The organism is Streptomyces sp. NPDC047085 (genome assembly GCF_040643735.1).
Classification (GTDB): Bacteria; Actinomycetota; Actinomycetes; order Streptomycetales; family Streptomycetaceae; genus Streptomyces.
In genome coordinates this window covers 1-224,451 of record NZ_JBEYUW010000003.1, presented here as the reverse complement: position 1 = coordinate 224,451, position 224,451 = coordinate 1, and the positions used below count along the sequence as shown (strand labels likewise).

213 protein-coding genes, 4 tRNA genes, 5 pseudogenes and 1 riboswitch (1 of these 223 only partly in view) are annotated in these 224,451 nt (G+C 71.1%); of the genes and pseudogenes, 76 read left to right on the top strand and 146 right to left on the bottom strand.

The window, feature by feature from the left end; genetic code table 11:
* On the top strand, window positions 1–1,218 hold the 3' portion of the coding sequence (locus ABZ865_RS12105) for an MFS transporter (RefSeq protein ID WP_361227831.1). It extends 204 nt beyond the left edge of the window; only the last 1,218 of its 1,422 coding nucleotides appear in the window; its start codon lies off the left edge, out of view; its stop codon occupies window positions 1,216–1,218.
* 98 nt (window positions 1,219–1,316) lie between these two features.
* On the opposite strand, the gene ABZ865_RS12100 is transcribed toward ABZ865_RS12105, so the two are convergent.
* The 4 genes from ABZ865_RS12100 to ABZ865_RS12085 all read right to left on the bottom strand — a co-directional run bounded on the left by ABZ865_RS12100 (window position 1,317) and on the right by ABZ865_RS12085 (window position 5,883).
* Window positions 1,317–2,306 (bottom strand): malate dehydrogenase, encoded by a 990-nt coding sequence (locus ABZ865_RS12100; RefSeq protein WP_361227828.1) that lies wholly within the window; start codon window positions 2,304–2,306, stop codon window positions 1,317–1,319.
* 332 nt (window positions 2,307–2,638) lie between these two features.
* Window positions 2,639–4,054, bottom strand: coding sequence for a DUF2690 domain-containing protein (locus ABZ865_RS12095; protein ID WP_361227825.1), 1,416 nt, complete (start codon window positions 4,052–4,054; stop codon window positions 2,639–2,641).
* 517 nt (window positions 4,055–4,571) lie between these two features.
* Entirely contained in the window at window positions 4,572–5,039 is a 468-nt protein-coding gene (locus ABZ865_RS12090; RefSeq protein ID WP_361227822.1) for a DUF3017 domain-containing protein, read from the bottom strand.
* Entirely contained in the window at window positions 5,029–5,883 is an 855-nt protein-coding gene (locus tag ABZ865_RS12085; RefSeq protein ID WP_361227819.1) for a bifunctional methylenetetrahydrofolate dehydrogenase/methenyltetrahydrofolate cyclohydrolase, read from the bottom strand. Before ABZ865_RS12085 ends, ABZ865_RS12090 begins: the two co-directional genes overlap by 11 nt.
* Before the next feature lie 276 nt (window positions 5,884–6,159).
* Here ABZ865_RS12085 and ABZ865_RS12080 point away from each other — a divergent pair, with 276 nt between their 5' ends.
* On the top strand, window positions 6,160–6,735 hold the full coding sequence (locus ABZ865_RS12080; protein ID WP_361227816.1) for an RDD family protein: 576 nt from the start codon (window positions 6,160–6,162) through the stop codon (window positions 6,733–6,735).
* Between the two features lie 104 nt (window positions 6,736–6,839).
* Here the strand turns inward: ABZ865_RS12080 and purH are convergent, their stop codons facing one another.
* Window positions 6,840–8,411 (bottom strand): bifunctional phosphoribosylaminoimidazolecarboxamide formyltransferase/IMP cyclohydrolase, encoded by a 1,572-nt coding sequence (gene purH / locus ABZ865_RS12075; RefSeq protein WP_361227813.1) that lies wholly within the window; start codon window positions 8,409–8,411, stop codon window positions 6,840–6,842.
* Window positions 8,408–9,046: a phosphoribosylglycinamide formyltransferase gene (gene purN, locus ABZ865_RS12070; protein WP_361227810.1), complete on the bottom strand. Its 639-nt coding sequence runs from the start codon at window positions 9,044–9,046 to the stop codon at window positions 8,408–8,410. The genes purH and purN overlap by 4 nt, the downstream gene beginning before the upstream one ends.
* A gap of 296 nt (window positions 9,047–9,342) precedes the next feature.
* On the opposite strand from purN, the gene ABZ865_RS12065 reads away from it, so the two are divergent.
* Window positions 9,343–10,116 (top strand): hypothetical protein, encoded by a 774-nt coding sequence (locus ABZ865_RS12065; protein ID WP_361227808.1) that lies wholly within the window; start codon window positions 9,343–9,345, stop codon window positions 10,114–10,116.
* Window positions 10,117–10,414: 298 nt separating this feature from the next.
* Here ABZ865_RS12065 and ABZ865_RS12060 read toward each other — a convergent pair whose 3' ends face one another.
* Window positions 10,415–12,274 carry a DUF6350 family protein gene (locus ABZ865_RS12060; RefSeq protein ID WP_361227805.1) on the bottom strand — a complete coding sequence of 620 codons (1,860 nt, stop codon included), beginning with the start codon at window positions 12,272–12,274 and terminating at the stop codon, window positions 10,415–10,417.
* Window positions 12,275–12,370: 96 nt separating this feature from the next.
* Between ABZ865_RS12060 and ABZ865_RS12055 the strand changes: the two genes are divergently transcribed.
* Window positions 12,371–13,522, top strand: a complete 1,152-nt coding sequence (locus tag ABZ865_RS12055; RefSeq protein WP_361227802.1) for a helix-turn-helix domain-containing protein — start codon at window positions 12,371–12,373, stop codon at window positions 13,520–13,522.
* Window positions 13,523–13,689: 167 nt separating this feature from the next.
* Here ABZ865_RS12055 and sucD read toward each other — a convergent pair whose 3' ends face one another.
* The 7 genes from sucD to ABZ865_RS12020 all read right to left on the bottom strand — a co-directional run bounded on the left by sucD (window position 13,690) and on the right by ABZ865_RS12020 (window position 24,216).
* Window positions 13,690–14,574, bottom strand: a complete 885-nt coding sequence (gene sucD / locus ABZ865_RS12050) for a succinate--CoA ligase subunit alpha (RefSeq protein WP_361227799.1) — start codon at window positions 14,572–14,574, stop codon at window positions 13,690–13,692.
* A 27-nt stretch (window positions 14,575–14,601) separates the two neighbouring features.
* Window positions 14,602–15,780, bottom strand: a complete 1,179-nt coding sequence (sucC, locus tag ABZ865_RS12045) for an ADP-forming succinate--CoA ligase subunit beta (RefSeq protein ID WP_361227796.1) — start codon at window positions 15,778–15,780, stop codon at window positions 14,602–14,604.
* 422 nt (window positions 15,781–16,202) lie between these two features.
* Window positions 16,203–18,338 carry a hypothetical protein gene (locus ABZ865_RS12040; RefSeq protein ID WP_361227793.1) on the bottom strand — a complete coding sequence of 712 codons (2,136 nt, stop codon included), beginning with the start codon at window positions 18,336–18,338 and terminating at the stop codon, window positions 16,203–16,205.
* Window positions 18,339–18,496: 158 nt separating this feature from the next.
* Window positions 18,497–19,357 (bottom strand): hypothetical protein, encoded by an 861-nt coding sequence (locus ABZ865_RS12035; RefSeq protein WP_361227790.1) that lies wholly within the window; start codon window positions 19,355–19,357, stop codon window positions 18,497–18,499.
* A 142-nt stretch (window positions 19,358–19,499) separates the two neighbouring features.
* Window positions 19,500–20,669: a VWA domain-containing protein gene (locus ABZ865_RS12030; RefSeq protein ID WP_361227787.1), complete on the bottom strand. Its 1,170-nt coding sequence runs from the start codon at window positions 20,667–20,669 to the stop codon at window positions 19,500–19,502.
* Entirely contained in the window at window positions 20,666–23,089 is a 2,424-nt protein-coding gene (locus tag ABZ865_RS12025) for a DUF5682 family protein (RefSeq protein ID WP_361227785.1), read from the bottom strand. The genes ABZ865_RS12030 and ABZ865_RS12025 overlap by 4 nt, the downstream gene beginning before the upstream one ends.
* The gene (locus tag ABZ865_RS12020; protein ID WP_361227782.1) at window positions 23,086–24,216 is read right to left on the bottom strand and encodes an AAA family ATPase; all 1,131 of its coding nucleotides are present in this window, start codon (window positions 24,214–24,216) and stop codon (window positions 23,086–23,088) included. The genes ABZ865_RS12025 and ABZ865_RS12020 overlap by 4 nt, the downstream gene beginning before the upstream one ends.
* A gap of 133 nt (window positions 24,217–24,349) precedes the next feature.
* Here ABZ865_RS12020 and ABZ865_RS12015 point away from each other — a divergent pair, with 133 nt between their 5' ends.
* Complete coding sequence (locus ABZ865_RS12015) at window positions 24,350–25,717, top strand: SWIM zinc finger family protein (protein ID WP_361227779.1); 1,368 nt, start codon at window positions 24,350–24,352, stop codon at window positions 25,715–25,717.
* Window positions 25,718–25,791: 74 nt separating this feature from the next.
* Window positions 25,792–27,468 carry a DUF5691 domain-containing protein gene (locus ABZ865_RS12010; RefSeq protein ID WP_361227776.1) on the top strand — a complete coding sequence of 559 codons (1,677 nt, stop codon included), beginning with the start codon at window positions 25,792–25,794 and terminating at the stop codon, window positions 27,466–27,468.
* Window positions 27,469–27,523: 55 nt separating this feature from the next.
* On the opposite strand, the gene ABZ865_RS12005 is transcribed toward ABZ865_RS12010, so the two are convergent.
* Window positions 27,524–27,946 carry a cobalamin B12-binding domain-containing protein gene (locus tag ABZ865_RS12005; protein ID WP_361227772.1) on the bottom strand — a complete coding sequence of 141 codons (423 nt, stop codon included), beginning with the start codon at window positions 27,944–27,946 and terminating at the stop codon, window positions 27,524–27,526.
* A 224-nt stretch (window positions 27,947–28,170) separates the two neighbouring features.
* Between ABZ865_RS12005 and ABZ865_RS12000 the strand changes: the two genes are divergently transcribed.
* Window positions 28,171–29,022, top strand: coding sequence for an alpha/beta fold hydrolase (locus ABZ865_RS12000; protein WP_361227769.1), 852 nt, complete (start codon window positions 28,171–28,173; stop codon window positions 29,020–29,022).
* Between the two features lie 373 nt (window positions 29,023–29,395).
* On the top strand, window positions 29,396–30,895 hold the full coding sequence (locus ABZ865_RS11995; protein ID WP_361227766.1) for a M23 family metallopeptidase: 1,500 nt from the start codon (window positions 29,396–29,398) through the stop codon (window positions 30,893–30,895).
* A 49-nt stretch (window positions 30,896–30,944) separates the two neighbouring features.
* On the opposite strand, the gene pcrA is transcribed toward ABZ865_RS11995, so the two are convergent.
* Window positions 30,945–33,437: a DNA helicase PcrA gene (pcrA, locus tag ABZ865_RS11990; protein ID WP_361227763.1), complete on the bottom strand. Its 2,493-nt coding sequence runs from the start codon at window positions 33,435–33,437 to the stop codon at window positions 30,945–30,947.
* A gap of 261 nt (window positions 33,438–33,698) precedes the next feature.
* Window positions 33,699–33,872: riboswitch (cyclic di-AMP (ydaO/yuaA leader) on the top strand.
* Window positions 33,873–33,880: 8 nt separating this feature from the next.
* Here pcrA and ABZ865_RS11985 point away from each other — a divergent pair.
* Both ABZ865_RS11985 and ABZ865_RS11980 read left to right on the top strand, forming a co-directional pair.
* The gene (locus tag ABZ865_RS11985; protein WP_361227760.1) at window positions 33,881–35,101 is read left to right on the top strand and encodes an NlpC/P60 family protein; all 1,221 of its coding nucleotides are present in this window, start codon (window positions 33,881–33,883) and stop codon (window positions 35,099–35,101) included.
* Window positions 35,102–35,204: 103 nt separating this feature from the next.
* Window positions 35,205–36,224 carry a tellurite resistance/C4-dicarboxylate transporter family protein gene (locus ABZ865_RS11980; RefSeq protein ID WP_361227757.1) on the top strand — a complete coding sequence of 340 codons (1,020 nt, stop codon included), beginning with the start codon at window positions 35,205–35,207 and terminating at the stop codon, window positions 36,222–36,224.
* Here the strand turns inward: ABZ865_RS11980 and ABZ865_RS11975 are convergent.
* A complete protein-coding gene (locus ABZ865_RS11975; RefSeq protein WP_361227755.1) occupies window positions 36,202–36,555 on the bottom strand; it encodes a hypothetical protein in 354 nt (117 codons plus the stop codon). The two genes, ABZ865_RS11980 and ABZ865_RS11975, sit on opposite strands and share 23 nt — an antisense overlap.
* A 429-nt stretch (window positions 36,556–36,984) precedes the next feature.
* Between ABZ865_RS11975 and ABZ865_RS11970 the strand changes: the two genes are divergently transcribed.
* Window positions 36,985–38,055, top strand: a complete 1,071-nt coding sequence (locus ABZ865_RS11970; protein ID WP_361227752.1) for an NlpC/P60 family protein — start codon at window positions 36,985–36,987, stop codon at window positions 38,053–38,055.
* Between the two features lie 17 nt (window positions 38,056–38,072).
* Here ABZ865_RS11970 and ABZ865_RS11965 read toward each other — a convergent pair whose 3' ends face one another.
* Together ABZ865_RS11965 and ABZ865_RS11960 are read right to left on the bottom strand one after the other, a co-directional pair.
* Window positions 38,073–38,819 carry a response regulator transcription factor gene (locus tag ABZ865_RS11965; protein WP_361227749.1) on the bottom strand — a complete coding sequence of 249 codons (747 nt, stop codon included), beginning with the start codon at window positions 38,817–38,819 and terminating at the stop codon, window positions 38,073–38,075.
* Window positions 38,816–40,108, bottom strand: coding sequence for a PspC domain-containing protein (locus ABZ865_RS11960; RefSeq protein WP_361227746.1), 1,293 nt, complete (start codon window positions 40,106–40,108; stop codon window positions 38,816–38,818). Before ABZ865_RS11960 ends, ABZ865_RS11965 begins: the two co-directional genes overlap by 4 nt.
* A 221-nt stretch (window positions 40,109–40,329) precedes the next feature.
* Here ABZ865_RS11960 and ABZ865_RS11955 point away from each other — a divergent pair, with 221 nt between their 5' ends.
* Both ABZ865_RS11955 and ABZ865_RS11950 read left to right on the top strand, forming a co-directional pair.
* Window positions 40,330–41,706 (top strand): PspC domain-containing protein, encoded by a 1,377-nt coding sequence (locus tag ABZ865_RS11955; protein ID WP_361227743.1) that lies wholly within the window; start codon window positions 40,330–40,332, stop codon window positions 41,704–41,706.
* On the top strand, window positions 41,693–41,908 hold the full coding sequence (locus ABZ865_RS11950) for a hypothetical protein (protein ID WP_361227740.1): 216 nt from the start codon (window positions 41,693–41,695) through the stop codon (window positions 41,906–41,908). The genes ABZ865_RS11955 and ABZ865_RS11950 overlap by 14 nt, the downstream gene beginning before the upstream one ends.
* Before the next feature lie 31 nt (window positions 41,909–41,939).
* On the opposite strand, the gene ABZ865_RS11945 is transcribed toward ABZ865_RS11950, so the two are convergent.
* Both ABZ865_RS11945 and ABZ865_RS11940 read right to left on the bottom strand, forming a co-directional pair.
* Entirely contained in the window at window positions 41,940–42,473 is a 534-nt protein-coding gene (locus tag ABZ865_RS11945) for a DoxX family protein (RefSeq protein ID WP_361227738.1), read from the bottom strand.
* 181 nt (window positions 42,474–42,654) lie between these two features.
* Window positions 42,655–43,941: a hypothetical protein gene (locus ABZ865_RS11940; protein WP_361229641.1), complete on the bottom strand. Its 1,287-nt coding sequence runs from the start codon at window positions 43,939–43,941 to the stop codon at window positions 42,655–42,657.
* A 219-nt stretch (window positions 43,942–44,160) separates the two neighbouring features.
* Here ABZ865_RS11940 and ABZ865_RS11935 point away from each other — a divergent pair, with 219 nt between their 5' ends.
* Window positions 44,161–45,063, top strand: a complete 903-nt coding sequence (locus ABZ865_RS11935) for a DUF4429 domain-containing protein (protein ID WP_361227735.1) — start codon at window positions 44,161–44,163, stop codon at window positions 45,061–45,063.
* 38 nt (window positions 45,064–45,101) lie between these two features.
* Here ABZ865_RS11935 and ABZ865_RS11930 read toward each other — a convergent pair whose 3' ends face one another.
* Window positions 45,102–45,896 carry a class II aldolase/adducin family protein gene (locus tag ABZ865_RS11930; RefSeq protein WP_361227732.1) on the bottom strand — a complete coding sequence of 265 codons (795 nt, stop codon included), beginning with the start codon at window positions 45,894–45,896 and terminating at the stop codon, window positions 45,102–45,104.
* A gap of 139 nt (window positions 45,897–46,035) precedes the next feature.
* Here ABZ865_RS11930 and ABZ865_RS11925 point away from each other — a divergent pair, with 139 nt between their 5' ends.
* Window positions 46,036–46,503, top strand: coding sequence for a pyridoxamine 5'-phosphate oxidase family protein (locus tag ABZ865_RS11925; RefSeq protein WP_361227729.1), 468 nt, complete (start codon window positions 46,036–46,038; stop codon window positions 46,501–46,503).
* A 24-nt stretch (window positions 46,504–46,527) separates the two neighbouring features.
* On the opposite strand, the gene guaA is transcribed toward ABZ865_RS11925, so the two are convergent.
* Window positions 46,528–48,108 (bottom strand): glutamine-hydrolyzing GMP synthase, encoded by a 1,581-nt coding sequence (gene guaA, locus ABZ865_RS11920; RefSeq protein ID WP_361227726.1) that lies wholly within the window; start codon window positions 48,106–48,108, stop codon window positions 46,528–46,530.
* A 299-nt stretch (window positions 48,109–48,407) separates the two neighbouring features.
* Here guaA and ABZ865_RS11915 point away from each other — a divergent pair, with 299 nt between their 5' ends.
* Complete coding sequence (locus tag ABZ865_RS11915) at window positions 48,408–48,674, top strand: chorismate mutase (protein WP_361227723.1); 267 nt, start codon at window positions 48,408–48,410, stop codon at window positions 48,672–48,674.
* A gap of 693 nt (window positions 48,675–49,367) precedes the next feature.
* Here ABZ865_RS11915 and ABZ865_RS11910 read toward each other — a convergent pair.
* The 4 genes from ABZ865_RS11910 to ABZ865_RS11895 all read right to left on the bottom strand — a co-directional run bounded on the left by ABZ865_RS11910 (window position 49,368) and on the right by ABZ865_RS11895 (window position 54,945).
* Window positions 49,368–51,158 carry a GMC family oxidoreductase gene (locus ABZ865_RS11910; protein ID WP_361229638.1) on the bottom strand — a complete coding sequence of 597 codons (1,791 nt, stop codon included), beginning with the start codon at window positions 51,156–51,158 and terminating at the stop codon, window positions 49,368–49,370.
* A 53-nt stretch (window positions 51,159–51,211) separates the two neighbouring features.
* Window positions 51,212–52,825: a succinic semialdehyde dehydrogenase gene (locus ABZ865_RS11905; RefSeq protein WP_361227721.1), complete on the bottom strand. Its 1,614-nt coding sequence runs from the start codon at window positions 52,823–52,825 to the stop codon at window positions 51,212–51,214.
* 136 nt (window positions 52,826–52,961) lie between these two features.
* On the bottom strand, window positions 52,962–53,987 hold the full coding sequence (locus ABZ865_RS11900; protein WP_361227719.1) for a serine/threonine-protein kinase: 1,026 nt from the start codon (window positions 53,985–53,987) through the stop codon (window positions 52,962–52,964).
* A 46-nt stretch (window positions 53,988–54,033) separates the two neighbouring features.
* Window positions 54,034–54,945, bottom strand: coding sequence for an MBL fold metallo-hydrolase (locus ABZ865_RS11895; protein ID WP_361227717.1), 912 nt, complete (start codon window positions 54,943–54,945; stop codon window positions 54,034–54,036).
* Window positions 54,946–55,016: 71 nt separating this feature from the next.
* Here ABZ865_RS11895 and ABZ865_RS11890 point away from each other — a divergent pair, with 71 nt between their 5' ends.
* Complete coding sequence (locus tag ABZ865_RS11890; protein WP_361227714.1) at window positions 55,017–55,931, top strand: AraC family transcriptional regulator; 915 nt, start codon at window positions 55,017–55,019, stop codon at window positions 55,929–55,931.
* A gap of 62 nt (window positions 55,932–55,993) precedes the next feature.
* On the opposite strand, the gene ABZ865_RS11885 is transcribed toward ABZ865_RS11890, so the two are convergent.
* The 7 genes from ABZ865_RS11885 to ABZ865_RS11855 form a co-directional block, all read right to left on the bottom strand.
* Window positions 55,994–58,012, bottom strand: a complete 2,019-nt coding sequence (locus ABZ865_RS11885) for a glycosyltransferase (RefSeq protein WP_361227711.1) — start codon at window positions 58,010–58,012, stop codon at window positions 55,994–55,996.
* 214 nt (window positions 58,013–58,226) lie between these two features.
* The gene (locus ABZ865_RS11880) at window positions 58,227–59,909 is read right to left on the bottom strand and encodes a serine/threonine-protein kinase (RefSeq protein WP_361227708.1); all 1,683 of its coding nucleotides are present in this window, start codon (window positions 59,907–59,909) and stop codon (window positions 58,227–58,229) included.
* Between the two features lie 78 nt (window positions 59,910–59,987).
* The gene (locus tag ABZ865_RS11875; RefSeq protein WP_361227705.1) at window positions 59,988–61,877 is read right to left on the bottom strand and encodes a serine/threonine-protein kinase; all 1,890 of its coding nucleotides are present in this window, start codon (window positions 61,875–61,877) and stop codon (window positions 59,988–59,990) included.
* 160 nt (window positions 61,878–62,037) lie between these two features.
* The gene (locus tag ABZ865_RS11870; RefSeq protein ID WP_361227702.1) at window positions 62,038–63,804 is read right to left on the bottom strand and encodes a protein kinase; all 1,767 of its coding nucleotides are present in this window, start codon (window positions 63,802–63,804) and stop codon (window positions 62,038–62,040) included.
* Window positions 63,805–63,986: 182 nt separating this feature from the next.
* Window positions 63,987–66,596, bottom strand: coding sequence for a protein kinase (locus ABZ865_RS11865; RefSeq protein ID WP_361227699.1), 2,610 nt, complete (start codon window positions 66,594–66,596; stop codon window positions 63,987–63,989).
* 165 nt (window positions 66,597–66,761) lie between these two features.
* On the bottom strand, window positions 66,762–68,720 hold the full coding sequence (locus ABZ865_RS11860) for a serine/threonine-protein kinase (protein ID WP_361227696.1): 1,959 nt from the start codon (window positions 68,718–68,720) through the stop codon (window positions 66,762–66,764).
* Between the two features lie 181 nt (window positions 68,721–68,901).
* Window positions 68,902–70,608, bottom strand: a complete 1,707-nt coding sequence (locus ABZ865_RS11855) for a glycerol-3-phosphate dehydrogenase/oxidase (RefSeq protein ID WP_361227693.1) — start codon at window positions 70,606–70,608, stop codon at window positions 68,902–68,904.
* Window positions 70,609–70,917: 309 nt separating this feature from the next.
* On the opposite strand from ABZ865_RS11855, the gene ABZ865_RS11850 reads away from it, so the two are divergent.
* Complete coding sequence (locus tag ABZ865_RS11850) at window positions 70,918–72,126, top strand: nucleotide sugar dehydrogenase (protein WP_361227690.1); 1,209 nt, start codon at window positions 70,918–70,920, stop codon at window positions 72,124–72,126.
* A gap of 157 nt (window positions 72,127–72,283) precedes the next feature.
* A complete protein-coding gene (locus ABZ865_RS11845; protein ID WP_361227687.1) occupies window positions 72,284–72,856 on the top strand; it encodes a hypothetical protein in 573 nt (190 codons plus the stop codon).
* An 88-nt stretch (window positions 72,857–72,944) separates the two neighbouring features.
* Here ABZ865_RS11845 and ABZ865_RS11840 read toward each other — a convergent pair whose 3' ends face one another.
* The 4 genes from ABZ865_RS11840 to ABZ865_RS11825 all read right to left on the bottom strand — a co-directional run bounded on the left by ABZ865_RS11840 (window position 72,945) and on the right by ABZ865_RS11825 (window position 77,576).
* Window positions 72,945–74,069 carry a GuaB3 family IMP dehydrogenase-related protein gene (locus tag ABZ865_RS11840; RefSeq protein WP_361227684.1) on the bottom strand — a complete coding sequence of 375 codons (1,125 nt, stop codon included), beginning with the start codon at window positions 74,067–74,069 and terminating at the stop codon, window positions 72,945–72,947.
* 104 nt (window positions 74,070–74,173) lie between these two features.
* Window positions 74,174–75,676, bottom strand: a complete 1,503-nt coding sequence (gene guaB / locus ABZ865_RS11835; RefSeq protein WP_361227681.1) for an IMP dehydrogenase — start codon at window positions 75,674–75,676, stop codon at window positions 74,174–74,176.
* A gap of 164 nt (window positions 75,677–75,840) precedes the next feature.
* Complete coding sequence (locus tag ABZ865_RS11830) at window positions 75,841–76,428, bottom strand: sigma-70 family RNA polymerase sigma factor (RefSeq protein ID WP_100827787.1); 588 nt, start codon at window positions 76,426–76,428, stop codon at window positions 75,841–75,843.
* 536 nt (window positions 76,429–76,964) lie between these two features.
* A complete protein-coding gene (locus ABZ865_RS11825; protein ID WP_003948568.1) occupies window positions 76,965–77,576 on the bottom strand; it encodes a response regulator transcription factor in 612 nt (203 codons plus the stop codon).
* Between the two features lie 381 nt (window positions 77,577–77,957).
* On the opposite strand from ABZ865_RS11825, the gene ABZ865_RS11820 reads away from it, so the two are divergent.
* Complete coding sequence (locus ABZ865_RS11820) at window positions 77,958–78,287, top strand: WhiB family transcriptional regulator (RefSeq protein WP_361227676.1); 330 nt, start codon at window positions 77,958–77,960, stop codon at window positions 78,285–78,287.
* A gap of 139 nt (window positions 78,288–78,426) precedes the next feature.
* Here ABZ865_RS11820 and ABZ865_RS11815 read toward each other — a convergent pair whose 3' ends face one another.
* Entirely contained in the window at window positions 78,427–79,326 is a 900-nt protein-coding gene (locus ABZ865_RS11815) for a LysR family transcriptional regulator (RefSeq protein ID WP_361227673.1), read from the bottom strand.
* A 79-nt stretch (window positions 79,327–79,405) separates the two neighbouring features.
* Between ABZ865_RS11815 and ABZ865_RS11810 the strand changes: the two genes are divergently transcribed.
* The 3 genes from ABZ865_RS11810 to ABZ865_RS11800 all read left to right on the top strand — a co-directional run bounded on the left by ABZ865_RS11810 (window position 79,406) and on the right by ABZ865_RS11800 (window position 81,794).
* Window positions 79,406–80,074 carry an MOSC domain-containing protein gene (locus tag ABZ865_RS11810; protein ID WP_361227670.1) on the top strand — a complete coding sequence of 223 codons (669 nt, stop codon included), beginning with the start codon at window positions 79,406–79,408 and terminating at the stop codon, window positions 80,072–80,074.
* A 96-nt stretch (window positions 80,075–80,170) separates the two neighbouring features.
* Window positions 80,171–80,944 carry an SDR family oxidoreductase gene (locus tag ABZ865_RS11805; protein ID WP_361227667.1) on the top strand — a complete coding sequence of 258 codons (774 nt, stop codon included), beginning with the start codon at window positions 80,171–80,173 and terminating at the stop codon, window positions 80,942–80,944.
* A gap of 142 nt (window positions 80,945–81,086) precedes the next feature.
* Window positions 81,087–81,794 (top strand): ester cyclase, encoded by a 708-nt coding sequence (locus tag ABZ865_RS11800; RefSeq protein WP_361227664.1) that lies wholly within the window; start codon window positions 81,087–81,089, stop codon window positions 81,792–81,794.
* A gap of 74 nt (window positions 81,795–81,868) precedes the next feature.
* Here the strand turns inward: ABZ865_RS11800 and groL are convergent, their stop codons facing one another.
* The 4 genes from groL to ABZ865_RS11780 form a co-directional block, all read right to left on the bottom strand.
* Window positions 81,869–83,497 (bottom strand): chaperonin GroEL, encoded by a 1,629-nt coding sequence (gene groL, locus ABZ865_RS11795; protein WP_361227662.1) that lies wholly within the window; start codon window positions 83,495–83,497, stop codon window positions 81,869–81,871.
* Window positions 83,498–83,618: 121 nt separating this feature from the next.
* A complete protein-coding gene (gene groES / locus ABZ865_RS11790) occupies window positions 83,619–83,927 on the bottom strand; it encodes a co-chaperone GroES (RefSeq protein WP_057584642.1) in 309 nt (102 codons plus the stop codon).
* A 255-nt stretch (window positions 83,928–84,182) separates the two neighbouring features.
* The gene (locus tag ABZ865_RS11785) at window positions 84,183–84,977 is read right to left on the bottom strand and encodes a polysaccharide deacetylase family protein (RefSeq protein WP_361229635.1); all 795 of its coding nucleotides are present in this window, start codon (window positions 84,975–84,977) and stop codon (window positions 84,183–84,185) included.
* Window positions 84,978–85,246: 269 nt separating this feature from the next.
* Entirely contained in the window at window positions 85,247–86,215 is a 969-nt protein-coding gene (locus ABZ865_RS11780; RefSeq protein ID WP_361227658.1) for a polysaccharide deacetylase family protein, read from the bottom strand.
* Window positions 86,216–86,306: 91 nt separating this feature from the next.
* Here ABZ865_RS11780 and ABZ865_RS11775 point away from each other — a divergent pair, with 91 nt between their 5' ends.
* Window positions 86,307–87,488: a methyltransferase domain-containing protein gene (locus ABZ865_RS11775; RefSeq protein ID WP_361227655.1), complete on the top strand. Its 1,182-nt coding sequence runs from the start codon at window positions 86,307–86,309 to the stop codon at window positions 87,486–87,488.
* Here ABZ865_RS11775 and ABZ865_RS11770 read toward each other — a convergent pair.
* From ABZ865_RS11770 to ABZ865_RS11750, 5 genes are all read right to left on the bottom strand, one after another.
* Window positions 87,481–90,771 carry an NACHT domain-containing protein gene (locus ABZ865_RS11770; RefSeq protein ID WP_361227652.1) on the bottom strand — a complete coding sequence of 1,097 codons (3,291 nt, stop codon included), beginning with the start codon at window positions 90,769–90,771 and terminating at the stop codon, window positions 87,481–87,483. The two genes, ABZ865_RS11775 and ABZ865_RS11770, sit on opposite strands and share 8 nt — an antisense overlap.
* 108 nt (window positions 90,772–90,879) lie before the next feature.
* Window positions 90,880–92,106 (bottom strand): RNA polymerase sigma factor, encoded by a 1,227-nt coding sequence (locus ABZ865_RS11765; RefSeq protein WP_361229631.1) that lies wholly within the window; start codon window positions 92,104–92,106, stop codon window positions 90,880–90,882.
* 137 nt (window positions 92,107–92,243) lie between these two features.
* Entirely contained in the window at window positions 92,244–92,600 is a 357-nt protein-coding gene (locus ABZ865_RS11760) for a YciI family protein (protein WP_361227649.1), read from the bottom strand.
* A 110-nt stretch (window positions 92,601–92,710) separates the two neighbouring features.
* Complete coding sequence (locus ABZ865_RS11755) at window positions 92,711–93,778, bottom strand: LCP family protein (protein ID WP_361227646.1); 1,068 nt, start codon at window positions 93,776–93,778, stop codon at window positions 92,711–92,713.
* A gap of 124 nt (window positions 93,779–93,902) precedes the next feature.
* On the bottom strand, window positions 93,903–94,937 hold the full coding sequence (locus ABZ865_RS11750) for a LacI family DNA-binding transcriptional regulator (RefSeq protein WP_361227643.1): 1,035 nt from the start codon (window positions 94,935–94,937) through the stop codon (window positions 93,903–93,905).
* Window positions 94,938–95,043: 106 nt separating this feature from the next.
* On the opposite strand from ABZ865_RS11750, the gene ABZ865_RS11745 reads away from it, so the two are divergent.
* The 4 genes from ABZ865_RS11745 to ABZ865_RS11730 are packed head-to-tail and all read left to right on the top strand — an operon-like array spanning window position 95,044 to window position 100,561.
* Complete coding sequence (locus tag ABZ865_RS11745) at window positions 95,044–96,375, top strand: extracellular solute-binding protein (RefSeq protein WP_361227640.1); 1,332 nt, start codon at window positions 95,044–95,046, stop codon at window positions 96,373–96,375.
* A gap of 11 nt (window positions 96,376–96,386) precedes the next feature.
* The gene (locus ABZ865_RS11740; protein WP_361229628.1) at window positions 96,387–97,286 is read left to right on the top strand and encodes a sugar ABC transporter permease; all 900 of its coding nucleotides are present in this window, start codon (window positions 96,387–96,389) and stop codon (window positions 97,284–97,286) included.
* Window positions 97,287–97,302: 16 nt separating this feature from the next.
* A complete protein-coding gene (locus ABZ865_RS11735) occupies window positions 97,303–98,202 on the top strand; it encodes a carbohydrate ABC transporter permease (protein WP_361227637.1) in 900 nt (299 codons plus the stop codon).
* A gap of 25 nt (window positions 98,203–98,227) precedes the next feature.
* Window positions 98,228–100,561, top strand: a complete 2,334-nt coding sequence (locus ABZ865_RS11730) for a glycoside hydrolase family 3 N-terminal domain-containing protein (RefSeq protein WP_361227634.1) — start codon at window positions 98,228–98,230, stop codon at window positions 100,559–100,561.
* 191 nt (window positions 100,562–100,752) lie between these two features.
* On the opposite strand, the gene ABZ865_RS11725 is transcribed toward ABZ865_RS11730, so the two are convergent.
* The 4 genes from ABZ865_RS11725 to tsaB are packed head-to-tail and all read right to left on the bottom strand — an operon-like array spanning window position 100,753 to window position 103,265.
* Window positions 100,753–101,010 carry a hypothetical protein gene (locus tag ABZ865_RS11725; protein ID WP_361227631.1) on the bottom strand — a complete coding sequence of 86 codons (258 nt, stop codon included), beginning with the start codon at window positions 101,008–101,010 and terminating at the stop codon, window positions 100,753–100,755.
* The gene (gene tsaD, locus ABZ865_RS11720) at window positions 101,007–102,113 is read right to left on the bottom strand and encodes a tRNA (adenosine(37)-N6)-threonylcarbamoyltransferase complex transferase subunit TsaD (protein WP_361227628.1); all 1,107 of its coding nucleotides are present in this window, start codon (window positions 102,111–102,113) and stop codon (window positions 101,007–101,009) included. The genes ABZ865_RS11725 and tsaD overlap by 4 nt, the downstream gene beginning before the upstream one ends.
* Window positions 102,106–102,591 (bottom strand): ribosomal protein S18-alanine N-acetyltransferase, encoded by a 486-nt coding sequence (rimI, locus tag ABZ865_RS11715; RefSeq protein ID WP_361229625.1) that lies wholly within the window; start codon window positions 102,589–102,591, stop codon window positions 102,106–102,108. The genes tsaD and rimI overlap by 8 nt, the downstream gene beginning before the upstream one ends.
* A gap of 17 nt (window positions 102,592–102,608) precedes the next feature.
* Complete coding sequence (gene tsaB, locus ABZ865_RS11710; RefSeq protein WP_361227625.1) at window positions 102,609–103,265, bottom strand: tRNA (adenosine(37)-N6)-threonylcarbamoyltransferase complex dimerization subunit type 1 TsaB; 657 nt, start codon at window positions 103,263–103,265, stop codon at window positions 102,609–102,611.
* Window positions 103,266–103,394: 129 nt separating this feature from the next.
* Between tsaB and ABZ865_RS11705 the strand changes: the two genes are divergently transcribed.
* The gene (locus ABZ865_RS11705) at window positions 103,395–103,955 is read left to right on the top strand and encodes a hypothetical protein (RefSeq protein ID WP_361227623.1); all 561 of its coding nucleotides are present in this window, start codon (window positions 103,395–103,397) and stop codon (window positions 103,953–103,955) included.
* Between the two features lie 24 nt (window positions 103,956–103,979).
* Here ABZ865_RS11705 and ABZ865_RS11700 read toward each other — a convergent pair whose 3' ends face one another.
* The 5 genes and pseudogenes from ABZ865_RS11700 to ABZ865_RS11680 form a co-directional block, all read right to left on the bottom strand.
* On the bottom strand, window positions 103,980–104,156 hold the full coding sequence (locus ABZ865_RS11700; protein WP_361227620.1) for a hypothetical protein: 177 nt from the start codon (window positions 104,154–104,156) through the stop codon (window positions 103,980–103,982).
* A 155-nt stretch (window positions 104,157–104,311) separates the two neighbouring features.
* Complete coding sequence (gene tsaE, locus ABZ865_RS11695) at window positions 104,312–104,824, bottom strand: tRNA (adenosine(37)-N6)-threonylcarbamoyltransferase complex ATPase subunit type 1 TsaE (RefSeq protein WP_361227617.1); 513 nt, start codon at window positions 104,822–104,824, stop codon at window positions 104,312–104,314.
* Window positions 104,790–106,052, bottom strand: a complete 1,263-nt coding sequence (locus ABZ865_RS11690) for an alpha/beta hydrolase (protein ID WP_361227614.1) — start codon at window positions 106,050–106,052, stop codon at window positions 104,790–104,792. The genes tsaE and ABZ865_RS11690 overlap by 35 nt, the downstream gene beginning before the upstream one ends.
* Window positions 106,053–106,187: 135 nt before the next feature.
* A complete protein-coding gene (alr, locus tag ABZ865_RS11685) occupies window positions 106,188–107,360 on the bottom strand; it encodes an alanine racemase (RefSeq protein ID WP_361227611.1) in 1,173 nt (390 codons plus the stop codon).
* Window positions 107,361–107,420: 60 nt separating this feature from the next.
* Window positions 107,421–107,828, bottom strand: a pseudogene (locus tag ABZ865_RS11680) (L,D-transpeptidase); the annotation flags it as partial.
* A 338-nt stretch (window positions 107,829–108,166) separates the two neighbouring features.
* Here ABZ865_RS11680 and ABZ865_RS11675 point away from each other — a divergent pair.
* From ABZ865_RS11675 to ABZ865_RS11665, 3 genes are read left to right on the top strand one after another with little or no spacing between them, the layout of a single operon-like run.
* Window positions 108,167–108,982, top strand: a complete 816-nt coding sequence (locus tag ABZ865_RS11675; protein ID WP_361227609.1) for a CPBP family intramembrane glutamic endopeptidase — start codon at window positions 108,167–108,169, stop codon at window positions 108,980–108,982.
* Between the two features lie 14 nt (window positions 108,983–108,996).
* Window positions 108,997–110,382, top strand: a complete 1,386-nt coding sequence (locus ABZ865_RS11670) for a sensor domain-containing protein (RefSeq protein WP_361227606.1) — start codon at window positions 108,997–108,999, stop codon at window positions 110,380–110,382.
* A complete protein-coding gene (locus ABZ865_RS11665; protein ID WP_361227603.1) occupies window positions 110,334–110,978 on the top strand; it encodes a response regulator transcription factor in 645 nt (214 codons plus the stop codon). Before ABZ865_RS11670 ends, ABZ865_RS11665 begins: the two co-directional genes overlap by 49 nt.
* Before the next feature lie 27 nt (window positions 110,979–111,005).
* Here the strand turns inward: ABZ865_RS11665 and ABZ865_RS11660 are convergent, their stop codons facing one another.
* On the bottom strand, window positions 111,006–112,442 hold the full coding sequence (locus ABZ865_RS11660) for an NAD(P)H-hydrate dehydratase (protein WP_361227600.1): 1,437 nt from the start codon (window positions 112,440–112,442) through the stop codon (window positions 111,006–111,008).
* A gap of 125 nt (window positions 112,443–112,567) precedes the next feature.
* Complete coding sequence (locus ABZ865_RS11655; RefSeq protein ID WP_361227597.1) at window positions 112,568–112,939, bottom strand: holo-ACP synthase; 372 nt, start codon at window positions 112,937–112,939, stop codon at window positions 112,568–112,570.
* Window positions 112,940–113,220: 281 nt separating this feature from the next.
* Between ABZ865_RS11655 and ABZ865_RS11650 the strand changes: the two genes are divergently transcribed.
* Both ABZ865_RS11650 and ABZ865_RS11645 read left to right on the top strand, forming a co-directional pair.
* Window positions 113,221–114,222 carry a hypothetical protein gene (locus ABZ865_RS11650; RefSeq protein ID WP_361227594.1) on the top strand — a complete coding sequence of 334 codons (1,002 nt, stop codon included), beginning with the start codon at window positions 113,221–113,223 and terminating at the stop codon, window positions 114,220–114,222.
* A 12-nt stretch (window positions 114,223–114,234) separates the two neighbouring features.
* Complete coding sequence (locus tag ABZ865_RS11645; protein ID WP_361227591.1) at window positions 114,235–116,103, top strand: insulinase family protein; 1,869 nt, start codon at window positions 114,235–114,237, stop codon at window positions 116,101–116,103.
* A 16-nt stretch (window positions 116,104–116,119) separates the two neighbouring features.
* Here the strand turns inward: ABZ865_RS11645 and glmS are convergent, their stop codons facing one another.
* Window positions 116,120–117,967 carry a glutamine--fructose-6-phosphate transaminase (isomerizing) gene (gene glmS / locus ABZ865_RS11640; RefSeq protein WP_361227588.1) on the bottom strand — a complete coding sequence of 616 codons (1,848 nt, stop codon included), beginning with the start codon at window positions 117,965–117,967 and terminating at the stop codon, window positions 116,120–116,122.
* Window positions 117,968–118,122: 155 nt separating this feature from the next.
* Here glmS and coaA point away from each other — a divergent pair, with 155 nt between their 5' ends.
* Window positions 118,123–119,112: a type I pantothenate kinase gene (gene coaA, locus ABZ865_RS11635; RefSeq protein ID WP_361227585.1), complete on the top strand. Its 990-nt coding sequence runs from the start codon at window positions 118,123–118,125 to the stop codon at window positions 119,110–119,112.
* Between the two features lie 52 nt (window positions 119,113–119,164).
* Entirely contained in the window at window positions 119,165–120,142 is a 978-nt protein-coding gene (locus ABZ865_RS11630; RefSeq protein ID WP_361227582.1) for a DUF389 domain-containing protein, read from the top strand.
* Here ABZ865_RS11630 and glmM read toward each other — a convergent pair.
* The 3 genes from glmM to rplM form a co-directional block, all read right to left on the bottom strand.
* A complete protein-coding gene (gene glmM / locus ABZ865_RS11625; protein WP_361227579.1) occupies window positions 120,139–121,497 on the bottom strand; it encodes a phosphoglucosamine mutase in 1,359 nt (452 codons plus the stop codon). The two genes, ABZ865_RS11630 and glmM, sit on opposite strands and share 4 nt — an antisense overlap.
* 195 nt (window positions 121,498–121,692) lie before the next feature.
* A complete protein-coding gene (gene rpsI / locus ABZ865_RS11620) occupies window positions 121,693–122,205 on the bottom strand; it encodes a 30S ribosomal protein S9 (protein WP_003998795.1) in 513 nt (170 codons plus the stop codon).
* A 42-nt stretch (window positions 122,206–122,247) separates the two neighbouring features.
* Window positions 122,248–122,691 carry a 50S ribosomal protein L13 gene (rplM, locus tag ABZ865_RS11615; protein WP_030345455.1) on the bottom strand — a complete coding sequence of 148 codons (444 nt, stop codon included), beginning with the start codon at window positions 122,689–122,691 and terminating at the stop codon, window positions 122,248–122,250.
* 287 nt (window positions 122,692–122,978) lie between these two features.
* On the opposite strand from rplM, the gene ABZ865_RS11610 reads away from it, so the two are divergent.
* Window positions 122,979–123,860: a hypothetical protein gene (locus tag ABZ865_RS11610; RefSeq protein ID WP_361227573.1), complete on the top strand. Its 882-nt coding sequence runs from the start codon at window positions 122,979–122,981 to the stop codon at window positions 123,858–123,860.
* A 9-nt stretch (window positions 123,861–123,869) separates the two neighbouring features.
* On the opposite strand, the gene truA is transcribed toward ABZ865_RS11610, so the two are convergent.
* From truA to rpsJ, 31 genes are all read right to left on the bottom strand, one after another.
* Window positions 123,870–124,724 carry a tRNA pseudouridine(38-40) synthase TruA gene (gene truA, locus ABZ865_RS11605; protein ID WP_361227570.1) on the bottom strand — a complete coding sequence of 285 codons (855 nt, stop codon included), beginning with the start codon at window positions 124,722–124,724 and terminating at the stop codon, window positions 123,870–123,872.
* A 92-nt stretch (window positions 124,725–124,816) separates the two neighbouring features.
* Complete coding sequence (gene rplQ, locus ABZ865_RS11600) at window positions 124,817–125,308, bottom strand: 50S ribosomal protein L17 (protein ID WP_361227567.1); 492 nt, start codon at window positions 125,306–125,308, stop codon at window positions 124,817–124,819.
* A 117-nt stretch (window positions 125,309–125,425) separates the two neighbouring features.
* Window positions 125,426–126,448, bottom strand: coding sequence for a DNA-directed RNA polymerase subunit alpha (locus tag ABZ865_RS11595; protein WP_003966937.1), 1,023 nt, complete (start codon window positions 126,446–126,448; stop codon window positions 125,426–125,428).
* 149 nt (window positions 126,449–126,597) lie between these two features.
* On the bottom strand, window positions 126,598–127,002 hold the full coding sequence (gene rpsK, locus ABZ865_RS11590) for a 30S ribosomal protein S11 (RefSeq protein WP_003956432.1): 405 nt from the start codon (window positions 127,000–127,002) through the stop codon (window positions 126,598–126,600).
* A 65-nt stretch (window positions 127,003–127,067) separates the two neighbouring features.
* Entirely contained in the window at window positions 127,068–127,448 is a 381-nt protein-coding gene (gene rpsM / locus ABZ865_RS11585; RefSeq protein ID WP_023547369.1) for a 30S ribosomal protein S13, read from the bottom strand.
* A 188-nt stretch (window positions 127,449–127,636) separates the two neighbouring features.
* Complete coding sequence (gene rpmJ, locus ABZ865_RS11580) at window positions 127,637–127,750, bottom strand: 50S ribosomal protein L36 (RefSeq protein ID WP_003974245.1); 114 nt, start codon at window positions 127,748–127,750, stop codon at window positions 127,637–127,639.
* 59 nt (window positions 127,751–127,809) lie between these two features.
* Window positions 127,810–128,031 carry a translation initiation factor IF-1 gene (gene infA / locus ABZ865_RS11575; protein WP_003948620.1) on the bottom strand — a complete coding sequence of 74 codons (222 nt, stop codon included), beginning with the start codon at window positions 128,029–128,031 and terminating at the stop codon, window positions 127,810–127,812.
* A gap of 140 nt (window positions 128,032–128,171) precedes the next feature.
* Window positions 128,172–129,008, bottom strand: coding sequence for a type I methionyl aminopeptidase (gene map, locus ABZ865_RS11570; protein WP_361229622.1), 837 nt, complete (start codon window positions 129,006–129,008; stop codon window positions 128,172–128,174).
* Between the two features lie 127 nt (window positions 129,009–129,135).
* Window positions 129,136–129,801 (bottom strand): adenylate kinase, encoded by a 666-nt coding sequence (locus ABZ865_RS11565; RefSeq protein ID WP_361227564.1) that lies wholly within the window; start codon window positions 129,799–129,801, stop codon window positions 129,136–129,138.
* Window positions 129,801–131,114, bottom strand: coding sequence for a preprotein translocase subunit SecY (secY, locus tag ABZ865_RS11560; RefSeq protein WP_361227561.1), 1,314 nt, complete (start codon window positions 131,112–131,114; stop codon window positions 129,801–129,803). The genes ABZ865_RS11565 and secY overlap by 1 nt, the downstream gene beginning before the upstream one ends.
* Window positions 131,115–131,302: 188 nt before the next feature.
* Window positions 131,303–131,758 (bottom strand): 50S ribosomal protein L15, encoded by a 456-nt coding sequence (gene rplO, locus ABZ865_RS11555; protein WP_014674382.1) that lies wholly within the window; start codon window positions 131,756–131,758, stop codon window positions 131,303–131,305.
* A gap of 2 nt (window positions 131,759–131,760) precedes the next feature.
* On the bottom strand, window positions 131,761–131,943 hold the full coding sequence (rpmD, locus tag ABZ865_RS11550) for a 50S ribosomal protein L30 (RefSeq protein WP_003998814.1): 183 nt from the start codon (window positions 131,941–131,943) through the stop codon (window positions 131,761–131,763).
* Window positions 131,944–131,945: 2 nt separating this feature from the next.
* Entirely contained in the window at window positions 131,946–132,551 is a 606-nt protein-coding gene (gene rpsE, locus ABZ865_RS11545) for a 30S ribosomal protein S5 (protein ID WP_009190144.1), read from the bottom strand.
* Between the two features lie 37 nt (window positions 132,552–132,588).
* Window positions 132,589–132,972, bottom strand: coding sequence for a 50S ribosomal protein L18 (gene rplR / locus ABZ865_RS11540; protein WP_100827758.1), 384 nt, complete (start codon window positions 132,970–132,972; stop codon window positions 132,589–132,591).
* 3 nt (window positions 132,973–132,975) lie between these two features.
* Window positions 132,976–133,515: a 50S ribosomal protein L6 gene (gene rplF, locus ABZ865_RS11535; RefSeq protein ID WP_100827757.1), complete on the bottom strand. Its 540-nt coding sequence runs from the start codon at window positions 133,513–133,515 to the stop codon at window positions 132,976–132,978.
* Window positions 133,516–133,539: 24 nt separating this feature from the next.
* The gene (gene rpsH, locus ABZ865_RS11530; protein ID WP_100827756.1) at window positions 133,540–133,938 is read right to left on the bottom strand and encodes a 30S ribosomal protein S8; all 399 of its coding nucleotides are present in this window, start codon (window positions 133,936–133,938) and stop codon (window positions 133,540–133,542) included.
* Window positions 133,939–134,153: 215 nt separating this feature from the next.
* Window positions 134,154–134,339, bottom strand: a complete 186-nt coding sequence (locus ABZ865_RS11525) for a type Z 30S ribosomal protein S14 (RefSeq protein WP_003948630.1) — start codon at window positions 134,337–134,339, stop codon at window positions 134,154–134,156.
* Window positions 134,340–134,344: 5 nt separating this feature from the next.
* Window positions 134,345–134,902: a 50S ribosomal protein L5 gene (rplE, locus tag ABZ865_RS11520; protein WP_019753095.1), complete on the bottom strand. Its 558-nt coding sequence runs from the start codon at window positions 134,900–134,902 to the stop codon at window positions 134,345–134,347.
* Window positions 134,902–135,225, bottom strand: coding sequence for a 50S ribosomal protein L24 (gene rplX, locus ABZ865_RS11515; RefSeq protein ID WP_055706473.1), 324 nt, complete (start codon window positions 135,223–135,225; stop codon window positions 134,902–134,904). The genes rplE and rplX overlap by 1 nt, the downstream gene beginning before the upstream one ends.
* Window positions 135,226–135,227: 2 nt before the next feature.
* Entirely contained in the window at window positions 135,228–135,596 is a 369-nt protein-coding gene (gene rplN / locus ABZ865_RS11510) for a 50S ribosomal protein L14 (protein ID WP_003998823.1), read from the bottom strand.
* A 100-nt stretch (window positions 135,597–135,696) separates the two neighbouring features.
* Entirely contained in the window at window positions 135,697–135,981 is a 285-nt protein-coding gene (gene rpsQ, locus ABZ865_RS11505) for a 30S ribosomal protein S17 (RefSeq protein ID WP_018543912.1), read from the bottom strand.
* A complete protein-coding gene (gene rpmC, locus ABZ865_RS11500; RefSeq protein ID WP_007494763.1) occupies window positions 135,981–136,205 on the bottom strand; it encodes a 50S ribosomal protein L29 in 225 nt (74 codons plus the stop codon). Before rpmC ends, rpsQ begins: the two co-directional genes overlap by 1 nt.
* Window positions 136,205–136,624, bottom strand: coding sequence for a 50S ribosomal protein L16 (gene rplP, locus ABZ865_RS11495; protein ID WP_030967307.1), 420 nt, complete (start codon window positions 136,622–136,624; stop codon window positions 136,205–136,207). Before rplP ends, rpmC begins: the two co-directional genes overlap by 1 nt.
* A 5-nt stretch (window positions 136,625–136,629) precedes the next feature.
* The gene (rpsC, locus tag ABZ865_RS11490; RefSeq protein WP_055706471.1) at window positions 136,630–137,448 is read right to left on the bottom strand and encodes a 30S ribosomal protein S3; all 819 of its coding nucleotides are present in this window, start codon (window positions 137,446–137,448) and stop codon (window positions 136,630–136,632) included.
* A complete protein-coding gene (gene rplV / locus ABZ865_RS11485) occupies window positions 137,448–137,795 on the bottom strand; it encodes a 50S ribosomal protein L22 (RefSeq protein ID WP_019329637.1) in 348 nt (115 codons plus the stop codon). The genes rpsC and rplV overlap by 1 nt, the downstream gene beginning before the upstream one ends.
* Before the next feature lie 43 nt (window positions 137,796–137,838).
* Window positions 137,839–138,120, bottom strand: coding sequence for a 30S ribosomal protein S19 (rpsS, locus tag ABZ865_RS11480; RefSeq protein ID WP_030233885.1), 282 nt, complete (start codon window positions 138,118–138,120; stop codon window positions 137,839–137,841).
* A 12-nt stretch (window positions 138,121–138,132) separates the two neighbouring features.
* Entirely contained in the window at window positions 138,133–138,969 is an 837-nt protein-coding gene (rplB, locus tag ABZ865_RS11475; RefSeq protein ID WP_020941674.1) for a 50S ribosomal protein L2, read from the bottom strand.
* Window positions 138,970–139,009: 40 nt separating this feature from the next.
* On the bottom strand, window positions 139,010–139,429 hold the full coding sequence (gene rplW / locus ABZ865_RS11470) for a 50S ribosomal protein L23 (RefSeq protein ID WP_030345427.1): 420 nt from the start codon (window positions 139,427–139,429) through the stop codon (window positions 139,010–139,012).
* A complete protein-coding gene (gene rplD / locus ABZ865_RS11465) occupies window positions 139,429–140,082 on the bottom strand; it encodes a 50S ribosomal protein L4 (RefSeq protein WP_100827755.1) in 654 nt (217 codons plus the stop codon). The genes rplW and rplD overlap by 1 nt, the downstream gene beginning before the upstream one ends.
* An 8-nt stretch (window positions 140,083–140,090) precedes the next feature.
* Window positions 140,091–140,735, bottom strand: a complete 645-nt coding sequence (rplC, locus tag ABZ865_RS11460; RefSeq protein WP_029380970.1) for a 50S ribosomal protein L3 — start codon at window positions 140,733–140,735, stop codon at window positions 140,091–140,093.
* Window positions 140,736–140,752: 17 nt separating this feature from the next.
* Window positions 140,753–141,061 (bottom strand): 30S ribosomal protein S10, encoded by a 309-nt coding sequence (gene rpsJ, locus ABZ865_RS11455; RefSeq protein WP_003948644.1) that lies wholly within the window; start codon window positions 141,059–141,061, stop codon window positions 140,753–140,755.
* Window positions 141,062–141,607: 546 nt separating this feature from the next.
* Between rpsJ and ABZ865_RS11450 the strand changes: the two genes are divergently transcribed.
* The 9 genes and pseudogenes from ABZ865_RS11450 to ABZ865_RS11410 all read left to right on the top strand — a co-directional run bounded on the left by ABZ865_RS11450 (window position 141,608) and on the right by ABZ865_RS11410 (window position 147,279).
* Entirely contained in the window at window positions 141,608–142,183 is a 576-nt protein-coding gene (locus ABZ865_RS11450; RefSeq protein ID WP_361227547.1) for a hypothetical protein, read from the top strand.
* Window positions 142,177–142,851, top strand: a complete 675-nt coding sequence (locus tag ABZ865_RS11445) for a hypothetical protein (RefSeq protein ID WP_361227544.1) — start codon at window positions 142,177–142,179, stop codon at window positions 142,849–142,851. Before ABZ865_RS11450 ends, ABZ865_RS11445 begins: the two co-directional genes overlap by 7 nt.
* A pseudogene (locus tag ABZ865_RS11440) lies at window positions 142,851–143,348 on the top strand (putative T7SS-secreted protein); the annotation flags it as partial. The gene ABZ865_RS11445 and the pseudogene ABZ865_RS11440, both read left to right, overlap by 1 nt.
* A 25-nt stretch (window positions 143,349–143,373) precedes the next feature.
* Window positions 143,374–143,709, top strand: a complete 336-nt coding sequence (locus ABZ865_RS11435) for a putative T7SS-secreted protein (RefSeq protein WP_361229619.1) — start codon at window positions 143,374–143,376, stop codon at window positions 143,707–143,709.
* A pseudogene (locus ABZ865_RS11430) lies at window positions 143,622–143,819 on the top strand (toxin glutamine deamidase domain-containing protein); the annotation flags it as partial. The gene ABZ865_RS11435 and the pseudogene ABZ865_RS11430, both read left to right, overlap by 88 nt.
* Window positions 143,820–144,125, top strand: a complete 306-nt coding sequence (locus ABZ865_RS11425; protein WP_361227541.1) for a YrhB domain-containing protein — start codon at window positions 143,820–143,822, stop codon at window positions 144,123–144,125. It begins immediately after the preceding pseudogene.
* On the top strand, window positions 144,122–145,420 hold the full coding sequence (locus tag ABZ865_RS11420) for a YrhB domain-containing protein (protein ID WP_361227538.1): 1,299 nt from the start codon (window positions 144,122–144,124) through the stop codon (window positions 145,418–145,420). Before ABZ865_RS11425 ends, ABZ865_RS11420 begins: the two co-directional genes overlap by 4 nt.
* A 444-nt stretch (window positions 145,421–145,864) precedes the next feature.
* A pseudogene (locus tag ABZ865_RS11415) lies at window positions 145,865–146,155 on the top strand (ATP-binding protein); the annotation flags it as partial.
* Between the two features lie 254 nt (window positions 146,156–146,409).
* Window positions 146,410–147,279 (top strand): YrhB domain-containing protein, encoded by an 870-nt coding sequence (locus tag ABZ865_RS11410; RefSeq protein WP_361229616.1) that lies wholly within the window; start codon window positions 146,410–146,412, stop codon window positions 147,277–147,279.
* Window positions 147,280–147,516: 237 nt separating this feature from the next.
* On the opposite strand, the gene ABZ865_RS11405 is transcribed toward ABZ865_RS11410, so the two are convergent.
* The 3 genes from ABZ865_RS11405 to ABZ865_RS11395 are packed head-to-tail and all read right to left on the bottom strand — an operon-like array spanning window position 147,517 to window position 150,542.
* Entirely contained in the window at window positions 147,517–148,065 is a 549-nt protein-coding gene (locus tag ABZ865_RS11405) for a hypothetical protein (RefSeq protein WP_361227535.1), read from the bottom strand.
* A complete protein-coding gene (locus tag ABZ865_RS11400) occupies window positions 148,062–150,131 on the bottom strand; it encodes a hypothetical protein (RefSeq protein ID WP_361227532.1) in 2,070 nt (689 codons plus the stop codon). Before ABZ865_RS11400 ends, ABZ865_RS11405 begins: the two co-directional genes overlap by 4 nt.
* 21 nt (window positions 150,132–150,152) lie before the next feature.
* Complete coding sequence (locus ABZ865_RS11395; protein WP_361227529.1) at window positions 150,153–150,542, bottom strand: hypothetical protein; 390 nt, start codon at window positions 150,540–150,542, stop codon at window positions 150,153–150,155.
* Window positions 150,543–150,688: 146 nt separating this feature from the next.
* Here ABZ865_RS11395 and ABZ865_RS11390 point away from each other — a divergent pair, with 146 nt between their 5' ends.
* Window positions 150,689–151,720, top strand: coding sequence for a hypothetical protein (locus ABZ865_RS11390; protein WP_361227526.1), 1,032 nt, complete (start codon window positions 150,689–150,691; stop codon window positions 151,718–151,720).
* 93 nt (window positions 151,721–151,813) lie between these two features.
* On the opposite strand, the gene tuf is transcribed toward ABZ865_RS11390, so the two are convergent.
* The 5 genes from tuf to ABZ865_RS11365 all read right to left on the bottom strand — a co-directional run bounded on the left by tuf (window position 151,814) and on the right by ABZ865_RS11365 (window position 157,531).
* Window positions 151,814–153,007, bottom strand: coding sequence for an elongation factor Tu (tuf, locus tag ABZ865_RS11385; protein ID WP_361227523.1), 1,194 nt, complete (start codon window positions 153,005–153,007; stop codon window positions 151,814–151,816).
* A 160-nt stretch (window positions 153,008–153,167) separates the two neighbouring features.
* Window positions 153,168–155,294, bottom strand: a complete 2,127-nt coding sequence (gene fusA, locus ABZ865_RS11380; protein WP_361227519.1) for an elongation factor G — start codon at window positions 155,292–155,294, stop codon at window positions 153,168–153,170.
* A 39-nt stretch (window positions 155,295–155,333) separates the two neighbouring features.
* Window positions 155,334–155,804, bottom strand: coding sequence for a 30S ribosomal protein S7 (gene rpsG / locus ABZ865_RS11375; protein WP_003998848.1), 471 nt, complete (start codon window positions 155,802–155,804; stop codon window positions 155,334–155,336).
* A 2-nt stretch (window positions 155,805–155,806) separates the two neighbouring features.
* Window positions 155,807–156,178, bottom strand: coding sequence for a 30S ribosomal protein S12 (gene rpsL / locus ABZ865_RS11370; protein ID WP_003948652.1), 372 nt, complete (start codon window positions 156,176–156,178; stop codon window positions 155,807–155,809).
* A gap of 354 nt (window positions 156,179–156,532) precedes the next feature.
* Window positions 156,533–157,531, bottom strand: a complete 999-nt coding sequence (locus tag ABZ865_RS11365; protein ID WP_361227515.1) for a glycosyltransferase family 2 protein — start codon at window positions 157,529–157,531, stop codon at window positions 156,533–156,535.
* A gap of 145 nt (window positions 157,532–157,676) precedes the next feature.
* Here ABZ865_RS11365 and ABZ865_RS11360 point away from each other — a divergent pair, with 145 nt between their 5' ends.
* On the top strand, window positions 157,677–158,954 hold the full coding sequence (locus ABZ865_RS11360) for a glycosyltransferase family 39 protein (protein ID WP_361227512.1): 1,278 nt from the start codon (window positions 157,677–157,679) through the stop codon (window positions 158,952–158,954).
* Here the strand turns inward: ABZ865_RS11360 and ABZ865_RS11355 are convergent.
* The 3 genes from ABZ865_RS11355 to ABZ865_RS11345 form a co-directional block, all read right to left on the bottom strand.
* Window positions 158,924–159,190 (bottom strand): hypothetical protein, encoded by a 267-nt coding sequence (locus ABZ865_RS11355; protein WP_361229613.1) that lies wholly within the window; start codon window positions 159,188–159,190, stop codon window positions 158,924–158,926. The two genes, ABZ865_RS11360 and ABZ865_RS11355, sit on opposite strands and share 31 nt — an antisense overlap.
* 53 nt (window positions 159,191–159,243) lie before the next feature.
* Complete coding sequence (locus tag ABZ865_RS11350; protein WP_361229610.1) at window positions 159,244–159,879, bottom strand: hypothetical protein; 636 nt, start codon at window positions 159,877–159,879, stop codon at window positions 159,244–159,246.
* Between the two features lie 103 nt (window positions 159,880–159,982).
* Entirely contained in the window at window positions 159,983–160,294 is a 312-nt protein-coding gene (locus tag ABZ865_RS11345; RefSeq protein ID WP_361227509.1) for a WhiB family transcriptional regulator, read from the bottom strand.
* A 229-nt stretch (window positions 160,295–160,523) separates the two neighbouring features.
* Here ABZ865_RS11345 and ABZ865_RS11340 point away from each other — a divergent pair, with 229 nt between their 5' ends.
* The 7 genes from ABZ865_RS11340 to ABZ865_RS11310 all read left to right on the top strand — a co-directional run bounded on the left by ABZ865_RS11340 (window position 160,524) and on the right by ABZ865_RS11310 (window position 164,422).
* Window positions 160,524–160,985 (top strand): helix-turn-helix transcriptional regulator, encoded by a 462-nt coding sequence (locus tag ABZ865_RS11340; protein WP_361229607.1) that lies wholly within the window; start codon window positions 160,524–160,526, stop codon window positions 160,983–160,985.
* Between the two features lie 282 nt (window positions 160,986–161,267).
* Window positions 161,268–161,675, top strand: a complete 408-nt coding sequence (locus ABZ865_RS11335) for a hypothetical protein (protein ID WP_361227506.1) — start codon at window positions 161,268–161,270, stop codon at window positions 161,673–161,675.
* A 113-nt stretch (window positions 161,676–161,788) separates the two neighbouring features.
* Complete coding sequence (locus ABZ865_RS11330) at window positions 161,789–162,367, top strand: phage tail protein (protein ID WP_361227503.1); 579 nt, start codon at window positions 161,789–161,791, stop codon at window positions 162,365–162,367.
* Between the two features lie 146 nt (window positions 162,368–162,513).
* Window positions 162,514–162,804, top strand: a complete 291-nt coding sequence (locus ABZ865_RS11325; protein WP_361227500.1) for a hypothetical protein — start codon at window positions 162,514–162,516, stop codon at window positions 162,802–162,804.
* Between the two features lie 65 nt (window positions 162,805–162,869).
* The gene (locus ABZ865_RS11320; RefSeq protein WP_361227497.1) at window positions 162,870–163,229 is read left to right on the top strand and encodes a hypothetical protein; all 360 of its coding nucleotides are present in this window, start codon (window positions 162,870–162,872) and stop codon (window positions 163,227–163,229) included.
* A 39-nt stretch (window positions 163,230–163,268) separates the two neighbouring features.
* Entirely contained in the window at window positions 163,269–163,919 is a 651-nt protein-coding gene (locus ABZ865_RS11315; RefSeq protein ID WP_361227494.1) for a hypothetical protein, read from the top strand.
* A gap of 107 nt (window positions 163,920–164,026) precedes the next feature.
* Window positions 164,027–164,422 (top strand): hypothetical protein, encoded by a 396-nt coding sequence (locus ABZ865_RS11310; protein WP_361227491.1) that lies wholly within the window; start codon window positions 164,027–164,029, stop codon window positions 164,420–164,422.
* A gap of 27 nt (window positions 164,423–164,449) precedes the next feature.
* Here the strand turns inward: ABZ865_RS11310 and ABZ865_RS11305 are convergent, their stop codons facing one another.
* Window positions 164,450–164,791, bottom strand: coding sequence for a hypothetical protein (locus ABZ865_RS11305; protein WP_361227488.1), 342 nt, complete (start codon window positions 164,789–164,791; stop codon window positions 164,450–164,452).
* A gap of 54 nt (window positions 164,792–164,845) precedes the next feature.
* Window positions 164,846–165,592, bottom strand: coding sequence for a VWA domain-containing protein (locus tag ABZ865_RS11300; RefSeq protein ID WP_361227485.1), 747 nt, complete (start codon window positions 165,590–165,592; stop codon window positions 164,846–164,848).
* Window positions 165,593–165,649: 57 nt separating this feature from the next.
* On the opposite strand from ABZ865_RS11300, the gene ABZ865_RS11295 reads away from it, so the two are divergent.
* From ABZ865_RS11295 to ABZ865_RS11275, 5 genes are all read left to right on the top strand, one after another.
* Complete coding sequence (locus ABZ865_RS11295; RefSeq protein WP_361227482.1) at window positions 165,650–166,171, top strand: hypothetical protein; 522 nt, start codon at window positions 165,650–165,652, stop codon at window positions 166,169–166,171.
* A gap of 28 nt (window positions 166,172–166,199) precedes the next feature.
* The gene (locus tag ABZ865_RS11290; protein ID WP_361227479.1) at window positions 166,200–167,300 is read left to right on the top strand and encodes a hypothetical protein; all 1,101 of its coding nucleotides are present in this window, start codon (window positions 166,200–166,202) and stop codon (window positions 167,298–167,300) included.
* A 95-nt stretch (window positions 167,301–167,395) separates the two neighbouring features.
* On the top strand, window positions 167,396–168,232 hold the full coding sequence (locus ABZ865_RS11285) for a hypothetical protein (RefSeq protein ID WP_361227476.1): 837 nt from the start codon (window positions 167,396–167,398) through the stop codon (window positions 168,230–168,232).
* Entirely contained in the window at window positions 168,219–170,588 is a 2,370-nt protein-coding gene (locus ABZ865_RS11280; protein ID WP_361227473.1) for a hypothetical protein, read from the top strand. The genes ABZ865_RS11285 and ABZ865_RS11280 overlap by 14 nt, the downstream gene beginning before the upstream one ends.
* On the top strand, window positions 170,581–170,862 hold the full coding sequence (locus ABZ865_RS11275; protein ID WP_361227470.1) for a hypothetical protein: 282 nt from the start codon (window positions 170,581–170,583) through the stop codon (window positions 170,860–170,862). The genes ABZ865_RS11280 and ABZ865_RS11275 overlap by 8 nt, the downstream gene beginning before the upstream one ends.
* Before the next feature lie 53 nt (window positions 170,863–170,915).
* On the opposite strand, the gene ABZ865_RS11270 is transcribed toward ABZ865_RS11275, so the two are convergent.
* Window positions 170,916–171,716: a hypothetical protein gene (locus ABZ865_RS11270; protein ID WP_361227467.1), complete on the bottom strand. Its 801-nt coding sequence runs from the start codon at window positions 171,714–171,716 to the stop codon at window positions 170,916–170,918.
* 204 nt (window positions 171,717–171,920) lie between these two features.
* On the opposite strand from ABZ865_RS11270, the gene ABZ865_RS11265 reads away from it, so the two are divergent.
* From ABZ865_RS11265 to ABZ865_RS11255, 3 genes are read left to right on the top strand one after another with little or no spacing between them, the layout of a single operon-like run.
* Window positions 171,921–172,838 carry a peptidoglycan-binding protein gene (locus ABZ865_RS11265; RefSeq protein WP_361227464.1) on the top strand — a complete coding sequence of 306 codons (918 nt, stop codon included), beginning with the start codon at window positions 171,921–171,923 and terminating at the stop codon, window positions 172,836–172,838.
* Between the two features lie 28 nt (window positions 172,839–172,866).
* Window positions 172,867–173,118 (top strand): hypothetical protein, encoded by a 252-nt coding sequence (locus tag ABZ865_RS11260; protein WP_361227461.1) that lies wholly within the window; start codon window positions 172,867–172,869, stop codon window positions 173,116–173,118.
* The gene (locus tag ABZ865_RS11255) at window positions 173,115–173,390 is read left to right on the top strand and encodes a hypothetical protein (protein WP_361227458.1); all 276 of its coding nucleotides are present in this window, start codon (window positions 173,115–173,117) and stop codon (window positions 173,388–173,390) included. The genes ABZ865_RS11260 and ABZ865_RS11255 overlap by 4 nt, the downstream gene beginning before the upstream one ends.
* A gap of 82 nt (window positions 173,391–173,472) precedes the next feature.
* Here ABZ865_RS11255 and ABZ865_RS11250 read toward each other — a convergent pair whose 3' ends face one another.
* From ABZ865_RS11250 to ABZ865_RS11205, 10 genes are all read right to left on the bottom strand, one after another.
* Complete coding sequence (locus ABZ865_RS11250) at window positions 173,473–177,372, bottom strand: DNA-directed RNA polymerase subunit beta' (protein WP_361227455.1); 3,900 nt, start codon at window positions 177,370–177,372, stop codon at window positions 173,473–173,475.
* Window positions 177,373–177,470: 98 nt separating this feature from the next.
* Complete coding sequence (rpoB, locus tag ABZ865_RS11245) at window positions 177,471–180,956, bottom strand: DNA-directed RNA polymerase subunit beta (RefSeq protein WP_361227452.1); 3,486 nt, start codon at window positions 180,954–180,956, stop codon at window positions 177,471–177,473.
* A gap of 571 nt (window positions 180,957–181,527) precedes the next feature.
* Window positions 181,528–181,911, bottom strand: a complete 384-nt coding sequence (gene rplL, locus ABZ865_RS11240) for a 50S ribosomal protein L7/L12 (RefSeq protein ID WP_361227449.1) — start codon at window positions 181,909–181,911, stop codon at window positions 181,528–181,530.
* Window positions 181,912–182,027: 116 nt separating this feature from the next.
* The gene (gene rplJ, locus ABZ865_RS11235; RefSeq protein WP_100827740.1) at window positions 182,028–182,558 is read right to left on the bottom strand and encodes a 50S ribosomal protein L10; all 531 of its coding nucleotides are present in this window, start codon (window positions 182,556–182,558) and stop codon (window positions 182,028–182,030) included.
* 322 nt (window positions 182,559–182,880) lie between these two features.
* Window positions 182,881–183,813 (bottom strand): hypothetical protein, encoded by a 933-nt coding sequence (locus tag ABZ865_RS11230; protein WP_361227446.1) that lies wholly within the window; start codon window positions 183,811–183,813, stop codon window positions 182,881–182,883.
* 177 nt (window positions 183,814–183,990) lie between these two features.
* Window positions 183,991–184,716: a 50S ribosomal protein L1 gene (rplA, locus tag ABZ865_RS11225; protein WP_361227443.1), complete on the bottom strand. Its 726-nt coding sequence runs from the start codon at window positions 184,714–184,716 to the stop codon at window positions 183,991–183,993.
* A 105-nt stretch (window positions 184,717–184,821) separates the two neighbouring features.
* A complete protein-coding gene (gene rplK, locus ABZ865_RS11220; RefSeq protein WP_030747472.1) occupies window positions 184,822–185,256 on the bottom strand; it encodes a 50S ribosomal protein L11 in 435 nt (144 codons plus the stop codon).
* A 168-nt stretch (window positions 185,257–185,424) separates the two neighbouring features.
* Window positions 185,425–186,279, bottom strand: coding sequence for a transcription termination/antitermination protein NusG (gene nusG, locus ABZ865_RS11215; RefSeq protein ID WP_361227438.1), 855 nt, complete (start codon window positions 186,277–186,279; stop codon window positions 185,425–185,427).
* Window positions 186,280–186,359: 80 nt separating this feature from the next.
* Entirely contained in the window at window positions 186,360–186,647 is a 288-nt protein-coding gene (gene secE, locus ABZ865_RS11210; RefSeq protein WP_100827736.1) for a preprotein translocase subunit SecE, read from the bottom strand.
* 107 nt (window positions 186,648–186,754) lie between these two features.
* Window positions 186,755–186,827, bottom strand: a tRNA-Trp gene (locus ABZ865_RS11205).
* Window positions 186,828–187,086: 259 nt separating this feature from the next.
* Between ABZ865_RS11205 and ABZ865_RS11200 the strand changes: the two genes are divergently transcribed.
* Window positions 187,087–188,313, top strand: a complete 1,227-nt coding sequence (locus ABZ865_RS11200; RefSeq protein WP_361227435.1) for a pyridoxal phosphate-dependent aminotransferase — start codon at window positions 187,087–187,089, stop codon at window positions 188,311–188,313.
* Window positions 188,314–188,441: 128 nt separating this feature from the next.
* Window positions 188,442–189,482 carry an adenosine deaminase gene (locus tag ABZ865_RS11195; RefSeq protein WP_361227432.1) on the top strand — a complete coding sequence of 347 codons (1,041 nt, stop codon included), beginning with the start codon at window positions 188,442–188,444 and terminating at the stop codon, window positions 189,480–189,482.
* Here ABZ865_RS11195 and ABZ865_RS11190 read toward each other — a convergent pair.
* Complete coding sequence (locus ABZ865_RS11190) at window positions 189,427–190,134, bottom strand: hypothetical protein (RefSeq protein ID WP_361227429.1); 708 nt, start codon at window positions 190,132–190,134, stop codon at window positions 189,427–189,429. The two genes, ABZ865_RS11195 and ABZ865_RS11190, sit on opposite strands and share 56 nt — an antisense overlap.
* An 18-nt stretch (window positions 190,135–190,152) precedes the next feature.
* Window positions 190,153–190,788: a helix-turn-helix domain-containing protein gene (locus ABZ865_RS11185; protein WP_361227426.1), complete on the bottom strand. Its 636-nt coding sequence runs from the start codon at window positions 190,786–190,788 to the stop codon at window positions 190,153–190,155.
* A gap of 115 nt (window positions 190,789–190,903) precedes the next feature.
* Here ABZ865_RS11185 and ABZ865_RS11180 point away from each other — a divergent pair, with 115 nt between their 5' ends.
* Window positions 190,904–191,536 (top strand): NAD(P)H-binding protein, encoded by a 633-nt coding sequence (locus tag ABZ865_RS11180; protein WP_361227423.1) that lies wholly within the window; start codon window positions 190,904–190,906, stop codon window positions 191,534–191,536.
* A 22-nt stretch (window positions 191,537–191,558) separates the two neighbouring features.
* Here the strand turns inward: ABZ865_RS11180 and ABZ865_RS11175 are convergent, their stop codons facing one another.
* From ABZ865_RS11175 to ABZ865_RS11135, 9 genes are all read right to left on the bottom strand, one after another.
* Window positions 191,559–192,614: a UDP-N-acetylmuramate dehydrogenase gene (locus tag ABZ865_RS11175; RefSeq protein ID WP_361227420.1), complete on the bottom strand. Its 1,056-nt coding sequence runs from the start codon at window positions 192,612–192,614 to the stop codon at window positions 191,559–191,561.
* Window positions 192,615–192,766: 152 nt separating this feature from the next.
* Entirely contained in the window at window positions 192,767–193,147 is a 381-nt protein-coding gene (locus tag ABZ865_RS11170; RefSeq protein ID WP_361227418.1) for a DUF3291 domain-containing protein, read from the bottom strand.
* Between the two features lie 92 nt (window positions 193,148–193,239).
* Window positions 193,240–194,709, bottom strand: a complete 1,470-nt coding sequence (locus ABZ865_RS11165; protein WP_361227415.1) for a DHA2 family efflux MFS transporter permease subunit — start codon at window positions 194,707–194,709, stop codon at window positions 193,240–193,242.
* A gap of 142 nt (window positions 194,710–194,851) precedes the next feature.
* Window positions 194,852–195,421: a helix-turn-helix domain-containing protein gene (locus ABZ865_RS11160; protein ID WP_361227412.1), complete on the bottom strand. Its 570-nt coding sequence runs from the start codon at window positions 195,419–195,421 to the stop codon at window positions 194,852–194,854.
* A gap of 170 nt (window positions 195,422–195,591) precedes the next feature.
* Window positions 195,592–196,020, bottom strand: a complete 429-nt coding sequence (locus ABZ865_RS11155) for a MaoC family dehydratase (RefSeq protein WP_361227409.1) — start codon at window positions 196,018–196,020, stop codon at window positions 195,592–195,594.
* Between the two features lie 7 nt (window positions 196,021–196,027).
* Complete coding sequence (locus tag ABZ865_RS11150) at window positions 196,028–196,480, bottom strand: MaoC family dehydratase N-terminal domain-containing protein (protein WP_361227406.1); 453 nt, start codon at window positions 196,478–196,480, stop codon at window positions 196,028–196,030.
* Between the two features lie 110 nt (window positions 196,481–196,590).
* The gene (gene rpmG, locus ABZ865_RS11145) at window positions 196,591–196,755 is read right to left on the bottom strand and encodes a 50S ribosomal protein L33 (RefSeq protein WP_003948671.1); all 165 of its coding nucleotides are present in this window, start codon (window positions 196,753–196,755) and stop codon (window positions 196,591–196,593) included.
* 88 nt (window positions 196,756–196,843) lie between these two features.
* Window positions 196,844–196,916, bottom strand: a tRNA-Met gene (locus ABZ865_RS11140).
* Window positions 196,917–196,962: 46 nt separating this feature from the next.
* Window positions 196,963–197,035 (bottom strand) — tRNA-Thr (locus ABZ865_RS11135).
* 423 nt (window positions 197,036–197,458) lie between these two features.
* Between ABZ865_RS11135 and ABZ865_RS11130 the strand changes: the two genes are divergently transcribed.
* Both ABZ865_RS11130 and ABZ865_RS11125 read left to right on the top strand, forming a co-directional pair.
* Window positions 197,459–198,736 (top strand): amidohydrolase family protein, encoded by a 1,278-nt coding sequence (locus tag ABZ865_RS11130; protein WP_361227403.1) that lies wholly within the window; start codon window positions 197,459–197,461, stop codon window positions 198,734–198,736.
* 278 nt (window positions 198,737–199,014) lie between these two features.
* On the top strand, window positions 199,015–199,671 hold the full coding sequence (locus tag ABZ865_RS11125) for an NAD(P)H-binding protein (RefSeq protein WP_361227400.1): 657 nt from the start codon (window positions 199,015–199,017) through the stop codon (window positions 199,669–199,671).
* 4 nt (window positions 199,672–199,675) lie between these two features.
* Here ABZ865_RS11125 and ABZ865_RS11120 read toward each other — a convergent pair whose 3' ends face one another.
* Window positions 199,676–199,888 (bottom strand): hypothetical protein, encoded by a 213-nt coding sequence (locus ABZ865_RS11120; protein ID WP_361227397.1) that lies wholly within the window; start codon window positions 199,886–199,888, stop codon window positions 199,676–199,678.
* A gap of 266 nt (window positions 199,889–200,154) precedes the next feature.
* On the opposite strand from ABZ865_RS11120, the gene ABZ865_RS11115 reads away from it, so the two are divergent.
* Window positions 200,155–201,369, top strand: coding sequence for a glycoside hydrolase family 3 N-terminal domain-containing protein (locus tag ABZ865_RS11115; RefSeq protein ID WP_361227394.1), 1,215 nt, complete (start codon window positions 200,155–200,157; stop codon window positions 201,367–201,369).
* A gap of 168 nt (window positions 201,370–201,537) precedes the next feature.
* On the opposite strand, the gene ABZ865_RS11110 is transcribed toward ABZ865_RS11115, so the two are convergent.
* The 4 genes and pseudogenes from ABZ865_RS11110 to ABZ865_RS11095 form a co-directional block, all read right to left on the bottom strand.
* Entirely contained in the window at window positions 201,538–202,044 is a 507-nt protein-coding gene (locus ABZ865_RS11110; RefSeq protein WP_361227391.1) for a site-specific integrase, read from the bottom strand.
* Window positions 201,974–202,249 (bottom strand): annotated as a pseudogene (locus tag ABZ865_RS11105) (replication initiator); the annotation flags it as partial. The pseudogene ABZ865_RS11105 and the gene ABZ865_RS11110, both read right to left, overlap by 71 nt.
* Before the next feature lie 100 nt (window positions 202,250–202,349).
* Window positions 202,350–202,976: a hypothetical protein gene (locus ABZ865_RS11100; RefSeq protein ID WP_361227388.1), complete on the bottom strand. Its 627-nt coding sequence runs from the start codon at window positions 202,974–202,976 to the stop codon at window positions 202,350–202,352.
* Between the two features lie 1,212 nt (window positions 202,977–204,188).
* Window positions 204,189–204,270 (bottom strand) — tRNA-Tyr (locus ABZ865_RS11095).
* Between the two features lie 164 nt (window positions 204,271–204,434).
* On the opposite strand from ABZ865_RS11095, the gene ABZ865_RS11090 reads away from it, so the two are divergent.
* Window positions 204,435–204,923, top strand: a complete 489-nt coding sequence (locus ABZ865_RS11090; RefSeq protein ID WP_019756392.1) for a YajQ family cyclic di-GMP-binding protein — start codon at window positions 204,435–204,437, stop codon at window positions 204,921–204,923.
* Window positions 204,924–205,005: 82 nt separating this feature from the next.
* Here ABZ865_RS11090 and ABZ865_RS11085 read toward each other — a convergent pair whose 3' ends face one another.
* The gene (locus tag ABZ865_RS11085; RefSeq protein WP_361227384.1) at window positions 205,006–205,272 is read right to left on the bottom strand and encodes a GlsB/YeaQ/YmgE family stress response membrane protein; all 267 of its coding nucleotides are present in this window, start codon (window positions 205,270–205,272) and stop codon (window positions 205,006–205,008) included.
* A gap of 159 nt (window positions 205,273–205,431) precedes the next feature.
* Between ABZ865_RS11085 and ABZ865_RS11080 the strand changes: the two genes are divergently transcribed.
* Window positions 205,432–206,694 (top strand): APC family permease, encoded by a 1,263-nt coding sequence (locus tag ABZ865_RS11080; RefSeq protein WP_361227381.1) that lies wholly within the window; start codon window positions 205,432–205,434, stop codon window positions 206,692–206,694.
* A 56-nt stretch (window positions 206,695–206,750) separates the two neighbouring features.
* Entirely contained in the window at window positions 206,751–207,152 is a 402-nt protein-coding gene (locus ABZ865_RS11075) for a YccF domain-containing protein (protein ID WP_361227378.1), read from the top strand.
* A gap of 102 nt (window positions 207,153–207,254) precedes the next feature.
* Here ABZ865_RS11075 and htpX read toward each other — a convergent pair whose 3' ends face one another.
* The 11 genes from htpX to ABZ865_RS11020 all read right to left on the bottom strand — a co-directional run bounded on the left by htpX (window position 207,255) and on the right by ABZ865_RS11020 (window position 218,423).
* A complete protein-coding gene (gene htpX / locus ABZ865_RS11070) occupies window positions 207,255–208,118 on the bottom strand; it encodes a zinc metalloprotease HtpX (protein WP_361227375.1) in 864 nt (287 codons plus the stop codon).
* A gap of 311 nt (window positions 208,119–208,429) precedes the next feature.
* Window positions 208,430–209,989 carry an NADH-quinone oxidoreductase subunit N gene (locus ABZ865_RS11065; RefSeq protein WP_361227372.1) on the bottom strand — a complete coding sequence of 520 codons (1,560 nt, stop codon included), beginning with the start codon at window positions 209,987–209,989 and terminating at the stop codon, window positions 208,430–208,432.
* Window positions 209,986–211,560 (bottom strand): NADH-quinone oxidoreductase subunit M, encoded by a 1,575-nt coding sequence (locus ABZ865_RS11060; protein ID WP_361227369.1) that lies wholly within the window; start codon window positions 211,558–211,560, stop codon window positions 209,986–209,988. The genes ABZ865_RS11065 and ABZ865_RS11060 overlap by 4 nt, the downstream gene beginning before the upstream one ends.
* A gap of 6 nt (window positions 211,561–211,566) precedes the next feature.
* Window positions 211,567–213,561 (bottom strand): NADH-quinone oxidoreductase subunit L, encoded by a 1,995-nt coding sequence (locus ABZ865_RS11055; protein WP_361227366.1) that lies wholly within the window; start codon window positions 213,559–213,561, stop codon window positions 211,567–211,569.
* Window positions 213,558–213,944, bottom strand: coding sequence for an NADH-quinone oxidoreductase subunit NuoK (gene nuoK / locus ABZ865_RS11050; RefSeq protein WP_361227363.1), 387 nt, complete (start codon window positions 213,942–213,944; stop codon window positions 213,558–213,560). The genes ABZ865_RS11055 and nuoK overlap by 4 nt, the downstream gene beginning before the upstream one ends.
* Window positions 213,944–214,585, bottom strand: a complete 642-nt coding sequence (locus ABZ865_RS11045; protein WP_361227360.1) for an NADH-quinone oxidoreductase subunit J — start codon at window positions 214,583–214,585, stop codon at window positions 213,944–213,946. The genes nuoK and ABZ865_RS11045 overlap by 1 nt, the downstream gene beginning before the upstream one ends.
* Window positions 214,582–215,169, bottom strand: a complete 588-nt coding sequence (locus ABZ865_RS11040; protein ID WP_361227357.1) for an NADH-quinone oxidoreductase subunit I — start codon at window positions 215,167–215,169, stop codon at window positions 214,582–214,584. The genes ABZ865_RS11045 and ABZ865_RS11040 overlap by 4 nt, the downstream gene beginning before the upstream one ends.
* A 2-nt stretch (window positions 215,170–215,171) precedes the next feature.
* Window positions 215,172–216,140, bottom strand: a complete 969-nt coding sequence (locus ABZ865_RS11035) for a complex I subunit 1 family protein (protein ID WP_361227354.1) — start codon at window positions 216,138–216,140, stop codon at window positions 215,172–215,174.
* Window positions 216,137–217,345, bottom strand: a complete 1,209-nt coding sequence (locus ABZ865_RS11030; RefSeq protein WP_361227351.1) for an NADH-quinone oxidoreductase subunit C — start codon at window positions 217,343–217,345, stop codon at window positions 216,137–216,139. Before ABZ865_RS11030 ends, ABZ865_RS11035 begins: the two co-directional genes overlap by 4 nt.
* A complete protein-coding gene (locus ABZ865_RS11025) occupies window positions 217,342–218,016 on the bottom strand; it encodes an NADH-quinone oxidoreductase subunit B family protein (RefSeq protein WP_361227348.1) in 675 nt (224 codons plus the stop codon). The genes ABZ865_RS11030 and ABZ865_RS11025 overlap by 4 nt, the downstream gene beginning before the upstream one ends.
* Window positions 218,007–218,423, bottom strand: coding sequence for an NADH-quinone oxidoreductase subunit A (locus ABZ865_RS11020; RefSeq protein ID WP_361227345.1), 417 nt, complete (start codon window positions 218,421–218,423; stop codon window positions 218,007–218,009). Before ABZ865_RS11020 ends, ABZ865_RS11025 begins: the two co-directional genes overlap by 10 nt.
* Before the next feature lie 263 nt (window positions 218,424–218,686).
* On the opposite strand from ABZ865_RS11020, the gene ABZ865_RS11015 reads away from it, so the two are divergent.
* From ABZ865_RS11015 to ABZ865_RS11000, 4 genes are all read left to right on the top strand, one after another.
* On the top strand, window positions 218,687–219,946 hold the full coding sequence (locus tag ABZ865_RS11015) for a sensor domain-containing protein (RefSeq protein WP_361227342.1): 1,260 nt from the start codon (window positions 218,687–218,689) through the stop codon (window positions 219,944–219,946).
* 173 nt (window positions 219,947–220,119) lie between these two features.
* Window positions 220,120–221,463: a sensor domain-containing protein gene (locus ABZ865_RS11010; protein WP_361229604.1), complete on the top strand. Its 1,344-nt coding sequence runs from the start codon at window positions 220,120–220,122 to the stop codon at window positions 221,461–221,463.
* A 242-nt stretch (window positions 221,464–221,705) separates the two neighbouring features.
* Window positions 221,706–222,365, top strand: a complete 660-nt coding sequence (locus ABZ865_RS11005; RefSeq protein WP_361229601.1) for a response regulator transcription factor — start codon at window positions 221,706–221,708, stop codon at window positions 222,363–222,365.
* 348 nt (window positions 222,366–222,713) lie between these two features.
* On the top strand, window positions 222,714–224,451 hold a 1,738-nt coding region (locus ABZ865_RS11000; RefSeq protein WP_361227339.1), incomplete at its 3' end, for a 2-oxoacid:acceptor oxidoreductase subunit alpha.

The window sequence follows — 224,451 nt, the reverse complement described above, 5'->3', positions numbered from 1 at the left end:
GGCGACCGGTACGGCCGCAAGGGCGCCCTGCTCACCGGGCTCGGCCTGTTCGCCGCGGGCGCGGCGACCAGCGCGCTCGCCACCGACCCGGCCGTACTGATCGCGGGCCGGGGGCTGTCCGGCGCCGGGGCCGCGCTGATCACACCCGCCACGATGTCGATCCTCATCCAGCTGTCCGCCCCGGAACACCGGGCCCGCGCGCTGGCCTCCTGGACGCTGGCGCTCGGCCTGGGCGGCGCCGCGGGCAACCTCGGCGGCGGCCTCATCGGCCAGTTCCTCTCCTGGCGCGCCCTGTTCGCGGCGATGGTCCCGCTCGCGGCGCTCCTCGCCGCCGCCGTCGTCGTCACCACCCCGCGCACCGAACGCTCCACCCGCAGCAACCCCGACCCGCTCGGCACCCTCCTGCTCACGGCGGGCCTGGTCGCGGTCCTGTTCGGCATCATCGAGGGCCCGGCCTACGGCTGGACCTCGCCCCGCATCCTCGGCGCGTTCACGGCGGGCGCGCTGCTCGTGGCCGCCTTCACCGGGCACGCCCTGCGCTCCCCGGCCCCGCTCTTCGACCCGCGCGTCTTCGCCTCGTCCCGGCTGCGTGCCGTGACGCTGGGCACGGCCACCGGCTTCTTCGGCCTGTTCTCCCTCTTCTACGTCAACTCGCAGTATCTGCAGGGAGTGAAGGGCTTCGGCGCCGCCGTCACCGGTGTCGCGATCATGCCGCTGACGGTCGGCATGGCGCTCGTCCCCAAGCTGGCCGCCCGCTGGTCCGGGCACCCGCGCCCGGTCATCGGCGCCGGGCTCGCCCTGATCGGCCTCGGTCTGCTCGGCGCGTCCACCGCCGACGCGTCCACGCCGTACTGGGCCTACGCCTGCTGGCTCCTGGTCATCTCGGCCGGTACCGGCCTGTGCATGCCCGCCCTGACCCTCGGCGTCGTCACCTCACTCCCCGCCCACCAGGCGGGCCTCGGCTCGGGCCTGGGCACCACGGCCCGCGAGACCGGCGCCGCCCTCGGCGTCGCCATCACCGGCACGGTCCTGTCCGGCCACCCCGACCTCACCACCGGCATGGGCCCGGCCCTGCGCACCGTGGCGGCGGTGGTGCTGGCGGCGACGGCACTCGTGGTCACCGGGTACGGCAAGCGCCCCAAAGGGGCGCGGGGAACTGCGCGAGCAACCAGGACGGCGCAGCAGTCGGCAATGGCGTCGCAGCCCCACGGCGAGTAGCCGACAGCGCACGTGGGCCCCGCTCCGGAAGAGACCGGAGCGGGGCCCACGTGGGTTTCACGGCTGAACCGCCGGAGGCAGGCGGCAGGCGTCAGGCGTCAGATGAGGCCCAGGGAACGAACCGCGTCGCGCTCCTCCTCGAGCTCCTTGACGGAGGCGTCGATGCGGGCGCGGGAGAACTCGTTGATGTCCAGGCCCTGGACGATCTCGTACTTGCCGTCCTTGGTGGTGACCGGGAAGGAGGAGATCAGGCCCTCCGGGACGCCGTAGGAGCCGTCCGACGGGATGCCCATGGAGGTCCAGTTGCCCTCGGCGGTGCCGTTGACCCAGGTGTACACGTGGTCGATGGCGGCGTTGGCGGCGGACGCGGCGGAGGACGCGCCACGGGCCTCGATGATCGCCGCACCGCGCTTGGCGACGGTCGGGATGAAGTCCTCGGCCAGCCACTTCTCGTCGTTCACGACCTCCGCGGCGTTCTTGCCGGCGACGGTGGCGTGGAAGATGTCCGGGTACTGGGTCGCGGAGTGGTTGCCCCAGATGGTCAGGCGCTTGATGTCGGCGACCGTCGAACCCGTCTTCTTCGCGAGCTGGGTCAGCGCGCGGTTGTGGTCCAGGCGGGTCATCGCGGTGAAGCGCTCGGCCGGGACGTCCGGCGCGGCGGCCTGCGCGATCAGCGCGTTCGTGTTGGCCGGGTTGCCGACGACGAGGACCTTGATGTCGTCCGCGGCGTGGTCGTTGATGGCCTTGCCCTGCGGCTTGAAGATGCCGCCGTTGGCCTCCAGCAGGTCACCGCGCTCCATGCCCTTGGTGCGCGGGCGGGCGCCCACGAGGAGGGCTACGTTGGCGCCGTCGAAGGCGACGTTCGGGTCGTCCGTGATGTCGATGCCCTGGAGCAGCGGGAACGCGCAGTCGTCCAGCTCCATGGCCGTGCCCTCGGCGGCCTTCAGGGCCGGGGTGATCTCCAGGAGGCGCAGCTTGACCGGCACGTCCGCGCCGAGCAGCTGGCCGGAGGCGATGCGGAAGAGCAGGGCGTAACCGATCTGGCCGGCCGCGCCGGTGACGGTGACGTTCACGGGAGTGCGGGTCATGGCGTTCTCCGTATGACAGCTGGCGGTGGGGCGTCACTGCCCCGGGCGGATGATCGATCTCTTGGCGTCAAGAGAATCCAGCGGTCAGGCTATCGCGCATCCGGCATGCGAGATGTCCGGGGTCCTGTGGCTCACCCCACAAGTCTGACGTCTGGCACGAGAAGTGGCGGCCGCCCGTCCGGGAGAGGGGGAACGAAGACGGCCGCCTATGGGGGGTACCGGTTGACCGGACTCCCGTGGGGGTACCGTTCGCGTGCCCAGGATCCGGCGGCCCATGCCTCCGTCTCCGGAATCCACCCGAATTGATTTACGCGCACCCCGTCCGCATGGGTTCACGTGCACCCCCTCCGCCCGGACGTCAGGATCGCGCAGGCCTTGGCCTCGGCCGCGTTCTTGACGGCGACCATCGGCGTGTAGGCGTCGGTGTCCCCGGCGGTGGTGATCTCACCCGTCTGCCGGACCTTGCCGACCGAGACCGCCACCCGGTCGCCCTGCGCGGCGCCGGTGATCCGGCCCCAGGCCGTGCCGCAGACCTTGCTGTAGCGGACCTCCAGCGTGGCGCTGCCGACGGCGGCGCTCTTCGCGGTGGTCACCAGGTCGCCGCTGCACCCCATGGCCTCCGCGTCCTTGCCGGTGCAGGCGGACCCGGCGCACTTGACCCCGGACGGCAGCTTCACGTGCGTGCTCACGGTCGGCGAGGGAGACTTCGCGGCGCCCTTGTGCCCGCTCCCGCCGCGCTGGTCGGTGAAGAGGAAGACGGCCGCGACGACGACGAGGACACCGCCGAGCCCCGCGAGGAACATCGTCGCCCGCTGTCTGGCCCCGCCCCCCTTGCCGGAACCCCCGCCGGCGGGCCGGGACGGCCCCGGAGGCGGGCCGTACGCGCCCTGCGGGGCCGGTGACCGGCCCGGACCGTCCGCCGGGACGGATGCAGCCCCCGCGCCCCCGCCACCCGGCGGCGGGACGACGGGCCGCACTCCCCCGCCGACCCCGGCTCCACCTCCTGCTCCGGCACCCGCGCCGGCTCCGGCGCCCCCTCGTGCTCCGGCCCCCGTACCCGCGCCTCCCGGGCGCCCGCTCGCCCGCGAAGGCCCCTGATACCCCGCCAGCCCCCACGAGTTGCCGCCGGAGGCCCCGCCACGGCCGTCACGGCCGCCGCTGCCGCCACGCCCCGCGTCGTCGCGCTCGTCCGCTCCCGCCGCCGTCGGCTGGGACGGAATGGTCGGCGAGACATCCGCGGGCCCGGCGATGCCCGCGCCCGCGATTCCCGTACCCCCGACTCCCATACCCCCGATTCCCGCCCGCGCGCCGCCCGGACCGGCCGCAGTGCCGGTGGGGGTGCCGGTGCCCGTGCCCGTACCCGTCGCGGTGCCCGTGCCGTTGCGGGCGGTCCTGGTGCCGTTCGCCCCCTCGGCCTGTGTCGCGCCGAAGTCGCCGAGCGCGGCGCGCGCCTGGGCGATCCGGATGTGCTCCATGGTCCGGTCGTGCCGCATCTCCGCCCGGCTCCAGGCCCGTTCGGCCAGCTCCCACATGGTGGTGAGGTGGACGGGCGGCGTGCCGGTGGCCTCGGCGAGGGCGACGATCGCACCCTTGGGGGCGAGCAGCCGGCCGTTCAGGTAGCGCTCCCAGGACGTCTTGCTGTAGCCGGTGCGGTCGGCGAGCGCCGCGATGCTCAGGCCGCTGCGGTCCACGAGTCCCCGCAACTGGCTCGTGAACTCCTTGATCTGCGGATCCAGTTCGTCCGGCAAGGATTTCCATCGAGGCATTGCATTCCCCCCTCGTTCCCCTGTCCGGCCCCCGTCTGGCTACCCACAGGGATGCGCCGACCGATGGTCCCGGTGCCCCGAGTGGGGGCGTACAGGAGCATCGGCCCGCAGGCCGCGCACCGTGCGCCCCCGGCGCCGTAGCACCGCAGCGCTCCCCAGGCCCACGCGCGCCCCACGCCCCAGGATCCACCGGACCGTCCCGGTTGGACACCTTGGCCACGTTAGCCCGGTTCTTGGTTGCCTTCGCAAGGTAACCCCCGAACTGTCAAGACTTCGACACCGCGGCCACACATGTGGCAGGGCCCGGACACCGTGCCGGAACGGTCACTTCCGTGCCACAGCGCGCGGACAGGCGTTGAACAGGGCGTTCACAGCAGGGAAGGCTGGATCCCGGCGGCCCGCCCTTGCTCGGGGGAGGGGGCGGGCCCGTCATCGGGGGAAGCACGCCGGTGGCCCGCGTCCCAGGGGGAGGCGCGGGCCACCGGGCGCACGGGCGGCGCTACTTGCTGGTGAGCGTGAAGTGCAGGGTGTCCTTCAGGAACGGGATCACCAGCCACGGGCGGGGCTGGGCCATCAACGCGAGCAGAACGATCGCGAGGCCCAATATGCCGTAGGTGGCGATGTCCGTGAACCGCGAGCGGACGGCGAGCATGCCGACGCTGGGCAGTATCCAGCGCATGACCGCGCCGGCCAGCAGGGCGGCGCCGATCAGCAGGGTGCCGATGCGGAACTGGTCGAGGGCGGTCAGCAGCAGGCCGAGGGCGACCGTGGAGAGCATGACCAGCATGGGCCACTGCCGGGCGGGCGCCGGGGCGCCGCCGGGGGCCGCCCGGCCGCCGCCCTCGGGGCGCGCGGTGTCCTTGGTGAGCAGCGGGAAGCGGCGGGTGGTCCGCCGCGCGCCCCCGGCGGCGCCGGAAGCGCCGGGAGCGGTCGGTCCCGCGCTGTGGTGGGTGTCCTCAGCCGGCACTGCGCTCCGCCGCCTCGACCACGTTGACCAGCAGCTCCGCACGCGTCATCGGGCCCACGCCGCCGGGGTTCGGGGAGATCCAGCCCGCCACCCCGGCCACGTCCGGGTGGACGTCACCGACGATCTTGCCCTCGGCGTTGCGGGAGACACCGACGTCCAGGACGGCCGCCCCCGGCTTGACGTCCTCGGCGCGGATCAGGTGCGGGGAGCCGGCGGCCGCGATGATGATGTCGGCCTTCTTCAGGTGGAAGGAGAGGTCGCGGGTGCCGGTGTGGCACTGGGTCACGGTGGCGTTCTCGCTGCGCCGGGTGAGCAGCAGCGGCATGGAACGCCCGATGGTCACGCCCCGGCCGACGACGACGACCTCGGCGCCCTTGGTCTCCACGCCGTGGGCCCGCAGCAGGGTGAGGATGCCGTTGGGGGTGCAGGGCAGCGGGGCCGGCTCGCCCAGTACGAGACGGCCGAGGTTCATCGGGTGCAGGCCGTCCGCGTCCTTGGCCGGGTCCATCAGCTCCAGGACGCGGTTCTCGTCGATGCCCTTGGGCAGCGGGAGTTGGACGATGTAGCCGGTGCAGGCCGGGTCCTCGTTCAGCTCCCGGACGACCGCCTCGATCTCCTCCTGGGTGGCCGTCGCGGGCAGTTCGCGCTGGATGGAGGCGATGCCGACCTGGGCGCAGTCGCGGTGCTTGCCGGCGACGTACTTCTGGCTGCCGGGGTCGTCCCCGACCAGGATCGTGCCGAGGCCGGGCGTGACGCCCTTCTCCTTCAGCGCCGCCACGCGGGCGGTCAGATCGGACTTGATCGCGGCTGCGGTGGCCTTGCCATCGAGAATCTGGGCGGTCATGACTCCATCCTCGCGGATGACGGGCTCCTCGTTCCAATCCGGGGCCCCGCCGGACGACCCCCAGGTGTGGTCACGGCCGTGTGCCGGATGTCCGCACATGATCGATGATGTTGCACTTGCACAACACATTCGCTAATCCGGCTGGACAAGAACTTGACTCTCCATAACGATGAACCGCGCAGTATCGCGGTCCGGTGGGGGGAAAAACCGCTCGAAACCTGACGTACCTCCGTGCCATCCGCGCAGTCCCCACAGGTCAAACGGAGGAAATCCGCCATGAGTTTCGGCTCGCCCAACAACCCCTACGGCTCGCCGCAGGACCCGCAGCAGGGCTACGGCTACCCGCAGCAGCCCGGCTACCAGCAGGCCCCTCAGGGCGTCCCGCAGCAGGGTTACGGCTACCCGCAGCAGCCGGGGTACCCGGGCTACCCGCAGCAGGGCGGTTACGGCATGGGCGCCCAGCCGCCGTACGCGAACTGGGGTCAGCGCTTCCTCGGCACCCTCGTCGACGGCCTGGTCTTCCTGGTGCCGTACATCCTGGTCATCGTGGGCCGGAACAACGCCGCGCTGACGGCGATCGGCGGCCTCGCGCTCCTCGCCGTCGCGATCTGGCAGCTGATCCAGGAGGGCCGCACGGGCCAGACGGTCGGCAAGAAGGCCCTGGGCATCCGCCTGGTCAAGGAGGACACCGGTCAGCCGATCGGTGTCGGCATGGCGTTCGTGCGCCGCATCGCGCACTTCCTGGACAGCCTCGCCTGCTACCTGGGCTGGCTGTGGCCGGCGTGGGACGCCAAGCGTCAGACGTTCGCCGACAAGGTGTGCAGCACGATCGTGATCCGCACCCAGGGCTGAGCCCCCGGCACGCACGAGAAGCGGCCTCCGGCCCCCGCACAGGGGAACCGGAGGCCGCTTTCATGTGTAACCGCAGGCGCTCACGCCCTCAGATACTCAGGTGCTCAGTGGAAGAAGTGGCGCGTGCCCGTGAAGTACATGGTCACGCCCGCCTTCTTCGCGGCCTCCACGACCTGCTCGTCGCGGATCGAGCCGCCGGGCTGGACGATCGCCCGGACGCCGGCCTCGATGAGGATCTCGGGGCCGTCGGGGAAGGGGAAGAAGGCGTCGGACGCCGCGTAGGAGCCGCGCGCCCGCTCCTCACCGGCCCGCTCGACGGCCAGCTTGCAGGAGTCGACGCGGTTGACCTGGCCCATGCCGACGCCGACCGAGGCGCCGTCCTTGGCGAGCAGGATCGCGTTGGACTTGACCGCGCGGCACGCCTTCCAGGCGAACGCCAGCTCCTTCAGCTCCTCCTCGGAGAGCGCCTCGCCGCTGGCCAGCGTCCAGTTGGCCGGGTCGTCGCCGTCCGCCTGCAGCCGGTCGGTCGCCTGCAGCAGCAGGCCGCCGTCGATCTGCTTGGCCTCCAGCCGGTTGCACGGGCCGTTCGGGGCCTTCAGCACACGGATGTTCTTCTTCTTGGTGAGGGCCTCCAGAGCCCCCTCCTCGTAGTCCGGCGCGACGATGACCTCGGTGAAGATCTCCGCGACCTGCTCGGCCATCTCCTTGCTGACCGGACGGTTCACGGCGATGACACCGCCGAACGCGGACAGCGGGTCGCAGGCGTGCGCCTTGCGGTGCGCCTCGGCGACGTCCGCGCCGGTCGCGATGCCGCACGGGTTGGCGTGCTTGATGATCGCCACGCAGGGATCGTCGTGGTCGTACGCGGCACGGCGGGCGGCGTCCGTGTCCGTGTAGTTGTTGTACGACATCTCCTTGCCGTGCAGCTGCTCGGCCTGCGCGAGACCGGTCTCGCCGGGGGTGACGTACAGCGCGGCGGGCTGGTGCGGGTTCTCGCCGTAGCGCAGGGTGTGCGCGCGCTCGAACGTGGCGCCCAGGAAGTCCGGGAAGGAGGACTCGTCGGCGGGCGCGTAGGAGGTGGCGAACCAGGAGGCGACGGCCACGTCGTAGGCGGCCGTGTGCTGGAAGGCCTCGGCGGCGAGCCGCTTGCGGGTGGCGAGGTCGAAGCCGCCGGCCTGCGCGGCGGCGAGGACGTCGGCGTACCGCTCCGGGCTCGTGACCACGGCCACGGACGGGTGGTTCTTGGCGGCGGCGCGGACCATCGAGGGGCCACCGATGTCGATCTGCTCCACGCACTCGTCGTCCGAGGCACCGGAGGCGACGGTCTCGCGGAACGGGTAGAGGTTGACGACGACGAGGTCGAACGGCTCCACACCCAGCTCGGCGAGCTGCTCGCGGTGGCTGTCCAGGCGCAGGTCGGCGAGGATGCCCGCGTGCACCTTCGGGTGCAGGGTCTTGACCCGGCCGTCCAGGCACTCGGGGAAGCCGGTCAGCTCCTCGACCTTGGTGACGGGGACACCGGCGGCGGCGATCCGGCCGGCCGTGGACCCGGTGGAGACCAGCTCCACACCGGCCTCGTGCAGCCCGCGCGCGAGGTCTTCCAGCCCGGTCTTGTCGTAGACGCTGACGAGCGCGCGTCGGATGGGCCGCTTGGTGCTCTCGGCGGTGGCGGTCACTGGATAACTACCTTTCGTCCCTCAATGCGATGGCCGTGCCGGGCGAGCCGGCCCACGACCTCGACGAGCAGCCTTCGCTCGACTTCCTTGATGCGCTCGTGCAGCGCGCTCTCGTCGTCCTCGTCCCGGACCTCGACCACGCCCTGCGCGATGATCGGTCCGGTGTCGACACCGTCGTCGACGAAGTGGACGGTGCAGCCGGTGACCTTGACGCCGTACGCGAGCGCGTCCCGCGCGCCGTGGGCCCCCGGGAAACTGGGCAGCAGGGCCGGGTGGGTGTTGACGAACCGCCCGCCGAACCGCGCGAGGAATTCCTTCCCGACGATCTTCATGAACCCGGCGGAGATCACGAGGTCGGGCTCGTACGCCGCCACCGCCTCGGCGAGGGCCGCGTCCCACTCCTCCCGGCTGTCGTAGTCCTTCACCTTCCGCACGAAGGTGGGCAGCCCGGCCCGCTCGGCGCGGGCGAGGCCCTCGATGCCGTCGCGGTCGGCCCCGACGGCGACGATCCGCGCCCCGTACGACTCGGCTCCGGTGCGCTCGATCTCGTCCAGGAGCGCCTGCAGGTTGGTGCCGGATCCGGAGACCAGCACGACAAGGCGCTTGACCGCTGGGCCAGGGGTGGTGGCGGCCACGATGGGGCCCTTTCTCGGGAAGCGATGGGTCCGACCGTCTGTCCGGCCGGCGCGGTTTGTACAGTCGTACGAATGCTTCGCGCCCCGGTATACGGGGAAGTCTACGAAGCGGCCGACCGTCAGCAACGATACCGGCACTCCGGGAGGCCCCCACGGGACGGGGGCGTGGCCGGAAGGTAGCGTTCGCAGGGAATCAAGGAGTGGGCAGCCTCGGGAACGCGGTCGTCGTGCGGTGCGTTCACGGGGTGAAGCTCACGTGCGACAGTCGTATTCACCTAGGGGAAGACGCTCTTTTGATGCCCGATCGCAGCCTGCGACTCCTCACGTTCCCGTCGCTCCCGGCCCAGGGAGGCGAGCGTGGCGCCGTGCTGCTCCGGGAGCGGCCGGCCTCGCCGCCCGAGGCGTCGTCCGGCGGGCGGGACAGCGACGGGCGCGGCGGTCAGGAGCAGGACGACAACCCGTTCGCGCCGCCGCCGGAGGGCAGCCCCGACCGGCCCTGGCGGCCGCGTCACCCCGAGGGCTCCGCGGGTTCCGGCCCGTCGGGCGGCCCGCACGGCGGCGCCCCGTGGGGCAACCAGTGGAGCGACCAGCAGCCCGGCCGCTCCCCCGGCGGCTTCGGCGAGCGCCCCGGCGGCGGCCCCGAGGGCCCGGGCGGCCCCGGCATGCGCTGGGACCCGACGGACCCGGCCCAGCGGCGCGCGCGGTACGCGCTGCTGTCCGGCATGTGGGCCGTCTTCTTCGTCCTCTTCGGCTGGACCTACGTGTCCCTGCTGCTGGGCGCGCTCGCCCTGTACTGGGGCATCAGCGCCCTGCGCGCCAAGCCCCGCACCAACGACCCGAACACGCCAGCCGCCGCCCCGGGCCCCCGCCCGCAGACGACGGCGGCGATCGGCGGCATCCTCGCGGCCGGTCTGGCCCTGACCATGGTGGCCTCGTTCTTCACGGTCCAGCTCGTCTACCGCGACTACTACACGTGCGTCAACGACGCCCTCACCCATGAGTCCAAGCAGTCCTGCGACCAACTCTTGCCGAAGGAGCTGCGGGGCCTGCTGGGCGTCGGAAACAGCTGAGGGCTGGTTCGGGTCGGTTGGGCTCGGGTCGGTTGGGCTCGGTTCGGTTGGGCTCGGTTCGGCTCGGGTCGGCTCGCGGTGGGCTGAGGTTCCGGTGCGGCTCTCCATGGGCTGAGGTTCCCGTTTGGGCTCGGTTCGGCTCGGGTCGGCTCGCGGTGGGCTGAGGTTCCGGTGCGGCTCTCCATGGGCTGAGGTTCCCGTTTGGGCTCGGGTCGGCTCGCGGTGGGCTGAGGTTCCGGTGCGGCTCTCCATGGGCTGAGGTTCCCGTGCGGCTCTGCGTGGGCTGGTCTCGGCCGGCTCAGGTGGCCGGGTCGTCGTGCGGTGGTGCGGGGTCCGGGAGAGGCGGGCGGTCGGCCGGGGTGTCCGGCGCGGACTCCGGTGCTGTCGAGGCCGCCCGCAGGGCCGCCCAGCGGGAGGCGCGGGAGAGGTCGTCGTGCTGCCAGGTCCCCGGGAACGGGTCGTCGTCGGGAGGGGCCGGGAGTACGTCGTACAGCTCGTCGTCGGGCAGCTCGGGGGCGAGAGGGGCGAGTGCCGGGTGGCCGGGTACCGGGTGGAGGGGGTCCTCGGCCGGGTTCGCTGAGGCATCCTTGGCCGGCGTTCCGGATGTGTCGGTCGCGCAGCCTTGCCCCGTGGCAGTCGAGGAGGCCTTCGCGGCGGCCTTGGCCGCCTTCTTCGCCGCCCTCTTCGCTTCCTTCTCGGCCGCCTTGCGGGCCTTCGTCGCGGCTCTGCCCGTGAGCTCCGCCGCCTGCGCCGGGATCGTCGTCCGCCGGTGCAGGCGTCGCAGTCGCCAGGCCCGTACGGTCAGTGCCACGGGCAGGCCGATCACCATGATCCATAGCGCCGTCGCCGCCCCGGTCTGCCACGCGAGCGGGCCGAAGCGGGACAGCGCGGCCGCGCCCATCGGGCCGCCGGCCAGCTCGGCGAGCAGGGCGAGGAGCGCCGCGCACACCAAGGCGGCGAGCACCAGCACGGCGGAGGTCCGCCCCGCCGACCAGGGCGCCGGGGTGTTCGCCGACTTCGCCGACTCAGCCGACGCGGCCGGCTCCCCTGGCTTCCCGGACTGCCCCTGTTTCGCCCGCCTCCATCGCCTTCCCGGCTCCTTCCGCCCCACCGCCCCCCGCGCCACGAACCACCCCACCGTCACCCCGGCCGCCACCGGCACCAGGGCGGCCGCCCAGTTGAGCGGGGTTCCGGTGCCCGCGTCCGGTACGGCGGCGAGCAGCGGGAACGGGGGCAGGAGCGGGGCGGGGTGGGAGGCGAGGGGGTGGACCAGGTGCCCGGCGCCGAGGGCGAATCCCGGGCCGAGGGCGTAGGACGCCGACCACACCGCCGCGTTGGGGATCAGCGCGGCGCCGAGGAGCAGGACCGTGAACCGCCCGCTCCAGCCCTCCGTCAGCTGCAGGAAGGAGGCCCGGGCGGCATCTCCGTGCCACACCAGGGACAGCCCGAGCAGCAGCGCCCCGCCCCCGAACAGCACCGCCACCCCGGCCCCTGCGGCCCGTACGACCGTACCGAGCCGCGCCCGCGCGTCCGTCCCGCCGACCAGCCGCCGCACCGGCCCCGGCAGCACACGCAGCAACGGCTCGCGCGGGCGGCCGTACGCGGACCAGACCCCGGCGCCCGCAGCCCCCGCCGCGACGAGCGGCAGACACGCCGTCACCCATCCCCACTCGGCCCGCAGTTCGCCGCCGGAGGAGTACAGCGCGACGGCGGCGCCGACGCCGAGGTAGCCGAGGACGACGCCCGTCCAGGCCGTACAGGCGCCGACCGGTGGCGGGCCGTCGGGTTCGACGGGGGCGTCCGTCGCGTCCCGTGCCGCCCGGTACAGCAGCCACACCGGCAGCGCGAGCAGCAACAGCGGGGTCACGCCCACGGGCTGCGGGGCGCCGGAGAGCGTGTCGGTGCGGACGAGTTCGACGCCGTGCGCGAGCAGCCACAGCGCGGTGGCGATGTGCAGCGCGCCGCCCGGACCGCTGTCCGGGTACGGCGAACTGACCCACAGCACCATCACGAGCGCGGCGAACGAGCCGAGTCCGAGCCCGGCCGCGAGCGCGCCGCCCATCAGGCTCGCGGCGAGCCCGGGCGAACGGTCGCGCATCCGGGTCCGCAGGGGCGACGGCGGTGAGCGGCGAGCGGTCAGCTGGATCACGGTCGCCATGCTCCCAACGACACGCGCTTTCCCGTCGTAACGGGCGAACCCCCGATGTGTCGCCCAATATATGCTTATGTACTTTTTCTTCCGGAAGGGTGAACCGTGACGCAGAGCACCGCCAGTCTGCTGCCACCTCCGAAGGAACGCCGACGCCTGCGCGAGTCCCGGTCGCTGACGCGGGCTCAGCTCGCCGCGCGGCTCGGCGTCGGGCGTGCGACGGTACGTGCGTGGGAGCGAGGGAGAAGCGCCCCGAGCGGTCCACAGGGCGACGCGTACGTCCGCCTGCTCGCCGCGCTCGCGCAGCCGCCGATGGGTCAGGAGGCGGTGGAACGGGAGCGGGTGGGACACGGTCAGGGGCAGGGGCACGAGCAGGGGCAGGGGCAAGGGCTGGGACTGGCGGCCGAGGGGAGTCTGGAGAAGCGTTCGCCCACGTCGGCGACGCCGCCCGGGCTGCCCTCCCTGACGCCCGATCAGGCCTTCGACGCGCTGTACGCGTTCTGCGCCCCCGCCCTGGTACGCCAGGCCTATCTCCTCACCGGGCGGCGCGAGCTGGCCCGGGAGGCGGTGGAGCGGGCGTTCCAACTGGCCTGGCAGCGCTGGCCCGAGGTGGCCCGGGACCGGGACCCGGCGGGGTGGGTGCGGGCGATGGCGTACGAGTACGCGCTCTCGCCGTGGCACCGCTTCCGCCCGCGCTACCGCTCCCCCGAGCCGCCCCCCGCCGACCCCGCCGACCGCGCCCTGCTGAACGCGCTGCTCAAGCTGCCGCCGTCGTACCGGCGCACGCTCGTGCTGTACGACGGCGTCGGGCTCGACCTGCCGGAGACGGCGGCGGAGACGGAGGCGAGCACGCCGGCCGCCGCCGGGCGGCTGACCCGGGCGCGGGAGGTGGTGGCCGCGCACGTCCCGGAACTGGCCGATCCCGCCGCGCTGCACCGGCGGCTGGCCGAGCTGGCCTCCACGGAGCGGCTGCGCGCGGCCAAGCCGACGGCCGTGCGGACGGTGGGTGAGCGCCGGAACGTGTTCTGGACGCGGGCGGCCATCGCGTTCACCGTCACGATCATCGGGGCGACGACGCTGACGCTGCGGACGGCGCCGACGCACTACGAACCGCCGATCGCCCCGGCCCAGGCCGTCCAGGGAGTCCCCCCGCCTCCCGCCATGGGCCCGCTGTCCCCGGAGGAGCTGGCACTGCGTGCGAAGTTGAGGGAAGCGGCTGCGAGCGGCCCGGAACGGATCGAACCTACGCCGCGCTGAGGTTCTTCGCCGCCGTGGGGGTGCGGGGCCGTCTCCGGGTGCGGGCACGCCGTGGCCGGTCGCGCGGTTCCCCGCGCCCCTGGGAAGCCAGGGCCCCGTGAGCGGATACGCCGGTAGGCCCGCCCCCGGCGGAGGGGGCGGGCCTACTTACGGTCGAGCCGAGTTGCTCAGGCGCTCAGGATCTCCCGGGCGAGCTTCGCCGTCTCGGTCGGGGTCTTGCCGACCTTGACGCCGGCGGCCTCGAGGGCCTCCTTCTTGGCCTGGGCGGTGCCGGAGGAGCCGGAGACGATGGCGCCGGCGTGGCCCATGGTCTTGCCCTCGGGCGCGGTGAAGCCCGCGACGTAACCGACGACCGGCTTGGTCACGTTCTCCTTGATGAACGCGGCCGCGCGCTCCTCGGCGTCGCCACCGATCTCACCGATCATCACGATCAGATCGGTGTCGGGGTCGTCCTGGAACGCGGCCAGGGCGTCGATGTGCGTGGTGCCGATGATCGGGTCGCCACCGATGCCGACGGCGGTCGAGAAGCCGATGTCACGCAGCTCGTACATCATCTGGTACGTCAGCGTGCCGGACTTCGAGACCAGGCCGATGCGGCCCGGCTTCGTGATGTCGCCCGGGATGATGCCGACGTTCGACTGACCCGGGGTGATGATGCCGGGGCAGTTCGGGCCGATGATGCGGGTCTTGTTGCCCTTCTTGCCGGCGTACGCCCAGAACGCGGCCGTGTCGTGCACGGCGATGCCCTCGGTGATCACGACGGCCAGCGGGATCTCGGCGTCGATGGCCTCGACGACCGCGTCCTTGGTGAACTTCTCCGGCACGAAGATGACGGAGACGTTGGCGCCGGTGGCCTCGATGGCCTCCTTGACGGTGCCGAAGACCGGTACCTCGGTGCCGTCGAAGTCGACCTTCTGACCCGCCTTGCGCGGGTTCACGCCGCCCACGACGTTGGTGCCGTCACCGAGCATGAGCTTGGTGTGCTTCATGCCCGTGGCGCCGGTCATGCCCTGGACGATGACCTTGCTGTCCTTGTTGAGCCAGATAGCCATGGTGTGTTGTGTCCTCGTCCTGAGTGCTTACTTGGCGGCGTGGGCCAGCTCGGCGGCCTTGTCGGCCGCGCCGTCCATGGTGTCGACGCGCTGCACCAGCGGGTGGTTGGCGTCGGTGAGGATCTGTCGGCCCAGCTCGGCGTTGTTGCCGTCGAGGCGGACGACGAGCGGCTTGGTGACGTTCTCGCCGCGGTCCTCCAGGAGCTTCAGGGCCTGGACGATGCCGTTGGCGACCTCGTCGCAGGCGGTGATGCCACCGAACACGTTGACGAACACGGACTTGACGTCCGGGTCGCCGAGGATGATCTCCAGGCCGTTCGCCATGACCTGGGCGGAGGCGCCACCGCCGATGTCCAGGAAGTTGGCGGGCTTGACGTTGCCGTGGTTCTCACCGGCGTACGCGACGACGTCCAGGGTGCTCATGACGAGACCCGCGCCGTTGCCGATGATGCCGACCTCACCGTCGAGCTTGACGTAGTTGAGGTTCTTCTCCTTGGCGGCGGCCTCGAGCGGGTTGGCCGCGGCCTTGTCGTGCAGCTCGTCCCACTCGTGGCGGAACTCGGCGTTGTCGTCGAGCGACACCTTGCCGTCGAGGGCGATGACCTCGCCGGAGGCGACCTTCGCGAGCGGGTTGACCTCGACGAGGAGGGCGTCCGACTTGATGAAGGTGTCCCACAGCTTGACGAGGACGTTCACGACCTTGTCCGCGACCTCGGCCGGGAACTTGGCGGCCTCGACGATCTCGCGGGCCTTGGCCTCGTCCACGCCGTCGATCGGGTCGATCGGGGTCTTGGCGACGGCCTCCGGACGGGTGGCCGCCACCTCCTCGATCTCCATGCCGCCCTCGACGGAGGCGATGGAGAGGAAGGTGCGGTTGGCACGGTCGAGGAGGAAGGAGACGTAGTACTCCTCGAGGATCTCCGGGGCGGTCTCGGCGATCATCACCTTGTGGACCGTGTGGCCCTTGATGTCCATGCCGAGGATGTCCGTCGCGCGGGCGACGGCCTCGTCCGCGGAGGCGGCCAGCTTCACGCCACCGGCCTTGCCGCGACCACCGACCTTCACCTGAGCCTTGACGACAGACTTGCCGCCCAGACGCTCGGTGATCTCGCGCGCCGCCTCAGGCGTGTCGATGACTTCACCGGCCAGCACCGGTACATCGTGCTTGGCGAAGAGGTCCCTCGCCTGGTACTCGAACAGGTCCACGCGCTTCCGTCCCTATCAGTGATCTCGCGGTTCGTTGGATGCGTGGGCGTGCCGCGAAGGGCAACGTGACGTCCGCTGTCACTAGGGAAGCGCACACGGTGTCCGAGCGCGCGGCATGTCCGTCTCGCAGGTTATCGCCGCTTGCGTGGGCTCCCTAAATCGAGGGTCACACACGAGCGGTGATACCTGTCACATGATGCCTGGATTTCTGGCACAGCGTGCCGCGATCAGGGGTATGTGCGAGGCCTCACCGAGCTGGGGTTGACCCGGTGAGGCCTCTGGGGCGGCCCCGGAAGCCCGGGGCCGGAGCGGTTGATCCCCACCCCAATGGGGACCACCCGCCCGTCCGCGGGGAACCGGCCGGACGGTCCGACGGCTTTCGGCCGTCCGGGCCCGGCGGCCCCGCGGATGCGTGGGGGCACTCAACCCTGGTAGCTGATGCCCTGCTGCGCGTCGTGCACGCCGTACTGGTGCTGGTACTGGTGGGCCGAATCCTGGGCCTGGTGGCTGAGCTGCTGGGCGTAGCCCGGGGTGACGGACCCGGCCAGGCCCTCGGCACCGTCGACGGCGTGCCCGGCCAGCGGGCCGCCGGCGCCCTGGACGGTTCCGGTGAGGTCCCGCGCGAACGGGGCGGCCTGCTCGGTCAGTGGCGCGGTCGCCCCGACGACCCCGCCCGCGTAGGGACCTGCCTGGCCCGCCACTCCGTACGCCAGCCCGGTCGCGCCACCGGCGACACCGTCCACGACCGGACGCACGGTCCCGGTGACCGTGTCCACGACCGGTTGCACCGCGCCGGTCACTCCGGCGGCGAACGGCGGCACCTGCGCGGCCACCTCCTCCGCGAAGGCACCGGTCTGCCCGGTCACCCCGTGCGCGAGCGGCGGGACCGCGCCCACGACACCGCCCGCGAAGGGCCGTACATCGCCGGCCACGCCGTACCCGAGCGCCCCCGCGTCGGCGACCGCCTGCCCGGCGACCGGTGCGACCCCGTGCACCGCCGTCCCGGCGACCGGCGGCAGCACGGCCTCCGTGGTGTCGTACGCGACCTGCCCGACCAGGCCGGTGGCGTACGGCGGCACGTCCGCGACCACTCCGCCGGCGACACCGTGCACATCGCCGATGGCACCGGAGGCCGTGCCGTGCACGTCGGCGACCGCGCCGCCCGCGACCCCGTGCACCTGGCCCACGGCGCCCGTGGCCACGCCGCGGAGGCCGGCCGCGGCACCCATGACGGTCCCGTGCGCGTCGGCCACCGCGCCGCCCGCGGTCCCCTGTACGCCGCCCTCGACGCCCATGGTGACCCCATGCAGGTCGGCCACGGCGTCCGCCGCGAGGGCGCGCACGTGGGCCACGGCGTCCCCGGCGGTCTGCCGCACGCCCGCGACCGCGCCGGTGGCGGTGCCCTGCGCGCTCGTCACTGCGCCCGTGGCGGTGGCGTGGACGCCCCCGACCGCATACCCGGCGGTGGGCAGGACGCCCGCGACCGTGTCCGTGACGGTCCCCTGGGCACCCGTCGCCGCGGCGGAGGCGGTGCCGTGCGCGCCCGCGACGGCATGCCCGGCGGTGGGGGCCGCGTTCGCGACGGTGTGGTCGGCGACCGGCAGGACACCGGAGACGGCGGCGGAGGCCAGCGGCGGGACCGCGGCGTCCGCCGTCTCCCGCACGACGGGCGTGACCGTGCCCGGAACGGCGTGCACGGTGCCGACGACGCGCTGCGCGGCGCCGCCCGCCGTGCCGGTGACGTGCGCGGGCACCGAGGCGACGGAGGCCTCGGCCGCGCCGGCCGCCTGCGCCGCCGCGCCCTGGACACCCGCGGCCTGGGCCGCCGCTCCGGCGGTCCGGCCCTGCGCCCCGGCGACGGTCTGCCGGGCCGTCGTCCGTACGGCACCCTGGACGCCCGCGGCCCGCATGCGGGCGGCCGCCTGGGTGGCCTGGAGCTTGGTCTGGGCGGCGGCCAGGGCCTCCTCGACCTCGGGGGCGAAGGTGGAGAGGGGGCCGAAGAGGTAGTCGATCTCGTCCTGCGGGGACGGGGCGGAGACGTGGGGGGAGACGTGAGTGGGGTGGCGGTGGAGGAGGCCGTGGTCGGAGACGGCGTGGGAGAGGTGGCCGGCGGCCGTGTCGGTGGCCTGCCGGACCTGTGTCTGTGCGGTGCGGGCCGCGCGGGCGCCGGTGATGGCCTCGGCGCCCCTGATCTTCGCGGCGGCTGGCACCGTGCCGTCGACGCCGTCGACGTATCGGCGGTGCTGGTCGGCGAGGGTGCCCGCGGTGCCGGACGCCTTCTGCTGCGCCTGCTGCACCGTGCCGGCCGTGCCGGCGGTGCCCGAGACGGTCGAACCGGCCGTGCCGGTCACGCCGGACACGGTGTCGTGGACGTCGGTGAGGACGCCGTCGACGGTGCCGGTCACGGTGCCCGTGAGGGAGGTGCTGCCGGGGTCGGTGTCCGGTACGGAGACGATCGGGGTGGCCGGCTCACTGGCGCTGGCCACGGTCGAACCGAGCGCCCAGGCGCCGGTGACTCCGGCGGCGATCACGATCGAGCGGCGGATGTTCTTGTTCATGCGTGCGTCAAGTCCTTCGGAAACGTCTTCGGAAACGGCTGGGGATTCCGTCCGGGAAGCGCCGGAGGGCCATCGGAGTGGCGGGGCGGCCGGACGGGCGGGCAGACCTGTTACGCCCCCGCGCGACAGGTCCGTGGCGGGGAGGTCGGCCGTGCTGCCTAGCCGGGGAAGACGGGGATGTCCCGGTGCCGTTCCCGGGTGTGCGGCGCGTCGGCGCGCGCGGCGGCGCCGGGCACGAGCCGCAGCGGCGCCCGGTCGGCGGGGGTGACGGCCTGCGCGTCACCGTGGCGGAACGACATGCCGTCGGCGGCCTGCTTGCCGAGCACGCCGTCCGGGTCTCCGGTGGGCGCGGGCACGGGGTGGCCGGGGGCGGCGGGGACGCCGGCGCGATGGGCGGGCGCGTGCGCCGGGCTCGACGCCTGGGGCGCGGCGGGTCCGTACGGCGCGGCCGAGACGGGTGCGGCCGCGGGAGCCGTGCGGGCCTGGGCGCGGGCGTCCGGGTGGGTGCCGTGGCCCGGGGCCGACGGCGCGTGTGCCGCGTCGCCGCCGTGCCGCTGCGGCAGGGGCTCGGAGACGTCCGGCGTCGGCAGCACCGGCACGGTCGGCTCGGACACCTCGGGGAGGCTCGGCAGCCGCAGCTCGGGCTCACCCGACGGGGCCGCCGCCTTCGCCTGGACCTCGTCGAGGGTACGGGTCGCCGTGTTCACCACGGTCCGTACGGGAGTGACGACGCGCTCGGCGACGGCTCGAACGGGGGTGACGACGTGTTCGGTCGCAGTGCGTACGGAGTCGCTCGGGTGTCCGGTCTCCGACAGCGCCGCGGTGACGGGCGTCGCCGGTACCACGGGTGCCGCCCGTGCCACGGGTGCCACCGGTGTCCCCTCGGCCGCGTGTGCCTGCTCCCCGCAGAGGAAGCCGAGCAGGAACAATGCGCCCACCAGCAGGACCAGTTGCAGCGCACGACGACCGGCCGCCGTACGCAACACGCGCACGGTGGTACCGAAAAGGGTGGCTGGCAAGGTCAAGAGGAGATGGATCCTCCCGTGCGGCGGAACAGCGACAGGGCACGACGCGGGCGGCGTCGATCCTCGCACGGCACGCCCGAGGTTGCGCAAGTCCCCTGTTACCGATGGGTAGTCATGTCCCTTTTCCCGTCCGGTGTCACGCGGTGTCCGGTATCGGCAACGGTCGCTTCTCGATCGCCGCCGCCATCACCTCCGGAAACAGGTCCGGCGTGCAGGCGAACGCGGGTGCCCCGAGCGCGGCGAGCGCGGCCGCGTGCTCCCGGTCGTAGGCGGGCGCTCCCTCGTCCGACAGCGCGAGGAGCGCCACGAACTGCACCCCGGACGCCTTCATCGCCGCGACCCGCTTGAGCATCTCGTTGCGTATGCCGCCCTCGTAGAGGTCGCTGATCAGCACGACCACCGTCTCGGCGGGCCGGGTGATCTGCGACTGGCAGTAGGCCAGCGCCCGGTTGATGTCGGTGCCGCCGCCGAGCTGGGTACCGAAGAGCACGTCGACGGGGTCGTCCAGCTGGTCGGTGAGGTCGACGACCGCCGTGTCGAAGACGACCAGCCGGGTGCTGATCGACCGCATGGAGGCGAGCACCGCCCCGAACACGGACGCGTAGACCACGGACGCCGCCATCGACCCGGACTGGTCGATACAGAGGACGACCTCCTTCTTCACGGACTGGGCGGCCCGCCCGTATCCGATGAGCCGCTCCGGCACGATCGTGCGGTACTCGGGCAGGTAGTGCTTGAGGTTGGCCGCGATGGTGCGGTTCCAGTCGATGTCGTGGTGGCGCGGCCGGCTGATGCGGGCGCTGCGGTCCAGGGCGCCGGTGAGGGTGGCCCGGGTGCGGGTCGCGAGCCGCTTCTCCAGGTCCTCGACCACCTTGCGCACGACCGCCCGTGCCGTCTCCTTCGTCGTCTCCGGCATCGCCTTGTTGAGCGAGAGCAGCGTGCCGACCAGGTGCACGTCGGCCTCGACCGCCTCCAGCATCTCCGGCTCCAGCAACAGCGAGGACAGCCCGAGCCGGTCGATGGCGTCGCGCTGCATGACCTGGACGACGGAGGAGGGGAAGTAGGTGCGGATGTCCCCGAGCCAGCGCGCCACGGAGGGCGCCGACGCGCCGAGCCCCGCCGAACGGTCCCGGCCCGTCTGCCCCTTGTCCGCCTTGCCGTACAGCGCGGCCAGCGTCCCGTCCATCGCCACGTCCCTGCCGGACAGCGCGCATCCGGTGCCGTCGGCCTGGTCCCCGCCGAGCACGAGCCGCCAGCGCCGCAGCCGCTCGCTCGCCGGGTCGCCCGCCATCGTCTTCGCCGTCATGTGCCCACCCCCACAAGGCTGTTGTCGTCGGCCGGTGTCTGATCCGCCGGGTCCCCGTCCAGCCCGAGGAGCAGGCGCAGCACCGGCAGTACCGCGTCGGCGCGTTCGGTGTCCGGCTCCGCCGCGAAGCCTGGCGGGCCGACCGGTCGGCCCGCCGGGCCGGCGCCGGTGCCCGGTCCGCGTCGCACCAGTTCGCCGAGGGTTCTGCGCACCCCGGGCTCGTACGCCGAGAAGGTGCGCCGCAGCAGCGGCAGTACGTCCGTGAACGCCTCCGCGGGCACTCCGGTCAGCCAGGCGTCGACCAGTCCGAGCAGCCGCTCGTCGTGCACGAGCAGCATGCCGCCCCCGCCGCCGACGAAGCCCTCGATCCAGGCGGCCGCGTCGGCGGGCGGCGTCCCCGGTGACAGCACCAGGCCCATCAGCCGCGCCGCCTCCTCGGGCCCCAGCTCGCCGTCGTCCAGCAGCAGCCGCACCGCCCGCCCCCGTACGACACCCGGCACTGTGTCCCGCAGGGCCAGGGTCCGCAGCACCGAGCGCCAGCGGGCGCGCAGGTCTCCGTGCGCGTCGGCCGAGGCGCCGGTCAGGGTCTCGGCCAGGAGGCCCACGGCGCCGTGCACGGCGTCCACATGGCCGCGCATCTCCTCCGCCGCGTCCGCGTCCAGCGCGGCGCAGGCCGGCGGCAGTCCGACGAAGACCCGCTCGGCGAGGCCCGCCGCGACACCGGCCAGGGCGCCGGTGTCGGTGCCGCGCACATCGCCGTAGCGCAGGGAGCGGACCAGGGCGGGCAGGGCCTGGGCGAGGTGGCCGACGTCCGTGTCGAGGGCCGCCCGGTCGGCGAGCGCCCGCATCACCGCGGGCAGCGCGTCCGGCAGCCCGGCGAGCAGGCACAGCTCGGCGAGCGCGGTGATGTCGGCGAGGGCGCGTGCCGCGGTCGCGTCCGCCTCGGCCTTGGCCGTCGCCGCGGCGAGCACGGTCGTCCCCCACACCCCGGCCTCGGCGACCCGCACCGACAACTCCGGCTCCCAGCGCAGCCGCCAGGTCTCCCGGAACGTACCCGTGCTCTCCCGCGACCGGCCGGCCTCGCCCCAGCCGACGCCGAGCAGCCGCAGCCGGTGCAGCAGCCTGCTGCGGCCGGCGTCGGTGTCCTTGCGCAGGTCCAGCTCCAGCTCGCGCTCCAGCGCCTCCGGCTTGAGCCGCAGCCCGCGCTGCTCCCGGGCCAGGTCGCGCTGCAACGGCACCGCCGGCGCCGCCTCGGGCACCTCCCCCAGCACGTCCCCGACCACCAGCCGGTCGTACACCAGCGACAGCGGCACGTCCGAGCCCTCGCACATCACCGCGCGCACGGCGTCGGTGGTCTCGCTCAGGCCGGGCAGCGGGCGGCCGCGCATCGCCGCGAGGGTCCCGGCCAGCCGCACCGCCTCGATGACGTGCGCGGAGGACACGATCCGGTCCTCCTCGCGCAGCAGCCCCGCCACCTTGGTCAGCCACCGCTCGACCGGCCGGTCCGGCACCCGGAACAGATGCGCGTACCAGCCCGGCGAGTCGATCCCCGCCCCGTATCCGCTGGAGCGGGCCAGCCTGCGGTGCGTCCAGGGCACCCAGGTCAGGTCGGCCTTGGCCTTGGGCAGCCCCTTCAGCAGGGCCCGGTCCGCCGTGACGGTCGTCCTCTCCCGCAGCGCGGGCACGTGCCACGCCCCGCACACCACGGCCACCTCGTCCCCGAACTCCTTGCGCGCGGCGCGCATCTGGAGCCGCATGTGGGCCTCGCGGACCAGGTCGCGCGGGCGCCCGCCGACGCCGTACCGCTCCCGCAGCGCCCCCATGGCCTCCTCCAGCGCGGCGAACGGCGCGAAGGGGTCCCGCCGCCCCGGTCCCCGGTGCTCGACGACGTCCTCCCACCAGCGCTCTGGGTCGTCGTACCCGGCGGCCTCGGCGAGCACGGCGAGCGGGTCGACCCGCGCATCGTGCCCCGGATCGGGGCGATCCTCGGCAGAGGTGTCCCCGTCCGCAGAGGTGTCCCCGTCCGCGCCCCTGTCTGACGGTGGGCGCACCTCGGCCTCCCACGCCAGCGTGTGCGTGGCCGGCAGGTCGATGAAGCGGGCCGGGACGTCGTGCTCCAGGGCCCATCGGATCGCCACCCACTCGGGGCTGAACTCGGCCAGCGGCCAGAAGGCCGAGCGGCCGGGCTCGTCCACCGCGTGCGCGAGCAGGGCGACCGGGGGCCGCAGGCCGGGATCGGCGGCGAGCGGGATCAGCGGGTCGGCCTCGGGCGGCCCCTCGATCAGTACGACGGCGGGCCGGGCGGCGTCCAGGGCCGCTCGCACCGCGCGCGCGGAGCCGGGGCCGTGGTGCCGGACGCCGAGGAGCAGCGGTCCGGAGGCGTAGGCCCTGGCCCGCAAGGGCCTGTCGTGGTCGCTCACACGCTCACCTCGCGGCAGGCTCGGTAGAAGTCCGTCCAGCCGTCGCGCTCACGGACGACGGTCTCCAGGTACTCCTGCCAGATGACGCGGTCGGCCGCCGGGTCGCGGACGACGGCGCCGAGGATGCCGGCGGCGACGTCACCGGCGCGCAGCACTCCGTCGCCGAAGTGGGCGGCCAGGGCGAGGCCGTTGGTGACGACGGAGATCGCCTCGGCGGTGGACAGGGTGCCGCTCGGCGACTTCAGCTTCGTGCGGCCGTCGGCGGTGATCCCGTCGCGCAGCTCGCGGAAGACGGTGACGACCCGGCGGATCTCGTCCATGCCGTCGGGCGCGGCCGGCAGGTCCAGGGAGCGGCCGATCTGCTCGACGCGGCGCGTGACGATGTCGACCTCGGCGTCGGGGCTCTCCGGCAGCGGCAGCACCACGGTGTTGAAGCGGCGGCGCAGCGCGCTGGAGAGGTCGTTGACCCCGCGGTCGCGGTCGTTGGCGGTGGCGATGAGGTTGAAGCCGCGCACGGCCTGCACCTCCTGGCCCAGCTCCGGGATCGGCAGGGTCTTCTCGGAGAGGATCGTGATCAGCGTGTCCTGGACGTCGGCCGGGATTCTGGTCAGTTCCTCCACGCGGGCGGTCATGCCCTCGGCCATGGCGCGCATGACGGGGCTGGGCACGAGGGCGTCGCGGCTGGGGCCGTGCGCGAGCAGCTGCGCGTAGTTCCAGCCGTAGCGGATGGCCTCCTCCGGGGTGCCGGCGGTGCCCTGCACCAGCAGGGTCGAGTCGCCGCTGACGGCGGCCGCGAGGTGCTCGGACACCCAGGTCTTGGCCGTGCCGGGCACGCCGAGCAGGAGCAGGGCGCGGTCGGTGGCGAGGGTGGTGACGGCGACCTCGACGATGCGGCGCGGGCCCACGTACTTGGGTGAGATCACCGTGCCGTCCGGCAGCGTGCCGCCGAGCAGGTACGTCGCCACCGCCCAAGGCGACAGCTTCCAGCGGGCCGGGCGCGGCCGGTCGTCCTGGGCGGCGAGCGCGGCGAGTTCGGCCGCGAAGGCGTGCTCGGCGTGCGGTCGCAACGCCTGCGGCGCCTGGCTCGGGTTCGGTTCGGCGGTCGTCGGTTCCACGGACACAGTCATGGCTGAGGCCCCCTCCAGCTCGGCCGGTTCGAGATCTGGCATCCACCGTGCACCACGCCACTGACAATCGCTCTGACCTGCGCGAACGGGCTCGCGGGACCGATTGTCAGTGGGGGGATCTACCGTCGTTGGCATGACTCAGCAGGGGGTGCGCTGGAGTGCGGACCAGGTGCTGGCACTGGCACCTGACGCCGCGTCGCGCAAAGCGGGCAGCAAACTGGGCACGGCCGGGCCGTGGTCCGATGCGGGCAGTGGCGCGGAAGGGACGGTGTGGGGGCTGTGCAAGGGCAGCGGCAGCAGGCCGTACCAGACGGTGGTGGACCTCGCGGACGCGGCCGGGCCCGGGTACAAGTGCAGTTGTCCGAGCCGGAAGTTCCCGTGCAAGCACGCGCTCGGACTGCTGTTGCTGTGGGCGAGCGGGGACGGCGCGGTGCCCGCGGCGGCCGAGCCGCCGGACTGGGCCGAGCAGTGGCTCGCGGACAGACGCAGGCGCGCGGAGAGCAAACGTAAGGAGGGCGGCGGGAGTTCGGCGTCGCCCGGGGCCGCCGATCCCGAGGCGGCGCGGCGGCGGGCGGAGCGCCGGGCCGAGCGGGTCACGGCGGGCGCGACCGAGCTGGAGCAGCGTCTGGCGGACCTGCTGCGCGGTGGTCTGGCCTCTGCGGAGCAGGCGGGGTACGGGCTGTGGGAGGAGACGGCGGCCCGCATGGTCGACGCGCAGGCCCCGGGTCTGGCGGCGCGGGTACGGGAGTTGGGGGCGATACCGGCGTCCGGTCCGGGCTGGCCGGCCCGGCTGCTGGAGGAGTGCGCGCTGCTGCATCTGCTCGACCAGGGCTGGCTGCGCCGCGACCGGTTGCCCGACGCCCTCGCGGCGACGGTCCGCTCCCGGCTCGGCCTGCCCGCCTCGGCGGACGGCCCGCCGGTGCGCGACCGCTGGCTGGTGCTCGCCCAGTACGACACGGTGGACCCGAAGCTGACGACCCGCCGGATCTGGCTGCACGGCACCGAGTCGGGCCACATCCGGCTGCTCCTCTCCTACGGCGCGGCCGGCCGGGCACCCGAGCTGTCCCTGCCGGTCGGCCTGGCCCTGGACGCCGACCTGTCCGTCTTCCCGGGCGCCGGTCAGCTGCGGGCCGCCCTCGGCGAGCAGCACGCCCCGCCCGCGCCCGCCGCGACCCGCCCGCCCGGTCTGACCACGGCCGACGCGGCGGCCCGCTACGGCGAGGCGCTGCGCGAGGACCCGTGGCTGGACTCGGTCCCGGTCACCTTGGAGGCGGTCGTACCCCAGCCGGCGCAGCAGCCGGATTCCTGGCAACTGGCCGACGCCGGCTCGGACTCGGCGCTCCCTCTCACCCCGGCCGCCCGCGCGCGCCCCGGCCTCTGGCGCCTGGTCGCCCTCTCCGGCGGCACCCCCGTCACGGTCTTCGGTGAGTGCGGCCACCGCGGCTTCACCCCCCTCACAGCCTGGTCCCGGACCACGGGCACTCCCATAGCGCTGTGCTGAACCACCCGCCCGCCCCGGCGACACCGACGGAAGGGAACCTCGTGCACGGGACCCCGACAGCACCCCACCCCTCGATGGAAACAACGGAAACAACGGAGACGACGGAAGCCGGCGAGCCGCACGTGCCCGCCTCCCCTTCCTGGGAGGACCTGGTCACCACCGCCCTCCTCGGCACCGACAGGCGCCCGCCGACGGCGGCGACGGCCGGGCGGGAAGCCCCGGTCGCCCTGCTGGACGCCGCGGCCGTCGCGGTCGTACGACGGCGGGCCGGGCTCCGTGCCGGGCCCGCGGCGCCGAGGCCGGAGCCGGCCGTGGAGGATCCGCGGCCGGTGCTGCCCGACGCGGCCGCGCGCAGGCTGGCGATGCTGCTGACGGACCGCTCCGGCGTAGGCGGCGGCCGGCGGGGCAGCTCGCCGGACCTCATGGAGTTGCTGCCGCAGTGGCTCGCGGCGGCGAACGCGCACGGGTACGCGGCTCCCCCGCAGTCCCTGCCCGCGCTGCTGGACGCCGCCCGGGGCCGGACGGACCTGCGGCCGGCGGCGCTGGCATTCGCGGGGCCGCGCGCACTGTGGCTGGCCCGGCTGAACCCGGACTGGCGGTTCGCCCAGCGCTCGGCACCCGGCGGCGGCACGGCACTGCCCGATCCGGACGACGACGAGGCAGTGCAACGGCTGTGGCAGGAGGGGCTGTTCGCCGAGCGGGTCGCGCTGCTGGGCGCACTGCGGGCCCGTACGCCCGCGCTCGCGCGGGAACTGCTGGCCTCGACCTGGGCCACGGAACGGGCGGAGGACCGGCTGATGTTCCTGGACTCGCTGCGCGCGGGCCTGTCCGCCGAGGACGAGCCGTTCCTGGAGCAGGCGTTGGCCGATCGCAGCCGTAACGTCCGCGCCACGGCGGCGGAGCTGCTGTCCGCGCTGCCGGAGTCCGCGCTCGCCGCGCGGATGGCGGTGCGGGCCGGGGCATGCGTCGCCGTCGACCACACAGGAGAGGTGCCCGCGATCGCTGTGGAGGCGCCGCTCGAATGCGACCCAGGGATGGAACGGGACGGCGTCGTGGCCAAGCCCCCTGCGGGCCGCGGGGAACGGTCGTGGTGGCTGGGCCAGTTGGTGGAGGCGACACCGCTGACCACCTGGCCGGGGCGGCTCGGCGGGCGGACGCCCCGGCAGATCGTGGACCTGCCCGTGGCGGACGACTGGCAGAACGAGCTGCACGCGGCCTGGTGCCGGGCCGCCGTACGGCAGCACGACGCCGAATGGTCGAGAGCGCTGCTCGGCTCGCCGTCGGCACCGGAGGCCGGCGGGCCCGGCGCGGTCTCCCTCGCCGAGCGCGCGAAACTGCTGGCCACCCTGGACGCCGGTGAACGGGCCGCCTGGGTCGCCGGGTTCATCGCCACCCACGGCCTGTCGGAGGCGTTCCAGCTGCTCGGAGTGTGCGCGGTGCCCTGGACGGCACCGCTCGGCCGGGCCGTCGTGGACGCTCTCAACATCGCGCGGGACGCCGGCAGTTACCCATGGAGCTTCAGCGGAGTGATGGGACTGGCCGAGCGCTGCCTGGACCCGTCCGAGGCCACCCGCCTCGACGGCCTGCTGGCGATACCCGACGAACGCGAGGACGCGTCCCCGGGCGCCGGCGGCTACTGGGCCGAGGCCTTCCAGCGCCTCGTCACCACCCTGCGCCTGCGCGCGACGATGGCCGAGGAACTGACCCCGCCCGGCACCGACGACCCCTCTGGGGGCGCCCCCCGCTCATAGAGCCGGCAAGCACCCCCTGCTCACAGCGCTTGAGGGGGATGGAGGGCGAGGCCGCTCAGCCGCCGGACGCGGCCGGCTGGCGCACGTTCTCGCGGACCCACTCCACGATCGCCGTGGTCGTCGCCCCCGGTGTGAAGATCGCCGCGACGCCCTTCTCCTTCAGCGGCGGGATGTCCTCCTCCGGGATGATGCCGCCGCCGAAGACGAGGATGTCCTCGGCGTCGCGCTCCTTGAGGAGGTCGATGACGGCGGCGAACAGGGTGTTGTGCGCCCCGGACAGGATGGACAGCCCGATCGCGTCGGCGTCCTCCTGGATGGCCGTGTCGACGATCTGTTCCGGGGTCTGGTGAAGCCCGGTGTAGATGACCTCCATGCCGGCGTCACGCAGCGCCCGCGCGATGACCTTTGCCCCGCGATCGTGGCCGTCGAGCCCCGGCTTGGCGACCACCACGCGGATCGGACCGGCTGCCACACCCATCACTGCCTCCATCAAGCGACCACGGAAGCGACTGCTTCCGCCGTACCGACAAGTACCGCACATATGACACGTTCCGCCACCCGTCGGGAAGTGAACGAACGTTATCTCCAGCATCCCGCAACCGGCAGTTTTACGGTGCGCGGCGAGGGGGAAATCACACGGTGGGACATCAAGGCACACGGGGGACCGAGCCGCCTCCCTGTGTGCCGACAGGAGGTCGGCCAATGAAGGTCACCGGGGTACTGCCACTCTTCCTCCCGCTCTGCCGGCGCCTGTGGCCCGGCAGACTGGCCTCTCTGTACGTGACGCTTCTCAAGGCCACCGCGCTCGAGGCCGCGATCCTCGCCGGACACCTGCTGCTGTATCCGACCGGCTTCACCCAGGAACGCCGCCAGGCCGCGCTCCCGGACCAGGACGGCACCGCCCGGCTGCCCGTGGCGCCCGGCGCGCCCGTCGTCCTCCTGCACGGCTTCATCGACAACCGCTCGGTCTTCGTGCTTCTGCGCCGCAACCTCGCGCAGAACGGCCGACAGCGCGTCGAGTCGCTCAACTACTCTCCGTTGACCTGTGACATACGGAGCGCCGCCGAACTGCTGGGCCGGCACGTGGAGGAGATCTGCGAGCGCACCGGCAGCGGCAAGGTCGACATCGTGGGACACAGCCTCGGCGGCCTGATCGCGCGCTATTACGCACAGTGCCTCGGCGGTGACCTGCGGGTCCGCACCCTCGTCACGCTGGGCACCCCGCACTCCGGGACCCGGGCCGTACCGCTGGCCAACGCCCACCCGATCGTGCGGCAGATGCGCCCCGGCTCGGACGTGCTCGAGGAGCTGGCCCGGCCCGCGCCCGGCTGTCGTACGCGGTTCGTCAGCTTCTGGAGCGACCTCGACTCCGTGATGGACCCCCTGGAGACGGCCTGCATCGAGCATCCCGACCTGGACGCGCAGAACGTCCGCGTCTCCGGAATCGGACACCTCGCCCTGCCCGTGCACCCCGCCGTCGCGGCCGGGATCCGGGAGGCCCTGGACACCCCGCACCCCGAGGACGTGCTCGCAGGCGGGCTGACGGTGGCCTGAGGGGCTTGAGGGGCTTGAGGGACATGAGGGACTCAAGGGGCGTGAGGGACACCGGATGCCGACTTGAGGGTCACCCGGTGCCGGTCTGACACTCACGGACGTCACCCGAGGACCGCCCCGGCGCCCGAACGAGGGCCCCCGGCACCTGTCCGGCACCCGTCCGACACCCACCAGGCACCCGTCCGACACCCGCCCAACGTCGAACATTCATCGAACACAAGGGCAAGGTCGCGTCCGTCACCCCCCGAAACACGGGCGAATGCCCGTTTCGGGCTCACGCGAAACCGGCCGAAGATTGTCGCGCCCGCGTACCGCCGGGTACAGTCGCCGCACTGCTCTGGCAGCCCCTGTTGTCGAGGCGAAAGAGAAGTTGGTGAACGACCGTCACCCGTCGGGGACCATGACGACCCCGGGTTCGGCTTCCGACGCCTCCTCCGCGCACTACGCGCCGTACGGAGCGCAGCAGGCCCACTACGACGACCTCACCACGTACGGCGGTTACGACGCCAGCGGTTTCACGGCGGGCGCCACCGGCACCGGATCCTTCGGCACCGACCCGCTCTTCGGCAGCTTCCCGGGCGACGCGCAGACCACCGGCGCCTACGACACCACGCAGTGGGGGACCGGCACCGGCCACTCCCCCGCCTACGACCCGTACGCGGCCCAGCACCACGCCGCCTACGACTCGGGCGTGTACGACGCCACCGCGTGGACGGTGCCCGCGCAGGCCACCGGGAACGACATCAGCGGCCAGTGGGACGCGAGCGCCTGGCTCCAGCCGGACCAGACAGCCGCCGCGGACCCGGCCCAGCAGTGGGACTGGGGCACCCAGACCTTCGACACGGGCGCGTACGACGCCACGCACTGGAACTCCGACGGCACCGCGTCCGTCGAGCAGGAACAGCCAGGCGAACCGTTCGATCAGTCGGCCACGGGCACCTTCGACCAGGTGGCGTACGGGAACGAGTCCTACGAAAACGACTCCTACGACGACGACTCGTACGAGAACTTCGCCGAACCGGGCGCCGAAGAGGACGAGTTGGGCGCCACGGGTGAGGTGCCCGCGGTTCCGGAGCTGCTCGACGACCAGGAAGAGGCCGTTCCGGCGCCCCGCGCGGGTTCGCGAAGCGCGGCGCGTTCCCGGCGCCGTACGCCCGCCAAGCGCTCGGCGCTGCTGACCGTCGCGGTGCCCTCGGCCTGCGTGATGGGGGTCGCGGGGATCGCCGCCGCCTCCGTCGGCAACCTGACCGACGGCGGCAGCGACACCACGGCCTCCGCCTCGGACGCGCACGCGGTGCAGCCGTCCGTCGCCAACAGCAAGCTGGACACCCAGCTCAAGACGCTCTCCGCGGGCGCCGACGACTTCGCCGACCGGGCCAGCCGTACGCAGGAGCGCATCGACCTCAAGACGCAGCAGGCGCTGGAGAAGAAGAAGGCGGCCGCGGAGGCCGCGCTCAAGGAGCGGCTGCGTCCCAAGTTCGCGCTGCCGGTCCTGCAGCGGGGCCTCAGCGCCTACTTCGGGCAGGCGGGCGTGAACTGGATGTCCGTGCACACGGGCATCGACTTCCCCGTCTCCTACGGCACCACGGTCATGTCCGCGACCGACGGCGTCGTCTCCACGAAGTGGAACAGCGCCTACGGCAACATGATGATCGTGACGGCGAAGGACGGCACGGAGACCTGGTACTGTCACCTCTCCAGCTACCGCGTCCTCGCCGGTACGGCCGTCAAGGCCGGCCAGCCGATCGCCTACTCCGGCAACTCGGGCAACTCCACGGGTCCGCACCTGCACTTCGAGGTACGGCCCGCGGGCGGGGCGGCCATAGACCCGCTGCCGTGGCTGCGCAGCCACGGCCTGGACCCGACGACCTGAGCCCTCGACGAAGTGAGCCCCGCCGATCAGGCGGGGCTCACTCGTCTGCCTACAGCTTCTCCACCGGCGCGTACCGCAGCAGCAGTCGCTTCGGCTTGCCGTCACCGAAGTCGATCGTGGCCTGGGCCTTGTCGTCCACGCCGGCCACCGCGACGACCGTGCCGAGCCCGAACTGGTCGTGGATGACCCGGTCGCCGACGGCCAGGGCGACCACCGGCTTGTCAGAGGCCCGCCGCGTGGCGAACCCGGACGCGCCCGCCGCCGACGAGCGGGAGCGGGACGAGGAGAGCGAGGCCGCGATCCCGGACGTGGGACCGGAGGACTTGGGCGCGGGCGCTCCCGTCCGCTTCCACTCGACGTGGGCCGGCGGGATCTCCTCCAGGAAGCGGGAGGGCGGGTTGTACGACGGCTGGCCCCAGGCGCTGCGCAGCGCCGACCGCGTGAGATAGAGCCGCTCCCGCGCGCGCGTGATGCCGACGTACGCCAGGCGCCGCTCCTCCTCCAGCTCCTTGGCCTGGCCGAGGGCGCGCATGTGCGGGAAGACGCCGTCCTCCATGCCGGTGAGGAAGACGACCGGGAACTCCAGGCCCTTGGCGGTGTGCAGGGTCATCAGGGTGATGACGCCGGAGCCTTCCTCGTCCTCGTCGGGGATCTGGTCGGAGTCGGCGACCAGCGCGACCTGCTCCAGGAAGTCGGACAGCGCCACCGACTCGCCCTCACCGCGCTCCTGCTCGAACTCCAGGGCCACGGCGGCGAGTTCCTGGAGGTTCTCGATCCGGGTCTCGTCCTGCGGGTCGGTGGAGGCCTGCAACTCGGCCAGGTAGCCGGTCCGTTCGAGGACGGCCTCCAGGACGGTCGCCGGTCCGGCGCCGGACTCCACGATGGTCCGCAGGTCCTCCATCAGCGTGTTGAACCGCTTGACGGCGTTGGTGGAGCGCGCGGCCATGCCGTACGCCTCGTCCACCCGCTTCAGGGCCTGCGGGAAGCTGATCTTCTCGCGCTGGGAGAGGGCGTCGATCATCGCCTCGGCGCGCTCGCCGATGCCCCGCTTGGGGACGTTGAGGATGCGGCGCAGCGGCACCGAGTCCTCGGGGTTGGCGAGGACGCGCAGGTAGGCCAGGACGTCCCGGACCTCCTTGCGCTCGTAGAAGCGGACGCCGCCGACGACCTTGTAGGGCAGGCCGACGCGGATGAAGACCTCTTCGAAGACACGGGACTGCGCGTTGGTGCGGTAGAAGACGGCGACATCGCCGGCCTTGGCCTCGCCCGCGTCCGTGAGGCGGTCTATCTCGTCGGCGACGAACTGGGCCTCGTCGTGCTCGGTGTCGGCGACGTAGCCGATGATGCCCGCGCCCTGGCCGGCGTTGGTCCACAGGTTCTTCGGGCGGCGGGACTCGTTGCGCTCGATGACCGCGTTGGCGGCGGACAGGATGGTCTGCGTGGAGCGGTAGTTCTGCTCCAGCAGGATCGTCGTCGCGTTCGGGTAGTCCTCCTCGAACTGGAGGATGTTGCGGATGGTCGCGCCCCGGAAGGCGTAGATCGACTGGTCCGCGTCACCCACGACGCAGAGTTCGGCGGGCGGGAGGTCGTACTCGTTCGGCGGGACGTCGGCGTCCTCGGAGGCGCGCTCGCCCGTGCCGACCAGTTCGCGTACCAGGGCGTACTGGGCGTGGTTGGTGTCCTGGTACTCGTCGACCAGGACGTGCCGGAAGCGGCGGCGGTAGTGCTCGGCGACGTCCGGGAAGGCGCGCAGCAGGTTGACCGTCGTCATGATCAGGTCGTCGAAGTCGAGGGCGTTGGCCTCGCGCAGGCGCGACTGGTAGAGCGCGTAGGCCTGGGCGAGGGTCTTCTCGAAGCCGTCGGTGGCCTGGGCGGCGAAGTCCTCCTCGTCGATCAGCTCGTTCTTCAGGTTGCTGATCTTGGCGCTGAAGGACTTGGGCGGGAAGCGCTTGGGGTCGAGGTCCAGGTCGCGGCAGACCAGGGCCATCAGGCGCTTGCTGTCGGCGGCGTCGTAGATCGAGAAGGACGAGGTGAAGCCGAGCTTCTTCGACTCGCGGCGCAGGATCCGCACGCACGCGCTGTGGAAGGTCATGACCCACATCGCGTTGGCGCGCGGGCCGACGAGCTGCTCGACGCGCTCCTTCATCTCGCCCGCGGCCTTGTTGGTGAAGGTGATCGCGAGGATCTGGCCCGGGTGCACGTGCCGCTCGGCGAGCAGGTGGGCGATGCGGTGGGTGAGCACGCGGGTCTTGCCGGAGCCGGCGCCGGCGACGATGAGCAGGGGGGAGCCGGCGTGGACGACCGCGGCGCGCTGGTTCTCGTTCAGCCCCTCCAGCAGGGCCGCGGCGTCGATCGCGGGGCGCGGGGCGCCGTCGCGGTAGTACGCGTCCCGGTCCGGCGGCACGTCGAACTTCCCGCCGAACAGATCGTCCGGAAGCGGCTCCGGAGCGTGATCGTCCTCGGGCGGCGGCGGGGGTTCCTCCTCGTGCCCGCGAGGGGTCTGGAGGTCCGCCAGGAAGCTGTCGTCAAAGAGGCTGCTCATCGCTCTCCGAGTCTAGGGCGCCGCACCGACAACCGGTCGCCGCCTCGGGAACATGGCCGGTTCGACGGAGGGTTGATCTTCGCCGCCCGGAGAGCCGACGGTCCCTCACGCAGCGGAATCACGCCGTGACACGGGAGCGTTCCCACGACAAGGTCACGAAAATGTATCGGACATATAGTGCACCAACCTTCACACGCGTCACACGAGTTGGCTAGGTTGCCGTCGGGCCGCACGCCCCCTTCCGGCGAACGTCGCCGAGTCGCGCGGCCTCCGCCGAGTCCGGCGCGTCGCTGCACGGCGCCCGGAGCCGGGGACCCACCGATCCCTGGGGTGAATCGGCCCACGTCCCGCCCGGGACGAGAGCCGTAGGGCACGCCTTCCGAACCATCCGCCCGAACCCGACAGCTAACCCGGTAGGCGGCACATGGAAGGAGTCGCCTCCCTTGGCGTCGCACCGCAAGCCGCGCCCCGCGGGCACACTCGGAGCCGGATTCCGCACCCCTGTCCTCGCCACCGCCGCCCTCACCTCCGTGGCCGTACTGTCCCAGACGGCCGAGGCCACCCCGTCCGCCGACGGGAAGCCGAGCCTGGAAGAGGTCGAGAAGAAGGTCGACGACCTCTACCGCCAGGCCGAGTCGGCGACCGAGAAGTACAACGCCGCCAAGGAGCGGGCCGGCAAGCAGCGCACGCGCGTCGACAGCCTGCGCGACGACGTCGCCCGGCGCACCGAACGGCTGAACAAGGCCCGCGAGGAGCTGGGCTCGTTCGCCGCCGCCCAGTACCGGACCGGGGCCGCCACGCCCCAGACCGCCACCTTCCTGCTCGCGAACGACCCGCAGGACTACTTCGACCAGAGCCAGCTGATGGACCGGCTGACCTCGCGGCAGAAGAGCGCGGTCGACGACTACATCACCGAGCAGTCCGCGACCATGAAGAAGCGGCAGGAGGCGGCCAAGAGTCTCCAGACGCTGTCCGAGTCGCAGCGCGAACTGCAGACCGCCAAGACCACCGTCCAGACGAAGCTCGCCACCGCGCGCGAGCTGCTGTCCAAGCTGACGGCCGAGGAGAAGGCGCGGCTGGCGGCGATCGAGCAGCGCAAGCAGCAGGAGGCCGCGCGCAAGGCGGCGGAGCTGGCGAAGCAGCAGGCGGCCGAGGAACGGGCACGGGCGGCGGCACAGGCGCAGCAGGACAGCGGTTCGTCGACGTCGAGCGGTTCGTCCACCTCCGGCACCTCCGGCAGCTCGGGGGGTTCGTCCACGTCCGGTGGTTCGTCGAGCGGTGGCTCGACGTCCTCCGGGACGTACGCCACCAAGGCGGAGAAGGCGCTCGCCTTCGCGCGGGCGCAGATCGGGAAGCCGTACGTGTGGGGCGCCACCGGCCCCGACTCCTACGACTGCTCCGGCCTCACCCAGGCCGCCTGGAAGGCCGCCGGCGTCAGCCTCCCGCGCACCACCTACGACCAGGTCGACGCGGGCACCACGGTCTCCCTCGCCGACGCGCAGCCCGGCGACCTGATCTTCTTCTACGACGATGTCAGCCACGTCGGCATCTACATAGGCAACGGCATGATGATCCACGCCCCCAAGCCCGGCGCGTACGTCCGCGAGGAGTCGATCTATTACGCCGGCGCATCGATCATCCACAGCGTGGTACGACCCGCCTGATCCGCCCCCTCTTCGTACCCCACTTCGTACCTCACGCGTTTTCGAGCCCCACGCGCGCGTGCCCTCCCGATGGGCCACGCGCGCGTGGGGCACGATCGGGCGCATGCCTGGCATCTCGGCTCTGCGTGCGTGGTGGACGGGGCGTCCGTCGGCGGCGGGGGCCGCCGTGATGGCGACCGGCATCGTGTCGATCGGCCTGCATCTGACGGGCGCCGAGACGCTGTCCCGGATCGCCCTGGGCCTGGCCTGCGCCGGCTGGGTGGCGCTGGGCGCCGACTTCGTCGTACGGCTGGTGGGACAGCGGCGGCGGTGGGTGGCCGAGGCACGCAGCCCGGGCGCGCTGACCGCCGTCGCCGCCACGACCGTGCTCGGCACCCGGATCTCGCTGCTCGGCGGGCAGACCCTGGCCGAGGCGCTGCTGGCGCTGGCGGCGCTGCTCTGGCCGGGGCTGCTGCTCCTCGTCGTACGGCACTGGGAGCGGCGCATGCCGGGAACGGTGTTCCTGTGCTGTGTGGCCACACAGGGGCTCGCGGTGCTGGCGGCCACGCTGGCCGCGGCGGAGACGACGGCGTGGCTCGCGCACGCCGCGCTGGTGCTGTTCTGGCTGGGCCTGGTGCTCTACGGCCTCGCCCTGGCGCACTTCGACCGGCGGCAGGTCGTCGAGGGGGCCGGTGACCACTGGATCGCGGGCGGGACGCTGTCGATCTCGGCGCTGGCCGGGGCGAAGCTGCTCTCCGCCGACAGCGCGCGGCTGTACCTGTGGAACGACGACGACCGCGGCGTCCTGCGCGACGTCACCGTCGCACTGCTCGTGCTGGACCTCGCCTGGTACGTCGTGCTGCTGGCGGCCGAGCTGGCGCGGCCGCGGCCGGGCTACGACGTGCGGCGGTGGGCGACGGTGTTCCCGATGGGGACGACGGCGGCGGCGATGCTGTCGGTCGCGGTCGCCCTGGACGTCGACTGGCTGCAGGGGCCGGGGCGGGTGCTGGTGTGGGTGTCGGTGGCCGCGTGGCTCGCGGCGGCGGCCGGCGCGGTGCTCGCGGCCCGCGCCGGAACCGGAACCAGCACGGGCGGGGGCGGGGACGGGACGACGCCGGGCATCACGTCCACAGCACGGCGATGAAGATGTTCGCCGTGGTCAGCCCGCCGACCAGGCCGAACAGGCTCTTGTCGACCTTCTCGTCGTCGCGCTTCACGTAGACCAGCCCGAGGATCACGATCAGCAGGGCCAGCTTCACACCGATCTTGACGGTGTTGACGTGGTGGTCCTCGGCCTGGTTGAGGCCGACCAGGGCCACGCCGGTGACCAGCATGGTGAACGCGCCGTGCAGCATCCCGGGGACGAAGCGGGCCGTGCCCTGGCCCATCGCCTTCATCTGGGTGAGGAAACCGCCGAGCAGCGCGGCGATGCCGATGATGTGCAGGCCGACGAGGAGATGGATGAGTACGTCCATGGGTCCGGAGCCTAATCAGAGGCATGGGGCCGCCTGTCGGCGGGCCCGGCGGAGCCGCCGTGGATCTTGCATATATGCGCTCCATAGCACCGCAGGCCTCCCTCATGCCCCCGCATTGCGCGCATCGGTCACCACGCTGCGTGAAGGTGACGACTCTGCCTCCGCAATCCGGTCACATACGGTCACGCGGCGGCCTGTCGAAGCCAGTTCCGTACACGCGTTACCAAGCCGTCACAGTCGGGCCTAGCGTCCTCCCCCAGGTGACCGGCTCCCCACCGCCGCCCGGGCCAGGGGCGGTCGTCGGCCACCACCGCCGAGGAAGGTCCGGCGGCGGCCCGTTCCCCCCGTGCGGGCCGCCGCCGGACGTACCCACCGCTCGGTCGTACGCGTCCTCGGCCGTACGAGTCCCAGGAAGGACGTGACGTCCAGGTGGCAGCCCACCGCAAGTCCCGACCGCGCCCGCTCGGCGGCAACACGGCCCGGACGGCCGCCACACTCGCCCTGGCGGGCGCGGCCACCGCCACGGTGTTCGACGGGACGGGACACGCCCAGCCGGAGCTGACCCCGGCGCAGGTGAAGGCCAAGGTGGACAAGCTGTACCAGGAGGCGGAGGCCGCCACGGAGAAGTACAACGGGGCGAAGGAGAAGGCGGACGCGGGCCGGCGCCGGCTGAACGCGCTGCGGGACGAGACCGCGCGCAAGCAGGTCAAGCTCAACGCGGCCCGGGAGGCGCTGGGTTCGTTCGCTGCGGCACAGTACCGCGACGGCGGGTTCGCCCCCGCCTGGCAGCTCGCGCTCTCCAGCGACCCCGACGCGTACCTGGACGGCGCCGCGTTCGCGGAGCGGGCCGGTGAGCGGCAGGCCGGGGCGGTGGCCCGGGTGCGCGAACAGCTGCGGGAGATCGAGCAGTTGCGCGGCGCCGCCCGCGTCGAGCTGACGTCGCTGCGGTCGCGGCAGGCGGAGCTGAAGCGGCAGAAGACGGCCGTCACCGAGAAGCTCACGGAGGCGCGCAGGCTGCTCGACCGGCTCACCCCGCGGGAACGGACCGAGGTCATCGGCGGCGCCACCGGCACCGCGCCGAGCCACACCTCGCGCTCGGCCTCGGACACCCGGGCACCCCTGGAGCAGGCAGGTACCGCCCCGGCGGCCGGCTCCCGGGCCGCGGCGGCCGTCGCCTACGCCTACCAGAAGCTCGGCAGCCCCTACGTGTGGGGCGCGACCGGCCCGAACGCCTTCGACTGCTCGGGCCTGGTCCAGGCCGCCTACCGCTCCGCCGGCGTCTCCCTGCCCCGCACCACCTACGCCCAGATCAACGCGGGCCGGCGCATCTCCCGCTCCGAACTCCAGCCCGGCGACCTGGTGTTCTTCTACTCCGGCATCAGCCACGTGGGCATCTACATCGGCAACGGCCAGATGATCCACGCCCCGAACCCGTCGGCGCCGGTGCGCGTGGCCCCGATCGACGAGATGCCGTTCGCGGGGGCGACCCGGGTGGCGTGAGCGTGCCCCCGGGCGGGTCAGACCAGGCGGCGGGCCGTCGCCCAGCGGGTCAGTTCGTGGCGGTTGGACAGCTGGAGCTTGCGCAGGACCGCCGAGACATGGGACTCGACCGTCTTCACCGAGATGAACAGCTGCTTCGCGATCTCCTTGTAGGCGTAGCCCCGGGCGATCAGGCGCAGCACCTCGCGTTCGCGCTGGGTGAGCCGGTCCAGGTCCTCGTCGACCGGCGGGGCGTCGGTGGAGGCGAAGGCGTCCAGGACGAACCCGGCCAGGCGCGGGGAGAAGACGGCGTCGCCCTCCTGGACCCGGAAGATCGAGTCGATCAGGTCGGTGCCGGTGATGGTCTTGGTGACATAACCGCGGGCGCCGCCCCGGATCACCCCGATGACGTCCTCCGCCGCGTCCGACACGGACAGCGCGAGGAACCGCACGGGCTGCTCGGCGTCCGCCATCAGCGCCGCGCACCGGCGCAGGACCTCCACTCCGCCGCCGCCGGGCAGATGGACGTCGAGGAGGACCACCTCGGGCCGGGTCGCGGTGATCACCGTGACCGCCTGGTCGACGTCGGCGGCCTCGCCGACCACCTCGACGCCGGTCTGGGCGGTCTGCCCGATCTCGGCCTGAACGCCGGTGCGGAACATGCGGTGGTCGTCGACGAGCACCACCCGTACATGCCGCCCGCCCGGGCCGCCGCCGGTGCCGCTTCCGGACCCGGCCGCCCCTGCCGCCCCCGCCGTGCCGTTCGCCTCGGTCGCGTCGCTCATGACGTCTTCTCCGCCCTCTCCATCTCCAGCTCGACCTCCGTGCCGCCGCCCGGCACCGACCGCAGCCGGGCCGTGCCGCCGTTGCGTTCCATGCGGCCGATGATCGATTCTCTGACGCCCATGCGGTCGGCGGGTATCGAGTCGAGGTCGAAGCCGGGGCCGCGGTCGCGGACGGACACGAAGACCGTCCTTCCCTCGACCTCGGCGTAGACCTGTACGGCACCGCCCTCGCCACCGTACTTGGCGGCGTTCACCATCGCCTCGCGCGCGGCCTGCATCTGCGCACCCGTCCTCTCGTCGAGCGGGCAGTCGCCGACCACGACGACCTCGATGGGCACGCCGTGCTTGTCCTCGACCTCGGCCGCGCTGCGCCTGACCGCCTCCGCGACCGTGTCCGGCTCGTCCGCCTCCTCCTTGCCGGTGCCCTCGGGGTTGTACAGCCAGGTCCGCAGGTCGCGTTCCTGGGCGCGGGCCAGGCGGCGCACCTCGCCCGCGTTGTCCGCGTTGCGCTGGATCAGGGTGAGGGTGTGCAGCACGGAGTCGTGGACGTGGGCGGCGACCTCGGCACGCTCCTGGGCGCGGATGCGCATCAGGCGTTCCTCGGACAGGTCCTGGGTCATGCGGACGAGGTAGGGGCCGGCGAGCAGCGTGATGCCGACGAGGACGACGAGCGCCGCCTGCAGGACCGCGCCGAGGTGGGCGGCCGATCCCTGCATGACGAAGATGCCGGAGACACCGGCGGTGACCAGCAGGACTCCGGCGCCCGCGCGCAGCAGGGTGAGGGTGCGGCGGCGGCTGCCGACCTCGACCCAGCGGGCCCGCCGGGCGTTGTCCGCCTGCCGCCAGACCAGGGCGACACCGGCCGCGACCAGGACGGCGGGCAGGAGGTAGGCCTTCGCCCCGTTGGTCAGATTGACGCTGCCCACGAAGACCATGGACACGATGACCATGAGCAGCAGGGCGACGATCTGCCCCTTGTCCGGTCTGCGGGCCACCAGCCTGCGGCGGCCGTCCGGCGAGGTCTCGGTGCCGACCAGCGCCGGCGGCTTGTGGTCGCCGACGCCGCCGACGCCGAGGGGCACGAAGAACCAGAACGCCGCGTACAGCAGCGCGCCGAGCCCGTTGGCCATGAACAGGCCGACGAAGGCGAGCCGCACCCACACCACAGGCAGCCCGAGGTGCCCGGCGAGGCCCCGCGCCACTCCGCCGAGCCAGCGGCCGTCACCGCTGCGGTAGAGCTTGCGCGGCGGCCGCGGGTCGTCGAGTGGCAGTGCTGCGGCTTCCGGCATGCCATCGATGGTCACATGCCCGCGGGGGCGGGGCATCAGGGTCGGGCCCCTAGACTCCCCTGATCTTCGCGCCCGTCCCCCCGACCCTCGGACGGGCTGTCCGGAAACCGCCCCCTCGCCCGGGATCGAACACCTCCCCGGCTCGTCTCGGGGCCGATATCAGGGTTCGCCCAGGGTCGTCCCGACTGCCACCACGGCTGCCGGGCCGTCACCATGGACGCATGACGGATCACGAGCACGCCGCGACGGGTCCGGGACCCGGCTCCGGCCCGCGCCCGGCCCCGGGCACCGGACCGACGGATGCCGGGCCCGCCGCGACAGCCGAGGCACCGCCCCGCTTCCGGCGCGACCGCCGGCACAAGATGATCGGCGGTGTGTGCGCCGGGCTGGGGCGGCACACCGACATGGACCCGGTGATCTACCGGATCACCCTGGCCGTGCTGGCCGCGACCGGCGGCATCGGCCTGATCTTCTACGGCTTCGCCTGGCTCCTCGTGCCGTACGAGGACGAGGAGGAGAACGAGGTCCGCAAGCTGCTGACCGGCCGGGTCGACGGACAGGCCCTGGCCGCCGTGCTGTTCGCGCTGGTCGGCTGCGGGGTCATCCTGACCACCCTGCGCAACGCGGGGGTGCTGACCTTCGCCATGGTGCTCTCCCTGCTGCTGGCCGGCGCCGGGTACTGGTCCAGACGCCGGGGCGCCCCCGACCCCGACCCGCTGGCCGCGCAGGCCGCCGCCGACGCCCCGCCGGAGACCCGGGCACCCCCGGTCGCCATCACCTACCCCTCCTGGTGGCGGGACCCGATCGTCAAGGACGGCACCCACGTCGGCGGCACCGGATATCTCTGGGGCCCCGGCGAGGCCCGTGGCAACGACCTCACCTCGGCCCTGGACGTCGGCATCGCCACCCCCTGGACCCACGACGGCTCCCGGCGCACCCCGCGCACCGACTCCCCGAGACCGCGCGGCCCGCGCTGGATCGGCGGCTGGGTGTTCCTGCTCGCCCTGCTGGCGGGCGGCCTCGGCACCGGCCTGACCTGGGACACGCATCCGCTGGGCACCAGCCTGCAGACCGGTCTGGCCTGCGCGCTCGCGGTGTTCGGCCTGGGCATCGCGCTCAGCGCCTTTCTCGGGCGCACCGGCGCCGGCTCGGTGTTCCTCGCCCTCGTCACGGCCGCGTTGCTCGCCGGCGCCACGGCCCTGCCCAAGGACATCACGACGCACTGGAAGGAGACGTCCTGGAAGCCCGCCGCCACCGCGGACGTCCGCTCCGCCTACGACCTCGGCACCGGCGTCGGCACCCTGGACCTGACCCGGGTGCACCCGGCAAGGGGGCAGACGGTGGGCACGCAGGCAGCCGTGGGCGCGGGCCGGCTGAAGGTGATCGTGCCGGCGGACGCGACGGTGCGGATGAGCATCGACGTGGGTGTGGGTGACATCCGGTTGCCCGGTGACAACAGAAAGGACGTGGACGTGCAGCCGGGCAGGCACAAGGACGTGACCCTCGCGCCGGCCAAGGGCGGCAAGAACGCGGGCACGCTCAAGATCGCGCTCGAGGTGGGCGTCGGACGGGTGGAGGTCAGCCGTGCTGCGTCATGAGTTCCAGCCCGGGAAGCTGGTCGCCGGTCTCTTCCTGACCGCCGCCGGCGCGCTGTACGCCGGGGACGCACGGGGCCTGTGGGAGACGCCGTGGTTCGTGGTGATACCGCTGGCCGTGGGCGGCCTGTGCCTGGCCGGCCTCACGGCCGCGGTGGCCCAGGGCGTACGCAGACGGCGCCGCCCGGAGGAAGGTCAGCCGTAGGCGTCAGCCGTAGACCCCCGGCTGTAGGCCGTCAGCTGTAGGAGCCCAGCCCCCGCCGCCGACGGCGTGCGCGCAGGGACGCGTCGAGGGAGAGATAGGGGGTTCCGGCGAGGACGAGGGGCAGCCAGGCCATCAGGTAGGCGAGGTCGTTGCCGTAGTAGTAGGGCGTGGTGGCCCAGCTGACGGTGAGCCACAGGCTGAGCGAGATCAGCGCGCCGCCGAGGGCGGCCAGCCGGCCGAACAGCCCGACGAGGATGCCGATGCCGACGGCCAGCTCGCCGAGGGCGATGGCGTAACCGAAGCCGACCGGGTTCTTCAGGGCCAGGTCGATCAGGGCCGGGACGGCGGACGAGTCGCGGGCCGCGCGCATCGTGTCGCCGATCGAGCCGGCGCCGCCGGACTTCATGAAGGCGCTGTCGGTGAGCTTGTCCAGGCCGGCGTAGACGAAGGTGACGCCGAGGAAGACGCGAAGCGGAAGGAGCGCGTACCGGGTGGCGGTGTCCCGCCAGTCGCGGGTGGTGTTCAGTTGGGTTGCGTGCGTGTCCGTTCGCATACCGTGAGTCATCGTCGCTAGCCACCTTTCGCTTCGTGCCGGGACCCCTTGGTGGGGATACGTATGACACGGCGGAACGGTTCAATCCTGCACCGGATGTTTTTCCGGATTCCGGCTCACCGTTCGAGGGGCAGATGTACGAGGGACGAACGCTCGGCGGGTCGGGGTCTCACCCCGTGCCGGTTCGGGGTTCTCAGTCCGTGACGTCGACCGGGTACCGGTTGGTGGCCACGCCGGCCGCCGTGACCACCTGGACCTCCACCGGCCCGGGTTCCACCTCGGCCGGGACCGGGACGGTCAGGACGGTGTCGGTGGGGTTGCGGAAGCCTCCGGTCACGGGGACGAGCGGGACGTGGACGTCGACCGTGCCGATGCGGACGACCATGCGGGCCAGCCGATCGGCGTCCTGCGCGCCGGGCGGGACGAAGCCGGTGCCGCGGATCTCGATGTCGTCGCCGGTGCGGATCGGCCCGTCCAGGTCGCCGGGCTCGCGGGCGCGGACCACGGAGAGGATCACCGGGCGGCAGCCCTCGGCGTACTTGCCGGCCAGGTAGGTCGCGGCCGAGATCAGCACCACGACCGCGAGCCCCCAGGGCAGGTCGGGCAGCTGGTCGGGGCGGCGGGCCAGCCGTACGGCGGCGAACAGCAGGGCGACGGCGCTGATGACGACGTACTGGATGTCGGCGAAGGCGCCCCGGCCGGAGTCGTCGGTCAGCAGGTCGGCGGCGCGCGGCCGGTGGGCCGGCACCTTCTGCAGCCGCTGCCCGGCGAGCCGCAGCCCCACCACCCGGCGGACCAGGACGGCGATGCCGCACACCACGGCGAGCACGGTCACCACGCCCGCCCCGCGCGCGAGGCCGAGGCCGGAGAGCAGCGCGTCGCGCTCGGCGGGATCGGAGGCGGCGGCCAGACGGCCGGCCAGCAGCAGGATCGCGTAGCCGACGAACAGCACCCAGCACGCGGCGACCGTACGGGAGGTGGACATCCGGTTGTCCTCACCGATCACCGGGGCCAGCGCCCCGCCGCGCGCCCGGTGGAACCAGGACGCGGCGGTCAGCGCGCCCGCGACGACGAGCGCGGCGAGCAGCCCGGCCGTGCGCGCGCTGCTCCAGCCCGCGCCGATCGCGGTGAGCGCCTCGGCCAGCAGCAGCACGACGACCGCGCCCCACACCGTGCACACCGTCCACCGCCACAGCCCCGCCAGCCACGCCTCGCCCTCGGCGCGGCCCCGCTCGGCGACCGCCTGCGCCCGTTGCGTCAGCTCGGCGGAGACCCACTGCCGGGACGCCGAGGCCGAGTGGGCCACGGCCGCGGGCAGGCCCTGCCCGGCCGCGAACTCGTCGCGCCGGCGCAGGAACGCGGCGACGGCCCGCCGGTGTCCCTCGCGGGCTCCCCGCGGGCAGTCCCCGCAGGTGCAGCCGCCCCCGTGGGCCTCCTCGGCATCCGTCGCCGCGCCCTGTCTCGCCTCCTGCACCGCCACGCCGACGCCCGCCTTCCCCATGACCCGAGATTCGAGATTCGAGATTCGAGATTCGACCGAATGCATCCACACGGTCACTCACCGTGCGCACCGGCCCCGCAACTCCCCCTGTGTTGACAGCGAATTGTGCCCTACGCCGGCCCACCGCGGTCGGCCGGTCCGGGGCGTGGCGGGTGAAGCGCGCGCCCCCCGTGTTGACCCGGCTGCGAGAATCTCCGTATGGCCGAGATCATCCAGCGGGACGGGACCTGGGCCTTCGACGGCGGCACGATCCGGATCACCCCCGGACTGCACCGTTCCGTCCCGCTGTTCCGGCAGACGTACGGGGAGGTCACCGTCCCACTGGAAGCGGTTTCCGGCGTCGTCTACGAACCCGAGCGCAAGCGCGGCCGGCTGCGGTTGCGGCTGCGCGAGGGCGCCGACCCGCTGTTGCAGGCCACCGGCGGGCGGCTGCCGGACGCGGCCGATCCCTACCGGCTGACCGTGGCCGCGGACCGCGGCGGGGTGGCCGAGTACGTCGCCGAGGAGATCCGGCACGCGCTGCTGCTCGACGAGGTCCCCAAGGAGCCCACCGCGGCCTACCTGCTGCCGGGACCGCCGGTGCCGGTCTCGGTGCGGACCTCCGACGGCACGGTCTCCTTCGACGGCACCCAGGTGCGGATCGACTGGGCCGACACCTCCGACCGGGTCAAGCGAGCCACCGGCCCGCGGATCATCGGCCTCGCCGACCTGGTGCAGGTCGAGTGGCTGCCCAACTCCGGGTACGAGGACGGGTTCCTGCGGTTCGTGACCCGGGAGACGGTGTTCTCCAAGCTGCCGCCCGAGCGCGACCCCTACACCCTGGACCTGTGGGGCAACGTGCGCCGCGATCTGCTCACCGCGCTGGTCGCGGCGGCCGTCACCGCCCGGCTGCCGCATCCCTCCACCCGCGCGGCCCGGGTCCTCGACGGCCGGGACCGGCCCCCGGTCGCCGCCGTGCCCGCGCAGGCCGCCCACCACTGCGACCATCACGACGTGCTGCTGCGCCGCCTGCGGGAGCTGGGCGAGCTGCACCGCGACGGGGTGCTCACGGACGAGGAGTTCGCGCGGACCAAGGCAGCGGTGCTCAAGGGGTTCGGCTGAGCAAAGGGTCGGGCCAGGAATCCGGCCGAGCAACGGGTTCAGCTGAGCAGATCCGGTTCGCTGCGGCTGATGTCCTGCCACAGGGGCTGGTAGTTGATCCACGCCACCAGGTCGCCGCCGAGCTGTTCGCGGGTGGCGACGGCCTGCTTGTGGTCGATGAGGACCGGGCGGCCGGCCGCCTTGGCCAGCAGCTGCACCTGGCAGGACCGTTCCAGGGACAGGAACCACCAGGCCGCCGCGTCCACCGAGTCCCCGACGGTGAGCAGCCCGTGGTTGCGCAGCACGAGCGCCTTGCGGGAGCCGAGCGCTGACGCGATACGGCGGCCCTCCTCGGCGTCGACGGTGACGCCGGTGTAGGCGTCGTACAGGGCGAGGTCCTCGTAGAAGGCGCAGCTCTCCTGGGTGATGGGGTCGACCAGGTCGCCGAGCGCGGCGACGGCGCGGCCGTGCACGGAGTGGCAGTGGGCGACGGCGACGACGTCCGGGCGGGCCGCGTGGACCTGGGCGTGCACGGTGAAGGCGGCCTGGTTGACGTGGTAGCCGCCCTCGACGACCTGCCCGTCCTGGTTGGCGAGGACCAGGTCGCTCACGGTGACGTGCTTGAACGGCATCCCGAACGGATTGACCCAGAAGCAGTCGCTGAACTCGGGGTCGCGCGCGGTGATGTGCCCGGACACCCCGTCCTCGAATCCGGCGCGCCCGAAGATCCGCAGCGCGCCCGCGAGCCGCTCCTTGCGGTGCCGGCGTTCGTCCTCGACCGATTCGTGCATCGGTGGCATGGCGAACCGCAGCTGGTCGGTGGGCAGCGGCAGGGGCGGGGTGGGCCCGTGCATAGGTCCTCCAGCGTGGGGTGTGCGTACGAGCCGGAAGTTACCGTCGGTTCGCGCAAAAGGGCAGGGCTGTTCTGTAAAGAAGCCGTACGCGGTACAAACACGACAGAGGTTGTCGGGTTTGCCGGTGAGACTGGCGTGCATGAACTGGGCAGCTTTCCGTACCGCCGAACCCGCACTCGCGCGGACCGTTGAGGAGCGCTTCGGCGCGTTCACGCACCACGTCCTCGCCACCCTCCGCAAGGACGGCTCTCCCCGCACCTCCGGCCTGGAGGTCCGCTTCACCGGCGGCGAGCTGTGGCTCGGCATGATGCCGGGCTCCCTCAAGGCCCGGGACCTGCTGCGCGACCCGCGCTTCACGCTCCAGGCGAACCCGGGCGAGGGCACCGGGATGGGCGGCGGGGACGTACGGATCGGCGGGCGGGCGTACGAGGTCGAGGGTGGCGAGGCCAGGACCGCGTACGTGAAAGAGGTGGAACCGCCGCAGCCGTTCCACCTCTTCCGCACCGAGTTGACGGAGGTCGTACGGACCTACGTCGAGGACGAGACGTACCTGGTCGCCCAGGTCTGGAGGCCCGGAGAGCCGGTGCGGACTCTCAAGCGGACCTGAGCCCCGCAAGGGGGCTCAAGGGGCCTACTCCCACTCGATGGTGCCCGGGGGCTTCGAGGTCACGTCGAGGACGACCCGGTTGACGTCCCGGACCTCGTTGGTGATCCGGGTCGAGATGCGGGCGAGGACGTCGTACGGCAGCCGCGACCAGTCGGCGGTCATGGCGTCCTCGGACGAGACCGGGCGCAGGACGATCGGGTGGCCGTAGGTGCGGCCGTCGCCCTGGACGCCGACGGAGCGGACGTCCGCGAGCAGGACCACCGGGCACTGCCAGATGTCCCGGTCCAGGCCGGCCGCGGTCAGCTCCTCGCGGGCGATCGCGTCGGCCTCGCGGAGCAGGTCCAGGCGCTCCTTGGTGACCTCGCCGACGATGCGGATGCCGAGGCCGGGGCCCGGGAAGGGCTGGCGCTGGACGATCTCCTCCGGCAGGCCCAGCTCCTGGCCGACCATGCGGACCTCGTCCTTGAACAGCTTGCGCAGCGGCTCGATCAGCTGGAACTCGAGGTCCTCGGGGAGGCCGCCGACGTTGTGGTGCGACTTGATGTTCGCGGTGCCGGTGCCGCCGCCGGACTCGACGACGTCCGGGTACAGGGTGCCCTGGACCAGGAACTCCACGGCCGGGCCCTCGTCGGCGATGATGTCGGCCTGCGCCTGCTCGAAGACGCGGATGAACTCGCGGCCGATGATCTTCCGCTTCTCCTCGGGCTCGGAGACGCCCTTGAGCGCGGTCAGGAAGCGCTCCTCGGCGTCCACGACGACCAGCTTGACGCCGGTCGCGGCCACGAAGTCCTTCTCGACCTGCTCGGTCTCGCCCTTGCGCATCAGACCGTGGTCGACGTAGACACAGGTCAGCTGGTCGCCGATGGCGCGGGCGACGAGGGCGGCGGCGACGGCGGAGTCCACGCCGCCGGACAGACCGCAGATCGCGCGCTTGTCACCGACCTGCGCGCGGATCGCGGCGACCTGCTCCTCGATCACGTTGCCCGTGGTCCAGGACGGGGTGATGCCCGCGCCGCGGTACAGGAAGTGCTCCAGCACCTGCTGGCCGTAGGTGGAGTGCATCACCTCGGGGTGGTGCTGGACGCCGTAGAGCTTCTTCTCGTCGTTCTCGAAGGCGGCGACCGGTACGACGTCCGTGGACGCGGTGACGGTGAAGCCCTCGGGGGCGGCGGAGCAGGCGTCGCCGTGCGACATCCACACGTGCTGCTCGGCCGGGGTGCCCTCGAAGAGAGTGGAGGACGTGCGGGAGACGTGCAGGTCGGTACGGCCGTACTCGCGGGCGCCGGTGTTGTCGACGGTGCCGCCGAGGGTCTGCGCCATCAGCTGGAAGCCGTAGCACATGCCGAAGACGGGAACGCCGGCCTCGAAGAGCGCGCGGTCGAGGCGGGGGGCGCCTTCCTCGTAGACCGAGGAGGGGCCTCCGGAGAGGATGATCGCCGCGGGGTTCTTGGCGAGCATCTCGGCGACCGGCATGGTGCTGGGCACGATCTCGCTGTAGACCCGCGCCTCGCGGACGCGACGGGCGATGAGCTGGGCGTACTGCGCGCCGAAGTCGACGACCAGGACGGTGTCGGGAGTGGCGGCAGCGGGGTTCGCTGATGACACGGGGTGCCTTCCGGCGGTCTGGGCGGGGGTCTGTGCTTCCGATTCTAACGGGGCGGGCGTGCGTCACCTTGCGGTCCTTCGCGGTCCGTGCGCATGGCATACTGGGCCCGTGCTCACGCAGACGACCTTCCTCTTTACCTATGGCAGCCGGCCCGCCGGATGCCATGGTCGTGCTGCTTGAGCCAACGCCAAGCGACTTCCCAGGCGCCCCGGGCCGACAAGGCCCGGGGCGTCTGTCGTTGTCCGGGGTCTGTCGTTCCGGGGCCTGCATCCGTCACCTCACGAGGAGCCCCGACACCATGAGCACCGCGACCACCGCAGGGCCGGAACGGACCATCGCCGACGCCCGTGAGCGCATCGACGCGCTCGACGACCGGATCATCGGCCTCATCCAGGAACGGATGGCCGTGTCCGCCGTCGTCCAGGAGACCCGCATCGCCTCCGGCGGGCGGCGCGTGCACCTCTCCCGCGAGATGGAGATCCTCGGCCGCTACCGGGAGGCCCTGGGCAAGCCGGGTACCGCCCTCGCGATGACCCTGCTGGAGCTGTGCCGGGGTCGCATCTGAGTGCGAAAACGCCCTCACCCGTACGGCGCGTGACCGGCCCGCGCACCGCTTCGTTGAGTCGGTTGTCCGTGCCAGCCAGGGGCGGGCCCGACAGAACCACGCGTGGCTCGCTGGGGCGATGAGGCGTACGGGTCGTGCCGTACGCCGTGGGACCTCGCTCCAGGGAAGTGACCGGACGGCAGGGGACAGCAGCCCGGTCACCCAAGAGAACGGTCGGCTCCGGGGACGCCCGGGGCCGACCGGCGGAAAACTGCACACATGCACCAGTGCCGGGTCAAACGGTTGCGGATGCCCTGAGCATCCAGCACGATGCGTAGAAGCCCCCAAGTCCCCGCGCGGACACCGGCATTGTCCCGTTACATCCGTCCGCCAGGGTCAGGCCCACAGAGCAGGCGGCGCACCCCCCGGCGCCGCGCCCAGGCACCGGCGCTGCCCTGACGCCGGTGCTGACGAAAGAAGGGCCCCGCGGTCTCGAGCACCGCGGGGCCCTTTGTCACGTCCATCGCGCGGCATCCCTCGCACAACAACCACGACCCCCGTTGCGCGTGACTCAGGTCACACGGAAATCGCGTGCGGCGGCACAACCGTTCACAGCCCTCGCTGATCAAACCTGCTGCCGGATCAAGAAGACGGTAAGAGCGAGGGACCCGCGTTCGGAGGGGGACGCGGGTCCCTCGGCGCTTGAGCCGGGGTCTACTTCTTCGGCGGCACCGTCGGCATTCCCAGGAACGGCAGCCTCAGGGCGCCGAAGGCGTCCGCCGGGACGGCGGGGCTGCGCGGCTCCACCGGCTTCAGCCGCTCGTACGCCGCGCCCTGCGCCGGACGCGGATCCTCCTCGCCCTTGTTCGGCCAGAAGGACATCGCGCGCTCGGCCTGCGCGGTGATCGTCAGCGAGGGGTTCACGCCCAGGTTCGCCGTGACCGCAGCGCCGTCGACGACCGAGATGCCGGGGTGGCCGTAGAGGCGGTGGTACGGGTCGATCACTCCCGTCTCCGCCGAGTCGCCGATGGGGCAGCCGCCGAGGAAGTGCGCGGTCAGCGGGGTGCCCATCAGCTCGCCGACGTTGCTGCCCGCGAAGCCGTTGATCTCCTCGGCGAGCGCCGAGGCGGCCTCGGTGGCGGCCTTGATCTGCATGGGGTTGGGCGCGCCGTGGCCCTGCCGGGCGGTGAGCAGGCCCTTGCCGACGCCGCCGGGCTTCAGGTACGTCGTCAGCGAGTTGTCCAGGGACTGCATGACCAGGCCGATGATGGTCCGCTCCGACCAGCGCCGGTTGGACAGGGAGCGCGCGACCAGCAACGGGTGGCGGGCCGCGTTGGCCAGCCAGCCGAGGAACCGCGAGGAACCGTCGGCGTAGGGCACCTGGAGGACCGTGAGGCCGCCCATCGAGTTGGACCCCTTGCCGTAGCGGACCGGCTCGATGTGGGTGTTCTCGTCCGGGTGGACGGAGGAGGTGATGGCGACGCCCTTGGTGAAGTCGACCTTCGCCGCGCCGTGCGCCTTGCGGTAGCGGCGGTTGTCGGTCTGCGCGCCGACCAGCGCCTCGGAGTTGGTCCGGGTCAGCTGGCCGAGCCGGGCCGAGAGGTGCGGCAGCTGGCCCCCGGCCTTCATGCGGTGCAGCAGGGTCTGGGTGCCGTAGGTGCCGGCCGCGAGGACGACCCTGCGGGCAGTGAAGAGCCGCCCCTTGCCCTTCTTCTTCTGGTCCGTGGGCAGCGTGGCGACCGCGTAGCCGCCGCGCGAGTCGTCCGTGACGGACACGACCGTGGTCAGCGGGTGGACCACCGCGCCCGCCTTCTCGGCGAGGTACAGGTAGTTCTCGTTGAGGGTGTTCTTCGCGCCGTGCCGGCAGCCGGTCATGCACTCGCCGCACTCGGTGCAGGCCTTGCGGGACGGGCCGGCCCCGCCGAAGTACGGGTCGGCGACCTCCCCGCCCGGCTTCGCCTTCGCCGTCCCGTCGGCGTCCTCGCCGTCGCCGAAGAACACGCCGACCGGCGCCATGTGGAAGGTGTCGCCGACACCCATCCGCTGCGCCGCCGCCTTCAGGTGCACGTCGGAGGGGGTCATGGTGGGGTTGAGCCGTACGCCGAGCATGCGCTGGGCCTGGTCGTAGTACGGCTTCAACTCCTCCTGCCAGTCGGTGATGTCCTTCCACTGCGGGTCGTCGAAGAACGGCTTCGGCGGTACGTAGAGGGTGTTGGCGTAGTTCAGCGAGCCGCCGCCGACGCCGGCGCCCGCCAGCACCATGACGTTGCCCAGCAGATGGATGCGCTGGATGCCGTACATGCCGAGCTTCGGGGCCCAGAGGTAGTTCTTCAGGTCCCAGGAGTTCTTCGGGAGGGTTGCGCGGGTGAAGCGGCGGCCGGCCTCCAGGACGCCTACCTTGTAGCCCTTTTCGGTGAGGCGGAGGGCCGTCACTGAGCCGCCGAAGCCGGAGCCGACCACGATGACGTCGTAGTCGTAGTCATGGTCGTGGGCGTCCTGAGGCACGGGTGTCTCCTCGTCGAGTGTCGCGTGCTTGCCGTCGGTGGTGACCGGGCGGGTCACCTGAACCGGAACGCCTTCATCAGGCGGAGACTCGTGCTCATGAACCGGGCGTACGCCTCGTCGTCCATGCCCAGCGACGGCGCCATCGGCAGCAGCCGCTGCTGGGCCACCGTCTGGGCCTCGGTGTACTTGAGGATGCCCTCGGAGCCGTGGCGGCGGCCGAGGCCGGAGTCCTTCATGCCGCCCATCGGGGACTGGACGCTGCCGTAGGCGGGCGCGTAGCCCTCGTTGACGTTGACCGTGCCGGTGCGCAGCCGGGCGGCGACGTCCCGGCCGCGGCGGGCACTCGTCGTCCACACGGACGCGTTCAGGCCGTACGGCGTGGCGTTGGCGCGCTCGACGGCCTCGTCGTCGGTCTTGAAGCGGTACACGGAGACGACCGGGCCGAAGGTCTCCTCCTCGCAGACGGCCATGGAGTCCTCGACGCCGTCGAGGATGGTGGGCTCGAAGAAGTACGGGCCGATGTCGGGGCGGGCCACGCCGCCCGCGACCAGCTTCGCGCCCTTGGCGACGGCCTCCTCGACGTGCCGTTCGACGGTCTTCAGCTGGCGCTCGCCGACCAGGGAGCCCATGTCGGCGCCGTAGGCGAGGGAGTTGCCGAGCCGCATGGCCCTGGTGCGGGCGGCGAAGCGCTCCAGGAAGGCGTCGGCGATCGACTCGTGGACGTACAACCGCTCGATGGAGATGCAGAGTTGCCCGGCGGAGGAGAAACAGGCGCGGACGGCGCCCGCGGCGGCCTTCTCGATGTCGGCGTCGTCGAGCACCAGCATGGCGTTCTTGCCGCCGAGTTCGAGGGAGACGCCGACCAGGCGGGCGGCGGCGCCCTGGGCGACCTCGCGGCCGGTGCGGGTGGAGCCGGTGAAGGAGACGTAGTCGGCGTGCTTGACCAGCTCCGGGCCGACGACCGGACCCTCGCCGAGCACGACCTGGAAGACGTCGGCGGGCAGCCCCGCCTCGATGAGCAGGTCCCGCGCCCACAGGGCGGTCAGGCAGGTCTCGGTGTCCGGCTTCATCACGACCGCGTTGCCCGCGACGAAGGCGGGCAGCGCGTCGCCGACGGACAGCTCCAGGGGGTAGTTCCAGGGGGCGATCTGGCCGACGACCCCGCGCGGGTGGCGCAGCTCGGTGACCTTCGTCAGGGTCGGCACGGCACCGGTGTGCCGCTTGGGCCGCAGATAGGCGGGGGCCTTGCGGCCGTAGTGGCGGGCGGCCACCGCGACGGCCTGCACCTCCTCGTGCGCGTGCAGCCGGGCCTTGCCGGTCTCCAGCTGGATCAGGTCGAGGATCTCGGCCTGCCGTTCCAGCACCAGGTCGTGGAAGCGGAGCAGCACGGCGGCCCGCTGCCGCACCGGCGTCCTCTCCCACACCGCCTGCGCGGCGCGGGCGGCCTGAAATGCCTTGAGCACGTCCTCGGGGGTGGACTCGGGCAGGTCGGCCAGCTTCTCGCCGGTGAACGGGGTGTGGTTGGCGGTACGGCCGGAGCCGACGACGCCCTTCGTCAGCTGGGCCACCAGCTCCGGGGTGACCACGTCGGCGGCGGTGCGGACGCCTTCGGGAGCGGGGGCGAGCGGGTTGGTACCGGTGCGGTCCTGGGCCTGCGAGTCCGTCATGAGGCGCAGGGTATGACGGGGGAAGAACTTTGTGTACCCGTCGGTAACGGGGTTTCACCGTCTACTCACACACCGCCAGTGATCACTGGCAGCAATTGTGCTGATCAGGGCGTTGCCGGGTGGACGACACGGACGATCATTCGGCTCCGGGTTTTTTCGCGAGGAGCAGGGCGAGGGCGGCGAGGGGGGTGCGGCGACGGGGGTCGGGAGCGGGAGCGAGGGCCGGGGCCGGGGCTGGGGGCGGGGTGGACGGCAGGGGGCGGGGCTCCACAGCCGGCTCGGGACGCGACCGGGACCCCGACCCCGACTCCGTCCGCGGCTCCACCTCCGACTCCGGTACGGAGGTCACCCCGGCGCACGCCTCCAGCACCACCGCGACCTCCTCCGCCCCCGGCCGGGCCTCCGGCTCCGGTGCGCGCAGGCGCTCCAGCAGCGGGCCGAGCGGACCCGGGTCACCGCCCTCGACGGCGGCGGCGAGCAGCGCCCCGAGGGACCACAGGTCGGAGGCGGGGCCGGCACCGCGCCCGGACCGCCGCTCCGGGGCGACGAATCCGGCGGACGCGTCCCCGGCGTGCCCACCCCCGTCTCCGTACCCCTGCCCGTACCCCTGTCCATGTCCGTGCCCGTACCCATGTCCGCCCCCGTCCCCGATGCCGAAGTCGGTGACGACGACCCGTCCGGTGCCGGACTCGATCAGGACGTTGGCCGGCTTGATGTCCCGGTGCACGATCCCGACGGCGTGCGCAGCGCGCAGCGCGCCCAGGACGGCGAGCCCCATACGGGCGGCCTCGGCGGGCGGCAGCGGCCCGCGCCGTACGGCCTCCCGCAGCGACTCGCCCTCCACCAACTCCATGACGATCCACGGCAGCCCGCCCTCGGTGACCACGTCGAGGTACGTGACGGCGGAGGGATGACGCACCCGGGCGGCGGCGCGGGCCTCCCGGTAGAGGCGGTGGGCGATCCGGCCGCTCTCCTCGTCGTCGGCCGGATCCCCTGGCAGCAGGGGCTCCTTGACGGCGACTTCCCCCGCCCCTTCTCCAGTCCCCGCCTCGTCCCGGGCGCGCCAGACGGTGCCGGTCGGGCCGGACCCGATGCGCGCGACGAGCCGGTAGCGCCCGCCGATCAGAGGTCCGTCGGGCGGTTGTTCGCCGTCTTCACTCATGTCACATGAGTACCGCGCGTACCCCGCCCTTGTCGAAGCCGTACGGTCAGACGGCCCACCGGTGCAGGGTGAACCCCTCCCCTCCCCCGCTCCCCTCCCGCACTTCCACCGCTCCACCACCGGAGAAATGGGCCGGGACGACCAACTCCCGCTTCTCTGCGGCCCGTTGGAGCACCCTGAGCCGGGTCTTCGCCGCCTGCCCCGGGTCGAGGCAGAAGCAACTGCCGCACTCGGGGTGCAGGATCTGCACCGGGCTGTGCAGCAGGTCTCCGACGAACACGGCACGCTCGCCCCGGGATTCGAGGCGCAGGACGGAGGAGCCCGGGGTGTGACCGGGGGCGGCCTCCAGGACGAGATGCTCGTCGATCCGGTACGTGTCCTCCCACACCACCGCCTGCCCGGCCCGGTGCACCGGCGCGACGCTGTCCTCGTAGACCAGCCGGTCGTCCGGGCGGGCGCCACCCCCGTAGCCGCCCGCCGGGCCGAAGTGGTGGTCGTCGGCGGCCGGCAGCAGGTACCGGGCGCGGGGGAAGGCCGGCACCCACTCGCCTTCGGCGTCCCGGGTGTTCCAGCCGACGTGGTCGCCGTGCAGGTGGGTGTTGACGACGACGTCGACGTCCTCGGGACGGATCCCGGCCCGCTCCAGGCGGTCCAGGAAGTTCCCCTGCCGCCGGTGGAAGAGCGGGTTGCCGGGCCGCTCCCGGCCGTTGCCGACACCGGTGTCGACCAGCACCGTCCGCCCGCCGCCGCGCACCACCCAGGTCTGGAGCGCCAGCACGGCACGGCCGCCGTCGGGCTCCCGATGGTCGGGGACGAGCTGTTCCTCATGGGTGCGCCACACCTCGGGAGCGCAGTCCGGGACGAGGTCACCGGCGGGCAGGTACGGTCCCTGCCACTCCACGACGCGGAGCACCTCGACGTCGCCGATCACGAAGCTCTGTGCGTTCTCATCAGCCATACCCACGACCCTAGGAACCGGGAATGAGCATCCCAATGCTCATCCGGCTCGATCGAATACGCTGTTGTCTCATGGATGTCGTGAGCGATGCCATCTCCGCGGTCCGCGTGGGCAGCCCCTCGTCGAACCGGCTCCGAGTCGGTGGCGACTGGTGCGTCCGGCTGGCGCCGTACGAGGGGGCCGGCTTCCATGTCGTCCTCAACGGCGCCTGCCAACTCCTGCCGGACGGGGGCGGCGAGCCGGTGGCGCTGGGCGCGGGGGACGTCGTCCTGCTTTCGCACGGGGCGGGGCACGTGCTGGCGGACGCGGCGGCGGGAGCGGCCGAGGTGCGGCGGGCGGTGCCGTTCGAGGAGGTGCGGGACACGGACGTACGACTGCCCGGGCCCGGCCCCGACGCCGAGTTGCTGTGCGGCAAGTACCGTCTCGACCGCAGCCGCACCCACCCCCTGATGGCGGAGTTGCCGCAGGTGGTGCACCTGCCCCACCGGATCGGCGACCACCCCGAACTCCGTACCGCCGTGGACCTGTTGGCCCGGGAGCTGGACGAACGCCGGCCGGGCGCCTGCCTGGCCCTGCCGAGCCTGCTGGACCTGCTGCTGATCTACATGGTCCGCGCCTGGATGGACCGGGCGGAGACGGGCGCGTGGCCGGCGGTGCTGAACGACCCGGTGACCACGGCCGCGCTGCGCGCCCTGCACTCCGACCCGGCGGCCCCCTGGACGGGCGACCGCCTGGCCGCCGAGGCGGGCGTCTCCCGCGCCACCCTCGCCCGCCGCTTCACCGCCCTGGTCGGCCGCCCGCCGATGGCGTACCTCACCTGGTGGCGCCTGACCCTGGCGGCCACCCGGCTGCGCGACTCGGACGCGTCCCTGGCGACGGTGGCCCGGGAGAGCGGGTACGGCAGCCCGTACGCCCTGTCCCACGCCTTCAACCGGGAGTTCGGCGTGACACCGGGGAGGTATCGGGAGAAGCAACGGGCAGCCTGAACCCGGCTACCCGACCGCCTCCCCCTGCCTCGTTGCCCTGCCCTACGGTCGCAGCCGCGCGGTCACAGCCGTACGGTCTTCACCGAGAACTGACTCAGCGACGTGAAGTACGGCCGCAGCTCGGTCTCCCTGCGGGAAGTCGGCGCTGTCACCGCCTTGGCAGGCCGGGACCTGCGCAGCCCTCGGCGCAGCACGGACGGCCGCGGGCCGGGACCGGTGGCGGTGCCGGTCGCGGCAGGCGTCTCGTCGCCGGTGGTCAGCACGGGCCGGGGGAAGGTGAACACGTCCATGGGCTTGAGGACGTCCGTGGCCAGCTTCGCCAGTGTCACGCGAGGCTCCCCGGCGTCGGGACGGACGAAGAAGTCCCAGATGACCTCCTTGCCCTCGGCATCGGTGTGCTGGTCCGCCAGGGTCCGGCAGTCGATGAGCGCCGCGAGCGTGCCGTCGCCGGCGTCCCGCACGGGGAAGGTCAGCAGGCGCTTCTTGTCGCGCCGGTGCCGGGCCTCCACCACCGCGCCCGGGCCCAGCGCCGTACCCCACACGTCGGCCCGCAGCTCGATGGCGCGCTCGTCCACGCGGACCGCGCCCACCTCGGCGTGCACCTCGCGCAGTGCGCTGCGCACCTGCAGTCGCCCGTCATCGTTCCGGTACGGCAGCAGCAGCGCGAGCGCGTGGCCGTGCGGCCGGGGCAGCTCGACGGCGAGCAGATCCTGGGTGTCGCAGCCGTAGCCGTCGGTGCCGAGCGGCACCTCGCCGCCGGAGGGGGTGGTGAGGAAGGCGTCCCAGGTGCCGTGCGGGAGGGCCGTGTCCCAGGGGACCAGGGCCTGACCGTCGGTCGACAGCGCGAACCGGTGCTCCACGACGTCCTTGCCGCCGTCCTTGCGCAGCACCAGGTCGGCGCCGTGGGCGTCCACGGGGAGCGGGCCCACCTCGATGTGCAGATTGCCTCGGGGGTCGACGCGGGCGGTGGCGTGCCGGGGCAGCGCCTTGCGGGCGAACGCCTGCTCCAGGATGGCCTCGAACCGCTCGCGGCTGGCCGTCTCGTGGAACCGCTCGGCATTGCGGACGGCGTTCTCGGCCATCGTCCGGCGCAATCCGTCGTCCCGCACCAGCCGCAGGATCGCCTCGGCCATCGCGTCCGCGTCACCGCGCGGGACGATCAGGCCGTCCTCGCCGTCGGTGAGGATGTTGCGCGGCCCGTGGTCGGCGTCGGTGCTGACGACGGGCAGCCCGGCCGCCATCGCCTCCACGACGACGTTGCCGAACGCCTCCCGCTTGGAGGGCAGCACGAAGATCGAACCCTTGCCGAACTCGGGTGTGACGGGGGCGACCTGCCCCATCAGCAGGATGCTGTTGGAGAGCCCCAGCTCGTGGATGCGGGCCCGCAGCCGGGACTTCTCGGCCCCGTGTCCGTAGATGCGCAGCGTCCAGTCCGGAGCCTGGGCGTGGACCTGGGCGAAGGCCTCGATCAGCAGTGCGTGGTTCTTGTTGTCGGTGAGGTGACCGGCCGCTATGACGACCTTGTTGGTGCCCCGGGAACGGACCGGCGCGGCAGGCACACAGTTGGGCATGACGGCGAGCCGGTCGCGGACCGCGGGCACCTGCTCCCCGAGGGCGGTGACCTCCTCGGGGGTGAGCGCCGTCAGCGCGTCCAGGGACAGGTAGGCCGGGAAGAGCCGCTCCTTGATGTCGTTCGCGTAGATGGCGGGCATCGAGTGCTCCTGGGCCATCTTCAGGTAGGTCCCCCGGCTCTGCGCCAGCATGATCGTGTTGCGGGGGCTGGAGCTGACCACGACGTCGGCGTCCGTGGAGGCGAGGTACTCCAGCAGTCGCACCTCGGCGAGCCGGCTCACGACGGGCTTCTTCGCGCCGACGTTGGGCGGGTAGATGAGCGGGAACTTCTCGATCAGTGGATCGTCCAGGTCGCAGACCGGCGAGTGCGGCCGCAGATCGCTCAGCACCCGCACGGACACCCGCGGATCGAGGGGGAAGTACGACTCGTCGCGCACCTTGCGCAGAGCCACGATTTCCACCTGGTGCTTCTCCGCCAGCGCCCCGGCGAGATTCTGTGTGGCGCTCACCACACCCCCCATGTGGCAGAGGTCGCGAACCAGGAATGCGATCTTCACTTTTTGTTCCCATCCAGCCCCGTCCGCGCCGACCTTCGGTGCGGTTCGACAGGTCAGACTTAATAGGACAGGAAAAGGTTGTTCACTTGATCATCACAGCTACCTCACCTGCGGGAAACGGGCGCCATGGATCCGACCGGCGGCGGCCGTGCCGAATGTGCCGATCTCAGAGCTTCTTGATGTCCAGGTTGGCGATCACCGTCTTCGCGACCTCCTGGCCCCGGGCCGTGAAGTCGCCCTTGCCCGGGTAGTTGACGGTGAGTTCGTACAGGTCGCCGGCGTCGGTGCGGTAGTAGAAGATCGCGAGTTCGCGGGGACGCGGGTTCTGCGAGTCGTCGGTCGTGTAGCGGACCGTGTTCCTGGCGGCCTTTCTGCCGTGGTACGTGGCGCCGTCGTCCGGTTCCGTCTTCGCGCCCTTGGGCATGTCGAGGGTGTACTCGCCCTCGCTCTTGAACTTCTCGTCGTCGGCGTGCATCTGGGCCGCCGCGTTGCTCTGGATCTGGTGCGAGGAGTCCTGCGACTTCTTGGCGAGATGCAGGACGACCGTGATGCTGCCGCTGTAGTCCGTGTACGACACCCAGTTCTTGTCGGTGTCGTCCTTGTCCGGCCGGCCGGGCTGGTAGCTCGTGGGGACGGCGAGGGTGGCACCCAGCTGAGGGACCGGGCGCTTGGTCCAGCCGTCGGGGAGCGGGCCCGCGAACGGGTCGGCGAGGACCAGGTAGCCGGCCACCGCGGCCACGGCCACGGCCGCACCGGCGCCCAGCCAGACCCCCCGGCCCGGGCGCCAGGGGCGGTTGGCGGGCGCGGTGGCCCCTGGGTCGGCGGGCGAGCCGACGGGCACGAACTGGGTGGGCGCGGGTGCCGGGGGGTTCGCGGCCGCTTCCAGCAGGGCGCGGACCTGGTGTGCCGTCGGGCGGCGGGTGGGGTCCTTCTGGAGCAGGCCGTTGATGACCTCGGCCAGCGGGCCCGGCGCCGCGGCGGGCGGGGCTGGGGTGGCGTTGAGGACGGACTGGAGGGTGGCCGGGGTGTTGCTGCGGCGGAACGGGGAGACGCCCTCGGTGGCCGCGTAGAGCACCACGCCCAGGGACCACAGGTCGCTCGCCGGGCCGGGGCGCTGCCCCAGCACCCGCTCCGGCGCGATGTACTCGGGCGAGCCGACGAAGCCGCCGGTGTCGGTCAGGTTCGTCTCGCCCTCGATGTGGGCGATGCCGAAGTCGGTGAGGACGACCCGGTCGTGCCGGCCCAGCAGCACGTTGTCCGGCTTCACGTCCCGGTGCAGGATGCCCGCCGCGTGCGCGGTCTCCAGCGCGCCGAGCACCTCCAGACCGATCCGGGCCGCCTCCCGGGCGCCCAGCGTGCCCTCCTGGAGGGCGGCGCCCAGCGAACGGCCGTGCACCAGCTCCATCACGATCCACGGTCGGCCGTCGACCACCGCGACGTCGTACACGTCGACCACCGCGGGGTGGTCGAGCCGGGCCGCGGCGCGGGCCTCGCGGCGCATCCGCTCGAAGGCGGTGGCGCGTTCCCGCTCGGGCAGGTGGTCCGGCACCCGGGGTTCCTTGACGGCGACCTCGCGGTCCACCACCTCGTCCTTGGCCCGCCACACGGTGCCCATTCCGCCGTGTCCGAGCTTGGTGAGCAGCCGGTAGCGCCCGCCGATCAGCCGTCCGGCGCCGGGTTCCTGGGCCGTCGGCGACGCGGCCGGGGCCGCCTGGGCGGGCACGGCATGCGCATTCGCCTTCGCGTTGGCATGCGCATGGGCGTTCGCGTTGGCGTGCGCGTTCGGCGGCTGCAGAACAAAACTCGTGGTGTCCTCGGCCGGGCGGCCCGCTCCCCCGTCACTGCTCATGGTCCATCCATATCGCGCCATGACCGGGTGCAGCCACTCCGCTCACGAACCGGTCACAGAGCCGTGACCGAGAAGGAATCAACGGGGGGTGACCGTAAAGGTGTCGACGGCCACGTCGAAGTGCTCGCGTGCCTCGCGCACCTTCCCGACCGGCGCCGACACCCACACGTCGTACATCCGGCCGCCCTCCTCCCAGCACAGGTCGTAGGTGTGGCGCGGCCCCTCGGCGGCGCTGAAGCCGTTCCAGGTGAACTCCCAGAGCGCGGCGGGGTGTCCGGCGTGGGTGGTCTCGGTGACCCGGCCGTCGTGGTAACCGGGGTTGGTGTCGGCCCCGTTGGCCGCCGAGCGGTTCATCACCGCGACGGGGCCGCCCGGTTCGGGCGCGGCGACCTTGATGCCGAGGCGGAACGTCTCCCCCGGGGAGAGATAGAAGACCCGCTCGCCCTGCCGCTCGCGGGTGAAGTCCTCAGGTACGGCGAGGGAGTAGCCGGCCGGGTCCAGGGCCGTACGGTAGCCGGAGGGCGCCGTGTGGGTGTGGGAGGTCGCCGGTGCGCTGGAGGCGGTGGGGGCGCTGGGGCTCGGTGAGGTCTTGGTGGCCGACGGGGACCGTGATGCGCCGGCGCTCGTCCCGGTGCTTGTGCCGGTGCTCGTGCCGCCCGTCTGGCTGGACGCCGTACCGCCGGGGGTGCCGCCGCCGTCGCCGCCCTGGTTCAGCAGCAGGGCCGCCGCCGACACGCCCGCCCCAGCCACGGCCGCGACGAGCAGCGCGGCGACCAGCACACCGCGCGTGGACTGCCGGGCGGGCGGGGGCTGTTCGCCCGGCGGGAGCGGCTGTGTGGCCGGTGTCGCACTGGTCGGCCCCGCCGACCCAGCCGTTCCCGTCGACCCAGCCGTTCCCGTCGGCCCAGCCGTTCCCGTCGGCCCAGCCGAACCCGCCGTTCCCGCCGCTCCCGTCGGTCCTGTCGGCGGGACCACCGCACCGCGCGGCACGTCGTGCGCGGTCGGCGAGTAGGAGGCGTCGGACGTACGGCCCCCGGGGCCGCCGGTCCTCGCGGCGCGTCCGCCGCCGAGCCGGTGCGTGCGTCCCGTGCCCGAGGAGCCCGGAGTGCCCGGGGTGCCCGGCGCGGGCGGGGTCCGGCCCGTCTCCAGGTACGTCCGCAGCATCCGCTCGGCGTCCGCCGCGCCCAGCCGCCGGTCGGGGTCGCGCTCCAACAGGCCCCGTACGACCGGCAGCAGCGGTTCGGCCTGCGCGGGTGGCCGGAACTCGGCGGCGACGACGGCGTGCAGGATGCCGCCGAGCGAGTCGCGCCGGAACGGCGACTCGCCGCTGAGCACCGTGCACAGCAGCGCGCCCAGCGACCACAGGTCGGACTCCGGGCCGGTGCGCACGCCGGACATCCGCTCGGGGGCGGTGTATTCGGGCGAGCCGACGAAGGAGCCGGTCTCGGTGAGCGTGGTGGCGCCCGCGACCTGCGCGATCCCGAAGTCGGTGAGCACCACCCGGTCCGTGCCGGACTCGACCAGGACGTTCGCGGGCTTGATGTCCCGGTGCAGCACCCCGGCCTCGTGCGCGGTGCGCAGCGCGCTCAGCAGGTCGATGCCGATCCGGGCGGCCTCGGCGGCGTCGACCGGGCCACGTGTGGCGATGCGGTCGGCGAGCGAGCCGCCGTCGATCAACTCCATGACGATGTACGGCCGTTCGTCCTGCTCGACGACGTCGTGCACGACGATGATGTGCGGGTGCCGCAGCTGGGCGACCGCCCGCGCCTCGCGCAGGGTGCGCTCGCGGCGACGGCGTACGTCGTCGTCCGGGAGCGAGTCGTCCGGGGCGAGTTCCTTCACCGCCACCCGGCGGCCCAGCACCTGGTCGCTCGCCCGCCATACGACGCCCATGCCGCCGCGTCCGATGCGCGCCTCCAGGCGGTAACGGCCCGCGATCACACGGAAGTCGTCCCCCTCGGTCCCCATGGGCCCCATCATGCCGCACCGGCCGCGCCCGCTCCGGGGTGGCACTCGGCCAAGAGGGGGCGCTGATCGGCCAAGGACGAGGCGAACGGGCGCGCGCTACGCGCGTACCCCGGCGCTCGGTCCGCCCTCAGCCCACGCTCAGTCCGTACTCGGCCCACGCTCAGCCCGCGTTCGGCTGCCAGCTCTGCAGCACCCACGTGAACTGCTTGCTCGTCTTCGCCCAGTCCTCGGCGGGCGACGACATGTAGATCGCGTACTCGACGCCCTCGCGCGAGACGTACGTCTCCTCGATGGCACGCCTCGGGCCGGGCACGTAGGGCGGGACCGTAGCCTGCGCGACCCAGGTGTACTCCCACAGCGAGCCCTTGCGGTCGCGGTAGGTGTTCTCGCGCAGGGTCACGCGCTTGTAGGCGATCAGCCGCTGGAGCTGCTGCTCCAGGTCCAGTTGGTGCTGGTAGGCGCTGGCGAAGTCGGGGCTGGTGTCGACGGCGATGCGGACGAAGTGCTTGCCTCCGTCGGGCGTGTAGTCGATCTGCTTGATCTCGCCCTGGACGTCGTACACCTTGCGCTTCCAGCCCTTGGGCAGGGAGAGGCTGAAGCCCAGCGGGTCGTCGTGGCGCTCCCAGCTGTCGGGGACGGTGCCCTCCGAGCCCGAGCTCGGGCTCGGGCCCGGGGTGTGCGCGCCGGAGGACGCCGGCGCGGGACTGGCCCCGCCGCCCGTGTCCGGGTCCTGCCGCATCGACTGCCACTGCTGGAAGCCCACTGCTGCGCCCCCGCCGAGCACGGCCGCGACGGCGACGACCAGCACGAGCGTGCGCAGCCGGCGCCGGCGCCGCGGGCGGGGCCGTGCGCCCTCCGGGCCCGTACCGCCCGCCTGCCCCGCCGCGGCCGGCTCCACCGCCGTCTGCCCGGTGCCGGAACGACCGGTGCCGGAACGCCCGGCGGCGCCGGGTCCGTGACCGGCGGCCGCCGCCGTACCGGTGCCGTAGGCCGCGGTGCCCGTACCGGGGCCGTACATGGTGCCCGTGCCATTGCCCGCGCCCGTGCCGTACGCGCCGTGGGTGTCCACGCCCGAGCCCTGGGTCGGCAGGAACGCCTGGGCCGCGCTGGGCCGTCTGCCCTCCGCCGCCTCGGCGAGCATCTGCTCGGCCTCCTCGGCGCTGGGCCGCTGGGCCGGCTCCTTGCGCAGCAGGGCGGCGATGACCGGGGCGAGCGCTCCGGCGTGGCGGGGTTCCTCCGCATCCTCCTCGACGACCGCCTGCATGGTGCTCAGCGGGGAGGTGCGGCGGAACGGCGAGCGGCCCTCGACCGCCGTGTACAGCGTGGCGCCCAGCGCCCACAGGTCGGAGGAGGGGCCGGGGTCGTGGCCGCGCACCCGTTCGGGCGCGAGGTAGTCGACCGAGCCGACGACCTCGCCGGTGCGGGTGATGGTGGTGTCGCCCTCGATCTGGGCGATGCCGAAGTCGGTGAGCAGCACCCGGCCGTCCCGGCCGAGCAGCACGTTGCCGGGCTTGACGTCCCGGTGGAGCACGCCCGCGGAGTGCGCGGCGCGCAGGGCCCGCAGCACCCACTGGCCGATGCGCGCGGCCTCGTGCGGCTCGATGCGGCCGCGCTCCTTGACCGCGTCGGCCAGCGAGTTGCCCTCGACCAGCTCCATCACGATCCAGGGGCGGCCGTCGTGTTCGAGTACGTCGTGCACGGTGACGACGGCGGAGTGGTTGATCCGCGCGGCGGCGCGTGCCTCGGCCCGGGTGCGGGCGAGCAGGACGGCCTGTTCGCTCTCGGAGACGTAGAGCGCGGCGGTCAACTCCTTGACGGCGACCTTCCGGTGCAGCACCTCGTCGTGGGCGCGCCACACCCGGCCCATGCCGCCGCTGCCGATGGAGTCGGCAAGCCGGTAGCGGCCCGCTATGAGCAGGCCCTGCATCTGATTCACGTTGCCCCGCAATGCTCTTGTCAGGGTCAGACTAAGGACCGGCCTGTCCTCTGGGAACAAGCGGGGTGCCAAGGTGACAGTCCTGTGACGGTTGCCGTCGCAAGGCGGGAACGGCGACCGGAACCCGTTGTGTTCGGCCGGTATACAGGGCGCTCAACCGGTATACGGGGCGCTCAACCTGTGTAGCGGTACGTCGCCGTGGCCTGCTCGTACAGCCGGGTCACCTCGTCGCGCTCCGCCTCCGGGCCGCGGACCTGCACGATGTGGTAGCGGCCGTTCAGCAGGATCGCCAGGTTGCGGACGTACAGGTCGCGTCCCTGGGCGTCGGTCCAGGTGAACTGCCCTTCCGCCATGGTCCGTCCGCCCACCTCGATGATTCTCAGACCGGTGGCGGTGGCCCAGCTGGAGGCCCGGTACGGCTGCAGTTCGCGCTCCTTGTCCCGCTGGTAGACCATCGGGTCGGTGCCGTACGCCGAGGTGCCGTCCCGTCCGGGTACGACGAGCAGCTCGAAGTTCCCGTGGGCGTAGACCACCTGGCCGCTGCCGTTCTTGGGCGTGCGGGTCCAGCCGTTGGCGACCGCGATCTTGAAGCCGTCCGGGTCGGTGCGCAGGGTGAACCCGTCGGCGACGGAGGAGTCGCCGCCGGTCTGGGTCTCGGTGGCGGGCGCGGACGCGGATGCCGAGGGGTCCCCGCCGCCGGACTGCCCGGAGGACTGTCCGGCGGAGGGCCCGCCGGACGGCTGCCGGGTGTGGGAGGGCGCGGGGCTCGCCTGCCCTGCGCTGCCGGTACGGTCGGCGCCCGCCGCGCCGCTCTCCCCCTGCTTCGGCATGAACAGCATCGCGTACGCCACCGCCCCGGCCAGCAGGAGCAGGATCAGCAGGAGCAGGGTCCGGCCGAGGCTGCGGGGCGAACGCTCCTCCTCCCGGGCCCGCTTGTGCCGCCCGTGCGGATGGGGGGCGGGCATTCCGGCGCGCCGCCGCCGCACCAGCTCGCCGCGCCGCCGCACGATCGGCAGCCGCCTCGGGTCGGCGGGCGGGACCGGGACGACATGGCTGCCCGCGTCGGGTTCGGGCGCGGACCGCACCAGCGAGCGCAGCCAGCCGCTCAGCTCCTCGACCTCCGGCCGGTCGATGGGGTCCTGACGCAGCAACGACTCCACGACCGGGCGCAGCGGCCCGCACTCCTCGGCGAACGCCGGCGGCTCCGCGCACACCAGTTGCACCAGCTCGGCCGTGGACTCCTCGGGGTAGGGCGCGTGCCCCTGCACGGCCCGGAACAGCAGCGCCCCGAGCGCCCACAGGTCGGTGGCCGGACCGACCGGCGCCGCCAGCTGCCAGTTCTCGTGCACGGGCCCGGCCTGCTCCGGCGCCCACCGCTCGGTCACCGGCCCCACCACGGTCATCCGCACCTGCCGGGCCCGCTCAGCCGCGATCGCGGCACCCGGGCCGCGCCGTACGGCACTTCCGGCGGAGGGGTCGTCCCAGCGGGAGGCGCCGGTGCTCTGGGCGGGGAGGGCGAGGGGCGCGGCGGGAGCGGCTCCCTGAGGGATGGCCGCGTGGGGACCGGCTGCTCGGGACGTGACCGCTGGGGAGGTTTCGCCCGCGCGCCGCGCGGCACCGTCGGCCGGGGCCGGTGGGGCGCCGGGGCTGGTGCGGGGCGAGGCGCCGTGCCAGGGCCTGCCGTGCACACCGTAGGGGTCGGCGATCCTGCCGGGCGGCGTGCCGCCCTGCTCGGTGGCGTACGGCTGCCGCGCCGCGCCGTCGGTGTCGCCCGGGGCCGGCGTTCGGGCTCCGGGGAGGGCGGCGCGGCCGTTCTGCTGGGCCTCCTGCACGCGGGCCGCGGCGCGGGCTCCCGCGCGGTACGCGGCGATGGCCCCGGCACGGGCGGCACGGATGTCGTCGCCGTTCCCGCTCTCCAGGGCGCGTGGCCCCGCCGGTCCGGCACCCCCGGCCCCGCCGGAACCCCCGCTCCCACCCGGCATCGGCAGCCCACCGGCCGCCCGCGCCTGGATCGCGGCCCGCCGCGCGGCCTCGGGATCGGCATCGGGACCGGCATGGGCGGAGGGCACGGCCGCCCCGCCACCGGCGGCCGGGAAAGCACCCGTGCGACTGGGCGCCTCCAAGGCTCCCCGTCCCTCTGCCTGCCCCTCTGCCTGACCTTCCTCCGCCGGCACCGGGTCGTACCCGCACAGGGCCTCCTCCGCCGCGCCGACGGCGAGGCCGGTCAGCGTGACGCGGCCGTCGTCGCAGACGAGGACCGTGCGGGCGGTGATGTTGCGGTGCACCCAGCCGTGGGCGTGCAGCACGCGCAGGGCCATAAGAACGTCGGAGGCGACCTCGGCCGCCCGGTACGGCGTCAGCGGCTGCTCGGCGAGGAGCGCGGAGAGCGGACGCGCGGAGACCAACTCGCTGACGATCCACAGCGAACCGCCCTCGGCGAACACGTCGAAGACCTGGTCCAGGCGCGGATGGTCGGGAATGCGGGCGGCCGCCTGCGCGGCCTCGACCGCGCGCCGCACCGCGGGGTCCGTGGGGCGACGGGTGGCGGTCCGGGCCGCCGGGGTCCGGCGGGTCCCGCGCTCACGCGCGGTGAACCCCTCGGGCAGCCCCTCCGCGTCGAGCACCTCGGCCTCGACGACCTCGGGCAACGGCACCTGACGGACCAGCACCTCCTGCCCGCTGTAGGTGTCAAAGGCCCGCGTCTCCGTCAGTTCGTACTCGTCGGAGGGCGGCAGCGGCAGGCGGTAGCGATCGGCGAGCACTCGGCCCGCATACTCGTCCACGTTGCCTCCCCCTGCCGTCCGGTCGCTCACATTCGTTCGTCTTGCGGCCCGTTCCGCGTCCGTACCCGGCTGCGTACGGTCCTCAACCATTCACGATACGTGCCGGAGGCAACCCGTATTGAGGGGATGCGCGATTCCCTCGCTCCCGAACCGGACTCGTTCAGGTCAGGACTTGGGTTCGAAGGACCGCGTCAGCGTCCTCCAGGTGTCCCTGCGCAGCTCGCTGCCCCACTGGCCGGCCTTCGCCGTGTACATCAGGCCGTACCCGAGGTGGCTGTCGACGACGAAACCCCGGTCTATGGAGCGGTACTTGGTGCCGCCCTCCGTGTAGGTGAACTCCCAGTCGGCCGCGTTCCAGCTGCGGTAGCCCACCTGCTCGATGCGGATCCGGTGGTACTGGGAGCGCACCATGTAGCGCTCCTGGTTCTTCCAGTCCGCCACCGGGTCGCTCTTGGGCGTGCTGGTCCAGCCGACGAGCAGCTTCTGTCCGTTGGGGCCGGTGTAGCGGTCTCCGGACGCGCCGGTGGACTGGTACTTCCAGCCCTTGGGCAGCCCGATCGAGTACCCCTGGGGGCTCGTGCGGGTCGACACCGCCGGCGCGCTTCCGCCGTCCTTGGAGCCGGACGACCCGGAGTCGTCGCCGGACGCGGTCGCGTTCGCGCTCACCGTGCCGTCCGGCCCGGAACCGGTCGTGGCGCTCGCCGACGCGGCGCCGTCCGTCTGCGCGCCGCTGCCCGCGCTCGCCTTGCTGCCCGCGCTCTTGTCCTGCTTGACGGAGGCGCCGGGGCTCGCCGCGGCCTTGGTGCCGCCGCTCTTGTCGCCCTTGTCACCGCCGCCGAGGGTGAGGGCCAGGACGGTGCCGAGCACCGCGAGGACGACGACCACCGCGATGATCAGCAGGGTGCGCCGGGGCACCACGTCGGTGAGCGGTGCTCTCGGCACCGGCCGCGGCGGCAGGTCCAGGTCCGGCGGCGGCACCACGGGCCAGCCCGAACTCGGCTTGTTCGCGCTGGAGTTCGGTGCGGTTGCGGGGCCCGGTACCACCGAACCCTGTGCCGCAGTGCCGGACGCGCCCGCCCTGCCTGCTGTGCCGGACGCGACCGCCTTTCCTGCCGCGCCTGCCGCCCCGGCCGCCTTGCGGACGGAGCGCAGCGCCCCGCGCAGCTTCTCCGCGGCCTCCTCGCCCCGCCTGCCCTCGGGCCCGCCCGGCTGGGCCGGCAGCGGCACCACCCGTGTAGCCTCCAGGGCCCCTGGCTCGGGCGCGTGGAGCACGGCGTCGAGCATGGCCCGGGCACCGGAGTCGTCGATCCGCTCGGCGGGGTCCTTGGTCAGCAGGCCGTAGATGACGTCCCGCAGCGGGCCCGCGTTCTTGGGCTCCTCCAGAGGCTCCGTCATGACCGCGGTGAGGGTGGCGATCGCCGAGCCCTTGTCGTACGGCGGGACGCCCTCGACCGCCGCGTACAGCAGGCCGCCCAGCGACCACAGGTCGGCCGCGGGGCCCGGCTTGTGCCCGCGGGCCCGTTCCGGGGAGATGTAGGAGGGGGCGCCGACGAGCATGCCGGTGGAGGTGATGGACGGGTCGCCCTCGACCTGCGCGATGCCGAAGTCGGTGAGCACGACCCGGCCGTCCTCGGCGATCAGCACGTTGGACGGCTTCACGTCCCGGTGCAGGATGCCCTCGCGGTGCGCGGACCGCAGCACGTCGAGGACGGCGAGGCCGACCTCGGCGGCCCGCCGGGGCGTCAGCACGCCATCCTCACGGATGACCTCGGCCAGGGACTTGCCCTCAACCAACTCCATGACGATCCAGGGCCGGTCGTCCTCGTCGACCACGTCGAAGACCGTCACCGCGCTGTTGTTGCGGATCCGGGCGATCGCCTTGGCCTCGCGCAGGGTGCGCGTGATCAGGCGCCGCTTCTCCTCCTCGTCGATGTTCGACGGGAACCGCAGCTCCTTGACCGCGACCGTCCGGCCCAGGGTCTCGTCCTCGGCGCGCCACACCGTGCCCATGCCGCCGCGGCCCAGCACGTCCCCCAGCCGGTACCGCCCGGCGAGAAGACGACCCTCGTGGTTGTCCCGACGAGTTCCCTGACGAGAAGTCCCCGCCCGCTCCGCCTCCGACATGCGTCCCCTCGTGCAACCGGCCCTGACAGAGCCTCCATTGTCTCTCACCCGACAAGTGCCCGACGCCCAGGGTGCCCCTGGCGCCGCCCCGAACCGTGCGCACCGGGACACTCACGGAACGGGGTGGGCGGCCGTGGGTGCCGCCTCGTCACATTCCCACCATTCCCAATGAAAACGGGGACTACAGCGGCACGATGTCCGGTGCGCCGAGCCGGGCCGCGTCCGCCGTCTGGTCGTCCGGCTGGAGCTGGGACTCCCGTTCGGCCTCCACCCGCTTCTCGTAGTGCTCGACCTCGCGCTCGATCTGGTCCTTGTCCCAGCCGAGGACGGGTGCCATCAGCTCGGCGGCCTCGCGGGCGCTGCGGGTGCCCCGGTCGAAGGTCTCGATGGAGATGCGGGTGCGGCGGGTGAGCACGTCGTCCAGGTGGCGGGCGCCCTCGTGCGAGGCGGCGTAGACGATCTCGGCGCGCAGATAGTCGTCGGCGTGCTTGAGCGGCTCGCCCAGGGAGGGGTCTGCGGCGATGAGGTCCAGCACCTGCTCGGCCATCGAGCCGTAGCGGTTCAGCAGGTGTTCGACGCGGACCACGTGCAGTCCGTTGCCTGCGGCGATGCGCGCTCGCGCGTTCCACATGGCCGGGTAGCCCTCCGCGCCGAGCAGCGGGATCTCCTCCGTCACGGAGTCGGCGACGCGCATGTCGAGGCCGTGCACCGCCTCGTCGACGGCGTCCTTCGCCATCACCCGGTAGGTGGTGTACTTGCCGCCCGCGACGACCACGAGCCCCGGCACCGGGTGCGCGACGGTGTGCTCGCGGGACAGCTTGCTGGTGGCGTCGGACTCGCCGGCCAGCAGGGGCCGCAGTCCCGCGTACACGCCCTGGACGTCGTCGCGGCTCAGGGGCACCGCGAGCACCGAGTTGACGTGGTCCAGCAGGTAGTCGATGTCGGCGCTGGAGGCGGCCGGGTGGGCCTTGTCGAGGTCCCAGCCGGTGTCGGTGGTGCCGACGATCCAGTGCCGGCCCCAGGGGATGACGAAGAGGACGGACTTCTCGGTGCGCAGGATCAGGCCGGTGCTGGAGTGGATGCGGTCCTTGGGGACGACCAGGTGGATGCCCTTGGAGGCGCGGACGTGGAACTGGCCGCGCTCGCCGACCATGGCCTGGGTGTCGTCGGTCCACACGCCGGTGGCGTTGACGACCTGCCGGGCCCGGATCTCGTACTCCCCGCCGCCCTCGACGTCCTGCACCCGGACGCCGACGACCCGCTCGCCCTCGCGCAGGAACGCGGTCACGCGCGCGCGGTTGGCCGCCTTCGCGCCGTACGACACGGCCGTGCGCACCAGGGTCGTCACGAAGCGGGCGTCGTCCATCTGGGCGTCGTAGTACTGGAGGGCGCCGACCAGGGCGTCCTTCCTCAGGCAGGGGGCGACGCGCAGCGCGTGACGGCGGGTCAGGTGGCGGTGCAGGGGCAGGCCCCGGCCGTGTCCGCGGGCCATGGACATGGCGTCGTAGAGCGCGACGCCCGAGCCGGCGTAGAGCCGCTCCCAGCCCTTGTGCTGGAGCGGGTAGAGGAACGGCACCGGTTTGACGAGGTGCGGGGCGAGCCGCTCCAGGAGCAGGCCGCGCTCCTTGAGGGCCTCGCGGACGAGCGCGAAGTCGAGCATCTCCAGATAGCGCAGGCCGCCGTGGATGAGCTTGCTGGACCTGCTGGAGGTGCCGGACGCCCAGTCGCGGGCCTCCACGATGCCGGTGGACAGGCCCCGGGTGACCGCGTCGAGCGCGGTGCCGGCGCCCACCACCCCGCCGCCGACCACCAGCACGTCCAGCTCGTGCTCCGCCATCGCCGCCAGTGCCTCGGCGCGCTGCGTCGGATCCAGAGTCGCTGTCCTCACCGCTGCCTCCCGCTGTCGCACAACCCGCTCGCGTCGGCCGCACCCGGTGGGCGAAGCCCGGTTCCCGCCGTTTCCCTGACTCGGTTCGCCTCCGGGGCGCTCATGCCCAAATTCTGACCGGGTTGCCCGACTTCAGCCACAGCGCACTTCCAACCTGTGGACAACACACCCGCAACGCACGGAAGACACACGAACACAATCACACATAACGGTCATATTTGTACCTAGTCTGACAGTGCGCTCGCTCGTCCAGTCCACAGGGCTTGCGCACCTGTCCCGCTCCGGCTACTGGGAAGGACGGCCCACGCCATGCCCGCAGACCTCGCCGTCATCGGACTCGGTCCCTACGGCCTGCCGCTCGCCCAGGCCGCCGTCGCCGCCGGCATCCCGACCATCGGGTACGCCACCGGCCCCGAGGCCGGCTCGCTCAGCCCCGCCGAGCTGCGCCGGATGCACTCCACCGGGTTCCGGCCGGGCACCGACCCCGCCCAGCTCGGCCGGGTGCGCACCGCCGTGATCTGCGCGCCCACCCCGCGCGGCGCCGACGGCGGGCTCGACCTCACCCAGGTCGAGGCGGCGGCCCGCGCCCTGGCCGAGCGACTGCGCCCGCACACCACGGTCATCCTGGAGTCGCCCGTACTGCCCGGGACCACCGAGGAGTTCCTGCGCCCGCTGCTGGAGAAGGGCTCCGGGCTGTACGCCGGACGCGACTTCCACCTCGCCTACTCGCCCAGCCGGGTCGACCCCGGCAACCGCGACCACACCCCCGCCAACACACCCAAGGTCATCGGCGGCCTGACCCCCGCCTGCACCGAGTCGGCCGCCGCCTTCTACGGGCGGATCACCGACAAGGTGGTCCGCGCGCGGGGGCTGCGCGAGGCCGAGACCGTGCAGCTGCTGGAGACCAACTTCCGGCACGTCAACATCGCGCTGGTCAACGAGATGGCCGTGCTCTGCCACGACCTGGGCGTCGACCTGTGGGACGTCATCCGCTGCGCGGAGACCAAGCCGTTCGGGTTCCAGGCGTTCCGGCCGGGGCCCGGCGTCGGCGGGCACGGTGTCCCGCAGGACCTGACCGGCCACGCGAGCCGGGGCCTGCGCATGGTGGAACTCGCCCAGCAGGTCAACCACCGCATGCCCGGGTACGTCGTCCAGCGCGCGGCCGCCGTCCTCAACGAGCACGGCAAGTCCGCCCGGGGCGCGCGCGTCCTGCTGCTGGGCATCACCTACAAGGCCGACCTCGCCGACCAGCAGGGCACGCCCGCGCAGGAGATCGCCCTGCGGCTGATGGAGCTGGGCGCCTCGGTCAGCTACCACGACCCGCTCGTGGCCTCCTGGAGCCTCCTGGACCGCCCGGTCCCGCGCGCGGACTCCCTCTACGAGGCGGCCGCCGACGCCGACCTGACGATCCTGCTCCAGCCGCACCGCACGTACGACCTCCAGGGCCTCTCGGTGAAGGCCCAGCTGCTGCTGGACACCCGCGGAGTGACCCCCACGGGGGCCGCGCACCGGCTCTGAGCGCCACCCCGAGCAGTCACGAACAGTCACGAACGGAAAACAGCCGGGAGCGTTGTCGTTCCCGGCTGTTAGTCTCCCCCGGACTCGTCGCACAGACGTGCGCCCAGGTCTTCCGTCTCGTCATCCAGTTGTGCCTCAGCACGGGGGAATTTCTGTCATGAGCCAGTCAGCTCCGCCGCCCCAGCCGCCGCAGCCCGGCCCGGTCGGCGGCAACCCGTACGCCCAGCAGCAGCCCGCCGGAGCGGCCGGTGCCCCGGGCGCGCCGTACCCGCCCCAGCCGGGCGCGTTCACCGCGCCCGCCGCGCCGCCGGTTCCGCCCGCGCCGGTCCGGAACAACCCCGCCCTCGGCCTGCTGATGGCCCTCGTCGCCGCCCTGGCCGTCGCCGGCCTCTACGGCGCCATCATCGGCCTGACCAAGCACGAGATCGGCTGGGCGGCCGTCGGTGTCGGCTTCCTGATCGGCCTCGCGGCGGGCAAGGCCGGCGGCCGCGGCCCCGCCGTCGCCGTCGCGAGCGTGCTGCTCGCGCTCGGCTCGGTCTACCTCGGCCAGCTGGTCGGCGAGGCCATGATGATGGCCAAGTACTTCCACGTCGGCTTCAACGAGGTGTTCTTCGACCATCTCGACCTGGTGCAGAAGGCGTGGAAGCAGGACGCGGGGCCGCTCACCTTCGTCTTCTTCGGCATCGCCGGGTACGCCGCGTTCTCCGCCGCCAAGAAGGCCGGCGCGTAACGCACGCCCGCACGGGAAAGGGCCCGGTCACCGCAACGGTGGCCGGGCCCCTTCGTGTCGTACGGGTGTTCGCCCGCGTCGTGTCGCGTCAGCGGCGGTGCTGGCTGTCCGCCACCGTCACCTCGACGCGCTGGAACTCCTTCAGCTCGCTGTAGCCGGTGGTGGCCATGGCGCGGCGCAGGGCGCCGAAGAAGTTCATCGAGCCGTCGGGCGTGTGGGACGGGCCGGTGAGGATCTCCTCGATGGTGCCGACCGTGCCGAGGTCGACCTTCTTGCCGCGGGGCAGCTCCTCGTTGACCGCCTCCATGCCCCAGTGGTTGCCCCGACCGGGCGCGTCGGTGCCACGGGCCAGCGGGGAGCCCATCATCACCGCGTCGGCGCCGCAGGCGATCGCCTTCGGGAGGTCGCCGGACCAGCCGACACCGCCGTCCGCGATCACGTGCACGTACCGGCCGCCGGACTCGTCCATGTAGTCACGGCGGGCCGCGGCCACGTCGGCCACCGCCGTCGCCATCGGGACCTGGATGCCGAGCACGTTGCGCGTGGTGTGCGCGGCGCCGCCGCCGAAGCCGACCAGGACGCCGGCCGCGCCGGTGCGCATCAGGTGCAGGGCGGCGGTGTAGGTGGCGCAGCCGCCCACGATCACCGGGACGTCCAGCTCGTAGATGAACTGCTTCAGGTTCAGCGGCTCGTGCGAGGACGAGACGTGCTCCGCCGAGACCGTCGTACCGCGGATCACGAAGATGTCCACGCCCGCGTCCACGACGGCCTTGGAGAACTGGGCGGTGCGCTGCGGGGAGAGCGCGGCCGCCGTGACCACGCCGGAGTCGCGCACCTCCTTGATGCGGGCGCCGATCAGCTCCTCCTTGATGGGAGCCGCGTAGATCTCCTGCAGGCGGCGGGTGGCCTGCTCGGCGGGCAGCTCGGCGATCTCGTCGAGCAGCGGCTGCGGGTCCTCGTACCGGGTCCACAGACCTTCGAGGTTCAGGACGCCGAGGCCGCCCAGCTCGCCGATGCGGATCGCGGTGGCCGGGGAGACGACCGAGTCCATGGGGGCGGCCAGGAAGGGCAGCTCGAAGCGGTAGGCGTCGATCTGCCACGCGATCGAGACCTCCTTCGGGTCCCGCGTACGGCGGCTGGGGACGACGGCGATGTCGTCGAAGGCGTACGCCCGGCGGCCGCGCTTGCCGCGCCCGATCTCGATCTCAGTCACGTCTTGGCCTTTCCCTGATGCGTTTCAGCGTCTCCAGTATCGCCGACGGACACGGCGAGGGCGGCCCCGGATGTTCCCGGGACCGCCCTGGAGTAGGCCGGTGACTACTTACGGCTGTAGTTCGGCGCCTCGACCGTCATCTGGATGTCGTGCGGGTGGCTCTCCTTGAGACCCGCCGAGGTGATCCGCACGAAGCGGCCCTTGGACTCCATCTCCTCGATGGTGGCGGCGCCCACGTAGCCCATGGTCTGGCGCAGGCCGCCGACGAGCTGGTGCAGCACGTTGGACAGCGGGCCGCGGTAGGGCACCTGGCCCTCGACGCCCTCGGGTACGAGCTTCTCGTCGGAGGTCACTTCCGCCTGGAAGTAGCGGTCCTTCGAGTACGACTTGCCCTGGCCGCGGGACTGCATGGCGCCCAGCGAGCCCATGCCGCGGTACGACTTGAACTGCTTGCCGTTGATGAAGAGCAGCTCGCCCGGAGACTCCTCGCAACCGGCGAGGAGGCTGCCCAGCATGACCGTGTCCGCACCGGCGGCGAGCGCCTTGCCGATGTCGCCGGAGTACTGCAGACCGCCGTCGCCGATCAGCGGGATGCCCGCCGGACGGGCGGCGAGGGAGGCCTCGTAGATGGCGGTGACCTGCGGGACGCCGATGCCGGCGACCACACGGGTGGTGCAGATCGAGCCCGGGCCGACGCCCACCTTGATGCCGTCGACACCGGCGTCGATGAGCGCCTGGGCGCCGTCGCGGGTGGCGACATTGCCGCCGATCACGTCGACGTTCACGCTCGACTTGATCTTCGACATCCAGCTGAGGGCGTTGCTGTTGTGGCCGTGCGAGGTGTCGACGACCAGGAAGTCCACACCGGCCTCGGCGAGCGCCTGGGCGCGCTCCAGGGCCTCGGGGCTGGCACCGACGGCGGCACCGACGAGCAGGCGGCCCTCGGCGTCCTTGGCGGCGTTGGGGTACTTCTCGGCCTTGACGAAGTCCTTGACCGTGATCAGGCCCTTGAGGACGCCCGCGTCGTCGACCAGCGGCAGCTTCTCGATCTTGTGCTTGCGCAGCAGCTCCATGGCCTCGGGCCCGGAGATGCCGACCTTGCCGGTGACCAGCGGCATCGGGGTCATGACCTCGCGCACCTGGCGCGTGCGGTCGCTCTCGAAGGCCATGTCGCGGTTGGTGACGATGCCCAGCAGCTTGCCGGCCGGGTCCGTGACCGGGACACCGCTGATGCGGAACTTGGCGCACAGGGCGTCCGCCTCGGCGAGCGTGGCCTCCGGGTGCACCGTGATCGGGTCGGTGACCATGCCGGACTCGGACCGCTTCACCAGGTCGACCTGGTTGACCTGGTCCTCGACGGAGAGGTTGCGGTGCAGCACGCCGACGCCGCCCAGGCGGGCCATCGCGATCGCCATGCGGGACTCGGTCACCTTGTCCATCGCCGCCGACAGCAGCGGGATGTTGACCCGGACATTGCGGGAGATGCGGGACGAGGTGTCGACCGCGTTGGGGAGCACCTCGGATGCGCCCGGCAGCAGCAGCACGTCGTCGTAGGTCAGCCCGAGTGTCGCGAATTTTCCGGGCACTCCGTCGACGTTTGCAGTCATGACACCTTCCCCAAATGGCCTTGATCGGTGCGGATGTCCATGCTAACGGGAAGCGTCGCTAGCAAATTCCACGGTACGGGGTGACTTCAGGCTTCGTATGTTCGTACGGAAGCGGAAGCGTTCCTGTTCAACAAAGGGAGCTGCAGGGGCCCCGCTCAAGGGTGTTACTGCTCCGCGAGGGCGCGCAGGCGGCTCAGCGCCCGGTGCTGGGCGACCCGGACCGCTCCGGGTGACATTCCCAACATCTGCCCCGTCTCCTCCGCGGTCAAGCCCACGGCGATGCGCAGCAGCAGCAGTTCGCGCTGGTTCTCGGGGAGGTTGGCCAGCAGCTTCTTGGCCCACTCCGCGTCGCTGCTGAGCAGGGCGCGCTCCTCGGGGCCGAGGGAGTCGTCGGGCCGTTCCGGCATCTCGTCCGAGGGGACGGCCGTGGAGCCCGGGTGGCGCATCGCGGCGCGCTGGAGGTCGGCGACCTTGTGCGAGGCGATGGCGAAGACGAAGGCCTCGAAGGGGCGGCCGGTGTCGCGGTAGCGGGGCAGCGCGAGGAGCACCGCCACGCAGACCTCCTGGGCGAGGTCCTCGACGAAGTGGCGCGCGTCGCCGGGAAGCCGGGACAGCCGGGTGCGGCAGTAGCGCAGCGCCAGGGGGTGCACATGGGCGAGCAGATCGTGCGTGGCCTGCTCGTCCCCGTCGACGGCACGATGAACGAGCGCACCGAACGCCCCGTGGGCCGTGCCCGCCTCGTCGTCGCGCATCGGTCCATCGTGCCTTGCGGCAGTCCGGTCCGTCGCATCGTGTTCGTGGTTGTGCACCGAAGCGTTATGAGCAGGTGCGCCGGCACTCATCCCCTGCGCCCTCCCCTTCCGCTCGACCGACTCGTCCCCGAGAGACTCCACACCTCAAGGATGCGGCATCCGCGGCGAAACGAGCAGCGGGCGTCCGGCGGACCGGTCTGCGCGGCTCGCGCCGGCGCCCATGCCCCGCCCGGGAACGCCGCGTCCCAGGAGGGGGTCCGCAGGGAGCCGAGTGGTGCGTTCGTCCCCGCGGGTGGTGGCAGGGCGGCAGGTCGGACGGGTGATCCGGGTGGCCGAGGACCCCGGGCGGGACGGAAGCGCGGATCACTTCCGCCTCCCGCGTCCCGTCTCCGGGAGGCGCCGGACCGTCTCCGCCGCCGACTCCGCCCGCACCAGGCCGCGGCGCAGCAAGCCGCAGCGCCCCGGGTCGCTGGGCCCCGTCCGCGCGCGGGCGGGGATCCCGGGGTGCGCACCGGGGCCCCGCCGCGGTGCACGTCCTACCGGACCAGTCCCCAGCGGAAGCCGAGTGCCACCGCGTGGGCGCGGTCGGAGGCGCCGAGCTTCTTGAACAGGCGCCGCGCGTGCGTCTTGACGGTGTCCTCGGAGAGGAACAGCTCGCGGCCGATCTCGGCGTTGGAGCGGCCGTGACTCATGCCCTCCAGCACCTGGATCTCGCGCGCGGTGAGCGTGGGCGCGGCGCCCATCTCGGCCGAGCGCAGCCGGCGCGGGGCGAGCCGCCAGGTCGGGTCGGCGAGGGCCTGGGTCACGGTGGCCCGCAGCTCGGCGCGCGAGGCGTCCTTGTGCAGGTAGCCGCGGGCGCCGGCGGCCACCGCGAGGGCCACGCCGTCGAGGTCCTCGGCGACCGTGAGCATGATGATGCGCGCGCCCGGGTCGGCGGACAGCAGCCGGCGCACGGTCTCGACGCCGCCCAGGCCGGGCATGCGTACGTCCATCAGGATGAGGTCGGAGCGGTCGGCGCCCCAGCGGCGGAGGACTTCCTCGCCGTTGGCCGCCGTCGTCACGCGCTCGACACCGGGCACGGTCGCGACCGCGCGGCGGAGCGCCTCTCGGGCAAGCGGGGAGTCGTCGCAGACGAGGACGGATGTCATGACCGCCCTCCGCAGCTGATGCGCGTCACCTTGAGCCTCCAGGCTGGTACGGAATCGTCACCTGTGCGGTCGACCGTCTCGGACGCCTGCCCGAGCACTTGTGTTTTCAACCGCCTCCGCACTCTCAACGACGGTCACTCGAAAGAGTTACGGGGCCGCGTGCCGTCTTCGGCACTCTACGTGAGGGTCCCGACACGGTGCAGACATGCCCGACGGACCCTCAACTTTTCATCACAACCTATGCCCCATTTAGCCGTTCTTGCTCCCATTTCCTAGTGTCTAGAGCTAGATTCGCAATGAGTCATATTTTCATCTCCTTCCACCGGAGATGTACGGTCGATGGCACGGTATCCGCCCAGAACGGCTACAAGGGGTCACGTAATGGCAGATTTCTCCCGCCTTCCCGGACCGAACGCGGACCTGTGGGACTGGCAGCTCCTGGCTGCCTGCCGCGGGGTGGACAGCTCGCTCTTCTTTCACCCTGAGGGCGAGCGCGGGGCGGCTCGGAGCGCTCGCGAGAACTCGGCCAAGGAGGTCTGCATGAGGTGCCCGGTCCGCGCCCAGTGCGCGGCGCACGCTCTGGCGGTGCGCGAGCCGTACGGAGTGTGGGGCGGGTTGACCGAGGACGAGCGCGAAGAGTTGATGGGGCGGGCACGCAACCGCCTGGTGTCGGCGTCGACCACCAGCGGGAGTGCTGCCCCGAACGCCTGAAGGAACGTTTTTGCAATCTTTCCACCGGGCACGCACGCGCGTGCCCATGAGGCGTGCCGTCGAACCCTTCAAGGAGTGCCGTCTCTGAGGCGTGCCGTAGACCCCTCGCCTCCTCCGCACGGCCCCCGGTGCGCGGCCCCTACGCGCGCACGGCCGCCCGGGCCAGTTGTTCCAGCGTCGCCGCCACGGCCGGCACCTGTGCGAGGTCGGGCAGGGTGAGGGCGACGATCTCCCGCCGTACCGCCGGTTCGAGGCGGACCACCCGCGCGCCTCTGGGCCGTACCGACTCCACCGCCAGCTGCGGCAGCACGGCCACACCGAGTCCGGCGCCGACCAGGCCGACCACCGCCGGATAGTCGTCGGTGGCGAAGTCGATGCGCGGGGTGAACCCGGCGCTCTCGCACACCTCGACCAGCTGGCCGCGACAGCGCGGGCAGCCCGCGATCCAGGGTTCCCGGGCCAGCTCGCCGATGCCGACGGACTCCCCGCGCGCGAGGCGGTGCCGTTCGGGCACCAGGGCGACCAGACGGTCCGTCAGCAGAGGCCGTACGACGAGGTCGTCCCAGTCCTCGGCGACCGCCGCCCCCTCGTAGCGGAAGGCCAGCGCCAGGTCGCAGTCGCCATCGCGCAGGAGTTCGACGGACTTCGGGGGCTCGGCCTCCTCCAGGGAGACCCGGGTGCCGGGGTGGGCGGCGCGCAGGGCGGCCAGGGCGGTGGGGACCAGGGTGGAGCTGCCGCTGGGGAAGGAGACCAGACGGACCCGGCCGGCCCGCAGGCCCGCGATCGCGGCGACCTCCTCCTCGGCCGCGGTGAGCCCGGCGAGGATCCCGGAGGCGTGCCGGACGAGGGCCTCGCCGGCCTGGGTCAGACGCATCTCCCGGCCGGTGCGGACCAGCAGTGGGGTGCCGACCGAGGTCTCCAGGGCCTTCATCTGCTGGCTCACGGCGGGCTGGGTGCAGCCCAGCTCGCGTCCCGCCGCGGAGAAGGAACCGGTGGTGGCGACGGCGCGCAGGACGCGGAGATGACGGGCCTCGATCACCCTTCGAGCATAAGGCTTCCTTGGGCTCCACGCGCAATATCGCGTCGACGCTTTGGGGCGGCTGTCGTACCGTGCGGTCATGAAGCTTCTCTCGGTCAATCTGGGCCGCCCTCGTCCGGTGCCGTACACGGACCAGGCCCAGGGTGTGACGGGCATCGACAAACAGCCGGCCGACGGGCCGGTGCGGGTGGCGGCTCCCGGTCCCAAGGGGGTCGGTGCGAGCGGGGTCGCCGGGGACTCGGTGTGCGACCTGCGCCATCACGGCGGCGACCATCAGGCGGTGTACGCCTTCGCGCGCGAGGATCTCGACGGCTGGGAGCGCGAGCTGGGCCGGTCGCTGCCCAACGGCCGCTTCGGCGAGAACCTCACGACGGAGGGTCTGGACGTGTCCGGGGCGCTGATCGGCGAGCGCTGGCGGATCGGTTCCGAGGTCGTACTGGAGGTGGCGTCGGGGCGCATCCCGTGCCGCACGTTCCAGGGCCATTTGGGCGAGCAGGGCTGGGTGCGCAGATTCACCCGGAAGGGCGCGCCGGGCGCCTACCTGAGGGTGATCGAACCGGGTGAGATCCAGGCGGGCGATCCGATCGAGATCGTGCGCCGGCCGGACCACGGGGTGACGGTCGAGATGCAGTTCCGCGCGGTCACCACCGAGCGGGAACTACTGCCGCGACTGCTCGCGGCGGCCGAGGCGCTGGACCCCGAGGCGCTGGCCGCGGCCCGAAAGTACGTGGCGGACCAGGTCCGCTGAGGGGACGTCACCAGCCCGTCACCTGCCCGTCGCGGGCCGCGGCCGGCCCGCCGCCGCGCGGCGGCCGCTGTCGGCGCGGGTCACTACCCTTGGGCCATGACAACGGCTCTGATTACGGGATCGACCGCGGGGATCGGTGCCGCGTTCGCGCGGCGGCTGGCGGCCGACGGGCATGACCTCGTCCTGGTGGCCCGGGACACCAAGCGGCTGCGCGAACAGGCGACCGAGCTGCACGACCGGCACGGCATCGAGGTGGAGGTGCTGACCGCCGACCTCGCCGAGGACAAGGGCATCGAGACGGTGGCCGACCGGCTCGGTGACCGGAGGAACCCGGTCGACCTGCTGGTCAACAACGCCGGTTTCGGCAACAAGGGCCGTTATCTCGACGTGCCCATGGCCGACGAGCTGAGGATGCTCAAGGTGCACTGCGAGGCGGTGCTGCGGCTGACCTCGGCGGCGTCCGAGGCGATGCGGGAGCGCGGGCGGGGCGGGGTGGTGAACGTGGCCTCGGTGGCGGCCTTCGTGCCCCGGGGCACGTACGGCGCCTCGAAGGCGTGGGTCGTGCAGTTCACCCAGGGCGCGGCGAAGGACCTCGCGGGCAGCGGGGTGCGGCTGATGGCGCTGTGCCCGGGCTTCGTGCGCACCGAGTTCCACCAGCGGGCCGGGATGGGCACGGACAACATCCCCGGCTGGATGTGGCTGGACGCCGACAAGCTGGTCGCCGCGGCCCTGGCCGACCTCGCGCGCGGCAGGACGCTGTCCATCCCGGACCCCCGGTACAAGGCGCTGATGGGACTGGTGAAGGTCACCCCGCGCGCGCTGCTGGGCGGGATCTCCTCCCGGACGGGACGCAGGTACGGGCCGCAGTAGGCGCACCTGCGGGCTGCGGTAGACGCACGTAGGGGCTGCGGTAGGCGCACGTACGGGCCGCGGTGGCGGACGGGTGACGCTCTCGTTCCGGTGCGAAAATGGACATGACGGAACCGGGCCAGGGGGGCCGGGAGGCGGCGTCATGACCTTCGTACAGCTCATCGAGTGCAAGACCAGCCGGTTGGACGAGATGAACCGGCTCATCGACGACTGGGTCGCGCAGACCAAGGGCCGGAGAACGGCGACGCACGCGTTGGTCGGCAGGGACCGCTCGGACGCGTCGCACATCGTGGAAGTGGTGGAGTTCCCGTCGTACGAGGAGGCGATGCGGAACTCGAACCTCCCGGAGACCGACAAGATCTTCCGGGAGATGGTCGCCCTGTGCGACGAGATGCCGACGTTCACGGACCTGGACGTCGTACGGGACGAGCGGCTGGCCGAGGCCACCGTGCGCAGGTTCTTCGAGACGCTGGCGACCGCCGGCGAGCTGCCCCCGCTCAACGACCTCCTGGACGAGGACATCCACAGCCACGACCCGGTGAACCCGCAGGACACCATCGGGATGGACAACGTCCGCAGCGAGTACGGGATGTGGCGCGCCGCCTTCGACTTCACGTTCACGGTCGACGACGTGCTCGCCCAGGGCGACCGGGCCTGCGCGCGGTGGACCTGGGACGCCACGCACAAGGGCGAGTTCCTGGGCATCGCGCCCACCGGCAAGCGGGTCAGCATGAGCGGACTGACCCTGTTCCGGTTCACGGACAGCGGCAAGATCGCCGAGACGTGGTGGCAGCACGACCAGCTCGGGCTGATGGGGCAGCTGGGTGCGCTGGACGCGCTGGAGCAGTAGACGTCGGAGTGGTGGACAGGGCGAAGGCCCGGCTCCCCTTGCGGGGTGCCGGGCCTTCGTCACGAACGGGAGGCTCAGTGGGCGTGGCCGTGACCGTGGCCGTGGCCCGCCTCGGCCGGCTCCTCTTCCTTCTTCTCGACGACCAGGGTCTCGGTCGTGAGCAGCAGGGAGGCGATGGAGGCGGCGTTCTCCAGGGCGGAGCGGGTGACCTTGACCGGGTCGATGACGCCCTGCTTGACCAGGTCGCCGTACTCGCCGGAGGCGGCGTTGTAGCCGTTGCCCTTCTCCAGCTCCGCCACCTTGGAGACGATGACGTAGCCCTCGAGGCCGGCGTTCTCGGCGATCCAGCGCAGCGGCTCGACGGCGGCGCGGCGGACGACCGCGACACCCGTGGCCTCGTCGCCGGACTTGCCGAGGTTGTCGTCCAGGACCTTGACGGCGTGGACCAGCGCGGAGCCACCACCGGAGACGATGCCCTCCTCGACCGCGGCGCGGGTCGCGGAGATGGCGTCCTCCAGACGGTGCTTCTTCTCCTTCAGCTCCACCTCGGTGGCGGCGCCGACCTTGATCACGCACACGCCGCCGGCCAGCTTCGCGAGTCGCTCCTGGAGCTTCTCGCGGTCCCAGTCGGAGTCCGTGTTCTCGATCTCGGCCTTGATCTGCGCGACGCGGCCGTGCACGTCCTCGGACTTGCCGGCACCGTCGACGATCGTGGTGTCGTCCTTGGTGACGGTCACGCGGCGGGCGGAGCCGAGCACGTCCAGGCCGACCTGGTCGAGCTTGAGGCCGACCTCCTCGGAGATGACCGTGCCGCCGGTGAGGATCGCCATGTCCTGCAGCATCGCCTTGCGGCGGTCGCCGAAGCCGGGGGCCTTCACCGCGACGGCGTTGAAGGTGCCGCGGATCTTGTTGACGACCAGGGTCGACAGGGCCTCGCCCTCGACGTCCTCGGCGATGATCAGCAGCGGCCGGGAGGCACCCGCCTGGATGACCTTCTCCAGCAGCGGCAGCAGGTCCTGGATGGACGAGATCTTGCCCTGGTTGATCAGGATGTACGGGTCGTCGAGGACGGCCTCCATACGCTCCTGGTCGGTCACGAAGTACGGCGACAGGTAGCCCTTGTCGAAGGCCATGCCCTCGGTGAAGTCCAGCTCCAGACCGAAGGTGTTGGACTCCTCGACGGTGATGACACCGTCCTTGCCGACCTTGTCCATCGCCTCGGCGATCAGCTCGCCGACCTGCTGGTCCTGGGCGGACAGCGCGGCGACGGCGGCGATGTCGGACTTCTCGTCGATCGGGCGGGCCGAGGCGAGAAGGTCGTCGGAGACGGCCTTGACGGCGGCGTCGATGCCCTTCTTCAGGGCGGCCGGGGAGGCGCCGGCGGCGACGTTCTTCAGGCCCTCGCGCACCAGCGCCTGCGCGAGCACGGTGGCGGTGGTGGTGCCGTCACCCGCGATGTCGTTGGTCTTGGTCGCCACCTCCTTCACCAGCTGGGCGCCGAGGTTCTCGTACGGGTCCTCGATCTCGACCTCACGGGCGATCGTGACACCGTCGTTGGTGATGGTGGGCGCGCCGAACTTCTTGTCGATGACGACGTTGCGGCCCTTGGGGCCGATCGTCACCTTCACCGTGTCGGCCAGCTTGTTGACGCCGCGCTCGAGGGCGCGACGGGCGTCCTCGTCGAACTTCAGGATCTTCGCCATGACAGCGGGAGCCCTCTCGAAATCTGTGGGTGAAAAAAGAACTGCGCCCCGGGCGCCCGGCTTCTTAGGTGGTCGCGGGGGCCAGGGGCGCAGCTGGAAGCAACTGGGTTGCTTGAGGTGACTACTTCTCGATGATCGCGAGGACGTCGCGAGCCGAGAGGACGAGGAACTCCTCGCCGTTGTACTTCACCTCGGTGCCGCCGTACTTGCTGTACAGGACGACGTCGCCGACCTTGACGTCGAGCGGCAGGCGCTCGCCGTTCTCGAAGCGGCCCGGGCCCACGGCGAGGACGGCGCCCTCCTGGGGCTTCTCCTTCGCGGTGTCCGGGATGACCAGGCCAGAAGCGGTGGTCTGCTCGGCGTCGAGCGGCTGGACCACGATGCGGTCCTCGAGCGGCTTGATGGCAACCTTGGAGCTGGTGGTCGTCACGATCCGACCTCCCCCTTCGGAGATCTCACGGGGTTAACTGTCTGAGGTGGCGACCAGGTGGATCCGTCGTCGCGGGTGCCGGACCTGCCCGTCGCTTTGTTGGCACTCTCATCTGCCGAGTGCCAGAGCCGAGACTATGACCGGGGTTAGCACTCGGTCAAGCGGAGTGCCAATTGCCCGCGGCGCGTCGGCCGGGTTGGGCTGCTCGGGTTGCCTGGGTGACGGGTGCCGGGCCGGCCGCTGCGACCCCGCCGGCTACAGGTAGTCCTCCAGCCGCCCCACCGTCAGGCCTCGCTTCTGCACCCGGTGCAGCAGGCGGAGGGTGCGGTCGCGGAGGGTGTGGGCGGTGGGGGTGTCGGGGCCGACGAGGACGACGTCGCCGGGGCGGAGGCGCTGCTCGCCCCGGGTGTAGGTGAGGCCGCGGGAGGTCATGGCGGCGCGCCAGAGGACGAGGGTCGAGACGCCGCAGTCGGCGGCGGCGCGCAGGGTGGTGCGGTCGTAGGCGCGGTGGGGTGGGCGCAGGAGGCGGGGGCGGGTGCCGAAGCGGGAGGTGAGGCGGTCCTGCTCGGCGCAGATCTCGGCGCGCTGGCCGGTGTAGGGCAGGCCGCGCAGGGTGGGGTGGTCGAGGGTGCGGTTCTCCGCGACGGCACCGGTCGCGTGCAGGCGGGCGTAGTGGCCGGCGGCGGTTGCGACGGCGCTCTCGGTGAGGAAGAGGCTGACCGGGAGGTGCAGGTCGCGGACCATGTCGACGAAGCGCGGGTCCTGGGCGGCGCCGTCGTCGTAGGTGAGGAAGACGACCTTGTCGGTGGTGTCGACGCGGTCCACGACCGGGGGCACGGAGGCGGACCCGGTGCGGGCCGACAGCAGGCGGACGGGGTGGCGGGGCGGGGCGGCGAGCGGGGCGGTGAGGCCCCAGCGGCGGTAGGCCTGGTCCGGGCTCGGGCCGGAGCGGTGGACGCGCTCGGCGGCCTTCTTGCCGAGGCGTTCGATGGGGTCGACGGACTGGGCGCAACCGGTGAGCAGCAGGACCGAGGCGAGTACGGCGGCCAGGCGCCTCCGGCGTGCCTTCCGGATCCCGCCGGGGTCGCGGGGGCCGGTGCGCACATCTGCGGCGTTGTCGGCGGCGGCCGCCGACGCTCCCCCGCGTTCCGCTTCGCTCACGCGGGCGGACCTCCACCGTCGGCTCCGTCTTCCGCCTCGCGGCTGCACGCACCGGACCCGGCTCGGGTCGGCCGGGAGGCTCGGCCGGCCGGAGCAGGCCTGATCCGCGAGACAGGCCCCGGTACGTGCCCGGCCGCGGGTGAGCCGCCCCGGGCGCCTCACAGGTAGTCCTCCAGGCGGGCCACGGCGTAGCCCTCGCGCGTGACCTTGTTCAGGAAGCGGCGCATGTCGTCGACCATCGTGCCGTCCCAGTCGTCCCGGCCGCGGAAGTGGGTGAGGACGATGTCGCCGGGGTGCAGCTCGCGGTCGTCCTCGCGGTACTCCCAGTGGTCGACGAAGACCTCCTCGTCCCAGATCGGCGCGTACTTGATGCCGCAGGCCTTGGCGGCGCGCAGGGTGTCGCCGTTGTAGTTGCCGTAGGGCGGCCGGAAGACGGTGGGCGCCTTGCCGAACTGCTTCTTCATGACGGCCTGCATGCCGCAGATCTCGTCCTTCTGCTCCTCGTAGGACAGGCCGGGCAGGTAGGGGTGGGTCATGGTGTGGTTGCCCAGGGTGTGGCCCTGGGCCTGCATCCTGCGGAAGTAGCCGTAGTCGTCCTTGACCAGGTAGTTGCTGAGGAAGGCGGTGTACGGGATCTTCAGGTCGCTCATCATGCGCAGGAAGTTCGGGTCCTTCTCGGCGCCGTCGTCGATGGTGAGGAAGACGACCTTCTGCCGGGTGGGGATCGTGGTGAAGACCGGGGGCAGGTCGTCCTCCACCTGGCCGTCCACCTCGAAGCCGTCCCGCGCGGTGATCCTCGGCTTGTGCGCCGGCGGGGCCGGGGGTCTCAGCGGCACCGTGTCCAGTTTCCAGTGCTCGGCGGCGGCGACCAGGCGGGTGTGTTCGGCGGCGGGGTCCAGGGCCTGGGCGGGCCCGCCCTGGCCGGGCTGGTTGCCGGGGCCGGGGTGGGCGCCGGAGTCCTCGCCGGGGCCGGCGCATCCGGTGAGGACGGCGGTGGTGGCCAGGGCGACGGCCCCGCAGCGGAGGGCCACCTTCGGGAATCGTGCCGGGCGTCGCGCGGGGAATCGTGCCGGGAGCCGCGCCGGGAATCCTGCCCTGAATTTGTCATTTTGTACTACTTCTCGCATGGTGTCGGATCTTCGCAGGCCCCCACCCCGATCCCGGCCCGACGCCGCCGCCCGGAGGCGCACCATCCACCGACTGGCCCACAATGACCCGGTGAACGACCAGCTCCCCTCCTTCCACGCCCTGCTCACCCCCGAGGGCCGGGCCCTCCTCGACGAGGTGCGGGGCACCGCCCCGGCGGACGAACTCACCGTCGCCACCCGGCTGCGCCGCACCCACCCCGCCGAGCTGGTGTCGGCCGCGCTCGGCCAGGCCCGGCTGCGGCAGCGGGCGGCGGCCAAGTTCGCGGCCGAGGACGCGGAGCGCATGTTCTTCACGCCCAACGGGGTCGAACAGTCGACGCGGACCAGCGTGGCGGCGTACCGGGCGGCCCGGATGAAGGACCAGGGGGTGACGTCGGTCGCCGACCTGTGCTGCGGGATCGGCGGTGACGCCATCGCTCTGGCGCGGGCCGGGGTCCGGGTGCTGGCCGTGGACCGGGACCCGCTGACGGTGGCCGTCGCCCGGGCGAACGCCGAGACGCTCGGCCTCGACCGGCTGATCGAGGTACGGGAGGCGGACGTCACCGAGGTCGACACCGCCGGCTACGACGCCGTCTTCGTGGACCCGGCACGGCGCGGCGGCCGGGGCCGCGTCTTCGACCCGGAGGCGTACTCACCGCCCCTGTCCTGGGCGGTCGCCACCGCCCTCGCCGCACCCCGCGCCGCCCTGAAGATCGCCCCGGGCATCCCGCACGAGGCGGTTCCCGCCGAGGCCGAGGCGGAGTGGATCTCGGACGGCGGCGACGTGAAGGAGGCGGTGCTCTGGTTCGGCACCGAGCCCGGCCTGGTCCGCGCCACCCTGCTGCCCGGCCCGCGCAGCCTGCTCGGCCGGGGTCTGCCCGATCCCGAAGTGCGCCCGGTGGGGCGGTACTTGTACGAGCCCGACGGCGCCGTGATCCGCGCCCACCTGGTCGCCGAGGTGGCCGAACAGGTCGGCGGCGGCCTCCTCGACGCGACCATCGCCTACATCACGGCCGACACCCTGCGCCCGACCCCGTACGCCACCGCCTACGAGATCACCGACCGACTCCCCTTCAACGTCAAGAAGTTGAAGGCCCTGCTGCGCGAACGCGAGGTCGGCACCCTGACCGTGAAGAAGCGCGGCTCGGCCGTCGAACCGGAGGAACTGCGCCGCAAGGTCAAACCCCAGGGACCGAACGCGGCGACGGTCTTCCTGACCCGGGTGGCGGGCGCCCCGACGATGCTGCTGGGACAGCCCGCGCCGGTCAGCTGAGCGGCACGATCGTGTGGTCACGCAGGACCCGGACGCGGGCGCGGCGGCTCACGGTGTAGGCGGCGTCGTGGGCGTCGGCCCCGATGTACACGTCGCTTCCCCGGACGAGCGAGAGGAGCTGGGCGACGGCCTGCGCATCGTCCGCAGCAGACGCCGCCTGCTGCAGCAGTGACCTGTGCATGTAATCGGGAGCGCCGGCGGCGAGACTCTCCGTGAGGTGATGGAGAACGGCGTGGACCCGCGACACCGGTATACGCGGCGGAAGGTGATTTATCGCAGCCGCGCTCCTGTCGCTCGTGGCCCTGAGGTAGGCGTCCACCCCTGCCTCCGGAGCGAACGCGTACAGCCATTGACGCGCCTGCTCGCCCTCGTCCGTCGACGGCAACGAGTAGGGAGGCGCACTCCCCCTGTCGAAGAAGGTCTCCGTGACGTCGATCCCGCCGTACGGAGACAGCACCCTGCCCAGGCGCGTCGCGATCCTGCCTGTCCAGGTCCACACCGAGGAGCCCCTCTCGTACGTCAGGTTCGCCGCAAGAGTGCCGTCCACGATCACGGCGCGGACGGACTCGAGCCGCTGCGGTGTGCCCCAGGCCGCGGAGGTGGCGGCGGCGGCCACGGCGACCCGGGCATCGTCGCTGCCCAGGGGCGCTTCCAGGTCCGCCATGTCACCGGGGAAGTGGTCGAGGCATTCGAGCGCGAGCCAGCGCAGCTGCCACGCGGCCCTCGCGTCGGCCGCGACGGCGAGCAGGACGTCCCGGTGTGCCCAGCCGTGCCCCTTGCCGCAGGACTCCGCCACCGCGCACATGAGGGGAATCTTCTGGAAGTCCGTCACATCGTCCGACCTGACGGCGTCGAGCAGTACCCGGCCGCCTCGGTCACCGGCCAGGCTCAGATAGGCCTCGGCCAGATGGGTGCGTTCGAAGAACCAGCCGTTGTCGCGGAGCAGCAGTTCCCGCAACGGCTCTCGTGCGCGCGGATCCCGGAGCTGTGTCAACGCGTCACACCCCGCGGTGATGATGCCGTTTCCGGCATCCCGCTCCTGGAGTTCCATGACACGCAGAATCGGGTGCATCGGCCCTCCCGCACCGCCCAGAGCTCTGACGACGAGTTCGGCCGGGAAGGACCAGCCACCGGACGGATCGATCAGTTCGTTCAACTGCCCCAGCAGGAACGGCACGGCCGCTTCGACATGCAGGGTGCCCAAGGCCGTCAGAAGGGCTTCGCGCAGGGTCTCGGGCAGCTCCGGCCGCAGTGTCAGCACGCCCAGCAGCCGTTCGCCCACGTTCCGTCCGCCGTGGGTGGTCAGTGCCTCCACCAGGACCGTCCGCGCCGACTCGTCCCGTGTCCCGTCGCCGATATAGGTGATGACCTCGCTCAGCTGCGCCTCCGAGCCCAGCACACCCACGATCGCCTCTGCCGCCCGCTCCCGTTCCTGCCGGTACGGCGAGGTCTCCAGCAGCTCCCACACCGTCCGGACGATCTCCCGCCGCAGCGCCACGTCGGCGACGCGGGGGCTGCCCGTCAGGCAGCGGGCCGCGAGCAGCAGGTCGGTGTGAAAGAGGTCGTCGTCGGGGAGGTCCAGCAGGTCCCCGGCGTCGTCCCGGGTCCGCGGGGCTCCCGGCTCCCGTTGCAGGATGCCGAGCAGCAACCCCGTCGCGTCCGCCAGGGAGCCGGCCAGGAGCAGGATCACCTCCTCCCACCACGGGTCGTGCCGGGCCCGTACGGCCTGCCCGACGCCGGCGGGGCCGCGCTCCAGCAGCGCGGCGGCGGCGAAGTGTTCCTGGAGAGTCAGGTGCAGGAAGCCGTACCAGCCATGGGCCTGCGCCTTCAACAGGCCGTACTGCGCGGCGATCTCGTCCAGGATCGCCCGGCTGTCCGTGCGCGGCAGGTCGATGGTCGGCAGGAAGTCGGCGACCAGGTCGAGGAGTTCCTCCTCGCGGAAGTAGCGCAGCCCGCGCTGGTGGTACTGCCAGGCGATCTGCTTGAGCAGGTCCTGTTTGCGGTCGGTCGTGAAACGGCTGTACCGGCTGATCTTGCGGTGCGCGTCCCACTCGCGCAGCAGCACCTCGACGCACCGCCGGTACAGCGCCGCCCGGCGCTCCGGAAGCTCCAGGTCCTGCTCGTAGACGATGGCGATCAGGCTGAGCAGCAGCGGGTTGGCGGCCAGGGTCTGCAGGCGGGCGTTGCCCGACAGCGCGCGGACCAGGCCGCCGCGGCGGCGGTCGCGGTCGCCGAACCAGTTGGCGACGAACGTCTCGATCTGCGGCCACTCGAAGTCCAGCGCCTCCAGGACCTGGAACTGCGGCAGCCCGCCGCGCCAGCCGTGCCGGCGGCAAGTGGTGGCGATCAGCGCCCTCGGGTAGCGGGTGGCCAGCCGGGTGATCTCCTCGGTGACCTTGTTGTAGGCGCCGGCCGCCGTCTCCGCGCTCTCCCCGCCCAGCACCTCGTCCAGCCCGTCGAACAGCAGCGCCGCCGTGCCGTCGGTGAGCCGCTCCACGACGTACTCCCGGGCGTCGGCGAAGCCGTACTGGTCGGCCCAGTGTTCGGCGAGGTAGTCCAGGACCGAGTCGTGGCCGCTCTCCACGAAGCGGAACAGCTCGATGTACGCCGGAAGTTCGGGCAGGGGCTCGCCCTCCGCCCGGCTCGCCATGCGCAGGGCGAGGTGGCGCAGCATGGTCGTCTTGCCGGCGCCCGGATCGCCGACGACCACGATGCGCTGGTAGCGCTGGAGTGCGTCGACCGGCGCGTACGTGTGGGCGGCGCCGGACGGCCCGTCGGCGGCCTGCGCCTCCCGTCGTACGGCGTCCCGGGTGCGGTCCTGGGCGAACTCCTCCTCGCGGACGAACCGCAGCGGCTGCTGCTCCTGCACCCGGACCTGCACATACAGCCGGTCCAGGCGCAGCGGGCGGGACATGTCGAGGATCCGCAGCGTCGACAGCTCCTGGACCAGCCGGGCGCAGTAGGCGACGGCCGCGGCGGCCAGGCCCGTGCGGTGCGCCACCTGACGCCGGGCGGCGCGCTCGCGTTCGCGTTCCGCCTCCTCGGCCGCACGTCGTGCGGTGCGCTCGGCGGCCTGCCGCTCGTGGTCCCACTCCTGCTCCCGGCGGCGCAGGTCGGCGGTGAGCTGAAGCCGGATCTTCTCGCGCTCCAGGGCCCGGGTGCGGCCGGTCTGCCAGATCGCGACCGCGCCGGCGATCAGCGCGACCACCACTCCCCCGGCCGCCGTGACGGCCGAGGCCGTGTCCAGCGCCAGGTTCTGTGCGACGGCGGTACGAAACGGCACGGTGCGGCCCCCCGACTTCGCTCCGGGTCACCCTGTTCCCCGGCTCTCTCGACCCCCTGATCGGTCGTCAATTCTGGCAGCGCCCGTTCCCTGGCGAACCCGAATCGGTCACATGCCTTCCGCCGCCGCCCGGCGCAGCAGCCACTCCCGCTCCCGCTCGTTGCGCGCCAGGGTCGCCGCCCGTTCGAACTCCGCGCGGGCTTCGGCCGGGCGGCCCAGGCGGGCGAGGAGGTCGCCGCGGACGCTGGGGAGCAAGTGGTAGTCGCGCAGGGCGGGTTCGGCGGCGAGCGCGTCGACGAGGCGCAGTCCCTCGGCGGGGCCGTCGGTCATCGACACGGCGACCGCGCGGTTCAACTCGACGACCGGGGACGGGGATCGGGCCGCGAGCAGGGCGTACAGGGTGGCGATGGTGCGCCAGTCGGTCTCCTCGTAGGTGTACGCGTGCGCGTGGCAGGCGGCGATGGCGGCCTGGAGGGCGTAGGGGCCGGGGGCGCCGGTGGTCGTGGCCTCGGCGCGGGCGAGGGCCCGGATGCCGCGGGCGATGAGCATGCGGTTCCAGCGGCGGCGGTTCTGGTCCTTGAGCAGGACCGGTTCACCGCCCGGACCCGTGCGGGCGGCGGCGCGGGAGGTCTGGAACTCCAGCAGCGAGGTCAGGGCGTGCACCTCGGGTTCCTTCGGCATCAGGGAGGACAGCACTCGGGCCAGTCGCAGGGCGTCCTCGCACAGGCCGGGGCGGAGCAGGTCGTCGCCGGCGGTGGCCGCGTACCCCTCGTTGAAGATCAGGTAGATGACGTCCAGGACCGAGCCCAGGCGCGCCTCGCGGTCGGGGCCGTACGGCACCTCGAAGGCGACGTTCCTGGTCGCCAGGGTCCGCTTCGCGCGGACGATGCGCTGGGCGATCGTCGGCTCCGGGACGAGGTAGGCGCGGGCGATCTCGGCCGTGGTCAGGCCGCCCAGCAGGCGCAGGGTGAGGGCGGTGCGGGCTTCCGGGGACAGCGCCGGGTGGCAGGTGGTGAAGACCAGGCGGAGCAGGTCGTCGTCGATGTCCTCGGGGTCGGCGGGCTCCTCGAACGGGGCCGTGGTCTCCAGGTCCCGGCCGATCTCGGCGAGCTTGCGGGCGTAGGTCTCGCGACGCCGGATCAGGTCGACGGCGCGGTGCCGGGCGGTGGCCATGAGCCAGGCGCCCGGATTGTCGGGCACGCCGTCCCTCGGCCACCGCTCCAGCGCGGCGACCAGCGCGTCCTGCGTCAGTTCCTCGGCGATGCCGACGTCCCGGACGAGCCGGGCGACGCCGGCGATCACCCGGGGCGACTCCAGACGGAAGACGGTCTCGATCGCGTGCGCCGCGACGGGCTGCGCACCGGCGGCATGCGGTGCGGCGGCATGCGGTGCGTTGGGCTGCGGTGCGGTGGGCTGCGGTTCCACAGCCCACCATGCAACACCCGAAAAGGCGTGCGGGGCCAACCGGGGGATCAGCCCTCGGCGATCTCCCGCACCTCGCAGGACACGTTCCAGTAGTCCTCGTGGACCTTCAGGAACCGCTTGGTCCACTCCAGGGCCTCGGCCTTGTCCTTGCACTGCATGATCGCGTAGCCGCCGATGACCTCCTTGGACTCGGTGAACGGCCCGTCGGTCACGGACAGCTTCCCGCCCTGCCAGCGCACCGTGGTGCCCTGCGCGGAGGGGGTGAGCCCGGCGGTGTCGAGCATGACGCCGGCCTTGGTGATCTCCTCGATCAGCTCGCCCATCCGCTGCATCAGCTCCTGACTGGGGCCCTCGGCGGGGGCGGAGGACTCGTCGATGTGCACGATCGACAGGTAGCGGGGCATGGTGACTCCTTCGGTCGAGGCGGCGGGGCCGTTCCCCGCTGCTCACCCATGCGTCGAACGGGAGACACCCGGATCGACACCCGCTCGGAGTTTTCCCGAAGATTTTTTTCTCAGCGCAGGGACGCCCACAGATCGTCCGCCGCCGGCTCCTTCGCCACCACCCGGTTGGGGTCCGAGGGTGCCGTGACGACCGGCATCATCACCGTCCGCACATGGTCCGCGGTGAGGCCCTTCAGGCTCTCGCCGAGCCGCATCAGCTCGCCCAGCGAGTCCAGGCCGGTGTCGGTGGTGAGGCCGGCGGTGACCGCGTCGGCGGCCCGGTAGAGCCCCGCCGGGTCGGAGAGCAGGTCGGTCGCGGCCATCTGCTCCAGCAGGGCCGTGACCAGCTTCTGCTGGAGGCCTATGCGGCCCAGGTCGCTGCCGTCGCCGATGCCGTGCCGGGTGCGGGCGAGCGCGAGGGCGCGGGTGCCGTTCAGGTGGTGGGTTCCGGACGGCAGGTGCAGATGGCTCTTGTCGTCGTCGATGTCCTGGTCGGTGGTGACCGTGACCCCGCCGAGCGTGTCCACCAGCTTCGCGAATCCGGAGAAGTCGATCTCGATGTAGTGGTCCATGCGGACGTTCGTCATCGACTCGACCGTCTTCACCGCGCACACCGGCCCGCCCACCGCGTAGGCGCTGTTGAACATCGCGCCGTACGCCGTCGCCGTCGAGCCCCCGGAGGGCAGCGGGCAGGACGGGCGGGTGACGAGGGTGTCGCGCGGGATGCTGACGACGGTGGCCCCGGTCCGGCCCGCGTCGATGTGCACCACCATCGCGGTGTCGGAACGGGCGCCGGTGCTGTCGCCGCCGCCCAGCTCCTTGTTGGCCTTGCCGCTGCGCGAGTCGGAGCCGAGGACCAGGATGTTCAGGGCGCCGGTCGGCAGCGGGGAGGCGGTGGCCGAGGCGCCGGCCGGGGCGGTCGCGGACGGGGCGGACACCGCCCGGGCGGGCCGGTCGTCGCCGAGCGCGCTGTTGATGTCGACGCTTCTGATGTTGTGGTTGAGATGCCAGTACGCCCAGCCCGCGGCCGCCACGCCCAGCACCAGGGCCCCCGCCAGGGTGAGGCCGGCGGCTTTCACCGCTCGCGACCGCCGCCCCGCCCGTATGCCCGTGTCGCCCTGCTCCCCTTGTCGCGTCACGGGCAGGAACGTAAGTCCGAATTATTAGGGGACTGTTAGGGGAAGCCGTGCGAGACGGTTTTCTTCGGAAATTCTCACCACGCCGAAAGTTTCGACCATGCGGCGGGGGTGGGGTTCGCGGTTCTCAGCCCGCCGCGGGCGCCGCCGTGCTCGACCGCACGACCAGGCTGGTCGCCAGCTCCACCCGGGTCGCCGCCCGCCCCTCCTCCTCGGCGCGCCCCAGCTCCAGCACGAGCCGGGCGGCGGCCTCGGCCATCTCGGTCAGCGGCTGTCGTACGGTCGTCAGCGGCGGGCCGACCCAGCGGGCCACCGGCAGATCGTCGAAGCCGACGACGCTGACGTCCTCCGGGATGCGCAGCCCCAGCTCGCGGGCCGCCTCGTACAGGCCGAGCGCCTGCAGGTCGTTGCCCGCGAAGACGGCGGTCGGCCGGTCGGGGCGGCGCAGCAGCTCCAGGCCCAGGCGGTAGCCGGCGTCGTGGTGGAAGTCGCCGGTCATCACGAGGGAGGGGTCGACCGGCAGGCCGGCCGTCTCCAGGGCCGCCCGGTAGCCGTCGATGCGGGCCCGGCTGCACATCATCCGGGACGGACCGCTGATCGCGCCGATCCGGGTGTGGCCCAGTTCCACCAGATGCCGGGTGGCGGCGAGCCCGCCCTGCCAGTTGGTGGCGCCGATGGAGGGCACGTCCGGGCCCGGGTCGCCGGCCGGGTCCACGACCACGAACGGGATGGACCGGCTGGTCAGCAGCGCCCGCTGGGCCCCGTCCAGCTCGGAGAGCACCAGCACCACCCCGTGCGGGCGGCGGGCGGCGACCTGGTCGGCCCAGGTCCGGCCCGGGGTGAGCCGCCCGGCGGACTCGGAGAGGACCACGCTCAGGCCCGCGCCCTGCGCCACGTTCTCCACGCCCCGGATGACCTCCATCGCCCAGGCGCTCTCCAGCTCGTGGAAGACCAGGTCGATCAGCGGGGAGCGGGAAGCCTCGGCGCGCCGGCGCCGGTAGCCGTACGCGCGCAGCAGCTCCTCGACACGGGTGCGGGTCGAGGGGGCGACGTCGGCGCGGCCGTTGAGGACCTTCGAAACAGTCGGGGTGGAGACCCCGGCCTCGCGGGCGATCTCGGCGAGCGTCGCTGTCTGTGTTTCCACGGACTTCCCAGGCTTCATGCCCGCGATCGTATCCCTGCGCGACCCCTTGACGAAGCCCTTCTTCCGCCATACCTTCCCGGAACATTCGGAAAGCCAATCGAAACATTGCGAGAGGCCAGGGGTCATGGAGTCCACCACGTCCAACGGCGGGCGTACGTTCAGCAGGCGCTGGGTGCTCGGCGCCGGTGTCACCACACTTGTCACCGCCGGCCTCTCGGCCTGTGGCTCCTCCGGGGGTTCCGGCGGCGGCGGTGGCACGCTCACCGCGTTCGTGTACGGCGACGACGCGGCCAAGATCCAGCTCAAGGCCGTCGACCGGTTCAACGCGTCGGCCGCCGCCAAGAAGGCCAAGGGCAGGATCAAGCTGGAGAAGGTGCCCGGCGCCGACTATCCGGCGAAGCTGCGCACGGCGATGGGCTCGCCCAACGCGCCCGACGTGTTCTTCAACTGGGGCGGCGGCTCGATCAAGGCGTACAAGGACGCCAACCAGCTGGTCGACCTGACCGACACCATCACGTCGGACCCGGTCCTGAAGAGCGGCTTCCTGCCCTCGGTCCTCGCGGCCGGCGGGCTGAGCGGGCGCAACTACGGCATCCCGATGCGCGGCATGCAGCCCGTGATCCTCTTCTACAACAAGTCGCTCTTCGCCGAGCACAAGCTCCAGCCGCCCACCACCTGGGACCAGCTGCTCGACATCAACGCCAAGCTGAAGAAGGCGAAGATCACCCCGTTCGCGCTCGGCGGCTCGGACATCTGGCCCGAGCTGATGTGGCTGGAGTACCTGGTCGACCGCATCGGCGGCCCCCAGGTCTTCGACCGCATCAAGAACGGCGACGCATCCGGCTGGGGCGACCCGGCCGTCCTCAAGGCCGCCCAGACGGTCAAGCAGCTCATCGACGACGGCGCCTTCGGCAAGGGCTACAGCTCGGTCGCCTACACCAACGGCGGCGCCCCGGCCGTGTTCGCCAAGGGCAGGGCGGCGATGCACCTGATGGGCTCCTGGGAGTACTCCACCCAGCTCGGCAAGTTCCCGGACTTCGCGAAGAAGGACCTCGGCTGGACCGCGTTCCCGAGCATCGAGGGCGGCGCCGGCGACATCCGCAACGTCGTCGGCAACCCCACCAACTACTGGTCCGTCAACGCCCGTACCTCCAACAAGGACGCCGCGCTCGCCTTCCTGCGCGACTGCGCCTCCGAGCAGTACGCCAAGGACCTGGTCGCCAACGGCGACATCCCGACCACGACGAACGCCGAGAAGCTGCTGGACGCCTCGCCGAACCCGGAGTTCGCGAAGTTCCAGTACCGGATGGTGCAGCAGGCCCCGGCGTTCACGCTCAGCTGGGACCAGGCCGTCGACCCGAACGTGTCGACGCCGATGCTCACCGAGGTCAACAAGCTGTTCGTGGGCAAGTCCTCGCCGAGCCAGTTCGTGTCGGCCCTGCAGGGGCTGAAGTGAGCACCACCGCGGTGAAGGGCGGCTCGCGCGTCGGGGCGGGCCGCCCGCCCGGCGGCTCCCGGGCCGAGGCGGGCCGCCCGCACGCCGCCTGGGCCCTGCCCGGCGTGCTGTTCTTCGCGTTCTTCGCCCTCGCCCCCATGGTGCTGGCGTTCGGCCTGTCCTTCACCAAGTGGAACGGACTCGGCGACCCCGAGCCGGCCGGCCTCGCCAACTGGCACAAGCTGCTCGGCGACGACCGGCTCACCCAGTCCCTCACGGTCACCGTGCTGCTCACGGTGGTCAGCTGGGCCTTCCAGACGGTCGTCTCCCTGCTGCTCGGCGTCTGGGCGGCGGGCCCGCAGCGCAACCGCGCGGTCCTCTCGGCCGTCTTCTTCGTGCCGTTCCTGCTGTCCTCGACGGCGATCTCGCTGCTGTTCTACGCCCTGCTCGACCCGAACTTCGGCATCGTCCACGGCGACACCCTCGGCTCGACGAGCGGCGCCTTCCTGGCGATCGTGTTCGTCGGCGGCTGGCAGTTCATCCCCTTCCACACCCTGATCTACCAGGGCGGGGCCCGGCAGATCCCCGAGGTCCTCTACCAGGCGGCGGCGATCGACGGCGCGGGCCGCTACCGCCAGTTCTTCTCCATCACGCTGCCCCAGCTGCGCAACACCGCGACCACCTCCGGCGTGCTGATGGTCGTCGGCTCGCTGACCTACTTCGAGACCGTCCTGATCCTCACCCAGGGCGGCCCCGGCACCGACACGGCGACCCTGCCGTACCTGATGTACGAGGCCGGGTTCAAGAGCTACGACTTCGGCTACGCCAGCGCCATCGCCTCCTTCCTGGTGGTGGCCGCGACCGCGCTGTCCCTGCTGCTGGTGCGGCTGTCCGGTTTCGGCGCGATGCGCAGTACCAGGGAAGGAATGTGACGCAGTGTCACACCCCATGTCACACGACACGCTGCCCCGCCCCGTGAAGACCGACGCGGCGCCCCCGGCGGGGCCCGCCGGACGCCGCCGCCGGCGCCGGGCCCGGCGGGCCAACCCGCTCGCCGGCCTCGGCTCGGTGATCTGGCTGGTCGTCGTCATCGTCCCGGTCTACGCGATGATCTCGGCCTCGCTCACCCGCCAGGACGAGGCGCTGGGCGACAACGCCCTGAAACCGCCGAGCCGTCCGACCCTCGCCAACTACGACACCGTGCTGCACAACGGCTTCGGCCACTACCTGTGGAACACCGCGCTGGTGGCGGCCGCGGTCGTGGCGATCGTGGTCGTGCTGTGCGTGCCGCTCGCCTACGTCGCCGTACGGACCCGGGGCTTCTGGTCCGGGGCCGCCTTCCGGCTGTTCCTGCTCGGCGTGGCCATCCCGGCGCAGGCGGTCGTCGTACCGCTCTACCTGATGATCGCCAAGCTGAACCTCTACGACAGCCTCCTCGCGATCATCCTGCCGACGGCCGCGTTCGCGATGCCGGTGTCCATCCTGATCCTCACCGGCACCCTCAGGGACATCTCGGAGGAGGTGTACGAGGCGATGGCCCTGGACGGCGCCTCGCCCACCCGGATGCTGTTCCAGCTGGTCGTCCCCCTGTCCAAGGGCGGCATCAGCACCGTCGTCGTCTACGCGGCGCTCCAGGCCTGGAACGGCCTCCTCTTCCCGCTGATCTTCACCCAGTCCGAGGAGCCGCGCGTGCTGACCCTCGGCCTGTTCAACTACGTGAGCCAGTTCGGCGTGAACATCCCCGCCCTGCTCGCCTCGGTCGTCCTCTCCGGCATCCCGATCTTCGCCGTGTACCTGGTGGCCCGCCGGGCCCTGGTCGGCGGCCTGATGGGCGTGGGCGGCAAGTGATCACCTCTATCCCGACGGGAGTTTCATGAGCACCGCCCCCTGGCGCGACCCCGCCCTGCCCGCCGCCGTCCGCGTCGACGACCTGCTCTCCCGGATGACCCTGGAGGAGAAGACCGCCCAGCTGTACGGCGTGTGGGTGGGGGCCGCCACGGACGGCGACGGAGTCGCCCCGCTGCAACACGAGATGACCGTCGACCTCGACTGGGACGAGCTGATCGCCCAGGGCCTCGGCCAGCTGACCCGTTCCTTCGGCACCGCCCCCGTGGACCCGGACACCGCCGCCCGCGCGCTCGCCCGCGCCCAGCGGCAGATCGCCGCCGCGAACCGCTTCGGCATACCGGCGGTCGCCCACGAGGAGTGCCTGGCCGGCTTCACCGCCTGGCGGGCGACGGCGTATCCCGTCCCGCTCGCCTGGGGTGCCTCCTTCGACCCGGAACTGGTGGCGGAGATGGGCCGCCGGATCGGCGACGACCTGCGCGCGGCCGGCGTCCACCAGGGCCTGGCCCCCGTCCTGGACGTGGTCCGCGACCCCCGCTGGGGCCGGGTGGAGGAGACGATCGGCGAGGACCCGTACCTGGTCGGCACGGTCGGCACCGCCTACGTCCGGGGCCTGGAGTCCGCCGGGGTCGTCGCCACGCTCAAGCACTTCGCCGGGTACGCCGCCTCGGCGGGCGCCCGCAACCTCGCCCCGGTCCGGGCGGGCGTACGGGAGCTCGCGGACGTCACCCTGCCGCCGTTCGAGATGGCGCTGCGCGAGGGCGGGGCCCGCTCGGTGATGGCGGCCTACACCGAGACCGACGGCGTGCCCGCCTCCGCCGACCCGGGCCTGCTGACCGGCCTGCTGCGCGAGGAGTGGGGCTTCACCGGCACGGTGGTCGCCGACTACTTCGGCATCGGCTTCCTGCAGACCCTGCACCGGGTCGCGGGAGACGAAGCGGAGGCCGCCGGCCTCGCCCTGGAAGCGGGCATCGACGTGGAGCTGCCGACCCTCAGGTGCTACGGCCCGCCGCTCGTCGCCGCCGTACGGCAGGGCCGCGTCCCCGAGGCCCTGGTGGACCGCGCGGCCCGCCGGGTGCTGCTGCAGAAGTGCGAGCTGGGCCTGCTGGACGAGGACTGGCGCCCGGAGCCGGACGGCCCGCTCGACCTGGACTCGGCGGGGAACCGGGCCGTGGCCCGCCGGCTCGCGGAGGAGTCGGTGGTGCTGCTCGACAACCCCGACGGGCTGCTGCCCCTCGCACCCGACGCCCGGATCGCGGTCGTCGGCCCACGCGCGGCGGACGCGCTGGCCATGCTGGGCTGCTACTCCTTCCCCTCCCACGTCCTCCCCCACCACCCCGAGGTCCCCCTCGGTATCGAGATCCCCACCGTGCTGGACTCCCTGCGCGCCGAACTCGCCGACGCCAAGGTGACGTTCGCCGAGGGCTGCGGGGTCTCGGACCCGGACACCGGCGGCTTCGAGGAGGCCGTGGCCCGGGCGGCGGAGGCGGACGTGTGCGTGGCGGTGCTCGGCGACCGCGCGGGCCTGTTCGGCCGGGGCACCTCGGGCGAGGGCTGCGACGTGGCCGACCTGAACCTGCCCGGAGTCCAGGCGGAGCTGCTGGACGCGCTGGTGGCGACGGGCGTCCCGGTCGTCCTCGTGCTGCTCACCGGCCGCCCCTACGCCCTGGGCCGCTGGCAGGGCCGGCTCGGCGCGGTCGTGCAGGCCTTCTTCCCCGGCGAGGAGGGCGGCCCGGCGGTGGCCGGGGTGCTGTCCGGCCGGGTGAACCCCTCCGGCCGCCTCCCGGTGAGCGTGCCGCACGGGCCCGGCGGACAGCCCTGGACCTACCTCCAGCCCCCGCTGGGCCTGGCCGGCGAGGTCAGCAGCCTGGACCCGACCCCGCTGTACCCGTTCGGGCACGGCCGCTCCTACACGACGTTCACCTGGGAGGACTTCACGGGCGGCGAACTCGGCGACCTCGGCGAAGCCGGTGAAGTCGCGGAGATCGGCACGGACGGCTCGCACGACCTCTCGCTGACCGTCCGCAACACCGGTGACCGCGCCGGCGCGGAGGTCGTCCAGCTCTATCTGCACGACCCGGTGGCCTCGGTGACCCGCCCGGACGTGCGCCTGATCGGCTATCAGCGGCTGGAGCTGGCCGCCGGTGAGTCCCGCCGCCTCACCTTCCGCTTCCACCCGGACCTGTCGTCCTTCACCGACCGCACCGGCACACGGATCGTGGAGCCGGGCGAACTGGAGCTGCGCCTGGGCCCGTCCAGCGCGGAGACACGGCACACGGCGCGCCTGCGGCTGACGGGATCGCGGCGGGTCCTGGGGACGGACCGCGGGCTGCGCTGCGAGGTCGTGGCGGACGGGGTCTGAACAACGGCGAACCCCGCTCCCGGAGAACCGGGAGCGGGGTTCGTGTGGAGCGCCGGGCAGGCCTTGCACCTGCATTTCCCCGCAGGAAGCGGGGCGTCTTTCCTTGGACCACCAACGCACTGCGTCCGGGCCGGTGTTCCGGCCGTTCGCTGTGTGATGATCATAGCGCAGTCCGGCCGGAGAACCCAACCTCAGGCGCCCGGCACCTGCTCGAAGCGCCAGCGGTGCACCGCACGGGCCACCAACTCCGGTTCGGGATCGGGCAGTTCGGGGAGCCGGGCGTCGTACCGCGCGTCCCACCACGTGATGACCAGCACCCGGTCCTGAGGCGCGCGGAAGGTCTCCCGGCGCAACGGCTCCTCCGCCAGGCCCTGCTCCCCCACCCAGGCGAGGAGTTCCGCCCCCCGCCCCTCGGCCGCCCGGGCCTCCCACATCAGCGCGACCGTCACGAGTACAGGTTCTCCTTGCTGACCTCGTGCACATGGTCGTGATCACGGCCGTGGCCGTGGTCACCGGGGACATGGGTGTCCGTGACCGGCAGGGAGGAGTCGGCGGACAGGTCCCAGCCGGAGGCGGACCGGCCCCGGGCGACCATCTCCGCGCCGAGCGCGGCGACCATCGCGCCGTTGTCCGTGCACAGCTTGGGGCGCGGGACGCGCAGCCGGATGCCGGCGGCCTCGCACCGCTCCTGGGCGAGGGCCCGCAGCCGGGAGTTGGCGGCCACACCGCCGCCGATCATCAGGTGCTCGACGCCCTCGTCCTTGCAGGCACGCACGGCCTTGCGGGTCAGGACGTCCACCACGGCCTCCTGGAAGGAGGCGGCCACGTCCCGGACCGGGACCTCCTCGCCGGCCGCCCGCCTGGCCTCGATCCAGCGGGCCACGGCCGTCTTCAGACCCGAGAAGGAGAAGTCGTACGCCGGGTCGCGCGGACCGGTCAGACCGCGCGGGAAGGCGATCGCCGCCGGGTCGCCCTCGCGGGCGTAGCGGTCGATGACCGGGCCGCCCGGGAAGCCCAGGTTCAGCACGCGGGCGATCTTGTCGAAGGCCTCGCCGGCCGCGTCGTCGATGGTCGCGCCCATCGGCCGGACGTCGGAGGTGATGTCCTCGGACAGCAGCAGCGAGGAATGGCCGCCGGACACCAGCAGGGCCATCGTCGGCTCGGGCAGCGGGCCGTGCTCCAGCTGGTCCACGCAGATGTGGGAGGCGAGGTGGTTGACGCCGTACAGCGGCTTGCCGAGCGCGTAGGCGTACGCCTTGGCCGCCGAGACGCCGACCAGCAGGGCGCCCGCGAGACCGGGCCCGGCGGTGACCGCGATGCCGTCGAGGTCCTTCGCGGAGACGCCCGCCTCCTTCAGCGCGCGGTTGACGGTCGGGACCATCGCCTCCAGGTGCGCCCGGGACGCCACCTCCGGGACGACACCGCCGAAGCGGGCGTGCTCGTCGACGCTGGAGGCGACGGCGTCGGCCAGCAGGGTGGTGCCGCGGACGATGCCGACGCCGGTCTCGTCGCAGGAGGTCTCGATACCGAGGACGAGAGGTTCGTCAGCCATTGATGTCGGTTCCTTGTACTGATCCTGGTACGGATGAGGAGGGGTCGGTCAGGCGCATCACCAGGGCGTCCACGTTGCCCGGCTGGTAGTAGCCGCGCCTGAACCCGATGGGGGCGAAGCCGAAGCGCTCGTAGAGCTTCTGGGCGCGGATGTTGTCCACCCGGCACTCGAGCATCACCTCGGCGCACTCGAAGTCGGTCGCGGCCCGCAGCAGCTCGGTCAGCAGCCGGGCGCCCAGGCCGGTGCCCTGGAGCTCGCGGGCGACGGCGATGGTCTGGACGTCGCCCAGGTCACCGGAGGCGGCGAGGCCCGCGTAGCCGACGATCCGGTCGTCCTCCTCGGCCACGAGGTAGCGCCGGGTCGCCTCCGGGCCCCGGGCATGGGCCAGCTCGGACCAGAACATGCCCCGGGACCAGGCGTCCTCGGGGAACAGGTCCTTCTCCAGCCCCAGGACCGGGTCGATGTCCCACCAGCGCATCTCGCGCAGCTGTGCCGTCACTTCGGCGTGACCACCTTGTAGTTCTTGGGGACCTGGGCGTCGGGCCGGCGCAGGTACAGCGGCCGGGGCTCCGGCAGCTCCTCGCCCGCGGCCAGCTTCTCGGCGGCCAGCGAGGCGAGCGCGGCGGCGGACACGTGCTCGGGCTCGTGGGCGCTCGGGAACGTGTCCGGGTACAGCAGCGCGCCCGCGCCGACCGCGGGGAGCCCCGCGACCCGCTCGGCGATGTCGGCGGGGCGGTCGACGGCCGGGCCGGTCAGCCGGGTGCGGGAGTCGGCGTACGTCGCCCAGTAGACCTCCTTGCGCCGGGCGTCGGTGGCCACGACGAAGGGGCCCTTCTCGATGTCGGCGGCATAGGCGAGAGCGTCCAGCGTGCACAGACCGTGCACGGGGACGTCGAGCGCGAGGCCGAAGGTGTCGGCGGTCATCAGACCGACGCGCAGACCGGTGTAGGGGCCGGGCCCGGTGCCGACGACGATGCCGGTGACGGCCTCCAGCTTGAGCCCCGCCTCGGCGAGGACGCGGTCGACGGCCGGCAGCAGCAGCTCTCCGTGCCGGCGCGCGTCCACCTGACTCGACGAGGCGATGACGTGCGTGCCGTCGTGCAACGCGACGGTGACGGCGGGGGTGGCGGTATCCAGAGCGAGCAAGAGCACGCGAACAGCCTACGGCGCTCGCGCCGAACGCACGCCCGTCCCGGTCGGGCGGTCACTGACTGCTACGGTCTGTACGACGTACGACACGAAGTACGACATATCCACGCGAGGCAGCAGAGGTGGGCGGACGTGGCAGGGACCAGCTCGGGGATCGTGGCCGGCCTGACCGCGGTGGCCGTCGGCACCGTCGGTTTCCTCGCCTACCAGGCACAGGCGCACGTTCCGGCGAACCTGGGAAGCCCGTCCTCGGCGGGCGCGTCGCCCTCGGCGGCCGTCAGCAAGGCCCCGCGCGACCGGCGGCACCCGACCGCGCTGCCGGGCGGTTCCGGGAAGGGTGAACGGGTCGTGTACTCGGTGGACGACGACCGGGTCTGGCTGGTCGACGACCGCGACCGGGTCCAGCGCACCTTCTCCGTGCACCCGGGCCTCGTCGACCCGGCGCCCGGCCACTACTGGGTCACCTCCCGCTCGAACGCCGTCACCGGCACCGACGGCGTCCCCGTCGAGCACGTCGTGCGCTTCACCAGCGTGGACGGCGTGGCGATCGGCTTCAGTGCGGCCGTGGGCGGCGGGGCGCCCGCGAACACCGAGAGCGGCGTGAAGACGGGCGGCATCCGGGAGACGCGGGCGGACGGCGACGAGATGTGGAAGTTCGCGACGATCGGGGTGCCGGTCGTCGTGATCCGCTAGCGGAGCCGTCCCGGACGAAGGCCCCTAGGCCGCGTCGCGGTGCCCCTCCGCCGGTTCGGGTGCCCCGGGCGTCCCGGGTTCCGGGTCGTGCGGGGGCCGGGAGACCGCGTCCGCCGCCGCGCACGACGCCAGCAGATCGCGCATGGACACCCCGGTGAGCACCGGCCGCGTGGGCTGTTCCGTGGGTCGAGAAGCGGGCATGGACGCCTCCTGAGCTGCGGGGGCGGGCGTAGTTAGGTACACCTAACCGCGGGCTGGCTACCATGTGACCACGCCCGGGACGTCCTGCGCAATATCTTCCCGACGGCTTGTCGGAAACGTGTTCCGGTGCCGGTCCGATCGGCGTGCCGGTCGGCTCAGGCCGTGAGCGTCTCCAGCTCCGCTTCCGCCCACCGCTGCCCGATCCCGGTCAGCGTGACGTGCCGTACCTCGTCCGAGGTGTCCCCCACGGCCCGGTGGATGACGACCTGGAGCCGGTCCTCGGTCAGCTCCTCGACCTTGCCCTCGCCCCACTCCACGACGATCACCGACTCGGGCAGCGAGACGTCGAGATCCAGGTCCTCCATCTCGTCGAGGCCGCCGCCGAGCCGGTAGGCGTCGACGTGCACGAGCGGCGGACCGTCGCCGAGGGAGGGGTGCACCCGGGCGATCACGAAGGTCGGCGAGGTGACCGCGCCACGCACTCCGAGGCCCTCGCCGAGCCCGCGGGTCAGCGTCGTCTTGCCGGCGCCGAGCTCCCCGGAGAGCATCACCAGGTCGCCCGCGCGCAGCAGCTTGGCCAGCCTGCGGCCCAGCTCCCGCATCTGCTCGGGCGAGGTGATCGTCAGCCGGGTCTCAGCGGGGTTGTGCGGTGCTGCTGGTGCTTCCATAACCACTTACGGTAGCTCCTGCGGGCACGGCACCCGCGCGGGCGAGCAGATCGGCAAGGCGGTCTATGACCACCTCCGGATGCTCCAGCATGACCAGATGCCCGGCGTCCGGCACCAGCACCAGCTCGGCCTCGGGCAGCAGGTCGGCGATGGCCTCGCTGTGCTCGCTGGGCGTGACCAGGTCCCGCACTCCGGCCAGTACGAGCACCGGGAAGTCCCGGAAGCAGGCCAGGGCCTCGGTCTTGTCGTGGTCGGTGAAGGCCGGGTAGAACTCGGCGACCACGTCGATCGGCGTGGACTCGATCATCCGCTCGGCGAACCGCGCCACCGCGGGGTCGACGTCCCGCCCGCCGAACGAGTACCGCTTGATGATCCCGGCGAACAGGTCGGCGGTGGCCCGGCGCCCCTTCTCCACCAGTTCCGCCTGCTGCCCGAGCGCCTTCAGTACGCCGGGGAGGATCCGGCGCACGGCGTTGACACCCGCCACCGGCAGACCGAAGTTGACCTCGCCGAGCCGCCCGGACGACGTACCGACGAAGGCGGTGGCGACCACCCTGTCCCGGATCAACTCCGGGTACTGCGCCGCCAGGGCCATCACCGTCATTCCGCCCATCGAGTGACCGACCAGCACGATCGGGCCCTCGGGCACGGCCGCGTCGAGGACGGCCTTCAGGTCGCGGCCGAGCTGCTCGATGGTGAGGGGCACGCCGTCCCCGGTCTGGGCCACGCCCCGCCCGGAGCGCCCGTGGCTGCGCTGGTCCCAGTGCACGGTCCGTACGACCCCGCGCAGGGCCGCGCGCTGGAAGTGCCAGGAGTCCTGGTTGAGGCAGTAGCCGTGGCTGAAGACGACGGTGACGGGGGCGGGCGCCTTGCGGCCGAAGAGCCGGCGGCGGCGCGGGGAGACGTTCGGGCCGGTGTCGGGTTCGACGTCGTCGACCTCGTAGTACAGCTCGGTGCCGTCGTCGGCGTACGCCTTGCCCGGGGTGCCGCGCAGGGTGCCGTACGGGCCCGTCGAGTCCAGTGCCAGCCGGGCCTTGCGGCGCATCCCGCGCCCCACCGTCATGCGCTCTATGGCGACGCCGGCGGCCGCCCCCGCGGCGAGGACGCCTATCGCGGTGCCGGCGATGCCGGTCGCCCTGCGCCAGTTGCCCGCGGCCGCCCCCGCGGCGGAAGCCGCGGCCGCCGAGGCGACGGCGTCCGCCACGGCCTCCGCACTGCTCTCGCTCACGTACCGCTCCTCTTCGCCGTACTGCAGTTCGCCAGGTGGGTCGAACGGGTGGTGCCGGTGTGGTTCTCGTGACTGCCGTGACTCTCGTGGGTCTCGTGGCTCTGGTGGCTCTGGTGGCCTCGAAACCGGGGAGGATCAGTCCTCTTCGTCCTGTGTCCCGTTCACATAGACGCGAGGAACGCGCGTTCCGATCCGGGTGACGATCTCGTACGCGATGGTGCCGCAGGCCTGCGCCCAGTCCTCGGCGGTGGGCTCGCCCCGGTCGCCGGGCCCGAACAGCACGGCCTCGGTGCCCACCGGCGGCTCGTCGCCGCCCAGGTCGACCACGAACTGGTCCATCGCGACCCGCCCCGCGACCGTCCGCCACTTGCCGTCGACCAGTACCGGACCGGTGCCGGAGGCGTGCCGCGGGATGCCGTCCGCGTAACCCACCGGCACCAGGCCGAGGGTGGTGTCGCCGGGGGTGACGTAGTGGTGGCCGTAGCTGATGCCGTGTTCGCCCGGCACGTGCTTGACCAGTGCCAGCGACGCGCTCAGCGTCATCACCGGGCGCAGCCCGAAGTCGGCCGGGGTGCCCAGCTCCGGGCTGGGCGAGATGCCGTACAGGGCGATACCGGTACGGACCAGGTCGAAGTGGGACTCCGGAAGGGTCAGCGTGGCCGGGGAGTTGGCGATGTGCCGCACCTCCGGGCGGGCGCCCTGCTCCTCCGCGTACGCCACCATCTCCCGGAACCGGTCGAGCTGGGCGGCGATGGAGGGGTGCCCGGGCTCGTCGGCGCAGGCGAAGTGGGACCACAGACCGGTGACCCGGACGAGCCCCTCGGACTCGGCGCGCAGGGCCTCCGCCACCAGCTCGGGCCAGTCGGCGGGCTGGCAGCCGTTGCGGCCGAGCCCGGTGTCGGCCTTCAGCTGCACGCGCGCGGTGCGGCCCGCCGCCCGCGCGGCCTCGGTCACCTCGCGCAGCGCCCACATGCCGCTGAGGGACACGTCGATGCCCGCCTCGACCGCCTGCCGCCAGGGGCCGCCCGGGACCCACAGCCAGCACATGACGCGGCCCGGCAGCCCGGCCGCGCGCAGCGCCAGCGCCTCCTCGGGCGTGGCCGTGCCCAGCCAGCTCGCGCCCGCAGCGAGGGCCGCGCGGGCGCACGGCACCGCCCCGTGGCCGTACGCGTCCGACTTGACGACGGCCATCAGGGCCGCGCCCTTCGCCCGGGCGCGCAGCGCGCGCACATTGGCGCGCAGCGCACCCAGGTCGATCTCGGCGCGGGCACGCAGGTGTGCGGTCGGCACAGCTGAAGTCTCACTCATGGCGCCCCCAGTCTCTCAGAGGGCTCCGACAGCCCCCGGCCGCACTCCCCGACGGGCCCGCTAGCTGCCCGGACGTCGCCCCCACACGTACACCCGGTCCCCCTTCTTCAGCACGCCCCACAGCTTGCGGGCGTCCGCGAGCTTCAGGTTGACGCAGCCGTAGGAACCGTGGTCCGTGTCAATACTGCCGTACACGCCGTGGAAGGCCTGGCCCCCGTCGAAGAACTGGGAGTACGGCATGGCCTGGTCGTAGAGGGTCGACCAGTGGTTCTTGTGCTTCCAGTAGACCCTGTGCCAGCCGCCGCGGGTGGCGTACCCCTCACCCCCGCTGCGGATCGGCACCGGACCGAACACCACCTTGGAGCGCTTCTGCACCCAGGTCAGCTGCCGGTCCAGGTCCACGCAGGCGACCCGGTACGAGCGGACGGGGCACTTCTTCGCCGCGTTCGGGTTCTTCATGGCCGAGATCGGGTCGTACGTCCCCGCAGCCGCGTCGACGAGTTCTGAGGAGGGGGCGGGAGCCGGGGCAGGGGCCGGGGGCTTGGGGGCGGCTGCCGCGACGCCTGCTGCGGGGAGTGCGGTGGCGGCGGCGAGGAGGACGGCGAGGGTTCGACGGGTAAGACATACATGCCGTTTGACACGCTGTGGGGTGATTCGTCCGCTGATCATGCGATCAGCCAAACGTGCGGCTTTCGCGGATCCGGGATGCCGCGCGGGCGGGTCACCCGAGGGGTGGACCTGGGTACAGGGCGATCGGGCAACCAGGTGCAGTCCGCCTCGCCACGCCGCCCGGCATCGTCGAAGCCATGCGGACGAACATGCAGACGAGCCTGCGGACGAAGCGGACGAACACGCGGACGAGACGGCGTTGGACGGCGCCGGCCGGGGTCTACTCGGTGGTCGCCTTCCTGGCGGCCGGGGCGCTGGGGGCGGCCCAGCCGGCCACCGGGATCCCCACGGAAGTGGTCCAGCTGACCCAGTTCGGGCCGGCACTGGGGGTGGCCGTGGCGGCGCTGCTGTGGCCGTCACGGACGCGCGGGCTGCTCAGGGACGGGCCGGCTCCGGGGGCCTCGCCCCGGCTCCTGCTCGCCACTCCCCTCCTGATCATCGCGCTGTCGGCGATCCCGTACGCCCTCCTCACCGGCACCCCGCACGCCACCGATCCGTTGTCCCTGCGCCACCCCTTCCTCCTGATCGTCGTGGCCCAACTGGTCGGCGCCTGCGGTGAGGAGATCGGCTGGCGCTGCTTCCTCCAGCCCCTCCTGCGCACCCGCTTCGGCCTGCTCACCGCGTCGGCGACGGTGGGGGTGGTGTGGGGCCTGTGGCACGTCCAGGTGCTGGCCGAGGCCCCGGCCTACGCGGCCGGCTTCCTGCTGGCCACGGTCGCGATGTCCGTCGTCCTGGGCCTCGCCCTGGAGGAGGTCGCGGGCCTTCGCCGACTGCTCCTCGCGGGCGCCTTCCACGCCCTGGTCAACCTCGGGATGCTGCTGTTCATGGACGAGGAGACGGGCCGGCCGGCCCCGATGGTCCTGTTCGGCCTGGCCTGCGCGGTGGCGGCGGTGCCGTGGATACGACGGTCCCGGCGGCGGCAGGCGGTTACGATCCCGGCGACCGCGGGGTGAGGTGGGGCGGGGGTATGGGAGCGGGGGATGTCCGGGGATCCCGGATCGGCGCACGGGCCGCACTCGGCCACCGCCTGATCGCGCTGGGCCGGTGTCAGCTCGTCGGCCTGACGGGGTTTCTGGTGTCCGGTGCCGGGCTGCTGGTGACGGGGGCTCTGCTGCTCGTGCCGCTCGGACTCGGCTTCTGGCTGCTGCCTCCGGCGGCCCGGCTGCTGCGGCGCGTGTCCGACCGGTACCGCGCCCGCGCGGCCCGCTGGAGCGGCCGGCCGGTGAACGCCCCCGACCCTCTCCCCGACGGCACGTCGGCGCGCCGTACCAGCGCCGCGCTCCTCGCGGACGACGGCTTCTGGCACGAGCTGCGCTGGGCGTGGCTGGAGCCGTGGACGGGCGGGGTCCTGGCGGCGGTTCCGCTCGCGCTGGTCGAGTACGGGGTGTTCGGCGCGCTGGTCCAGCCGTTCGTGTGGCGCCGGCTGGGCGACGGCAACTGGTACGCCTTCGTGCCGGTCGTCTCCCCGGCCACGACGACGGCCGCGCTGCTGCTGGGCCTGGTCCTCGCCGGGGCGGGCCTGTGCCTGGCCCCGGCCGTCGCGGCCCTGCACGCCCGCCTCACGCACCGCCTGTTGTCCGCGCCCCGCAGCACCGAGCTGGCCCGGCGCGTGGCCCGCCTCGCCGACACCCGGGCGACCGCCCTGGACGTGCACGCGGCCGAACTCACCCGTATCGAACGGGACCTGCACGACGGCGCCCAGGCCCGCCTGGTGGCCCTGGGCCTCACCCTCGACAAGGCCACCCGCCTGCTCGACACCGCCACGGGCACGGAAACGGGTACCGCCACAGGCACAGGCACTGATACCCATGCCGACCCCGGCACCGTCCCCTCCCCCGCCCTCGAAGCCGCCCGCGCCCTCCTCCTGGACGTGCGCGCCACCTCCGAGCGGGCGCTCCAGGACCTGCGGGACCTGGTCCACGGCATCCATCCACCGATCCTGGCCGACCGCGGCCTCGCCGACGCGGTCCGCTCCCTGGCCCTGGACAGTCACCTGGACGTCGAGGTCGTCGTACACCTGCCACCGGCCCGCCTGCCCGCCCCCGTGGAGTCGGCGGCCTACTTCGCCGTCTCCGAACTCCTCACCAACGCGGCCAAGCACGCCGACGCGACCGGCGTGGAGATCACCCTCACCCACGACGGCACGCGGCTGCGCGTCACCGTCACGGACGACGGCCACGGCGGCGCCGACCCGTCGGCCGGGACCGGACTGGCGGGCGTACGGCGCCGGTTGGATACCTTCGACGGCACGCTCGCCCTGCACAGCCCGCCGGGCGGACCGACCACCGCGACCCTGGAGATCCCGTGCGCGTCGTCCTCGCCGAAGACCTCTTCCTCCTCCGCGACGGCCTGACCCGCACCCTGCGCGAGCACGGCTGCGAGGTCGTGGCGTCCGTGGACAACGGCCCCGCGCTGGTACGGGCGTTGCGCGAGACCGCACTCGACGTCGCGGTGATCGACATCCGCCTCCCGCCGACCCACACGGACGAGGGCCTCAAAGCCGCCCTGGAGGCCCGCCGCGCACGCCCGGGCCTGCCGGTGCTGATCCTCTCCCAGTACGTCGACCAGCTGTACGCCCATGAACTCCTCGCGTCCGGCGAGGGCGCCGTCGGCTATCTCCTCAAGGACCGCGTCACGCACACCGCCCAGTTCGTCGACGCCCTGCGCACGGTCGCCGCCGGCGGCACGGTGATGGACCCTCAGGTCATCGCCAGGCTCCTGAACCGCAGCGGGAAGCGGGGCCGCACCGACTCCCTCACCCCCCGCGAGCACGAGGTCCTCGCCCTCATGGCCGAGGGCCGCTCCAACACGGCCGTCGCCACCGCCCTGCACATCAGCGAGAGCGCGGTGGCCAAGCACATCGCGTCCCTCTTCGGGAAGCTGGGGATCGAGCAGTCCCCGGAGGACAACCGACGGGTGCTGGCCGTGCTGGCGTACCTGAAGGGATGACAGCAGGACCCTGTCGAAGCGGAGACCTCACCCCCGTACGACGTCCCTCCACGCCTCCGGGATCCGCGCGGCAACGTCATGCGCCCCCGCGGGCGCGCCCTCCGCGGCGAACCGTCCGGCGAGCCCGTGCAGATAGGCCGCCACACTCCCCGCGTCCCGCGCCGGCAGCCCGGCCGCCAGCAACGACCCGGCGAGCCCCGACAGCACGTCCCCGCTGCCCGCCGTGGCGAGCCACCCGGTGCCGGTCGCGTTGACCCGGACCGCCCCGCCCTCGGCGTCGGCCACCAGGGTCGTCGAGCCCTTCAGCAACACGGTCGACCGATACGCGGCCGCCAACTCCCGTACGGAGGCCAGCCGCGCCCCCTCGACCTCCTCCCGCCGCACCCCCAGCAGGGCCGCCGCCTCACCGGCGTGCGGGGTCATCAGGGTCGGCGCCGTACGCCCCCGCACGGTGTCCCGCTCCGCCAGCCGCAGCCCGTCGGCGTCCAGCAGCACCGGCACGTCCATCCCGAGCACCTCGTTGACGCTCCCCGCGTCGTCCCCGGCGCCGGGCCCGACGACCCACGCCTGCACGCGGCCCGCCTTGGCCGCGCCCCGGTCGGACACGAGCGTCTCCGGGAACCGCGCGATGACGGCGTCCCCCGCGGGGCCGACGTACCGTACGGCGCCCGCCCCACCGCGCAGGGCCCCGGAAACGGCGAGCACGGCGGCCCCCGGGTACCGTGAGGAGCCGGCGGCGATGCCCACGACCCCCCGCCGGTACTTGTCGCTCTCCGCCGCCGGCACGGGCAACCGCCGTGCCACATCGGCATGCTGCAGGGACTCCAGCCCGGCGTCGGCGGGCAGTTCGAGCCCGATCTCGACGAGCCGCACGACCCCGGCGTACTCCCGCGCGGGATCGATCAGCAGCCCCGGCTTGTACGTCCCGAAGGTGACGGTGAGATCGGCCCGGATCGCCGCCCCGAGCACCTCCCCCGTGTCGGCTTCCACGCCACTCGGCAGATCCACGGCGACGACACCGGCCCGGGACCGCTCGACCACGTCGGCCAGCCGCGCGGCATCGGCCCGCAGCCCGCCCCTCCCGCCGATCCCGACGATCCCGTCGACCACCAGGTCCGCCGTGAGAATCACCTGTTCGGCGGCACCGTCGGCCGGGACGACCGATCCCCCGGCCCGCCGCAGGGCGGCCAGCCCCCCGGCATGAGCGCGGTCGGGCGCCAGCAGTACGGCCGTGACGCCCGCGCCCCGGCGGGCCAGTCTGGCCCCGGCGTACAGCGCGTCCCCGCCGTTGTCGCCGCTCCCGACGAGCAGCACCACCCGACTGCCGTACACCCGCCCGAGGAACTCCGCGCAGGCCGCGGCCAGCCCGGCGGCGGCCCGCTGCATGAGCGCACCCTCCGGAAGCCGCGCCATCAACGCCCGCTCGGCCGCCCTTACCGTCTCCACGCTGTACGCAGTACGCATGGCACCGAGTCTCCCCCGGAAGGCAGCGTCATCGCACGCGGGTGACTAGGGGGTGTCGTTTGGCTCATCCCGGCGTCGCCAAGAAGCTCGGTCGGCCGGAGCCGACCTGATCCAAACGACACCCCCTAGCCCTCGGCGACCACCACGGCCGACGCGACACCCGCGTCATGGCTGAGCGACACGTGCCAGGACTGCACGCCCAGCTCCGCGGCCCGGGCGGCCACGGTCCCCTTCACCCGCAGCCGGGGCTGCCCGCTGTCCTCGACGTACACCTCGGCGTCGGTCCAGAGCAGTCCGGGCGGCGCGCCCAACGCCTTGGCCAGGGCCTCCTTCGCCGCGAACCGCGCCGCGAGCGAGGCGATGCCCCGGCGCAGCCCGCTGGGCAGCAACAGCTCGCTCTCCACGAACAGCCGGTCGGCCAGCCCCGGCGTACGCTCCAGCGCCGCCTCGAACCGGTCGATCTCGGCCACGTCGATCCCGACCCCGATGATGCTCATACCGAGCAGCGTACGGCGGCACGGGCGAGCGACACGCTCCCACGCGCCACCTGCCCGACCGCTTCGTCAGCCGAACCGGCCGGGCTGGCAGTCGAGCCTGCCGGGCTGGTGACCGAACGCCCGCTGGGCCACCCGTATTTGAGTCCCCTCCTGTCACAACCCCCTGCTAGCCTGCGAAGAATTGATCACACCGGGCGCCCTGGGGGGCCGGTCGGCGCACATGCATTGCGCACGCATTCGACTCATGCGGCACGCATGGGGACGCCAAGGGGGGCGGACGCATGACCAAGACGAGTAGGACCAGCGGCAGACGCACGGACGGGGACCAGGACGGCGGCGGCAGACGCGCCGGCTCCGGCACACCCGTGTCCGACCCGTTCGACGCGCTGCCCGGGCTCGCCCCGCTGCGCGCGGCCGCGCGCGCCGGTGACTGGGCGGCGACCCGCGCCTTCTTCGCGGGGCTCGGCTCCGTCGACGACTTCTCCTTCGCGTCGGGCGCCCTCGCCGACGTCGAGGGGACCGAGGGATATCTGGAGGCCGCGGCCGAGGCACTGCCCGCCGACCCGCTGCCGCGCACGCTGCTGGCCGAGCGGTACATCCGCATCGGCTGGGACATCCGCAGCGGCGCCCGGGCTCAGCACGTCTCACGCGAGCAGTTCGACGAGTTCCACGACTGGCTGCGCAAGGCGGAGCGGCTGCTGATCGAGGTGTGCGCCGAGCAGCCCGCGTACGCGCCCGCCTGGACCGCCCGGCTGCTGACCGCCCGCGGGCTCGAGCTGGGGCACTTCGAGGCCCGCCGCCGCTACGCCCGGCTGTCGGCGCATCACCCCCACCACTTCCGCGCGCAGTCGCAGTTGCTGCAGCAGCTGTGCCCCAAGTGGGGCGGCTCCTGGGAGAGCGCGCACGGCTTCGCCCGGGAATGCGCGACCGCCGCGCCGGACGGCTCGCACTCGGCGGTCCTGGTCGCCGAGGCCCACATCGAGCACGCCTCGGACCTGACCGACGCCCAGCAAGCCGAGTACGTGCGGGACGTGTCGGTCCGCGACGACCTGCGCCACGCGGCCCAGGTGTCCGTACTGCACCCCGACTACCGGGACGGCTTCCACCGGATCACCGGTCACAGCACCTTCGCCCTGGCCTTCTCCCTGGGCGGTCACACCGCCGACGCGGCCCGGCACTTCGCCGCGCTGGGCGACACCGCGGCCCAGTCCTTCTGGCAGTACCTGCCCGACTGGAAGACCCGGTTCGCGAAGTACCGCCAGGCCGCACTGGCGACGCTCTGAGGGGACGGAGAGATGAGCACCAGAGACATGATCACGGGACGGCAGACGGCCACCGGACTCGCCGACGCGGCTGCGCCCGAAACCATCGACTCCACCGGTCCCGCCGACGCCACCGACGCAACCGATTCCATCAACGATGGCGCCCTCGACGGCCTGATCTCCCACACCACCACCCACGGGATCCCCACCCTCCACGCCCCGCGCCGCCAGGGCGACATCACCGCCGGCCTCTTCTTCCGCGTGGGCCGGGCCGACGAGACGCTCGCCACCTCCGGCCTCACACACCTGGTCGAACATCTCGCACTGCACCGTCTGGGCGTGACCGACCTGCACTACAACGGCGCCACGGGGAACACGTTCACCCTCTTCCACGTCACCGGCACCGAGGACGAGGTCGTCAGCTATCTCAACGGCGTCTGCGCGGCCCTGCGCGACCTGCCGCTGGACCGGTTGGAGACGGAGAAGGAGATCCTGCGCACGGAGGCCGCGAACCGCTCGAACGGCCCCGGCTCCCAGCTTCCGCTGTGGCGTTACGGCGCCCAGGGCTACGGTCTGTCCAGCTACGAGGAACTCGGCACCTGGAGCCTGACCGCCGACCAGGTGCGGCACTGGGCCGAGACCCGCTTCACCCGAGACAACGCGGTGCTGTGGATCACCAGCGACCACGTGCCGGACGGCCTGGACCTGACCCTGCCCGCGGGCCGCCGCCACCCCGCTCCGGCCGCGACCAGCGCGCTGCCCGACACCCCGGCCTACGTCCGCGGCGACGACGGCCATGTCGTCTTCAACGCCGTGCTGCGCCGCTCCAGCGCGGCCGCCGTCTTCGCCGAGGTGCTGGGCCGCGCCCTCTTCCGGGACCTGCGCCAGGACGGCGGCTACTCGTACTCGGCGGAGGCCGACTACACCCCGCGCGACGCCGACTTCGCCACCCTCACCGCGTACGCCGACGCCCTGCCGCAGAAGCAGGACGCGGTGGTCGGCGGGTTCGTCGACACGCTGGCCCGGCTGCGCGCGGGCGCCATCGAACAGGCCGAACTGGATTCCGCGCGCGGCAAGTTGCTCAAGCTCTACGACACCCCCGATCTCGGCGCCGTCATGCTGCCGTCGTACGCGCTCGGCCTGCTGCTCGGCCACCGGCTGCTGTCCCGCGCGCAGCACGAGGCCGAGCTGCGCGCGGTCACGCTCGCCGACCTGCGCGAGGTCGCCCGCGAGGCGTGGGACGGCGGGCTGCTCCAGGTGCCGACCCGAGGCGCCGACTGGGCCGGCTTCACCCTCGCCCCGGAGTACTCGCCGTCCGAGGTCACCGGCACCCGGCACACGTCCCTGGAGAACGACGACGTCACGCTGGTCATCGGCGCCGAGGGCGTGAGCCTGCTGGTGCCGGGCGGCCCGGTCACCGTCCGGTACGACGCCTGCGCCGCGATGACCACCCGCCCCGACGGGGCCCGGCATCTGACCGGCCTCGACGGCTTCCGCGTGGCCGTCGAGCCGACCCTGTTCCGGGACGTCACGGCCGAGCGGATCGCGATGCTGGACGCGTCCGTCCCCGCCGCCGCGGTCGTCCCGCTGCCGGCCCGTGACCCGGAGCGGATTCCACGGCCGCGCGAGCGGGAGACGCGAGAGACGGCCCCCGTGCCGCCGGCCGGGGGCGGCGAGGCCAGGAAGTCGGTGTCTCCTGGCCTGCGGGGCCTGCCCGTCTGGTTCGTGCTCCTGGTGGTGTCGGAGGTGGTGTTCGGCGCGGGCCTCCTGATCGCCATCGTCCAGACGTCCGACTCGGGCCACTCGGCGTTCGTTCACCTGACCCGCGCGATCCTGCCGACCGCTCTGGTGATCGGCTACACCCGCAAGGCGTACCGCCGCGCCCGGCGCGAGCGCGGCTGACTCCCGGGAACGCCCGCTACTCCACCGTCACCGACTTCGCCAGGTTCCGCGGCTGGTCCACTTCGTTGCCGCGGGCCGTCGCGAGTTCGCAGGCGAACACCTGGAGTGGCACCGTGGCCACCAGCGGCTGGAGCAGGGTCGGGGTCACCGGGATCCGGATCAGATGGTCGGCGTACGGGACCACCGCCTCGTCCCCCTCCTCCGCGATGACGATGGTCCGGGCCCCGCGGGCCCGGATCTCCTGGATGTTGGACACGATCTTGTCGTGGAGGACGGACCGCCCGCGCGGCGAGGGCACGACCACGACCACCGGCAGGTCCTCCTCGATCAGCGCGATCGGTCCGTGCTTCAGCTCGCCCGCCGCGAAGCCCTCGGCGTGCATGTACGCCAGCTCCTTCAGCTTGAGCGCGCCTTCGAGAGCGACCGGGTAGCCGACGTGCCGCCCCAGGAACAGCACGGTGTTCTTGTCGGAGAGGGAGCGCGCGAGGGCGCGTACGGGCTCCATGGTCTCCAGGACCCGCTCGACCTCGGCCGAGATCCGGGAGAGGTCCCGGATGACGGCGCGGATCTCGTCGCCCCACTTGGTGCCGCGCACCTGGCCCAGGTACAGGGCGACGAGGTAGCACGCCACCAGCTGCGTCAGGAACGCCTTGGTGGAGGCGACCGCGACCTCGGGTCCGGCGTGCGTGTACAGGACCGCGTCCGACTCGCGCGGGATGGTCGAGCCGTTGGTGTTGCAGATGGCCAGCACCTTGGAGCCCTGCTCGCGGGCGTGCCGGAGCGCCATCAGGGTGTCCATGGTCTCGCCGGACTGGGAGATCGCGATGACCAGCGACCGCGCGCCGAGGATCGGATCCCGGTAGCGGAACTCGCTCGCCAGCTCCACCTCGCACGGGATCCGCGTCCAGTGCTCGATGGCGTACTTGGCGATCATGCCGGCGTGGAAGGCCGTACCGCAGGCGACGATGACGACCTTGTCCACCTCGCGCAGCTCGGACGGGGAGATCCGGACCTCGTCCAGGGTCAGCGAGCCGGCCGCGTCGATGCGCCCGAGCAGCGTGTCGGCGACCGCCTTCGGCTGCTCGGCGATCTCCTTGAGCATGAAGTAGTCGTAGCCGCCCTTCTCGGCGGCGGACGCGTCCCAGTCCACGTGGTAGGAGCGCACCTCGGCTTCGCGGCCGTCGAAGCCGGTCACCGTGACGCCGTCCCGGCGCAGCTCCACGACCTGGTCCTGGCCCAGTTCGACGGCCGAGCGGGTGTGCTCGATGAACGCGGCGACGTCGGAGGCGAGGAACGCCTCGCCCTCGCCGACACCCACCACCAGCGGTGAGTTGCGGCGCGCGCCGACGACCACGTCCGGCGCGTCCGCGTGCACGGCGACCAGGGTGAACGCGCCCTCCAGGCGCCGGCACACGAGCCGCATCGCCTCGGCGAGGTCGGCGGTCACCGAGTACTCCTCGGCCAGCAGATGCGCGACGACCTCGGTGTCCGTCTCGGAGGCCAGCTCATGCCCCCGCTCGGCCAGTTCGGCCCGCAGCACCGCGAAGTTCTCGATGATCCCGTTGTGGACGACCGCCACCCGGCCCGCGTTGTCCAGATGCGGATGAGCGTTGGCGTCCGTCGGCCCGCCGTGCGTGGCCCAGCGCGTGTGCCCGATCCCCGTCGACCCCGTCGGCAGCGGCCGGTCGACCAACTCCTTCTCCAGGTTGACCAGTTTCCCGGCCTTCTTCGCCGCGGCCAGCCCACCGTCCGCCAGCACGGCCACACCTGCCGAGTCGTACCCCCGGTACTCCAGCCGCTTCAGCCCGGCCATCACGACATCGAGCGCCGACTGCGACCCTACGTATCCCACGATTCCGCACATGCACGGCAGCCTACGATCCGCCACCGCCCCAAAACCCGCGCCGCGTGCCCGAAATCAGAAATTCCCACCGGGGTACGAAGGCGGAACGGGGGCGCCCGGGCCCACGTGACGCACCCCACCCCGCAGTCCTGTTCAAACTCCGTTAACAATGGACTGTGATCTCACCGGTCTCCTCGATGCCCCGGAGCGCCCACCGGCACAGGCCGGAGGCGACTCCCTACGTCGATCTCACGCGCGCGGAGTGGAGCGCGCTGCGGGACAAGACGCCGTTGCCGCTCACCGCCGACGAGGTGGAGAAGCTGCGCGGACTCGGCGATGTGATCGATCTGGACGAGGTGCGGGACATCTATCTCCCGCTGTCCAGACTGCTCAATCTGTACGTCGGAGCCACGGACGGACTCAGAGGCGCGCTGAACACCTTCCTCGGTGAGCAGGGCTCCCAGTCCGGGACCCCGTTCGTGATAGGGGTCGCCGGTTCGGTGGCGGTCGGCAAGTCGACCGTGGCCCGCCTGCTGCAGGCCCTGCTCTCGCGCTGGCCCGAGCATCCACGGGTCGAGCTGGTCACCACGGACGGGTTCCTGCTGCCCACCAAGGAGCTGGAGGCCCGCGGCCTGATGTCGCGGAAGGGGTTCCCCGAGTCGTACGACCGCCGGGCGCTGACCCGGTTCGTCGCCGACATCAAGGCGGGCAAGGACGAGGTGTCGGCGCCGGTCTACTCGCATCTCATCTACGACATCGTCCCTGGTCAGAAGCTCACCGTGCGCCGCCCGGACATCCTGATCGTCGAGGGCCTGAACGTCCTGCAGCCCGCCCTGCCCGGCAAGGACGGCCGTACCCGGGTCGGTCTGGCCGACTACTTCGACTTCAGCGTGTACGTCGACGCGAGCACCGAGGACATCGAGCACTGGTACCTCAGCCGCTTCAAGAAGCTGCGCCATACAGCCTTCCAGAAGCCGAACTCGTACTTCCGCAAGTACACCCAGGTCTCCGAGGACGAGGCCCTCGACTACGCCCGCACGCTCTGGCGGACGATCAACAAGCCCAACCTGGTCGAGAACATCGCCCCCACCCGGGGCCGCGCCACCCTCATCCTCCGCAAGGGGCCGGACCACAAGGTCCAGCGGCTGCGCCTGCGCAAGCTGTGACGTGTCCACGGGACCTGTGCAGCGTGTCCCTGGGACCTGTTAAGTAGGCGCCATGCTGCATCTGCGCCTGATCACCCCCGCCGACCGGACCGACGACGTGGTCCGCCTCATCGAACGGACGGTCGGTACCACCCACCTCGTGGTGCTGCCGGGCGCCGCCCGCAACCCCGCGGGGGACGTCGTGATGTGTGACGTGGCCCGCGAGGCGGGTGACGAACTGATCGGCGCGCTGCGGGCGTCGGGCCTCGACAGGACCGGTTCGATCGCCGTCGAGAACATCGACCTCTCGCTGTCGCGGCGGGCCGACAAGGCTGAGGAGGAGGCCCCCGGCGAGGGCGCGGACGCGGTGCTCTGGGAGCACCTGGCGGAGGCGACGCACGAGGAGTCGACGCTCTCCGTCACCTACATCGCGTTCCTCGCCATCGCCACCATGATCGCGGCCTGCGGTGTGGTGCTGGACAACGCGATCCTGATCGTGGGCGCCATGGCGGTGGGACCGGAGTTCGGACCGCTGGCGGGGCTGTGCACGGGGGTCGTCCAGCGGGCCCCGCGGCTCGCGCTGCGCTCGCTGAACGCGCTCCTCGTGGGCTTCGCGGTGGCCCTGGTGGTGACGGTCGGCTTCACGTACTTCATGGACGCCGTCGACCTGTTCACCAAGGTCCGGCTGGAGGCGGAGCGGCCCAACACCAACTTCATCTACCGGCCGGACGCGTTCTCGTTCGTCGTCGCGGTCCTGGCGGGCGTGGCCGGCACCCTGTCGCTGACCTCGGCGAAGTCGGGTGCCCTGGTGGGCGTGGCGATCTCGGTGACCACGGTGCCGGCGGCGGCGAACGCGGCCGTCGCCTTCGCGTTCACGGAATACCAGCAGGCCTGGGGCTCCACCGAGCAACTGCTGCTCAACCTGCTGGGCATCGTCCTGGCGGGGACGCTCACGCTGCTGGCCCAGAAGCGGCTCTGGGCCAGGCAGCGGGAACGTACGGCAAGGGCGGGGCGGGCCTGGCCGGGGCGGGCCAAGGCGAGGCGGTCCTAGCCGAGGGCCGACTTCACGGCGTCGGCCAGCCGGCCGGCGACGGACCGGGCCTGGTCGATGTCGGCGGCCTCGACCATCACCCGTACCAGCGGCTCGGTGCCCGAGGGACGGAGGAGCACGCGCCCCGTCTCCCCCAGCTCCCGCTCGGCCTCGGAGACGGCGGCGGCCAGGTCCGCGGACGTCCTGACCCGCGACTTGTCCACGTCGGGCACGTTGATGAGGACCTGCGGCAGCCGCTCCATGACGGAGGCGAGGTCCCGCAGCGTGCGGCCGGTCTGGGCGACACGCGCCGCCAGCAGGAGCCCGGTCAGCGTGCCGTCACCCGTCGTCGCGTGGTCGAGGATGATGACGTGCCCGGACTGCTCGCCGCCGAGGGCGTAGTCGTGCTGCTTCATCTCCTCCAGCACGTACCGGTCGCCGACGGCCGCCTGCACCAGATGGATCCCGGCCTTCTCCATCGCCAGCTTGAAGCCCAGGTTGGACATCACCGTGGCGACCACGGTGTCGGCGCGCAGCTCGGAGCGCTCGCGCATCGCCAGCGCCAGCACGGCGAGGATCTGGTCGCCGTCCACCTCCTCGCCGGTGTGGTCCACGGCCAGGCAGCGGTCGGCGTCACCGTCGTGCGCGATGCCGAAGTCCGCGCCGTGCTCGACGACGGCCGCCTTCAGCTTGCCCAGGTGGGTGGAGCCGCAGCCGTCGTTGATGTTGAGGCCGTCCGGCTCGGCACCGATCGTGACGATCTCGGCGCCGGCCCGCGAGAACGCCTCCGGCGAGACCCCGGCGGCCGCGCCGTGCGCCTCGTCCAGGACGATCTTCAGGCCGTCCAGCCGGTTCGGCAGCACCGACAGCAGGTGGGTGACGTACTGCTCGAAGCCCTCGTCGTAGGGGCGCACACGGCCGACCCCGGCGCCCGTCGGGCGCTCCCAGGGCTCGCCGTGGCGGTGGGACTCGTAGACCGCCTCGATCCTGTCCTCCAGCTCGTCGGCGAGTTTGTGCCCGCCGCGGGCGAAGAACTTGATGCCGTTGTCCGGCATGGCGTTGTGGCTGGCGGAGAGCATCACACCGAGGTCGGCGCCGAGCGCGCCGGTCAGGTGCGCCACCGCCGGGGTGGGCAGCACGCCGACACTCAGCACGTCCACGCCCGCGCTGGCCAGGCCGGCCACCACGGCCGCCTCCAGGAACTCCCCGGACGCCCTCGGGTCCCGTCCGACCACCGCCGTCGGCCTGTGGCCCTCGAACGTGCCCGCCTCGGCCAGCACGTGCGCCGCCGCGACGGACAGGCCGAGCGCCATCTCGGCCGTCAGGTCCGCGTTGGCGACGCCACGCACGCCGTCGGTGCCGAAGAGTCGTCCCACTTGTCCTCCTGAGGAAGCGTCCTTGCTGCCCTGCTGTTGTGCTGCCCCGCATGGTGGCAGACGCCAGGTCATCTGATCACACCAGCCGTTGAGCGTCTTGTGTCGTTATACGCCCTTGGCCGGGATAAACGAACGCCCCGACGGCACAGGTGGCGTGCCGCCGGGGCGTTCGGAGTACGAGCAGGCAGCTGGTGATTAGCGCTTGCTGTACTGCGGAGCCTTGCGGGCCTTCTTCAGACCGGCCTTCTTGCGCTCGACCGCACGGTCGTCGCGGCGGAGGAAGCCGGCCTTCTTGAGCGGGCCGCGGTTGTTGTCGACGTCCGCCTCGTTCAGCGCACGGGCGACACCGAGACGGAGCGCACCGGCCTGACCGGAGACACCGCCACCCGCGATGCGGGCGATGACGTCGTAACGGCCCTCGAGCTCGAGCACCTTGAAGGGCTCGTTGACTTCCTGCTGGTGCACCTTGTTCGGGAAGTAGTCCTCGAGGGTGCGACCGTTGATCTTCCACTTGCCGGTGCCCGGGACGATCCGGACGCGGGCGATGGCGTTCTTGCGGCGGCCCAGGCCGGCGGCCGGCTGGGGCTCACCGAAGCGCGAGGCGAGGGACTCGGAGGTGTACTCACCCTCCACCGGAACCTCGGACTCGGTGGTGTAGCTGTCGATGTCAAGCTCTTCGAGCGGCTGCTCGGCAGTGGTCTCGGCCACGATTCTCCTCAGATTCTCTTCAGTCTTAGGGGGTGGCCGGACTTACTGCGCGACCTGGGTGATCTCGAACGGCACCGGCTGCTGGGCAGCGTGCGGGTGCTGGTCACCCTTGTAGACCTTCAGCTTCGAGAGCATCTGACGGCCGAGGGTGTTCTTGGGGAGCATGCCCTTGACGGCCTTCTCGATCGCCTTCTCGGGGTTCTTGTCGAGAAGCTCGTCGTAGCGGACGGAGCGCAGACCACCCGGGTAGCCGGAGTGGCGGTACGCCATCTTCTGGGTCCGCTTGTTGCCGGACAGGTGCACCTTGTCGGCGTTGATGATGATGACGAAGTCACCAGCGTCGACATGCGGCGCGTAGATCGGCTTGTGCTTGCCCCGGAGAAGGGTCGCTGCGGTGGTGGCGAGACGGCCCAGGACAACGTCCTGAGCGTCGATGACGTGCCACTGGCGCGTCACATCGCCGGGCTTGGGGCTGTACGTACGCACGGTTCGTAGCCTTCGCTTCGAGTGAATGGTCCTGAACAGGTCACCGAAACGATCACGACAGCCTTGACCGCACCGCGGTGACGCAAACCGCGTGCTGATCGCTGGTCATCGGCCCGGTGGACCGGTGTAAGGGCCCGTCCCGTGAGAATGAGCAAGCCAATACACAACGAAGAAGCAGACTACCTGGGCGCCCCCTGACGGGTCAAAACGAGGCATGCCGACCGACAAACAAGGCATGCCGCCCGACGCGCACCGGCACCCCGCGGCCCCCGTCTAAGATGCGCCCCATGAGTTACGGGCAGGGGGGACCCCAGTCTCAGTGGGATCCCTGGAAACCACAATCCCAGCAGCAGCCGTGGAGCAGCGGCGGCAGTGACGGGACCCCGGACTGGGCGGCACTCGCCGAGGCCTCGGAGTCCCGCAACAAGCGCCGCAGACTGCTGTTCATAGGCGGCGGGGCGCTGGCCACGATCGCGATCGGCACGGCCGTCGCGATGGCCGTCGTCTCCGCGAACAAGGACAACAAGGGCTCGGGCCCCGGTGACCTGCCGGTCAGCGCCCCCCTGCCGAGCGGCTCGGCCACCTCTGCGCCGTCCTTCGCCCCCACCAGCGCGCCGCCCCCGCTGGACCCGCGGGACTTCATAGCGAGCGCCAAGAAGGACACCGCCCCGCTGAGCCCCGCGACCCTGTTCCCGGGCACCCAGCTGACCATGAACAACACGGTGTACAAGAAGGCCGCCACGGCCGACACCAGCAGCTGCGCCACGGCCGCCGGCGGCACCCTGCCGAAGGTCCTCACCGCGAACGGCTGCACCCGCCTGATCCGTGCCACCTACACCAACGGCGGCATCGCGGTCACCGTCGGCGTCGCCGTCTTCGACACCCAGGCCCAGGCCGCGAAGGCCAGGGCCCAGACGAACGACAGCAGCATCGTCCGCTCGCTGTCCGGCAAGGGCGTCAAGCCCTTCTGCGACGGAGCGTTCTGCCGCTCGACCCGCAACGCCGTCGGCCGCTACGCCTACTTCACGATCAGCGGCTTCACCAACGGCAAGGACGTCACCAAGAAGGACACGGCCGTGTTCCGCACCGGCGACGACCTGGCCGAGTTCACCTTCAACCAGATCTACCGCCGGGGCCAGGCCCAGGCCTCCGCCGCGGCGAACCAGTAGCCGCGCGGGTCAGCAGCATCCCGCCGACGGAAGCGAGCGCTTGTTCCGGGCCTCCTTGTTCCGGGCCGCCAGCAGCTCGTCGGCGGGGTAGCCGACCTCCTCCAGCGTCAGCCCGTGCGGCCGTACGACGTGCACGGCGGAGTCGCGCACCCCGGCGGCCAGCACCTTCCCGGGCCACTCCGGGCCCCGGTGCCCGTCCCCGACGAACAGCAGCGCGCCGATCAGCGAGCGCACCATGTTGTGGCAGAAGGCGTCCGCCCGCACGGTGGCCGTGATGATCCCGTCCGCACCCCGCGTAAGGCTCAGCTCCTGGAGGGTCCGGATCGTCGTGGCCCCCTCCCGCTTCTTGCAGTACGCGGCGAAGTCGTGCTCCCCCAGCAGCGCCCGCGCGGCCTCGTTCATGGCGTCCACGTCGAGCGGCCAGTCGTGCCACAGGACGTGGTTGCGCAGGATGGGGTCGACACCGCCGGGGTTGTCGGTGACGCGGTAGGCGTAGCGGCGCCAGACCGCGGAGAAGCGGGCGTTGAAACCGCTCGGCGTCGGCCTCAGGGCCCACACCCGCACGTCCTTCGGCAGCCGTCCGGCGAGACGCTTGAGCAGCTTCTGGTTGTGCTCCCGCCACACCTCCTCGGGCAGGTCCACGTGCGCCACCTGCCCGCGCGCGTGCACCCCGGCGTCGGTCCGCCCGGCGACGGTCAGCTCGTACGTCTCCCGGGACCGCGTGACGGTCCGCAGCGCGTCCTCGATCTCCCCCTGCACGGTCCGCTTGCCGCCGGCCTGCTTGGCCCAGCCGTGGAAGTCGCCGCCGTCGTAGGAGATGTCGAGGCGGACACGGACGTACCCGGGCTGTACTTCATCGCTCACGGGGAAATCCTCTCAGGGCGGTGCCTGTTCGAAAAAACGCGAAAGCGGGCCCGCCCCGAAGGGCGAACCCGCTTCCCACGTCAGGCAGAGCCTCAGGCCTCGGTGGCCTCGTCGGCGGCCGGAGCCGCCTCTTCGACCTGGGTCTCCTCGACCTTGGTCTCCTCGGCCTCCTTGACCGCACGCTTGGTGGCGGCCTCGGCCTCACCCACGGCCTTCTGCTGCACCGTCAGCGCCTCGACCAGCTCGATGACAGCCATGGGCGCGTTGTCGCCACGGCGGTTACCGATCTTGGTGATGCGGGTGTAGCCACCCGGACGGTTCTCGTAACGCGGGCCGATCTCGGTGAAGAGCGTGTGGACGACGCTCTTGTCCGTGATGACCTGGAGCACCTGACGGCGGTTGTGAAGGTCGCCCTTCTTCGCCTTGGTGATCAGACGCTCGGCGTACGGGCGCAGGCGGCGGGCCTTCGCCTCGGTGGTGGTGATACGGCCGTGCTCGAAGAGGCTCTTCGCCAGGTTCGCGAGGAGCAGCTTCTCGTGCGCGGCGCTGCCGCCCAGACGGGCACCCTTGGTGGGCTTCGGCATTGTTCTTCTCCTGTGTGTCTGCCCCGGCCGTGTCAGGTACCGGGGTCAGTATCCGAGCAGACGGTTGTCTGTCGGAGATCCGGGGTCCGCTGACGCGAACCCCGGAGTCTGTGGAGATCAGTACTGCTCGGTCTCCACGAAGCCCGCGTCCGCGTCGTCGTCGGCGCCGAAGGCGTCGGCAGCGGCCGTGGGGTCGAATCCGGGCGGGCTGTCCTTGAGGGCCAGGCCCATGCCGGCCAGCTTCGCCTTGACCTCGTCGATGGACTTCGCACCGAAGTTGCGGATGTCCAGGAGGTCGGCCTCGGAGCGGGCGACGAGCTCACCCACGGAGTGGATGCCCTCACGCTTGAGGCAGTTGTAGGAGCGGACCGTGAGCTCCAGCTCCTCGATCGGCAGCGCGAGGTCGGCGGCCAGGGCGGCGTCCGTGGGGGACGGGCCCATGTCGATGCCCTCGGCGTCGATGTTCAGCTCGCGGGCGAGACCGAACAGCTCGACCAGGGTCTTACCGGCCGACGCCATGGCGTCACGGGGACGCATGGCCTGCTTGGTCTCGACGTCGACGATCAGCTTGTCGAAGTCGGTGCGCTGCTCGACACGCGTGGCCTCGACCTTGTACGTGACCTTGAGCACCGGCGAGTAGATGGAGTCGACCGGGATACGGCCGATCTCCTGGCCCACCTGCTTGTTCTGCACGGCGGAGACGTAGCCGCGACCGCGCTCGACGGTCAGCTCCATCTCCAGCTTGCCCTTGCCGTTGAGCGTGGCGAGGACCAGGTCGGGGTTGTGCACCTCGACACCGGCCGGGGGCGCGATGTCGGCGGCGGTGACCAGACCCGGGCCCTGCTTGCGCAGGTACATCACGACCGGCTCGTCGTGCTCCGAGGAGACGACCAGCTGCTTGATGTTGAGGATCAGGTCGGTGACGTCCTCCTTGACGCCCGGCACGGTGGTGAACTCGTGCAGGACGCCGTCGATGCGGATGCTGGTGACAGCAGCGCCGGGGATCGACGACAGGAGGGTGCGGCGGAGGGAGTTGCCGAGGGTGTAGCCGAAGCCCGGCTCCAGCGGCTCGATCACGAACCGGGAGCGGAACTCGTCGACGACCTCTTCGGTCAACGAGGGACGCTGAGCGATCAGCATGTGTGGATCAGATCCTTCTTTCGTGGACGCCCGCTATTTGACGCCCGACGGAAACCGCACCCGTGAAAAGTGCGGGTACTGCAAGGGTACGGGCGGCACGACTCGAAAGAGCCGTACCGCCCGAGACCGCAGGCCGCGAACGCGACGCGTCAGACGCGGCGACGCTTCGGCGGGCGGCAGCCGTTGTGCGGGGTCGGGGTGACGTCCTGGATGGAGCCGACCTCGAGGCCCGTGGCCTGCAGGGAGCGGATCGCGGTCTCACGACCGGAACCCGGGCCCTTCACGAACACGTCGACCTTGCGCATGCCGTGCTCCTGGGCGCGGCGGGCAGCCGACTCGGCGGCCATCTGCGCGGCGAACGGCGTGGACTTCCGGGAGCCCTTGAAGCCGACGTGGCCGGCGGAGGCCCAGGAGATCACGTTGCCGGACGGGTCCGTGATGGAGACGATCGTGTTGTTGAACGTGCTCTTGATGTGCGCGTGGCCGTGAGCGACGTTCTTCTTTTCCTTGCGGCGCACCTTCTTGGCAGCGCCCTGACGTCCCTTGGGGGGCATCTACTAACTCCTACGGGAGGTGGTCGGTCCTACAGCGAAGACCGTGGACAGGTGTCCGCTGCGGACTACTTCTTGCCCGGCTTCTTCTTGCCGGCGATGGCGCGACGCGGGCCCTTGCGAGTGCGGGCGTTGGTGCTGGTGCGCTGACCGCGGACGGGCAGACCGCGACGGTGACGCAGACCCTGGTAGCAGCCGATCTCGACCTTGCGGCGGATGTCGGCCTGGATCTCGCGACGGAGGTCACCCTCGGTCTTGATGTTGTTGTCGACGTACTCGCGGATCGCGACCAGCTGCTCTTCGGTCAGGTCACGAACGCGGGTGTTCGGGTCGACGCCGGTCGCAGCCAGCGTCTCCTTCGAGAGGGTCCGGCCGATGCCGAACACGTAGGTGAGGGCGACCTCCACGCGCTTTTCGCGCGGGATGTCAACACCGGAAACGCGTGCCATTCAATGGCTCCTGGTGATCTTCGGAGGTCTTCCGCAGGACCGTCTCCCAGCCGCCGTACGAGGTACGAACTGGGTCCCCGGCCTCCGAACCGGGGGTGTCGAGCTGGATGGCTCGGGCCCTGCGTATGAACATATTCAGCTTGCGTCGCGCGAATCTCTGCGATGGATGCAGAGGGATCGGTCGTGCGTCAGCCCTGGCGCTGCTTGTGGCGCGGGTTGTCGCAGATGACCATGACCCGACCGTGACGGCGGATCACCCTGCACTTGTCGCAGATCTTCTTGACGCTCGGCTTGACCTTCATTGGATTGAGGTTCTCCGGGTCAGTGCCACCACCCCGCCGGGACGGGATGCGGGCAAGATCTACTTGTAGCGGTAGACGATCCGGCCACGCGTCAGGTCGTACGGAGACAGCTCCACCACGACCCGGTCGTCAGGGAGGATGCGGATGTAGTGCATGCGCATCTTGCCGCTGATGTGTGCCAGGACCTGGTGGCCGTTCTGGAGCTCGACCTTGAACATGGCGTTCGGCAGAGACTCGACGACAGTGCCCTCGATCTCGATGGCACCTTGCTTCTTGGCCACGCTTCGCCCTTCGAATCGACTACCTTGATCGACTCTCTCGCGAGCATGCGGACATGCGGGTGCACGAGAGCCGACGAGTCAGTCTACGTCAGCGCACCCGGAAACACGAATCGAGGGATTCTGCCCCACACCGGTGATCCCTATGCCAGCGGGTCGGGGGCAGCCGTGATGCCGTACTCGGCGAGCTTCGCCTTGCCGCCGTCGGGGGCCGTCAGGACCAGGGGGCCCTGTTCGGTGAGGGCGACGGAGTGCTCCCAGTGGGAGGACCAGGTGCCGTCCGTCGTGATGACCGTCCAGTCGTCCGAGAGGACCTCGGTGCGCGGGGTGCCGAGGGAGACCATCGGCTCGATGGCGAGGCAGAAGCCGGGGACCAGCTTGGGGCCCTTGCCGCGGCGGCGGTCGACGTAGTTCAGCAGGTGCGGGTCCATGTGCATCTCGGTGCCGATGCCGTGGCCGCCGTAGTCCTCGATGATCCCGTAGCGGCCGCCGCCGGGCTTGGGCTGGCGGCGGATGTACGTCTCGATGGCCCGGGAGATGTCGATCAGGCGGTTGCCCTGCTTCATCGCCGCGATGCCGGCCCACATGGACTCCTCGGTCACCCGGGAGAGCTCGATCAGCTCCGGAGCGTGACCGGAGCCGACGAAGGCGGTGTAGGCGGCGTCGCCGTGCCAGCCGTCGACGATGGCGCCGCAGTCGATGGAGATGACGTCGCCGTCCTTGAGGACGACCTCGTCCGAGGGGATGCCGTGGACGACGACGTCGTTGACCGAGGTGCAGATGGTGGCGGGGAAGCCGCCGTAGCCGAGGAAGTTCGACTTGGCACCGTGCTCGGCGAGCACCTTGCGGGCGACCTCGTCCAGGTCCTTGGTGCTGGCACCCGGCACGGCGGCCTCGCGCGTGGCCGCGTGGATGGCGGCGACGACCAGCCCCGCCGCACGCATCTTGGCGATCTGCTCGGGGCTCTTGATCTGCACCATGGGGGGCCTGCGCTCTCCGTCACTCATCACGTCGACTGGGTTACGTACACAACACTACGGCCGCGGCGCCCCGGGGGTCCCCCGGACCAGGTCCGGGGAGGGGCACCGCGGCCGGAAGGACCGCGATCTACTTGTTCTCGGCCTTCTCACGCTTGAGCGCCTCGAGCGCCCGCTGCGTGATCTCGTCCACCGGGCCCAGGGAGGAGATCGTCACGACCAGGCCCTGCGCCTTGTAGTAGTCGATGATCGGCTCGGTCTGCGTGTGGTAGACCTCCAGCCGCGTGCGGACGGTCTCCTCGCGGTCGTCGTCCCGCTGGTACAGCTCGCCGCCGCAGACGTCGCAGACGCCCTCCTGCTTCGCCGGGCTGTACGTCACGTGGAAGACGTGGGAGGAGTCGTTGCGGCAGATGCGCCGGCCGGCGATCCGCTTGACGACCTCGTCCTCCGGGACCTCCAGGTCCAGGACGGCGTCCAGCTTGATGCCCTCGGTCTCCAGCAGCGCGTCCAGCGCCTCCGCCTGCGAGACGTTGCGCGGGAAGCCGTCGAGCAGGAAGCCGTTCTCGGCGTCCGGCTGCTCCATGCGGTCCTTGGCCATGGCGATGGTGACCTCGTCGGGCACGAGGTTGCCGGCGTCCATGTAGGACTTCGCGAGCTTGCCCAGCTCGGTCTGCTGGCTGATGTTGGCCCGGAACAGGTCGCCCGTGGAGATGTGCGGGATGACCAGCTTCGCGGCGAGGCGGACGGCTTGCGTTCCCTTACCGGCCCCAGGCGGCCCGACGAGGACGATACGCATCAGCGGAGGAACCCTTCGTAATTGCGCTGCTGGAGCTGGCTCTCGATCTGCTTCACCGTCTCGAGACCGACACCCACGATGATCAGGATGCTGGTTCCGCCGAACGGGAAGTTCTGGCTTGCCCCGAAGCCCACCAACGCCATTGTCGGCACGAGAGCGATCAGTCCCAGATACAGCGAACCCGGCCAGGTGATCCGGTTGAGCACGTAGCTGAGGTACTCAGCGGTCGGTCGGCCAGCCCGGATGCCCGGGATGAAGCCACCATACTTCTTCATGTTGTCGGCGACTTCCTCGGGGTTGAAGGAGATCGCCACGTAGAAGAACGCGAAGAAAACGATGAGCAAGAAGTACAGAGTGATGTAAATCGGGTGGTCGCCCTTGGTCAGGTTGGCCTGGATCCACTGCTTCCAACCCGAGTTGCTGCCCGAGAACTGCGCGACGAGCGCCGGGATGTAGAGCAGCGACGAGGCGAAGATGACGGGAATCACACCCGCCTGGTTCACCTTGAGCGGGATGTACGTGGACGTACCACCGTAGGAACGACGCCCGATCATGCGCTTCGCGTACTGCACCGGGATGCGGCGCTGGGCCTGCTCGACGAAGACGACGAGCGCGACCATGACCAGGCCGACCAGGATGACGGTGCCGAACTCGATCCAGCCGCCGGCCAGCGAGCCCTGCTTCTTGATGGCCCACAGGGCGGACGGGAACGTGGCGGCGATCGAGATGAACATCAGGATCGACATGCCGTTGCCGATGCCGCGGTCGGTGATCAGCTCGCCGAGCCACATGACGACGGCCGTACCGGCGGTCATGCAGACGACCATGGTGATCGTGGTGAAGATCGCCTGGTCCGGGACGATGCTCTGGGCGACCGAGCAGCCGCTGAAGAGCGCGCCGCTGCGGGCGGTGGCGACCAGGCCGGTGCCCTGCAGGATGGCCAGCGCCACGGTCAGGTAACGCGTGTACTGCGTGATCTTCGCCGTACCGGCCTGGCCCTCCTTCTTGAGGGCTTCCAGGCGCGGGATCACCACGGTGAGCAGCTGGAGAATGATGCTCGCGGTGATGTACGGCATGATGCCGAGCGCGAAGACCGTGATCTGCAGCAGCGCGCCGCCGCTGAACATGTTGACAAGACCGAACAGGCCCTGGTTGCCCGAGGCCTCGGTCACACACTGCTGGACGGCCTTGTAGTTGACGCCCGGGATCGGGATGTGGGTACCGACCCGGTAGACCACGATGATGGCCAGCGTGAAGAGCAGCTTCTTGCGCAGGTCGGGCGTCCTGAACGCCCGGGCGAACGCGGTGAGCACGGTGCCTCCTGCGACCCCCGCGCAACTGCGTCAAGGGTGACGGTCTTGAGGTTCGACGAATACGAAAAAGAACAGTGCAGGCCACCTTACCGGCGACACTGCCCCCCTTGGAACGACCAACCGGGGATACCCCAATTGTGGGGTATCCCCGGTCGGGATCGTCTACGTCATCGAGTGACCTGAAGAAGTCAGACCAGCTCGGTGACCGTACCGCCGGCGGCGGTGATCTTCTCCTTGGCGGAGCCGGAGACGGCGTCGACCGTCACCTGCAGCGCCACGGAGATCTCGCCCTGGCCCAGGACCTTGACGAGGCTGTTCTTGCGCACGGCACCCTTGGCCACGAGGCCCTCGACCGTGACCTCGCCACCCTCGGGGTAGAGCGCGGCCAGCTTGTCGAGGTTCACGACCTGGTACTCGGTCTTGAACGGGTTCTTGAAGCCCTTCAGCTTCGGGAGGCGCATGTGCAGCGGCATCTGGCCACCCTCGAAGCGCTCCGGAACCTGGTAGCGGGCCTTGGTGCCCTTGGTACCACGACCGGCCGTCTTACCCTTCGACGCCTCACCACGACCGACACGGGTCTTGGCGGTCTTGGCGCCGGGGGCCGGACGGAGGTTGTGGATCTTCAGCGGGTTCTGCTCCGCCATGATCAGTCGACCTCCTCGACCGTCACGAGGTGGCGGACGGTGTGCACCATGCCGCGGAACTCGGGGCGGTCCTCCTTGACGACCACGGTGTTGATCCCCTTGAGACCAAGCGACCGCAGGGTGTCACGGTGGTTCTGCTTGCTGCCGATGTAGGACTTGACCTGCGTGATCTTGAGCTGCGCCATGATTACGCACCCGCCCCGGCACGCGCACGGAGAAGAGCCGCGGGAGCGACGTCCTCGAGGGGCAGACCACGGCGGGCCGCGATCTCCTCGGGACGCTGCAGGCCCTTCAGGGCCTCCACGGTCGCGTGCACGATGTTGATGGCGTTGTCGGAGCCGAGCGACTTCGACAGCACGTCGTGGATACCGGCGCACTCCAGGACGGCACGCACGGGACCACCGGCGATAACACCGGTACCCGGCGAAGCCGGCTTGAGGAGAACGACACCGGCAGCCTTCTCACCCTGGATGGGGTGAGGGATGGTGCCCTGGATACGCGGGACCTTGAAGAAGTGCTTCTTGGCCTCCTCAACGCCCTTGGCGATGGCGGCCGGCACCTCCTTGGCCTTGCCGTAACCGACACCCACGGTGCCGTCACCGTCGCCCACCACGACCAGCGCGGTGAAGCTGAAGCGACGACCACCCTTCACAACCTTGGCGACGCGGTTGATCGCGACAACGCGCTCAACGTACGCGGTCTTCTCGGCGGCAGCAGCGCCGCCGTCACGGCCCTTCCGGTCCCGCCGCTCGCCGCCACCGGCACCGCCACCGCGGCGCTGGGGTCCAGCCATTGGATTTACCTCTCTCTATTCCGCTAGCTACGGCGGCTCAGAACTTGAGCCCGGCCTCGCGGGCGGCGTCCGCCAGGGCGGCGATGCGCCCGGCGTACTGGTTGCCACCACGGTCGAACACGACAGCCTCGACACCGGCGGCCTTGGCGCGCTCGGCGACCAGGGCGCCGACCTGCTTGGCCTGCGCGGACTTGTCGCCCTCGCCACCGCGGACCGACGCGTCCAGAGTGGACGCGGAAGCCAGGGTGTGGCCCTTCAGGTCGTCGATCACCTGCGCCACGATGTGGCGGTTGGAGCGGGTCACGACCAGACGGGGGCGCTCCGCCGTACCGGAGATCCGCTTGCGGATCCGGATGTGACGGCGCTTGATCGCGGCGCGCTTGTAGGCGTCGCCCTTCAGGATCTTCTGCCCGTATGCCATGGCTTACTTACCCGCCTTTCCGACCTTGCGGCGGATGACTTCGCCCTCGTACTTGACGCCCTTGGCCTTGTACGGGTCGGGCTTGCGCAGCTTGCGGATGTTGGCCGCAACCTCGCCGACCTTCTGCTTGTCGATGCCCTCGACCTGGAAGCGGGTCGGGGTCTCCACCTTGAAGGTGATGCCCTCGGGCGCCTCGACGACGATCGGGTGGCTGTAACCGAGAGCGAACTCGAGGTTCGAACCCTTGGCGGTCACGCGGTAACCGACACCGCTGATCTCGAGCTTCTTCACGTAACCCTGGGTCACGCCGGTGATCATGTTCGCCACCAGCGTGCGGGACAGGCCGTGCAGGGCCTTGTTCTGACGCTCGTCGTTCGGGCGGGTCACCTGCAGGGTGCCGTCCTCGCCCTTGACGACCTCGATCGGCGCCACGACGGTGTGGGTCAGCGTGCCCTTGGGGCCCTTGACCGCGACCGTACGGCCGTCGATGGTGACGTCCACGCCGGCGGGAACCGCGATGGGGAGCTTGCCGATGCGCGACATAGCTGTTTCCTCCGTTCCCTTCTGCTACCAGACGTAGGCGAGGACTTCCCCACCCACGCCCTTCTTGCCGGCCTGCTTGTCGGTGAGGAGCCCGTGCGACGTGGAGATGATCGCCACGCCGAGGCCGCCCAGCACCTTCGGCAGGTTGGTGGACTTCGCGTACACCCGGAGACCGGGCTTGGAGATCCGCTTGATGCCCGCGATGGAGCGCTCACGGTTCGGGCCGAACTTCAGCTCGAGGGTGAGGTTCTTGCCGACCTCGGCGTCCTCGACGCGCCAGCCCGTGATGAAGCCCTCCTGCTGGAGGATCTCCGCGATGTGCGACTTGATCTTGGACGCCGGCATCGTCACGGTGTCGTGGTACGCCGAGTTCGCGTTCCGCAGACGCGTAAGCATGTCTGCGATCGGATCAGTCATGGTCATGAATTGGCCTGTGGCCTTTCTCGCCGGGGTTTCCTATATGCGCCATCCCTCTCCCCGTACTTCATGAGACGGGACGGGTGCGGCGCGGGGACCTACGGCGTAGTAAGTCGATCCAGGGCGGCAGAGGCCCAACCCTCCTAGCCTACGGCATGGAGAGTGGGGCCTCCGCCGACCCAGTTGCTTACCGAGAGGTCCAGGAATCCCTAAAACAGGGATTACCAGGAGCTCTTGGTCACGCCCGGCAGCTCGCCACGGTGAGCCATCTCACGAAGGCACACGCGGCAGAGGCCGAACTTGCGGTACACGGAGTGCGGACGGCCGCAGCGCTGGCAGCGCGTGTAGCCACGCACACCGAACTTGGGCTTGCGAGCAGCCTTAGCGATCAGAGCCTTCTTCGCCATCTCGCTCACGCCTCCTTGAACGGGAAGCCGAGGTGACGAAGGAGCGCGCGGCCCTCAGCGTCGTTGGTCGCCGTGGTGACCACGGTGATGTCCATACCCCGGACGCGGTCGATCTTGTCCTGGTCGATCTCGTGGAACATGACCTGCTCCGTGAGACCGAAGGTGTAGTTGCCACGGCCGTCGAACTGCTTGGGGGACAGGCCGCGGAAGTCGCGGATGCGCGGCAGCGCGAGCGACAGGGTGCGGTCCAGGAACTCCCACATGCGGTCGCCACGGAGCGTGACGTGGGCACCGATCGGCTGACCCTCACGCAGCTTGAACTGCGCGATGGACTTGCGGGCCTTGGTGACGGCCGGCTTCTGACCGGTGATCGTGGTGAGGTCGCGGATGGCGCCCTCGATCAGCTTGGAGTCGCGGGCGGCGTCGCCCACACCCATGTTGACCACGATCTTGACGAGGCCGGGAACCTGCATGACGTTCTCGTACTTGAACTCGTCACGCAGCTTGCCCGCGATCTCCTCGCGGTACTTCTGCTTCAGACGCGGAGTGGTGGTGGTAGCCATCAGATGTCCTCACCCGTCCGCTTGGCAACGCGGATCTTGTTGCCCTCTTCGTCGAAGCGGTAACCGACACGCGTGACGACCTTCTGACCGTCCTTCTCCACGACCAGCTGGACGTTGGAGACGTGGATCGGCGCCTCGGTGGTCACGATGCCGCCGGCCTGGGAACCGCGAGCGGTCGGACCGGCCTTGGTGTGCTTCTTGACCCGGTTGACACCCTCGACCAGGACGCGCTCCTCGCGCGGGTAAGCGGCAATGACCTTGCCCTGCTTGCCCTTGTCCTTGCCGGTGATGACCTGGACCAGGTCGCCCTTCTTGATCTTCATGCTTACAGCACCTCCGGCGCGAGCGAGATGATCTTCATGAACTTCTTCTCGCGCAGCTCACGGCCGACCGGGCCGAAGATGCGGGTGCCGCGAGGGTCGCCGTCGTTCTTCAGAATGACGGCGGCGTTCTCGTCGAAGCGGATGTACGAGCCGTCCGGACGGCGGCGCTCCTTGACGGTGCGAACGATGACCGCCTTGACGACGTCACCCTTCTTCACGTTGCCACCGGGGATCGCGTCCTTGACGGTGGCGACGATGACGTCACCGATGCCCGCGTAGCGGCGACCGGAGCCACCGAGCACACGGATGCAAAGGATCTCCTTCGCACCAGTGTTGTCGGCGACACGCAGTCGCGACTCCTGCTGGATCACGTCTATCTCCTGTTTGTCTGCCGGTTCCCCGGGGGCCGCTCAGCGAGCGGGCCCCCGGAGCCTGGCGGAACTGTCCTGCGAGGGGTGCCTCGCAGGAGAATTACTTGGCCTTCTCGAGGATCTCGACGACGCGCCAGCGCTTCGTCGCGGACAGCGGCCGGGTCTCCATGAGGAGGACGCGGTCGCCGACGCCCGCAGCGTTCTGCTCGTCGTGCGCCTTGAGCTTGTTGGTACGGCGGATGACCTTGCCGTACAGCGCGTGCTTGACGCGGTCCTCGACAGCGACGACGACGGTCTTGTCCATCTTGTCGCTGACGACCAGACCCTCACGGGTCTTGCGGAAGCCGCGGGCCTCTGCGTTCTCAGTCACGTTCTTCTCGCTCATCAGGCGTTCTCCACCGTTTCGATGCCCAGCTCACGCTCGCGCATCAGGGTGTAGATCCGCGCGATGTCCTTGCGGACCGCCTTCAGACGGCCGTGGTTCTCGAGCTGACCCGTCGCCGCCTGGAAGCGGAGGTTGAACAGCTCTTCCTTGGCCTCGCGGAGCTTCGCCAGAAGCTCCTCGTTGCCCAGCTCGCGCAGCTCGGACGCCTTGGTACCGGCCGACATCACGCTTCACCTGCCTCGCGCTTGACGATCCGGCACTTCATCGGCAGCTTGTGGGCCGCACGAGTGAGGGCCTCACGCGCAATCTTCTCGTTGGGGTACGACAGCTCGAACATCACGCGTCCGGGCTTGACGTTGGCGATCCACCACTCGGGAGAACCCTTACCGGAACCCATGCGGGTCTCGGCGGGCTTCTTGGTGAGCGGACGGTCCGGGTAGATGTTGATCCAGACCTTGCCACCACGCTTGATGTGACGCGTCATGGCGATACGAGCGGCCTCGATCTGACGGTTCGTCACGTACGCCGGGGTGAGCGCCTGGATGCCGTACTCGCCGAACGCAACCGTCGTGCCACCCTTGGCAGCGCCGCTGCGCTTCGGGTGGTGCTGCTTGCGGTGCTTGACCCTACGGGGGATCAGCATGTCGGTCAGGCCTCCGTTCCGGTGCTCTCAGCCGGAGCGGCGGGGGCCTCGGCCTTGGGGGCCTCGGCGCCGGCAGCCTGCTGCGGCTTGCGACCGCGCCGCTCGCCACCGCGGCCACCACGGGCCGGGCGGTCGGCGCCACCGCGGGCCGGGCGGTTACCCGCACGGGCGGCAGCGTTCTCGGCGCGGACCTCGGCGATGTTCTTGACGTCGCCCTTGTAGATCCAGACCTTCACACCGATGCGGCCGAAGGTCGTCTTGGCCTCGAAGAAGCCGTAGTCCACGTTCGCGCGGAGCGTGTGCAGGGGCACGCGGCCCTCGCGGTAGAACTCCGAGCGGGACATCTCGGCGCCGCCGAGGCGGCCACCGCACTGGATCTTGATGCCCTTGGCGCCGGCCTTCATCGCCGACTGCATGCTCTTACGCATGGCGCGGCGGAAGGAGACGCGGGAGGAGAGCTGCTCGGCAACGGCCTGGGCAACCAGCTGAGCGTCGGTCTCGGGGTTCTTGACCTCGAGGATGTTCAGCTGGACCTGCTTGCCCGTGAGCTTCTCGAGGTCGCCGCGGATGCGGTCGGCCTCGGCGCCACGGCGGCCGATGACGATGCCCGGACGAGCGGTGTGGATGTCCACCCGCACGCGGTCACGGGTGCGCTCGATCTCAACCTTCGAGATGCCGGCGCGCTCCATGCCGGACGTCATCATCCGACGGATGGCGACGTCTTCCTTGACGTAGTCCTTGTACAGCTTGTCGGCGTACCACCGGGACTTGAAGTCCGTGGTGACACCGAGCCGGAACCCATGCGGGTTAACCTTCTGGCCCATTACCGGGTTCCTTCCTTGCTGCTGACGACCACGGTGATGTGGCTGGTCCGCTTGCGGATCCGGTAGGCACGGCCCTGAGCACGCGGACGGAACCGCTTCAGGGTCGGACCCTCGTCGACGTACGCCTCGGAGATGTAGAGGCTGTCGGCGTCGGTGTGGTCGTAGTTGTGCGCGGCGTTGGCGATGGCGCTGTCGAGCACCTTGCCGACCGGCACGGAGGCTGCCTGCGGAGCGAATCGCAGAACAGCCTGGGCCTCCGTGGCGTCCATGCCACGGATGAGGTCCACCACGCGGCGGGCCTTCATGGGCGTGACGCGGATGTACCGCGCCTGGGCCCTGGCTTCCATGGTTGTCCCTTCAGTTACTTACGTGTCTGAATGCGATCCGCTACTAGCGGCGCTTCGACTTCCGGTCTTCCTTGACGTGGCCCCGGAAGGTGCGCGTCGGCGAGAACTCGCCGAGCTTGTGGCCGACCATCGACTCGGTGACGAACACCGGGATGTGGGTCTTGCCGTTGTGCACCGCGAGCGTGTGGCCGAGCATGGCCGGGACGATCATCGAGCGGCGGGACCAGGTCTTGATGACGTTCTTGGTGCCGGCTTCGTTCTGGGCGTCCACCTTCTTCATCAGGTGGTCGTCGACGAAGGGCCCCTTCTTCAGGCTACGAGGCATCTCAACCCGTCCTTAGCGCTTCTTGTTCGTCTTGCGGCGGCGGACGATGTACTTGTTCGACGCCTTCTTGGGCGAACGAGTACGGCCTTCCTTCTTGCCCCACGGGGACACAGGGTGGCGACCACCGGAGGTCCGGCCCTCACCACCACCGTGCGGGTGGTCAACCGGGTTCATCACGACACCACGGACGGTCGGGCGAACGCCCAGCCACCGCTTACGGCCGGCCTTACCCCAGTTGATGTTGCTCTGCTCGGCGTTGCCGACCTCGCCGATGGTGGCGCGGCAGCGGACGTCGACCAGGCGGATCTCACCGGACGGCATGCGCAGGTGGGCGTAGGCGCCCTCCTTCGCGAGCAGCTGCACGGAGGCACCGGCGGAGCGGGCGAACTTGGCACCGCCACCGGGACGGAGCTCGATCGCGTGGATCGTGGTACCGACCGGGATGTTGCGGAGGGCCAGGTTGTTGCCCGGCTTGATGTCGGCCCCGGGACCGTTCTCGACGCGGTCACCCTGCTGCAGGTTGCGCGGGGCGAGGATGTAGCGCTTCTCGCCGTCGGCGTAGTGCAGCAGCGCGATGCGCGCGGTGCGGTTGGGGTCGTACTCGATGTGCGCGACCTTCGCCGGCACGCCGTCCTTGTCGTGACGACGGAAGTCGATCACGCGGTAGGCGCGCTTGTGTCCGCCACCCTGGTGGCGAACGGTCACACGACCGGCGTTGTTACGGCCGCCCTTGCTGTGCAGGGGGCGGACCAGCGACTTCTCCGGCGTGGACCGCGTGACCTCGACGAAGTCGGCGACGCTGGCGCCACGACGGCCCGGCGTAGTCGGCTTGTACTTGCGGATTCCCATTTCTCAGTCCTCGTCCGATATCGGACGATCCGGACCGCCCTTAGGCGGTCGGACCGCCGAAGATGTCGATACGGTCGCCCTCGGCGAGGGTCACGATCGCGCGCTTGGTGGCGGCACGCTGGCCGAAGCCCGTGCGGGTCCGCTTGCGCTTGCCCTGGCGGTTGATCGTGTTGACCCCGGTGACCTTGACGTCGAAGACCGCCTGGACGGCCTGCTTGATCTGGGTCTTGTTGGCGTTCGGGTCGACGATGAACGTGTACTTGTTCTCGTCGAGGAGCGCGTAGCTCTTCTCGGAGACGACCGGCTTCAGCAGGACGTCACGGGGGTCCGTGTACGACTTGCTCAGCGGGGTCTCGACGGTGTTCTTGCCCTCGGTGGCGTGGCGACGCGCCTTGGCGACGCGCGCGGCCTTGGCGGCCTTGGCGGCCTTCGAGGCGATAGCGGGGTGACGGATGGCCATCAGACCTCGCTCCCTTCGGTGTCGTTGGCCTTCGGGCCGGCGACGAAGGACTCGAAAGCGGCCTGGGTGAAGACCACGTCGTCCGAGACGAGAACGTCGTACGTGTTCAGCTGGCCCGGCTCCAGGATGTGGACCTGGGGCAGGTTGCGGGCGGACAGCCACGCGGCCTCGTCGGCGCGCTCGACGACCAGGAGCAGGTTCTTGCGCTCGCTGATCTTGCCGAACAGGCTCTTGGCGGCCTTCGTGGACGGGGTCGCACCCTCGACCACGCCGGAGACGACGTGGATGCGGTTGTGACGCGCCCGGTCGGTGAGGGCACCGCGCAGGGCGGCGGCCTTCATCTTCTTGGGGGTGCGCTGCGAGTAGTCACGCGGCACGGGACCGTGCACGACGCCACCACCGGCGAACTGCGGCGCGCGGGTCGAACCCTGACGGGCGCGACCGGTGCCCTTCTGGCGGTAAGGCTTCTTGCCACCACCACGGACCTCGCCACGGGTCTTCGTCTTGTGCGTGCCCTGACGGGCAGCGGCCAGCTGCGCGACGACGACCTGGTGGATCAGCGGAACGCTGACCTTGGCGTCGAAGATCTCCGCGGGGAGCTCGACGGAACCGGCCTTGTCGCCCGCCGGCGAAAGGATGTCAACAGTGCTCATCGGTTACCTCAGGCCCCCTTGGCCGCGGTGCGGACCAGGACGAGGCCGCCGTTCGGACCGGGAACCGCGCCCTTGATGAGCAGCAGACCCTTCTCCGCGTCAACGGCGTGGACGGTCAGGTTCTGGGTGGTGACCCGCTCGTTGCCCATGCGACCCGCCATGCGGAGGCCCTTGAACACACGGCCCGGGGTGGCGCAGCCACCGATGGAACCGGGGGAGCGGTGCTTGCGCTGGGTGCCGTGTCCGGCGCCGAGGCCACGGAAGTTGTGGCGCTTCATGACACCGGCGAAGCCCTTGCCCTTGCTCTTGCCGGTCACGTCGACCTTCACGCCGGCCTCGAACACCTCAGCGGTGATCTCCTGGCCCAGCGTGTACTCGGAGGCGTCCGACGTGCGGATCTCGACGAGGTGGCGGCGCGGGGTGACGTCGGCCTTGGCGAAGTGGCCCTTGAGGGGCTTGTTCACCTTGCGCGGGTCGATCTCGCCGAAGGCGATCTGGACCGACTCGTAGCCGTCGACGTCGTTCGTACGGACCTGGGTGACGACGTTGGGGCCGGCCTTGACGACGGTGACCGGAACAACACGGTTGTTCTCGTCCCACACCTGCGTCATGCCGAGCTTCTCGCCCAGGATGCCCTTGATCTGCTTAGCCATTCTCAGCTCACCGACCCTCAGAGCTTGATCTCGATGTCGACACCGGCCGGGAGGTCGAGTCGCATCAGAGAGTCAACGGTCTTGGGGGTGGGGTCGAGAATGTCGATCAGGCGCTTGTGCGTGCGCATCTCGAAGTGCTCGCGCGAGTCCTTGTACTTGTGCGGCGACTTGATGACGCAGTACACGTTCTTCTCAGTGGGCAGCGGCACCGGGCCCGCGACCGACGCACCAGTGCGGGTCACCGTCTCGACGATCTTCTTCGCCGAGGAGTCGATGACCTCGTGGTCGTAGGCCTTGAGCCGGATGCGGATCTTCTGTCCCGCCATGGCTACTCAGTAGTCCTTTGTCTCTTCACGCTCTGGAACCCGGTGTTCCTGCCTCTTGCTCTCCGACCCACGCGGTCGGGCGTGTCGCGCCCCCGCTGACACAGATGTCCCTTGTTCGAACATCCCTGCGGGAATGCACACGGCCCTTCCGGAACCGCAAGCCGAGGGCGACTGCATCAATCAGCTGACGCGGGCCCACCGGGCGCCTGGTCGGTGCCGCGCCCACGCTTCCCGGAAGATTCCCGTACGTCCGCCCCAGTGCTGCCGTGGTGGCAGTTAGGGCGACGAGTACTGTGGGACTCGCTTCCGGTCCTCCCGGCGGGAGGCGCGCAGCATCAACACTCGACCGAGCAACTCCGACAGTCTGCCATAAGGGGCGGGGGCCTGGCCAATCGGGCCGGAGAGAATACCCCGAGGGTGACGGAGGTCAAACACGGAGCGGCCGGAGCGGGCCTCGTGTACTTCTTGTGCACGCTTCAGGCGCCTGGCATGTGCGCCAGGAGGTTCCGCGCCGGCCCTCGTCGCGCTTGTGCCACCGTATGTGCCATGGCAGATCCAGGGGGCGGCGCGGGGGCGCCGAGACGCCGATCACGACTCGCCGACTACGCAGACATGGCCGACGCCGCACCCACGGCGGACCCCGCGGCACCGGACCCCGCGGCACCGTCCGGCGACACCCGGGCGGAGGACGGCATCCGGGCCGAGGAGGGCATCCGGGCCGAGGCCGACGCGCTGCGCCGCCAGTTCACCGCCGTGCTGGAGATCTTCCGGGACACGGCCGTCCTCGTCCCGGTCGAGGACCGGGGCTGGCTGACCGCCGACTTCGGCGGAGTCCGCTGGATCCTGGCGTTCTCCGACGAGTCGGCCCTCGCCCGGTACGCGCTGGCCCGCGGAGAGGGCGGCAGGGAGTGGGAGTACGAGACCGTGCTCGGCGCGCGACTGCTGGACGTGGCGGTCCCGGAGGCCGGGGTGCCCTGCGGCGTGGCCCTGGACGCGGCCGACGGCACCGAGGACGCGGTGCTCTTCCCGCCGGTCGCCGGGATCGTGCCCGACGCGTACGCGGTGAACAGGGGTTTCCGGGGTGAGACGGCCGGGCGCGGCCGGACGGAGGAGCGATGGTGAACGGGGGCGCGGGCGCGCACGCGAGCGGCAAGGACCTCGCGACCGAGGGGCTCGGCGACATCGCCCAGGGGCTGACCCTGGCGCTCGGCGAGCTGAAGGAACTCGGCATGGTCGGCATGGCCGGCGCGGGCCGCGGTTTCAACGATCTGGAGTTGTCGGGCCTCGACCTCGGGGACGAGGCCCTCACCGGCACCTTCCAGTCGTTCTGCTCCCGCTGGGAGTGGGGCGTGCGCGCGCTGATCAACGAGGGCAACGCGCTGGCCGTGAAGACGGGCATGTCCGCAGGTACGTACTACGAGACCGACCAGTACATCGGCGATTCGATGAAGATCGGGCTGAACTCCCTCATCGGCAACCCGCACGCCTCCGAGGAGGAGGTCACGGGGATGGGCTGGTCGGACATCGCCGGCCAGGCCGGCCACGTGGACTACAGCAAGGAGTCCTTCGAGCAGGCCTACGACAACAGCGTCCAGGGCTGGAAGGACGCCGGCCGGGACGTGATGACCTCCCGCACGCTCGGCCCCATGGGGCTGAACCCGGAGAACCTGCACGGCGCCCTCGGCGTGTCGGACAGCGAGTACGACACGTTCCTCGACGACACCTTCGGCCCCTCCCCCGAGGAGCGGGCCCGGATGCAGCAGGGCCCACAGGGCGGGGGTGAGGGCTGATGGGCATCCTCGGAGACATCGGCCACGGCCTCGAGGGCGGCGCCAACTGGGCCCTCGACAAGTGCGAGAAGCTCGTCGACGACGGCAAGAAGGTGGTCGGCGAGGGCATCGACTGGGGCGCCCACGAGCTCGGGGACAAGCTGGACGACGTCGGCCTGCACGGCGCGGCCGACAAGGTGGAGGACTGGGGCGACGAGATCGCCTCCGACCTCGGCGCCACCCCCAGCGAGCAGCAGCTCGGCGACAGCGACGACCCGAAGGACCTCGTCCACGGCAACCCCGGCAGGATCCGGGAGACCGCCAAGCACCTGAAGGACTTCTTCACCGCCTTCGAGAAGGTCGGCACGGGCATGAAGAAGGTCGACTCCTCGGGCTGGAAGGGCGAGGGCGGTGACGCCTTCCGCACCGTGATGGACGCGCACCCGGCGAAGTGGCTGCACGCGGCGGACGCCTGCGACTCCGCGGCGGGCGCCCTGGAGTCCTTCGCGGAGACCGTGCAGTGGGCGCAGGACCAGGCCAAGGATGCCATCGAGGCTGTACAAGCGGGGCACGCATGCATCCCAGGCGGCCAGGCAGGCGTACGCCAAGCGCCTCGACGCCTACAAGGCCAAGATCGAGGCGAACGAGGACCCGGGTCCCGAGCTGGAGCCCTTCCAGGACCCCGGCAAGGCCGACATCCAGGCGGCGCGGGAGAAGCTCGGCGAGGCCCGCAGGCAGCGCAACACTGCTGCCTCCGCCTCGGCGCCGCGCATCAACGCCCCCCGCGCCAGCCTCGCGATCTCAGGGCTCGAGGCGAGGGCGCGAGGAGCGCGGTCTTCATCGGGCGAGGGAATTCGGGTCACTTCTTCAACGCAGTGAACACCGAGCACGGAGTTGTTTTCCTCGACGGCCAGAGCGGGACGCTCGGCCGCCTGGAGGAGAACGTGAAGGAAATCATGCATGTGCCATACGGGAAGGGGGCGCCGTAAATGATCAGCAAGCAGGACGCGGTGGAATCCGCCGCCGCACTCCTCAAGAAGGTGTACCCCGAAAAGGCGGACGACATCATTCTATTTCCAGAAAAATGTGTCGAATATCCGTATGGGTGGTTGGTTTCCTTCGACTTCAAGCAGCACATCGAGACCGGGGACTGGCTGAAGTCCCCCATCACAAGCGTCGTTGTCGTTCCACACGACGGGACAAAGGCCCATTTTCCGCCAAGCATCCTTCCTGTGGACGACTACATGCACCGGCGAGCTTCTGGTGACTGGCCCCCGAAGGAGTTCCCACGATGAACGCGACCCAGCGAGCGACCGCGTGGCTGAACGTCACCTACGGCGGTCTCGCCGAACTGGCCACGGCACAGCCGGTGCACGAGACCGCGACGTCCTGGCTCATGGCCTGCCGGACATTGGCCCAGCCGGGCTATCCGCACACGCCGATGCTCGCGTCGTCCCTCGTCGTACCCAAGGACGGCGGCTCCCCGTTCCACCCGGCGCCAAGTGTTCCCCTCGCTGACATGGAATCGGCCGCGCCCCAGGAAACCGCCGCGCGCGCCGAAGGCCTGGGCCGCCGGATCAACGCCCGGGGGTGTGCGGTCGCCATGCACTGCGCGATCAACGGCACCCCGTCCGTGCCCCTGCCGTGGCGCCCGTCCGACGAAGCCCCCGGCTGGTGGGCCCGGCTCGGCCGCCGCTACTTCCCGGAGTTCGAGCGCGTCGCCGTCGGGGACTGGGACGATGTGATCAAGGCGGTCGGCGAGCCAGGGCCCGACACCCGAGGGCTGATCTGGGTACGGCGGGAGATCGGCGGCCACGAGGCCACGGGCAACCTGCTGTACGCGCACAACAACAAGGGCCAGGTCGTCCTCCTGGACGGCCTGACGTCCTCACTCGCGCGCCTGGACAGACCACCCCTGCTGCGCGAGCTGGTTCTGCTGCGGGCGCTGCCCGGGGCTTCCGCCTCCCCGCACGCACCCTGGCAGCAAGCGGCACCCGACTTCGCCTCGGCGGTCGCCAAGGCCCGCCTCTGGCTCCACCACGCCTACCGCGGGCAGGTGGACCTGGACCGACCGACCGCCCAGGACGAGACGCAGCGCGGCTGGGTGTTCTCCTGCAACAGCAGGGCGTTCCTCGGCGGCGGGCAATGGCAGCACGCCATGCTGGACGCCACGGTGGTCGTGCCGAAGGACGACACCGCGCCCTTCGGCCTGCCGAACTCGGACCCGTGGCCCTGGCTGGCCCGCTGGGACGCCGGCGAGGATCCCGGCACGGCGAACCTCCCCGCACCGCCGGCTCCCGGTCACGCGTCCTGGTACGAACCGACACTCGCCCAGCTCGGCCAGGTCCTGTCTGTGTCCGATCACCAGGACTGGCGGACGACTGTGGACGCGCTCTCTGCGCTGCCGGTCGGCGCTCGAGCTCTGGTCTGGGTCCGCCGTACCGACGGCCGCGGCCGCGAGGCGGTGGGCTGGCTGGTCAACGCCGTGAGGCTGGAGGACGGGGTCATGGTCATCGACGGTTCCTCGGACGAGCCGGTGTCCTTCGACCCGACCGGCGTCCACCGTCTGCACGCGATCCGCTACCGCTGAACCCTCATGAGCCGCGGGCGAGCCAGACCTCGCCCGCGGCTCTTTCCTGCCCTCGGTGAGCCGTCCGCCGGGTGCGCGGCCGCCGTGTGGGTAGCTGCCCGGCCGGGCTTTCCACGCCTGCCGCACGACGTGCTACGACGGCGAGCCGGGCGGAGGCCACGGCGTGGGGCTCCCAGATGGTGGCCGTCCCGCTGCGGTGGCGGGGTCTGGGCGGCGGTGAGCCGTCCGCGGTGGCGGCTGCGGCGGACGGCGGTGACGACGGCGATGGTCACGGCCGCGACGAAGCCGGCGAGGAAACAGCCGATCCCCGCGGCGAGGTGACATCACCACGCGGGCGAATGCTACGGGAACTCAGTCTTGCGGACCGGAATTTGTGGACGCATACGGCAGGAAGGAGGCCAGCCGCTGGGCGTGACGGTGAGCCGGGGGCCTTCGGTGTTCTTCGCCGAGCTGGCCGCCAACGCCGTCACCCTCGGCCGCGTCCCCGGGCGGGACTTCCAGCTGCTGCTGTACGTGGTCGGCGACACCCTCCGCATCGAAGTCACCGACACGCGCGGTGACCGGCTCCCGCACGTCCGACAAGCCGCGCCGGACGGCGAGTCCGGCCGAGGTCTGCTCCTCGTCGACGCGCTCACGGACCGCTGGGGAGTGACCGAAGGCCCCGCCCCGCGCAAGACCGTGTGGGCGGAGGTGCACACCCGCCCCACCGCATCACGATCCGTCCCGCTCCGGTGACCGACGCCCCGGCCATGGGCGAGGTCAATACTTTCCATGACCGGGGTGGGGAGAGAACCAACCCACCCAACCCAACCAGCCTCCCCAGGGCCGCGCGTCACCCGGAAGAGTGGCAACGCCCAACTCAGCTGGATTTGCGCCCCGTTCGCTGGCATATGCTCGCCGCGACCACAACCGCAGACATGCGACGGCCCCCGGCCGGGACGGGCATCCCGATCGAGGGCCTGACCACCGAGGAAGTCAGGACCTTCCCGATGGATACCCAGAACCTTAGCGCGCCCTCGTGCGCTCAGCCGCTGAATCCGCGCGGCATCACCCACATCAACACCAAGCACACGACCCGCTTCACGGTCGTCGGCAACCACCTCACCCAGCACCGCCGGCTGTCCCTCACCGCGATCGGCCTGGCCTGCCACATCCAGTCGCTGCCCTCGGGCTCCCGTGTCGACATCAAGACCCTCGCCGCCCGCTTCCCGGAAGGCGAGACCCGTATCGCCGCCGCCTTGCGCGAGCTGGAAGCTCACGGCTACCTGGCCCGCATCCGTGAGCGCCTGCCCAGCGGCCGGATCGTCACGTACACGGTCTCGTACAACCAGCCCCTGGCCACCGTGACACCCGACCGCCCCAAGCCGAGTGGCAACCAGCCTCCCCAGCCACCTACTACTCCCCCACCGTCCCCGAACGCCTCTCCACCCCAGCCCGCTGAACCGGAAAATGATCGGCCGGTGCCCGAGGCGTGGGTCGCACTGCCTGTCTGGCAAATGATCTCCGGTCGCCGGCTGCCACTGCTTCGCTCATATCGACAGGGGATCTTGACCATGCTGACCAAGGACGAAGCAGTGGCGGCGGCCGCCCAGTTCCTGAAGACCCTCGCCTACCCGGACCGGGCTGATTCCGTGGTCGTGCTTCCGGACACCGCGATCGAGTTCCCGTACGGATGGACGGTGCGTTTCGGCTTCAGGGAACACCTCGACACGGGCAACCGGGCGATGGCCCCGTTCAGCTCCGTGGTCGTCGTGCCGCACGCCGGTGCGGGTGCCCACCTTCCCCCGACCCACCTTCCCGTGGCCCAGTACATGGAATTGTGCGCCCGCGGGGACTGGCCCCCCACGAAAGGCCGTTGAGATACCGAACCGCCCCGGACAGCGAGCTTCGGCGTGGCTGCACACGACCTACGGCGGAGCACGGGGACTGGTCGGCGACGCTCTCCGCGCTCCCCGTCGGCACCCGAGCCCTGATTTGGGGCGGGCCTGCTCCTGAACGCCCTACGTCTGGAGACAGCGCCCGTCATCATCGACGGCTCCTCCAACACGGTGCTGTCCTTCGACGACACCGCGGTCCAGAGCGTACGCGTCAATAACTCACCGGCTTCCCCCACAACCAAGCGTACGGAGCGTGGCCGGAAAATAAGCCCGCATAAACTTCTCGATATCCTTGCGGTGGCTCTGGTCGGTGAGCTTGATTTGGGGGAGCTGGAGGGTGAGGGCGAAGTGGTCACCCGTCTTGCTCATGCACCGACTCGCTGCAATTGCGCCGTCAGTTCCGACCACCGCCTCGTACCTGAAGGCAATCTTGCGCGCATCCGTCACGCGCGACACCGTTCCCGCCCCTTCGGCCATTTCTCTGAGGTCCGCAGGACCATCAGCCCACCAGAAGTGGAGATTAATGACCGGATCCCTTCCGGACAGCAGGACGCACGGGGCCGAGACGGCACTGGAGCGATCGACTCTGCTGAATTCGTGGAGGTCATGTCTTGAGGAGACCAGCGCGCGCGTGAGATCCGGGTCGATCTGTGTCCCACAGATCATCCTGGGCAGAGCCTGATCGGACGATCTTGCACATGACGCGGTGAGGAACGTCAGAGGGAGGGCCGCCAGATTCAGCAAGACGGCAAGTACACGCGCGTTCATTTGGGCTGCTCCCCTGAAACGCCGGCGGCGTGTGCGGCACCACTCTCAGATGCCTCGGTAACCATCGTCCTCGTGCCGAAGCCTGCGTGACCGCCCGAAGCATGGGCCTTGTGCCATTCATCCGCAAGAGCCATCAATTGCCCATTCCGTGCTTCGTACGCCTTGGTGTTGTTCTCCGTCTGCTGCTCATCCAACCTCTTCTGCTCATCCTCCAACCACTTCCCCGTGACGTAATCGAACCCCTGCTGCACATCCTCACTCGCGATCGGGATGTAACTGATTGCCTTGTCGAAGAGCGGTTTCGTTTCGAAGGTGGCTGTTTTGGGGTCGCCCTGAGCCTGGATGCGGGCCTCTTCCAGGAAGCCGACCGTGCGGCCGGCGCGGAACAGGGGTTCGGTCGACTTGGAATGGTCTGAGTGAATGGCGGACACCATTGCCTGATTCAGCCCCCCGTTCAACGTGCCGTACGCGTCCTTGTCCTTGGACACCTGTTTGGCCACCTCGAAAAGTTCCTGTTGTTTCAGGGGCGACTGGGAGATGTCGATCTCGCTCATGGAGGCGTGGACCGTGCTGCCGTGGTTGACCAGGATGTTGGCGAGGGGGCGGCGCAGGGAGGGAGGGAAGTCGTCGCCCCGGTCCGACAGGTGGCTGAGGGCGGATCGGAGGACCGCTTCGTTCTGCTGTGTGTGGGCGACGTAGCGGGCGTCCGGGTCCGAGGGATTGATGCCCATCGTGGCCGCCTGGAGTGCCGCGCCGAAGCCCGCTCGATCGTCCGCGTCCGGTCCCGCCTCGTACGTGCCCGCCTTGGGGCCGTCGTGGCCGTGCAGGGTGACGTTCCAGTCCCGTTCCCGCACCAAATACTTCATGTGCGCGTCGTTCGAGAGATAGTGCGCCGCCGTCGCGGGGTCCCGGCTCATGATGCCCAGCACACCGTCCACCGGGTCGTTCGCGAACCAGCCCTCGTGGCTGCCGCTGTACCGCTCCTTCAGTTGCCAGATACCCGGATCCTTCTTCTCCGCAGCGATCAGGTCGTCCGTCAGGTCCTCCAGCATGCGCGGCGCGTACCCGTGCCCCTTGCTCATCAGCGTCACCAACGACTGGTAGCCGACCGCCTTGTCCAGGCGTTCTCCCTGGGCGTCAGTGGTGTAGTGCTGGATGCCGGCATGGCGCATGCCGGTGCGCCAGTGCTGGTACCAGGCCGAGTGCGTGTCCCTCGTCGCCGTGGCCAGGCTGTCGGCCAGGCCCGCCTCGAGGGCCGAGTAGGTCCGCACCGCCCCCGGACCCTGCCCGGGCCGCACGTGGATGAGGTCGTTGAGTTCGTTCGTCAGGCGGACCGTGCCGTCCGGACCCAGGCCGTCCAGCAGCGTCCGGGAAAAGGCCTGGTCGTCGGCGTTGTCGCGGAACGTCCGCTCCAGCTCGGCCAGTTCGCGGCGCGACAGGTGTCCGCCCCGGCTCAGCTTCTCCAGCGCGCCCTCCGCCGCCAGCGCCTCGTACTTCTCGACGTCCCCCAGCGCCCTGCCGTTGAAGCCCCGGCCGCCGACCAGCGGGTCCGAGTCGACGACCACTGCCGTCAGGGCGACCCGCACGCCCGCGTCCGCGTCCGTCACGTCCCGTACGGCCTTGTCGATCCTGTCCTGCCAGGACCGTACGGCCGACTCGGCGCGAGCCTGAGAGCCATGCTCGTGCTCCCCGGCCTTCGCATGCTCAGGGTCGACGCTGACCAGGCCCCGGTCCGACACCCACAGGCCGGCCGCGACCGCCTCCCGCCGCGCCGCCGTCAACCGGCCCTTCAGCTCCACGAACTGCGCGTGCGCGTCCCGCAGCAGCGAGGCGATCGCCTTCGCCTCCGTCTGCGCGTACCGGAACTCCTTGAGCGTGACGCCGAAGCGGCCGTGGGCGGCCTCCGCGCTCATGCCCGTCCAGGAGGCGCCCAAGGTGATGCCGTACAGGTGCCGGTGGTAGGCCTGCTCCTGCTTCTCGAACTCCTCCGCCATCCCGTCCCACCGGTCGGCCGCGGTGGTGAGCGCCGAGAGGTCGGTGGTCATGATCTCGTGGTAGGTCGGCATGCCCGGTCCGTCCCCCGCCCGTCAGTACCGGTCCAGCGCGGACATGTGGCGCAGTGCCGATCCGACGCCCACATCCGCGCTCGTCAGCACCGCGTTGGTGCCGCCCAGCGCGTCCTTCTCCGCGCCCAGCCGGTCCATCAGGTTCCGCACCTGGGCACCCCAGGTCTCATGGGCCTTCCGCAGTGCCGTCGCGGTCTGCCAGCCGTCGCCGTCCCGCGCGCCGAAGGCCTTCACCGCGGCGGCGGTCTCGTCGTCCGCCCAGGTCCCGGCCTTGCGGGTGTCCGGCTCGATGTGGTCCTGGACGGCCTTCGCCGCCGCCCGCTTCTCCGCCGGCGACGACGCGAGAGCCGCCCTCGGTCCCGTCGCTCCCTTCGGTCCCCTCGCCCCGTGACCACCGACCAGCCCGCTCACGCCCACCCCTCGCCGTCACGCGCCAACGCCGAACGGCCCTGCCGCCGAACCGCCCCAACGCCGTACACGACCCTCAACCGGCTCACGCAGATCTTCGTCACGGTGGCTTTGCCCGCCGTCGCGTTGACGCCAGTAGCCTGCCGATCATGACGCGCACCACACCGCCCCGCCCGCTCGACATCACCCGCTACTTCCCCGAACTCGCGCCGCTGGCGCGCTCCGCCGTACGGCTGCATCCGCGGGCCGGTGCGCCGACCGCGGCGGACAGTTCCGTCGGCGGGCCGCTGCTGTGGCCGGCCGACGAGCCGTGGCCGACCTGCTCGGAGCACGCGGGCCCCTGGCACCGGGGGGTGGCGCCGGACGATGTCCACGTCGGGCGGCGCGTCCTTCGCGAGGCCTGGGCCCGGCCCCGCGCGGAGGGCGCCGACCTGCTGACCGCGCAGGAGCGTGCGCTGGTCGACCGTGGCCGCGAGTCGCGCCGGATCGACCAGGACGGGCCGGTGCCGTTGGTGCCGGTCGCGCAGATACGGGCCGCCGACGTGCCCACGCTGCCCCGACCCGCCGGCATCGATCTGCTGCAGGTGCTGTGGTGCGCCTTCGACCATCCCGAGGACGGCTACGTGCCCCGGGTCGAGCTGCGCTGGCGCAGGGCCGCCGATGTCGTCACCCCGCTCGCCGCTCCCCCGCGGCCCGCGGTGATCGGCAACGACGACTACCTGCCCGAGCCGTGCGTGCTGCACCCCGAGACCGTCCTGGAGTACCCGGCGCCGCACGAACTCCCCGAGGAGCTGGCGGACCGGATCGAGGCGTGGGAGGACGGGATGGAGGCGGGGACGGAGGAGGAGGCAGAGGAGGAGTCGGGGGTGTGTTATCAGTTCGACCTGGCCGTTGCCCCGGGGTGGAAGCTCGGTGGGCACGCGCCCTGGAGCTTTTCCGATCCGTATCGCATGAGCTGTGCCGAGTGCGGTTCCGGGGTGCGGCCCCTGTTCACCGTGGACAGCGCCGAGTGGGACGGCGGCAGCGGCAGCTGGCGGCCGGTGGAGGACGCCGGGTACACCGGCTACCACTTCCTCGGGCCGGCGCACGACACCCAGATCACCATCGGCCGCAGCTACAGCCTCCAGGTGTACGTGTGCGAGGCGTCGTACGAGCATCCGCCGGTGCAGAACATGCAGTAGCACGACGGGGCCCGGGTACGGCAAAGAGGCCCGTACGACCGGAGTCGTACGGGCCTCTCTGGGTCGGTCAAGCGACCCTCAAGCAAGCGGAACTTACTTCAGGATCTTGGTGACCTGGCCGGCGCCCACGGTGCGGCCACCCTCACGGATGGCGAACTTCAGGCCCTCTTCCATGGCGACGGGCTGGATGAGCTCCACCTTCATCTCGGTGTTGTCACCCGGCATGACCATCTCGGTGCCCTCGGGGAGGGTCACCACGCCGGTCACGTCCGTCGTACGGAAGTAGAACTGCGGACGGTAGTTGTTGAAGAACGGCGTGTGGCGGCCACCCTCGTCCTTGGAGAGGATGTAGGCCTGGGCCTCGAAGTCGGTGTGCGGGGTGACCGAACCCGGCTTGATGATGACCTGGCCGCGCTCGACGTCCTCGCGCTTGATGCCGCGGAGCAGCAGACCGACGTTCTCACCGGCCTGACCCTCGTCGAGCAGCTTGCGGAACATCTCGATGCCGGTGACCGTGGTGGTGGTCTTCTCGGTCTTGATGCCGATGATGTCGACGGTCTCGTTGACCTTGAGCAGACCGCGCTCGATACGACCGGTGACGACGGTGCCACGACCAGTGATCGTGAAGACGTCCTCGATCGGCATCAGGAACGGCTTGTCGATCTCGCGCTCCGGCTGCGGGATGGCCTCGTCCACGGCGTTCATCAGGTTGAGGACGGAGTCCACCCACTCCTTCTCGCCCTCGAGGGCCTTCAGAGCGGAGACCTTGACGACCGGAACGTCGTCGCCCGGGAACTCGTACTCGGAGAGGAGCTCACGGACCTCGAGCTCGACGAGCTCCAGGATCTCCTCGTCGTCCACCATGTCGGCCTTGTTCAGGGCGACGACGATGTACGGAACGCCGACCTGGCGGGCCAGGAGCACGTGCTCCTTGGTCTGCGGCATCGGGCCGTCGGTGGCGGCGACCACCAGGATCGCGCCGTCCATCTGCGCGGCACCGGTGATCATGTTCTTGATGTAGTCCGCGTGACCCGGGCAGTCGACGTGGGCGTAGTGACGCGCCTCGGTCTGGTACTCGACGTGCGCGATGGAGATGGTGATACCGCGCTGGCGCTCCTCGGGCGCCTTGTCGATGTTGTCGAACGGGGTGGCCTCGTTCAGGTCCGGGTACGCGTCGTGCAGCACCTTGGTAATGGCGGCCGTGAGGGTCGTCTTACCGTGGTCGATGTGACCGATGGTGCCGATGTTGACGTGCGGCTTAGTCCGCTCGAACTTCGCCTTCGCCACTGGGGTCCTCCTGTGGAGTGGTTCTGTACGCCTTACTTCATCGGCGCCAGGTGATCTTTGCTGTTAAGGCCCGGAACCCGGGGCAAACATCCGGATGGATTTGCGGGTGTTTGCCCCTTGAGGCTCCGGAGTCAAGCCTAAAGCGTGTGAACGCGGTGCGTTACTCGCCCTTGGCCTTCGCGATGATCTCCTCGGCGACGTTCCGCGGAACCTCGGCGTAGGAGTCGAACTGCATGGAGTAGCTCGCACGGCCGGACGTCTTGCTGCGCAGGTCGCCGACGTAACCGAACATCTCCGAGAGGGGCACGAGGCCCTTCACGACGCGGGCACCGGCCCGCTCCTCCATGGCCTGGATCTGGCCACGGCGGGAGTTGATGTCGCCGATGACCTCACCCATGTAGTCCTCGGGCGTGGTGACCTCGACGGCCATCATCGGCTCGAGCAGCACGGGGCTGGCCTTGCGCGCGGCCTCCTTGAAGGCCTGCGAACCGGCGATCTTGAAGGCGAGCTCGGAGGAGTCGACCTCGTGGTAGGCACCGTCGTGCAGGATCACGCGGACACCGGTCATCTCGTAACCGGCGAGGATGCCGAACTGCATGGCCTCCTGCGCGCCGGCGTCGACCGAAGGGATGTACTCCTTCGGGATACGACCACCGGTCACCTTGTTCACGAACTCGTACGAGGTGTCGCCACCCTCGAGCGGCTCGATGCCGATCTGCACCTTCGCGAACTGACCGGTACCACCGGTCTGCTTCTTGTGGGTGTAGTCGACGCGCTCGACGGCCTTGCGGATCGTCTCGCGGTACGCCACCTGCGGCTTGCCGACGTTGGCCTCGACCTTGAACTCACGGCGCATACGGTCGACCAGCACCTCGAGGTGCAGCTCGCCCATACCACCGATGATGGTCTGGCCGGTCTCCTCGTCCGAGTGGACCTGGAAGGACGGGTCCTCCTCGGCCAGGCGCTGGATCGCGACGCCCAGCTTCTCCTGGTCGCCCTTCGACTTGGGCTCGATGGCGACCTGGATGACCGGCGCCGGGAAGTCCATGGACTCCAGGATGACCGGGTTCTTGTCGTCGGCCAGCGTCTCACCGGTGGTGGTCTGCTTCAGGCCCATGACGGCGACGATGTCACCGGCGCCCACCGACTCGATCTCCTCACGCTTGTTGGCGTGCATGCGGTAGATCTTGCCGATGCGCTCCTTCTTGCCCTTGACGGAGTTCAGCACCGAAGAGCCGGACTCCAGGCGGCCCGAGTAGACCCGGACGAAGGTGAGCTTGCCGAGGTGCGGGTCGCTCATGATCTTGAACGCCAGCGCGGACAGCGGCTCGTCGTCGGACGGCTTGCGCTTGACGACCTCCTCCGGGTTGTTGACCGCGTGGCCCTCGATGGCCTCGATGTCAACCGGGGAAGGCAGGTAGCGCACGACCGCGTCGAGCAGGGGCTGGACGCCCTTGTTCTTGAACGCGGTGCCACAGAACACCGGGGTGACCGTGGTGCCCGTGCCCTTGCCGGACGCGATGGTGATACGACGGATCGCGGCGTACAGCTGCTCCTCGGTGGGCTCCTGGCCCTCCAGGTACAGCTCCATGATCTCTTCGTCGTTCTCCGCGACGGCCTCGAGCAGCTTGCCGCGCCACTCCTCGGCAGCCTCGGTGTGGGTGTCCGGGATGTCGACGATGTCGTACATCTCGCCCTTGGTGGCCTCGGCGGACCACACGAGCGCCTTCATGCGGACCAGGTCCACGACGCCCTTGAAGTCGGCCTCGGCACCGATCGGCAGCTGCATGACGATCGGCTGAGCGCCCAGGCGGTCAGTGATCATGTCGACGCAGCGGTGGAACTCGGCACCGGTACGGTCGAGCTTGTTGACGAAGCAGATACGCGGAACGCCGTAGCGGTCCGCCTGACGCCACACGGTCTCGGACTGGGGCTCAACGCCGGCGACGCCGTCGAACACCGTCACAGCACCGTCGAGCACGCGCAGGGAACGCTCCACCTCGACGGTGAAGTCGACGTGGCCCGGCGTGTCGATGATGTTGATGGTGTGGTCGACGTCTTCCAGCGGCCAGTGGCAGGTGGTGGCAGCAGAGGTGATCGTGATGCCACGCTCCTGCTCCTGCTCCATCCAGTCCATGGTGGCAGCGCCGTCGTGGACCTCACCGATCTTGTACGAAACGCCGGTGTAGAACAGGATCCGCTCGGTGGTGGTCGTCTTGCCCGCGTCGATGTGGGCCATGATGCCGATGTTGCGCACCTTGGCCAGGTCAAGCGAAGTGGTAGCCATAAGGCTTCAGTCTTCTCTCGGTCTCGATGTGGACTGCGACTACCAGCGGTAGTGCGCGAAGGCCTTGTTGGACTCGGCCATCTTGTGCGTGTCCTCGCGCTTCTTCACAGCGGCACCGAGGCCGTTGGAGGCGTCGAGGAGCTCGTTGAGCAGACGCTCGGTCATGGTCTTCTCGCGACGGGCGCGGGAGTAGCCCACGAGCCAGCGCAGCGCCAGGGTGTTGGCACGGCCGGGCTTGACCTCGACCGGGACCTGGTAGGTGGCGCCACCGACACGGCGGGACTTGACCTCGAGGGTCGGCTTGATGTTCTCGAGAGCGCGCTTCAGCGTGATGACCGGGTCGTTGCCGGTCTTCTCGCGCAGGCCCTCCATGGCGCCGTAGACGATGCGCTCGGCGGTGGAGCGCTTGCCGTTCAGCAGCACCTTGTTGATGAGCGAGGTGACAAGAGGAGAACCGTAGACCGGGTCGATGATGACCGGGCGCTTCGGGGCGGGGCCCTTACGAGGCATTCTTACTTCTCCTTCTTGGCGCCGTAACGGCTGCGAGCCTGCTTGCGGTTCTTGACACCCTGGGTGTCGAGCGAGCCGCGGATGATCTTGTAGCGAACACCCGGCAGGTCCTTCACACGGCCGCCGCGCACGAGCACGATGGAGTGCTCCTGCAGGTTGTGTCCCTCACCCGGAATGTAAGCGGTGACCTCGATCCCGCTGGTCAGACGCACACGCGCGACCTTACGCAGGGCCGAGTTCGGCTTCTTCGGGGTGGTCGTGAACACACGCGTGCAGACGCCACGACGCTGAGGGGAACCCTCGAGTGCGGGCGTCTTGTTCTTCTCGACCTTGTCCTGCCGGCCCTTGCGGACCAGCTGCTGGATCGTAGGCACTACTTCTCCGGTTTCTGTGTGCCGATGGGTACAGCTAACCTGGAACTTCTCCGACCCACGCGGTCGGGTGTGTCGTATCCCGCAGACTCCCGCCGCAAGGCGAAAAGGGCGCAGATTACGGTGGCCGGTGACGGCTCGCGATGCGGTTCGAAGGCACGCACGAGAGCCAGGGCACACCCCAGGCACAAGGTCTGAGCGTACCTACCGCACAGACTCCGGTCAAAACAAAAGGGGGACGGCCGGACGGCGGGGGTCCCCGGCCGGGTTTGACCTGGGATTTCCCGGGAGAGCCCTCCTCTATCACAGGAGTCGGCGGGACGCGAGTCGGGAGAGGCCGCGGGACGCGGGTCGGGCTCACGGTCTCGGTGACGGCTCCTCCGCCGCGAGCCGCGCCCCGCCACGCTCCGCGACGGCCGTGTCGTGCCCCACGAAGTAGGTCGGCCGGTTCTGTATGGCCGTGTAGATGCGGGCCACGTACTCCCCCAGCAGCCCCACGCAGATCAGCTGCACCGCGCCGATGAACAGCACCCCGGTGAACAGGGACGTCCAGCCCGGCACCGTGTGGTCGAGCACATGGGCGGCGAGCGTGTACACCATCAGCCCGAGGCAGACCAGGAAGGCGAAGCCGCCGAGCCAGGTGGCCAGCCGCAGCGGGGCCGCCGAGAAGCCCGTGACGCTGTCGACCGCGAGCCGGATCATCCGGCCCAGCGGGTACTTGCTGCGCCCCGCCGTGCGCGGGGCGCGCTCGTAGCCGACCTCTCCGCTGGGGAAGCCGAGCCAGGGCACCAGCAGCCGGTAGACGCGCTGCTGTTCCGGCAGCGCCTTCAGCGCGTCGACGGCGCCCCTGCTGAGCAGCCGGAAGTCACCGGCCTGGTCGGGCACGGAGGGTCCCGCGAGGCGGCGTACGACCTTGTAGTACAGCCCGGCCGTCCACCGCTTGAACCCGCTGTCGCTGGCCCGGTCGGCGCGGACGCCGTAGACGATGTCGAGTTCCTCGGCGCGGGCCAGCGCCAGCATCTCGGGGATCGTCTCGGGCGGGTCCTGGAGGTCGGCGTCGAGGCTCACCACGTAGGCGCCGACCGCCCGGTCGAGGCCCGCGGTGAGGGCGGCCTGGTGTCCCGAGTTGCGGCGCAGCCGGATCACCCGCAGCTCGGGCCAGCCGAGCCGGAAGGCCGCGAGCAGTTCGGCGGTGCCGTCGGTGGAGCCGTCGTCGACGGCGACCAGCTCGTACGGCACGGCAAGACCCTCCAGGACCGGGCGCAGCCGGCTGACGAGCGCGGGCAGGGCCTCCGCCTCGTTGTACATGGGTATGACGACGGACAGTTCGGTCGTCGGCTCCGCTCCACCGGACACCCGCTGCTCCCCCCTTCGCCGCTCACGTGCGACGCTTCAGCCGCACACATGCGACTCTTGTGTGATCTTGACGCTGACACTTCACGACCGTCGGACAGCGGGACGACCTCCGGCCCCGACGGTCGGCCGAGGGGGGATCGCGGGCATGGGCACGGCTTCCAGGGACACCGAGGCGGACACCGGCCTGCCGGGCGAGCAGGTCGATGGTCCGCACCCGAGCCGCCGGCTCACGCTGCCGCCGGGAGCACGGCCCTATGTGCCTCCGCTCGTCCTGTACTGCGTCACGAAGCTCGTGGGGCTCACCATATTCGCCTGGCTGCTGGAGCACGCGGGCGACTACCGCACGAAGGATCCCCGGTTCGGCGGCGGCGCCCACTGGTGGGACGTCCTGTCGACGTGGGACGGCTGGTGGTACCTCCAGGTCGCCCAGCACGGGTACGACCCGAAGCCGCTGCAACCACTGCCTCCGGGAGGGATGTTCACGGCCGAGCAGAACTCGGTCGCGTTCTTCCCCCTCTACCCCGGGCTGATCCGCGGTGTCTCGGAGGTGACCGGCATCGGCCTGTACGGCTCCGCGATCCTGGTGTCGGTGCTGTCCTCCCTGGTGGCGGCGGCCGGCATCTACGCGGTGATCTCCGCGCTGGCCGGGGCGCGGGCGGGCGTGATCGCGGCCGGGCTGTGGGCCGTCGTGCCCGGGGCGGGCGTCGAGTGGGCGGTGTACACGGAGTCGCTGTTCGTCGCCATCGCGGCCTGGGCCTGTTACAGCGTGATGCGCGGCCGCTGGGTGGCGGCGGGCCTGCTGGCCTTCCTCGCGGGCCTCAACCGGCCCACCTCGGCGGCACTCATCGGCGCGGTCGGCCTCGCCGCCCTGGTCACGCTGCTACGACGGGACAGCCGGCGCGAGCACGGGATCGCCGGGCCGGTCTACGCCATGATCGCGGCACCGCTCGGGCTGCTCACGTACATCACGTGGGTCGGGCTGAGCATGGGCGACCTGACCGCGTACTTCACGCTCCAGCGCGAGGGGTGGGCGCACTACTTCGACTGGGGCGCCTACACGAAGGACGTCCTCAGCAACATCGCGGTCGGCCACAGCGACTACCTCTTCGCCTACTCCACGCCCGATCTGCTCGGCGTCCAGGTGGTGATCGCGCTGCCCTTCCTGATCGCCCTGATGCTGCGCCGGAAACCGCCGCTGGTGCTGGTCGCCTACACCCTGGCCGGCATCGTCATGGTGCTCGGCACGCAGCAGATGTTCGGCAACACCGGCCGGTATCTGCTGCCCGCCTTCCCCCTGCTCCTCGCCCCGGCCGCCGCCCTGAGCCGGCTGAAGTGGCCGAGCCTGACGGTGTTCTTCACGACGGCGGCGGTGGCGTCCGGGTGGTACGCGCACTACGTGATCTTCGAGTTGGGGATTCCGTAGGGTTCGGAGGCGTCGGAACCGGCGGCCGCTCGCCGGTCCCGGCGTTTCGTGCCGCAGGCCGCCCGCTCGGCGGCGAAGACGTCCTCCAGGCGGAAGAGCTGGGCCCGGCCCGCCTTTCCGGCGGCCTTGAGGTGGCCCAACTGGACCCACTTGCGGATGGTGGCGGGCGCGACGCCCGCTTCCTGGGCCGCGAGGGGTCCGGGGATCAGGGTGGGCAGGGTGTGCGAGGGGGGCAGGGTCGGCGGGGTGTGCGGGGTCGGCTTCGGCCGGCCGCTCGGCGGGCAACCGCTCATCGGCCGCCGTCCCGCTCCGCGGCCGTACGCCGCCACTCCCCCTCGTCCCACGTGTGCCGGTAGGCCGGGTCGTCGTGGCAGCCGCACAGGGAGTCCGCACAGCGGCACGCGGGGTTGATGCACAGCACCGCGCCGCGGTCGGGGAAGGCGCGCAGGGAGACGGAGTCGCACCAGGGGCAGCGCCCGGGGACACGGACGACGGTCTCGGTGTCGCCGAGCGCCCGGGCGCAGCGGCGGGCCATGCGGCGCGTCTCGTCCCGCACATGGGCGGCCAGGACGGGGTCGGCGGCCACGCCGTCGAGCAGGGCGGCGATCCGGCGCAGCCGCTCGGGCACCGGGGCCCGGCGGGCGCGCGGCAGACCGAGCCGGTCACGGACGGCCTCCTCCAGCTCGACCACACCGTCGCTGATGTCGCGGATGGCGTCGGAGACGTGCAGGCGCAGCGGTGCCGCGCTGCTCCCGGGAGCGACCAGACCGTGCCGCTGCTGGAGGAGCAGAGCCTCGGCGCGTTCCTCACGCAGCCGTTCGGCGAGATCAGCGGGCGGTGGGGGTGGAGTGCCGGGGCGGTGCCCCGGTGACGTACGCCCCGGCACGAGCTCGGTGGACAACTCCGGGAACTGCTGAAGGAGCATGCCGATCCAGAGGGCGGCCTGGGCGACGGGACGCTCGCCGGCCGACTCGTCGTGTGTACGTGTGGGGTGGGTGCCAGAGGGGTGGTTGGGCAGTGGGCGGGTCTCAGGCAACGCGGCCTCCGAGCGCGACCGGTCGGCCGGAGCGCCAGAGGCGGCCGCCGCAGACGCCGTCGAACCAGTTGTCCGCCGGTGCGACCGCCTCCTCGCAGCGCCGGCGCACCGTGCAGCCGGCGCAGGCGCGCAGTGCGGGAGCGGCCTCCTTGGCCTTCTTGGAGAAGACGACCCTGGGCGGGAGCCCGGCGCAGGCGGCGGCGGACCGCCAGCCCGCGGGTTCCGGCGGTTCGAGGGAAGCGAAGGAGCGGGTGGCCTGGGGCGCGCTCAGAGGTTGCGGTGGGCACGAGCCGGCGACGGACATGGGGCCTCCCTGATGGGCGGGTGTCGGACGAGCCCCATCAGCCTCACAGATTGCGCGCGCGCTCGCAACAAATTTAGGAACCGGAGCCTCCTCAGCCCCACCGGTCGCGCCCACCCGTCACCGAATCTCCCTCCCTTGCACCGATTTTTCTCGGTGCTTGCACGAAAGCACGTAATACCGCGCGCGCAAGCAAGCTAAACTCGTGGCCTCCAAGGGAAGCGAGCAGCACATGACCAGCCAGGACCTCAACGCGTTCGCCGCGTGGGTCGAAGACCTGATGCGCGAACGCGGATACGACATCGACAGCCCGCGCGGGGGCGGGAAGTCACGGATCGCGGACGAGGCGGGGGTGCATCGCGCCGCCGTCACCCGCCTGTTGCAGCGGCAGAGCATGCCGGACCTGGAGACCACGCGCCGGCTGGCCCGGGTGCTCGGCGTGCCGGTGCGCGAGATGCTCATCCGCTCCGGCCGGCTGACCGCCGAGGAACTGGCCGACCCCCACGATCACCTGCCCGCCCCCGCACCCAGCGCCGAGTTCGGCCGCCGGCCCACGCTGGAGGAGGTCGCCGAGCTGCTGGGCGTGCCCGCGGACCGGCGGGAGATGTTCGTCAGGGTCGTGGAGCAGTTCCTGCCCGGGGAGGCGGAGGCGGCGACAGGAACGGGGACGGGAACGACCGCGAGCGCCGACTGACACCGACCCGCTCGCCTCGCCCCCCTTCTTGCCTCGCCGTTGCCTCCTTGCCTCGCCCCTGCCTCGCCGCATTCCTGATGCAGCGGGGCATCCCGTGTTTTCGGGGCCGCACACAGCACCGGACGAAGTTAGTTGCGCTCGCGCTCGCAACATGTCACAGTTGGTGCAGCGGCGGAGCTGTGCCCACGACCGGGTGACGGCCCGCCGTTTCGCATGGGCCCGTTCCGACCGGCCCGCCCCCACCGGCCTGTCCCCCTGGCCTGACAGAAGGGAGGCCACCCCGTGGCCGATCCGACGGTCACCTTCCCCGACGTCGAACGACTCGTCGTCGACTTCCTGACCGCACGCCCCGAACTCTCCACCGCGACCGTGAACAACGTTCCACCGGCGGGATTCACCGGCACCCAGCAGGTCGTCCTGGTCTCCCGCGCCGGCGGGGCCTGGATCGACGACCAGCACCTGGACCAGCCGCTGGTGGACTTCGAGGTCTACGGCCCCGACAAGACCACCGCGCACACGCTGGCCCTGAAAGTCCGCTCCGCACTGCTCGCGCTGCGCGGAACGACGTACGGCACCGCGTACGTGTCGGACCTCGTCGAGGCCGACGGCCCCCGCTGGCTGCCCGACTGGAACCGCTCGGCGGCGAACCGCTACTACTCCACGGTCCGGCTGGTCATCCGCCCGGCCTGAGCGCGCCGCATCCGGCCCGCTCCCCTGATCAGGCCCTGTCCGCACTCCATGCGGCAGGGCCTTCGCCATATCCAGGCACCTCTCGACACACCATCCTTGAAAAGGAGTTCCCCATGGCAGGCAACAACTCCAACGAGATCCGCGTCGCCGGCACCGGCCGCATCCTGGTCGCCCCGGTCGGCACGACCGCGCCGGCCGACGTCACCACCGCGTGGGCGGCCGCGTGGAAGGACCTCGGCTACACCTCGACCGACGGCATCAAGCTGTCGAAGAAGGACAAGCTGGACCCGGTCGACACCTGGCAGTCGGTCTCCCCGGCCCGGTTCATCTACTCGGACCGCGACCTGACGGTGAAGTTCCAGCTGATGCAGCTGAACGAGGACACCCTGCCGTTCTTCATGGGCGGTGACGCCGTCGCCGAGACCGCCGCCGGTTCCGGCCTCTACAAGTACGACCTGGCGTCCGCCCCGAAGTTCAACGAGAAGGCGCTGGGCATCGAGTTCACCGACGGCAGCGCCATCACCTACCGCTTCGTCATCCCGCGCGGCCAGGTCACGGAGTCCGAGGAGCTGTCGCTGACCCGCACCGCCTCGATCAAGCTCGGCGTCACCTTCACCGCGCTGGCGGTGGACGACACCAAGCCGCTGGCGACCTTCCTGATGAAGGACCCGGCGTACAACCCGGCCTCCTGACCCGTCCCCTCCCGTGCGGGCGGGCCGGCACCCGGGGTCGCACGGCCCCGGACCCGGCCCGCCCGCACCCCCCTCACCCCTCTCCCTCTCACCCCTGTCCCTCTCATGTGGGCGACAACAGCCCCTATTCCCGCAGGAGTTGAAGCATGGCGACATTCGACGTCACCGCGGCCCGCGCGCAGCGCCAGGAGGCCCTCGGCCGCGCCTGGTCCTTCGCCATCGACGGCGACACCTTCACGCTCCCCACCGAACTGACCCGCAAGGCGGCCCGCGCGCTGCGCGAGCTCGACGACAACGACGTGGACGGCCTGCTGCGCGTGCTGCTGGGCGAGGCCCAGTTCGAACGCTTCGACCGGCACGAGGTCACCCTGCAGGACATCGCCGCGATCCTGGAGGCGTACGGCAAGGAGACCGGGCTCGGCCTGGGGGAAGGCTGAGCCTCGGCGAGTTCGTCGACGAGCACGCCGAGGCCCTGGAAGCGGACCTGCTCCGCCACTACGGCGTGGACCTGCTCGACTGGCACCGCGGCCGGCTCTCCTCACGCCGGCTCGCGGTGCTGGTCAGGCATCTGCCACGCGACAGCGCGACCTTGCGCGAGACGCAGGGCGAGGCGGCCGAGTGGACGGTCACGGACTACCTGCTCGCGGCCGCCGTCGACCAACTCGCCGAGGCGAACTGGATGTTCGCGACCGTCAACCGGGACGAGGACGCGGAGCCGCTGGAGTACCCGAAGCCGGTGCCGCGGCCGGGAGCGGAGCAGCCGCCCGCGCCCCGGGCCGAGAGCGCCGGAGAGGGCGCCGGCCAGGACGCCGCGGAGGTCCGCAACCCCAGCCCCGCCGAACTGGCCCGGTTCTTCAGCTGAGGCCCCCTCGCAATCCCCCCTCACAGGAGTGATGCACCCATGACCCTCTACACCCCGCTCAGCGGACTGCCGTACCCCCAGCCCACCGACACCGCGAACCTCCCCCTCCATCTCCAGTCCCTCGCCGAGGGCATCGACAGCCGTACGGTCCTGCGCTACGCGACGGCCGCCGACCGGGACGCGGCGATCACCACCCCGGCGGCCGGGATGGTCGCCTGGCTGTCCACACCCGGCACGCTCAGCTACTACACGGGCTCGGCGTGGGTCGGCATGGGCGCCTGGAACACGTACACCCCCGACTGGTCCGCCGCCACGACCGATCCCGCGATCGGCAACGGCACGCTGACCGGCAAGTACGCCGTGGTGGGCAAGGTCTGCCACTTCACCACCCTGGTGACGTTCGGCTCGACGTCGACCTACGGCAGCGGCAGCTACAGCTTCGGCCTGCCGGTCACGGCCGGCGCGCTCGGCGGCCTGGTGCAGTTCCACGGCGTGGCGACCGTCACCGGAGGCCGCGCGGTGCTCGCGTGCCAGCCGGCGGCGAGCACGGGTGCCACGACGTACACGCTGTGGGGTCCGACGTCGACGACGTCCCCGTCCCTCGGCCAGATCGGCAGCTCGGGACTGCTCGGCACGGCGTGGTCGAGCGGCTGCGTGATCCGGATCAGCGGGACGTACGAGGTGGCCTGAAACCACCACGACTTGACCGGTCTCCGGCAGGTGGGTGCGGTAGGCTTCGAACAGTTATCGCTCACACGTTCGATTATCCGCAGCGATACGGAGGGGATGGGGGGTTCATGACGAGGGACGACGGCACGGCGTGGGGCGAGGCCGAGGCCAGAGAGGCGACCCTGGAGCTCCAGCGCGCCCTGGCCGCGCGCTTCAAGGGCCGGCCCCTGCCGCCCGACCTGGTGATCACCACGCGGACGGAGATCGAACAGCGGGAGTTCACCGCGTACGCGAAGGGCTGGCGGGACCGCGGCGAACACGACACGCGCCGCAGGGCGGAGACGGCACGGGCAAGAACCGGCCGTCCGTCGTCCGCCGACGCGACGGTCCTCCCGTTCCCGCAGCAGAACCCGCCCGGTCCGCGGCAGAACACGCCCGATCCACGACCGGCGCGACCGGGACCGCACGCGGGCCTTTCCGGCCCGCCGGCTGCCCGGCCTCACCCCGATGACGAACCGTCGTGACCGGCGGAACCGAACCGCCTGCCGAGTCTATTTCTTCCGTCGGAAGAATCCCCGCCGCTCACTCTCGTCGTCCGGAACCGGCTCGTCTTCGACACGCTCTTCGGTGTGGATGAGTTCACCCACGGAGACCCGGAATCTGGCCCTCGAAGTGTCGTTTTCCACAACGACCATGAACGAGTCGTCACCCATGCGGAAAATGGAACGCTTCTTCTCGTGCACGAGACGTTCGTGACTCTTGGCGAGTTCGAGCGCTCTTTCCCTGGCGCGCTCGGCATTGCCTTCCACACGCTCGATGCTGGAAATCCAGTATTCGTCACCAAGAACTGCCGTCTCTTCCAGCAGTACATGCCAGGACGCCTCGCTCGACATCACATCCCCAGCCGATCAGGGCCGTAAGCACGACCAGCAAGAAGAGAAGCATGCCTACCATTCGCCACCCCCTCGTCGGAGCCAGCGCGAGAATGGCTTCAGCACACCACGGTAGAAGAGGTAGTCAGGCGTATCGTCGAGCTCCTCCCACCCCTTGTAGTGATGGACGTTCTTGATGTCCGTCGCCTCGATGCGCAGTCTCTCGAGAAGTTCCTGCACGTCGTTTCCTGGACTGTTCCCGACGAACAGCCAGAACACGTTGCCGTCCGCCTCTTCGCGCAACCGGTCAGCCAGGGCACCCCTGCTGTGCGCGGCCCACAGGTAGAACAGCACCAGAGTGGGTGCGCCGTCCCGGGGGATGCTCCGTGCGATCTCCCCGACCGCCGCGGCCACGTCTTCCCCGGGACTATCGACGCCGTACTGACGCGCATGCCGGGCCAGCGGGTTTCCCTGCACCGCGTCCTGAGTGAACAAAGACTTCTTCGGCAGCACCGCCCAGTCCTCGATCCACTGGGCGGCATCAGGCTGCCGGAGGCTCGGTAGCCGGTGCGCTCGTGAGGTGTAGATCCAGGCGTCTATGTCCGATGTCTCGGACAGATACGCCCCCAGCACCGCGGCCCTGCGTGCGATATCTGCCACCATCCCGCTTTCGAGCGGATAACGCCCGGATCCGGGAAAGGCGAGCACCACCCGGGCCGATTTCCGGCTGACACCCACGCGCCAAGCGGCCAAAAGGAGGGCGAATCGCCCTTTTCGGATACGTACTCCGCTCTTCAGCGGAGATGCGTCTTCCAGGCCCATGAACCGGAGACTACAACACCGACACAGTCGCCACAACAACCTCAAAGGAATTCCCGGATGGCAATCGACGTCGTACACCTCCTCAATGAAATCGGCGTGGTGAAGAAAGAGGTCAAACGGCTCAGCGACGCCGTCCCCGGCCTCAAGGCCGACATTGACGGCCTCAAGGTCGCCGTGTCGGCCGCCACGCTCTCCGCCCAGCTCTTCAAATTCGACTGGAGCGTGGTGAAGTTGGACGAGAAGGGAATCACCGTCAACGGGCTACAAAAGGTGAAGTGGAGTTGGATCGAGAAAGACGAAGAGAAGAAGAAGGAGAAGGCAAAGAAGGAGAAGGAGGAAGACGAGGAAAAGCTGAAAAGGAACCTTGCGGATCTGTTCCTTGCGAAGAGCAAGGACGCGGACATCGGCGAAGCCCAAGAAACGGCAAACAAAGCAAGCCGCGAGATCCGTGAGCTGAAGACCGCACTCCGCAAGGTCGGCCAGGAGACGAGCACCCAGATCGGGAACAAGGACAGGCCAGAGATTGCCAAGGTCAGGAACTCTGTACGAAGCCTGACGCAGGCGCTGGCCGGCATCTGACGCGATTCACGAGGGGATCGAGGAACTCATGAACCTGAAACAGGCCGTCGCCGAGGTGGACGCCAGGCTGGGCGTGCTCGCCGGCACGCTGACCCGAGCCGGCACGTCCATGAACAAGACCAAGGGCAGCGCAGAGGCGGTCTCCCGCTCCATCGGCACGATCAAGGCCGCGGCTGTCAACAACGACGGCGCGCTGAGCAAGATGCGTGGCAGTCTGACGAACGCCGAGACATCGCTCAACAAGCTCAAGACCGCCGCGACCCAGAGCGGCTCCGGGCTCGACAAGGTCAAGTCGGCCGCCCGGGACGCCGACGGCAAGCTCGGCAAGGCCCGTACCGGGACCGACAAGCTCAAGTCCTCCTTCGACAAGCTCAAGTCCGCCGCCAAGGGTGCCCACGGTGAGCTGAAGAACGTCAAGGCGCAGTCCGACGCCGTGGAGAAGTCCGTCGGCAGGGCCGCGAAGAACGCCGACAAGGGCGGGAAGTCGATGGGCGGCCTGGGCAAGGGGCTCAAGGGGGCCTCGCTGGCGCAGAAGGGGCTGAACCTGGCCATGGCCGCCAGCCCCTTCGGGCTGGTGATGACCCTGCTGAGCCCGCTCATCGCCCAGTTCATCAACATGGACAAGGTCACCGCCCTGCTCCAGAAGGGCGTCTCGTACGCCATGAAGCACATCGGCACGGCGGTGGGCGCACTCGTGAAGAACGCCGGTCCCCTGCTCAGGGGCCTCGGCAACGCCATGCTCGCCCCCATGACCGGCCTCGCCACCGCACTGAACGGCCTGCTCGGCGCCCTCGCCGGGATCCACATCAGCATCCCCAGCTGGGTGCCGAAGTTCGGCGGCCGCTCCTTCGGCTTCCCCCACCTGCACGTGCCGGTCCCGCACCTCGCCGCGGGCGGTGTCGTCCAGGCCCGCTCCGGCGGCACCCTCGCGCTGCTCGGCGAGGCCGGCGAGAGCGAGGCCGTCATCCCGCTGTCCAAGCTGGAGCGGATGCTCGGGCACGGCGGCGGGCTGCGCACCCTCGCCGCCGCCGTGGAGAGGCTGGCCGACCGCCCGGTCATCGTCCAGGTCGACTCGCAGGAGATCGCCCGCGCCGTGCTCCTGGGCCGACGGCAGCTCGCCCGGCGATAGCCGGGTCCCCGCAGCCGAATCCCGTAGCCGAATCCCCGCACGTCCCGAGGTCGACGGTCGTCCGTCGGCCTTTTTTCATGCCTTCAGGAGTCCTCATGGGAAACCTCTGGATCGGCCCGCCCAGCGCCATGACCGAGATCGACCAGGCCGCGAAGTCCTTCGACCGCAGCGCCGACCTCGGCATCAGCGAGTTCAAGTCACTCGGCGGCCGGGTCACCGTCACCCGCAACCAGGCCCCCGTCCGCCGCCTCAAGCTGTCCTGGGACCTGCTCGCCCCCGCCCACGCCCGCGCCCTGGACCGCCTCGCCCGCCGGGTCGGCGGCTCCGGGCCGGTGTACGTCGTCGACCCCGCGGCGGGCAACGTCCTCAGCCCCGTCCAGGCCGCCGGGCTCGGTGCCGCCGGCGCCACCGACATCACCGGGCTCGCCCAGTGGTTCCGTACGTCGGCCACCGGCACCGTCGCCGAGAGCACGACCGCCCCCGGCACCTTCGTCTTCACCGCCGCCGACGCCACCAGCGCGCTGGCCTGGCGCTGTGTCGGCACCGTGGGCAACTTCCCCGTCTCGCCCGGTCTGACGCTCTCCTTCCGCGCCCCGACCGCGCTCGCGGCGCTCGGCACGGTGAGCGTCGGCATCGACTACAAGAAGGCCGACGGGAGCTACATCAGCACGACCACGGCCCCGGGAGCCCTCGTCTCCGGGACCGTCCCGGCGGGCGCCGCCTACGCCACGCCCACCGCCAAGCCGGGCACCGCCGGCACCTACTCCCTCGCCGGCGCCTGCTTCACGTACGGCGGCACGGCGGAGGACGGCGTCCCCGGCGACGGGCTGCCCCCGATGGTGGTGACCGGCTACAGCGACACCCCGGGCCGCCCGCTGCCGTACCGCAGCTTCAGCCTCGACCTGGTGGAGGTGTCCAGTGCAGCAGGCTGACAACGCCACCACCGGGGCGCTCGCCGCCGGAGAGCGGACCACCGGACACAGCACCCGGCTCGGCGGCAAGGACGTCTCCGCGCAGGTGCAGTCCTGGTCGGTGGAGCGGTCGTACGCGACCGACCTGCCGACCGCGATGCGCGCGTTCTCCGGCTCGTCCTCGGCGCAGTTGCAGCTCCAGCTGTCCGGTACGGGCGGGACGTCGGCGCCCGAGCTGTACGCCCCGTGGGCGAACCGGGCCACCGGCGACATCACCCGCCCGGGGCAGTCCGTGGTGCACCGCGGCGGGGTCGGCCCGACGACGCTGCCCGCCTTCCGGGGCACGGTGCGCTCCCGCTCGGCGCAGGCCGGCACGGACACCGTGCAGATCACCGCCCTCGACGGGGCCGAGCGGCTGCGCGGCCCCGCGCTGCTGCCGAAGCCGTACGCGGGGTTCTACACGGGCCGCCCGGTCGCCACCGCCACCTGGTGCGTGGACGAGCTGCTGCGCCAGGCCGGCGTGCTCACCTCGCCGCCGGCCCGCTACCCCGACTTCGTCGAGGGCCAGCCGCTCACGCTCGTCCACGCGACCCTGCACGGCGGCTTCGCCACCCCGTACGGCCAGCCGCAGACCCTGCCGCCTCGCGGCGCCTACACCTGGACCCGGGACGGCGCCCCGCACGAGATGGCGCTGCTGCCGCGCACCGGCATCAAGGGCCTGACCGCGAGCTGGTTCCCGCGTTCCCGGATCACCGTGCCCGGGTCACGGCTGTTCGCCGAGGCGTGGGTCAACCCGGCCCTCGGGCCCGGGGACACGGTCAGCCTCGAACTGGTCCTGGACCGCACCGGGAACGCCCAGGGCTCCCTGCGCATGGAGGTGAACTTCGCCGCGGGCACCGTGCGCATCTACTCGGCCACCGTCGACGGCGGGTACTGGTACTTCGAGTGGAGCTGGGTGGGTCTGCGCAGCCCGCTCATGGGGCCCTGGCACATCGGAGCCCTGTTCGACACCACGGGCAGCAGCGGCACCTCGGTCTACCCGACCGTGCAGCCCCGGCTGACCGGCCCCGACGGCACCCAGTACCTGGGTTCGCCCGCCACCTACGTCGAGAGCTCCGGGCTCCAGAACGCGGCCGAGCTGCGCGAGCTGAAGCTCGTCACCGACATGGCCGTGGAGGGCGTGCAGCTCACCAGCGGGCTGTCCGCCATGCCTTCGGCGTCGGTGTTCGCGCAGACCGGCACCTGGACCAAGGGCGCCGAACTCGACGACGCGATCCTGCCGTTGTACGCGGTGCCTCGGGTGTCGGGGTCGCAGTGGGAGGTCCTCGGGCAGATCGCCAAGGCGACCATGTCGACGGCCGACTTCGACGAGCGGGGCGTCTTCCGCTGGCGGAACTACACCCGGTTCAACTCCGTGCCCACGAAGCCCGATCTCACCCTCACCTCGGTGCGGGACATCGCCTCGCTCACCCTCACCGAGGAGATCGACGCCTGCCGCAACTACGTCGTCCAGCCCGCCAAGATCTGGGAGAACTTCGGGGTCAGCGCCGGCACCACCTACACCGACACACAGGTGCGGACCGTCCCGGCGAACGGCACGCTGACCGTGTCGTACGTCATGGCGGAGGAGGAGTTCGACATCGGGCCGCCCACCACGGACGACGACTCGGTCGTCACGTCGGGCTCCCAGGTCCGCTTCGCGACCACCGCCGCCGGTACGACGGCGGTCAAGGGCGCCGTCGACGTGCTGACCCGCCGCGAGGACGGCTACCTGGTGGTGCGCTTCAGCAACCGCACCTCCCAGCCGCTCTACACGGCGAAGAAGGACGGCACCCCGTCCGTGTACCTGATGACGCTGAAGCCCCAGGCCGACCCCGTGGAGCGCAAGGCCACCGCCTACGTGGCGGGGACCGCGAGCGAGCGGTACTACGGCCGTCAGGAGCACACCGGTGAGACCACCGACTGGATCCAGGACCTGGACGCGGCCCAGGCCATCGCGAACGCGCTCTACAACGCCGGGGTCTACCCGGTGCCGGTCATCGGCGACGTGGAGGTGCTGTACGACCCGCGCGTCCAGCTCGGCGACGTCGTACGGCTGACCGACACCTCGGGCACGCGGCTGGACACCCTGGCCTGGGTGGTCGGCATCAGCACGACGGCGACCGCCGACGCCGGCGTACGGCAGACGCTCACCCTGCGGGGCACACAGCCCAACGGGACGCCCGCCGACGCGGGGCTCACCCCCGACGCCGCCGCCGATCCGGCGGTCGTGGCCCTGTCCACGTACGCCTCGGTCACCGCCGCCTTCCCGACGCTGTCCGCGCTGACCGCGTCGGGGTTCACCTGGGGCCAGATCAAGGAGTCCGCGTATGTCTGAGACCACGCCCGAGGCACCGGCCACGCCCGGGGAGACGACGACACCCGGGGAGACGACCACACCCGAGGAGGCGGCGCAGCCGCTGCCCGGAGAGCCGGCCATGGTGGAGGTGACCGTGCCCGGTCCGGTGGTCGTGGAGCCGGAGCCGCCCACGGATCCGGGAACGCCCGAGGAGCCCGAGGAGATCGCCGCGCCCTCCGCCACCGGCGGTTCGCCGACGGGCGGCACCGCCCCCGAACCGCCGGCCGATCCGACGCTGCCGCCGGAGATCTGAGCGCCGGACCGGTCCGGGCGCCGCCGCGCCCGGGCCGGCACGGCCGTCGCCGCTCAGCGTGGGCCCGGTGCCCCCGGCTGGTGATCGTCGCGGCGGCGGCCGGACGCCCGGCCCTCGAGTTCGTCGGCGAGGGCGCGGGCCTTGTCCGACAGGCGCGGGCGCTCCTCGCCCGCGCCACGGGCGGCGGGCGCGGCGGCCTGCTCCTGCGGGGAGTGCTGCTCCGCCGCCGCTCCCGGACGGTTCTCGTCCCGCCCTGCCGTTCCCGTCTCGGCGGGGCGGGCCAGCGGGGGCACACTGGGCCGTCCGTTGCGCCGGACCACGGACCGCCGCTGCGCGGGCACCGTCCGCTTCTCGCGCACCTCGCGGGCCGACAGCAGGATGTCGGACGCGGCACCGCCCCCGGTGCCGTCCGACGACGGCCCGTCCGCCACGGACCGCTCCCGCTCCCCGCGCTGCTCCACCCGCGTCACCTCGGCGGGAGGGCGCAGGAGATGAACGTACGGCAGCGGTATGACCTCGCCGCCGTCCTCGCCCTCCGGGCGGCGGGCCCGGCGGGGGCGGCGGCCGGTGCGGGCGTCGGCCTGCCCCTGGAGGTAGGCGGCGGTGATCCGCTCCTCGTACGCGCGTCGTACGGCCGGCAGCCGCTCCTCCACCACATCCGCCCAGCCCGCGCTGTACGCGGCCAGTTCGCGCCGGTCCAGTTCGGCGCGGGGCAGGACGACGAGGTCCTCCGGAGCGTGGCCGAGGCGGAGTACGAGCTCGGAGACGCGGGCGATGAGATGTGGCAGATCGGCGGCCTGTTCGAGCCAGTCGATCACATGCTGATGCCGCGCGTCGCTCGCGTCCCCGTCCACCCCGTAGGCCTTGCTCTCGTCCCTGCCCCCTCGCGCCCCCGCGCGAGGACGACTGCCCCGCAGCCGTCCAACGCCATTCGACCCGCTGTCAATTCCCATATCAACGCGAAGAGTTCACGGATCGTCCATGACGTGAGGACGGCCGGATCCTACTCCACCCATATGACGCGTTGATCATCGCACCCGTGACACAGGAGGCATCCCATGGCCACACCCCTGTCCGCCGACGCCCTCGTGTCCGCCCTGCGGGCCGAGGGCGTCACCGTCGTCGAACACCCCGGCTGGCGCACCAACAACCGTAATCACAAGGGAAGTTGGGGCCCGGTCAACGGTGTCGTCATCCATCACACCGTCAGCTCGGGCACCAGCTCCAGCGTCAGCCTGTGCTTCAACGGCCACGCCGGCCTGCCCGGCCCGCTCTGCCACGGCGTCATCGCCAAGGACGGCACGGTCCACCTCGTCGGCAACGGCCGCGCCAACCACGCCGGCGGCGGCGATCCGTCGGTCCTCCAGGCCGTGATCACCGAGACCTACGGCGACCGGCCACCCGCCCCGCACGAACACGAGGGCAGCGCGGGAGCCGTCGACGGCAACGCCCGCTTCTACGGCTTCGAGTGCGTCAACCTCGGCGACGGCCACGACCCCTGGCCCAACGCTCAGCTCGACGCCGTCGAACGGGTCTCGGCGGCGCTGTGCCGGGCGCACGGCTGGGGTTCCCGGTCCGTCATCGGGCACCTGGAGTGGTCCGACTGGAAGAGCGATCCGCGCGGCTTCTCCATGACCGGCATGCGCCGCCGGATCCAGACCCGGCTCGCCGCCGCCCCGGGCCGCGGGGAGCACCCCGAGCCCCCGGGGCCGCCGCGCCCGCCCCGCTACCAGCCCTTCCCGGGGGTCTCCTTCTTCCAGGCCCAGCCGGACTCGCCGATCGTCACGGCGATGGGCCGCCGGCTGGTCGCCGAGGGCTGCGGCCACTACCGCGTGGGCCCCGGCTCCCGCTGGAGCGAGGCCGACCGCGCGTCCTACGCCGCCTGGCAGCGCAAGCTCGGCTACAGCGGCTCCGCCGCCGACGGCTGGCCGGGCCCCGCGTCCTGGGCCGCGCTGAAGGTCCCCCACAGCTCCTGAGCACTCCGGAAAAGAGCGAGGTTTCCCCATGTCAGAGGCCGTCAAGCGCACTCTCCGTACCGTCCTGCAAACCGCTGTCGGCCTGTGCGTGCTGCTGCCGACCCTCGTCGACACCGCCGGCATCCCGAGGACACTCCCCTGGGCCGCCGGGGCTTTGGCCGTCGCCGCGGTCGTGACCCGGGTGATGGCCGTACCGGGCATCCAGGCCCTGCTCCCCGCCTGGCTGCGGACGGACGCGCCCGCCGCGGTGGACGCTCCGGTGGAACGGAGGGACGCGTGAACGAACCCACCGCACCCAGCCACTTCTCCGACCCGACCGCCGTCGCCGTGGAGCTGGAGCGGCTGCGCGGGACCGTCGAGGCCGGCTTCGCCCGGGTCGACGGCTCGCTCGCGCTGCTGGTCCAGCGCAGCGACCAGACCGACAAGCAGCTCGCCGACCACGAACAGCGCCTCGACGCCCTGGAGCGCGCCCGCTGGCCGCTGGCGAGCATCGGCGCGCTGGCCGCCGTGGCGACGGTGGTCCTCACGGCCTGGGAGCTGACCGCACACTGAGCGCACCACCGAGAACGCCGTCGAGAACGCCGAAGGGCGGCCACCCGTGCTGGGTGACCGCCCTTCGGTTCAAGCTGCCCGCTTACTGGTTGTACGGACCGTAGTCGTAGTCCTCCAGCGGAACGGCCTGGCCGGAGCCGGTGCCGAACGGCGAGTAGTCGATGTCGTCGTAGCCGACGGCCGAGTACATCGCGGCCTTGGCCTCCTCGGTCGGCTCGACCCGGATGTTGCGGTAGCGGGACAGACCCGTACCGGCCGGGATGAGCTTACCGATGATGACGTTCTCCTTGAGGCCGATGAGGCTGTCGGACTTGGCGTTGATCGCCGCGTCCGTCAGGACTCGGGTCGTCTCCTGGAAGGAGGCGGCCGACAGCCAGGACTCCGTCGCCAGCGAGGCCTTGGTGATACCCATCAGCTGCGGACGACCGGAGGCCGGGTGACCGCCCTCCTGGACCACACGACGGTTCTCGGTCTCGAACTTCGAGCGCTCGACCAGCTCGCCGGGCAGCAGCTCGGCGTCGCCGGACTCGATGATCGTCACACGGCGCAGCATCTGCCGGATGATGATCTCGATGTGCTTGTCGTGGATCGACACACCCTGCGAGTTGTACACCTTCTGGACCTCGCCGACCAGGTGGACCTGGACGGCACGCTGACCCAGGATGCGCAGCACGTCGTGCGGGTTGGTGGCACCCACGGTGAGCTGCTGGCCCACCTCGACGTGGTCGCCCTCGCGGACCAGGACCTTGGCACGCTTCGAGATCGGGTACGCCGTCTCGTCGCTGCCGTCGTCCGGGGTGACGACGATCTTCTTGGTCTTCTCGGTCTCCTCGATCCGCACGCGGCCGGAGGCCTCGGAGATCGGGGCGACACCCTTCGGGGTACGGGCCTCGAAGAGCTCGACGACACGGGGCAGACCCTGGGTGATGTCGTCACCGGCCACACCACCGGTGTGGAAGGTACGCATCGTCAGCTGGGTACCGGGCTCACCGATGGACTGGGCGGCGATGATGCCGACCGCCTCACCGATGTCGACCAGCTTGCCGGTGGCCAGCGAACGGCCGTAGCACATCGCGCAGGTGCCGACGGCGGACTCACAGGTCAGGACCGAGCGGGTCTTGACCTCCTCGACGCCGGCGGCGACCAGCTGGTCGATGAGCACGTCACCGAGGTCGACACCCGCCGGGGCGAGCACCTTGCCGTCCACGACGATGTCCTCGGCGAGGCAGCGCGCGTACACGGACGTCTCGGCGTTGTCCGCCTTGCGCAGCACACCGTCCGCGTCGCGCTCCGCGATGTGGAGCTTGAGGCCACGGTCGGTGCCGCAGTCCTCCTCGCGGATGATGACGTCCTGGGAGACGTCGACCAGACGACGGGTGAGGTAACCCGAGTCGGCGGTACGCAGAGCGGTGTCCGCCAGACCCTTACGGGCACCGTGCGTGGAGATGAAGTACTCCAGCACGGACAGACCCTCACGGAACGAGGCCTTGATCGGACGCGGGATGGTCTCGTTCTTCGCGTTCGACACCAGACCACGCATACCGGCGATCTGCCGCATCTGCATCATGTTTCCTCGGGCACCCGAGTCAACCATCATGAAGATGGGGTTGGTCTTGGGGAAGTTCTCGTTCATCGCCTCGGCGACCTCGTTGGTCGCCTTGGTCCAGATCGCGATGAGCTCCTGAGTGCGCTCTTCCTTGGTGATCAGACCGCGCTCGTACTGCTTCTGGACCTTCTCGTCCTGCGCCTCGTAGCCCTTGACGATCTCCTTCTTCGCCTCGGGAACGACGACGTCGGAGATGGCGACGGTGACACCGGAACGGGTCGCCCAGTAGAAGCCGGCCGCCTTCAGGTTGTCGAGCGTCGCCGCCACGATGACCTTGGGGTAGCGCTCGGCGAGGTCGTTGACGATCTCGGAGAGCTGCTTCTTGCCGACCGAGTAGTCGACGAACGGGTAGTCCTCGGGCAGCAGCTCGTTGAAGAGCGCGCGGCCCAGGGTCGTCCGCAGGCGGAAGGTGTCACCCTGCTGCCACTCGGGCTCGCCCTCCTCGCGCGCCGGCGGGGTCCAGCCGCGCGGCGGGATGGTGCCCACCGGGAAGCGGATGTCGACCGCGGACTGCAGCGCGAGCTCGCCGGCGTCGAACGCCATGATCGCCTCGGCCGTGGAGCCGAAGGAACGGCCCTCGCCCTTGGTGTCACGCAGCTCGCCGTCGGTGGTGAGGAAGAACAGACCGAGGACCATGTCCTGGGTCGGCATCGTCACCGGACGGCCGTCGGCCGGCTTGAGGATGTTGTTCGAGGACAGCATCAGGATGCGGGCCTCGGCCTGCGCCTCCGCGGACAGCGGCAGGTGCACGGCCATCTGGTCACCGTCGAAGTCCGCGTTGAACGCGGTGCAGACGAGCGGGTGGATCTGGATGGCCTTGCCCTCGACCAGCTGCGGCTCGAAGGCCTGGATGCCGAGGCGGTGCAGGGTGGGAGCACGGTTCAGCAGCACCGGGTGCTCGGCGATGACCTCTTCGAGGACGTCGTACACGACCGTGCGGCCGCGCTCCACCATGCGCTTGGCGCTCTTGATGTTCTGCGCGTGGTTCAGGTCCACCAGGCGCTTCATCACGAACGGCTTGAAGAGCTCCAGCGCCATGGCCTTGGGCAGACCGCACTGGTGCAGCTTGAGCTGCGGGCCGACGACGATGACGGAACGCGCCGAGTAGTCGACACGCTTACCGAGCAGGTTCTGACGGAATCGACCCTGCTTGCCCTTCAGCATGTCGCTGAGGGACTTCAGCGGGCGGTTACCGGGACCGGTCACCGGGCGGCCGCGACGACCGTTGTCGAAGAGGGCGTCAACAGCCTCCTGAAGCATGCGCTTCTCGTTGTTGACGATGATCTCCGGGGCACCGAGGTCCAGGAGCCTCTTCAGACGGTTGTTGCGGTTGATCACACGGCGGTACAGGTCGTTCAGGTCGGAGGTCGCGAAGCGGCCACCGTCCAGCTGCACCATCGGACGCAGGTCCGGCGGGATGACCGGGACGCAGTCCAGGACCATGCCCTTGGGGCTGTTGGAGGTCTGCAGGAACGCGGAGACGACCTTCAGCCGCTTGAGGGCACGGGTCTTCTTCTGGCCCTTGCCGGTGCGGATGATCTCGCGGAGCTTCTCGGCCTCCTCCTCGAGGTCGAAGGACTCCAGGCGCTTCTGCAGCGCCGCGGCACCCATCGAGCCGTCGAAGTACGTGCCGAAGCGGTCCCGCAGCTCGCGGTAGAGCAGCTCGTCGCCCTCGAGGTCCTGGACCTTGAGGTTCTTGAACCGGTTCCACACCTCGTCGAGGCGGTCGATCTCGCGCTGCGCGCGGTCGCGCAGCTGCTTCATCTCGCGCTCGGCGCCCTCGCGCACCTTGCGGCGCACGTCGGCCTTGGCACCCTCGGCCTCCAGCTCGGCCAGGTCGGCCTCGAGCTTCTTGGCGCGGGCCTCCAGGTCGGCGTCGCGGCGGTTCTCGATCTGCTGACGCTCGACGGAGACGTGCGCCTCCAGGGAGGGCAGGTCGCGGGTACGGCGCTCCTCGTCGACGTACGTGATCATGTACGCCGCGAAGTAGATGACCTTCTCGAGGTCCTTGGGAGCCAGGTCGAGCAGGTAGCCCAGCCGGCTCGGGACGCCCTTGAAGTACCAGATGTGCGTGACGGGCGCGGCCAGTTCGATGTGGCCCATCCGCTCACGGCGCACCTTGGCGCGCGTGACCTCGACGCCACAGCGCTCGCAGATGATGCCCTTGAAGCGGACGCGCTTGTACTTGCCGCAGTAGCACTCCCAGTCCCGGGTCGGACCGAAGATCTTCTCGCAGAAGAGTCCGTCCTTCTCGGGCTTGAGGGTGCGGTAGTTGATGGTCTCCGGCTTCTTGACCTCGCCGTGGCTCCACTGGCGGATGTCGTCAGCGGTGGCCAGACCGATCCGGAGCTCGTCGAAGAAGTTGACGTCGAGCACTATGCGTCAATCCCTCTCAGGGTTGTAAGTCTGTGGTCTGAAACGGGGGCCTGGGGGTCGGCGGGGCCCTTGTGGGTCAGGGCCCCGCCGGACTCCCGTCAGACCTCTTCGACGCTGCTCGGCTCGCGCCGGGACAGGTCGATGCCGAGCTCCTCCGCAGCGCGGAAGACGTCCTCGTCGGTGTCACGCATCTCGATGGACATACCGTCGCTGGACAGCACCTCCACGTTCAGGCAGAGCGACTGCATCTCCTTGATGAGCACCTTGAAGGACTCGGGGATGCCGGGCTCCGGGATGTTCTCGCCCTTGACGATGGCCTCGTAGACCTTCACGCGGCCGGTGACGTCGTCGGACTTGATGGTCAGCAGCTCCTGGAGCGCGTAGGCGGCGCCGTAGGCCTCGAGGGCCCACACCTCCATCTCGCCGAAGCGCTGGCCACCGAACTGGGCCTTACCACCCAGCGGCTGCTGGGTGATCATCGAGTACGGGCCGGTCGAACGGGCGTGCAGCTTGTCGTCGACCAGGTGGTGCAGCTTGAGGATGTACATGTACCCGACCGAGATCGGGTCCGGGAACGGCTCACCGGAGCGGCCGTCGAACAGCCGCGCCTTACCGGTCGGCAGGACCATGCGGTCGCCGTCGCGGTTCGGGCGGGTGTTCTCCAGCAGACCCGCGAGCTCGTCCTCACGCGCACCGTCGAAGACCGGGGTCGCGACGTTCGTACGAGGCTGAACGTCGTCGGCGCCGATCACCTGCAGACGCTGGGCCCACTCCTCGCTCAGGCCGGAGACGTCCCAGCCCTGGCTGGCGAGCCAGCCGAGGTGGATCTCCAAGACCTGTCCCGGGTTCATTCGGGACGGGACACCCAGCGGGTTGAGGATGATGTCGACCGGGGTGCCGTCCTCCAGGAACGGCATGTCCTCGATCGGCAGGATCTTGGAGATGACACCCTTGTTGCCGTGACGGCCGGCGAGCTTGTCACCGTCGGTGATCTTGCGCTTCTGGGCCACGTAGACGCGGACCAGCTGGTTCACGCCCGGCGGCAGCTCGTCGCCCTCCTCGCGGTCGAAGACGCGCACGCCGATGACCTTGCCGGTCTCGCCGTGCGGCACCTTCAGCGAGGTGTCACGGACCTCACGGGCCTTCTCGCCGAAGATCGCGCGCAGCAGACGCTCCTCGGGGGTCAGCTCGGTCTCACCCTTCGGGGTGACCTTGCCGACGAGGATGTCACCGGCGATGACCTCGGCACCGATACGGATGATGCCGCGCTCGTCCAGGTCGGCGAGGACCTCCTCGGAGACGTTCGGGATGTCCCGGGTGATCTCCTCGGGGCCGAGCTTGGTGTCACGGGCGTCGACCTCGTGCTCCTCGATGTGGATCGAGGAGAGGACGTCGTCCTGCACGAGGCGCTGCGACAGGATGATCGCGTCCTCGTAGTTGTGACCCTCCCACGGCATGAACGCCACGAGCAGGTTCTTGCCCAGGGCCATCTCGCCGTTCTCGGTGGCCGGACCGTCGGCGAGGACCTGGCCCTCGACGACCCGGTCGCCCTCGTTGACGATGACCTTCTGGTTGACCGAGGTGCCCTGGTTGGAGCGGGCGAACTTGTGCAGGCGGTACGTGATGTACGTGCCGTCGTCGTTGGCGGTGGTGATGTAGTCCGCGGAGACCTCCTGGACGACACCCGCCTTCTCGGCCTTGACCACGTCGCCGGCGTCGACGGCGGAGCGGTACTCCATGCCGGTGCCGACGAGCGGGGCCTCGGACTTAATCAGCGGCACGGCCTGACGCATCATGTTCGCGCCCATGAGGGCACGGTTGGCGTCGTCGTGCTCGAGGAAGGGGATCATGGCGGTCGCGACCGACACCATCTGGCGCGGCGAGACGTCCATGTAGTCCACGTCCTCGGGGCCGACGTAGTCGACCTCGCCGCCACGGCGGCGGACCAGGACGCGGCTCTCCTCGAAGCGGAGGTCGCTGGTCAGCGGCGCGTTGGCCTGCGCGATGACGAAGCGGTCCTCCTCGTCGGCGGTCAGGTAGTCGACCTCGTCGGTGACCTGGCCGTCGTTGACCTTGCGGTACGGGGTCTCGACGAAGCCGAACGCGTTGACCCGGCCGTAGGAGGCGAGCGAGCCGATCAGACCGATGTTCGGGCCTTCGGGCGTCTCGATCGGGCACATACGGCCGTAGTGCGACGGGTGCACGTCACGGACCTCGAAGCCGGCCCGCTCACGGGAGAGACCACCCGGGCCAAGAGCCGACAGACGGCGCTTGTGGGTGAGACCCGACAGCGGGTTGTTCTGGTCCATGAACTGGGACAGCTGGCTGGTGCCGAAGAACTCCTTGATGGAGGCGACGACCGGCCGGATGTTGATCAGGGTCTGCGGCGTGATCGCCTCGACGTCCTGAGTGGTCATGCGCTCGCGCACGACGCGCTCCATACGAGCCAGACCCGTGCGGACCTGGTTCTGGATGAGCTCGCCGACGCTGCGCAGGCGGCGGTTGCCGAAGTGGTCGATGTCGTCCGTCTCGACAACGATCGTCTCGCCGGAGTCGCCGACCGTCTCGGTCTCGCCCGCGTGCAGCTTGACCAGGTACTTGATCGTCGAGATGACGTCCTCGACGGTCAGGATGCCCGCGTCGAGCGGGGCGTCCGCACCCAGCTTCTTGTTGACCTTGTAGCGGCCGACCTTGGCCAGGTCGTAGCGCTTCGGGTTGAAGTAGAGGTTCTCGAGCAGCGTCTGCGCGGCCTCACGCGTGGGGGGCTCGCCCGGACGCAGCTTGCGGTAGATGTCGAGCAGCGCGTCGTCCTGGCCCTGGGTGTGGTCCTTCTCCAGGGTGGCGCGCATGGACTCGTACTCGCCGAACTCCTCGAGGATCTGCTCGGTGGTCCAGCCGAGCGCCTTGAGCAGCACGGTGACGGACTGCTTGCGCTTGCGGTCGATGCGGACACCGACCATGTCGCGCTTGTCGATCTCCATCTCCAGCCAGGCACCCCGGGACGGGATGATCTTGGCGGAGAAGATGTCCTTGTCGGACGTCTTGTCGATGGAGGAGTCGAAGTAGACACCGGGGGAACGAACCAGCTGCGACACCACGACACGCTCGGTGCCGTTGATGACGAAAGTGCCCTTGTTCGTCATGAGCGGGAAGTCGCCCATGAAGACGGTCTGGGACTTGATCTCGCCGGTCTCGTTGTTGGTGAACTCAGCCGTGACGAAGAGCGGGGCGGCGTACGTGAAGTCGCGCTCCTTGCACTCGTCGATGGAGTTCTTCGGCGGCTCGAAGCGGTGGTCCCGGAACGTCAGGGACATCGACCCGGAGAAGTCCTCGATCGGGGAGATCTCCTCGAAGATCTCCTCCAGACCGGACTTGGTGGGGACGTCCTGACCGTTCTCCAGAGCCTCCTCGACCCGAGTCTGCCAGGCGGTGTTGCCGAGCAGCCAGTCGAAGCTCTCGGTCTGCAGCGCGAGCAGGTTCGGAACCTCGAGGGGCTCCTTGATCTTTGCAAAAGAGATGCGCAGCGGGGCGGTGCTGGCGCCGTTGTTCGTATTCGCGGTCGAGGCAGTGCGCGAGGCGGCCAAGAGGGGGTCCTTCCGAGGGCTCGGACTCACTACGCGCGTACCGGTCCCCCTCCCGTACACAGAGACGGAAACCCCAGGTCAGGGGGGCTTCGGTCATCGGTGCTCGAGTGAGGGCAGACCCCTGGTGACGGGCAGGGGACAGCTAACAGGCAGCGCAAAGGGTCAGTGTAGCCAGTTGCCACACTGATGTCCAGTCCCGAGTTTCTGAGACCCTCGTTGTTCTCAACGCCCTCGTCAACGCCCTCGGCATGCCTGCCCTCAACGCACGTTGATACTGCCCTCTTCGTCGTCGATCCATGCCTCGGATTCGGATCCTTGTGACGACGCGTCCTGAGAATTGCGCGCTGCGTGCGGTTCGTCAAGGCCCCCCTGCCGGAACAGGGCCGTCCTGAGACACGACGAAGATCACCATACCCCTCGCCCTCGCGAGTGCAAGGCAACCGTGGACGGCTCTCCGAACACGCCGAAGAGCGACCACCCGGATGGATGATCGCTCTTCGGTGCGTTCGCGTTACAGCCCTAGGAGGCCGTACTCAGCGCGCGGAGAGAGTCGCGGAGACTCGACGAGGTCTTACTTGACCTCGACGGAGGCACCGGCGCCCTTGAGGGCCTCGGCGGCCTTGTCGGCGGCCTCCTTGTTGACCTTCTCGAGGACCGGCTTCGGGGTGCCGTCGACGAGGTCCTTGGCCTCCTTCAGACCCAGGGAGGTCAGCTCACGCACGACCTTGATGACCTGGATCTTCTTCTCGCCGGCGCCGGTGAGGATGACGTCGAACTCGTCCTTCTCCTCGACGGCCTCGGCCGGGGCGCCGGGGACGGCGGGGCCGGCAACGGCGACGGCCGCGGCGGCGGTGACGTCGAACTTCTCCTCGAAGGCCTTCACGAACTCGGAGAGCTCGATGAGGGTCATCTCCTCGAACTGGGCGAGCAGGTCTTCCTGGCTGAGCTTCGCCATGATGGCGGTCCTTCCACTCAAATCGGCAGGTGCCGGATGTACTGGGTAAGGCGGGCGTACGTCGGCCCGCTAGACCCTCGCCACGTCACGCGGCGAGGATCGGAAAGCGAGCCGAATTACTCGGCACCGCCCTGCTCGTCCCGCTTGGCACGAAGAGCGTCCACGGTGCGGACGAGCTTCGAGGGAAGCGCCTGGAAGAGCTGAGCAGCCTGAGACTGCTTGCCCTTGAAGGCACCCGCCAGCTTGGAGAGCAGAACCTCGCGGGACTCGAGGTCCGCAAGCTTCTTGATCTCGTCGGCGGACAGCGCCTTGCCTTCAAGGACACCGCCCTTGATGACGAGATTCGGGTTGTCCTTGGCGAAGTCACGGAGACCCTTCGCCGACACCACCGGGTCACCGGTGATGAAGGCGACAGCCGTCGGACCATTGAACTGGTCGTCCAGCGTCGTGATCCCGGCCTCGTTGGCCGCAATCTTGGTCAGCGTGTTCTTCACCACGGCGTACTGGGCGTTCTCACCGAGCGACCGGCGCAGCGTCTTGAGCTGCGCCACGGTGAGACCGCGGTACTCGGTCAGCACGGCGGCGTTCGAGTTGCGGAACTTGTCCGTCAGCTCGGCAACCGCGGCAGCCTTGTCGGGCCTCGCCATAGAGCCTCGGCCTCCTTCCGGGTGATTCGGACCGCGCGGACCCGAAGGAGGACTGGGCAAAACGAAACGCCCCGGCGCAGGCGCACGGGGCGGACTCGACCGGCCGCATACGCGCGAGCGCGTCTGCTCCGGGAGTTCTTCCACTGTCACCTGCGCGGGTCGCCCACTTTTCAGCGGATCCTTCGGCCACCGCACCTTCGTTCGAGGGCGCGGCAACGACCAGCGGTCTTTGGCTTCTGTGGAAGAGTACGGGACCGGGGCACCGGCTGGCAAATCGGGCCTGCGGCGGCCCCGGTCCCTGTCATCCGAAGGCGGTACCGCCTCAGGAGGCAGCGCTGCTGCTACCGCTGCTGGTGCCGGCGCTGCCCGGCGTCATCCCGCCGGAGCGCATCAGGTCCTTGAAGTCCTTGGTGTCGGCGGCCGGGGGCGCCTCGGCGGCCACCTCGACGCCGTAGTCGCTGTAGTAGGCCGTGCTGACCATGGGGCCGTTCATCATGTCGGCCTTCTCGGTCTTCTTGACCATCAGGTCCTGGTCGTTGATCCAGATGTCGACGGTCTCGGTGGTGACGCCGGCCTTGTCGAGCTGCTTCTTCAGGGAGTCCAGCTGGGAGGCGGTGAGGTTGTGGTTGGTCTTGTCGGCCAGGTCGGCCACGTTCAGCTTGCCCGAGTAGTGCGTGGTGTGCTGGCCGGAGACCGTCTCCTCGCCGACCTTCTTCACGTCACCGGAGGCCAGCAGCATGTTCACCGACTGGCTCGGCGTGCTGTTCTGCATCTGGTCCTTCATGTACGCGCCGGAGCCGCCGCCGAGCCGGGCGAGGTCGGCGTACGCGTACCTGATCCAGTGCTTGCCGCCGTACTGCCGGGCGAACGCGTCGCTCATCTTGGCGTAGTAGGCGTCCGGCAGGTACCGGGCCTGCATCGACGCCGTGCCGGCCTTGCGCATCATCTCGGCCAGCCGACCGCCGGTGTAGGTGATCGTGAGGTTGCCCTTGAGGCCGTCGCCCCAGGCGAGGGCGCCGTCGGCCGACATCTTCACGGCGGTGCCGATCTCCATGGTCGAGCGGACCTTGGCCGACTCCGCCTTGTCGGTGGACTTCTCCACGGAGCGCAGGGCCGCGATGGGGCTGACGCGCGTCACGCTCTTGCCGACCGCCTTGTCGCTCTTGGCGGAGTCCGTGCCGCAGGCCGCCACCCCGGCCAGCGCGGTCACCACGGCGATCGAGAGGCTCACCCGGCGAACGGTCGTGCTCTTCATGTAGTCCCCACCCCTATGCGTGTCCTGTACCTGCACCGTAGCCAAGACCACTGACAGTCGTACGAAAGGTCCTACAAAGAGGCCCCCACAAAGGAAGGACGGACCCCGCACCTCGAAGGTTGCGGGGTCCGCCCTTTTGCTTACGCGCCCTTGACGCGGCTACCGGGTGAGCGGGGCTCAGACGGCGGCCGGGTCCTCCTCGACGAGGAGGTTGCGGGTGCGGTTCGGGTCGACCGGGATGCCGGGGCCCATCGTGGTGGTGATGGCGGCCTTCTTGATGTAGCGACCCTTGGCGGCGGACGGCTTCAGACGGAGGATCTCCTCCAGCGCGGCGCCGTAGTTCTCCACCAGCTTGGAGTCGTCGAACGACGTCTTGCCGATGATGAAGTGCAGGTTCGAGTGCTTGTCGACGCGGAACTCGATCTTGCCGCCCTTGATGTCGGTGACGGCCTTGGCGGTGTCGGGGGTGACGGTGCCGGTCTTCGGGTTCGGCATCAGACCACGGGGGCCGAGGACGCGGCCGAGGCGGCCGACCTTGCCCATGAGGTCCGGGGTGGCGACGACGGCGTCGAAGTCCAGACGGCCCTTCGCCACCTCGTCGATCAGCTCGTCGGCGCCGACGATGTCGGCGCCCGCGGCACGCGCGGCCTCGGCACGCTCACCGGTCGCGAAGACCAGGACCCGGGCGGTCTTGCCGGTGCCGTGCGGAAGGTTCACGGTGCCACGGACCATCTGGTCGGCCTTGCGCGGGTCGACACCCAGACGGAAGGCGACCTCGACGGTGCCGTCGAACTTGGTCGTGGAGGTCTCCTTGGCGAGACGGACGGCCTCGAGCGGGGCGTACAGCTTCTCCCGGTCGACCTTGGCGTCCGCAGCGCGGAGAGCCTTGCTGCGCTTGCTCACAACTGCTCCTGTGTGTTCTGAGAGGAGTCGTGGTGTACGGGCCGAGCAGGCCCTACCACGTGCGGCTGCCTGTCCGGCAGCTGCATGGTTCTACGAAGGTGGGGTTCAGCCCTCGACCGTGACGCCCATGGAACGCGCGGTACCGGCGATGATCTTCGCGGCGGCGTCCAGGTCGTTGGCGTTGAGGTCGGGCATCTTCGTCTGGGCGATCTCGCGGACCTGCGCCTCGGTGATCTTGGCGACCTTGGTCTTGTGCGGCTCGCCGGAGCCCTTCTCGACACCCGCGGCCTTGAGGATCATCTTGGCGGCCGGCGGCGTCTTGGTGACGAAGGTGAAGGAGCGGTCCTCGTAGACCGTGATCTCCACCGGGATGACCCAGCCACGCTGCGACTCGGTCGCGGCGTTGTAGGCCTTGCAGAACTCCATGATGTTGACGCCGTGCTGACCCAGCGCCGGGCCGACCGGCGGAGCCGGGTTGGCGGCGCCGGCCTGGATCTGGAGCTTGATGAGCCCCGTGACCTTCTTCTTCTTGGGAGGCATAGCTCTCCGGGTCCTTTCAATTCGGGTCCTGCCCGCTTCCGGGGACCACCCGGACGCAGGCATACCGCACAACGATAACGGGTATGGATGTGCGGCCAAAAACCGAGCAGGTCAGACAGGCTTCGACAGCCTGCCCGACCTGCTTCGGAGGCGTGGGTCCAGAAGGAACTAGTTCTTCTGGATCTGGTCGAAGCTCAGCTCGACCGGGGTCTCGCGGCCGAAGATCTCCACGAGGCCCTTGACCTTCTTCGAGTCGGGGTTGATCTCGTTGATGGTGGCCTGGAGCGTGGCGAACGGGCCGTCCGTGACGGTGACCGAGTCGCCGACCTCGAAGTCCAGCACCTGGACCTCGACCTTGCGCTGCGGGGCGGGCTTGCCCTCGGCCTCGGCGGCCTCGCGGGCGGCCTTCTCCTCGGCCTCCGGGGCGAGCATCTTGACGATCTCGTCCAGGGTCAGCGGGTAGGGGTCGTAGGCGTTGCCGACGAAGCCGGTGACACCCGGGGTGTTGCGGACGACGCCCCAGGACTCGTTCGTCAGGTCCATGCGGACCAGGACGTAACCCGGCAGCTTGTTCTGCTTGATCGTCTTGCGGTCGCCGTTCTTGATCTGGACGACCTCTTCCTGCGGCACCTCGGCCTGGAAGATGTAGTCCTCGACGTTCAGCGAGACGGCGCGCTGCTCCAGGTTGGTCTTCACGCGGTTCTCGTAACCGGCGTAGGTGTGGATGACGTACCACTCGCCGGGCAGGGTGCGCAGTTCCTCGCGCAGGGCCTCGACCGGGTCGACGGGCTCGGCCGGCTCTTCCTCGACGACCTCGGCGGCGGCTTCCTCGCCGGCCTCGGCCTCGACGTTCTCGTCCTCGTCCTCGGCCTCGGCGTGCAGCGCGGCCTCCTCGGCCGGCTCGCCCGCCTCGGTCTCGGCAGCCTCGAACTCGTCCTGCTCGTCCGCGCCCTCGACGATGTCGAGCTCGTCGTCCACCGTCTCGTCCGGCTCGATGGCGTCGTTCAGGTTCGGGTCAGACACGATGGCTGCTTCTTCCTGGATACATAGGGGTGGAACATGCGAAAACGGGCGCCGGTACCACGGCGCCCTTCGCTCTTGGCTCAGCCGAAGACGTACTTGGCCGCGTGGTTGAGCCCATAGTCAATCACGGTCACCAGGGCGATCATGATGGCGACGAAGAAGATCACCACCGTGGTGTACGACGTCAGCTGGTTCCGCGTCGGCCAGACGACCTTGCGGAGCTCCGCGACGATCTGGCGGTAGAAGGTGGCGAGCCGCTTCAGCGGGCCCTTCTTGGCGCGCTTACCGCCCTTGCGGGCCTTCTTCTTGGTCTCCAGCGCCTCGTCCTGGGCATCAGGCGTGTCGATGGAGCCCACGGCGTCCGTCATGCTTCCTCACCTGATCCCGGGTCGTGGCCGTGCCGCGCCCGGTTCCTGAGCCGCACGGCGGTGCATTGCTGTACGTACATGCGCACACATCCTGGCGGTGTGTGTAGCAGGGCCGGAGGGACTTGAACCCCCAACCGCCGGTTTTGGAGACCGGTGCTCTACCAATTGAGCTACGACCCTTTGTTCGTCCCCAACTTACCGCATCCGGGCGAGTGCTCGGTGTGCACCGGCTGTACGGCGGTTGCTGGAAGCCAACGAGGTGAGAGTGTACGTGGTCCGGGGCCCGGCGTCGAACAGAAAGTGCCCGGCCGGAGCCACGCGACCGAAGATCGTCCTGGCCGGGGGCCGGATTCGCACCCCTGTTCACGCCTCGACCCGTTGCTGTTCAGTCCGTGAAACCCGTGTGCCGGGGTGGTTTCCGGTCTGAAACGATGGCCCCATGAGCGCTGCAACCCCTCCCACCGAGCGCCGGGTCTCCGCCCGAGTCGGCGCGATCTCCGAGTCCGCCACCCTCGCCGTGGACGCCAAGGCCAAGGCCCTCAAGGCCGCCGGGCGTCCGGTGATCGGCTTCGGCGCCGGTGAGCCCGACTTCCCGACCCCGGACTACATCGTCGAGGCCGCGATCGAGGCCTGCAAGAACCCGAAGTACCACCGCTACACGCCGGCCGGCGGCCTGCCCGAGCTGAAGGCCGCGATCGCCGCGAAGACGCTGCGCGACTCCGGCTGGGAGCCCGACGTCTCGCAGATCCTGGTCACCAACGGCGGCAAGCAGGCCATCTACGAGGCGTTCGCCGCGATCCTCGACCCGGGCGACGAGGTCATCGTCCCGGCGCCGTACTGGACGACGTACCCCGAGTCGATCCGCCTGGCCGGCGGCGTCCCGGTGGAGGTCGTCGCCGACGAGACGACCGGCTACCGCGTCTCCGTCGAGCAGCTGGAGGCGGCGCGCACGGAGAAGACGAAGGTCGTGCTCTTCGTCTCCCCGTCCAACCCGACCGGCGCGGTGTACTCCGAGGCCGAGACCGAGGCGATCGGCCGCTGGGCCGTCGAGCACGGCCTGTGGGTGCTCACCGACGAGATCTACGAGCACCTCGTCTACGGCGACGCGGCCTCCGTGTCCATGCCGGCGCTGCTGCCCGAGCTGCGCGACAAGTGCATCGTGGTCAACGGCGTGGCGAAGACGTACGCCATGACCGGCTGGCGCGTGGGCTGGGTCATCGGCCCCAAGGACGTGATCAAGGCCGCGACGAACCTTCAGTCGCACGCCACCTCGAACGTCTCCAACGTGGCCCAGGTGGCCGCGCTGGCCGCCGTCTCCGGCGACCTGGACGCCGTGGCGACGATGCGCGAGGCCTTCGACCGGCGCCGCAGGACGATCGTGCGGATGCTCAACGAGATCGAGGGCGTGGTCTGCCCCGAGCCCGAGGGCGCCTTCTACGCCTACCCGTCGGTCAAGGGCCTGCTCGGCAAGGAGATCCGCGGCAAGCGCCCGAAGGACACCGTCGAGCTGGCCGCGCTGATCCTGGAGGAGGCCGAGGTCGCGGTCGTCCCGGGCGAGGCCTTCGGTACGCCGGGTTACCTGCGGCTGTCGTACGCGCTCGGTGACGAGGACCTCGTCGAGGGCGTGAGCCGGATGCAGAAGCTGCTGGCGGAGGCGCGGGACTGACGTCCCTCGCGGTACGCGCGCGTGCGGGCCGTCTCCCTGCGGGGAGGCGGCCCGTTTCTGTGTGCGAGCAAGACCACGAACGGGGAAACGGCTACCCGAGGGGCATCCGCGTACGGCAGGATCTTTGGATGGAGCGTGTACGTGATCTCTCTGAGCTGCCGAAAGCCCATCTGCACCTGCACTTCACCGGCTCGATGCGGCCCGGAACCGTCCTGGAGCTGGCCGACAAGTACGGCGTACGCCTGCCCGAGACGCTGACGGAGGCGCTGACCAGCGGCGAGCCGCCGAAGCTCCGGGCCACGGACGAGCGGGGCTGGTTCCGTTTCCAGCGGCTGTACGACGCGGCGCGCTCGTGCCTCAGGGAGCCCGAGGACATCCAGCGGCTGGTCCGGGAGGCCGCCGAGGAGGATCTGAAGGACGGCTCGGGCTGGCTGGAGATCCAGGTGGACCCGACGTCGTACGCGCCCCGGCTCGGCGGCCTGATCCCGGCGCTGGAGATCATCCTGGACGCCGTGGAGACGACGTCCCGGGAGACCGGGCTTGGAATGCGGGTGCTGGTGGCGGCCAACCGGATGAAGCACCCGCTGGACGCACGCACGCTGGCCCGGCTGGCGGTGCGGTACGCGGACCGGGGCGTGGTGGGCTTCGGGCTGTCCAACGACGAGCGGCGGGGCATGGCCCGGGACTTCGACCGGGCCTTCCACATCGCCCGGGAGGGCGGCCTGCTGTCGGCCCCGCACGGCGGCGAGCTGACCGGCCCGGCGTCGGTGCGTGACTGCCTGGACGACCTGCACGCCTCGCGGATCGGCCACGGGGTGCGGGCGGCGGAGGACCCGCGGTTGCTGAAGCGGCTGGCGGACCGGGGCGTGACCTGCGAGGTCTGCCCGGCCTCGAACGTGGCGCTCGGCGTCTACGAGAAGCCGGAGGACGTCCCGCTGCGCACCTTCTTCGAGGCCGGCGTGCCGATGGCCCTCGGCGCCGACGACCCGCTGCTCTTCGGTTCCCGCCTCACCGCCCAGTACGAGATCGCGCGCCACCAGCACGCCTTCACGGACGCGGAGCTCGCGGAACTGGCCCGCCAGTCGGTGCGGGCCTCGGCGGCCCCGGAGGACGTCAAGGCGCGGATGCTGGCCGGCGTCGACGACTGGCTGGTGCGCCCGGTGGCCTGAAGTGGCCGTAGGGCGGATAGGGCTTGAAGCAGACCAGGACGTCGACGGAGTGCCCGCCGCCGGGCGGCTGGACCAGCGCCGGCAGCTCCGCCATCAGCGCCATGCGTCCCTTGGCCACCCGCTTCTGATGCGGCCCCCGGCCGGCGGCGTGGGCGAGCCAGGTGGCGGTCTCGGCGAAGACGTCCCGGCTGCCGAACAGGAAGAACGTGCGGGCGTGCGTGGCGTGCCGCAGCTCGTCCCGGAAGCCGGGCCGTTCCCGGCGCTCGCGCCAGGCGGCGGCGTCCCGCGCGGTGCGCGCCTCGTCGGTGCGGACGGTCAGCGGGGTGCCCGGCCCCAGTCCGCGGCGCAGCTCGGGCCACTTGGCGGCGCGCAGGCCGAGGGTGTGGTGGGCCAGGACGAGGTCGACGCGTTCGCCCTGGCCCTCGTCGGGCGGGACGCCGTCGCGCAGCGGGACATGGACGATCGTGTGCCGGGAGTAGGCGGCGAAGGAGAACAGGCCCGCGAGCCGGTTCAGCCCGTCGTGGTCGCCCAGCAGCAGGCCGATGGGTTCGGGGGCGCGCAGGGAGGTGTGGCGCAGCGGCTGCCGGGGCTGGACGACACGGTGCTCGTGCGGGCCCGTCCTGGGCCGGAACTCCCGCAGCCTCAGCCGCATGTGCGATGCCTCATCGGCTCAGGGTCGCGGGCGGTCGGCGTCCTCCGCAACGGGATTGTGCGGGGTGATCCCGGCCAGCAGGGTGCGGGCGAGCCGGGTGGCGAAGGCGTCGACGGGCGGGCGGGCGCCGTCGGGGGTGGCGTCGTAGGCGAAGGCGCGCTGGGCGCAGGCGCCGAGGAGCAGGGAGGCGGCCGCGAAGGTGTCGGCGTCGGCGCGGACCCGGCCGGCGGCCTGTTCGGCGCGCAGGTAGGCGTCCAGGCCCTCGATCGGCCGGTGCGGGCCTGAGCCGATCTTCCGCAGGGCGTCGTCGTGGCGCCGCTTGAGCTGCTGCTCGGCGTACAGGGAGGCCGCGATCGGGAAGCTCTGCTCGTAGAAGAGGGCGGCCTGGCGGGCGATCTCGGTGAGGTTGTCCTCCAGGGTGCCCTGGCCGGGCTCGGCCGCGAGGCTGCTGAGCAGGGGGGTCAGGCGGGGCAGGCGTTCGGCGAGGACGCGGACGAACAGGTCCTCCTTGCTGTCGAAGTGCTTGTACAGGGCCGCCTCGGAGCAGCCGGCCGCGCGGGCGATCTCCTTGGTGGTGGCGCGGGCGAGGCCGATGGTGAGCATGAGCTCGTGGGCGGCGTCGAGGATGCGGACGCGGGCCGGCTTCGTCTGCATGGGTGTCCAATCGGCCTTGACGGGTGGGTGAGTGCTTACCCACTCTAGAAGAAGCCAGGGTGAGTGAATGCTCACCCACCTGTCCGTCTCCATTTCATGGAGCAGGGGAGACACCATGAAACTCACCGTTTTCGGCGCCACGGGAGGGATCGGCCGAGAGCTGGTCCGCCAGGGCCTGGACGCCGGCCACGAGGTCACGGCCGTCGTACGGGACCCCGCCCGGCTCACGGTCACCGGCGACCGCCTGGAGGTCGTCCGCGCCGGCCTCACCGATCCGCAGGAGCTGCGCGCGGCCGTCGTCGGCCGCGACGCGGTCCTGTCCGGCCTGGGCGCGCGCAGCCGCAAGGACGCCGGGGTGGCCGCCCGGCTCACCCGTACGGTCCTGGGCGCGATGGAGGCCGAGGGGGTACGACGGCTGCTGGTGGTCAGCGCCGGCCCGGTCGGCCCCGCCCCCGAGGGCGACGGCCTCCTGGACCGCGGGATGCGCGGCCTCGTGTCGGCGATCCTCAAGGACGTCTACGCCGACCTGCGCGAGATGGAGGCCGAGCTGGCGCGCAGCGGCACGGACTGGACGTCCGTGCGGCCGCCGCGCCTGCAGAACAAGCCGCTCACCGGCCACTACCGCACGGTCATCGGCGGCTTCCCGCAAGCGGGCCGGTTCATCGCGCGCGCGGACGTCGCGCACGCGATGCTGTCGATGATCGACGACGAGGGGACGGTGAAGCAGGGCGTGGGGGTGGCGTACTGAGCGGCTCGTACGGCTCGTACGGCTACAGGCTGACGCCGATCGTCACCGGCTCGTTGACCAGGGTGATCCCGAAGGCCTCGCGGACTCCGGCGACGACCTCGCGGGCCAGGGCCAGCAGGTCCTCGGTGGTGGCGTCGCCCCGGTTGGTGAGGGCGAGCGTGTGCTTGGTGGAGATGCGGGCGGGCCCGGTGCCGTAGCCCTTGGTGAAGCCCGCCTTGTCGATCAGCCAGGCGGCGGAGGTCTTGGTACGGCCCTCCCCCGCCGGGTAGGCGGGCGGCTCGACGCCCTCGCCGAGGCGCTCGCGCACGCGCGCGTGGAACGCGGCGAAGTGCTCGTCGGTGAGGATCGGGTTGGTGAAGAAGGACCCAGCGGACCAGGTGTCGTGGTCCTCGGGGTCGAGGACCATGCCCTTGCCGGCGCGCAGCTTCAGCACGGTCTCGCGGGCGGCGGCCAGCGGCACCCGGTCGCCGGGCTCCACACCGAGCGCGCGGGCCGCCTCGGCGTACCGGACCGGGGCCGACAGCCCGTCCGCGTCCTCCAGCTCGAAGCGGACGCGCAGGACGACATAGCGCTCCGGGTCGGCCTTGAAGCGGCTGTGGCGGTACGAGAAGGCGCACTCCTCGTTGGTCAGCGTGACGGTCTCGCCGGCCCGGCGGTCGTACGCGATCACCTCGGTGATCGTGGAGGAGACCTCCTGGCCGTAGGCGCCCACGTTCTGGATCGGGGTGGCGCCCGCGGAGCCCGGGATGCCGGCCAGGCACTCGATGCCGGCGAGTCCGGCCTCGACGGTGCGGGCGACGGCGTCCGTCCAGACCTCGCCGGCCGCCAGCTCGAGCGTGGTGCCGCGCAGCTCGACGCCGCGGGTGGCGATGCGCAGGGCGGTGCCGTCGAAGCCCTTGTCGCCGATGACCAGGTTGGATCCGCCGCCGATGACCAGCAGCGGGGTCCGGCTGTCGTCGGCCTCGCGGACGGCGTCGATCACCTCGGCGTCGGTGGTGGCGGTGACCAGCCGGGCCGCGGGGCCGCCCAGCCGGAAGGTGGTCAGCGGGGCGAGGGGGGCGTCGTGGAGTACCTGCACGCGCCCAAGACTACGAGACGGCACCGACAGCCCGGCCGCACCGGGGCCCAGCTCGCGCCCCGCGCGCGTGGGGCCCGATCCGGAAACGCGTCAGGGCCCCGATCCGGATATCGGGGCCCACGCGCGCGTGCTGGTGATGGTCGCCCGGCGGCTCAGCTCAGCCGCCGCATGGCCTCGGGCCAGCTCACCGGCAGGTCCTCGCCCGGCGCCTGCCAGCTGGCGAACTTCGCGTCCCGCATCGCGGGGGCGAGGCCGCGGGAGGCGGGCGCGTGGGCGCCGGAGCGGGCGAAAGCGCGCAGCGCGTCCGGCGACTCCCAGGCGGACAGGGTCCAGAAGGTCCGCCGCAGCGGCTGTGCCTTCAGCGACGCCCCGTAGGCGCCGGGCGCCCGGCCGACCTGCCGCCACACGCCCGGTGTGCGCAGGAAGAACTTGAGGGCGCCCCAGAGCGTGCGGGTCTCGAACCGCGAGGCGAAGACGTGCACCTCGGCGCCGGCCGGCGGGGCGGCCGGTGTGATCCAGGGCAGGGTGGGCATGTCCGTTGTCCTTCCGTTCGCGTGTCGTGTCAGTGCGTGTGTCGTACGGGCCGGTTCGCGTGCCGTACGGGTCAGTGCACGTGTCGTACGGGTCAGTGGGAGAGGGTCTCGACGGCCGGCGCGGGAGCCTGCTCGGTCGCGGCCGCGGCCACGACCGAGTCGCTCCGCCCGCCCCGCCGGGCGGCCGGGATCATCAGGGCGGCGACGGCGGCCAGGGCGATCACCCCGGAGCCGGTGACCAGGGCGGGCCGCAGGCCGTCCACGAAGGCCTGGGCGCTCTCGTAGCCGCCCTGTGCGGAGAAGATCGACGACATGACCGCGATGCCGAGCGCGCCGCCCACTTCGCGCAGCGCGTTGTTCGCGCCGGAGGCGATGCCCTGCTCCTTGGGCAGGACGCTGGACATGACCAGGTTGGAGGCCGGCGCGAAGAACAGGGCCATGCCGACGCCGCTGATGATCAGCCCGGGCAGCTGGGCCGCGTAGGAGACGTCGGCGGTGATCACGGAGGCCAGGTAGCCGAGGCCGGCGGCCTGCAGGAAGAGGCCGGCGGCGACGACCGGGCGGCCGCCGACGCGGTCGGAGAGGATGCCGGCGATCGGCGCGACGAGCATCGGCATGCCGGTCCAGGGCAGCATCCGCAGGCCCGCCTCGGTGGGCGAGTAGCCGAGCACGCCCTGCATGTACTGGCTGAGCAGGAAGATCGAACCGAACATCCCGAGGAACATCAGCAGGCTGGCCGCGTTGATCCCGGAGAAGGCGCGGGAGCGGAACAGCCGCATGGGGAGCATGGGGTTCTCGGCGCGGGCGCTGTAGAGGACGAAACCGACGAGCAGGGAGCCGCCCGCGAACAGCGCGGTGAGCACGAGGGTGCCGGTCCAGCCGTCGACCGGGCCGCGTACGAGCCCGTACACGATCCCGAAGAGGCCGCCGCTGCCGAGCAGGGTGCCGGGGAGGTCGAGCCGGGCGCCGGTGCCGTAGGACTCGGCCAGGCGCAGGCGGGCGAGCGGCAGCAGGGCCAGGCCGAGCGGGACGTTCAGCCAGAAGATCCAGTGCCAGGAGACGTGTTCGGTGAGGCTGCCGCCGATGAGGGGCCCGGAGGCGACCGCGAGGCCGTTGACGGCGCCCCAGATGCCGTACGCCATACCGCGCCTGGCGGCGGGCACGGCCGCGGTCAGCAGGGTGAGGGTGAGCGGCATCATGACGGCCGCGCCGACGCCCTGGACCGCGCGGGCCGCGATGAGGGAGTCGATGCCGGGGGCCATGGCCGCGGCGGCGGAGGCGCCGGTGAAGACGGTGAGCCCGGCGAGGAAGAGCCGGCGGCGTCCGAAGCGGTCGCCGAGCGCGGCGCCGAACATCAGCAGGACGGCGAAGGTGAGCGTGTAGGCGCTCACGGTCCACTCCAGATCGTCCAGCGCGCCGCCGAGGTCCTTGCGGATCGAGGGCAGGGCGGTGGTGACGACGAGGTTGTCGAGGGCCGCCATGAATCCGGCGACGCTGGTGATGACGAGGGCCCAGACGACTCCCCCGCGTGCTGCGCTGTCCTGTGCGGTCTGCTGTGACATCGCTCCCCCAGTGCGTTGAGCGTGATCGGTGGTTGGCACCTGATCGATGGTTAGTAATTGATGACTAACTTTTGCGGCCACGAAAAAGGCGGGGTCCCGCCTTTCCTCGCGGCTTCCTCGCGACTTCCTCGCGGTTTCGCGCCTACTTCTCCAGCCGGCCGTCGTACCGCGCCGACGGATAGAGCCCCTCCCAGACCCGGTGCTCCGGGGGGAACCCCATGGCCACCAGGCAGTTGATGAGCATTCCGTACGCCATGAACGTCGTCGTCTCGCCGATGTCGGCGCCGAGCGGCAGGTGGACGGTGTCCCACAGACGCATCCAACCGGCGCGCACCGCCTCGCCGAACTCGTGATCCCCGGCCTCCTCGGCCGCGGCCACCGCGACGTACATCTGCATCTGCATCATCAGCCGCTCGGGCCGCTCCGCGATGACCGCGGTGTACGCGTTCGCCATGGCATGCAGCGCCTCTTCGCCCTCGAGCCCTTTGGAGGCCTCCTCGAAGGTGCGGATGGTGTCCTCCACGCACCGCTCGGCCGCGGCCAGGAAGATCGCCTTCTTGCCCGGGAAGAGCCGGAAGAGGTACGGCTGCGAGACGCCGACCCGCTTGGCGATCGCCTCGGTGGAGGTGCCGTAGTACCCGCCGCGCGCGAACTCGCTCATCGCCGCGCGGATGACACTCTCGCGCCGCTCTTCTGCGCTCATCCTGACCATGGGTCGTAAGTTAGTACTCAATCACTAACTAAGTCAAGAAGTCGGGTGGGCCGGCCCCCGGCATGCGTAAGGGGCGCCGCGCCACGGGCGACGCCCCTTACACCTCTGCCTCAGAACGTCACGGGATGCCTCAGCACCTCACGGGACGCCTCAGCACCTCACGGGAGCCGTCAGGCCAGCCGTACGACCGCCCGGGACATGCCCAGCACCTTCTGGCCACCGCTGGTCGCGGTCAGGTCCACGCGTACCGTGTTGTCGTCGAGCTTGGCCGCGACCTTGCCGCTGACCTCGATCTCGGCGCCCTTGTCATCGTTGGGCACGACGACCGGCTTGGTGAAGCGGACGCCGTAGTCCACGACCGCGCCCGGGTCCCCGGTCCAGTCGGTGACCACGCGGATCGCCTCGGCCATGGTGAACATGCCGTGCGCGATGACGTCCGGCAGGCCCACCTCCTTGGCGAACTTCTCGTTCCAGTGGATGGGGTTGAAGTCCCCGGAGGCGCCCGCGTAGCGCACCAGCGTGGCGCGGGTCACCGGGAAGGTCTGCGCCGGCAGTTCGGTGCCGACCTCGACGTCGTCGTACGCGATCTTCGCCGTCATCGGTACCTCACGCCTCCTCGGCCGCGCGGGCCACCAGCTTGGTCCAGGCGGTCACCACGTGCTCGCCCGCCTCGTCGTGCACCTCACCCCGGATGTCCAGGATGTCGTTGCCCGCCATCGACTTCACGGCCTCGATGGTCGAGGTCACGGTGAGTCGATCACCCGCGCGCACCGGGCGGCTGTAGGCGAACTTCTGGTCGCCGTGCACCACACGGCTGTAGTCCAGGCCGAGCTGCGGGTCCTCGACGACCTGTCCGGCGGCCCGGAAGGTGATGGAGAACACGAAGGTCGGCGGAGCGATCACATCCGAGTACCCGAACGCCTTGGCGGCCTCCGGATCCGTGTACGCGGGGTTGGTCTCCCCGACCGCCTCGGCGAACTCACGGATCTTCTCCCGGCCCACCTCATAGGGCGCGGTGGGCGGATAGGTCCGCCCCACGAAGGACTGGTCGAGCGCCATGCCCGGCACCTCCTGGTCTCACTGGTCTCAAGCGGCGTGTTCTCAGCGGTGTGTGAAACGACATGAGGCCGCCCCCCAACTGCGGGGGCGGCCTCATGTACGAGCCTGATTTATCGCGTCTCGCGGTGCGCGGTGTGCGCGTTGCAACGCGGGCAGTGCTTCTTCATCTCAAGACGGTCCGGGTTGTTACGCCGGTTCTTCTTGGTGATGTAGTTCCGCTCCTTGCACTCCACGCAGGCCAGCGTGATCTTCGGGCGGACGTCGGTGGCAGCCACGTGAGTGCTCCTTGACGAACGGATGGGTTATTCAACGCAAGAAAGAGTAGCCGATCGAAGGACCGACCCCGCAATCGGCTACTGTCAGTAGCGGTGACCGGACTTGAACCGGTGACACAGCGATTATGAGCCGCTTGCTCTACCGACTGAGCTACACCGCTTTGATGTGATCGTTTCCCGCCTTGCGGCGGGAACCTCTCACACCAGAGCCCCAATACGGAATCGAACCGTAGACCTTCTCCTTACCATGGAGACGCTCTGCCGACTGAGCTATTGGGGCGAGCGATGAAGACATTACACGGTCCGCCGCCGTTCACCCAAATCCGTATCCGGTCGCCCGGTCCGTGCCCCGTCCGTGCCCTGTCCGGGTCCTGAGCGGGCGCCGTCCGGCGCCGTCCCAGGGCTCCCCGGGGCCTCCCGAGTCCCGTCGGAACGCGCGTCACACGCGCGTGCGGCGCACGCCACGCGCGCGGGCGACACGCGTACCGCCTGGGGTGGACCACGCCGGTACGACTATTGCGCTCCTCCGCGTCACGGGGGCGCCGCGACCCTAGGCTCGACTCACTCTGCGTGATCTTGAGTCCGCCGCATTCCCGAGCCGTCGCGGCCTCGAGTCCCGTCCGAGTCGCGTCCAAGCCCCGTCCGAGTCCAGGCCGCCTGCTCCGACCCCGCCCCCGAGCCCTGCCCCGCCCTCTGGAGTCCGATGCCCGACAGCCAGCCGCAGCCGCACCCGCCGTCGAACTCGTCGTCGAACTCGCCGGGTCCCTCGGGGCAGCCCGACCCGGCCGGACTGCTGCTGTGCGGGGCGCGGCTCACCGACGGCCGGACGGTGGACGTGCGGCTGGGCGGCGGGCGCATCGAGGCGGTCGGCACGGCCGGCAGCCTGGCCCGGGGCCCGCTCCGCGCCGGCGCCGCGCGCGTGGACCTCAGTGGCTATCTGCTCCTGCCGGCCCCGGCCGAGCCGCACGCCCACGGCGACACCGCGCTGTCCGCCGAACACCCCGGACCGGTCTCGTACGCCCCCGAGGACGTCCAGCGCCGGACGACGGAGGCGGCCCTGCTCCAGCTCGGACACGGGGCGACGGCGGTACGCGCGCACGTGCGCGTCGGCGACGTCCAGGGGCTGGGCGCGCTGGGCGCGGTCCTGCAGGCCCGGCGTTCGCTGCGGGGGCTCACGGAGCTGACCACGGTGGCGATGCCTCGGCTGCTGACCGGGGCGGCCGGCGCCGAAGGGCTCGCGATGCTGCGGGACGCGGTGAAGATGGGCGCCTCCGTGGTGGGCGGCTGCCCGGACCTGGACCCCGATCCCACGGGCTACGTGGAGGCGGTCCTGGAGGTGGCCTCCGAGCACGGCTGCCCGGTGGACCTGCACACGGACGCCGCCGACCCGGCCCGGCTGTCCCGGCTCGCGGCCATGGCGGGCGGCCTGCGCCCCGGCGTGGCGATCGGTCCGTGCGCCGGTCTCGGGCGCCTGCCCGCCGAGTCGGCCGCCCGGCTCGCCGACCAGCTCGCGGCGGCCGGCGTGACGGTGGTGTGCCTGCCCCAGGGCGGCTGCGGCGGCGCCGACCGCCGGGGCACCACCCCGGTACGGCTCCTGCGCGCGGCGGGGGTGCGCGTGGCGGCTGGCAGCGGTGCTCTCCGGGACGTCGCCAACCCCGTCGGCCGCGGCGACCCCCTGGAGGCCGCCTACCTCCTCGCCTCCGCGCACGGTCTGCGCCCGCAGGACGCCTACGACGCGGTGAGCGCCTCGGCCCGCGCCGCCCTGGGCCTGCCCGAGGTGCGCGTGGAGGCCGGTTTCCCCGCCGAACTCCTCGCTGTACGCGGTGACCATCTCGCGGGCGCCCTCTCCCTCGCCTACAGCCGCCTCGTGGTGCACCGGGGCCGTGTGGTCGCCCGCACGAGCGCGGTCCGCGAGTACTGCAACTCGGCAGCGGCGGCGGAACTGGGACTGCCGCGACAGGGGCGGGGAGAGGTGTCGTAGGCGAGGGGAGCGGTCGCGGGCCGGAGAGTGGTCGTAACGGCGGCTGAGGCGGGGTGGGGCGGCCTGTGGCGACTACGAGGGGCTTGTGGGCGGCGAAAGCCGGGCGGAGCCGTCGTAGCGCCCCTGACGGCTGAGCGAGCCGACCTGCATGACCCCGTGGCGGCTGAGCAGGCCGTCATGACCTCTGTGGCAATGCGAGCGGAGGCCCTCGTAACGCCTGTCGCTCGCGGCGTCAACTCGTGCGGCGGATGGGGCTTTGCGGGCGTACGGTCGGAGTCATGCGCATTGTCATCGCTGGGGGGCATGGTCAGATCGCGCTGCGGCTGGAGCGGCTGCTGTCCGCGCGCGGGGACGAGGCCGCGGGGATCATCCGCACCGCCGAGCAGGGCAACGATCTGCGGGAGGCCGGCGCCGAACCGGTCCTGCTGAACCTGGAGTCCGCGTCCGTGGAGGAGGTCGCGGCGCATCTGCAGGGCGCGGACGCGGCGGTGTTCGCGGCGGGCGCGGGTCCGGGCAGCGGAACGGCCCGCAAGGAGACGGTGGACCGGGGTGCGGCGATGCTGTTCGCGGACGCGGCCGTCCGCGCGCGCGTACGCCGTTTCGTGGTCGTCTCCTCGATGGGCGCGGATCCCGCGCACCCGGGCGACGACGTCTTCGACGTGTATCTGCGGGCCAAGGGCCACGCCGACGCCTATGTCGCCCGGCAGGAGGCCCTCGACTGGACGATCCTGCGCCCCGGCGCGCTGACGGACGCCCCCGGCACCGGCCTGGTCCAACTGGAGGCCCACACCGGGCGCGGCTCGATCCCGCGGGACGACGTGGCGGCCGTACTGGCCGAGTTGGTGGAGTCCTCGGCGACGGCCGGTCTGACGCTGGAGCTGATCAGCGGGTCGACGCCGGTGTCGGTGGCCGTGAAGTCGGTGGCCGGACCCTGACGGGTCAGAAGAGCGGCAGCTGCCCGGGGAAGTCCGGTATGGCGTACCCGTCCAATGACGGCTGGACAGCCCCCAGTTGCGCCTGCCGCCGCGAACCGGAGCACGAGACGAGTTCCGCGCTCTCCCGCGCCCCGGGCGGATCGTGCCGCGCGAAGCGCCCCGCGACGACAGCGATGTCGCGGCGGCACACAGGACAGGTTCGACGACGGGAGCCCATGCCGTCAGTGTGCCCCGGCCCACTGACAACGCTCCCCCAGCGCTCCCCATCACTTCGGCCCGGCTTCCGGCCGGCCCCGGGACGCGAGATCCTGGCACTCCGATCGTTGAGCGGCGAACAAACGCGGGCCGGCGCGCATCTCACGCTTCGTAAGGCCCACTTCATGCTCGTACGACCCTCAGCGCGACGGCGGCCGGCAACCGTCGCGTCTTCCGATTCTTCAGAGGCTTCCAAGTCTTCCGAGGCTTCCGAAAGGAGGCGGGGCGATGAATCTCCCGTCGTACCGTGACCGCAGAAGCGCGACAGCACCGCCACGGCTCCCCGGCCGTGCCACGACCGCCCGCAGGCTGAGCACCACCGCCGCTGTCGCGGCGCTGCTCCTGGCGGGCAGTGGCACGGGCACCCTCGAGGCGACCGCGTACGCCGGCGGCCCCCGCGTGTCCGCCGCCGCCGCGTGCACCAACGCCTCGAAGCTGGCCGGGTGGTCGAACCGTCGGCTCGCCATGCTGACCATCGCCGTCCCGGTGCCGGAGACCTCGGTGGCCGACGCCACGTCCGAGGTGAGCGCCGGCGCGGGCGGGGTGATCCTGTTCGGCAGCAAGGCGCCGTCCGACCTCGGCTCCCGGCTGAACACCCTGAAGTCCCATGTACCCGGCAAGCTGGGCCTGTTGGTGATGACCGACGAGGAGGGCGGCGGCATCCAGCGCATGTCCAACCTCGTGGGGTCCCTGCCCTGGCCCGCGTACATGGGCGCGCACTGGACTCCTGCCCAGATCCAGCAGAACGTCACGAAGGTCGCCACCAAGATGGCGGCCGCCCAGGTGAACATGGACCTCGCGCCGGTGGTCGACGTCGACGGCAGGAACGAGGCCCCCAGCAAGACCAACCCCGACGGCTGGCGGTCCTTCAGCGGCAGCACGTCGGTGGTCTCCAAGGACGGCGTCGCGTACATGAACGGGTTGCGCGACGGTCACGTGATACCGGTCGTCAAGCACTTCCCGGGCCTGGGCCACTCCAGCTACAACTCCGACTTCGGCCCCGCCCGCACCCTGCCCTGGTCCACGCTGCAGAAGGTGGCCATCCCGCCGTTCACCGCGGCCATCAAGGCCGGTGCCCCGGCCATCATGGTCTCCAACAACGTCGTGCCGGGCCTGGGCACCAACCCGGCGAGCCTGTCACCGACCGACATCACCACCGTGCTGCGCGGCCAGCTGGGCTTCAAGGGGCTGGTGCTCACCGACTCGCTCAGCGCCAAGGCGATCTCCGCCGCCGGCTTCAACGTCCCCTCCGCCGCCGTCCAGGCCCTGCGCTCCGGCGCCGACATGGTCCTGTTCGACCTGGGGAGCAATGTCGGCTCCCAGACGTCCGCGATCGCCACAGCGATCACCAACGCGGTCACCAACGGACACCTCGCCCGCAGCCGCCTCATCGACGCGGCGGGACACATCCTCGCCGTCCGGCACGTGAACCTCTGCTCCTGAGCAAACGACGAGAGAGCCCGAAACGACGAGAGGGTCCGCGTCCAGCATGTCGCTGGTCACGGACCCTCTCGGTCGTGTGGCGGCGCCAGGATTCGAACCTGGGAAGGCTGAGCCGGCAGATTTACAGACTTCGGCGAACGATCAAGCGCGCCGGGTCATCCGCGCAGGTCATCCCGCTCGATCGTCGGACTCCGAACCCGTGTCGTGCCCTTCGTGCAACGTCCGTGCCACGTCGCCCTTGATCCTCTTGGCCTTTCTGGCACGAGCGCGCTTGGCCCTCTCGTGATCGGCGTTGAGTTCCTTCGCGATCTCCGCGTCTTGCCCGTCACGCGACCGGGCGTAGTGCCGAGTCGTGACGCTGGCGTTGGCGTGGCCAAGTCGCTTGGCAGCAGCCATGACACCGTGCCGATCGGCCACCTGGGAAGCGTGCGTCGCTCGGAGATCCTGCGGTGTGACGTCCTTCAGTCCGGCCCGGTCAACGGCCCTGTCGAAGTGCGTCCGCCGCCAGGAGTTGTACCTGATCGGGCGACCGGTGCGACCGAGGAACAACAGCGCTTCCGGGTCTTCAGCGACACGGGCCGTGAGGTGCTCCCGGAGCTCCCGGACCAGGTACGCCGGCAGGGACAACGGCCGCCCCGGCGTAGGTCCAGGCGCAGGCCGGGCAGCGGGACGCACGGCGGTTGCCGCAGGCCACTCGGAGCATGCCGCCCGGCTCGTTCGCGGTGCTGTACGAGTAGAGGACGTCACCGGACCTGGCGTCGCGGGTGACGGTCTCGCCCCGCAGACGGATCGGGCGGGAGCAGCCTCCGGTACGGCGTACCTGTTCCTGCCACCGGTCGAAACTCGGGCTGTTCGCCGCGGTGCCGTGATCAATCCTCACAGTCGTTCGTACAGTGGCGCGCTGGGTCGACGGCGTACGGGATGGGAGCTGGGGAGAGTGGTGGGTGGGGCGAGTGTTTAGCGCGCGGCCTGGGAAGCCGCTAGTGAGCCACCCGTACTTCGTCACGGATCGCCCCGACCACCGAGGCAAACGCATCGAGGTCCACATCCGCCGAGTCAATAGGCCCCATGGCCTTGGCTACCTTCACCACTGTCGAAGCATCGGCCCACGTGCACGACGCCTCCATGGAGGTGTCATCCGAGGCAGGCAGCTTCCTCTCCGCTACCCGGCATTGCAGTGGCTCCTTCGAGCCAGACGGAGTGATCATGCGAGGGCCGACGAGGACGTTCGGCCCCTCATCCCGTTTGTCCAACACCTTGACGAGTTCGTCGCGGGCAGTAACCGGACTCAGGACTGTGCCGTACACACCTGTGACAGTGAGGACTAGACCGTTCTGCTTGTTCGCGACGGTCGGGTCGTAGGCGCCGAAGGCCGCTGTCGGATCTTGCACCTGGCCGGCCATGAGTTCCGCCAGCGTGCGATCCGGATCGGCCGCGTCGTGATCACGCTTGTAACGGCCCTTCGCCACGGTGTCCGGCATGGTCAGCCGATAGTGTTCAGGCTTCCCTGCATCGGGGCTGTGCCCAGAAGACCCCGGCTCCGACTTGCCGCATCCGAATAGCATCACCGACGCCGCCGCAAGCATGGCCCACCCCGTGCGGTTCACCAAGTCCCCTTGTCGCTACGCGAGTACAACCGTCACTGATCACGCAGACGATCACACTAGCGCGTACGGCGCTTTGAAGGCGGTCACCGAGCGTCGACTAGGCTTGCTTGCAGCTCAAACGTGTGCCTGCCCCAAGCTATAAGGATGTGATGGGCCGTCCTGCCAAGAGCGGCTCTGACACCTGACATCAGCGGCTGACACCAACAGCGCCGAACGGGGCCCGACGGGAGCGATCCTCCGCGACCATCGCACCCACGTCAGACCAGGATCCCCGAGGCTGGCAGGGGGTCTGTGATCGACCTGATAAGGACGAGGTCGAACCTCAAAGCGCCGCGCCCCACTCGTGCCCGATGGAGCGGGAAACCACGGGGAACAGCGGGCAGCGACGGTGGCCGGACATGAGAGCGGCCCCTGACCGAGTCTCCCTGGTCAGGGGCCGTTCTCACTGCTCATCGCGCGGAGGCGGTGGGATTTGAACCCACGGTGACATCGCTGCCACGACGGCTTTCAAGACTGTCCGCCGGCAGCAGTCAGCGGCTGAGACCGCACCTGTGGAGCGCTGGGAGAACGCAGCGCCTGGTTACCATCTCGGCATGCCCCACATAGGAACCCCTGAGCCCGTCGTTGACCTGTTGCCGGGCGCACTGTTGATGTTCGCCCTAGTGGTGCTCATCAGGGAAATGAGCCGTGGTGCTGGACGGGGCGTCAGGAAGCCGTGGCTCCTTTCTGCGGTGGCGGCGATCATCCTCGCTAAGTTGCTCTGGCCCTAGCTAGTGATTGGTCGTACCGCAGCGAAGTACAGCAACCACCGCGGCCACGACCGACCAGCAGCGCCCTCAGGATCCCGCTCGACCGCCACAGCGACCATCAGTAGCCGCCGTGCCCATAGTTCGCATCGAGGGGCGCACCACGACACCCCCGCCCGGGCCGTCCCTGGGCCGTGCGGGGGCGCTCAACGACGACCAACGCTGACAACCACCGACAGCTAAGTCGCAGGTCGCAGCGTTGATCGATGACACGGCAGCAGGTCAGGGACGCGGCCCTTCACTTCTTCGGCTACTGGCGGAGGTGATTCGCCCATCGATCACCGCGCGTGCCACGAGCGTGCCAGAACGGGCGGGGAACACCGGGGAGCGGCGGACACTGACGTGAGCCGGGAACGAGAACAGCCCCTGACCAAACTTGCTGGTCAGGGGCCGATTCCCATTAGGGTGGCGGCGCCAGGATTCGAACCTGGGAAGGCTGAGCCGGCAGATTTACAGTCTGCTCCCTTTGGCCGCTCGGGCACACCGCCGGGTTGCTGCCGTTCGAACCGTCTTTCGACGGTGCTCCCTGGCAACGACGTAAACAATACCCGATGCGGAGGGGTGCTTCGCCACCCGATTGATCTCCAGCCGTCGGGTCGCGGTGTGGCTAGGCTGGTCCGGATACGCACACCGATACAAGGAGCCACAGGACATGGCCGACTCCAGTTTCGACATCGTCTCGAAGGTCGAGCGGCAGGAGGTCGACAACGCCCTCAACCAGGCCGCCAAGGAGATCTCGCAGCGCTACGACTTCAAGGGAGTGGGTGCCTCGATCTCGTGGTCCGGTGACAAGATCCTCATGGAGGCCAACTCCGAGGACCGGGTGAAGGCCGTCCTCGACGTCTTCCAGTCCAAGCTGATCAAGCGCGGCATCTCGCTGAAGGCGCTGGACGCGGGCGAGCCCCAGCTCTCCGGCAAGGAGTACAAGATCTTCGCGTCGATCGAGGAGGGCATCTCCCAGGAGAACGCGAAGAAGGTTGCGAAGATCATCCGCGATGAGGGCCCGAAGGGCGTGAAGGCGCAGGTCCAGGGCGACGAACTGCGGGTCAGCTCGAAGAGCCGTGACGACCTGCAGGCCGTCATCGCGCTGCTGAAGGGCAAGGACTTCGACTTCGCACTGCAGTTCGTGAACTACCGGTAGGACGCGCGGACGGCACGTACGGCAACACGAAAGGGCGGGCGCCTGGGGTGCCCGCCCTTCGGTTCGTTCGTGCCCTCTCGGTTCAGTCCCGGGAGTTGCCGAACAGGAGGCGGTAGAGGATCAGCAGAACCAGCGAGCCGCCGACGGCGGCGGCCCAGGTGGGGCCGTCGAAGAAGTGTTTGGAGATCGGGTGGTCCAGCCAGCGGGCCGAGATCCAGCCCCCGATGAACGCGCCCGCGATGCCGATGAGGGTCGTACCGATGAAGCCGCCCGGGTCGCGGCCCGGCAGCAGGACCTTGGCGATGGCTCCGGCCAGCAGGCCCAGGATGATCCAACCGATGATGCTCATGCCGTGAACTTGCCCTCCCGCGCTGTGCCCGCACTGTCCGGTCGCTGAAAATTCGGTGTGGACCGGCTGTCCGTCGCGCGCGTGCGTGCTTGTGCCGTGTCGAGGGAGAAGACGTCGCGGGGCCGCCCGCTGGTTGCGGGGGTCAGTAGGGTGCGGCGCATGACATCTTCCGGCACCGGTCTGCGGCGCACCCTCGGCGTGCGGGACGCCGTGGTCGTGGGCCTCGGCTCGATGGTCGGGGCGGGTGTCTTCTCCGCGCTGGGGCCGGCCGCGCGGGCCGCCGGGCCGGGGCTGCTACTCGGGCTGGCGGTCGCGGCCGTGGTGGCCTACTGCAACGCCATGTCCTCGGCCCGCCTGGCCGCCCGCTATCCCGCGTCGGGCGGGACGTACGTGTACGGGCGGGAGCGGCTGGGCGCGTTCTGGGGGTATCTCGCCGGCTGGGCGTTCGTGGTCGGCAAGACGGCCTCCTGCGCGGCCATGGCGCTCACCGTGGGGGCGTACGTGTGGCCGGGGCAGGCGCACGCCGTGGCGGTCGCGGCCGTGGTGGCGCTGACCGCAGTGAACTACGGCGGCATCCAGAAGTCGGCGTGGCTGACGCGGGTGATCGTCGCCGTGGTGCTGGCCGTCCTCGCGTGCGTGGTGGTCGTGTGCCTCGCCTCCGGGCAGGCCGACGCCGGGCGGCTGGGCGTCGGGTCGCCGGCGGGAGCGGGCGGGGTGCTCCAGGCGGCCGGGCTGCTGTTCTTCGCGTTCGCCGGGTACGCGCGCGTGGCGACGCTCGGCGAGGAGGTACGGGACCCCGAGCGCACCATCCCGCGCGCGATCCCGCTCGCCCTCGGGATCGCCTTGGTCGTGTACGTCGCCGTCGCCGTGGCCGCGCTCAGCGTGCTCGGCGCGGACCGGCTGGGCCACGCCGCGGCGCCGCTGGCCGACGCGGTGCGGGCGGCCGGGGCGCCGGGGCTGGTGCCCGTGGTGCGGGTGGGTGCGGCGGTGGCCGCGCTGGGCTCGCTGCTCGCGCTGATCCTCGGGGTGTCCCGGACGACGCTCGCCATGGCCCGCGACCGCCATCTGCCCGGGGCGCTGGCGGCCGTGCATCCGCGCTTCCAGGTCCCGCACCGGGCGGAACTCGCCGTGGGCGCGGTGGTCGCCGTGCTGGCCGCGACGGTGGACGTGCGCGGCGCGATCGGCTTCTCCTCCTTCGGCGTGCTGGCCTACTACGCCGTGGCCAACGCCTCGGCCTGGACGCTGAGTCCGGCCCCCTCGGCCCGGCTGATGCCCGCGCTGGGCCTGCTGGGCTGCGCCACGCTGGCGTTCGCCCTCCCGGCGGCCTCGGTCGTCACGGGGGCGGGCGTGCTGGCCCTGGGGGCGGTGGCCTACGGCGTGCGGCGGAGGATCACGCCACGGAGCCCCTCCGGTTCCGCCTGAGCGCATTCCCCGCCGATACTGGTGCCTACGGGCGGATACGGGGAGAGGTACCGGTCATGAAGCTGTTCAACCTGCTGCTGAACATCCTGTGGTTGGTCTTCTGCGGCATCTGGATGGCGCTCGGCTATCTGATCGCCGCGCTGATCTGCTTCCTCCTCATCGTCACCATCCCGTTCGGCATCGCGTCGCTGCGGATCGCCGGGTACGTGCTGTGGCCGTTCGGCCGTACCACCGTGGAGCGGGCCGACGCCGGGGCGCCGTCCTGTGTCGGCAACGTGATCTGGCTGGTGTTCGCGGGCTGGTGGCTGGCCCTGGGGCACCTGATCACGAGCATTCCGCTCTTCGTGTCGATCATCGGCATCCCCTTCGGCTGGGCCAACCTCAAGCTCATCCCGATCTCGCTCATGCCGCTGGGGCGTGAAGTGGTGTCGTCGGACGAGGGGTTCGCCGGGCACTGAGCCGTCGGCGCCCGAGCGGCTCATACGGGTTGCGCGCCCGCGCGGCTCATACGGGCTGCGCGCCCTAGCGCTCCTACCGGCTGCACGTCCGAGCCGCCGCTCCTAGCGGTTGCGGCCCGCCATCTGCTCCAGGCGGGTGATGCGCTCCGCCATCGGCGGGTGGGTGGAGAACATCTTCGTCAGGCCCTGGCCGGGGCGGAACGGGTTCGCGATCATCATGTGGCTCGCGGTCTCGATCCGGGGCTCGGGGGGCAGCGGAAGCTGCTTGGTGCCCGTCTCCAGCTTGCGCAGGGCGCTGGCGAGGGCCAGCGGGTCGCCGGTGAGCTGGGCGCCCGAGGCGTCGGCCTCGTACTCCCTGGAGCGGCTGATGGCCAGCTGGATGAGGGTGGCCGCGATCGGGCCGAGAATCATGATCAGCAGCAGGCCGATCAGACCGGGGCCGTCGTCGTCGTCCGAGCGGCCGACCGGGATCAGCCAGGCGAAGTTGACCAGGAACATGATCACCGAGGCGAGGGCGCCGGCCACCGACGAGATGAGGATGTCGCGGTTGTAGACGTGGCTCAGCTCGTGGCCGATGACGCCGCGCAGTTCGCGCTCGTCGAGCAGGCGCAGGATGCCCTCCGTGCAGCACACGGCGGCGTTGCGCGGATTGCGGCCCGTGGCGAAGGCGTTGGGGGCCTCCGTCGGCGAGATGTACAGGCGGGGCATGGGCTGGCGGGCCTGCGTGGACAGCTCGCGCACCATCCGGTACAGCGCCGGGGCCTCGAACTCGCTCACCGGGCGGGCGCGCATCGCGCGGAGCGCCAGCTTGTCGCTGTTCCAGTACGCGTACGCGTTCGTACCGAGTGCCACCAGGACGGCGACGACCAGTCCGGTACGGCCGAAGAAGCTGCCGATGACGATGATGAGTGCGGACAGTCCCCCGAGGAGTACGGCGGTTCTCAGCCCGTTGTGCCGGCGGTGCACGGTACGCCCTCCAAGTCGTGCGGCAGGGGAACCCTTTTGGCCCTTTGGTCCAGTGGACCTTCCCGCTCTGGTCAACGCCAGGCGACGGCCGCGAGTTCCCCGGTGCGGGCGGCGGCACGGGTCCGCCATCCGGATGACGTGCGATGACGTGGGGGGACGGCCTTTCGTACGGCATTCCGTACGGCGCTCCGTGCGGCTCGTCGTACGGCTCGTCGTACGGCTTTCCGTACGGCTTCTTCGTACGGCTCTTCGTACGGCCGTCCGCGCGCGTGGGAGCACGGGTGGCCCCCACGCGCGCGCGTGCCGCGTGCTCAGAACAGGCCGGTGGCCGCGAACCGCAGGACCAGCTGGGGCGCGCCGGAGAGGACCACGCCGAGGACGCCGGTGAGGGCGAGCGCGGCGGTGAGCGGGGCCGGGACCCGGTGCCGGGCGGGCTCGCCCTCGGGGGCGCGGAACAGCAGGGCCGTCCACTGGAGGTAGTAGAAGAGGGCGATGACCACATTGACGGCCATGACGACGGCGAGCCAGCCAAGGCCCGCGTCGACGGCCGCCGAGAACACCGTGACCTTGGCGAACAGGCCGATGACGCCCGGCGGCAGACCGGCCAGGCACAGCAGGAAGAAGGCCAGGAGCAGAGCGGCGGCCGGGTTGGTGGCGTACAGGCCCCGGTAGTCGCTCACCCGGTTCAGGGACTTCGTACGGCCCACCAGGGCGGCGACCGCGAAGGCGCCGAGGTTCACGACGGCGTACATGAGGGCGTACGCGACCGTGGAGCCGATCGCCTTGTGGGTGTCCTTGGTGTAGCCGGCGGCGGCGATCGGCACCAGGAGGTACCCGGCCTGGCCGACGGAGGACCAGGCGAGCAGCCGTACCGCGCTGTACGCGCGCGTGGCCTGCTGGCGCAGGGCGCCGACGTTGCCGACGGTCATGGTGAGGGCGGCCAGGGCGGCGAGCGCGGGCCCCCAGACGTCGGCGTACGACGGGAGGCCGACGACGGTGACGAGGATCAGGCCGGAGAAGCCGACCGCCTTGCCGACGACCGACAGGTAGGCGGCGACGGGCAGCGGCGCACCCACGTAGGTGTCGGGGACCCAGAAGTGGAACGGGACGGCGGCCGTCTTGAAGGCGAAGCCGACGAGGGTGAGGACCACGCCGGTCTGGGCGAGGGTGTGCAGCTGGCCGTCGACGTGCTGGATGCGCTGGGCGACCTGGGTGAGGTAGAGCGTGCCGGTGGAGGCGTAGACGAAGCTGATGCCCATCAGGCTGACCGCGGTGGCGGTGACCGAGGACAGGAAGAACTTCAGGGCCGCCTCGGAGGACCGCTTCTCGCCGTGCCGGATGCCGACGAGGGCGAAGGCGGGGAGGGAGGCGACCTCCAGGGCGACGATCAGCGTGGCCAGGTCACGGGAGGCGGGCAGCAGCGCGGCGCCGGCCGCGGAGGACAGCAGCAGGAACCAGAACTCCCCCGGCGGGACGCGTCGCTGGTCGTCCTCGATGTTCGTCACCGACAGCAGCGCGGCGAGCAGGGCGCCGCCGAGGACGAGGAACTGGATGACCAGGGTGAAGTGGTCGGCGGTGTAGCTGCACGCGCGCGCGTCGCCGGTCAGGCAGAAGGTGCTGCGGTCGCCGTCCAGCAGCGGCAGCAGCATGAGCGTGGCGGCGGCGAGGCCCGCGACGGAGACCCAGCCGAGGACGGGCTTGCGGGCCTCGGACAGGAACAGGTCCGCGACGAGCACCACGAGCGCGACGACGGCGGCGATGGTGGGCGGGGCGATCGCGAGCCAGTCGACGGACTGGACCAATGACTGGGCCACGGGCTGTGCCAGATGCTGGGCCAGGTGCTCGGCCGTGGACGGGGCCAGGGCGCTCATCGGGTGCCTCCTGCGAGGAGCTGGTGCACGGCCGGGTCGGTCAGGCCGAGCAGGGCCCTCGGCCACAGCCCGGCGACGACGGTGAGGACGACGAGCGGGGTCCAGGCCGCGAACTCGTACCCCTGCACGTCGGCGAGCTTCGGCATGTCCTGCGGTACGGCGCCCATGCAGACCCGGCGGACCACGATCAGCATGTACGCGGCCGTCAGCAGGGTGCCGAACGCGCCGATCGCCATGAAGGTGAGGAACGCGGGGCGGCTGAGGTCGGCGGCGGGGTTGAACGCGCCGAACAGGGCAAGCATCTCGCCCCAGAACCCGGCCAGGCCCGGCAGGCCGAGCGAGGCGACGGCGCCGAAGGCGAGCAGGCCGCCGAGGCGCGGGGCCTTGCCGTACAGCGCGGCGCCGGTCTCCTCGGCAAGGGTGTCGAGGTCGGTGCTGCCGGTGCGGTCCTTCAGCGCGCCGACCAGGAAGAACAGCAGGCCGGTGATGAGGCCGTGGGCGATGTTGGCGAACAGGGCGCCGTTCACGCCGGTCGGGGTCATCGTGGCGATGCCGAGCAGGACGAAGCCCATGTGGCCGACGGAGGAGTAGGCGATCAGGCGCTTGAGGTCGCCCTTCGCGCCCTGCTTGGCGAGGGCCAGGCAGGCCAGGGACCCGTAGATGATCCCGACCACGGCGAACGCGGCGAGGTACGGCGCGAAGATCCGGAACCCGTCCGGCGCGACCGGCAGCAGGATGCGGACGAACCCGTACGTACCCATCTTCAGCAGGACACCGGCCAGCAGGACCGAGCCGACGGTCGGGGCGGAGGTGTGGGCGTCGGGGAGCCAGCTGTGCAGCGGCCACATCGGCGTCTTGACCGCGAGCCCGATACCGATCGCCAGAACGGCGATGACCTGCACGGACGTGGTCAGCGACCGGCCGTTGTCAGTGGCGAGTGCCACCATGTCGAATGTGCCCGCCTTGATCCCGATCAGGAGCAGGCCGAGCAGCATGACCACGGAGCCGAGCAGCGTGAACAGGATGAACTTCCACGCGGCCCGGGTCCGGCCCTCGCCGCCCCAGCGGGCGATGAGGAAGTACATCGGGATGAGCACCATCTCGAACGCGAGGAAGAACAGCAGCAGGTCGAGGACGGCGAAGGTCGCGAGGGTGCCGGACTCGAGCAGGAGCAGCAGTGCGACGAACGCCTTCGGGGAGCCGCCCGACGGCAGCTTGAAGTACGAGTAGAGCGCGCAGAGGAAGGTCAGCAGCGCGGTCAGGACCAGAAGGGGGAGGGAGATGCCGTCGATGCCGAGGTGGATCCGCACGTCGAGTGCGGGGATCCAGCTGATGTCGGTCGTGGCCTGCATCTTCGACGGATGGTCGTGGTCGAAGCCGAGCGCGAGGACGATCGCGGCGATGAGGATCGCGCCGGTCACGGTCACGCCGTGCCGCAGCACGGCCTGTTCGGGCGACTTCCCCTTCAGTCCGGGCGGGGCCGGGAGGAGTGCGGCGGCGGCGCCGAGGAGCGGGCCGACGACGACGAATGCCAGAAGGAACTGCATCACGGACTCGTTGATATCGATCACGCCTGCTCACGCTCCCGTGGCGACGAGGAGGACGGCGACCGTCAGGACGACGGTGCCGGCGAGCAGCGCGCTCACATAGGTCTGCACATTGCCGGTCTGGGCGCGCCGCACGGCGGCTCCGAGCAGCCGGGGCAGGGCGGCCGCGCCGCGTACGTAGGTGTCGACGACCGCGCTGTCGAGGAACTGGACGAGGCTCGCCCCGGCCAGGACCGGGCGGACGAACAGCGCCGCGTACACGGCGTCCAGGTGGAAGCCGGTGGCCGCGTGCCGGTACAGCGGGCCGAGCAGCACCCGGCCGGGATCGGCCAGGTCAGGGGCGTAGGCGATGTTGCCGTAGACCGGTTCGTGGCTGGCGATGGCCTCGGCCTCGACCAGGCCCGCGCCTTCGTCGGGATGGGCGGCGACCGCGCCCATCGGGATGCGGGCGGCGAGCACGCGGGTGCGCTGCCAGGCGCCGTGGGTGAGGAGCCCGCCGACCAGGGCGAGGCCCGTGCCGAGGATGGAGGTGAGGAGCGTCGGCGTCAGGGCGCGGCCGTCGAACCAGCCGGGCAGCGAGCGGTAGGCGAGCCCGCCGAAGGCCAGGGACGGCACGGCGAGGACCCACAGCACCACGGTCATCGTCAGCGGCTGGCGGCCGTGGTCCGGGGCCTCGACGCCCCGGCCGCGGAAGGCCAGCAGCCAGAGCCGGGTGGCGTAGGCGGCGGTGAGCAGGGCGGTGACCAGACCGGCGACGAGGACGATCCAGCCGGCGGCGCCGGGGGCGTGGTCGGTGTGGCCGGTGGCGACGTGCTCGGCGGCGCCGAGGACGGACTCCTTGGAGAAGAAGCCGCTGAACGGCGGGATCGCGGCGAGCGCGAGCAGCGCCACGGTCATCGTCCAGTAGGCGTCCGGGACGCGGTCGCGCAGGTGGCTCATGCGGGACATGGCGGCCAGCGAGTTGGTGCCGGCGGCGTGGATGATCACGCCGGCCGCGAGGAACAGCAGCGCCTTGAAGGCGCCGTGGGACAGGAGGTGGAAGACGGCGGCACCGCGGTCGCCGACGGCGAGGGCGCCGGTCATGTAGCCGAGCTGGCCGATCGTCGAGTAGGCGAGGACGCGCTTGATGTCGTCCTGGGCGAGCGCGGCGAGGCCGGAGCCGGCCATCGTGACGGCGGCCATGACAGCGAGGACGACCATCGCGGCCTGGGAGGCCTCGAACACCGGAAGGAGCCGGGCGATGAAGTAGACACCGGCGGCGACCATCGTCGCGGCGTGGATCAGCGCCGAGACGGGCGTCGGGCCCGCCATCGCGTCGGGGAGCCAGGTGTGCAGCGGGAACTGCGCCGACTTGCCGGCCACGCCCGCGAGCAGCAGCAGCGCGATCAGGGTCGGGTGGTCGAGTCCGCCGCTCGCGACGGTGCCGAGGACGCGGGTGATCTGGAACGAGCCGGCGTCGGTGCCGAGCGCGAACAGGCCGATGAGGAACGGCACGTCGCCGAGCTTGGTGACCAGGAAGGCCTTCAGGGAGGCGGCGCGGGCCTCGGGGGTCTCCCAGTAGTGGCCGACCAGGAAGTAGGAGCAGATGCCCATGACTTCCCAGCCGACCAGCAGCACGATCAGGTCGCCCGAGTAGACGACCAGGAGCATCGCGGAGGTGAACAGGGAGACGAGGGCCGCGTACGAGGGGTAGCGCGGGTCGTCGCGCAGGTAGCCCGTGGAGTAGATCTGCACGCAGGTCGCGACGAAGGCCACCAGGACGGCGACGAGCGCGGCGAAGCCGTCGATGTGCAGGGCCAGCTCGATCGGCACCGAGCCGGTGGGCGTCAGCAGGGTGTGGGCGTCGACGGCCCGGTCACCGCCCTGCCGTACGGCGACCAGCGCGGCCAGGACCAGCGAGGCCAGGGGCGGCAGCACGGCGAGCGGGCGGACGAACCCGGGGGCGGAGCGGCCCAGGAGCAGGCCGGCCGCGGCGCCCAGGAAGGGCAGCAGCGGGACGAGGACGGCGAGGTTGGTCGTGGTCACGCGGTGGCCTCAGCCTTCTCGCCCGCGGGGGCGTCGCCGCCGGAGCCACCGGTGTCGTCGCCATGGCCCTCGGCGGTGTCGCGGAGCTTGTCGATGTCGGAGGTGCCGCGGTTGCGGTACACGGCGAGGACGATCGCCAGGCCGATGCCGATCTCGGCGGCGGCGATGGTGATCGTGAACAGGGTCAGCGCCTGGCCGGAGTGCAGGGTCTCCTGGGCGGCCCGGCTGAGCCAGACGTCGAAGGCGACCAGGTTGAGGTTGACGGCGTTGAGCATCAGCTCGACCGACATCAGGACCAGGATCGCGTTGCGGCGGGCGAGGACGCCGTACAGGCCGGTGCAGAAGAGGAGGACGGAGAGTACGGCGGGATAGGCGAGGTGCATCAGCGGGCGCCTTCCTTCTCACCGGGGGCGGTCACGGGGGTGGCCGGGGCGGTCACGGGGGTGGCCGTGACGGCCGTCGTCGGCGCCGCGCCGGGGGCTTCTTCCGCCTTCGCCCTGCGGGACAGGACGATCGCGCCGACCAGGGCCGCGAGGAGCAGGACGGAGAGGGCCTCGAAGGGCAGCACCCAGTACTGGAAGAGGCTCGCTCCGGTGACCTTCGTGGAACCGGCGGCCGGGCCGCTCAGGTCGATCCAGGTGGTGCGGAACGCGTCGGTGACCACCCAGATCAGGGCGCCGGCGGCGGCGAGCGCGACGACGAGGGCGGCCCAGCGGTTGCCGGAGTCCGCGTCCGGGGAGCGGCCGATCGGTGCCTTGGTGAGCATCAGACCGAACAGAAGGAGGACGACGACGGAACCGACGTAGATGAGGACCTGCACCCAGGCGATGAACTCGGCGGTGAGCAGGAGGTACTCGACGGCTAGGCCGCCGAGCGTGACCACCAGCCACAGGGCGGCGTGCACCAGCTGCCGGGTGGTGACGGTGACGAGCGCGGCGCCGAAGGTGACCAGGCCGACGAGCAGGAAGGCGACCTCGACACCGGTCGGGGACAGGAAGCCGTGCGGGGCTGCGGCGAGGCTCACGACTCCCCCTCCTGTTCCTGCTGTTCCTGCGGTTCGGCCTGGGTGGCGGCCTCCTGGGCCTGTGCGGCGGCCAGCTTCTCGGCGGTCTTGCGGGCGGCGGCGATCTCCTTCGGCTCCTCCGCGCCGGGGTCCAGGGCGGGCGGGGCCGGGACGGTCCACATCCACTCGCGCAGCTTGTCGCGCTCGTGGGTGAGGTCCCGGATGTCGGTCTCGGCGTACTCGAACTCCGGGGACCAGAACAGTGCGTCGAACGGGCAGACCTCGATGCAGATACCGCAGTACATGCACAGGGAGAAGTCGATGGCGAACCGGTCGAGGACGTTGCGGCTGCGCTCACGGCCGCCGGGGGTCGCCGCCGGGATCGTCTCCTTGTGGGAGTCGATGTAGATGCACCAGTCCGGGCACTCGCGGGCGCACAGCATGCAGACCGTGCAGTTCTCCTCGAACAGCCCGATGACGCCCCGGGTGCGGGGCGGCAGGTCGGGCTGGGCGTCCGGGTACTGCGCGGTGACGTGCTTCCTCGTCATCGTGCGGAGGGTGACGGCCAGGCCCTTGGCGAGGCCGGAGCCGGGAATGGGGGCCATGGTTACGAGATCACCACCTTGACGATGCCGGTGAGGGCGATCTGGGCGAGGGAGAGGGGGACGAGGAGGGTCCAGGAGAGCTTCTGGAGCTGGTCCTCGCGCAGGCGGGGGTAGGTGACGCGGAGCCAGATGACGACGAAAGCGAGGATCGCGGTCTTCAGCAGGGTCCACAGCCAGCCCAGGCCGTCGGCGCCCCAGGGGCCGTGCCAGCCGCCCAGGAAGAGAACGGTGGTCAGTCCGCACAGGACGACGATGCCGGCGTACTCGGCGAGCAGGAACAGCGCGAACCTGAGGCCGGTGTACTCGGTGTACGCGCCGAAGATGATCTCCGAGTCGGCGACGGGCATGTCGAACGGCGGGCGCTGCAGCTCGGCGAGGCCGGCCACGAAGAACACGACCGCGCCGACGATCTGCCAGGGCACCCACCACCAGTGGAAGGAGTGCAGGATGCCGGGGAGGGACACCGTGCCGGCCGCCATGGCGACGGAGGCGGCGGCGAGCAGCATCGGGAGTTCGTAGGCCAGCAGCTGGGCCGCCGTGCGCAGGCCGCCGAGCAGGGAGAACTTGTTCGCGCTGGCCCAGCCGGCCATCAGCGAGCCGAGCACGCCGACGCCCATCACGGCGAGGACGAAGAAGACGCCCGCGTCCAGGACCTGGCCGACCGCGCCGGCGCTCGGCCCGATCGGGATCGCGAGCAGCACGAGCAGGTACGGCAGCAGCGCCACGGCGGGGGCGAGCTGGAAGACGCGGCGGTCGGCGCCCGCCGGGACCACGTCCTCCTTCTGCGCGAACTTCACGCCGTCCGCGATGAGCTGGGCCCAGCCGTGGAAGCCGCCCGCGTACATCGGGCCGAGGCGGCCCTGCATGTGGGCCATCACCTTGTGCTCGGTCTGGCCGATGATCAACGGGAAGGTGAGAAAGACGACGAACACGAGCAGGAGTCGCAGAGCGACGTCCAACGCGCCGTTCACTGCGGGCCTCCGGTGGGGTCGTCGGGGGTGGGGTTCTCGGAGCTTTCGGGGTTCTCAGGGTTTTCGGGGGTGGGCTTGTCAGGAGCCGGAGCTTCCGGTTCCGTCCGCCCGCTCTCCGGCTGCTCCCGTTTCGACTCGTCGAACGCCGGGCGCGCGTGGTGCCACGGGGCGTCCGAACTGCGCGGGGCCGTGCTCGGGCGGGCGGCGGCGCCCTCGTCGGCCGACGCGGGTTCCGCGGTACCGGCCTGCTGCGAGGCCGAGCCCTCCGAGGCGCTGCGCGCACGGCGCGGCGGCCGGGCCGATGCGTCCGGCGCGGCCGGTGTCGCCGGTGTAGCTGGTGTAGCTGGTGTAGCTGGTGTGGCCGGTGTAGCTGGTGTGGCCGGTGGCGTCGTCTGGCTCGCGGAGCCTTCGCTCGCGCTCCGCGTCCGACGGGGCCGCGCGGCGGCGGCACCGGCAGCCCCGGTCGCCCCAGCGGCCTCGGCAGCTCCGGCGGCCCCGGCGGCCCCGGCAGCTCCGGACGCGGCCTCTCCGGCCTGGCTCGCCGAGCCCTCCGCCGCGGTGCGGGTCCGTCGTACCGGACGTTCGGCGCCCGCCGCGCGTCCCGCGCCTCTGGCCGGGCGTGCCGGGGCAGGGGGCAGCTGGCCCTTGAGCGGACCCCACTCGTTCGGGTCGGGGACGCCCGGCGGCAGCATCTGGCGCCGCTTCGGGCCGCCGTGGTCGGACTCGCCGGGCTCCTTGGCGCCGGGCCACGCCTTGGCGACGCGGGCGGCGAGGACGAAGTCCTTGCGCAGGGGGTGGCCCTCGAAGTTGTCCGGGAGGAGCAGGTGGTCGAGGGCCGGGTGGCCCTCGAAGCCGACGCCGAACATCTCGTGGGTCTCGCGCTCGTGCCAGGCCGCGCCGGCGTAGACGCCGACGGCGGACGGCAGCGCCGGCGCTTCGTGCGGGACCGTCGTGCGCAGCAGCAGACGGCGCACCGGGTGCAGGGCGACGACATGGGCGGAGACGCGGAAGCCCGTGCCCGGTTCGTCGACCGCGCTCAGCCAGTCGAAGTAGGTGCAGGACAGGGTCGTACGGGCCGTCTCCAGGGCAGTGAGCCAGGAGGACGGCGGGACGTCCACGGTCAGGACGTCGTACGACTCCTCGGCCGTGGCCTCCGGGCCGAAGAGCTCCTCGGCGGGGGCGGGCAGCCAGCCGACCTCGGTCATCGCGCGCCCCCCTCTGCGGAGCCGGACGCGGAAGCCGAGTCGGACGCGGCGGCCGGGGCCGGGGGCTTCACCAGGCCGCTCTGCAGGGCGGCCGCCGAGGGCCGGGCGGACCCGTGGCCGTAGCGCTCGCCCAGCGACTCGCGGGCGATCTTCTCCTGCAGCTTCAGGACGCCCTGGAGCAGCGCCTCGGGGCGCGGCGGGCAGCCGGGGACGTACACGTCGACCGGGATGATCTGGTCCACGCCCTTGGTGACGGAATAGGAGTCCCAGTACGGGCCGCCGCAGTTGGAGCAGGCGCCGAAGGAGATGACGTACTTGGGCTCCGGCATCTGCTCGTACAGGCGCTTCACGGCCGGGGCCATCTTGTCCGTGACCGTGCCCGACACCACCATCAGGTCGGCCTGGCGAGGCCCGGGTGCGAAGGGGATCACGCCGAGGCGGATGAAGTCGTGGCGGGCCATCGACGCGGCGATGAACTCGATCGCGCAGCAGGCGAGGCCGAAGTTGAAGACCCAGAGCGAGTAGCGGCGGCCCCAGTTCAGGACGACCTTCATCGGCTCGGGGGCGAGCCGGGCCAGGGTGCCCAGCCGCTTCGGCTCGGGAAGCATCACGGGCTCCGCGACGGCAGGCTCCGCGCTCACGGGCTCCGAGACAGACGGGTTCACGTCCATGTCAGGACGCCCTTCTTGTAGGCGTACAGCAGGCCCACGGCGAGGAAGCCCAGGAAGATGAACATCTCCACCAGGGTCGTCGCGCCGTAGCCGGGGGCGGCGAAGACCGTCGCCCAGGGGAACAGGAAGATCGAGTCGACCGCGAAGATCACGTACAGGAAGGCGTAGACGTAGTAGCGGACCTGGGTGTGGGCCCAGCCCTCGCCGACGGGGTCGACGCCGCACTCGTAGGTCAGCAGTTTCTCGGGGGTGGGCACGACGGGCCGCAGCAGCCGGCCGGCGCCGAACGCGACCGCGACGAAGAGCACGCCGACGAGCGCGAGCAGTCCCACGACCGAGTACGACGTGAAGTATCCGGCCGCGATGTCCGCCGCGGCGGCGGTCGAGCCCCCCAACGTCTCCCGCACCGTCCGTCCCTCACTCCCTGACCTCGTTGACCGCGTTGACCTCGTTGACCGTGTCGACGGCCTCGTCGACCTTGGCGAACCATGTGATGCGACATGATTCGAGGATCTGTACGCACGGGAGTCTAGGCCCTGATAAAGACACGGTAAGCAGGTCGTCACGGGGTGAGATGCGAGAACCCTGGGGAGGGTGGGGTTTTCCCCCGGGTACGGAAGGCGGCGGACCACATGGCGCGACGGGTGCCGGGCACGGCAGGCTGGCCGGTATGACCGCTCCCACCTCCGCCGATGGCCGAACCGACGGCACCGCGGGCACTGCCGGCACCGCTGGTACTGCCGGTACCCCTGGTACTGCCGGTACCCCTGGCACCGCCGGTACCGACCAGCTGCCCCCGGTCCGGTTCGCCTACGACGCCGGCACCTGGAAGGAGATCGCGCATCTCCTGCTGAACCTGCCGGTGGCGATCTTCGGCTTCACGTACGTGTTCTCCGTGGTGTTCGTCAGCGGCCTGCTCACCCTCACCGTGATCGGACTGCCCATGCTCGCCGCCTGTCTGCTGGGCGCCCGGCAGCTGGGCAAGCTGGAGCGAATCCGGTCCCGGGCGCTGCTCGGGGTGCGGGTGGACGAGCCGACACGGCTGCCGCTCGCCAAGAGCGGCGGGCCGATGCAGCGGCTGTGGCTGGCGCTGAAGGACCCGGTGGGCTGGCGGACGCTGCTGTACGACTTCATCCGGCTGCCCTGGGGCATCTTCACCTTCACCCTCGTTCTGACCTCGCTGTTCGTGCTGTGGCCGGTGCTGCCGTTCATCGCGCGGGGGCTGGCGAACGTGGACCGGGCGATGGTGCGCGGCCTGCTGTCGCCGTCGGACGAGCTGGAGCGCCGTATCGCCGAACTGGAGTCCGATCGCGGGATCGTGGTGGACACGGCGGCCGCCGACCTGCGCCGGATCGAGCGGGACCTGCACGACGGGGCGCAGGCCCGGCTGGTCAACCTGGCGATGGGGCTCGGCCTGGCCAAGGAGAAGCTGCTGGAGGGGCAGGCCGACGAGCAGGTGGCGGCCATGGTGGAGGAGGCGCACGGCGAGGTGAAGCTGGCCCTGCAGGAGCTGCGCGACCTGGCCCGGGGCATCCATCCCGCCGTCCTCACCGACCGCGGCCTGGACGCGGCCCTGTCCTCGGTCGCCTCCCGCTGCACGGTCCCGGTGAAGGTGACCGCGGACCTGCCGTCCCGGCCCGCCGCCGCCATCGAGGGCATCGCCTACTTCACCGTCTCCGAGCTGCTGCAGAACATCAGCAAGCACAGCGGCGCCCGGTCCGCCTCGGTCGACGTGTGGCGTTCGGAGAACCGGCTGCTGATCCAGGTCCGCGACGACGGCCGCGGCGGCGCCAGTCTGGAGGGCGGCAGCGGCATGCGGGGCCTCGCCGAGCGCCTGGGCGCGGTGGACGGCCTGTTCGTGGTCGACTCCCCGGCCGGCGGCCCGACGGTCGTCACGGCGGAACTCCCCTGGCGCGACCGCACGGAGTAGACCCCACGCAGTAGCCCCACGGAGCGGACCCCACAGGAGGGGTGGGGATAACCCCCCTCCCAAGAGGCCGACGGCCTCCATGGCCCCCGGACCTGCGGCGGACGACTCTGGAGGTACGGCGCTACCGCCGCCAGGACGAGGAGAACGGGACGACACCGATGGCCATGGAATCCATGGAGTACGGACACGGGTACGGACAGGGCTACGGGCAGGGGCACCCGCACAACGACGAGCGGCGCCACCGGATGCCCGCCGCGCTGCGGGCCCCGCTGGAGGCACGCAGCTGGCGCGAGCTCGGCTACGTCCTGCTGAGCCTGCCGATCTCGGTCGTGCTGTTCACCTGGACGGTGACGATGGTGTCCCTCGGCGCGGGCCTGCTGGTGACCTTCGTCGGCATCCCCGTGCTGGCGCTGGCGCTGGCCGGCTGCCGGGGCTTCGGCATGCTGGAGCGGACCCGGGCGCGCGGCCTGCTGCACGTGGACGTGCCCGAGCCGGAACCGCTGCGGATGACCAAGCCGGGGCTGTTCGCGTGGATGGGCGCGGTGCTGAAGAGCGGCACGTCCTGGCGTCACCTGCTGTACGCGCTGCTCCAGTTTCCCTGGGCGGTGTTCTCGTTCTCCGTGGCGGTGAGCTTCTGGACGACCGCCTGGGCGCTGCTGACGTACCCGCTGTGGTTCTGGGTGTTCCCGATGTACGCCGGCCAGGGCGGCATCCAGCTGTACGGCGACGCGCACCACAGCGTCTATCTGGACAACCCCTTCGAAATCACCGTGACCGCGCTGGTCGGACTGGTGTTCACGCTGGCCACGCCGTGGATCGTGCGGGCGCTGACGACCGTGGACGGGCTGCTGGTGCGCGGGCTGCTCGGGCCCTCGCGGCTGTCCGCGCGGGTGGTGGAGCTGGAGTCGGACCGGGGGGTCGTGGTGGACACGGCGGCCGCCGACCTGCGCCGGATCGAGCGGGACCTGCACGACGGGGCGCAGGCCCGGCTGGTCAGCCTGGCGATGGACCTGGGCCTGGCCAAGGAGAAGCTGCGCGAGGACCCGCGGGCGGCCGCGCGGATGGTGGAGGAGGCCCACGGCGAGGTGAAGACCGCGCTGCAGGAGCTGCGCGACCTGGCCCGGGGCATCCACCCGGCCGTGCTCACCGACCGCGGCCTGGACGCGGCGCTCTCCGCCGTCGCCTCCCGTTGCACGGTGCCGGTGAAGGTGGAGGTCGACCTGCCGTCCCGGCCGGCCCCCGCGATCGAGGGCATCGCCTACTTCACCGTCTCCGAGCTGCTGCAGAACATCAGCAAGCACAGCCGGGCCCGGTCCGCCTCGGTGGACGTGTGGCGCGCGGAGGACCGGCTGATGCTGCAGGTGACGGACGACGGCGTGGGCGGCGCGGACGTCTCCCGGGGCTCGGGCCTCGCGGGTCTGTCCGGTCGACTGGACGCGGTGGACGGCGTTCTCCTGGTGGACTCGCCTCCGGGCGGCCCCACCCGCGTCATCGCGGAACTGCCGTGGCGCGGCTGAGGGACTGAGCGACAGCGGCTGCGCCGGCGCCTGACCGGACTCGACACACCCATAGCCCCTTCTCCGAGTGACGGATTCCGAACCCCTCCGGCCTGTTCTCCAGCCCCGGCGGCGCCCCGTCGGGAATGCTGGAATGCTGGACATCCGTACGGACGGACACCGACGTCGTCGGACGTCGGAAGAGTCGTCGGAAGATCGGAACGGATCGGGCTGTGGGGGGCCGGAACATCGTGGAGGACAGGGTGCGGGTGGTCATCGCCGAGGACTCAGTGCTGCTCAGGGAGGGCCTGACCCGGTTGTTGACCGACCGCGGGCACGATGTCGTGGCCGGCGTCGGCGACGCGGAGGCGCTGGTCAAGACGATCGCCGACCTGAACGCGCAGGGCGAGCTGCCCGACGTGGTCGTGGCCGACGTACGGATGCCGCCGACGCACACCGACGAGGGCGTGCGGGCCGCCGTACGGCTGCGCAAGGCGCACCCGGGGCTCGGGGTCCTGGTGCTGTCACAGTACGTGGAGGAGCGTTACGCCACGGAACTCCTGGCCGGTTCGAGCCGGGGTGTGGGCTATCTGCTCAAGGACCGGGTCGCCGAGGTGCGGGAGTTCGTCGACGCGGTGGTGCGGGTGGCCCAGGGCGGGACCGCGCTGGACCCGGAGGTCGTCGCCCAGCTGCTCGGCCGCAGCCGCAAGCAGGACGTGCTGGCGGGACTCACCCCGCGTGAGCGCGAGGTGCTGGGGCTGATGGCGGAGGGGCGGACGAACTCGGCCGTCGCCCGGCAGCTGGTGGTCAGCGACGGGGCCGTGGAGAAGCACGTCAGCAATATCTTCCTGAAGCTCGGACTGTCCCAGAGCGAGGGGGACCACCGGCGTGTTCTGGCCGTTCTGACCTACCTGAACTCGTAACGGTCTGACACTGTGTCAGTGCGACGTCAGTCCGTCCGGCTTCTGTGGAAGGTGGAGCGGTCGGACGGGCGGCGGACGAGAGAACCGCGGGAGATAGCGGGAGAGAGCGCGAGAGGGCGAAAGAGGGCGCGAGAGGACGAAAAGGAACCGCGGAACGCGCGGGGAGCGTCTTCGAGCAATGCTCCGGGGGCGAGGAATCATGAGTAGTCAGCGCGAGAGGCCGTCTCAGAAAGCCGTCCATCATGCGGATGGCCTCGGGAAGGCGACCCTAAGCGACGTAGGGTTGATGTTGGGATGGTCGGTGGGACGGCCAGACCCGGACAGCCGCCTCGAAGGAGGTCCAGTTCAGTGACCAGCCAGGTCAGCAGCCCAGCGGAGCAGACCGACGGAGCACCGGCGGAGCCGGCCGACGGAACCGTGGTGGGAGAGCAGCGCAAACCGGGCGGAGCGAAGGACGTGCGGCGCCTGGACCGGGTGATCATCCGGTTCGCGGGGGACTCGGGCGACGGCATGCAGCTCACCGGTGACCGGTTCACCTCGGAGACCGCGTCCTTCGGCAACGACCTCTCCACGCTGCCGAACTTCCCGGCCGAGATCCGCGCGCCCGCCGGCACCCTGCCGGGTGTCTCCTCGTTCCAGCTCCATTTCGCCGACCACGACATCCTCACCCCGGGCGACGCGCCGAACGTGCTGGTCGCGATGAACCCGGCCGCTCTGAAGGCCAACATCGGCGACCTGCCGCGTGGCGCCGAGATCATCGTCAACACGGACGAGTTCACCAAGCGCGCCCTGCAGAAGGTGGGCTACGAGAAGTCCCCGCTGGAGGACGGCTCGCTGGACGGCTACAACCTGCACCCGGTGCCCCTGACCACGCTCACGGTCGAGGCACTGAAGGAGTTCGCGCTCTCCCGCAAGGAGGCCGAGCGCAGCAAGAACATGTTCGCCCTCGGACTGCTGAGCTGGATGTACCACCGGCCCACCGAGGGCACCGAGAAGTTCCTGAACAGCAAGTTCGGCAAGAAGCCGGACATCGCGGCGGCCAACATCGCGGCGTTCCGGGCGGGCTGGAACTTCGGCGAGACGACGGAGGACTTCGCGGTCTCCTACGAGGTCGCGCCGGCCACGAAGGCGTTCCCGCCGGGCGTCTACCGGAACATCTCCGGGAACCTGGCCCTGGCCTACGGCCTGATCACCGCCTCGAAGCAGGCCGATCTGCCGCTGTTCCTGGGCTCGTACCCGATCACCCCGGCCTCGGACATCCTGCACGAGCTGAGCAAGCACAAGAACTTCGGCGTGCGGACCTTCCAGGCCGAGGATGAGATCGCCGGCATCGGCGCGGCCCTGGGCGCCGCCTTCGGCGGCTCGCTCGCGGTGACGACCACCTCCGGTCCGGGTGTCTCGCTCAAGAGCGAGACGATCGGCCTGGCGGTCTCCCTGGAGCTGCCCCTGCTGGTCGTGGACATCCAGCGCGGCGGCCCGTCGACGGGTCTGCCGACCAAGACCGAGCAGGCGGACCTGCTGCAGGCGATGTACGGCCGCAACGGCGAGGCGCCGGTTCCGATCATCGCCCCGAAGACCCCGGCCGACTGCTTCGAGGCGGCGCTGGAGGCGGCCCGCATCGCGCTGACCTACCGCACGCCGGTGTTCCTGCTCTCCGACGGCTACCTGGCCAACGGCTCCGAACCGTGGCGGATCCCGGACCTCGACGAGCTGCCCGACCTGCGCGTCCAGTTCGCGTCCGGCCCCAACCACACCCTGGAGGACGGCACCGAGGTCTTCTGGCCCTACAAGCGCGACCCCCAGACCCTGGCCCGCCCCTGGGCCATCCCCGGCACGCCGGGCCTGGAGCACCGCATCGGCGGCATCGAGAAGCAGGACGGCACGGGCAACATCTCCTACGACCCGGCCAACCACGACTTCATGGTCCGCACCCGCCAGGCCAAGATCGACGGCATCACGGTCCCCGACCTCGAGGTCGACGACCCGCACGAGGCACGCACCCTGGTCCTGGGCTGGGGCTCGACCTACGGCCCGATCACCGCCGCGGTACGGCGCCTGCGCAGGGCCGGCCTGTCCATCGCCCAGG

What these genes read in the sequence shown, in the direction of transcription:
- ABZ865_RS12100 (WP_361227828.1), bottom strand. Translation starts at nt 2,306, where the DNA reads ATGACCCGCACTCCCGTGAACGTCACCGTCACCGGCGCGGCCGGCCAG.
- ABZ865_RS12085 (WP_361227819.1), bottom strand. Translation starts at nt 5,883, where the DNA reads ATGACCGCCCAGATTCTCGATGGCAAGGCCACCGCAGCCGCGATCAAG.
- ABZ865_RS12080 (WP_361227816.1), top strand. Translation starts at nt 6,160, where the DNA reads ATGAGTTTCGGCTCGCCCAACAACCCCTACGGCTCGCCGCAGGACCCG.
- ABZ865_RS12065 (WP_361227808.1), top strand. Translation starts at nt 9,343, where the DNA reads ATGCCCGATCGCAGCCTGCGACTCCTCACGTTCCCGTCGCTCCCGGCC.
- ABZ865_RS12060 (WP_361227805.1), bottom strand. Translation starts at nt 12,274, where the DNA reads ATGGCGACCGTGATCCAGCTGACCGCTCGCCGCTCACCGCCGTCGCCC.
- sucD (WP_361227799.1), bottom strand. Translation starts at nt 14,574, where the DNA reads ATGGCTATCTGGCTCAACAAGGACAGCAAGGTCATCGTCCAGGGCATG.
- ABZ865_RS12040 (WP_361227793.1), bottom strand. Translation starts at nt 18,338, where the DNA reads ATGAACAAGAACATCCGCCGCTCGATCGTGATCGCCGCCGGAGTCACC.
- ABZ865_RS12030 (WP_361227787.1), bottom strand. Translation starts at nt 20,669, where the DNA reads ATGACGGCGAAGACGATGGCGGGCGACCCGGCGAGCGAGCGGCTGCGG.
- ABZ865_RS12020 (WP_361227782.1), bottom strand. Translation starts at nt 24,216, where the DNA reads ATGACTGTGTCCGTGGAACCGACGACCGCCGAACCGAACCCGAGCCAG.
- ABZ865_RS12015 (WP_361227779.1), top strand. Translation starts at nt 24,350, where the DNA reads ATGACTCAGCAGGGGGTGCGCTGGAGTGCGGACCAGGTGCTGGCACTG.
- ABZ865_RS12010 (WP_361227776.1), top strand. Translation starts at nt 25,792, where the DNA reads ATGGAAACAACGGAAACAACGGAGACGACGGAAGCCGGCGAGCCGCAC.
- ABZ865_RS12005 (WP_361227772.1), bottom strand. Translation starts at nt 27,946, where the DNA reads ATGGGTGTGGCAGCCGGTCCGATCCGCGTGGTGGTCGCCAAGCCGGGG.
- ABZ865_RS12000 (WP_361227769.1), top strand. Translation starts at nt 28,171, where the DNA reads ATGAAGGTCACCGGGGTACTGCCACTCTTCCTCCCGCTCTGCCGGCGC.
- pcrA (WP_361227763.1), bottom strand. Translation starts at nt 33,437, where the DNA reads ATGAGCAGCCTCTTTGACGACAGCTTCCTGGCGGACCTCCAGACCCCT.
- ABZ865_RS11980 (WP_361227757.1), top strand. Translation starts at nt 35,205, where the DNA reads ATGCCTGGCATCTCGGCTCTGCGTGCGTGGTGGACGGGGCGTCCGTCG.
- ABZ865_RS11975 (WP_361227755.1), bottom strand. Translation starts at nt 36,555, where the DNA reads ATGGACGTACTCATCCATCTCCTCGTCGGCCTGCACATCATCGGCATC.
- ABZ865_RS11965 (WP_361227749.1), bottom strand. Translation starts at nt 38,819, where the DNA reads ATGAGCGACGCGACCGAGGCGAACGGCACGGCGGGGGCGGCAGGGGCG.
- ABZ865_RS11960 (WP_361227746.1), bottom strand. Translation starts at nt 40,108, where the DNA reads ATGCCGGAAGCCGCAGCACTGCCACTCGACGACCCGCGGCCGCCGCGC.
- ABZ865_RS11955 (WP_361227743.1), top strand. Translation starts at nt 40,330, where the DNA reads ATGACGGATCACGAGCACGCCGCGACGGGTCCGGGACCCGGCTCCGGC.
- ABZ865_RS11945 (WP_361227738.1), bottom strand. Translation starts at nt 42,473, where the DNA reads ATGACTCACGGTATGCGAACGGACACGCACGCAACCCAACTGAACACC.
- ABZ865_RS11935 (WP_361227735.1), top strand. Translation starts at nt 44,161, where the DNA reads ATGGCCGAGATCATCCAGCGGGACGGGACCTGGGCCTTCGACGGCGGC.
- ABZ865_RS11930 (WP_361227732.1), bottom strand. Translation starts at nt 45,896, where the DNA reads ATGCACGGGCCCACCCCGCCCCTGCCGCTGCCCACCGACCAGCTGCGG.
- ABZ865_RS11925 (WP_361227729.1), top strand. Translation starts at nt 46,036, where the DNA reads ATGAACTGGGCAGCTTTCCGTACCGCCGAACCCGCACTCGCGCGGACC.
- ABZ865_RS11915 (WP_361227723.1), top strand. Translation starts at nt 48,408, where the DNA reads ATGAGCACCGCGACCACCGCAGGGCCGGAACGGACCATCGCCGACGCC.
- ABZ865_RS11905 (WP_361227721.1), bottom strand. Translation starts at nt 52,825, where the DNA reads ATGACGGACTCGCAGGCCCAGGACCGCACCGGTACCAACCCGCTCGCC.
- ABZ865_RS11900 (WP_361227719.1), bottom strand. Translation starts at nt 53,987, where the DNA reads ATGAGTGAAGACGGCGAACAACCGCCCGACGGACCTCTGATCGGCGGG.
- ABZ865_RS11895 (WP_361227717.1), bottom strand. Translation starts at nt 54,945, where the DNA reads ATGGCTGATGAGAACGCACAGAGCTTCGTGATCGGCGACGTCGAGGTG.
- ABZ865_RS11890 (WP_361227714.1), top strand. Translation starts at nt 55,017, where the DNA reads ATGGATGTCGTGAGCGATGCCATCTCCGCGGTCCGCGTGGGCAGCCCC.
- ABZ865_RS11880 (WP_361227708.1), bottom strand. Translation starts at nt 59,909, where the DNA reads ATGAGCAGTGACGGGGGAGCGGGCCGCCCGGCCGAGGACACCACGAGT.
- ABZ865_RS11875 (WP_361227705.1), bottom strand. Translation starts at nt 61,877, where the DNA reads ATGGGGACCGAGGGGGACGACTTCCGTGTGATCGCGGGCCGTTACCGC.
- ABZ865_RS11870 (WP_361227702.1), bottom strand. Translation starts at nt 63,804, where the DNA reads ATGCAGGGCCTGCTCATAGCGGGCCGCTACCGGCTTGCCGACTCCATC.
- ABZ865_RS11860 (WP_361227696.1), bottom strand. Translation starts at nt 68,720, where the DNA reads ATGTCGGAGGCGGAGCGGGCGGGGACTTCTCGTCAGGGAACTCGTCGG.
- ABZ865_RS11850 (WP_361227690.1), top strand. Translation starts at nt 70,918, where the DNA reads ATGCCCGCAGACCTCGCCGTCATCGGACTCGGTCCCTACGGCCTGCCG.
- ABZ865_RS11845 (WP_361227687.1), top strand. Translation starts at nt 72,284, where the DNA reads ATGAGCCAGTCAGCTCCGCCGCCCCAGCCGCCGCAGCCCGGCCCGGTC.
- guaB (WP_361227681.1), bottom strand. Translation starts at nt 75,676, where the DNA reads ATGACTGCAAACGTCGACGGAGTGCCCGGAAAATTCGCGACACTCGGG.
- ABZ865_RS11830 (WP_100827787.1), bottom strand. Translation starts at nt 76,428, where the DNA reads ATGCGCGACGACGAGGCGGGCACGGCCCACGGGGCGTTCGGTGCGCTC.
- ABZ865_RS11825 (WP_003948568.1), bottom strand. Translation starts at nt 77,576, where the DNA reads ATGACATCCGTCCTCGTCTGCGACGACTCCCCGCTTGCCCGAGAGGCG.
- ABZ865_RS11820 (WP_361227676.1), top strand. Translation starts at nt 77,958, where the DNA reads ATGGCAGATTTCTCCCGCCTTCCCGGACCGAACGCGGACCTGTGGGAC.
- ABZ865_RS11810 (WP_361227670.1), top strand. Translation starts at nt 79,406, where the DNA reads ATGAAGCTTCTCTCGGTCAATCTGGGCCGCCCTCGTCCGGTGCCGTAC.
- ABZ865_RS11805 (WP_361227667.1), top strand. Translation starts at nt 80,171, where the DNA reads ATGACAACGGCTCTGATTACGGGATCGACCGCGGGGATCGGTGCCGCG.
- ABZ865_RS11800 (WP_361227664.1), top strand. Translation starts at nt 81,087, where the DNA reads ATGACCTTCGTACAGCTCATCGAGTGCAAGACCAGCCGGTTGGACGAG.
- groL (WP_361227662.1), bottom strand. Translation starts at nt 83,497, where the DNA reads ATGGCGAAGATCCTGAAGTTCGACGAGGACGCCCGTCGCGCCCTCGAG.
- ABZ865_RS11780 (WP_361227658.1), bottom strand. Translation starts at nt 86,215, where the DNA reads ATGCGAGAAGTAGTACAAAATGACAAATTCAGGGCAGGATTCCCGGCG.
- ABZ865_RS11760 (WP_361227649.1), bottom strand. Translation starts at nt 92,600, where the DNA reads ATGCCCCGCTACCTGTCGATCGTGCACATCGACGAGTCCTCCGCCCCC.
- ABZ865_RS11750 (WP_361227643.1), bottom strand. Translation starts at nt 94,937, where the DNA reads ATGAAGCCTGGGAAGTCCGTGGAAACACAGACAGCGACGCTCGCCGAG.
- ABZ865_RS11745 (WP_361227640.1), top strand. Translation starts at nt 95,044, where the DNA reads ATGGAGTCCACCACGTCCAACGGCGGGCGTACGTTCAGCAGGCGCTGG.
- ABZ865_RS11735 (WP_361227637.1), top strand. Translation starts at nt 97,303, where the DNA reads ATGTCACACGACACGCTGCCCCGCCCCGTGAAGACCGACGCGGCGCCC.
- ABZ865_RS11730 (WP_361227634.1), top strand. Translation starts at nt 98,228, where the DNA reads ATGAGCACCGCCCCCTGGCGCGACCCCGCCCTGCCCGCCGCCGTCCGC.
- tsaD (WP_361227628.1), bottom strand. Translation starts at nt 102,113, where the DNA reads ATGGCTGACGAACCTCTCGTCCTCGGTATCGAGACCTCCTGCGACGAG.
- rimI (WP_361229625.1), bottom strand. Translation starts at nt 102,591, where the DNA reads ATGCGCTGGTGGGACATCGACCCGGTCCTGGGGCTGGAGAAGGACCTG.
- ABZ865_RS11700 (WP_361227620.1), bottom strand. Translation starts at nt 104,156, where the DNA reads ATGCCCGCTTCTCGACCCACGGAACAGCCCACGCGGCCGGTGCTCACC.
- tsaE (WP_361227617.1), bottom strand. Translation starts at nt 104,824, where the DNA reads ATGGAAGCACCAGCAGCACCGCACAACCCCGCTGAGACCCGGCTGACG.
- alr (WP_361227611.1), bottom strand. Translation starts at nt 107,360, where the DNA reads ATGAGTGAGACTTCAGCTGTGCCGACCGCACACCTGCGTGCCCGCGCC.
- ABZ865_RS11675 (WP_361227609.1), top strand. Translation starts at nt 108,167, where the DNA reads ATGCGGACGAACATGCAGACGAGCCTGCGGACGAAGCGGACGAACACG.
- ABZ865_RS11670 (WP_361227606.1), top strand. Translation starts at nt 108,997, where the DNA reads ATGGGAGCGGGGGATGTCCGGGGATCCCGGATCGGCGCACGGGCCGCA.
- ABZ865_RS11660 (WP_361227600.1), bottom strand. Translation starts at nt 112,442, where the DNA reads ATGCGTACTGCGTACAGCGTGGAGACGGTAAGGGCGGCCGAGCGGGCG.
- ABZ865_RS11655 (WP_361227597.1), bottom strand. Translation starts at nt 112,939, where the DNA reads ATGAGCATCATCGGGGTCGGGATCGACGTGGCCGAGATCGACCGGTTC.
- ABZ865_RS11650 (WP_361227594.1), top strand. Translation starts at nt 113,221, where the DNA reads ATGACCAAGACGAGTAGGACCAGCGGCAGACGCACGGACGGGGACCAG.
- ABZ865_RS11645 (WP_361227591.1), top strand. Translation starts at nt 114,235, where the DNA reads ATGAGCACCAGAGACATGATCACGGGACGGCAGACGGCCACCGGACTC.
- glmS (WP_361227588.1), bottom strand. Translation starts at nt 117,967, where the DNA reads ATGTGCGGAATCGTGGGATACGTAGGGTCGCAGTCGGCGCTCGATGTC.
- ABZ865_RS11630 (WP_361227582.1), top strand. Translation starts at nt 119,165, where the DNA reads ATGCTGCATCTGCGCCTGATCACCCCCGCCGACCGGACCGACGACGTG.
- ABZ865_RS11610 (WP_361227573.1), top strand. Translation starts at nt 122,979, where the DNA reads ATGAGTTACGGGCAGGGGGGACCCCAGTCTCAGTGGGATCCCTGGAAA.
- rplQ (WP_361227567.1), bottom strand. Translation starts at nt 125,308, where the DNA reads ATGCCGAAGCCCACCAAGGGTGCCCGTCTGGGCGGCAGCGCCGCGCAC.
- ABZ865_RS11595 (WP_003966937.1), bottom strand. Translation starts at nt 126,448, where the DNA reads ATGCTGATCGCTCAGCGTCCCTCGTTGACCGAAGAGGTCGTCGACGAG.
- rpsK (WP_003956432.1), bottom strand. Translation starts at nt 127,002, where the DNA reads ATGCCCCCCAAGGGACGTCAGGGCGCTGCCAAGAAGGTGCGCCGCAAG.
- rpsM (WP_023547369.1), bottom strand. Translation starts at nt 127,448, where the DNA reads ATGGCACGCGTTTCCGGTGTTGACATCCCGCGCGAAAAGCGCGTGGAG.
- rpmJ (WP_003974245.1), bottom strand. Translation starts at nt 127,750, where the DNA reads ATGAAGGTCAAGCCGAGCGTCAAGAAGATCTGCGACAAGTGCAGGGTG.
- map (WP_361229622.1), bottom strand. Translation starts at nt 129,008, where the DNA reads ATGGTGCAGATCAAGAGCCCCGAGCAGATCGCCAAGATGCGTGCGGCG.
- ABZ865_RS11565 (WP_361227564.1), bottom strand. Translation starts at nt 129,801, where the DNA reads ATGCGTATCGTCCTCGTCGGGCCGCCTGGGGCCGGTAAGGGAACGCAA.
- rplO (WP_014674382.1), bottom strand. Translation starts at nt 131,758, where the DNA reads ATGGCGGAGCAGAACCCGCTGAAGATCCACAACCTCCGTCCGGCCCCC.
- rpmD (WP_003998814.1), bottom strand. Translation starts at nt 131,943, where the DNA reads ATGGCGCAGCTCAAGATCACGCAGGTCAAGTCCTACATCGGCAGCAAG.
- rpsE (WP_009190144.1), bottom strand. Translation starts at nt 132,551, where the DNA reads ATGGCTGGACCCCAGCGCCGCGGTGGCGGTGCCGGTGGCGGCGAGCGG.
- rplR (WP_100827758.1), bottom strand. Translation starts at nt 132,972, where the DNA reads ATGGCATACGGGCAGAAGATCCTGAAGGGCGACGCCTACAAGCGCGCC.
- rplF (WP_100827757.1), bottom strand. Translation starts at nt 133,515, where the DNA reads ATGTCGCGCATCGGCAAGCTCCCCATCGCGGTTCCCGCCGGCGTGGAC.
- rpsH (WP_100827756.1), bottom strand. Translation starts at nt 133,938, where the DNA reads ATGACCATGACTGATCCGATCGCAGACATGCTTACGCGTCTGCGGAAC.
- ABZ865_RS11525 (WP_003948630.1), bottom strand. Translation starts at nt 134,339, where the DNA reads ATGGCGAAGAAGGCTCTGATCGCTAAGGCTGCTCGCAAGCCCAAGTTC.
- rplE (WP_019753095.1), bottom strand. Translation starts at nt 134,902, where the DNA reads ATGGCTACCACCACCACTCCGCGTCTGAAGCAGAAGTACCGCGAGGAG.
- rplX (WP_055706473.1), bottom strand. Translation starts at nt 135,225, where the DNA reads ATGAAGATCAAGAAGGGCGACCTGGTCCAGGTCATCACCGGCAAGGAC.
- rpsQ (WP_018543912.1), bottom strand. Translation starts at nt 135,981, where the DNA reads ATGAGCGAGAAGAACGTGACTGAGAACGCAGAGGCCCGCGGCTTCCGC.
- rpmC (WP_007494763.1), bottom strand. Translation starts at nt 136,205, where the DNA reads ATGTCGGCCGGTACCAAGGCGTCCGAGCTGCGCGAGCTGGGCAACGAG.
- rplP (WP_030967307.1), bottom strand. Translation starts at nt 136,624, where the DNA reads ATGCTGATCCCCCGTAGGGTCAAGCACCGCAAGCAGCACCACCCGAAG.
- rpsC (WP_055706471.1), bottom strand. Translation starts at nt 137,448, where the DNA reads ATGGGCCAGAAGGTTAACCCGCATGGGTTCCGGCTCGGTGTCACCACG.
- rplV (WP_019329637.1), bottom strand. Translation starts at nt 137,795, where the DNA reads ATGGAAGCCAGGGCCCAGGCGCGGTACATCCGCGTCACGCCCATGAAG.
- rpsS (WP_030233885.1), bottom strand. Translation starts at nt 138,120, where the DNA reads ATGCCTCGTAGCCTGAAGAAGGGGCCCTTCGTCGACGACCACCTGATG.
- rplB (WP_020941674.1), bottom strand. Translation starts at nt 138,969, where the DNA reads ATGGGAATCCGCAAGTACAAGCCGACTACGCCGGGCCGTCGTGGCGCC.
- rplW (WP_030345427.1), bottom strand. Translation starts at nt 139,429, where the DNA reads ATGGCCATCCGTCACCCCGCTATCGCCTCGAAGGCCGCCAAGGCCGCC.
- rplD (WP_100827755.1), bottom strand. Translation starts at nt 140,082, where the DNA reads ATGAGCACTGTTGACATCCTTTCGCCGGCGGGCGACAAGGCCGGTTCC.
- rplC (WP_029380970.1), bottom strand. Translation starts at nt 140,735, where the DNA reads ATGGCTAAGCAGATCAAGGGCATCCTGGGCGAGAAGCTCGGCATGACG.
- rpsJ (WP_003948644.1), bottom strand. Translation starts at nt 141,061, where the DNA reads ATGGCGGGACAGAAGATCCGCATCCGGCTCAAGGCCTACGACCACGAG.
- ABZ865_RS11450 (WP_361227547.1), top strand. Translation starts at nt 141,608, where the DNA reads ATGGCAGATCCAGGGGGCGGCGCGGGGGCGCCGAGACGCCGATCACGA.
- ABZ865_RS11445 (WP_361227544.1), top strand. Translation starts at nt 142,177, where the DNA reads ATGGTGAACGGGGGCGCGGGCGCGCACGCGAGCGGCAAGGACCTCGCG.
- ABZ865_RS11435 (WP_361229619.1), top strand. Translation starts at nt 143,374, where the DNA reads ATGCCATCGAGGCTGTACAAGCGGGGCACGCATGCATCCCAGGCGGCC.
- ABZ865_RS11425 (WP_361227541.1), top strand. Translation starts at nt 143,820, where the DNA reads ATGATCAGCAAGCAGGACGCGGTGGAATCCGCCGCCGCACTCCTCAAG.
- ABZ865_RS11420 (WP_361227538.1), top strand. Translation starts at nt 144,122, where the DNA reads ATGAACGCGACCCAGCGAGCGACCGCGTGGCTGAACGTCACCTACGGC.
- ABZ865_RS11410 (WP_361229616.1), top strand. Translation starts at nt 146,410, where the DNA reads ATGGATACCCAGAACCTTAGCGCGCCCTCGTGCGCTCAGCCGCTGAAT.
- ABZ865_RS11405 (WP_361227535.1), bottom strand. Translation starts at nt 148,065, where the DNA reads ATGAACGCGCGTGTACTTGCCGTCTTGCTGAATCTGGCGGCCCTCCCT.
- ABZ865_RS11400 (WP_361227532.1), bottom strand. Translation starts at nt 150,131, where the DNA reads ATGCCGACCTACCACGAGATCATGACCACCGACCTCTCGGCGCTCACC.
- ABZ865_RS11390 (WP_361227526.1), top strand. Translation starts at nt 150,689, where the DNA reads ATGACGCGCACCACACCGCCCCGCCCGCTCGACATCACCCGCTACTTC.
- fusA (WP_361227519.1), bottom strand. Translation starts at nt 155,294, where the DNA reads ATGGCTACCACTTCGCTTGACCTGGCCAAGGTGCGCAACATCGGCATC.
- rpsG (WP_003998848.1), bottom strand. Translation starts at nt 155,804, where the DNA reads ATGCCTCGTAAGGGCCCCGCCCCGAAGCGCCCGGTCATCATCGACCCG.
- ABZ865_RS11360 (WP_361227512.1), top strand. Translation starts at nt 157,677, where the DNA reads ATGGGCACGGCTTCCAGGGACACCGAGGCGGACACCGGCCTGCCGGGC.
- ABZ865_RS11350 (WP_361229610.1), bottom strand. Translation starts at nt 159,879, where the DNA reads ATGCTCCTTCAGCAGTTCCCGGAGTTGTCCACCGAGCTCGTGCCGGGG.
- ABZ865_RS11345 (WP_361227509.1), bottom strand. Translation starts at nt 160,294, where the DNA reads ATGTCCGTCGCCGGCTCGTGCCCACCGCAACCTCTGAGCGCGCCCCAG.
- ABZ865_RS11340 (WP_361229607.1), top strand. Translation starts at nt 160,524, where the DNA reads ATGACCAGCCAGGACCTCAACGCGTTCGCCGCGTGGGTCGAAGACCTG.
- ABZ865_RS11330 (WP_361227503.1), top strand. Translation starts at nt 161,789, where the DNA reads ATGGCAGGCAACAACTCCAACGAGATCCGCGTCGCCGGCACCGGCCGC.
- ABZ865_RS11325 (WP_361227500.1), top strand. Translation starts at nt 162,514, where the DNA reads ATGGCGACATTCGACGTCACCGCGGCCCGCGCGCAGCGCCAGGAGGCC.
- ABZ865_RS11315 (WP_361227494.1), top strand. Translation starts at nt 163,269, where the DNA reads ATGACCCTCTACACCCCGCTCAGCGGACTGCCGTACCCCCAGCCCACC.
- ABZ865_RS11310 (WP_361227491.1), top strand. Translation starts at nt 164,027, where the DNA reads ATGACGAGGGACGACGGCACGGCGTGGGGCGAGGCCGAGGCCAGAGAG.
- ABZ865_RS11305 (WP_361227488.1), bottom strand. Translation starts at nt 164,791, where the DNA reads ATGTCGAGCGAGGCGTCCTGGCATGTACTGCTGGAAGAGACGGCAGTT.
- ABZ865_RS11300 (WP_361227485.1), bottom strand. Translation starts at nt 165,592, where the DNA reads ATGGGCCTGGAAGACGCATCTCCGCTGAAGAGCGGAGTACGTATCCGA.
- ABZ865_RS11295 (WP_361227482.1), top strand. Translation starts at nt 165,650, where the DNA reads ATGGCAATCGACGTCGTACACCTCCTCAATGAAATCGGCGTGGTGAAG.
- ABZ865_RS11290 (WP_361227479.1), top strand. Translation starts at nt 166,200, where the DNA reads ATGAACCTGAAACAGGCCGTCGCCGAGGTGGACGCCAGGCTGGGCGTG.
- ABZ865_RS11285 (WP_361227476.1), top strand. Translation starts at nt 167,396, where the DNA reads ATGGGAAACCTCTGGATCGGCCCGCCCAGCGCCATGACCGAGATCGAC.
- ABZ865_RS11275 (WP_361227470.1), top strand. Translation starts at nt 170,581, where the DNA reads ATGTCTGAGACCACGCCCGAGGCACCGGCCACGCCCGGGGAGACGACG.
- ABZ865_RS11265 (WP_361227464.1), top strand. Translation starts at nt 171,921, where the DNA reads ATGGCCACACCCCTGTCCGCCGACGCCCTCGTGTCCGCCCTGCGGGCC.
- ABZ865_RS11260 (WP_361227461.1), top strand. Translation starts at nt 172,867, where the DNA reads ATGTCAGAGGCCGTCAAGCGCACTCTCCGTACCGTCCTGCAAACCGCT.
- rplL (WP_361227449.1), bottom strand. Translation starts at nt 181,911, where the DNA reads ATGGCGAAGCTCAGCCAGGAAGACCTGCTCGCCCAGTTCGAGGAGATG.
- rplJ (WP_100827740.1), bottom strand. Translation starts at nt 182,558, where the DNA reads ATGGCGAGGCCCGACAAGGCTGCCGCGGTTGCCGAGCTGACGGACAAG.
- ABZ865_RS11230 (WP_361227446.1), bottom strand. Translation starts at nt 183,813, where the DNA reads ATGAAGAGCACGACCGTTCGCCGGGTGAGCCTCTCGATCGCCGTGGTG.
- rplK (WP_030747472.1), bottom strand. Translation starts at nt 185,256, where the DNA reads ATGCCTCCCAAGAAGAAGAAGGTCACGGGGCTCATCAAGCTCCAGATC.
- secE (WP_100827736.1), bottom strand. Translation starts at nt 186,647, where the DNA reads ATGACGGACGCCGTGGGCTCCATCGACACGCCTGATGCCCAGGACGAG.
- ABZ865_RS11200 (WP_361227435.1), top strand. Translation starts at nt 187,087, where the DNA reads ATGAGCGCTGCAACCCCTCCCACCGAGCGCCGGGTCTCCGCCCGAGTC.
- ABZ865_RS11195 (WP_361227432.1), top strand. Translation starts at nt 188,442, where the DNA reads ATGGAGCGTGTACGTGATCTCTCTGAGCTGCCGAAAGCCCATCTGCAC.
- ABZ865_RS11190 (WP_361227429.1), bottom strand. Translation starts at nt 190,134, where the DNA reads ATGCGGCTGAGGCTGCGGGAGTTCCGGCCCAGGACGGGCCCGCACGAG.
- ABZ865_RS11185 (WP_361227426.1), bottom strand. Translation starts at nt 190,788, where the DNA reads ATGCAGACGAAGCCGGCCCGCGTCCGCATCCTCGACGCCGCCCACGAG.
- ABZ865_RS11180 (WP_361227423.1), top strand. Translation starts at nt 190,904, where the DNA reads ATGAAACTCACCGTTTTCGGCGCCACGGGAGGGATCGGCCGAGAGCTG.
- ABZ865_RS11170 (WP_361227418.1), bottom strand. Translation starts at nt 193,147, where the DNA reads ATGCCCACCCTGCCCTGGATCACACCGGCCGCCCCGCCGGCCGGCGCC.
- ABZ865_RS11165 (WP_361227415.1), bottom strand. Translation starts at nt 194,709, where the DNA reads ATGTCACAGCAGACCGCACAGGACAGCGCAGCACGCGGGGGAGTCGTC.
- ABZ865_RS11160 (WP_361227412.1), bottom strand. Translation starts at nt 195,421, where the DNA reads ATGGTCAGGATGAGCGCAGAAGAGCGGCGCGAGAGTGTCATCCGCGCG.
- ABZ865_RS11155 (WP_361227409.1), bottom strand. Translation starts at nt 196,020, where the DNA reads ATGACGGCGAAGATCGCGTACGACGACGTCGAGGTCGGCACCGAACTG.
- ABZ865_RS11150 (WP_361227406.1), bottom strand. Translation starts at nt 196,480, where the DNA reads ATGGCGCTCGACCAGTCCTTCGTGGGGCGGACCTATCCGCCCACCGCG.
- ABZ865_RS11130 (WP_361227403.1), top strand. Translation starts at nt 197,459, where the DNA reads ATGCCCGACAGCCAGCCGCAGCCGCACCCGCCGTCGAACTCGTCGTCG.
- ABZ865_RS11125 (WP_361227400.1), top strand. Translation starts at nt 199,015, where the DNA reads ATGCGCATTGTCATCGCTGGGGGGCATGGTCAGATCGCGCTGCGGCTG.
- ABZ865_RS11120 (WP_361227397.1), bottom strand. Translation starts at nt 199,888, where the DNA reads ATGGGCTCCCGTCGTCGAACCTGTCCTGTGTGCCGCCGCGACATCGCT.
- ABZ865_RS11115 (WP_361227394.1), top strand. Translation starts at nt 200,155, where the DNA reads ATGAATCTCCCGTCGTACCGTGACCGCAGAAGCGCGACAGCACCGCCA.
- ABZ865_RS11090 (WP_019756392.1), top strand. Translation starts at nt 204,435, where the DNA reads ATGGCCGACTCCAGTTTCGACATCGTCTCGAAGGTCGAGCGGCAGGAG.
- ABZ865_RS11085 (WP_361227384.1), bottom strand. Translation starts at nt 205,272, where the DNA reads ATGAGCATCATCGGTTGGATCATCCTGGGCCTGCTGGCCGGAGCCATC.
- ABZ865_RS11080 (WP_361227381.1), top strand. Translation starts at nt 205,432, where the DNA reads ATGACATCTTCCGGCACCGGTCTGCGGCGCACCCTCGGCGTGCGGGAC.
- ABZ865_RS11075 (WP_361227378.1), top strand. Translation starts at nt 206,751, where the DNA reads ATGAAGCTGTTCAACCTGCTGCTGAACATCCTGTGGTTGGTCTTCTGC.
- ABZ865_RS11065 (WP_361227372.1), bottom strand. Translation starts at nt 209,989, where the DNA reads ATGAGCGCCCTGGCCCCGTCCACGGCCGAGCACCTGGCCCAGCATCTG.
- nuoK (WP_361227363.1), bottom strand. Translation starts at nt 213,944, where the DNA reads ATGCACCTCGCCTATCCCGCCGTACTCTCCGTCCTCCTCTTCTGCACC.
- ABZ865_RS11040 (WP_361227357.1), bottom strand. Translation starts at nt 215,169, where the DNA reads ATGGCCCCCATTCCCGGCTCCGGCCTCGCCAAGGGCCTGGCCGTCACC.
- ABZ865_RS11030 (WP_361227351.1), bottom strand. Translation starts at nt 217,345, where the DNA reads ATGACCGAGGTCGGCTGGCTGCCCGCCCCCGCCGAGGAGCTCTTCGGC.
- ABZ865_RS11025 (WP_361227348.1), bottom strand. Translation starts at nt 218,016, where the DNA reads ATGGACGTGAACCCGTCTGTCTCGGAGCCCGTGAGCGCGGAGCCTGCC.
- ABZ865_RS11015 (WP_361227342.1), top strand. Translation starts at nt 218,687, where the DNA reads ATGACCGCTCCCACCTCCGCCGATGGCCGAACCGACGGCACCGCGGGC.
- ABZ865_RS11010 (WP_361229604.1), top strand. Translation starts at nt 220,120, where the DNA reads ATGGAGTACGGACACGGGTACGGACAGGGCTACGGGCAGGGGCACCCG.